Origin of the sequence: Prolixibacter denitrificans (assembly GCF_003014495.1) — a bacterium.
GTDB classification, from domain to species: domain Bacteria; phylum Bacteroidota; class Bacteroidia; order Bacteroidales; family Prolixibacteraceae; genus Prolixibacter; species Prolixibacter denitrificans.
Map to the genome: position 1 here is coordinate 57,672 of NZ_PYGC01000005.1, position 230,686 is coordinate 288,357.

A 230,686-nucleotide genomic window follows, 5' to 3' on the forward strand; every position below is an offset into this window, starting at 1 on the left:
ACGACATACTTTTCATTTTTAGCTAAATAGCCCTTAAGTTCATGTTCAAATCCATTTGCAGTGTACTGCTCCTTCTCCTACTAACGTTAACCGGAATTTCGGCTAATGCCAAAGAGAAACAGGTCATCATGACCATTGGCGGAGATAAAATTTACAGCGACGAATTTCTCCGGATGTACCGGAAAAATAACTTAAGTCTTCCTGATTCCCTCCAGAAAACACCACAAGAGTATCTACAGCTTTTCATCGACTTTAAACTAAAAGTCAGGGCAGCAGAAGCACTCGGAATGGATACGCTCAGTTCCTTTAAACGCGAATTGGCCCGTTACCGGGAAGAATCGGCTGCTCCTTACCTTACCGATTCCACCATCGACGAACAGTTAGTACGGACAATGTACCACCGGATGACCACCGAGGTAAAAGCTTCGCACATTCTGATAAGGATTCCACGCAATGCCTCCCCGGCCGACACACTGAAAGCATGGAATCAGATCAACGATTTACGTCAGCGGGCCATGAGTGGTGACGATTTTGCCAAGTTGGCCCTCAACTATTCACAAGATCCTTCGGCCAGGAACAACAAAGGAGAACTGGGTTATTTCAGTGGCTTCATGATGGTATATCCATTTGAAAAAGCAGCTTACGAAACGCCGGTGGGACAAATTTCGCCCATCGTTCGCACCCGTTTTGGTTATCACCTGATAAAAGTTGAAGACAAAAGGCCATCGCCGGGCGAAATGCACGCGGCCCACATCATGTTTTTTGTCCGTCCGGGAAGTAGCCCGGAAGCAGAGGCACAAATCCACGCGAAAGCCGATAGTGTATACAAAATGCTGCAAAACGGAGCCGACTTTGCTCAACTGGCAAAAAAATACTCCGACGATAAAAAGAGTGGTGCAAATGGTGGCGTGCTCCCCTGGTTCCGTTCCGGACGAATGATTCCCGAAATTGCTGAAACCGCCTTTGCTCTGAAGAAAGATGGCGACTACTCGAAACCCGTTCGCTCGCCATATGGCTGGCACATTATTAAAAGACTAGCTGTCAGGCCAGTCCCCACCTTCGATGAATTACGCCCGAAGATTATCGAGAACCTGAAAAAGTCTCCGGAAAGAAACAAGGAAGCCAAAGCAGCTTTTATCAGGAAATTGAAATCGGAATACACACTCAACGAAAATCCAACTACACAGGAATGGCTTTCTTCATTAAAAGGAAGTACCAAAGATTCACTTCAGGCGAAAGCCGAACCGATGACAAACAAACCATTGTTCAGCATCAACAAAAAACCTTTCAGCCAGGCTGAATTCATCGATTTCATCCAGCGAAAAGAACACAGCCACAAGCCACTCAAAAAAGAACAAATCGATAATTATTACGACCATTTTAAAGACCAAAGTTTTCTGAATTACGAAGATTCTCAGCTTGAAAAGAAATACCCGGATTTCCGGTTATTGGTAAAAGAGTATCACGATGGCCTTCTGTTATTCAACATTACCGACCAAAAAGTCTGGCAAAAAGCAGCAAAGGACACGACAGGGCTGAAGGAATTTTATGCAAATCATCGTGAAAATTACCGAACGGAAAGGTATTTCGGCGGGACTGTTTATCTTTGTCCCTCGCATAAAATTGCGACTGAGGTTGATAAAATGGTAGAAGCGGGCAAAGACAGTACAATCATCATCCAAAAACTTAAAAACCTTGAAGGATTTTCCCACCAAACGGGAAAATTTAGAAAGGGAGACAACCCCGCTGTCGATTTTTACATCTTCAATGATAAGGACGCAATAACAGAGGCACAAGCCGGATTAGCTGTATTGCAGGGCAAAGCGCACCCCAATGGGTATGAACCGCTAAAAGACGTAAGGGGAACCTGCCTGGCAGACTACCAGGATTACCTTGAAAAACAATGGGTAAAACAGCTGCGGCTGAAATATCCGGTGAAAGTGAAACAGCAGGCGATGAACAAAATTTTGAAGCACACGGCAGAAAAATGAGGAATATATTTTTAGCACTGGCAGGCATAGTGATTCTTTTTACAGCCTGTCAGAAAGAAAACAAGGGAAACAGGAAAAATGCAGTTGCAAAAGTTGGTGACAAATACCTTTACCGGGAAGATTTAGCCAGTGCCCTGCCCAACGACATCAACAGCACAGACAGTACACGACTGGCGACCGACTACATTCAACGATGGATTCATCAGGAATTGATTCTGCAAAAGGCGGAAGAAAACCTGACCCCGGAACAGAAAAATGTGGAACACGAACTGCAGGAATACCGTGCTTCGCTGTTAATCCATAAATACCAGGAAGAATGGGTTCGCCAACGACTCGACACCGTGGTAACAGAAAAAGACATTCGGGATTTTTACGACCATAACCCTGAGAAATTCAACCTCAACCAGGACCTGATTCAGGGAATTTACATGGAAGTTCCCAAGGAAGTAGACCATTCCAGAGAAATAAAAAAGTGGATGTTGTCCAATAAATCGGAAGACATCTCGGCCTTGGAAGTATTTAGTTTTCAATATGCTACCAAATATGACAATTTCTCCGACAAGTGGATGGAATTCAGCCGTATCGAGTCGCGGTTACCGATGGAAATCATAAATACGGACCGCTTTTTGCGACGGAATAATTTCATTGAAACCACCGATTCGGTCAGTGCTTATTACGTTGCTATTAAAGATTTTCGCGTAAAAGGGGAAAAAGCTCCGTTCAACTTTGTGAAGGATCGGATAGAAAACTTAATTTTGAACAGCCGAAAAATGGAGCTAATAAAGGAGCTAGAGAAAAAAATTTACGAAAAAGGGGAAGAAGACAATCTTTTCACCATCATGAAATGAATATGATTCCCGGAAGCACTTATTGAAATAACGTTTCCCAATCATGCGAATTCCATGTGGCAATTAAAAAGATTAGAAATAAACACAAGAAATGATAACCATTACGATATGCTGAAACATACATTGAAAATTTTACTGCCAGTTCTGTTTTTATTCGCAGGTTCGGCTCAAACCTTTGCTCAGGACAAAGTTATCGACCAGATAGTTGCTGTTGTTGGAGGAAACATCATTCTGAAATCGGATATCGAAACACAGTATCTGCAGATGCAGGCACAGGGTGCCACCTCTACCGGAGACATGAAGTGTGAGATTCTGGAGAACCTGCTCGAACAAAAATTGCTGTTGGCAGAAGCACAACTCGATACAACCATTACGGTAACGGATAACCAGATCAACCAGGAGATGGACCGCCGTATGCAGTACTTTATTGAGCATATTGGTTCGGAAAAAGCCGTGGAAGAGTATTTCCATAAGCCCATCATCCAAATTAAGGCCGATATGGAAGACGCCATCCGGGAACAATTGATGACACAACAGATGCACTCAAAAATCACTGAAAACGTGTCTGTAACGCCTTCCGAAGTTCGTCGTTTTTATAAAAACATGAAGCCGGACGAAATCCCAATGGTAAAAGAACAACTTCAATATGCTGAAATTACCGTTCTTCCAAAAATCAGTGAGAAAGAAGACCTCCGGGTAAAAACTCAGCTTCGTGACCTGAAAAAAAGGGTGGAAAACGGAGAAAACTTTGCCACACTGGCTGTACTCTATTCCGAAGGACCTTCGGCTCGTAACGGTGGTGAACTGGGCTACCTGGGACGTGGCCAGCTCGACCCGGCGTTTGCAGCCGTTGCTTTTAACCTGAAACCGGGTAAAGTATCGAAAGTTGTGAAGAGTGAAATGGGTTATCATATCATTCAGCTCATCGACCGGAAAGGTGAAAAAGTGAACGTTCGCCACATCATTATTAAACCGAAAGTGAGCCCGAAAGAACTGGATCACGCCAAAGAGCATATCGACAGCATAGCCGACTACATTCGCCGTGACAGCATTTCATGGGAGCGCGCTGCTTACCTCTACTCGTTCGATAAAGATACGCGGAACAATAGCGGGCTGGTAATTAACCCGAATACCGGTTCTTCCAAGTTCGAAATAAGTCAATTAGATCCGGCTGTCAGTAAGGTGATCACAAAAATGAAAATCGGTGAAATTTCCGATCCTTTCCTCATGCAGGATCCCAAACGTCAGCGGCAGGTTTACACCATCGTTAAGCTGCTGGACAAAAGCAAACCACACAAAGCGAATCTGGCCGAAGATTACCAGATGCTGAGTGATATGTGCCTGCAGAAGAAAAAGGAAAAGGTATATCAGAACTGGATTGCTGACCGGGTAGCCAAAACATACGTTCGTATCGACGACTCGTATGTCAATTGCAACTTCAAGTTCAAGAACTGGGTTAAATAATCACCTGGAACATGATGTTTAAGAATGATACAGAAGCCGTCGATGCTTTGCGTGTTAAGCACGATGAGCTTCTTAGCGAAATACAAAAAGTTATCTATGGTCAGGACGAGATTATTAAGGAAGTCCTGATTTCCATTTTCAGTAAAGGGCATTGTCTGCTGATTGGTGTTCCCGGGTTGGCGAAAACGCTTTTGGTAAACACCATTGCCCGGGTACTTGGCTTGCATTACAAACGCATCCAGTTTACACCCGACCTGATGCCTTCCGATATTATCGGGACGGAAATTCTGGATAAAGACCGGGCATTCAAATTTGTCAAAGGCCCGTTGTTCGCGAATATCATTCTTGCGGATGAAATCAACCGGACACCGCCGAAAACGCAGGCAGCTCTGTTGGAAGCCATGCAGGAAAAGTCGGTAACCTCTGCCGGAACAAGCTATAAGTTGGAAGAACCTTTCTTTGTGTTGGCCACGCAGAATCCAATCGAGCAGGAAGGAACCTATCCCCTACCCGAAGCACAGCTCGACCGTTTTATGTTCTCCATCTGGCTCGATTATCCGGCTCACGAAGATGAAATGACTATCGTGAAGAACACCACTTCCGATTTTAAGAATGAAGCAAAGAATGTTATTTCGGCTGAAGAGATTCTTCATTTTCAGGAATTGATTAAACGTGTGCCCATCAACGACAACGTGCTACGATATGCTGTAACGCTGGCCGCCAAAACCCGTCCGGGAACCGAGCATGCACCGGCAATTACCAACGAATACCTGAAGTGGGGCGCTGGGCCAAGAGCATCACAATATCTTGTAACAGGAGCTAAAACCCACGCAGCGCTGCATGGTAAATACTCGCCCGATATCGAGGACGTAAAAGCGGTCGCGACGGCCATTCTACGCCACCGGATTATCAAAAACTACAAGGCGGAAGCCGAAGGAATTGGTGTGGATGACATCATCGCACAACTCATGAAATAACCACATCTGCCACTAATTTGAAAAACCACGAATGAAGCTACCGGCAACATATCGAAATGCCTTTCTCTTTTTGATAACAGTTATTGCCCTGTTTTCACTGCAGTCCTACACACCTCAGTCGCAGCCGCAGAAAAAAAAGAGACGAATAGAACTGGATCATGCCGATAGCTTGATGTACAACGAGAAGATCGTCGCTGATGCACAACGTCTAATCGGACATGTGCGACTGCATCACCAGGGAATTGTCATGATGTGTGACAGCGCCTATTCATACAATAGTAAAAACATGGTAGATGCCTTTGGAAATGTTCACATCATCCAGGGCGACACACTCAACTTATACGGACAATACATCAATTACAACGGCGACACCAAAATGGCTAAAGTCCGTCGGGACGTTAAGCTTGTCAACAAAACCATCACCCTGACCACCGACTCGCTCGATTTCAACATGAATACGAATATCGGGTATTATAATCACGGTGGAAAAATCGTCGATACGGCCAATGTACTGACCAGCTGGGTTGGCCGCTATTATGCCGACCGCGATCTGTTTTTCTTCAAAGACTCGGTGAAGGTGACCAACAAGGATTTTGTGATGCACGCCGATACGTTGGAATATCAAAGTGAAAAAGAACGTGTCATCATTGTCGGCCCGACAACCATCGAAGGAACCAAAGAAAAAGGAAAGCTCTTCTCCAGAAGTGGATGGTACGATACACAGACGAATATTTCGGAGTTGTACAAAGATTCGCGGCTCGAACGCAATGACCAGATTCTGGAAGGCGATACATTATACTACAACAAAACGACCGGCGACGGACGGGCTTTTCACAAGGTGAAGCTTACCGACCTGAAGAACCACACCGTCATTACCGGGAAGCATGCCATTTACAACGAAGTCAGCGACAAAGCGATGGTGACCGATTCGGCGTTATTTATGCAGTATTCCAAAAAGGATACACTGTTCATGCATGCCGACACGCTGCGTTCGGTTCCTGATACATCAGTAACTAAAGATACATTACGAACTAAAAAAGACGACAAGAAAATATTCCTGGCTTACTTTGGTGTGCGCTTTTACCGTGCAGACCTACAGGGCAAATGTGATTCACTGGCCTACCGGATGAAGGATTCAACCATCGAAATGTACCATGATCCCGTATTGTGGTCGCAGAACAACCAGATGACAGCTGACGTGGTAAAAATGACGACGCACGAGAAATCACCGGATATCGTGAATATGGAGAACAATGCCTTCATCATTTCCGAAGAAGATTCGGCCAAATTCAACCAAATCAGCGGTAAAGACATGATCGGCTATATCCGGAACAACAATCTGTACAAAGTGGAAGTCAATGGGAATGGTCGCTCAATTTATTTCGCCAAGGATAAAGACAAATATATCGGTCTGAACCGTGTTGAAAGCAGTAACATCAATATTTATCTGACCGACGGGCACATGAACAATATCACCTTCATCAAACGTCCCGATGCCAAGATGCTTCCGTTAGACGACGTGAATACAAGTGAAACAATGTTAGAGGGATTCAACTGGCGACCGAAAGAGAGACCCAAAAACAGGTACGACATTTTCCCCAAAGAGCAGGCCAAAAGAAAGAAAACACCAGGGAAGAAAGTATTGGAGCCAAAAGAAAAAGCGCAGAAACAAAACAAGATTGAATCTGCGCCCAAATCTCTTTTAAGGACACGTGACTAAATAAAAACCTATTTAATATTCATCTTCATTGAAGAAGAAATCATCCTTGCTTGGATAATCAGGCCATATATCTTCTATGGATTCGTATACTTCGCCCTCATCCTCAATTTCCTGTAAATTCTCGATGACCTCTAAAGGTGCTCCTGATCGGATAGCATAGTCGATCAACTCATCCTTGCTCGCAGGCCAGGGAGCATCCTCTAATTTTGAAGCTAGTTCCAATGTCCAGTACATAATATTATTTAATTATATTATATTTTGCTTTTTCTGCGATTATAAGCATTTTTTTTTAAAACTTAATACCTAATTTTCAATCTTTTTTTAGGCTTTCCAGGCAATTTCATCCGCCCCTGTATCATATGATACCTTCCGGGATAAGACAAACAGGTAATCTGACAAACGGTTCAAATATTTAATTATTTCGTGCGGTATGTCGACATTTTGCGACAATTTATAGACATTTCGTTCAGCTCTGCGGCAAACTGTGCGCGCCAGGTGACAGTACGAAACCGGGTCATTTCCACCGGGAAGGATGAAATGTGTAAGCGCCGGAAGGTCAGCCAGAATCTTGTCCATCTCTTTTTCCAACTGTTTAACATCCTCGTCGCAACACGGAAGGTGCTCTTTGTTATCTACGCGATCGGTATCGGTGGCTAACCGGGCCCCTATTACGAATAATTTATTCTGAATCTGAATAAGTTCCTCTTTATCGGATTGCATGATATCCTGCGAACGAATCAAACCAATCCATGAGTTCAGTTCATCAACCGTTCCATAAGCTTCGAGCCGTAAATCAGACTTGGGAACTCGCGAGCCACCAATCAGTCCGGTAGTTCCGTCATCTCCGGTGCGGGTATATACACTCATTTTGAAAAAGATTTAGCGTTAATAAATCGGATTACTGTTACGGTAATCGGCTTCAACCTCACCATCCTTGAGTTTGATAATGCGATGTGCGTGCCGGGCAATATCTTCTTCGTGGGTAACCAGAATAATGGTATTTCCCAGTTTATGAATCTCGGCAAAGAGTTTCATTATCTCCTCCGAAATCTTCGAATCGAGGTTACCGGTCGGCTCATCCGCCAGCAAAATGGACGGGTGATTCACTAAAGCGCGGGCCACAGCGACGCGTTGACGCTGACCGCCCGACAACTCATTCGGTTTGTGCTCCACGCGATCTTCCAGGCCCACCTGAATCAACTGCTTCATCGCCTGCTTTTCTCGTTTTTTCCGGCCAATACCGGCATAAACCAGCGGCAACATTACATTCTCAAGGGCTGAATAACGAGGCAGCAAATTGAAGGTCTGAAATACAAAACCAATCTCATCGTTGCGTATCTCCGCCAGCCGATCGTCATCCAACGCCCCCACATCAATATCACTCAGATGATAAGAACCGGAAGTGGGCGTATCCAGACAGCCGATGATATTCATCAACGTAGATTTTCCCGATCCGGACGCCCCCATAATGGTCACATAATCGCCCTTGTCTATCGATAGTGATACCGAGCGTAAAGCGTGGACCACCTGTGTTCCGACATAGTAGTTCTTAACGATGTTGTTGAGTTGAATGACTTTTTCCATTTAACAGAATATTTCAACTTTATACAAAGTTAACGGAATTGCAACGGTACATCCAATGCCTTGTTAATATCTTATCACAAAATTTTCCTTTTGCAAATCCGGAAGGCAGATAGCCAAACCTAAGGTAAAAAAATCGAGGGAGACACGCACAAATTCGTTCGTTGTCAGTTCACTCCAAATTTCCTCCATCTCCTGAGACTGATGAATTCCATTTACCACGATTACTTTGGGCTTTTCGTCCGGATTTCTGACAATATTCTGAATAACTTCGTGACACCGAACGGGATCTTCCGGGTAACTCAAAACAACGAAAGCGTCTTCCATATCCAACGAGGAAAAGTCAGGCAAACCTTCGTGTATCGTCACATTTTCAACCTCGGCGGTCTCGAGCAAATACTTTGTCACGGGCAGTAATTCCTTTTTCCCGTCATAATGATTCACCGAAATACGACTATCCGCTTTCGCCAGATACAACGACGTCATTCCGGTAACCGGCCCAATGCAAACAATGTTCTTGGGCTGAAATTCGTTGATCAGCCGAAACAACATCTTTCCATACTTCGGCAACAGGTCGAACCTTCTGACCAGCAACTTCAGCTTTTCCGGCACATCCTCATGCGTCGACGTACTTCCGGGAACTTTCACATTCGACCGCATCAACGATGCCCATACGCCATCAATCGTCTCATAGGCGTAATAATTTCCATCGTTTTCAATCACGTTTGTCAGCAATCCGAAAAGATATGGAGAGTGAATTCCGTGTCCGCGACGGTGACGAGCATTGAGCCAATATGAAATTTGTCGTTTTAAGCGAAATAAGGACATAAACGGTTATTGAAAGGGTGCATTTCTTTCTCGCAAAAGTCAGGTTTTTCCTTCATTCCCGCGCACGAATCCAAGTATAATTTATTGTTATATTTGCTTCATGCCTGAATTTCTTGACCAAGATATCAAATTCCTGCCGGGAGTAGGTCCCAGGCGTGCCAGTTTGCTGAACAGTGAACTGAAGATTTTTACTTTCCGGGATTTGCTTTACTACTTTCCATTCAAATATGTCGACCGGACCCGTTTTTACAACATCCGGGAAATCGATACCAAACTGCCATACATACAGGTAAAAGGCCGGATTACCGGCACCGAAGTAGTCGGAGAAGGACGTAGCCAGAGGCTCGTGGCATATTTTACCGATGGCACCGGAGTGCTGGAACTGGTCTGGTTCAAAGGCATCAAATACGTTCGTTCGTCTCTAAGCACGACCAAACAGTATGTCGTTTTTGGCAAACCGACCGAATTCAATGGGCAGTATAATATCGTTCATCCCGAACTGGAGGAAGCCGAAGACCAACAAAGTAAGCATGCTCAAGGCTATATCCAGGCATTTTACAACACGACGGACAAACTGAAGAAGAGTTTTCTGAACTCGAAAGTGATTTTGAAGCTTCAGCAGAATCTTTTTCCCCTGGCAAAAGGAAAATTACGGGAAACGCTCCCCGCCTGGCTGGTGGAAAAGTACAACCTGATGTCGCTGCCCGAGGCCATTGGGAATATTCATTTTCCGCAAAATCCGAATGCATTACGCAAAGCTGAATACCGTCTAAAATTCGAAGAGCTATTTTACATTCAGCTAAAAATACTCCATCTGAAAGCCGACCGGCAACAAAAATTCCGGGGACATCCTTTCACCATCATCGGTGATTACTTCAACGAATTTTTTCATAATCATCTCCCTTTCGAACTAACCGGAGCGCAAAAGCGGGTCATTAAAGAGATTCGGAAAGATGTGGGTTCCGGCAAACAGATGAACCGGCTGTTGCAAGGAGACGTGGGAAGCGGTAAAACCATGGTGGGATTGATGACGATGCTGATGGCGCTCGACAACGGGTTTCAGTCGAGCATGATGGCCCCGACCGAGATTCTGGCCAACCAGCATTATGCCTCCATCAAGAGATTTTTGGGCAACATGTCGGTAAACGTCCGCTTGCTCACCGGTTCCACAAAAAAATCGGAACGAAAAGAGATTCACGAACAGTTGGAAAACGGCGAGCTGCACATTCTGATTGGCACCCATGCGCTGCTCGAAGAAAAAGTGAAGTTCAAAAACCTCGGGATGGTCATTATCGACGAACAACACCGGTTTGGTGTAGCACAGCGTGCGCGCTTGTGGCGAAAAAATTATGTTCCGCCTCATGTGTTGGTTATGACTGCAACCCCGATTCCGCGTACACTCGCCATGACCGTTTACGGCGATTTGGACGTTTCCGTCATCGACGAATTGCCTCCCGGAAGGAAACCGATTAAAACCATGCACTTCTTCGAAAATAACCGCAAGAAGGTGTATGATTTTATGCGAAAAGAGATTGAAATTGGACGCCAGATTTACATGGTCTACCCGCTCATTTCCGAATCGGAAAAGATGGACTTCAAAAACCTGGAAGAAGGATATAAACATATCAAAACCGCGTTTCCCGAGCCCAAATACCACGTGAGCATGGTGCACGGCAGAATGCGTCCGGCAGACAAAGATGCTGAGATGATGCGTTTCAAGAACGGGGAAACAAACATCATGGTGGCTACCACCGTTATTGAAGTAGGTGTGGATGTTCCCAATGCATCCGTGATGGTAATTGAAAGCACCGAACGTTTCGGTCTGTCGCAGCTTCACCAATTGCGCGGTCGTGTGGGACGAGGTGCAGAACAATCTTTTTGTATCCTGATGTCGAAATATAAGCTGGGAGCGGAAAGCCGGAAGCGCATCGAAACCATGGTAGCGACCAACGATGGATTCGAAATTGCCGAAGCCGATATGAAGCTACGCGGACCGGGCGATATTGAAGGAACGCAACAGTCGGGCATGGCTTTCGATATGAAGATCGCTAATATCGCCAAAGATGGTCAGATACTGCAATATGCACGCGATATTGCCACTGATATTTTGGATGACGATCCCACATTGGCCAAGCCCGAAAATAACCTGATGCGCAAACAATTGATTGCATTACGAAAAAACCACTTAAATTGGAGCTCCATAAGTTGATAAGATTCCATAACTTGAACTTTACCTGATTTGCTTTTTTCAACCGATGAATAAAACGCTAAAAAATAACAACCAACGAAGCATATTTTACCGGTATTTTTTCACCTACGCCTTACTTTTTGGTGGTTTTGCCGCTCTGTTTTTTCTTCCCTACTTACGCATTCGCATTGACGAATTCATCGGTAACATCCAGCTACAGGAAAAAAACAAGATTGCCGTTCAATACCGCAGTCTGCTTGACGACATTGCCTTCGTGGTAACCGATATCATGTTTCTCTCTCACGAAGAGCACATGAACGAGTATGTCAACCAACCCAATCCTCAGGATAAAAAAGCACTCGTTCGTGAGTTCAGTAACCTGATGATGCAAAAATCGTTTTACGATCAGATTCGGTTCATCGACCAAAATGGCATGGAACGTCTCCGGGTAAAAATGGACAAAGAAGGAAAACCTTATCAAGTGCAGGAAGATGGGATGCAAAACAAAGCCGACCAGGAATTTTTTCAGCATACCATTCGACTCAAACCTTACGAAGTATATCTTTCGCCACTTGACATGAACGTGGAGAACGGCAAAATCGAGCTTCCGCTGAAACCCATCATCCGGATTGCAACGCCCATTCCTGACAAAGACGGCACAGTGAAAGGTATTCTTGTTCTCAATCTGAATGCAGGCTATGCATTACGTAAATATATTGAAGGCGACGGAAGCCGGCAGGGAAATTCTCTTTTGGTTAATCGTTCGGGCTATTACCTGCTTCACCCCGACCCAACCAGAACCTGGTCGTTTATTAATGACGGAAATTCGCGCAAGACTTTCCGGGAGGATTTTCCAGAGGCTCACAAGAAAATATGGGCCGATAAAAACGGTCAATTCCGAAACGACGAAGGTCTTTTCACTTTCCAGACTTTACATCCGCTAACTCGAATCAAGGAAGTTTACCGGGCGTTGAACCTTCCGCTCGACAGCCTCCCGATATTTGGAGAATCCCAGGATTATCTTTTTAAAGTCATTTCGCATGTGCCTGAATCAAGAATAAAAGAAGGAGAAAGAAGAATTTACGGACGATTGGGAGCGCTCTTTTTAGCAGTGTTCGTTCTATTGCTTTTCCTGGCACGTTCTGTTGCTAAAACCCTGACTCACCGCAGGCTTTATGAGATAAAACTGAAACTCTCGGAAGAGGAATTGCGCAAAGCCAATGCGACCAAAGATAAATTCATCAGCCTGTTGGCACACGACTTAAAGAATCCACTTTCGTCTATCATGGGTTTTGCCGAAGTTTTACAAAGCAAAGATGAAGCTTTCTCGGAAGAGCAACGCAGGAGTTTCGCCAAAGTCATTCGTCATTCGTCGCGCAGCATGGTCGATTTGATTGACGATGTACTCGACTGGTGGCATGCACAAAGCGGAACTCTCGCCGTTCAGGCTGAGGAGTTCGACGTCAAGGAACTGGTAGAAGCCGTCCTGATTCTGCCAGCTGGCCAGGCCGAAAAGAAAGATATAACACTGGCAACCAACCTACAAGACGGAATGTATGCCTATGCCGACCCGAAAATGATTGCTACAGTCATCCGGAACCTGGTATCCAATGCTATCAAATTCTCGCATCGCGGAGGAGAGGTCATCATCAGCGCCCAAAAGACTCACCACCATGTATTAATTAGTATTCAAGACTTTGGGATAGGAATATCAGAATCCAACCAGAAGAAACTATTCCAGGTGGGGCATAAATTTTATACCAAAGGAACCGAAAATGAATCGGGAACGGGGATTGGATTGATCCTGTGTAAAGAATTCCTGGAAAAAAACAATAGCGCCATCGAAGTAGAGAGCGCCGAAAACAAAGGAACCATCTTCCGGTTCCGCCTTCCGGCGTCAGAGAATAGTAATACTTAGCATGCTTGCTTTTTTCAAAATCTTCCTAAAACCTGTATATCAACACCATTCATTCTCTCCTTATTTCGAATTATCTATATATCGAATTGTATATATTTTATTTAAAACAATGCTAAATTACCAATAGGTGTTTAAAGATATATACTCAATAATCTGATAGATAAAAAAGCTCGTTACATTTGCGGGAAAATTTTCTACCGTTTAGGAAAAATGGAAAACAAGGGAAATATCTTCCATCGGGGAGTTGTAAAGTTTGCGGATGACCATCGGATAGTAGTTGGAATCGTTTCCCAGTCAGCATGTGTGTCATGTTCGGTTAATGGTTCGTGCAACATGTCCGATGTCAAAGAAAAGGAAGTGGAGATTGAGAGCTGGAAAGGCACCTATACAAGGGGAGAATTTGTCGAAGTTATTGCCAGCGAATCACAGGGGTTCCGGGCACTTTTTGTAGCATATATCCTGCCCCTTATCATACTTTTGATCACACTCATCGTTTTGCTTCAGACTACCGGCAATGAATCGCTGGCAGCAGCAGCTTCTTTGGGTGTTTTGGTGCCTTATTACGGTATTTTATATCTCCTGAAAGAAAAAATCAAACAAAAACTGAATTTTAGTATTCGAAAACTGAACTAAACCTCAGATAAAATGAGCATTACACTGATTTACACTGTTGTTGTTCTCAGCGCCATCGGGATCATCGCAGCGATTATCCTGTACTACGTATCTCAAAAATTCATGGTTCACGAAGATCCGCGCATCGACCAGATCGAGGAAGCGCTTCCAAGCGCCAATTGTGGTGGTTGTGGATATGCCGGTTGTCGTGCTTTCGCCGAAGCCTGTGTGGAAGAAAACGAGTTGAGCAGCTTGTTTTGCCCGGTTGGTGGAAACGAATGCATGAACGAAGTTGCTAATATTCTCGGCTTGGAAGCAGTACAGAAAGCTCCCAAGGTAGCTGTACTTCGTTGTAACGGAACATGCGACCATCGTCCGAAAACCAATCAATTCGACGGAGCCAAATCTTGTTCAGCCGCTTCTTCACTTTACAGTGGCGAAACCGCATGTGCTTTTGGCTGCCTGGGTTACGGCGATTGTGTGGATGTCTGCGATTTCGATGCCCTGCACATGAATCCTGAAACCGGTCTGCCGGAAGTCGACGATGAAAAATGTACCGCATGTGGTGCCTGCGTCGATGCCTGCCCGAAAGACTTGTTCGAGCTTCGCAAGAAGATGCCGAAAGACCGCAAGATTTACGTGGCCTGCCGCAATGAGGATAAAGGTGCCGCCGCCAAAAAAGCCTGCGACGTTGCCTGTATCGGTTGTAGCAAATGTTTCAAAGAGTGTCCGTTCGATGCCATTACCATGGAAAACAACCTGGCCTTCATCGATTCGGATAAGTGTAAGCTTTGCCGCAAGTGTGTCACTGTTTGTCCTACCAACTCCATCATCGAGGTAAATTTCCCACCAAGGAAAATCAAACCCGAGCAGGTAGCCGAGCCGACATCAGCTGGTCCCGATTCAACAGATAAAGCCTAAGAACTAAACGAATAATTAACGATAAACTGGAGGTCAACGTGTTAAAGACATTCAAAATGGGAGGTGTTCACCCGGCCGAGAATAAATTGTCAGCCGGCAAAGCCATCGAAAAGCTTCCCCTCCCGAAAACCGTCAGTATTCCCGTTGCTCAACATATCGGTGCTCCCGCCACCGTAGTGGTTAAACGCGGCGACGAAGTCAAAGTCGGTACGGTAATCGCGCAAAGTTCGGGATTTGTATCCACCAATATCCATTCATCCGTTTCCGGGAAAGTGAAGAAGATTGATGATGTAATGGATTCGTCCGGATACAAGAAAAAAGCAGTCATCATCGAGGTTGAAGGTGATGAATGGGAACAAGGTATCGATACTTCCGATAACCTGATTAAAGAAACTCACCTGGACGCCAAGGAAATAAATGCAAAAGTTCTGGCAGCCGGAATCGTCGGTTTGGGTGGAGCCACCTTCCCCACGCACGTGAAATTGAGCCCGCCTCCGGGAATGACCGCCGAGGTACTACTCATCAACGGTGTGGAATGTGAACCTTACCTCACTTCCGACCATCGCCTGATGCTGGAAAAAGGCGCTGAAATTATTGTCGGCACCAAGCTCCTGATGAAAACGCTGGGCGTGAATAAAGCGGTAATTGGTATCGAAAACAATAAACCCGATGCGATTACCCGCATGCAGGAATTCACTGCCAACGAGCCGGAAATCTCAGTTCAACCGTTGAAAGTGAAATATCCGCAGGGTGGTGAAAAACAGTTAATCAAAGCCGTTACCGGCAAGGAAGTTCCGTCAGGTGCACTGCCTATTGCTGTTGGTGCGGTGGTGAATAACGTAGGTACAGCTTTCGCCGTTTACGAAGCGGTGATGAAAAATAAACCGCTGGTCGAGCGGGTGGTTACCGTAACCGGAAAATCGGTCAAAGAACCGTCAAACCTGATGGTGCGCATCGGAACACCGGTTACCGACCTGGTGGAAGCCGCTGGTGGCATGCCCGAAGATACCGGCAAAGTGATTAGTGGTGGCCCGATGATGGGACGCGCCGTTACCACACTCGAAGTTCCGGTAACAAAAGGAACGTCGGGTATTCTTCTCATCCGCGACGACGAAGCGAAGCGGAATGAGGTAGAACCTTGCATCCGGTGTGGTAAATGTGTGAATGTTTGCCCCATGGGACTCGAGCCTTACCTGTTGATGACCATGTCGGAGAAGAAATTGTGGGAACGCAGCGAAGACCGTCATGTGATGGATTGCATCGAGTGTGGCTCTTGTTCCTTCACTTGTCCGTCTAACCGCCCGTTGCTGGATTACATCCGACTGGGAAAAGGAACGGTGGGCAAACTCATTCGGGCACGGAAATCACAGAACTAATCGAATATTAATCAGACAAAACAAACGCAAAAATACCGATGAATAAACTGCTAACCGTATCACCTTCCCCGCACGTACAGGGTGACGAGTCCATACGGAAAATCATGTACGGCGTGGTACTGGCCATGTTACCGGCCTTCGCCATGTCGGTTATGTTTTTCGGCTGGAACAGCGTAAAGGTGACACTCATTGCCATAGCGGCGAGTGTATTCTTCGAATATGTAATTCAAAAGTATATCATGAAGGTCAAGCCTACGGTCGACGATGGTTCTGCTATCGTTACCGGGATTTTGCTGGCCTTTAACGTACCGGTCGGATTGCCGGTGTGGCTCATTGTTCTGGGAGCATTGGTCGCCATTGGCGTAGGTAAAATGTCGTTCGGCGGACTGGGACAAAACCCGTTCAACCCGGCATTGGTGGGACGTGTTTTCCTGCTTATCTCCTTCCCTGTTCAAATGACCACATGGACAGCCAACAAAGTTGTCGCTGACGGCTTCTCCGGTGCAACACCGCTCGGGCTGCTGAAAGAAGGATTGAAGAATGGCGAAACCATTCCCCAAATCACTTCCCAGCTTCCAAGTCATTTCGACCTCTTCTGGGGAAATATGAGTGGTTCGCTGGGTGAAATTTCCGCTGTTGCATTGCTACTAGGTGGTGTTTACATGCTTTGGAAGAAAATTATCAGCTGGCACACGCCGGTTGCCGTTTTGGGAACCATCTTCATTTTCGAAGGAATTTTATGGTTAGCCAATCCGGATCGTTTCATGGACCCGATGTTCCACCTGTTCACCGGTGGTGCCATGCTCGGAGCTATTTTCATGGCTACCGATATGGTTAGTTCGCCGATGACACATGTGGGACAATTAATTTTCGGAGTCGGTATCGGAATTATCACCGTACTCATCCGAAACTTTGGGGCGTATCCGGAAGGTATTTCCTTCGCGATTCTCATCATGAACGCGTTCACCCCGCTGATCAATGCCTATGTCAAACCTACTAGATTCGGGAGGGTTGCATGATGGCTAAAAGAGAATCGAGTTTCATCAATATGCTGGTAACGCTGTTTGCCGTTACCTTCATCGCCTCTGCATCGCTTGGTCTGGTGAACGAAATGACCCGCGACGCCATTAAAAAAGCCAACATAAAGGCACAGGAAAAAGCCATTGCGTCGGTACTTCCCAAATTCGACAAGCTTGGAAAAAGTCTGATGGTACTTCCGAAAGACGGGCCCGATAGTCTGGAATTATTCCCGGCATACGATGCACAGGGAAAAGAAGTTGGAACCGCCGTTAAATCGTATACCAACAAAGGTTTCTCAGGCCACTTCACCATCATGGTCGGCTTCAAACCTGACGGCACTATTTCCGGTTACGAAGTATTGCAACACCAGGAAACACCGGGACTGGGTTCCAAGATGGGCGAATGGTTCCGGAACAAGGATAAACCGAAACAGGATATCATCGGGAAAAATCCCGGTAAGGTAAATTTCCACGTATCGAAAGACGGTGGAGATATCGACGCGATTACAGCGGCTACCATTTCATCGCGCGCATTTCTGGATGCTGTGCGCAGAGCGTACAACACCTGGAAAAATGAATCGGATGGAATGAGCGGCTCGAAAACCAAAAACGAAGCTCAAACGGAAGGAGGTAACTCATGAATCAGATGAAAAACTTCACCAAAGGATTCCTGAAAGAGAATCCTGTATTTGTACTCCTGCTGGGAATGTGTCCCACACTCGGGGTCACCTCATCTGCTATCAACGGGATGGGCATGGGATTAGCCACCACGTTTGTGTTGGTGATGGCCAATTTCGTGGTATCGTTGGTGAAAAGCGGTATTCCGGACAAAGTTCGTATCCCGAGTTTCATCGTTATCATAGCTACTTTCGTAACCATCGTTCAGCTGACCATGCAGGCTTACCTGCCATCGCTGTACGAAAGTCTGGGACTGTTCATCCCGCTTATCGTGGTCAACTGTATTGTGCTGGGACGTGCTGAAGCTTTTGCATCGAAAAATACTGTCTGGTCGTCCATCGTCGACGGTTTGGGCATGGGACTGGGTTTCACATTCGCACTGACGTTATTAGGTGCTGTTCGTGAGTTCCTCGGAAGCGGAAAGGTTTTCGGATTAACCATTTATCCGGAACATTACGGCAGCCTGATTTTCGTACTAGCTCCCGGAGCATTTATCGCGCTGGGTTACCTGATTGCCCTCATCAATAAACTCAAAAAAGCCTGATAAGTTATGCAATACATTATCATTATCATATCGGCCATTTTTGTCAATAACATCGTACTGGCACAGTTCCTCGGAATCTGTCCTTTCCTCGGTGTTTCGAAAAAGACTTCAACCGCTATCGGTATGGCCGGAGCCGTTGCCTTTGTGATGACACTGGCAACCATCGTGACCTATTTGATTCAGTACAATATTCTGGTGCCGTTGAACGTGGCCTACCTTCAGACCATTTCGTTCATCCTGGTGATTGCTGCGCTGGTTCAGCTGGTCGAAATCATCCTGAAAAAGGTAAGTCCTGCACTTTACCAGGCACTGGGCGTTTTCCTTCCGTTGATTACCACCAACTGTGCCATTCTGGGTGTGGCCATTCTGACGATTCAGAAAGACTTTAACCTGATGGAAGGCGTAGTTTATGCCATCTCTACTGCTATCGGTTTTGGACTGGCGCTGGTGATTTTCGCCGGATTGCGCGAGCACCTCGACCTGATGAATGTACCGAAAGGTTTAAAAGGAACGCCTATTGCGCTGATTACAGCCGGTATTCTGGCCATGGCCTTCATGGGATTCTCCGGAATCGTTTAAGCCGAAAATTCATACAAATTCGATATACAAAAGCTGCCTCGATGGATGTCGGGGCAGCTTTTTATTTTTGTGACTCCTTTTTTTCGAAGTGTATTAAAATATCAGATAGATATTTTACAAATGACAAACAACGCAAGCTATTGGCCTCTGTTCCATACTCTGTATCTATCCCATGCATAACAACATGCCTATTAAATTTTACTGGATATTGTTTTAAGCCTTCTTCGTGAGCCCCAATTGGCGATTGCTCTTTTATGGGAGCCATAAATATTGACAATGCCGTGCTAGAAATCTCAGACAACTCGGTAGTCATTTCAGGTAAATAATCTTGCTTCTTAATTTTTTTGAAGAATTTCTTCTTCGTATAGTCAAGGCATATTCCATCAGCCTGAGCTAACAATGCTGGTATCGAAACAAAATATTGCTTGTTATTTTGCGCTTGCTCGACTTGAGCAAATATAGCCTCTCTACTAGGATGCCTAGTTTTTAGTTTTTTAAAAATTTTATTCGTGTCCTCCCTAAAACGATTAATTAAATATTGATCTAGTTTCTCAATCTTGTCATCTTCAATTAAGGATGCAAGATACTCAGCAAGTCGTAAATCACTCCCAAAATCAAGATACCAACCATATTTAGCAAGCAAGACCAAATCACCAGGAGTATTTTTCAATAACTCAAATAATCTTTCTGTAAATTGTTGCGTCGCCCTCGCGACTCCATGTTCCTGTAGCTTTGCGAAAGGTCCCATTATCCCTTGAGACGAATTGCGACCACGGCTACCTAATATTTGTGACAAGCTCGCATCAATATACTTTTGAAACTCCTGAAAAGATTTCGTTATGTTATCCAAATCTAGTATTTTTTTAAGTGTCCATTACTTATTACAAAACAGAACTTCTTAGATATCCTTTGACTAACTCCTAAATTAACCATTTTTATGTTATTGAAGTCATAAGCTAATTCCACAAAAAAAGGCCACCTCAACCGAGGCAGCCTTAACTATCTTATCAGGAAAAATCCTTATTTCAGGTATTTATCGAGCCAGTTGAAGAAGACCCGCTGCCACAGAATACCATCCTGTGCCTGCAATACCCAGTGACTTTCATTCGGGAAGTACAGGAACTCAGCAGGCAATCCGCGCAAGCGAGCTGCGTTAAAGGCTGCTTCGCCCTGCGTGTAAGGAATCCGGTAATCATGTCCTCCGTGAATAACCAGAATCGGAGCATCCCAGTTCTGAACATACTTATGCGGAGAGAACTTGGCGTATGACTTCATCGCCACCGGGTTTTTGAAATCCCAGTACGAACCGCCCAAATCCCAGTTCACAAACCACATCTCTTCGGTGGTGGTGTACATCGCTTCCATGTTGAAGATACCATCGTGCGAAATGAAGGCTTTGAAGTAGCCGTTATTGTGTCCGGCCAGGTAGTAAACCGAGTAACCACCGAAACTGGCACCAACAGCTCCCAGACGGTTGTTATCCACGTAGGGCTCTTTAGCGACATCTTTGATAGCCGACATATAATCGTCCATCGCCAGGCCACCGTAGTCGCCGGAGATTTCTTCGTTCCACTTGGTACCGAAACCAGGCAATCCGCGACGGTTCGGGGCAACGATAATGTAATCGTTGGCAGCCATCATCTGGAAGTTCCAGCGGTACGACCAGAACTGACTAACCGTACTTTGGGGTCCGCCTTCGCAATACAGCAATGTCGGATATTTCTTGTTCGGATCGAAGTGCGGCGGATAAATTACCCACACCAGCTCCTTCTTGTTATCAACCGTTTTTACCCAACGTTTTTCCACCTTACCGAAAGTGAGCTGGTCGAGGTACTTTTTGTTGATATCGGTAATCTGTATCGCTTTTCCATCAGCAGGATTCACACTGTACAGGTCCGCCGGATGTGACATCGAAACGCGCTGGCCAATGAGTTTATCTCCGGCGAGCATCACACTCTGATAGTTGTGTACTCCGTCGGTAATTCGGTGAATGCTGTCAGCCACTACGTCCAGCGAATACATTTCGTCAGTAGCGTGAATATCGGAAATGAAATAAATCTTCTTGCTATCGGCCGACCAAACCAGTCCGTTAGCATTCTGGTCGAAATCCTTGGAGTAATCTTTCTTATCTCCGGTAGCCAAATCGGCAATAAACAAGCGGTTTTTATCCGATTCGTAACCATCATGCTCCATGCTTTCCCACGCCAGCTTTTTGCCGTCGGGCGAGAAAACAGGATTGATGTCGTAGCCCATCATACCTTTGGTATAGTTGATGGTTTCGCCATTGGCAATATCATAGATGTAGATATCGGAATTGGTCGAAAGCGCATAAGCGCGGCCGACTTTCTTCTTGCAGGTGTAAGCAATCTTCTTTCCGTCGGGCGAGAAATTAATCTGCTCGATGCCACCAAATGGTTTCATCGGGGTATCGAAGCGTTCACCCTTCATGATATCGGTTCCGGCTACCACGTTATTCTCGTTGTAATCGGTTACAAACACATGCTGGTAAGTATAATCGTGCCATTGATCCCAATGCACATACATCAGGTCTGTTTCCAGGCGAGCATCTGCTTTCGGAAGATCAGGAAACAAATCATGCACACTCTTGTCGAGCTTCACTGCTTTGATGTAAAGAATCCGGTCCTGGGTAGGCGCATACTTAAATCCGATGATGCCGCCATCGATGTGTGAAACCTGATGTTTGGCAGAACCATCAGGGTTCATTTCCCACAACTGCGTGCTTCCCGATCTGGAAGAGAGGTAACCAATCTTCTTGCCGTCGGGACGCCATTGCGGATTATATTCCTTCTCCGGTGTGTCGGTCAACTGCACCGGTGTACCTCCATCGGTGGAAACCGAATACAAATCGCGGTACGATTTATTTTCCGGGATATTGAAATAGGTTACAGCATACACGACCGATTTTCCATCGGGCGAAACTTCCGCTTCGCTCATTCGGCCAAACGACCAGAGCACTTCGGGAGTCATAATGTCGGAGGTCAGCTTGGGAACCTCAGGCACAAAATTCTTTTTCTCCACTTTCGGCGCTTTGGTGGTACAGGCCATCAGGCCGACCATTAATAGCGGAAGTGAAAAAAGAGCCAGTTTTTTCATTGTACAACAATTTTCTGATTTGACACAAATTTAACCGGAATTATTATTTGGTCAAGAACGGGCAAAACAAAACCCGCTATGTTACACAGCGGGTTTTTGCTTTTTCTGTTTATGAACAATAAATAATCAACTCGGTCAGCTGCCGTAATGGTACGTCATAACCGGCTCCTGAACGGTCTGACCGTCATAGTTGGTGTAACGGACAATGAAATTAATTGAATCGTTGCCGGCTGCTTTCAGTGTTCCCAGCTTGAAGCTGACGATTCCCGAGGTGCGGTACGCCTGCTCGTCACCACGGGCATTATGCTTCAAATCGAGCATATACGGCTGGTCTACCCCATTTCCGGTTTCATCGTTCACCAGGTTAATGTAGTGTGTTGAACCAGCGGTGTAAAAGGCAATCTTCAGGTTCAGAATACTATCCTGCGACATCCAGATATCTTTCACATTGACCGGATCGTAGCCCATACTATCAGCGGAAACCTTGGAAGCATTCGAAATGTTTTTGTAGAGAATTTCTCTTATATCGTTTACTTTTCCGTAATAGGTAAGCGAACCATCGCTATTGCTTTTGTCATCCAACGGATTGAAATTCACCCACACCCGCTGATTATTGTAAACATTGAAATAGGGAACCGATGTAGCCATCGGAACAAAGGAATCGCCGTTGTCCAGCTGAATCACGTATGAATTATCACTCGGATTCTCTTTCTGAACAACGCCCAGGCTGACGATGAAGTCGCCTACAGAGTATTTTCCGTCGTCATCCAAATCACAGGATGTAACAAACACAGCCAGGAACGATGCGCCTAGCAGCAGTGTTAAAACCTTTCTCATATTCATACTTTTCTCTCTTTATTTAGCTCAAATTGTATAAACATGATACAAAAATCGTGTCAAAGGTTGCGTTGCAAAGCTTGCTATCAGATGTTTTTTAACAAAAAAGGTCATTGCTTTACAACAACGACCTTCCGATATTTCAGATATAGGAAATTTCTATTCCGCGTGTTCCAGCAAATAAGCTTTAAATGTTTTGAACGAAGCGCCTAACGAATCAATCACACGTTCGTTGCGCAGGAAGTTCTCCAGGCGTTCGGGCATTGGGACGTTGCCCTGCCCGATGACACCTTCCACTGTTTCGGTAAATTTAGCCGGGTGAGCTGTTTCCAGGAAAATACCGGCTTCATCGGGTTGCAGGTTATCTTCCAGCGCCTGATACCCGGTCGTTCCGTGAGGGTCGAGCAAATAACCGGTCTCCTGATAAATGCGCCCTAACGTTTTGCGAATTTCTTCGTCGGTATACCGGGTTCCTGAGATATCAGCCCGGATGGCATCCACATCGTGGTTGTACAAATCGAGAATGCGGGCAAAGTTGCTCGGATCGCCCACATCCATGGCGTTAGCAATCGTAGCCACCGACGGACGTGGTTTAAATTCACCGGTTTTCAGGTATTCGAACACCACATCGTTGCGATTATTGGCTGCAATAAAACGGTGGACCGGAAGGCCCATTCGTTTGGCAAATAAGCCGGCGGTCAGGTTACCGAAGTTACCGCTAGGCACTGAGAAGACCACTTTCTTGTCCTTCTCCGGAAGACGGGCCCATGCATTAAAATAGTAGAACGCCTGCGGCAGAAAGCGGGCTACGTTGATGGAGTTGGCCGAAGTCAGCGTCAGTTGCTTCTTCAGCTCATCATCCATGAAAGCTGATTTCACCAATCGCTGGCAATCGTCAAACGTACCGTCAATCTCCAGCGCTGTGATATTGTGTCCCAACGTGGTAAACTGTTTTTCCTGAATCTCACTCACCTTCCCTTTCGGGTACAGTACGTAAACGTGAATTCCGGGTACGTTGAAAAAGCCGTTGGCTACCGCGCTGCCGGTATCTCCGGAAGTCGCCACCAACACGTTCACTCGTCCGTTTTGTTTTGCCAGGAAATAACCAAGCAAGCGGGCCATGAACCGCGCGCCAACATCTTTGAATGCCAGCGTTGGACCGTGAAAAAGTTCGAGCGAATAAATGGAATCACGCACATGCACCAGCGGCGCATCGAACGAGAGCGTATCAAACACAATCTCCTGCAAATCGGCTTCCGGAACATCTTCACCAAAGAAACGTTTCGCCACTTCGAAAGCAATTTCACGAAAAGTAAACGATTCCATCTCTTTGAAAAACCATTCCGGCAACGGAACAATACGTTCGGGCATGTACAATCCCCGATCAGGCGCGAGGCCTTCGGTTACGGCCGTGCGCAAATCAACTCTCGGTGCCTTTTTCTCTGTACTGTAATATTCCATGAGCTATTCGATTCCAAGAAATTTCTTCATAAACTGGTTGCCTTTCACCGTGCCATAACTGCCTTTGGCCGCAGCTGGTTCCGAATATTCGGTCACCCCGTCGGGCATCTCCCCCGGACGATAAATCACAAATGGAATAGCGTCACGGGTGTGTGTCCGGATTTTCCACGGAGTTGGATGATCGGGCAACAAAGCCATCGCCACCGGCTCATCCATTTTGGCCGTTTCTTCCAACAGGAAACAAACCACGCGGTTATCGAGGTATTCGATGGTTTTCACTTTCAAATCGTAATCACCTTCATGACCCGCCTCATCACTCGCTTCGATATGAAGATAGACAAAATCGTGATCACGCAACGCATCGATCGTAGCCTGTGCCTTGCCTTCGTAATTCGTATCATACAAACCGGTAGCACCGTCCACTTTGATGACATCCATTCCGGCATACACGCCAATCCCCTGAATGAGATCGACAGCCGAAATCACAGCTCCGGGACCAAGACCGTACATTTCCTGCAGGGTTTGCATTTTCGGTTTGTAACCGGGCGACCACGGCCATACCGACGTTGCCGGGTCTTTTCCTGCCTCTCTCCTTTTCCGGTTTACCGGATGATCGGCTAATATCTTTTGAGAATCCAGAATCAACTGACGAATCAACTCTGCTGTTTCTTTGCCTTCCGGCGATGAAGCTTCCGGCAATAAGCCAGCGAAAGGTTTCTCCGGCACATCGTGTGGAGGCACACATTTCACCATTTTATTTCCGCCTTTAATGACGAGCAAATGACGGTAGGAAACGCCCGGATAAAAACGAACCTTATCGGTTCCCAGTTTTTCATTCAGATAATCAATCAGCTCGGCCCCTTCTTCAGTTCCAATATGTCCGGCCGAGTGGTTCTTCAGAATATCACCTTCTACACAAACCAGGTTGCAGCGCATCGCCAAATCATCAGGCTGAAGTTCCACTCCCATGCTGGCAGCTTCCAACACGCCACGACCTTCAAAAACGGCTTCCACGTCGTAGCCGAGTACTGCCATATTCGCCACCTCGCTTCCAGGATGCAACGACTCGGGGATAGTCTTGAATAATCCGCTTTTCCCCATTTCCGCCAGCTTATCCAAATGCGGAGTTTTAGCGGCCATCAGCGGAGTGAGATTATTTTTGGAAGGATCGGGCAAATCAGCCATCCCGTCTCCAAGGATTACGATATATTTCATTCTCTTTCTAATCTATTTTCAATTCCACATTCATTATATATTCGAAACCTTGATCAAATCGGCAAATACACCGGCCGCCGTAACCGCAGCACCAGCTCCGTATCCTTTGATTTGCATAGGGAATTCGTTGTACCGTTCGCTGGTCAGCAACACAATGTTGTTACTTCCTTCCAGGTCGAAGAACGGATGGTCTGGATCGACCACGCGCAAAGCAACTTCAGCCTGACCATCCTCGAATTTACCAACAAAGCGCCAGCGTTGGTTATTAGCGACCAATTCCTTCCGGCGTTGCTCAAATTCTTCATCCATCTCGTTGATCGTTTCCCAGAATTCATCCAACGATCCGTCGAAGTATTTCTGCGGGATGAACGATTCCATCTTCACATCTTCCTTCTCAATTTCGTATCCGGATTCGCGCGCCAGAATCACCAGCTTTCTAACCACATCGATACCGCTCAAATCGATTCGCGGATCGGGTTCGGCAAAACCTTGTTCCTTCGCCATCCGGATAGCCTGACTCAACGGAATCTCTTCGCTCAGTGTATTAAAAATGAAGTTCAGTGTTCCCGAGAGCACCGCTTCGATGCGTTGAATTCGGTCACCCGAACGTTGCAGATCGTTAATCGTTGAAATCAATGGAAGGCCGGCGCCCACGTTGGTTTCGAACAGGAACTTCACGCCTTTTTTGCTGGCCGTATCTTTCAGTTTTTTATATCGTTCAAAAGACGATGATGCCGCCACTTTATTGGCCGCCACTACCGAAATGAAGTTGTCGATGATGTGGAAGTAGTGTTCAGCAATTTCCGCATTTGCCGTACAATCAACAAACACCGAGTTGAACATATTCAAATCAATCATCTTCTGGCAAAAAGCCGACATATTCGACTTCTCTTCCGAAGACTTTAGCAGATTATCTACTTCGCTTACCTGGATACCGTCGCGATCGAAATACATTTTACGTGAATTCGCCACGCCAGCCAGTTTAATTTTCAAACGATGTTCCCCCATCAAACGGGGTTGCTGTCGCTCAATCTGCTTCAGCAAATCGCGTCCAACGGTTCCAATACCGACGAGGAAAATATTCAGCTCGATGTAGGGTGACAGGAAGAACGACTCGTGCACTACGTTCAGCGTTTTCCGTAAATCCGAATGCTTCACCACCCAGGAAATATTCTGCTCGGAAGCTCCCTGGGCTATCGCGACTACATTGATTCCGTTTTTCCCAATCGTATGAAACAGTTTTCCGGCAATACCAGCCGAATGCTTCATATGCTCACCAACAATCGCCACAATGGAAAGATTCTCTTCTACCGTGATTTTATTGATTCGTCCGGAAGCAATCTCTACAGCAAATTCATTTTCGATGCCTTCCTTCGCCACTTCAGCACAGCCTGAATCAACCGCGAAGCTAATGGAGTTCTCAGAAGAAGCCTGCGAGATGAGGATCACATTGATCTCTTTCTGCGCCAAAACTCCAAAAATCCGGGAAGATATTCCGGTTACGCCAATCATACCCAGTCCCTGAACGGTTATCAGCGTGATGCCAGACATGGAAGAAATTCCCTTAATGGGCCGATCTTTCCAGTCGGCTTCTTCCAATCCAATCAGTGTACCTTCCGCTTCAGGCGCCATCGTATTTTTTATCTGAACAGGAATTCCTTTTTTGTACACCGGCAAAATGGTCGGTGGGTAAATCACCTTCGCACCAAAGTGCGACAACTCCATAGCTTCCGAATATGTCAGCGATGGAATCGGATATGCTTTACTGATGACGCGCGGATCGGCAGTCATAAAGCCATCCACGTCGGTCCAGATTTCGAGCTTTTCCGCGTCAAGTGCAGCGGCAAACAACGCCGCCGTATAATCGGAACCTCCTCGTCCGAGGGTTGTCATTACACCGTTCGATGAAGACGAGATAAAACCGGGAGCGACTGCCACATCTTTCAGGCTACTGCATTTTTCAGCAATCAATCGATAGGTTTTGTCCAAATCGACGTAAGCCCGGCCAAAATTTTCATCCGTTTTGATAACGGCAGCACTATCGATCAACTCTCCATCCAGAAATTCGCTAATCAATAAAGACGACATTCGTTCACCAAAACCGACAATTTTATCGAGGGTTTTCGGAGTCAGTTCATAAATCAGTGACACTCCTTGGAAAATTTTCTCCAGCTCTTCAAAATAAGGATGCAGTTTTGCGAGCACTCTATTCAATTGCTCGCCGGCAAAAAGTTGGCCAGCCATCTCTTCGTGCCGTGTTCGAATTGCTGATAAACCTGTTGTAAATTCTCCACCTTCGGCTGTTGTTCGAGCTGTCAGCAGCAACGTATCTGTAATGCCGCCAAGTGCCGATACCACCACGATGACAGGGGTATTTTGTCCTTTTACAATCTCGCCGATTCTCCTTACATTTTCATGCGAACCGACTGACGTTCCTCCGAATTTCAAAATCTTCATGGGCAAAATATTATGAATTATCAGCTATTCACTTGCACAAAGGTTAAAAAAAATCTGAACCGGGATTTCCCCGGTCCAGAATCACATGTATTTCTTAAGAAAAATTTATTGCTCGACCGACGAAGTTATGGCTTCCAGAATTTTTGTTTCTAGTTCTTCAGCCAACTCCGGATTGTCCTTCAGCAAGTTCTTCACGCTTTCGCGACCTTGTCCGAGTTTTGTTTCTCCGTAGCTAAACCACGAACCACTCTTCTTAATGATGTTCAAATCAACACCCAGGTCAATAATTTCACCCGTTTTCGAAATTCCTTCACCATACATGATGTCGAATTCCGCTTTGCGGAAAGGTGGAGCTACTTTGTTTTTCACCACTTTTACACGTGTGTGGTTTCCCTGTACTTCTTCGCCATCTTTAATCTGACCGATACGACGGATATCCAGACGAACGGAAGCATAGAACTTCAGCGCGTTACCACCGGTAGTTGTTTCCGGGTTACCGAACATCACGCCAATTTTCTCACGCAACTGGTTAATGAAGATACAGCAGGTTTTCGTACGACTGATATTACCCGTCAGTTTACGCAGCGCCTGCGACATCAGACGAGCCTGCAAACCAACACGTGCATCACCCATTTCACCTTCAATTTCCGCTTTCGGAGTTAATGCAGCTACTGAGTCAATTACGACCAGGTCTACCGCTCCGGAACGAATCAGGTTGTCAGCAATCTCCAATGCCTGTTCGCCGTTGTCGGGTTGCGAAATCAACAACTCATCGATGTCCACATTCAATTTGCGGGCATAGAACGGGTCAAACGCGTGCTCCGCGTCAATGATGGCGGCGATACCTCCCTGCTTTTGTGTTTCAGCAATGGCATGAATCGCCAGCGTGGTTTTACCGGATGATTCCGGCCCGTAAATTTCAATAACGCGACCTTTGGGGTAACCACCCACACCCAATGCCACATCGAGCGAGACAGAGCCTGACGGAATAGCCGGAACATCTTCATGTGCACGGTCCCCCATACGCATAATAGAGCCCTTTCCGTAACTCTTCTCAATTTTGTCCATTGTCAGCTGAAGCGCTTTCAGCTTTTCCTTGTTTACATTCTGCTGTTCTTCTTTAGCCATATAATTAAGCGTAATTTAGTTTCAGAGGTTGAGTTCTCCGGCTATTTGTTTTGTGTGTTCCTTGGTTTTCACTTTCCGGAAGATTTTCTCAATAATCCCTTCTTCATTAATAACAAATGTGGTACGCAAAACTCCCATGTAAGTCTTGCCGTACATTTTCTTCTCGCCCCAGGCACCGTAGGCCTGCAAGAGCTCTTTGTCAGGATCAGAAATTAAATTGAATTTCAATCCAAACTTATCGATAAATTTCCGGTGTGATTGTTCGGAGTCGGGACTGACTCCTACCACTTCATATCCTTTTGAAATCCAGTAATCGTAGTTGTCATTCAGGTCACAGGCTTCGGCAGTACATCCCGGCGTATTATCTTTCGGGTAAAAATACAGAATTAACTTCTTCCCTTTGAAATCATTGAGCGAAATAGTTTCACCTTCTTGGTTTTTACCTTTAAAATCAGGAGCTTTATCTCCTTCGTTTAGTTCTTTCATCGTCATAAATTTGGGCTGATTAATACAAATATACTTTAAAATAGGATCACCACATAAAACAGATTATTAAAAGTGGTGTTCAAATTGATGACCGAGTTAGCGGAAAATAACCCAAAATTTGTATTTTTAACTCACGGACATCAATCGAAAAGAGCTTTTCACTCCCAAAGAGAAAAAAAACATGAAACCAAAGCACCGGATTTTAAACGTTTTCTTTGTACTCACTTTACTCTTCATGTTGCCGTTGAATGTGTCAGCGCAACGGGAAAGAGATTTAGAGGCTAAGGCCGCTGATTATTTTCACGATCAGAATTATCAGGAAGCACTTCCGCTCTACAAAGAGTTGGTGAAGATGTATCCCGAAGATGAAGAACTCAATTACTGCTATGGAGTTTCCATGGTAGAAACTGAGCATTATGGTCCCGATGCATGGAAAGCGCTGTTAACGGCTTCTCTCGGACGGGTACCGTCTGATGTTTATTTCTATTTGGGAAAATGTTTCCATGCCGAGTCCGACTGGGATTTGGCCACAAAATACTATCAGCGTTTTGCCGATTATGGCCGGAATAAAGATTTGAAGCGGTTAGGATTACGTGAATACATGGATTTGTGTAGTCGAAAAATCAATCCGTTTAAGGCTGCCACCGCCGAGAAAAAACCGCAGAAAGACACGGTAAAACCGGTGGCAAATCAGGAAAAGCCGTCGTATGAATCATTCATCGCACTCACGGCAGAGCAAAAAAAGCACCATCCAGAACTCTTTACGGAGAATGCACAATCGGTAAAGCCCGAAAATATTGACAGCTCCAACAACGTACCGGTATCTGAAGTAACAGCAGAGCAAAAAGAAAAATACCCGCATTTGTTTGCTACCGAGAAGATCAACTCAGGAGAAGATTCCTCGAAAGAGATGACACCTCCTCCGTTTGCGCTACAGAAAAAAACATTCTCGCCACCTGCAGGATTGGATAACGCCTGGTTCAATTTCCAGGTGAACAGCCGTATCAAATACCATGAGCTGAAGGATTTCCGCACCCAGAAAGGAAAATCGATTTTCGCCAAAGGTTGGATTGCCAGTATCCGGCAAGACTCGTTGGCAGCAGCAACCCACCATTTGCGTAAAGAATACGAAGGTCAGGACCCGAAAGATAATGCCGCGCTGGCACAAAAAATTCTCGAGGCCGAGCAGCTTTCCTACAAATTAATGAGGGAAAGAGAAGATTACTTCCGCCAGGCCCGGCAAGCCGAGCAACAATACTGGGATGGTCAACCCGATAATGAAATTCAGCAATTTGCTGACACGCTTCAGAAAAAGCAGGCACAACATGTAAAAGAGCGGCAGGAAGCGTTAGCCGCCGAACAGCCGGCTCCTGCAGCAAAGCCTAAACCGGTTGTCAAAAAGCCGGTTGTTACTCCACCCGCTGATCAAATAGAATACAGGGTTCAAATCGGTTCCTTCAGCAAAGGATTGCCGGCCTATATTCAGCGGTTGTACGACAAACTTTCAAAATTCAGGAAAATAGACCACTATACCGATGATAAAGGAATCGTTGTTTATACCGTAGGAAAACTCAGCGATTACCACGATGCGGTCAACCTGAAAAAACAACTTCGGCAGGAAGGTGCCAGTGATGCATTTGTTGTTGCGTATAAGAACGGGGAAAGGATTAAAGTGACTGAAGCGCTGAAAATTCAGAAGGGTAAATAAATGTTTTTATTAACCAATGTCCTTTCTTTCCGTGAAATTTGGAAATTGTTACTAATTTTAATGGAAAGTAACCTGCGCAAGGTTCAGCATGTAAAACAGCAATTCCGCATGGGAACACAGAAGAAAAAACAACATAGTGCAACAGAAGAGGTCGAGAAGGAAAAAAGATATTCGTTGTTTCTTCATAACGATGATTTCCATTCGTTCGATTACGTGATTGATGCGTTGATGGATATTTGTCACCACAGCACGCAACAGGCTACGCAGTGTACTTATCTCGTTCACTTTAAAGGCAAGTGCGACATAAAGCAAGGCTCCATGGAATATCTCAGACCTATGCGTCAGGCCCTGTCGGGAAGAAGCCTAAAGGCAACAATTAAATAAGCAATCAATTAATTATTCACCTACTTTCATACTCTAATGACTATTCTGATCATACTGCTCCTCATCTTTCTGGGAATCGTTTTGTTACTTCTCGAATTTGCTGTTATTCCCGGAATCACCATCGCAGGAATTGGAGGTATGGTGCTATTCGGTTACAGTATCTACCTGGCATTTGATACCTATGGCGTAGCCGCCGGAATAGGGACACTGCTTTTCATTATCATCCTCGTTCCGATATTGATGTTCAGGATTCTGAAAGGAAGACTCGGGGACAAAATGTCCTTGAAATCGACCATTATCGGCAAAACCAATTTGATTGAAGACACCCGTTTCCATGCAGGCGACAAAGGAGTCACGGTTACCCGGCTTGGACCTATCGGGAAGGTGGAATTTGACGGACAGGTAATGGAGGGGAAATCAATCGGCCCCATGCTGGATGCCGGCACCGAAGTTGAAATTGTAAAAGTTTTAAAGAATCAAATAATCGTTAAACCTATAAAAAAAGAAGAGTTATGATTCCAGGTACCGTGGGAATAATTGTCGGGATAGTCGTCCTGCTGATTATCTTCCTTTATTTTATACCGATTGGACTTTGGTTTTCAGCCATCGTATCAGGGGTAAGAATTTCTTTGATGCAACTATTCCTGATGCGCTTCCGTAAAGTTCCTCCGGGTGTGATTACCCGGGCGATGATTGAAGCGCATAAAGCAGGTTTGGGAGGAATCAAACGTGATTTACTCGAAGCTCACTACCTTGCCGGCGGACATGTTGCCAGCGTTGTACATGCACTGGTTTCTGCTGAAAAAGCAAACATCGATCTACCGTTTAATATGGCCACTGCTATCGACCTGGCAGGTCGTGACGTATTCGAAGCTGTTCAAATGTCGGTTAACCCGAAAGTAATCGATACTCCGCCGGTAACAGCCGTATCAAAAGACGGTATTCAGCTGATTTGTAAAGCCCGTGTAACCGTACGTGCTGCCATCAAACAGTTGGTGGGTGGAGCAGGTGAAGAAACCGTTCTCGCACGTGTTGGCGAAGGTATTGTATCGTCTATCGGTTCATCCTTCTCACACAAAGAGGTACTGGAAAATCCGGACTCCATTTCACGTGTCGTGTTGGAAAAAGGACTTGACGCCGGTACTGCTTTTGAGATTCTGTCAATCGATATTGCTGATATTGACATCGGTAAAAACATCGGTGCTGTTCTGCAGATGGACCAGGCTGAAGCTGATAAAAATATTGCACAGGCGAAAGCTGAGGAACGCCGGGCCATGGCCGTTGCACTCGAACAGGAGATGCGTGCCAAAGCTCAGGAAGCCCGCGCCAAGGTTATCGAAGCAGAGGTTCAGGTACCACTGGCTATTTCAGAAGCCTTCAAAAACGGAAACCTCGGCATTATGGACTACATGAAATATAAGAACATCAATGCCGACACCGCTATGCGCGATTCGATTGCCAGAGATGAAAACAGCAGTTCATCTTCCGACAACAGTCAATCAGAATAATAAAGTCTATTCATACCTAAAGAAGAAGGAACGAAATATTTCGTTCCTTTTTTATGCGCATCACTTTTTTCGCAAAACCTCAACCTCGCAATCGTTTGCGAAATATTTTTAACATTGCCTTAATGAAATTTAGTGTTTTAGAACATACATTTGTCATGTGATTTTTATTCATAGGTTTGGATTTAGTTAGTTTTTATTGGTTTAGTTAGTTTTAGTTAGGTTGGAAAAGGATAGATGCCCGTCTATCCTTTTTTTATTGTCAAAATCATTGCAAACTAACCAATTACAAAACCCTCCTTCTCTTTTTCCTATGTCGGAAAGGGTGAGAAAGAAAGCCGAAAAAGAAGCGTTCCAAAACGATCATCTTTTTCATATTCTTTTAAAAGTAGCTTAACACAGAAACATGTTTTTCAGCATATATTTGTAATAGATTTTTATTCATAGGTTTGGATTTAGTTAGTTTTATTGGTTTAGTTAGGTTGGAAAGGATAGATGCCCGTCTATCCTTTTTCTTTTGCCTAAATTTTTCTGCCGACACCCACCTGTGAAAAATGGAAGATTTAAAAACAACTTGAAATATTGAATTGGATGGAAGAGATAATTGGTATGACTTATTATCGATTTAATCTTCTTTTAAAAGTGACTTAACACAAAAACATGCTTTTCAGCATATCTTTGTAGTAGATTTTTTATTCATAGGTTTGGATTTAGTTAGTTTTATTGGTTTAGTTAGGTTGGAAAGGATAGATGCCCGTCTATCCTTTTTCTTTTGCCTAAACTTTCCGGCGAGCCCGACATTACAATTCAAACCTAAAAATGCTCTTCACATTTCATAGAAATGTTGTCCAACGCAAGCAAAGGAAGCTTCCCTGCAGGAAAAATATTTCGACAATGTCTTTAATTTTTAAGAGATGCTTAACACTGAAACATGTTTTTCAGCATATATTCGCACCGATTTTTCAAGCATAGGTTTGGAATTAGTTAGTTTTATGGATTAGTTAGTTTAGTTAGGTTGGAAAAGGATAGATCTCATCTATCCTTTTTTTTCATTAACAACATCAAGCCACATTGTGTCGCAAAAACACGAGCTGGCAAAGTGATGATTCCTGAATTGTAAGATTACTTCAAATCTTTTTAAAATATTTTTAAAAGTGGCTTAACACAAAAACATGTTTTTCAGCATATCTTTGTAGTAGATTTTTTATTCATAGGTTTGGATTTAGTTAGTTTTATTGATTTAGTTAGGTTGGAAAGGATAGATGCCCGTCTATCCTTTTTTTATGTCCAAAATTTTGGAACGACTCAGAATGAGCTCAACTCTATTCAGCTGATTCAGGGCGAAAACGAACAATTCGACGAATCATTCCCCGGAAAATAAAAAAGTGAAAAGGTTTACTCAAATACCAGTATAAACGTCCAAACAATCCTCTCGGACGAAAAGTGGCCACCTGATAAAGCCAGGTATGTTCGTTTCCGCGAACCATCTTAAATTCCAGCCAAGCCTCGCCGGGCAGTTTCATTTCAGCAAAGAGCAATAATCGTCCCTCCTCTTTATCGGCATACAAAACCCGCCAAAAATCCAGCGCATCGCCGTTTTTTATCTCGTTAGGAAGTCTCCGCCCACGTCGTAAACCGACACCTCCAACCAGCTTATCGAGCAGTCCGCGTAATCTCCAAAGCCAGTTAGCGTAATACCAGCCCCGCTCGCCACCAATTGACCAAATATTTTCAATTGCTGCCTTTTCTGATACATCTACTTTTTTTCTTTTTACATCTTTAAAACAACCAAAACGAGGTACCTCAATGTGCCTTGACAGGTTCCCCTTCAGACGGCCGCTTGCCAAAGCGTCCTTCCAACTCGAAATCACCATGTTCTGCTCAATCCGGTCGTAAGCCAGGTTCACGGCTTCTCGAAAGGCGATAGGTTGATGCCCGAGCATTTCTGACAATCGATTATCCTTACACACAACTTCCACTTTCATGCTGTCGACCAGATTAACGGCCAATTTGTATGATGTAGCCGTGACAAAATAAAGCCAATAGGATGACAAACGGGGCGTCATAACCGGAACGGTAACAATGTATCGTTTCAGTCCTCGTGCCCTGGCAAACTGAATCATCATTTCCCGGTAGGTAAGAATTTCCGGACCGCCAATATCAAAACGTTGATCGAAAAAACGCTCATCCAGCAAAACATGCGTCAGGTAATAAATAACGTCGCGAATGGCAATCGGCTGAGATTTGGTCAGTACCCACCGCGGCGTTAACATGAAAGGAAGTTTCTCAACCAAATCGCGCATAATCTCAAACGAGGCACTTCCCGACCCCACAATAATTCCTGCTTGTAAAATGGTTGTATGATAGTCGCCTCCCGCCAGAATATCTCCGACTTTTTGCCTCGATTGCAAATGTTTCGAAAGCTTTTTATCGTTACTGATACCGCCAAGATAAATGACCTGTCGAACACCGATTTCTTCTGCGAACTTCCGAAAATTCATTGCGGTTTGAGCTTCCAGCACATCAAACGAATCGATGGACGAAGACATGGAATGTATCAGGTAATAGGCCACATCAATCCCGGTAGGGAATTGCTCTACTGATTGAATACACAGAAAATCAATTTCCAGAACAGTAAGTTGATCCGAAGGCAGATTATTTGTTGTGAAGCGTTGTTTATCGCGTACACAGCAAACCACTTCATGTCCCTGTTCCAACAAAACCGGGAGAAGTCTTTTCCCAATATACCCTGTAGCACCAGTAAGTAATATCTTCACGTTAATAGCTATTTTATTCAGTAAGTAGCAAAAACAACGTCAACCATTTATTAAACGTAAAATACCTGACGAAAGATTAATAAAAGAAGAAATCCGCGCCACCTCAACTAACAGTTGCACTTCAATAGAAAAGCGAAAGTATCAGTGTTATGCAGAAATTAACTCCATACTACATTGATATGACAGCTAGTATTCTGCTAACAATAACCTTTCGTTTTGTTCACCATACCGTCATATCGCCTTAACAGCCAAATCGCTGAACATGACTTAATTGCCATATGCGAATTTTGATTAAAACGTATGACTAAACGAAGAAAAGTTGATCTGGTGGTTCTGTCCGACATTCACCTTGGAACCGGCGGAAGCCACGCTGTCGAATTGCTGAAATACCTTAAAAGCATTCGTCCCAAAACCTTAATTCTGAACGGTGACATCATCGACATCTGGCAGTTCAGGAAACGTTATTTCCCAAAATCACACTTGAAAGTAATTAAGCATCTGCTGGGAATGGCGTCCAAGCGAACCACCGTGTATTACATTACCGGGAACCACGACGAGATGTTCCGTCGTTTCAGCGGACTGAAAATTGGCAAGCTGAAAATTGTCAACCAACTGGAGCTGGACCTGGACGGGAACCGCAGCTGGTTTTTCCACGGCGATGTTTTCGATGTGGTAATGCAATATTCCAAATGGCTGGCCAAACTCGGAGCAATCGGATACGATACCTTGATTTGGCTAAATACAAAAGTCAACTGGATCAACCGTCAATTCGGATTTGAACCCGTTTCCTTCTCAAAAAAGGTGAAAAACTCGGTGAAAGGTGCGGTTAAATACATTAACTCTTTCGAAGACACGGCTGCATCGTTAGGTGCGCGGAAAGGATACAAAAACATCGTCTGCGGCCACATTCACCACCCCGAAATCAAAGAACTGGAATTCCCGCAAGGAAATATCACTTACCTGAATTCCGGCGACTGGATTGAAAACCTCACCAGCCTGGAGTACAACGATGGCGAGTGGAAGATTTTCAGTTTCCGTGACGACTTCGTGGAGGAAGACGGCTTTACTCCAAATGAGCGGGAACAGCTAGTCGATTTCGACCCGAAAGAATTATTCCAGATTCTGTTAAACGAATTTCAAGCGGAAGCGTGAAAGTTCTCTACGCCATACAAGGAACCGGAAACGGCCATTTGAGCCGGGCACGGGACATTATTCCGGTAATCGAAGAATATGCTCAGCTCGACATCCTGGTCAGCGGAACGCAAGCTGAAGTAGAGTTGGGACATCCGGTTAAATACCGGAAAAAAGGACTGGGCTTTGTCTTCGGTAAAAACGGAGGAATCGATATCCTGAGCACTTATCGCGATGCCGACATTTCAAGCCTGATGAAGGAGATTAACACCCTTCCGGTAGAAAACTATGACCTGGTCATTAACGATTTCGAACCAGTTTCGGCATGGGCTTGTCGCCGAAAAAAAGTGCCGTGCATTTCCCTTAGTCACCAGGCTTCGTTGCTGAGCAAGAAAGTGCCCCGTCCGAAAAAGAAAGATCCCGTAGCTACTTTCCTCCTGGAAAACTACGCTCCGACCGATTTCCAGCTGAGTTTTCACTTTGCTTCGTACGATGAAAATATCTTCACTCCCGTTATCCGTAAGCAAGTCCGGAACACTGAGCCTGACGACAAAGGACACTATACGGTGTATCTTCCGGCATTCGAAGACAAGAAGCTGATAAAAAAGCTTTCGGCATTTAGTGACACCCGTTGGGAAATTTTTTCGAAGCATACCCGGTCCACTTATCAGAAGGAAAACATCACAGTTCGCCCTGTTTCGAACGAGGCATTTCTGAAAAGCATGGCTGAATCGACAGGCGTACTTTGCGGAGCCGGTTTTGAGACTCCGGCAGAAGCCTTATTCCTGGACAAGAAATTGATGGTAGTTCCCATGAAAGGTCAGTATGAACAGCAATGCAATGCAGCTGCACTGAGACAGATGGGTGTACCTGTTATCAAAAATCTAAAAGAAAAGAATCTGCCGAAGATTGGTGAATGGTTAACGAATGGCAAGCCCATTCCGGTTTTCTACCCCGACCAAACGCGGACTATCGTGAAGCAGATATTCGAAGAATACATCTGGATGCTCAAAGATAACGAGCCCGAAAACAATTTACTGATTAGAGAATATTATCGCACCAACACACCCGAATATGAAACAACCGAATAGCCGACTTAATTGAGACGAAGCAACACACACAGTCCCTCCTATTTATTTATCAAATAACAGTAATCCATTTTCCCGTACAAAAGCTGCCCGGAATCTCCCTCCGGGCACTTTTACATCCGACTGTTTCCTGCCAAAGGAATTGTGAAGTAAAAAACCGAACCTTTTTCCGGAACCGATTCCACACCAATTTGTCCGCCCATCAGTTGTACCAGGCTTTCGGCTATGCTAAGGCCTAATCCGGTTCCCGCGATAGCTTGCTTCTGGGCGCTCACGGTCCGGTAAAAGCGTTCGAAAATCTTTTTCTGATCTTCTTTTCGAATGCCCATTCCCGTATCGCGGACGAAAAAGCGTGCCTCGCTTTCCTCGATGGCGTAGCCTATTTCAATCGTTCCTTCCCGGGTATATTTGATGGCGTTAGAGAGGAAGCTTGACATGACCTGCCGGATCTTCTCACGATCAGCAGTCAAACGCTCCTGCCCGACTGTATTTGGAAGTCTTTTAAGCAGAGCTATGGGCTTACTCCTCACTTCGCGACGGAACGATAGGTGCAAGTCTTCCAGGAGCTCGGATGGGCAAAAATCTGTTTCTTTCAACGGAATTGCTTCCGTATCCAGGCGGGAGACAGCCATCACATCGTCGATAATGTTCAGCAAATGGTCTGCATTTGAATTGATAATACGAACAAACTGTCCACGTTCTTCCGAGTCGATATGCTCCTCCAGCAAATTGGTAAAACCAACAATAGCGTTCATCGGCGTTCTGATTTCGTGGCTAATATTAGCCAGGAAAGCCGATTTCAGCTTATCTCCTTCCTCTGCCTGCTCCTTTGCTTTCACTAGCGCTCTTTCCATTTGCTTGTACTCGGTAATATCGGTCACAACACCTTTAAGGCGGGTAAGTACGCCATTTTCGAACAACGGAACGATACGATTATTTAACCACCGGTATTGGCCTCCCGGAAGAACGATTCGCACCTCTTCCTCAATCATCTGCTTCTCAATCTTCAGTCGCTCAAAGGTTTTCTTCACCAAGTAGTGATCGTCTGGCAATAATCGATCGAGGAATTCACGGTAGGATACCCCGTCTTCTCTCGAATCCATTCCAAATATGCTGTTGCAGTTTTCCGACACATGTAAGGTCTCGTTAACCAAATCGTACTCCCAGTCCCCCATCCGGGCAATTTCCTGTGCCTCTCTAAGCGATGCCTCACTTTTCTTCAGCTCGTTCTCAGCCCGCTTCTTATCGGTCACATCTTCCATGATAACGATGTACTGAGTAATTTCACCGGCATCGTTGGTAATGGGCGATATTGTTACGTTTTCCCAATAAAAGCTGCCGTTCTTTTTACGGTTCAAAAACTCACCTTTCCACTCCTTCCCCTGTCTTAAAGAAGAGAGCATTGCATGGAAATCTTCTTCCGGAAGGTGCCCCGGATTCATAATTCTCGGACTTCGGCCCTTAACATCTTCCAACGAATATCCGGTTAAGGCCGAAAAACGAGGATTGACATACTGTATCAGACCATCGGCACCGGTAATCACAAAGGAAGCCGGACTCTGCTCGACCGCAACACTTAAGGTCATCAACATCTCCTCAGCCTTTTTGCGGGGCGTAACATCGTGCACAATGGCGTGCACCATAGGTTTACCACGAAGAATAATAGGGCCGCTAAATACCTCCACATCACAGGTGGAATGATCCGCTTTCCGGTGCTTAAACTCGTAGTGATTATGCGTTGAATAATCGACCTGATGCAACCGGTCTCTTATTTCGTTGGGGGAAAGTGTATTGATATCCGCAATATTCATCGAAGTGAGCTCTTCGTATGTCCATCCATAGAACTCGACTGCCGCATGATTGGCATCGACGATATTTCCGTTGTTCTTGTCAATCAAAAACATAACTGCATGATTATTACTGAACAGAGTACGATAACGCTCCTCGCTTTCATGCAAAGCTTTCAGCGCTTTATTTCGTTCGGTCACATCAGTTGCCAGAACCAAACGCGCGGGGCGGCCATTAAAAGTGAGGCGATGAGAACTGATCGCAACGCTAATAATTTCCCCGTTTTTCTTTTTGTGTCGCCACTCTCCGGCCCAGTCGAAGTCGTCCTCATGTCTTCCCAAATCGACCATCAACTGTGGAACATCTTTTTGCGGACGGATATCTTGTATCGTCATCGACAGAAATTCTGCCCGTGAGTATTTATAATGTCTTACAGCGGCATTATTTACTTCAATAAAACGGTAGGTCTCCAGGTCATAAATCCACATGGGATGCGGATTATTCTGAAACAGGTATTTATACTTTTGCTTACTCTCGACGAGTGCATTTTCCGCTTTCTTCTGTTCCGTGATATCTTCTACGCTGGCCCAAATATATTTAACCCCTTTTTCGATCATAATCTGACCTTTGAGCCTCACAGGCACGTGATGCCCGTCTTTGTGGATATATTCCTTCTCATATGGTCCGAAGTGCCCCAGATGAGAAAGACTATTCAGCTGCTCCTCTTCATCTTCACGGTACACCGAGGGCGTCAGTTCCCAATAGGTCAATTGCAACGCTTCCTCCCGCGTATAACCGATAATCCCGAGCATGGCCGGATTCATATCAACCAGTCTTCCGTCGAGCGTCGTCAACATCAGGCCAATCGAAGTCAGATTAAACAGGTTACGATTGTACTTCTGACTCTCCTTAAACTTCTCTTCCGCTTCCTTTCGTTCCGTGATATCCATCACGATGCCCTCGAGGGCAATCAACTCGCCGTCGCCGTTGTAAATTCCACTTCCCTGCTCCCAAACCCATTTAACCTTTCCATCAGCCGAACGAATTTGATATTCCCTCCGGAAAACACTGTTCTCTTCGATAGCCTTTTGCCAATCGCTTTCTAACGATTCCCTGTATTCTTCAAGGATTAATTCCTTAAACGATACAACCCGGTTATCCAGCAGCTCTTCCGGTTGGTATCCAGTCAGGTTCACACATCCCGGACTCACATATTTCATAGTCCAGTCAGCGTTGTTGAGGCAACGATAAATCAAGCCGGGAACATGACCAAGAAGAGAAGAATACAACCGAATATTATCCAGTGCAGAAATATCCGGTGGTGAGGCGGCTTCATCAGCAATCTGCTGGTTTCCACGCTCATTCGATGATTTTTCAACTGTCCGATCAACCAACAGAGCCAACACCGGAGCCATCTTATTCAATTGCTGAAAACTATCGTCTTCGATAGTAGCATCGTCGGGAATGCCCCAAAACAAGAGCATTCCATTCAAACCATTCCCGGCCAGAATGGGAAGACACAATGCCGGAAACACTTCCTCCGGAAGCGCCACTCCATCCGAAGTCGCGTTTTCCTTCGAAGAGATTATCCGGGGCTTTCGATGGTTGCTCCATTGATGTATGACCGGGAACCAATCAGGAACGTTGTTATCTGGCGCGATAACAGAAAGGTTGGAAAAAACAATGTCAAATTCTTTCCCCCCGGAACGGGATAAAACCGATATAGCCCGGGCGTTTGCTAAATTCTGAAGAAAAGATAATAACGACATCGAGAAAGAACCGTCTCTCGAAATAATTGCCAGAAAATCATCAAAGGCCTTTTCAGCAATATCGCTGTCGTTTTGCATCAGGTCAGCTTCCGGGGTTACGTTTTTCATCATCATGAAACAAGCGTCCAGGTTAGCAGGTTAAAGTTGGTAAGTTAATTAAAATCTTTATGTTGTCGAAAAAAAAAATCATTCCATATCTATGCTGTTCAACGGAACAGCTAATTTGGGATGACGAGCAACATATAAAAAAGGTTACTTTTCAGCAGCCAGTCGCTGATAAACTCCGTTCGTCCATCCAAAACCGTCCTGATTGGGATATTCGCCACCACCACCGGGCACTTCCGGATTGACCACATTGTATTTCTCTTCCATGCGGTGATACTTGTGATAAACTTCCTCGTTCACCTTCATCCAGCGTTGTTTGATTTCGTTCGCCAATGCGTTAAAATCATAATTGCGGAGTCCCTGAATGGTCATCCACTGCAGTGGTGCCCAGCCGTTGGGTGAATCCCATTGCTGACCGGTATTATAGGGTGTCGTGGCCACTCCACCTGCCTTCAGCAACTCGTCCTCAACCATTTCCTTTATTCCGGCAGCCTGTTCGGCGGAAGCCATGTGGAAGAAAAGAGGATAAACAGCGGCCAGCGAAACAATGCCTGTCTGTTTTCCCGTGGTATAATCGTAGTCGAAATAGTATCCTTTATCAGCATTCCAGCAATAGCGGTTCAATGCCTCCAGCCGATTCTGTGCTTTTTGCTCATACCGGGCAAAGGAAGTTGAATCGCCCTTCAGCTTGTAAGCGTAAGCAATGGTCTTTTCCATGTTGTACATCAACGCATTCAGATCGACCGGAACAATGTCTGTAGTATGCATGGTATACAAAGGAAAACTGCCATCAGGAGCTTCTTTCAGCCAACGGCTCGAGAAGTCCCATCCCGATTCAGCAGCCGATCGAATATCGCGGTACATTTTCAATGTATCCAGTGATGGATTAAGAGCCAATGCTTTTTTTACCGTCTGAACGTCTTCGCGATAAGCTTCCGAACGAGGAAAATCCCCTTTATCATAATACCTGTTCAACAAAGTTCCGCCATCCATCCGAACGACATGCCCACAAGCGGACTTGGCATCGTTAACATTATTGGCTCCGTGCATCCAAAACCGATATTCTTCAACCATGTAAGGCAAATAGTGCACATACACTGAGTCATCCTTTTTTAATCGTGCCAACAGGCTTACCATCAATGCGAAGAAAGGTGGTTGCGACCGGGTGAGATAATACGTCCGGTTACCGTTCGGGATAAACCCAATGGTATCAATCAGGTAAGCAAAGTTATCAATCATCGAGTTAATGATATCAACCCGACCATCGGTTGCCAGTCCCAACATGGTAAAATAGCTATCCCAATAGTACACTTCGCGGAAACGTCCGCCGGGCACTACATACATGTTAGGCAACGGAATAAGTGTTCCTGAATGGGCCACATCGGGTTGCCGCAACAATACCGACCACAGATTCCGGATATGTTCACGTATAGGCAATGTGTCTGGACTACTGATTGGATGATAGGTTGGGATAATGAAGTGCTTCTCCAAGAACTGCTTGAGCACTTTAGTATCATCCTTATCAGCAACCGTTTCATAGGCTTTTCGAATCTCCGCCGGAGATTCCTTCGGAACACAATCGACGAAAGTTTTACTGTCGGGGAAGATGTCGGACTTTTGTACATCGTAAAATAATTGCCCATAAAGGGCCTGAGGCGTGCCAACATCGACGGGTTGAGGAGTTTGTTTCTGACAACTGGTTGCGGACGCAACCAATAGGGTTAACAACAGCCAGAAAAACGGTCGGTGGATTGCCTGCCGGAAAGCATAAGAATTTTTCATATTCTCTATTTTACTCCTAAATTGCCTTGTACCTACCCCACGTCGGGATAGTTTACCAAATTAATGATAACAGAACATTTGGGTAACCAGGTACGTTTGTTTCCTTAATCCAAAGCTTCCGGCAAAACTTTGTTTGCTCCTACAATACATCCTACCAGAAACTTCTGAACCAAAAATACGACATCTCAAGCAAAAAAAACAGCAGCAAGTAGAATTTCCAATGGCTCACTTTCCGTCTTCATGAATAAACAATTATGTTATCAATTAAAAAACAGACCAATAGACGCTCTCACCGTTAATTCAACTTTATGTAAAAAACTTTCAATTCACTCTCCCCATGGTGAATCGCCAATTAACAAAAGCATAATATGAAACGCACGACCACGGAGGACAACATGAAGCGGGAATGACTAATTTTGAGGTTTCATTCCCCGGCTTAAAGATCTCGTGTTTTACGTTAAAGAACCAACCGGGAGAATGGAACTTCTTCTCTATGCATACACCCGGAAACACACATTGGTCGAAAACCCTGAAGGGACTAAAGAATACCTTTCGTTCGCTGCAATACCGCAATTACCGGCTTTTCTTCGGGGGACAAAGCATCTCACTCATCGGTACCTGGATTCAGCGCATCGCCATGCCATGGTTGGTGTATCACCTGACCGGCTCAGTAGTTCTATTAGGTGTTGTCGGCTTTGCCGGACAGATTCCCACCTTCCTGCTGGCCTCCTATGCCGGTGTTATTACCGACCGCCGGAACCGCTACCATATTCTGATTGCCACCCAGGTACTCGCCATGCTGCAGGCACTTACCCTGGCGCTGCTTTTCTTTCTGGGCATCATCCAGGTTTGGCACATCATTGCCCTCAGCATTTTGCTTGGCCTCATCAATGCATTCGATGTGCCCGCCCGGCAATCGTTCGTCATCGAAATGGTAGAGAAGAAGCAGGACCTGGGCAACGCCATTGCGCTGAACTCCTCCATGGTGAACGGTGCCCGATTACTGGGCCCCTCCATTGCGGGCGTGTTGATTGCCGTTACCGGAGAAGGTGTTTGCTTCCTCATCAACGGGTTGAGTTACCTGGTGGTCATCGCGTCGTTGCTGAATATGAAAGTCACTCCGCGTCAAATCAGGAAAAAGACGACACGCATCATCGAGGAACTGAAGGAAGGTTATCACTACACGTTTGGCTTTGCGCCCATCAAATCCATCATTCTGCTGCTGGCATTGGTCAGCCTGATGGGCATGCCCTACAATGTACTAATGCCGGTATTTGCCAAAGAGGTTCTTCACGGCGACTCACATACCTTTGGTTTCCTGATGGGCGCTTCAGGGCTGGGAGCCATTACAGGCGCCATGTACCTGGCTTCGCGTAAGAATGTGATTGGCCTGGAACGACTGATTCCAGCAGCAGCTGCCGTTTTTGGACTGGGACTGATTGCCTTTTCGCAATCCCGGTTTTTCTGGTTGTCGATGCCACTGATGGTCATCACCGGCCTCGGGATGATGCTCACCATGGCCTCCAGCAACACGGTGATTCAAACCGTGGTCGACGACAGCAAACGTGGACGCGTGATGAGTTTTTATGCCATGGCTTTTATGGGTACTGCGCCTTTCGGTAGTTTATTTGCCGGCGCTGTAGCCAAAGCCGTCGGTGCCCCGCTGACGTTAACGATTGGCGGTGTAGCTGTTGTTCTGGGAGCCCTTCTGTTTGCCCGCCAACTTCCCAAAATCCGGGAAGGCATCTTCCCGGTGTACCGGGAAATGGGGATTCGCTCCGGAAAACAATAGCCCCCATAAACATTTTCCCGGTTCAAGTACCCCAAACCTAATTTTTCATAAATTGGGAAAGCAAATTTGATTTTTCATTCTTTATACACTGTAAAACATGCCCAAGCAAAAGCCTCAAACATTAGTATTGAAAGTTATTTCGATTATTTTCATCAGCTTTCTGTTCTTTAGTTGCGATTCAAACCTTCTTCATAAAACTCCAATCGATAACTTCAAGGGAACATGGGAACTCCAGGGTAGAACCATGTTCGACGGAATTAAAATCAAAATTACCGAGGATAAGAACGGCAATTTCGTGGGCAAAGTGGTTGAATTGAATAACAACAAATATGTCGACCTGTTTGTCAGCGTGGGAGATACATGGGTAACCGGCATCGGTCGCTCATCTAATTTTGAGTTTATTCTTACCGAAAGGAAAATTGCCAGTCAGTTGTTTTCACTGTACGGGCTGGATACCACACAAGACTACGAAGTGAAATTTATTGACAATAATACATTTGGCCTTGGGACAGGCAGCGCTGATCCTGGCCAGTCATCCATCAGGTATATCCGGGTGACACCTTGAAAAGCTAAAAAACGATTAATGACTATAAAACCTCTTCGTTCATTATTCACTCAATCATAATATCCATACCATTAAAAATTTAAATTGACTCTAAATAGTTATTATGCTAACTTGAAGAGACAAATACCAGGATATAATCCTATTTTACTAACTAAATTTTTAACCAAATGAGTATCAATTACAAGGTGATACCGCGGAAAAATCCGGGTAATATTACCGCAGATCCCAAGTATTATGCGTCGATCAACAGCAAAGGACGCAGAAACAACCGCTACATTGCCAAGCAAATTGCCGACCGCTCTTCCCTCAACGAAATGGATGTATTATCGGTCATCGAAGGTTTCCTGCAAATTGTTCCCACAACCCTAACCGACGGCTATACTGTCGACCTGGGTGATTTTGGCACCATGAACCTGATAGCCAAAAGTCAGGCTGCCGAAACCGAAGAGGATTTTAACAGTAGTTTAATTGAAGGCGCTAAAGTAGCTTTCCGCCCCGGAAAGCTGTTCCGTAAAGAACTGAATGCCGCGGAATTCGTCAAACTCAACCACGCCGAATAGCATATAAAGGTTAATTGATTGGTTATCCTCGGGACTTTAATAAAACAAGGTCCCGATCTAATTTCAAGAAAGTCCGGATCTTTTCACGACAAGGTCCGGATCTTTTTTGAAGAAGGTACCGATCTCCTTTCAATCAGGTCCGGTCTTTTTTAAAAAAAGTCCGGACCTTCTTTCAATGAAGTCCCGATCTGGTTTACTCCAACTTTTAATCACCCAAAGGATTTCACAAAAATCGCTGAAAAACAGGCACAAGAAATACACGCAACGAAATCATTCATCCCCGCATCTTACCGGTACCTAAACGAAACGCCATGACTGGAAGAACCATCCTGCTCGGATTACTTTTATTCATCGCTGCACAACCGGGGTGCAAAAAAAACGATGACCTCCCCCCGGAGAAACAAATTCTGGGTGTGTGGGTATCGACCAGCACAGAAGACATTCTCGATTTCACGGATGAAGATACTTTCTACAAATCGAACAAAAATATCCACGAACCCTATCGTTACCAACTCGAAAAAGATTCAATAGAAATTCAGTACGTTGGAGAATCTTTCATTGCGGTACCCCCCACCAAACACAAATACACCATTAGCGGTAGCCGACTCACCATCGATTTCGCCAGTAAACATTGTTTTGGCTTTCCTACTGAACTTCTCACCTTCGTGAAAAGATAAGCAGTGCACATCTCTTCATTTCCCTTTTTTCAGAAATCTCTCTTTGTGCAACATTTAATTGTTGCGTACAAAATTTTGTAACTTTCGCCCCTGAAACTTCGGAATATTCAGGCCATGAGCAAACGAGAGAAAAAGGACATCGGCGGCAGGCTGGCCGGTAAAGGCGTGTTTCCCCACGAAATGGCTTTTACCCTGCTCATTCCCTTGCGGAATATGTTTCTCTCGCCCAGGCAGCTCATCAAACGACTCGAACTGAATCCATCGTCCAAAGTACTGGAAGTAGGTCCCGGACCGGGCTATTTTAGCGTGAAAGTGGCAAAAGCCATTCCCGACGGCGAACTGGTACTGGCCGACATTCAGCAGGAGATGCTCGATTATGCCAAAAAGCGTGTCGACAAACGGGGCCTCACCAACGTGTCGTATTCACTGTGCGACGGCAAAACGTTTCCTTTCCCCGACGAACATTTCGACCGCATCTTTTTGGTGACCGTCATTGGTGAAGTCGAAAACCAGCAAGCATACCTGAAGGAATTCCTCCGGATACTGAAAAAGGGCGGCATCCTCTCCATCTCGGAACTGGCGGGTGACCCGGACAAAATGAGCACCACTGAAATCAAGGCCCTCTGTGAAAACGCCGGATTCACGTTAGACAAAATTCACGGTAACAAACGAAATTACACCGCCAATTTCCGAAAGGAATAACACTCTTTCTTTGTGTAACTCCTCCGGAGTAACAAATCCCCTTACCAGCTTCGTCCTACAATACTTAATGCCCTACGGGCAAAAATTCTGCGTTGGACTCCTACTCTACTACTCTTCCATAACCTTATGCTATCAAACACATGCGGGTAATGATGAAATCACATAACTATTTAAAAGGTTAAATATATTTTTACATGGATAACTAAATCATAACCTTTAAATCAAACCTATCATGAGAATTACGGGAATTATCCTGCTGACTTTCTTGTCCTTCCAGTTGGCCGTAGCCCAAAATCTGAAACCCTACATCCTCGGGGTTGAATCAGCCGAAAGCGTGGCTGACCTCAAAGGAAGAGTGGCAACGAACCTGGAACAAAACGGCATTCAGGTTGTGGGACAATACGAACCGGCTGCCGATGCCAACCGCTGGCTGCTCGTTGTTACATCGCCGGAGTTGCAAAAAGCGGTGGAAACCGTTGGCGGCCTCACCGGCTTTGCTTCCACACTACGCGTAGCCATTACGAAAGAAGACGGCAAGACGCTGGTCACTTATACCAATCCGGAATATTGGGGAAACGCATACTTCCGCGATGATTACAATAAAGTAGCGTCCGATTATGCCGCATTAACAGCTCACCTGGAAAGCGCCATGAAAGCGACCGGCACTTTCGTGGGAAAACCATTCGGCTCGGAAAAAGGATTGTCGATAAAAGACCTGCACAAGTACCACTACATGATCGGGATGCCCCGCTTTGACGACACGGTAGAACTGGGTGAATTTGATAATTACCAAACAGCGTTGAATAAAGTCAACTCATCAGTCGATAAAGGCGTGCCGAATGTAAAAGAGGTGTACAAAGTGGCCATTCCCGGCAAGGATTTAACCCTGTACGGATTTGCCCTTTCGGGAGAAGACGGCGAAAGCGATTTCCTCCCGACCATCGACATTAGCCAACCAAAGCATACCGCTTTTCTGCCATACGAAGTGCTGGTGGACGGCAACCAGGTGTTGATGTTGCACGGCCGGTACCGGATTGCGCTCTCATTCCCCGACCTGACCATGGGAATCTTCACCAAAATCATGTCGACCCCGGGCAACATCAAAGATATGCTGGAACAACTGACAGAATAACCATTCGAAACCAACTACCTACCTATGACGATACCCTATTTAGGGGCAAAGGCCAGTGAATTCACTTTCGCTGGCTTTTTTTATACTCTTTAACGCTCTCACCGAAACTTAGCTTGCCAACTGCTCGTTATGAGGAAAGATTACTCCTGATAAAACGAAGTTATTATGATTCGGACAGAAACAATTACTTACCACGATGCAGACCAGACCTTCGAAGGGAAAATCAGTTGGGACGATTCCCTTAACGGGAAAAAACCGGGCATTCTCATTGCCCATGCTTTCGGCGGTCAATCGGATTTCGAAACCGGCAAGTCGGTCGAACTCGCAGAACTGGGCTACGTTGGAATGGCTATCGATATTTACGGAAAAGGGCGCCGGGCTTCCAATCCGGAAGAAGCCGCTAAGCTAATGGCCGAGTTCAACAACGATCGCGCCTTGCTGCTGAAACGGATGGAGCTTTCGCTGAAAACGCTGCGGAACCATCCGGAAGTAGATGTAACAAAAACAGGCGCTATCGGATTTTGCTTCGGCGGAAAATGTGTACTCGACCTGGCCCGGTCGGGAGCCGATGTAAAAGGCGTTGTGAGCTTCCACGGCATGTTTGATAAACCCGGTCTTCCGGAAGAAAATCCAATAAAAGCTTCGATCCTCGTGCTGCACGGCTGGGAAGATCCAATGGCAAAACCCGAAATGTTCGTTGAGTTTGCCAATGAAATGACCGAAAGAAAGGCCGACTGGCAGATGCACGCCTTTGGACATACCGGGCATGCGTTCACCAATCCAAAAGCCAATGCACCCGAAAGAGGATTATTTTATCAACCCACATCGAGTAAACGAGCATGGAAAGCCATGGCTGACTTCTTTGAAGAGATGTTTGTATAAAAATAAAACAGGGCAGCATGCAAAATCACTGCCCTGTTTTCATCGATTCAATTACACATCTGAGTTCTGAAATTCTATTTTCTACATACCTTTTGCCTTCACCGACAAATCTTTCCGCCACTGAACCACATAACCATAAACATCTGAATAACTATTCACGAGTTTGTCACGTACCATTTTTGCTTTCTCTTCTCCCAAAACGCGTTTGGTAAAATCTCTCCACTTTTCTTTCGGTCCTTCCATTTCTGCCCAGTTTTTATAGGGAAAAACGAGATCAACGACCAATGCTGAACCTCCGTTAACATTCCAGATGACACTATAATAGTCCTTTCTCCCCTCCTTTTTAATCGCGTCACCATACGCTTTAATGGCATTATAGAAATCCATTCCATGCCCGGGGTTCAACTTATAGGCGTATACCTGAATAAGATTCATCTCGTCGCCATTGGGATACCAATTCACAAGCGACGTATCATTGGCTGATATTTCGCTCGTAATTTTGGCTATGTACGGGCTTACATTCTTTACAAACTCAGCGGATCCCTTAGCATTAAAATCCTCGTAGCTATCGAAATCAGCCCAGCTATGACCGCCTGAACGGATAATGAAATCTCCCATGTTCTTGCCATTTAGCACCTGATAAATATTCCAGTTCCAGGGATCGCCATTGTCCATCCGCCATTGAGCATGTTGCTTCAGAGCCGTTTGAAAAGCTCCACTTTCACCATCTTTTACTTTGACATAATATACCTTAGCCAAATTCTTCGACTGGGCAAACAAATCATTTGCTGTAAGGCCGAACATAAAAACGACCATTAAACCAATTAGCAGTGTCCTTTTTTTCATAATGCTTCTATTTTGGTTACTTGTTGAAATAAAAATCTTTTATCGCATATAGATTCGGGCATGAACGAGTATGCTTCTAAGCCCAACGAGAGCCTATCTTATCCAATCCAGCTTGTCCCAATTCTTCGGGGCTCATCACCACATGAAATTCCACTTTGGCTTCAAATGCCAGGAACCAGGGTTCTGCCAAGGCAGGAATCATCGAAGGTTTTTCCAGATTAGCCAGGATAACTACAGCCCGTAGACCTTCCAATTCAGTGAAATAAGCTGCTTCCGGTTTTGTTTCGTCCAGGATGGTTTTCATTTTCGACTCAACACTTCCGTCTCCGACTGCAGCATTAAATTTTGCGTGCGGCACCCGGACAATCATCATGATACGCATGATCCATACTCCTTTCTTTTGGTTAAACATTCCCTTATCAACCTTCCGGAAGCAAAGCACCTAAGACAAAGCCTGCAGACTTTACAGCCGGTGAGGTGTGTAATTGTTCGCGGCATACGATGCCAGCTCTTCGTCAATTTTCGAAACGCGGGCTACTGCGGTCGTAATTTGTTCGCGGGTCAGAATTCCGCCTTCCGAGGGAACTCCGGCAATAGCCAGCCATAATGGGAACGAGATGGTATGGATGCCGGTATATTTCAACCGGTGGTGCTCCCGGCACAAAACCACCAGGTTACGCGCATCGTCGGGAGTGTCAAGAAATTTTTTGGTTTTTGAGAGTTCTGTTAAGTACTGATGTAGTTTTTCGGGGTCGTCGGCCGAAGCGATGTAATCTTCGTCGTAAAATTCTATAGCGTTGAGAATATTGGTTACTTTTCTGGGGGAAAGCGCATTCCAGAAGGCCCATTCAAAAACGTGATGAACTTCCCGGTATTCCTTCTTTCCACATACCCAACAGGGTGCACCGCATTCATCACGTATCAGTTTTTTATTCTTTCGGAAAAGAGATGACTCTCTTCGTTCGTTATGTGCCGGTATCCAGTATTGTTCTTCGAACGTACCTTTTTTAAAATGCTCAACCAGCTTCGACATATAGTGCCTCCTCCTTTGGGTTCGTATTTAATTGTTAACGAACCTATTAAATATACGACACTAAACAGAGGCCATCAATAGGTCAATAAAAAGCATAGTATGAGATATATCGTCAGAAGGTAGCATTTTGATGGATAATAGCTTAGATTTGTAGTAATATGCACAAAATGGTTATCCCATGGAGCACACTGAGTTTTTAGATGAAGTCAGGGATATCATCCGCGAAAACCATTTCAGCAGCAGCACCGAAAAGAGTTATCTCGGCTGGATATACCGCTTCATCATCTTCAATAACAAGCAACACCCCAAGGAAATGGGGCCACGCGAGATAACAAAATACCTCGACTACCTAACCACCAAACGCAACGTTTCCCCTTCGACCCGTAACCAGGCACTCAACGCACTTACGTTTCTTTACAACAAAGTCCTCAATATCTCTCTGGATGATTTCCATTCCAGACACTTTAAAATCAACAAAAAACTACCGACCATTTTGACTCGTGAAGAGGTGCAGGAGATTCTGAACGACCTGCAGGGAGAGTTCCGGTTGATGGCTTCGTTGATTTACGGCAGTGGTTTGAAACTGAACGAATGTCTGCGCTTACGTATTCGTGATATCAATATAGAGAAAGAAGAAATCATTGTCCGGGACGAAAACAACGAGATTGACCGAAAGACCTTGTTGCCCTCGTTACTCATTCCACGATTATCCAGGCAAATTCAGAAAATCAGTATCCAATTCGAAGAAAACAAGTTAATCCCCGGTTTTGCAGGTACTAACCTTCCGGAAAACATCCGCAACACTCATCCGGAAGTAGAGATGGAATGGGACTGGCAATACCTTTTTCCTTCCGGAAAACCGAACACCGAAAACGGAACTGAAAAGCTCTTTCAACATCACATCCATGAAAATTATCTGCAAAAAGCAGTAAAAGAAGCAGCACGGCATACCGGAATTTCCAAACATGTTTCCTGCTATACTTTCCGGCATAGCTTTGCCACTCACCTTTTAGAAGACGGTTATTGCATCGAAACGGTTCAACGATTGCTGGGACACAAAGACATTCGGAATACCATGGTATACAAGCAAGTACTCAACAACAATCAATTCACTGTGCGAAGCCCGCTTGATATATAATTACACTAACATCTGAACGGATATCTCGCATTACACGTGAGTAGATTCACCTACTTTTCTCGCGCCAAATGTAGGAAGAGGTTCTTCCATCTCGATATATTTTAAAATTTGTTCAGCCCGGTGGACTTTTTTACCCGCTCGATGAACGATATTCTGAGCAAAGTTGATAATCCCTTCGCATCCCGCCTCCTCAAAAATGGAGAGCAAACGAGAATTTTCATGTATATCTGAATTGACAAATGAACTCAACTTACACAAGTTTAAATAGTCAACATCCTCTTTTGTTAAGCCGGTGATGGAGGAGAGTCTCTTTTCTTCCGGCGCTCCACTCTGCGTTACCAACAAAAATGTCCGGATAATCAGTTTTGCTTCTATTAAGTCGGCCACCAGATATCCCAGCTTAAAGTTGTCCATTCTGTATTCAATGAGATATTTATTATGTCCTATCTCTCGAATAACGGGATTCATGCATGAATCAACGACAAACAGATGAATATCACCTGAATTTACCATATCCAGTCTTTCTTTCAATCGGATAAGTGCATGCTTCTGTATATAAATTTCCGTATTTTCCTGAACTCCGTATAAATCAAGCTTCAGTTCTCTCGTAGGAATCGTTGCAGGATTAAATTTACGAGTCACCCAACCGACCTGATAAACTGGACGATTAAGGCTGTCAATATTAACGGATATTCTGGGACTTATGATCTCGCCAACCCTAAACACGCCATAATATTTACCACCATTATGCTTGTGATCAGACCATTCAAAGCGGACCGGATAGTGATTTTGATCGAGCCCGGAGAGATATACTGTACATAAGTAAAGCACCTTAGTTAAATTATTCTCAAAAAAATCTTCGTTGTATATTTTTCCCATGAATGGCCCTATCTCATCTCTGATTTGTTGAATTCCGGGGAAAAAGTCTTTCTCTCCTATCACAAACCCATAATGAACAGTCAATCCAATTGTCAGATAATCATACATGTTCATTCGTATGTTATCATTTGGCACATCGAAATAATAATCTTTCAAAATAGCGTAGACCGTTTCATTCATGATTTTCGTATTCTCGCCGGATATAAATACTCCCTCTTCCGACAACACTTTAGGAGCCATTAACCGGTTCTGATAGAGAAGGTTCATATAATATATCGGGATCAGTTTAAAGAGATGCTCTTTCTCAGCAACGGTAAAAAATTGTTTGACTTTCCGGTAAAACTTTTTGCGCAACTCAGCTTGTTCCTGCCTTTGTTGTTGTGCCGATGGTCGTTTTTTTCTTCGCTTCGACATGGGAAATGAGTTAGGTTAAATGCAATTTTACCTCTCCATATCGCATATCGAAATTTCAGCGTTGGTCAGTTAAACGACTGGAGAAGGTTAGGTTTCTCCTGAATTTAATAATTAAAGTGCTAAATCGTTCAAATTGTATTGCAAAACATATAGAAATCAAGACATAAAAACTCACACGCCATGCTGATTGAGAAAAAAAAGCTGGCTACTGATATGATATCAAGTATCGTCAACAGCCAGCTATTCATTTCCAAACCTATGAAGAAAGCTACTAGCTCAGTGTTTAATGAAAGCCCTGAAACATTTATCGATGAAATGTTGCGGGCGGTAAAATATTATTGCCCGATAATCGCATTATAGGCATCGGCATCCATAACCTGCGGCTCGTAAGTAATTCCCAAAGATGCCAGATTACGAACGAAAGCGCGAAGGTGGTTGGTGGAACCTTTTAATAAATTGGCATAAACTATTTCTACGTTAGCATTTCCTACCTTTTCCAGCCAGTTATTCAAATCGACAATGTCAGTCTCTTCGATTAATGCCCCAACTTTCAGCGCCTCTTCCAAACTGACTTCTCCTTGTATTATCAAATCAGCATACAATTGAGCCAATGTTTCATTAACGAAAACACCAAGCTCATCAGAAGCCGGATTTATGACATTGTAACCATCAATCAGGAAAAGGACTGCATCCATGTGCCGTTGTTCACTATTTGAAATATTGCTAAATACTTTAAGTCCATAAAGATCGTTCATCTCAAGATAAACGTCCCGAGCCATTTTTTCTTCTTCGATCATGAATTGCAAACTGGCAACTTCTTCGTCAGTCAGATCACCAGCTAAATTGCCATCATCATCAATTATTAAAGAGAGTGCTTTTACCTCAGAAGCCTGAACTTCATCGGCAGATACAGAGGGGTTTTCGCTACAGGAGGTTACGATAATTAGTGCGGCTATTGCAAGGAATGCAATAAAGAAACTCGTTTTTTTCATCACAACTGATTTTAAGTTCGACTACAAATAATTCAAAAGATGCAGCATTTGCAGAGTCTCAGCTCCGTCGTCGGCAAACAACTATTTAACAGTGAGTTATTCTCAGCAAATGCTACATTTTTTCAGTGTACCGCATGAGACGAATTTTACCCTACACCAATTGGAAAATAATCTTCTATAAATCAGTTCTCTCCCGTTAAAATCTATCTTTTAGGTAAAAAATTATCCTTCAGTGGAAATAAAAAAAGCTGACAACAGATACTTCGATATCCGTCGTCAGCTGACTTGCAAACCTATGAAATCCTGTTTGTCTACATATACTTAGTACACCAGCGTTTGAATGGCATGCGCCGGTATTTCCAGGTGTGTTTCCGCTTGTCCTACAATCAGGTTGTAAGTAACCGGGCTGTCGGAACCATTCATCACCACCGTGGCCATCTTTCCGTCTTTATTCAGGAAAGAAGTACTGAGCAGTGTACTCCGGCTGGAAGCCGTACTGATGCGCTTCGCTCCCGGATGAATGAATTTTGAGAAATGACCGATATAGTAATAAGCCGGCGTGAAAATCAGTTCGCCGGTTCGGGTATCGGCATGCACGGGCGCAAAACAGAAATTCCCCACATGATTCGGACCGCCATTCTGATCGAGGAGAATATTCCAGTCAGTCCAGCCTACCGTTCCGTTATTGAAATCGTGAATCATATTGCTTCCGTAGCGCTCGGCATTCGACCAGCGCTGGTATCCTTCCGGCGTAAAGGCCTCGTTACACCCTTCGGTGAACAACAGGTTCTTATCAGGATAAGATTCCTTCACTACTTGCTCATTGTCCCATTTGGGTTTCGCGCCGGTCCAGGTTTCGTACCAGTGCATTCCCATTCCCCATGCATATTTAGCCGCATCCGGATCACCGAAAATGGTGTTGGCGCGGTCGACCATTAAATCGCGGTTGTGGTCCCAGACAATGATTTTTTTGTCACCGAACCCAGCTTTTTCCATGGTCGGACCAAGGAAGTTTTTCAGGAAATCGCGTTCCTCTGCAGCTGTATATACACATGACTCCCAAGTCTGCACAGCCATCGGCTCATTTTGAATGGTGATTCCCCATATCGGAATTCCTTCTTTCTGGTATGCCTGAATAAACTTCACGTAGTAGTTGGCCCATGCCTGATCATACTCCGGAAGCAATTTTCCGCCGTGCAGCAAACTCTTGTTGCTTTTCATGAAAGCCGGCGGACTCCACGGACTGGCAAACAAAACCATGTGACCGCCAGCCTCGGCAATCGCTCTTTTAATCATCGGAATACGATATTTCATGTCGTGAGCTACCGAGAAAGTTTTCAGATCTTTATCCCCATCTTCCACGTAAGTGTAACTCTCGCTACTAAAGTCGCAACTACCAATATTCGTCCGCATCAGCGAATAATCGATACCACTTTTTCCGTAATAAGCCACCAACAATTCCTTCTGTTTATCAGCCGGAAGCTGAGCAAACACTTCTGCTGAAGCATCGGTTATAGCACCACCAATTCCCAGGAATGACTGGAAAGATTTCTTCGGGTTAACGAAAATGGAAATTTCCGTTTCTTTGGGTTGAATAGCTTTCTGAAAGCTCGATTCACCGGTATGAGCCAGGCGCAGATTGGTATCTTTCGCCGTAGTGAATACCTCAATTTTCTTTCCGTTGGTCGAAAAATCAGGTGCGGTCGTGTCTTTCTTTTCCTGAACTGGCTGAGCGCACGACCAGGCCAAAAAGACAGTAACAATTATTAAGGAGTACTTCATCTGGTTTTATTTATTGTTCGATTACCAAATATACGTTCCCACAGCGCCTCCTGCAAGTGCACTACTCACCGTTTCTTCGCCAAGTTTCATATTGAATGTCTGGGTAACCGAAGCATCGTTCAAAACAATCAGGACGGTTGAACCGTCGGGTGTTACGAAAGCCACATTAGGCAGGTTATCAGGTTGATTGCTCGAGATACGTTTTGAGCCCGGACGAACAAATTTGGACGCATGAGCGATGATGTAGTACGCCGGATTCCGAGTGACGTTATCGCCATCGATGGTTAATGCTCCCAAACACTGCGAACAACCTCCATCGGTGTGTGGTTCCAGGCTTGAATTCGCTGCCAGGTTCCATTCCAGAACGGTTTTGCACCAGTTCCGGCTCGCGCCGATGATCAGTTCGCGGGTGTGCCATTTCAAATCGCTCGGAAAGTCGCCCGGAGCACCAATCCACTGCTCGGTAAAATACAGGTTCTTTTCAGGATAGCTGTTATGCAAAGCAGCCAGACTGTTGATAGAACCGGCATAAAGATGGAACGCTGCACCATCGACATATTTCGAAGCATCGGCATCGTTGTATATCTCCGCCGGGTAATCGGTTCGATCGCAGTTATGATCGTAAACAATAATCTTCGTCTGAATTCCTGCCGTCTGAAAAGCAGGCCCGAGGCTGGTTTTGATAAACGCCGCCTGCTCCGAGGCCGGCATGTACATGCTCGGATTGTTTCCGTCATGCAGCGGTTCGTTCTGAATGGTAATGGCATCGATGGTAATTCCTTCCTGCGCCATCCCTTCAATATATTTCACAAAATATTTCGCGTAAGCATCGTAATATTCCGGTTTCAGGCTTCCGCCAACGGAATTGTTGTTCGTTTTCATCCACAGCGGCGCCGACCAGGGCGAACCCAGTATTTTGATATTTGGATTGATTGTCAGAATTTCTTTCAGAACCGGAATCAAATATTGCCGGTCGGGAGCCAACGAAAAATGGTCCATGTTGACATCCGTTTCACCGGAAGGTAAGTCGTCGTATGAAAATACGGAAGCATCCAAATCGGAAGCTCCGATGCTGATACGAAGGTAGCTGATGCCAATATTATTGTCGTTGTCATCAAACAACTCTGTCAGCAAAGCGTGTCGTTTGGCAGCCGACATGTTGTAAAGATGCATCGCGCTTCCACCGGTCAGGGCGAAACCAAAGCCATCCATGGTCTGAAATGATGTCGATGGATCAATTTCAATCGTTGGCAAATTACTGTTCGTCGACTCGGTTACACTGTTTTCCTGCGGTGTAAACAACACCGATTTATCAGGCTTAGTCAGATAGAAAGATACATCTACCGGCACCGAAGGAGGTGGTGGTGCAGGAGTTTCCTCTTTTTTGTCGTTACACCGCCATCCCATCACACTCAACGTCAGCAGTGCAGCCAATCCAACCGTTAATTTTCTCTTTCCAACCATCATTCAATTCGTTAAGTAACCAGGTGGCCGAAACCACCTGGCTTTATTTCAGTTTAGTTTTTGACAAACTGGTAAGTCCCTGTTTGATAGTCATCACTCACAACAATCGTTGCCGTATAGTTACCATCAGCAGTCAGATTATCAAAGTTCTGTCCTCCGTTATTGGTCATTGTGCCACTCAGAGCCGAAGGATCATCGGCACCAAACTGTATATCCCAAGGTGAGTTGAATTTCATCAGGTAACCTGCTTTCAGGTCTGCTGTTACCGTAAAAGTATAAGGATGAACGTAAGTCATCACAAACTCATCGCGGGTATCCCAGTTCGACCAGTGGAACAACTTCATGTTGTAATAGTACCAGCTCAAACGGGCAGTTGAAAAATCGAAGTTCAGTATGTAAGCCTGATCCTTTTCAACCGTCATACCTCCGGCGCCTTCCGACAAGTCAGATGTTCCGGCCACCTTATCGGCAGTAGGATTATCAGAAGCTCCCACATTTCCGCTCAACGCGTAACTGGTCCCAGAACCATCGGATGCACTGTTCAGGGTATACGTAACGCTACTTTGCAATGCCAGATAAGTACCCGAAGTAAAGGTATCACCATCTTTGGTCAGTTCCTTCATCATTGTTCCATCAGCGAACAGGTAAAGGTGATCTGGTGTCGCAACTGGGCCTGCAGCATTCGGATCACGCTCAATGGTGTAGGTATACGGATCGTTGGACAAGTCGAGCGTGAAGATGCACTGCCCCGACAACGTTGACTGGTCATCCTCAAAAGAGATACCCAGCTCATTTCCTTCCGATTCCATGATGAGCGAATTATCAGTACCGACAATGTGCTTCAGCAGATAGCCCCAGTCGCCGTTAGCGCGGAATACAAATCCACCTTTATCGAGCAGATTGATGCTGCCTTTCCAGACACCGCCGCCCTGGTATTGCAGAGGTTCGTCACCTCCCCAACCGCCGTCAATGATACCACCAACAACGCTCCATTTATCAATCTTCAGTAATGAATAGGTGTTGTTATCCAAATCAACCGAGATACGGTAAACGGCTGAATCGGGAGCAGCAATCGCGGTACCTGATTTCACCAGGTTTCCATCAGAACCACCATATTGATGAGCCGGCAGACTCGTAGCGCTGAAGAATTTAAAGGCTTTTCCTTTATCCAGATGAGTATAGGCTTCGTAACGGTTCAGTCCGTTTCCATTGGCATCTTTCAAACGACGCATCGGAATCGCTTTCGACAAATCCGTGCCGGTCTCAGTAGCTTCTCCTGAAACATACAGCGAAGTTGGAATAATCTCGTGCTGGAAACGTGTTACCAGCAAATCACCCGATGAGTAAGTACTTTTACTCAAACAACTGGCAACGACGGCCCAGGTCACTTTCGATTCGGCATCCGCCGGATAACCGGCCAGTGACATCGCCTCATTCAGCTGACTGAATGTAATAGACGCAGTAAGTCCGGTTCCACTATTGGCCGCTTTCACGGAAAGAATCGGTGTATCGAAATTAGTCGAACCAGCGGTGTCGATAACAACCGAATAGTAAACGCCAAAACCAGCAGTAGAAGATGCACCGGTCCAGGTAAACACAATGGTAGAATCGGGTTTATTCTCATCCAGAACAATGGATGAATTCGCCGCTGGAGAAACAATGGCAGGATCACTTAACTTCCAGTTTCCTTCCGGCGCAAGATTATCTTTTTCGGTGCACGACCATCCGGCAAACAACAGCACGATGATGGTGAGCAATAAACTATATCTTGTTTTCATTTTTTTCATTGGTTGTTTGAAAGAGACATGGTCCGGGCGTCACCATAAATGCCCTTAATTCGCTGCTCTCCATTCCGGAGAATACAACCGGCAACCACCTTTCCATGTCCTTTCATGTCACATAAATATCTATATCACCCTATTTACAAAGGATTCTGAACCAGTTGCGGGTTCCGGTCCAGTTCCTGCTGCGGAATCGGGAGCAGTGTTTTGGCTTCCGTTACATTGTACTGGGTTGGTTGACCGGTTCTCAGGTCAATTTCCTGCAGGTTGTTCATGGTCGAAACCACCAGGTTGTGACGTTTCAGGTCATCCCAACGTTGTCCTTCCTGGGCCAACTCCAGACGGCGTTCGTTCAGAATCGCCGTACGCAAGGCATCTTTCGTAGCCGTTTGCGCGGCAGTCAGTGGTGCCAGGTTTACGCGGGCGCGGATTTTATTTACCTCAGCAGCTGCATCGGTCAAGTCACCGGTTTCGTTCAAAGCTTCTGCTTTCAGCAAGACAATGTCTCCGTAACGAAGAATGTACAACCGGTCGGTACTGGCCCATCCCATCGCGTTTTTCATTTTATAAGCGAACGGAATGCTGCTACCTTTGGCATTTCCCCAGTATTCATCAATCCAGTCGTTTACTTTTTCGAAAATAACGCTGGCATTTTTCCGCACCACATCACCTTCCGCATCGTAAGCATCAATCAGGTTGTGTGATGGAACGACAAACTTCCGCCAGTTGTCTCCTGTCAATGACGGAGGCAACATCAACTGCGGTGCCCAGTTACCTTCACTTCCTCCGGTGAACTGCACTTCCAGAATCGATTCGGCATTGTTGTAATGGTTACCATCAAACAGGTCAGCGTAGTTGTCCAGCAAACGATAATTGGCTGAGCTCGCTTCTACTTTGGCAATGTATTCCAATGCTTTTGCATAATCATGCGAGGGTTCCTGCATACAGGCTTTCGCGGCAAGCGCATAGGCGGCACCGGCAGTTGCGCGGGCTTTGTTGACTGTCGCATCACTTCCGTACGTATCCGGTAAAAGTTTGCCTGCTTCATCCAGATCTTTCAGAATCTGAGCATACACTTCTGCCTCCGTAGCGCGAGGCAACTGTACTTTACCCGGATCGGTCGTTGTCGTCGACTCGAGTACCAGTGGCACCCCGCCCCAGTTTTTGACCAGGTTGTAATAGTGCAATGCTCTCAGGAATAAAGCTTCGCCTTTAATTTGCTGTCTGCGCTCATCCGTCAACTTCGGATCGGTAACATCCTGAATTCGGTCAAGCACAGTATTGGCTTTCAGAATCCCGTTGTACAACTCTGACCACCAAGACAACACACGGCTATTGGTTGGAGTGATGTTAAACAGATCAATAGCAAAGATTTCCGGGTTATCACCACCCGCATAGTCGTTATCGGTCCTAACATCTTCGAGTAAAATCTGGTCCCAGATGTAGTAAGACGATGATTGAAAAGTTTCGTACGAACCGGTCAGGGCTGCTTCGATCTGATTGGCAGTAGAATACGCACTACTGGTCGTCTCTTCCGAGATGGGAGTCAAATCGAGATAGTTGTCACAGGCAGCCGCCGAAAAGAGGATAGCTGCGCTGAGGATATATTTTTTGAATGAATGAAAATTCATATCTCTATCTTTTTTAGAAAGTTATATTTAAACCAAAGATGATATTCCGGGTCTGCGGATAGGTACCATAGTCGATACCCTTTGCCGTATTGGAAGTTCCGAAGGCATTGACTTCCGGATCAAATCCCGAGTAGTTGGTCAATGTCCATAGGTTTTCTCCGGTGGCATAAACCTTCACATTTTGCATCTTCACTTTGTCCGTCCATGCTTTCGGGAGCTGGTAACTCAGCGTAACCGATTTCAAACGGAGATAAGAACCATCTTCAATGAATCGGCTGGAAATACGCGAATTATCATAGCTACCCCAGCTGGCTTTAGGAATATCTGTCTGATCGCCGGGTTGTCTCCAGCGGCGCAGCACAGCAGTTGATTGGTTTTGTGGTCCGGTCATACCTTCGATTTCCATACGGGAAGCATTCAACATATCGTTCCCTTGCGAACCTTGCAGGAATACGGACAAAGACAGTGATTTATAGCTGACGTTGTTGGTCATACCGTAAATGAATTTAGGATTGGCATCACCAATCACCACACGGTCGTCAGCCGAAGGAGTAAACGTGCTGGAGCCATCTTTAGCGATGTAATAGGCATTACCGGTCTGCGGGTCAACTCCACCCCACACATAGCCGAAGAGTGTTCCCAACGGCAGGCCTTCTTTCACCAGGCTGGCATCGCCGCGGTTCGTAATGCTTCCTGCATAGATCTCTTGTCCAACCAAATCAACAACTTTATTCCTGTTGAAGGAGATATTGAAATTCGTTGACCAGTTGATGGCTTTCTTCACGTTGACGGTGGTAAGATTGAATTCCAAACCTTTGTTCTGCAGTTTACCTACGTTCTGGATAGCAGTATCGTATCCGGTACTACGGGGCAACGGTGCATTCAGTAGCAAATCGCTGGTGTTCCGGATATAAGCATCAGCTGAAAACTGGATACGTCCGCGGAAAACAGACAAATCAAGACCTACGTTGGTCTGTTCCGACTGCTCCCATTTCAGGTTCCGGTTTTCTACCGAAGAAGGATACGTTCCGGGTAAAGTAGAACCACCGATGGGATAGTTGGCGCCGCTGGCCACACGTCCGAACCAGGCGTAGTTCGTAATCTGATCGTTACCGACGATACCCCAACCGGCACGCAATTTCAGGTCGTCGAGGAAACTCAGGTCCTGCATGAACGGTTCCTGCGAAATACGCCATCCGATGGATGATGACGGGAAATATCCCCAACGGTTGTCCGGACCGAAAACACTGGAAGCATCGGCACGGAAGTTAACAGTCAGCAGGTACTTGTCTCTGAAACTGTAGTTGATACGTCCCAGGAAGGAAGTATTCCGCTTTTTAGCCTTATCGGAAGAAGCCGCAATCATTTCAGAGCCACCATTGGTTGTCTGAACACCGTTGCCAGAGAAATTGCGGGTTTCGATATGGGCATTTTCCCAGTAAAACTCCTGGATAACACTACCTGCTAACGCCTCAATTTTGTGTGAACCTAATGTTTTATTGAAGGTCAGGGTGTTATCCCAAATGTAGTAGCTGGTTTTATTGGTATTGTTAATTCCCTGTCCGTTCAAAGCACGACCGTAGCTGGTCAGGAACGGATCGAGGAAATAATCATAAATATCATTGCGATCATCGATACCCAGATTTGATTTGAAACTAAAATCCTTCAGGAAATCGATTTTAGCATACACATTACCCAGTATCCGCTGGCTTTTGTATTTGCGGTTCGAACCATCGGTGCTGGCAATCGGGTTTTCCCAGTTTTGGAACGGGTTGCTGGTAAACGTCCCATCCGGGTTATAAATGCCAATAACGGGAGGAGTTGTCAATGCACCAAGCAGAACACCGCCTTTATCGACACCCTGGTTGTCATTCACATCCACATCCGAATAAACCGAGTAAGCCATGCGGGTTCCAACGGTCAGCCACTTATTCACTTCCTGGTCGAGGTTGATTTTGAAGTTGTAGCGGTTCATCTGAGCACTACGTACTGCACCAACCTGTTCAACCCATCCACCTGACATGTAGTAGGACGTTTTATTGCTTTTCCCGGAAACGGACAACTGATAATTCTGTGAACGACCGTTCTGGAAAATCTCTTTCTGCCAGTCGGTGTTGTGAGTATACAACGACCAGTCAGTGTTTTTTCCCATTTCGGTCATCAGGTCGCGGTATTGCTCACCGTTCAGTACCGGCAAGGTTCTCCATACCTGGGAGAAACCATTGTACACATCCAGTTTCACGGTCGGCCGATCAGTAGTTCCTTTATAGGTAGTAATCAACACAACACCGTTGGCTCCCTGTGCACCATAAATAGCTGCCGAAGAAGCATCTTTCAGGATAGAAATACTCTGAATGTCAGCAGGGTTGATGGAACGGGTATCGGTTGTCGGCACACCGTCAACCACATAAAGTGGCTCACTTCCAGCGGTAATAGAGTTCGTTCCGCGAATGCGAATACTAAATCCCTGGGAAGGTTTTCCCGAACTGGAAAGAACCTGTACACCGGCCGCTTTACCTTCGATGAGGGCTCCCATTTGAGTATTGGGACGCGAATCCATCTGTTTGGAATCGACCATGGCAACCGAACCGGTTACATCTTTTTTCTGCTGAGTACCATAACCAACCACCACCACTTCGTCGAGGCCCGTTACATTCTCTTCCATGGTCACATCAATGTTTGCGCGGTTGCCAATGCTCACGTCTTTGGTCTTCATACCAATAAAACTGAAAGTGAGTACTCCATCAGCAGGAATGTCTCCCGAAAGGGAATATTTTCCATCAAAATTGGTGATAGTACCGGTTGATGTTCCTTTCACCATAACGGTCACCGAGGGAATAGGCTCCCCTGATTTGTCCGTCACAGTTCCTGTAATCGTTCGTTGCTGTGCATACGAACTTACCGACAGGAGCAATCCTGCCAGAAGGCATAAAACAGATTTATGCCAGAGACGAATTTTCAAGAACGTCATTGTTTTTTCTTTTTTCATAGGATTATTTGTTTACCTTCCAATGCATTATCAGGCTATCCGCGTGCATTATGCGATAACACATAACTTTCGCCCGCCCGTTGCCAGACGCAGCCAGACATTCAGATGCAATTCTTTGTCGTTACCGGCTTTAGATTTCCGCCGGAATAGCTGTATTCAACTCGAAAAGTTTATCGGAGTTTTTATCCCTCTTTGGTAGGCCTATGCTAGCCCCGTAACGAAAGGACAAAACAGGATGGTTTTACACACCGATGTGTTTAACGTCTTCTTCATAGCGATTGTAATTTTTAGTTAGCAATTGTGCCCAATTGGTTGTCTGACGGAATATCAAAATGCTCCGCCCGATTTTCAGGTTTTAAAGCGATGGTAAATAGAATGAGATTGGGAAGGAATTGCGAATGACGGTAGGAAAAATATAGATAAAAGTGGAACCAGAAAAACAATTAACACCTCATTTTATGACACTTGCATCTCTCCGGAGATTCAAAAAAAGTGGATGGTTTAAACCGGAAATGAGTACAATTTCACTTCTTAGACACTAAAAAGGAAAAAATTTCAATCTACTATTCGCGTGAAAATTCTCCGATTTTCATCACGTAATCTTCAAAGTCGTCGCGGGGAACGACGGCCCGGTTTTTCACTTTCACCCGGTAATTATAAATGGTGTTTACCGAATAACGCAAAAGTTTGGCAATGGCCGCACTATCGGAAATTCCCAGCCGAATCAAAGCAAAAATTCGCAATTCGGTATTCAGCATTTCGCCTTTCTTCACGGTAATCTGCTCATCCTCTTTCAACAAGGCGTTGAATTCTTCCACGAAAGTGGGATAAATCTGCAGAAAGGTATGATCGAAATTGTCGTAAAACTCCCGGATTTCGTCTTCGATCAACCGCTTCGATTTGGTTCGCTCAAACAGTTCCGACACTTCCCGGTCGGCAATTTGCTTGTTCACATTCCGGCGGAAGCCATCGAGCTTATCGATATAATCGGAACAAATGCTGAAGAAGCTGCCGATGTACTGCTCCTTCACATGATTCGATTCCGAAAGCTGGCTGTTCAACTCGTTTAGTTGAGTATTCGCTTCGGAAAGATGGCCATTCAAATCACGAAGTTTCAAATTAACGGTCTGCAAATCCTTCCGGGCACGGGCCAGTTTCTTCACCTGGCTGTAAATAAACAATATGGAGAGCAACAACACCACAGACAGCAGACTAATGATAATAAGCAGGTTGCGCAGGTGTGCCTTTTGCTTGTCGCTTTTCTTTTGATAAGCTGCTGTCACCACCGGCAGAATGTTCGATATCTGCATGTACCGAAGCCGCGAGTTGAAATAAGCTGCATCTTCGAATGAGAACTTGATGTACTCGTAAGCCCGATCAATTTTATTTTGATGGTAGAGGATTGTCGAAAGCGCCGCCATCGATGCATTATCTTTCACAGCAGCCCGGATATCGGACATCGCCGATAGAATCAGGTACTTTTCCCGCTGTTCGGTATTATTTTGTAGCTGATAGGACAAAGAACGATCGAACGTAATCATCGAATACTCGCGGGTTCCCATTTGCGTCATCGCCAAACGCTTGCTATTCACCCAGCGGCACGAATCATATTCACCGGCATCCCGGTACTGTTTTTCCTCGATGGCCAGGTAAGCTTCCGAGTTTGGGTCGAGCAGCTTCACCACCGAATCACGGTAGGCTTTATAGAGCTTGTAGTATTTACCTGCATTTTCCTTCACCTGGTTATATACGTTCAGGTCGGAATACACGTGCATGAAATCGTGGTAGTAATTCGGTAATAGTTTTTCCGAAAGGTGTTTCCGATCGACTTCGTGCAAAATATCCAGCGCCTCTTTGTACCTGCCGGATGAAGCCAGAATTCCCGAAAGGTTAATACGGGTTTCATTCAGCATGGTTTTATTATCCAGGTCACGGGCCAGCTGAAAATTCAGGTCGATGTAATGAAGGGCCGAGTCGAAGTTGAACGGGATATACTCATCGAGGATGCGGTTGTTGATATAATACCGCTGAGACGAACTCAATCCCGGTTCATTGAGTAAGCTTTTGATGTTCTTTATCTTCTGCAGTTTTACCTGCTCGTATTGCTTTCGCTGTTTCATGGTTAAATCCAATTGATGCAACAACGAATCAATCTCGCTGGCCATGGTCATCTGCCAGCTTCCTGCGAAAAGAATCAGTAACAACAGTAACTTCCTCATTCTGCAAAATTAAAAAAACAATAGTAGGTCTTTGATACGGAAAATTAACAGTAGTCTTCAAATATACTTTATTCGACAATAAGTGAATCGTTTAAATCAAACATAAAGGTCCGATTTTAGCCATCATGTCATCAAGCATATACACATCCAATCAATCATCAGGTATATTCACAACATATTTTTTTATTTTCGTTGGTTATTTAGAATGACTCTCTCTAACACACCCCGTTAGATTGGAGCCAATACAGACGCATTTATTCATTCAAATTTTAAAACAGACAGAATGAAACGACATCTTTCTTTTTTGCTGATTGCGCTGGCGGTTGTGATAACCTCCTGCAGCAACGGCAACAACGGCAAATCAGCCAATTCTAAAACCACCGATTTGAAGAACAACCCCTTTATGAAACCCAGCACCCTGCCCTACGGTGCTCCGGATTTCACCAAAATCAAAGACAGCGATTTTCAGCCTGCCATGGAGGAAGGCATGAAAGAACAACTGGCTGCCATTGAAAAAATTGCCAACAATCCGGAAGCTCCAACCTTTAAAAACACTCTGGTAGCCATGGAAAAAACCGGTCAACTGCTGAACCGTGTTTATGGCGTATTTAATCTGTTGGCAGGTGCCAATACCAATCCTACCATTCAGAAAATTGGCGAAGAAGAGGCGCCCAAGCTGGCAGCTCACCACGATGCCATTTACCTCAACAGCAAACTCTTCGAACGCGTAAAAACGATTTACAACGAGCGTGACACGTTGAATCTCGATCCGGAATCGAAAAAGCTGGTAGAGTATTACTATCAGCAGTTCCAACTGGCCGGAGCGAATCTTTCGGACGCCGATAAGGCGAAGTTGAAAAAACTGAACGAAGAAGAAGCGACGCTCAGCGCCCAGTTTACCAACAGACTGATGGCAGCTGCTAAAGCGGGAGCCCTGGTAGTAGACAACAAGGATAAACTGGCTGGTCTGTCGGATGCCGAAGTTCAGACAGCCGCACAGGATGCCAAAGCCGACAATCAAGACGGCAAGTACCTGATTCCGCTGCAGAATACTACTCAACAGCCGGCATTGCAATCGCTGACCAACCGAGATGTTCGTCACGAACTGTTCGAACACTCGTGGACCCGCGCCGAAAAAGGCGATAAAAACGATACCCGTGCCATCATTTCCCGCTTAGCGGAAATTCGCGCCGACCAGGCACACTTGCTCGGTTACAAAAACTTTGCTGCCTGGAAATTGCAGGACCAGATGGCTAAAACGCCGGAAGCTGTAGAAAAATTCCTCGGCAAGCTGGTTCCTGCCGCTACCGCGAAAGCCAAACGCGAAGCAGCTGAAATCCAGAAAGTCATCGACAAGAGCAAAGGCGGTTTCAAACTGAAGCCATGGGATTGGAATTTCTATGCAGAAAAAGTGCGGAAAGCCAAATATGATCTCGATGAAAATCAGATCAAACCTTATTTCGAGCTGAACAACGTACTGGAAAACGGTGTGTTCTATGCGGCTCACGAACTATACGGACTGACCTTCAAAGAGCGTCATGATATTCCGGTTTACCAGAAGGATGTTCGTGTATTCGACGTGATTGACAAAGACAGCACCACCATCGGTTTGTTCTACTGCGACTACTTCAAACGTGACAACAAATCGGGCGGTGCCTGGATGGATAACATCATCGGACAATCGAAACTGTTAGGCACCAAGCCGGTGATTTACAACGTTTGTAATTTCACCAAACCGGCTCCGGGACAACCGGCACTGCTTAGCTTCGACGATGTTACTACCATGTTCCACGAGTTCGGTCACGCCCTGCACGGTTTCTTTGCCAACCAGGAATATCCGAGTCTTTCGGGAACTGCTGTTGCCCGCGACTTTGTGGAATTCCCGTCGCAGTTTAACGAACACTGGGCAATGTACCCGAAAGTGTTCAAGCACTATGCTGTCAATTATAAAACCGGCAAACCGATGCCGCAGGAACTGGTTAACAAAATTAAGAAATCAGCTACATTCAACCAGGGTTACGCTCTGACTGAATTGCTGGCTGCCGCCGAACTGGATATGCAGTGGCACACCATCCCGGCAGGCGACTCCATCAAGAATGCAGACCAGTTTGAGACCAATGCGCTGCAGAAAACGCACCTGAACCTGGAACAGGTTCCGCCGCGTTACCGTTCCACCTACTTCCTCCACATCTGGGGAAATGGTTATGCAGCCGGTTACTACGCTTACCTGTGGACCGAAATGCTGGACGACGATGCTTACGCATGGTTTGAAGAAAATGGTGGACTGACACGCGCCAACGGTCAGCGTTTCCGCGATATGATTCTGTCTCGTGGTAACACCGAAGATTACGAGAAAATGTACAAAGACTTCCGCGGCCGCGATCCGGAAATCGGACCGATGCTGAAAAACCGCGGTCTGGTAGCAGAATAGTTTATTCTTAGCCGAAATAATAAGTACCTGGATTGCCCCTGGTTCCTGCATGGAATCAGGGGTATCTTTTGACAAAGTCGATCAGAATCAATTCTTCCCCCACAATAATTCTTATTTCTGTCGCGTTCATATCATAACAAAATATTATGTTATGAAAAAGATACTGACTACTATCCTCGTTTTTCTGACCCTTACATCTTTTGCATCCAATTACATCAAGGTCACACTCATTCTAACAAATAATGACTCCAAGACAGGATTGATAAAATATCCCTTTGATGGCGAACATATATACTTCAAAAATGCAAAAGGCTCAAATACAGAACATTTCGAGTCATCCAGGGTGAGCAAAATAATCATACCAACAAAAAATGATACAACAGAATATCAGCATTTAAAGGTTTACTTAGGTTGGAAGCAAAAAAGAGTAAGCGGTCAGAGATGGTTAAAGGTAATAGAAAAAGGAATAGCAACATTATACGTCACTCAAACCACTCTAACCTCAGCAAATCCCGCACACCAATTAAGCGAAGCTACTTTCCATGACTATTACTGCCTCAGAAAAGGAGAACCAGCAGCTAAACTAATTGCGACCATCTCAACTTTCAACAATAATCAAGTTTTTAGGGCAAAAGCTTCTTTATATTTCCAGGATTACCCCGAATTAGCCGCAAAAATAAAAAAGAGAAAATACACCTGGAAAGATCTGAACAAAGTTGTCGAAGAATACAATAATTGGGCACAGAAGAAGTGAATCTACCGATAGGAATTAAGTTAATGTATCATATCACAGTAGAAACTTCCGTGTCTAGGAGCCGAGACTCGGCCTCAAGCTGAAAAAAACGCAGTTTGCTAACAGAATAGTTTACCCTTAGCTCATTCAATAAATACCAGGATTGCCCCTGGTTCCTCGCAGGAATCAGGGGTATCTTTTTGATACTTTACTGCCCCGAACCTATAAAAAAAGAAAAATCCGGACGATATCCGGATTTACTGAGCAGAAGGAAATCAAAACAGACTTCTTCCTTTACTTTCTTTCGGAAGAGGCCCTGCATCCATCCATGTTGTATATCTTTTAACGGTGTAAACGCTGGGTTTCCTTATCAGTTTCTGATGAACTCAACAGCTACTTCCTCTGCCGCCTTCTTTTGATGCAGCGCTTCGGCAAACCAAAGAAAGTCCGATACAAATTGATTGACCAGTTCAACAATCAAATCATTCTGTGGCTCGTAATGATCATCGAATGCTTCATGGATTCCGGCAATCAGTAATTTACCCGGAAGGGGAAAAGCGCCAAGGCTCAGGATAACGTGCTGCAGCTGGGTCGAAGCGTTAATTCCGCCCATCTTACCCGTCGATGTCGATACCACACCGATGGGTTTTCGTTTGAACTCTGCCCAATAATAATCCAGTGCATTCTTCAGCGCTCCCGAAAAACTTCCCTGGTACTCGGGGGTCACAAAAATCAAGGCATCGGCTTCTTCCAGCCGCAGGCGGATACTTTCAACGACCTTTCCAGCAGCCGGATTATCATCGTGACTACCAAAAACCGGAAGCGGCGTTTTCAGTAAATCAATTACATCTGTCTCTATATCCTGTTCATTCAGCAATTTACCCAAATAGTAAGCTGCTTTGTGCGATTGACGTCCGGGACGGATAGCTCCCAGGAGTATGGCTATTTTCATCTTTGTATCTGTTTTATTTCACTTTACGATTATCGATGTTTCGCCCATCATACAAATGATGAACAACAGTACAAAGATGACACAAACCGGGCTCTCGGGAAACAGACTAAAGGACAGAAATGAACCTGTACCATCGGACAGGTGTCCGACGACCCCCAATCGCTTACCAATTATCCATCAGAGTAATCCACGCTGAATAGCAGTCTCGACCGCTTCAGTCCGGGTTTGGGCAAACAGTTTCGAAAGAATGGATGAGATATGGTATTTAACCGTACGTTCCGAAATAAACAGCTGGTCGGCAATTTGCTTGTTGGTCATTCCTTTTTTTACGAGCACCAATACCTCCAATTCCCGGTTGGTCAATGGTGAGGTGGGATAATGAAAAGCATTGTCTGCGATCTTTTCAGTAGTTTCTTCACCAACCTCCTCACGGATAAGGCGCAGTTGCCGATGCAATTCCCCTGCTTTCTCCAACGCCGATTGCACATTCTTATCTGCACTTTTTGTCTGCTGAAGTAATTGGACCAACTCGTCCATTCCCGGTTCAATCACCCGGTTGAGCACTTCCATGACTGCTGATGGCCGGTTCTGCTGTTCCTCCTGCCGGCGTGTCCGTTGAACCGCGATACTAATCAGTTCGGCAATGGTATTCAAAACCGACAGCTTCTTTGCGTCCAGCTCCTGGGTTTTCTTACTCACCAGGTTAATCAGCCCCACCTTTTGTCCTTCGATGGTGATGGGAATAGTAGCATGGAACTTCAAGCCGCGCGTCCCGGCTGTGATATCCTTCAAACGGGTGCAGGTAATCTCGCTGATATTCCGGGCTTCCGAGATGCCATCCGCCAGGTACGAGTCGATGCAGTAACAATTGCCGGAAAGCCGCTCCGGGTAGCGGCTGAGCGCCGGAGGCAGGTTATACGAAGCCGCCAGGTAAACCGAGTGTGTTCCCTCCTGCACCAGCCAAATCCAGCCGGTTTCGAGGTGCAGCAGATCCACAATCTTCTCCAATGCCTTTCGCAAAGCGGAATGCAACGAGAACTCTTTGTTCAGGTTCCTGGCAATTTCGTACAGATGGGCAAAATACTCGTTGTCTTCCATGCTTCAATCTTTCCGGATGATATGACATAACAAACATATGGAGTTCTGGTTTGGATGCAAAAGAAGTCTGTTTTGAAAAAAACTGCCAGCAACTTTCAGAGTAAAGAGAAAGCGTCCGTCGGCTATTCCTAAAAGATTTTTACCTTGAAGTGACCTGACAACCAACAAAATAAAAATCTACTGGACCATACCAAAGAGTCGTCGCCCTGTTCCTGAACGATATATTCAACCGATTCACCACTCTTGCTCATAAAGAAAGAGAACTTACTTCGGAATTCTTTTATATCTATCAATGTAGAAGTTCCAACTTTGCCAGGTACATTCTTTTGCCTGCACATTTAAGTCTGAAATTTTTCTCTCAACAATTGGAAGATAACGCGAGTATTGATCTTCATTTTCTTTCACTAAATCATATACCAATTCAAGATTCGGTTTGCTCAAACTCAATAGGTAATCGATGTCAATCGTCTTCGAATAGGTGAGATTATATTTCGTTATGATTCTGTCCATTGGTATGAAAGAAATCAACAGGAAACACACAAATGCATATACAGATAGTTTGTTGAAATAAAACCAGTTGGTGAATGGTTTCTGAAGTTTTTTTATGGACAGGACCAACCCAATCAAAATACATAAAAGTCCCAGGAACACCGCAATTCTTTTGTAAGTTAATCCATAAACCTGCACATACAGAAGATTTTTGTAAGCAGTAATAAGAGCCAGTAGTAGATTCTGTGATATCCAGAATAAGCTTGCGCTGCTAATAAATTTCAACTTTTTGTGAAAGTTCAATTGCCCTCTGAAAAAGTAGATAACTAACCCTATGGCTAAGCTCAACGTAAATAGTAGTGTGTAAAAACCTTGATGTACATACTCTGAATAAGTCATTCCTTCAGGTAACTTACCGGTAAAAATTATAATTAAATCACCAATATTGGCTACGAATAAAATAGCACCTATAATCCATATACTCAATTTTGCAATTAAAAACTCTTGCTCATCCCTTTTTGAGAGTTCAGTCTTAATCACATACGAATCAATTGAATTCAGTTTTTGAACATTTTTACTTATGTCAACTTTCACCAGACCATACAATAATAGGAATAAACCGACTACCGTCAGAATAAAACCAAATTTTATAAAGGATAAATCAATTTGTGAATAAAGTGCAGAAAAAACGGGATTACTATTAATATATAATGCAATAAATATGAAAACAATAGTCGCAGCGACAACGTAAATAATCCATTTCCGGTTTCCGGCCGATTCTTTCGGCATTTTATCCAATTCATTCTTTTTGAAAATGCTAAACGGACTTTCAAAAACCGAGGTCACTCCTTGCAAAAAAGTGACTATTGGATAACGCGCTGACACCATTGAACTCCACATAACCAAAATACTTAAAAGCCAAATAATTCGAGTCAATAACTGTGGATACCAAACGATAAATACGGAACTCAAAAATGCTGGAAGAATCGCGAAGCTCAAAGTTCTAATCCTTTTTCCCCAATTTGAATAGATGATTATTACAGCCGACATAACAGTAAATATCAACTTATTAACTCCGGAACCTTGTCTGTAGAACAGGTAACCACCCAAAATTGCTAAACTGAGCGTGATTAAAATTCTTTCTTTTTTATTCATGATTAATTGATTTAAAAGTACTTTGAATTTCAAAGTTTATTTATAAAAATTTTTTATTTCCCTTTTAATAAATTTTCCAATGCATCAATATGTTCCTTAAATGATTGTCTTCCAAGTTTTGAGACATTATATGTTGTATGAGGTTTTCTATCAACGAAAGATTTTTCAACAAGTATATATTCTAATTTCTCTAACGCTTTTAAGTGACTGGCCAAATTTCCGTCTGTAACACCAAGAAGCTCTTTCAACCGATTATAACTTACATGTTCGTTTACCATTAGGATGGACATAATCCCTAACCGGACACGACTTTCGAAAGCTTTATTCAGTTGATTTACAATATCCCTCATGCTCGATCATATTTATAATACATGTATATTCCATAAATAATATGAAATATACCAAAGCCAACAACCCAAAATACTAAACCGAAGCCAATGAAAAAAGAGTTAAGTAAACCTAGTACAATCTCGATCATCCCAAGCTGTCGTATCGTTGAAAAAGTATATCTGCTTGCATTGACAAGAGACAGGCCATAAAAGATTAAAGTTGTCGGAGCCAGCAATCCATTCAATCCCTGGCTTAACAATGCAATACACAATATCCCACCTACAATTAAAGGGATTAATAAGTTTATCAGGGCATTCTTCGCTGATTCATCCCAGAGGCGCACTCCTTCTCTTTTTGCTTTTCTTCTTGTCAAAAGAAAAGCTGTAGATATGGCTAGTATCAACGTTACAGTTCCCAGAACTACAAAGAACTTGATATCTTTAAACGAATATGTATCCCACAACAATATTCCCTTTGTATAGGTATATACAATGAAACCCGCTATTAATGCATAAATACCGGCGAATACACCAGACAATCCACTTAATGATAAGAATCTTACTGAACGATTCATCATTTTCCGTATATCCTGGATTGCTTCTAATTGCTCAATATTGTTCATAACTTAAAGTACTTTGAATTTCAAAGTTGATAATTTATTTTTAATAAACAAACGAAATGACAAAAAAAAATACGACCTACAACTGTGGCCTAAACTGATGGTGGCAAAGCAAACTATTCCCCCGCAAGCGTGTTAAAAAAGTAGCATCTCAATAATTGACACGTCAAAAAACCAGCATAAGCCAGTTGCAGAATGATTAAGAAATTTTATCGCTACCTCACCAAAGACAACGATGACGAACAAGTATGCACTGAAATTTCGGAGGATGCCTGCCGGTATGTCCCCCGGAATTTCTTTTTGACAATCTTCAGTCAGATTTTCACCAAACTCGGCGATACGCTGAGCAACCCCAAAACCGTTTTAACCTGGCTGATGAGCTATGTGAGCGCTCCGGTCTACCTCATTAGCTTCATTGTACCCATCCGGGAATCAGGCGCCATGGTTCCGCAAGTACTGTTTGCCAAATATATTAACAAGCGCTCGGTGAAGAAGTGGATTTGGGTGCTGGGTTCGCTGCTTCAGTTCCTGGCGATTGCATCCATTGGTTTCATCGTACTGAACTTTGAGGGGCGCACGGCCGGATGGCTCATCATTGTTGCCCTGGTATTTTTCAGTTTGTCGAGAAGCCTCAGTTCCTTGTCTTCGAAAGCCATCACCGGGAAAACCATTCCCAAAACCCGGCGCGGAAAACTGAAAGGCTACTCCGTATCGGCGTCTGGCATTTTGGTGCTGGCGGCGGGCCTTTTCATTCTCTACCAATCCAAACACCATCCCACTCTCTCGTTTTACAGCGATATCATCTTTTTTGCCGCCGCAACATGGTTGGTGGCTGCCGTGATTTATTCGCGCATCAAAGAGTTTCCGTCGGATGTGGCACCGGAAGATGATGAGGAGAACAGCGCGGTTTCGCACCTGAGCCTGTTAAAAACCGACCAACATTTTCGCAATTTTATTATTGCCCGCACCCTGCTGCTGTGCTCGGCCCTGTCGGCTCCGTTTTACGTGATACTGGCGCAGCGGTACGTGGGGAAGGAAGCCTACCTACTGGGCCTGTTCATCATGGCCAAAGGAGTTGCCTCCATTGTCAGTTCGCCCATTTGGGGAAAATATGCCGACAAATCGAGCAAAAATGTGATGTCGACAGCCATACTGATTGCATCGGGATTGGGTATTGCCACTTTCTTCATCGCCCGGTACACCGACTCAGTTAGAAGTTACCACTGGATTTACCCGGCTGCTTTTTTCATTTTAGGAATTGCCCACCAGGGCGTCCGGCTGGGACGAAAGACTTATGTGATCGACATGGCTACCGGGAACGACCGCATTAACTATGTGTCGATTAGCAATACGCTAATTGGTATCATTCTCCTGTTGGTGGGAAGCTTGAGCGCTTTGGTATCGTTGCTTTCGGTGGAAGGCGTGGTTTTGTTCCTATCGTTGCTGGGGCTGCTGGGCGCTTACCGAAGCTACCGCCTACCCAACGTGGAGAAGCGGGTGAAGACAGACGAGGAGTGAAAAAGACCATTTATCGCATGGCAGAAGTGTAAAGCGCCGGAATATTTTTCCGATACTCTTTCTTATGCTATTTTTGCAGCCGGATTAATGAACCTTTGCGAAGGCAGTGTTGTAATAATGGCAACATTTCGAAATTGGTAAGAAGAAGCATGGATCGACAAAATAATATGGAGCTGGCGGCTCGATTGATTCAGGAAGGGAAACTGGTAGCCTTCCCCACCGAAACCGTTTATGGTTTGGGAGCCAATGCGCTTGACCCGATGGCTGTGGCCAAGATTTTCGCCTTGAAGGAACGTCCATCGTTCGACCCGCTCATCATCCACATTGCCGATCTGGACGACCTGAAAAAGCTGACCGCTGAGGTGGACGACCGTGTTTACCTGCTGGCAGAAAAATTCTGGCCCGGCTCGTTAACCCTGGTGCTTCCCAAAAGCAAACTGGTTCCCGACATCGTTACTTCAGGACTGCCTACCGTGGGGATTCGCATGCCCGCCAACGAAATCGCCCGTGAACTTATCAGAACATCCGGTCGTCCGATTGCCGCTCCGAGCGCCAATAAATTCGGCCGCATCAGTCCTACCACGGCCAACCACGTGAGAAAGCAATTGCCCGATGTCGACTACATTCTGGACGGCGGGAAAACCACGGTTGGTATCGAGTCCACCATCATCGAGCTCACCGAAAAAGGGTTCCGGATTTTGCGCAACGGCATCATCACCAAAGAAGACATCGAAGAAGTTTTGTCATTCGACGATTCCGAAAAAACGGAATCGATCGTTGCCCCGGGAATGGTGAAATCGCATTACAGCCCGGTGAAAAAAATGATTGTGGCCGACAAAAATATTCCGGTAGATATCGACAAAAGCAAAGCCGGTTTACTGTCGTTTACCGGAAAATACGAAAACGGCTACCGGAAAATCATCCGGGTATCGGAAAGCAATGATTTAAAAGAGTACGCTGTGAACATGTTCGATGCGATGCATACGTTCGAAGACGACAGCGAAATCGAAATCATTGTGGCCGAACCGGTGGCCGAAACCGGCATCGGTAAAGCCATTATGGACCGATTGCGGAAAGCGGAATATAACTGGAGAAAAGGGAGCTCTGAAATTTGAAATAATCCCCGGGTCACACGAGTATTATCCTGTTTGGCTTAAATCATACAATGACCGTATCTTCACTTATTCCGGCCAACTCGCTAGATCATAGCGTAAATTGAATAAGCATTGCCAAATAGCTTCAACACACAGTATAAATTAATTACAGCCTGTCATGAATTGAATTTCGCTGAGATGTTTTGTAACTTCTTATACGGCCTTTTACCCCGAAATAACCAGATAAGGATTCGACCGACATGGGGCTTAAAAAAACGAATAAAAATATAGCTTTTAGGACGTTAAGAATCGTAAGCCTATTGCCCATCGGATTTTGGCCCTTTGTTTTCATGATGTCTCTACTCTTCTTCGACGAGCGCAACGCAAGTAAAAACCTGATGATTTGGGGACTCTTTACCGCAGTCAATTCATACCCTGTCATTTTAATTGTCAATCTCCTGATAAGCAACAGACTCTATTCCAAGAGTAAGATAGCTGCCTATGCACTATTGCTATGGCCTATCATCCTGTTTTTGTATTTGACATTCAAGATCTCTTAGCCCAACCAATTCCCGAAATCAAGCACACAATCGAAAACATTCCCACAACTCCCTCCCAACAATGCTACATTCATTTCTCATTCAATGAAACCATACGAATGCAGCAGTCAAAACATCTTGCCTGCCCTCATCCCAGAAATTTTTCCACTGAAGTGTGATTTTTTGAACGTCAATCGATAAATGGGGTAAACAGAACCTAAAAAGAAAACGAGATGTTTAGATGGAAAACTAATTTAACAGATGGCAAACCGCAGGAACATCGAAAGTGTGCGGGATGGAGCCGTTAAAAACCGAATGAGATGAAAACCAGGAAAATGGGAAATCATACCGAAATAGTCCATCTCATTGAGCAACACCGGAGACTCATTTACAAGGTCGTCAACAGTTATTGCTCCGATGTTCACGAACAGGAGGATCTGATCCAGGAAATCATTTTTCAAATCATCAAAGGATATGAGAAATTCGATCACCGGGTGAAAGTAACCACCTGGATGTACAAAGTTGCTTTCAACGTTTCTATCTCACACTATCGGAAACTAAAAAGCCGGCAAAAATATGTGGTACCAATGCCGGACAAACTGGTCAGCGTGGAAGAAGACGAAGAACCTGAAATCGATGAAAATCTCAAACGGCTTCGGGAACTAATTGACGAACTCGACCCGTTGAACAAGGCGATTCTGATTATGTATCTGGATGACAACAGCCACACTGAAATCTCGGAAGCGATGGGAATTTCGGTCAGTAACGTGGGCACAAAAATCAACCGGATCAAAAAACAACTCAAGAAAAAATTTAATCAATAACATCATGGAAAACGTAAATATACACGAACTCTGGAAACAGAATGAAGCATGGCTCGACAGTACCCGAAAACTCAATGCAACACTCTTACGGGAAGTTAAATTGAACAAAGCCAAATCATCCTTGAGAAGTTTGCTTTTCCTTCCCATCAGTACCCTTATCTTTTTCCTCATTGCCGCATCGTATGCCCTCTATTTCGCGGTAGCGAATTGGGGAACCTGGTACTTCATGTTCTCAGGCGCTGTTGTGGCCCTGTTCTCAGTTATGCTGGTTATTTCATCCATCAGGCAACTGCAGCAAATTCTTTCGGTCGATTACAACGCTCCCATTGTGAAACTTCAGAAGGATATCTCGAAGATTAAATTCTCGGTGGTGACTAATTTACGAATCGGAGCATGGATACTTCCGTTCAGCCCGTTCATTGGCTTGTTTGTGGTGAAAGCCCTCTTTCAATTCGATATGGTGGAAGTGATGAACTACCACATGATCGTCTCCTTTGGCATCGCCACCATCATACTGGAAGCATTCTCACTGATGGCACTCAGAGCTCTCAGGCCTAAAAACATCAACAAAAGATGGCTAAACTGGCTGTTGCAGGGAAGCGGTAGCCAGGTGGATGAAGCACTCGGATTTTTGAAACAGATCGAAGAATTCGAACAAGAAGAGATGTAAAATGACTCGAGCCTCAAACGATTAGAAATAAACTCTGCACAAAATACCATTGGGTTTGTACTGCTGACTTCGTTAAAAAAACATTTTTGACATCTGGTTTTAACCCAAATTTTACGTGTAATTGAAAGGTTTCCTGTTTCTTTATGTAGAATCATTATAATTAATACATCTTTGTTCCCGATAAAACGCAAAAAATGGGAACCCAGTTCGCTTTCGAGCGTTTACAAGACATGATTCTATAACTGGCTTATCAAGTAAAAGCAAAATGAACAGTCGTATGAACAAAAAATTCCTGCTCCTGGTCCTGTCAGGAATGCTGAGTTTCTCAGCCATGGCACAAACGGCAGATGAGAACAGTCTGTATGTTGAGCCAACCAACCGGACCCCGGAACCTTTTCTCTTCTCGGTTTCAACACTTACTCCCGACGATCACTCCTGGAGCCTGAATTACTCCAGCAGCTATGGCAAGCGTTCCGAAGACCTCTTTGGCTATGACGGTGTTGGTCAGCAGTTCGCCTTAAAAGGTTATTTAGGCCATCGATTCACCTTAAACGTGAATGCCGCGCTGGGTTTCCAGGCAAACCAGAACGTCGTCAGTTCACAACAAGTGGAAGTCATCCGCGACATTATAGGGGGTAAAAAAGCCAGTGGATTACGGCTTGGAGTCGGGCTGGGACTGCAGCGCGATTTCAGCAATGTCACATCAGCCTTAAGTCGAATAACAGCCTCTTATGAGGCGTCTCGCTGGAACATCGGAGGAAATGTTTTATTGGAAAAGGCATTTGTCAGTTACCGCGATAAAATCGATATCCTCACGAGTTTTGGAGTTCAGTACCGTTTATTCGGTAATTTGCACGGAGGCGTGGAGGCTGTAGGAGAAGATTTGGAAGGTCTTTGGGATCCGGAAGAAGCCGAAGGTGGTGCCAAAATACTGGTCGGTCCTTCCCTCAACCTGGTCCCCAGTGAGTCCCGTTTTTCCTTTTCGCTCTCAGGCGGCCCGGTCATGTTCGCCTCACGCAGCAATGAAACGAATCCGGCAGCCATCCGGGAACTCCCTTCCCAGGCAGGTTTAATGGTACGTGCGCGAATTGTCTTCAATCTTTCAGGTAGTTAAAAATAATTTCAATAGATGAATCACTTTTACAAAGTAGGAGTCATCCTGGCTTCCATTATTATCTCTCTGTTTCAGGGAAAGCCTGCCTCGGCGCAAACGCCGGGCCCCACAGGACACGCCCAACAGGTTTTGTTGCCCAACGGCTGGAAATTAAGTCCGGCCGGAACAGCTTTAACTCTGGGCGATTTACCGCTCAACCTGCAAGTCAGTCCGTCGGGAAAATACGCGGCTGTAACCAATAATGGCGAAAGCACGCAAACGGTGCAGTTGATCGATCTGAAGCACGAAAAGTTACTCGACACGAAAGTGGTTGGCAAATCCTGGTATGGATTGGCTTTCAGCCACAATGAGAAGCACCTGTATGCGTCAGGAGGATACGACAACATCATCCTGGATTTTCACATCGACAACAATCAACTTAGCGTCCCCGATACCATTCGGCTGGCAAAACCGTGGCCTAAAGGCAGAGTTTGTCCGACCGGAATAGCCGTTAGCAAAAACGACCTGGTGCTGTACTCGGTGACCAAAGAAGACAACCGAATCTACACCATCGACCTGAAATCGAAAAAGGTCATCGATAGTGTTCCGTTACCGGGAATTGCATATAGCTGTGTGTTATCGCCCAACCAAAAGAAATTGTATGTTTCGCTATGGGGCAAAAATCATGTGGTTGTGTACAACACCGCTAAAAAGAAGATTACCGGCGAAATCAAAACGGGTAGTCATCCCAATGAATTAGTGCTGAATAAAAAAGGCACGATTTTGTTTGTTGCTAACGCGAATGACAACACGGTTTCGGTTATCAACACCGGCAAAAACAAGGTCATCGAAACGCTTTCAGCTGCGCTCTATCCTACCCGTTTAACGGGCTCAACCACCGATGGACTGGCTTTGTCGAAGGACGAAAAGACCTTGTACATTGCCAACGCCGACAATAATTGCCTGGCCGTTTTTGATGTCTCCGAACCGGGAGATAGCAAGAGTAAAGGCTTCATCCCGGTAGGATGGTACCCCACAAATGTAAAAACACTGGGCAACAAAATTTTGGTGACCAACGGAAAAGGCTTCTCTTCGATGGCCAACCCGGACGGACCGCAACCCGTATCGAAAAAAGACGACAGCGGTTATCAGCAGGGGATTTCGGTGAAGAAACATGTGCAGTACATTGCCGGCTTGTTCAAAGGAGCTCTCTCTTTTATTGACAATCCGGATGAAGCACTGCTAAAGAAGTACACCCGCCAGGTTTACGCCAACACGCCGTTCAACGAGAAAAAGGTAAAAGACGCGCCGGGCGAAAAGGGAAATCCCATTCCCCGCAAGAAAGGTGACGCCTCTCCCATCAAATACGTCTTCTACATCATCAAGGAAAATCGCACCTACGACCAGGTGATGGGCGACGTGAAGAAAGGGAACGGTGTTGATTCACTCTGTATTTTCGGAAAAAAGGTTACACCCAACCATCACGCCATTGCCAACGATTTTGTGCTCCTGGATAACTTCTACACCGATGCCGAAGTGAGTGCCGATGGCCACAACTGGAGCACAGCCGCCTACGCCACCGATGTGGTAGAGAAAACCTGGCCAACTTATTATGGCAGTCGGGGTGGCACCTACGGCTACGAAGGACAGATGAAAGCCAGCTACCCGCGCGATGGCTATATCTGGAACTACTGCCAGCGGGCCGGAGTGAGTTACCGCAGTTACGGCGAGTTCTGCAACATGGGCAAAACATCGCTGAAAGCACTGAAAGGCCACATTTGTCCAAAGTCACCCGGCTTCGACCTGAGCATCAAAGACCAGGTTCGGGTAGATGCCTGGATGCACGACTTTGATTCGTTGGTTACCCGCCATGCCGTTCCGCATTTCAACACCATCCGGCTGTCGAACGACCATACCAGCGGACAACATCTGGGAAGTATTGCGCCACGGGCTGCCGTCGCTGATAACGATTTGGCACTGGGCCGTTTCCTGGAACATCTTTCCCTCAGTCCAATTTGGAAAGAATCGGTGGTTTTTGTTTTGGAAGACGATGCGCAGAACGGGCCCGACCATGTGGACGCACACCGCTCGCCGGTATTTGTGGCCGGCCCGTATGTGAAACGCAATGCCGTGATTCACGACATGTATTCCACTTCGGGTGTATTGCGCACCATTGAACTGATTCTGGGCCTGCCGCCCATGAGCCAATACGATGCGGCGGCTACTCCGCTCTACAAGTGTTTCACCAATCATCCCGATTTTACGCCCTACGAACATAAGCCGGCCAACATCGACCTGAACAAACGCAATGTAGCCGTGAATGCCAGTAGCAGGCTATCGGCCACCTTCGACTTTTCGCACGAAGATGCGGCTCCGGATATCGCGTTGAACGAAGTCATCTGGAAAGCGATTAAAGGCGAAAATGCCGTCATGCCGGCACCACGCCACAGTGCATTCGTAGTTCCTGTGAAAGACGACGACGACGATTAGGTAAAGAGCAACAAGATATTGATGATTCAAAACAAAAAGAGCCGGGAAAATTTCCGGCTCTTTTTATCATATCAAAATCTTTCAATTCATTCCGGGTAACTCATCTCCGCCAGGGAAAATTCGCTAACCGGTATATCTTATCTCAAAAGTTGGGCAACATCGACAGACATCTCCTGGCATTTCGATGCCCCTAGTGCTGTACTCCGATTCCCGGGAAGCGATCCTCCAATCCAAAGCTTGTAGTCGCCTTTTCGAAGCACCCGTTTTCCCGCTTCATTAACCTCCGTGAAAGCTTTTTCGGGCAATTCAAACTGAACAACTTTCGACTGGCCTGCTGGCACAGATACGCGTTGAAAAGCGACCAGTGAATAAAAGGGGTCGCCCTTTCCGGCTAACGGAGAACTGGTATACATCTGAGCCACCTCCTCGGCATCAAATTTACCGGTGTTCGAAATCGTCACTTTGGCAGTTATCTTGCCATCCGGACCTGCGCCGATATTCATTTTACTATATTCGAATTTGGAATAGGACAGTCCAAAGCCAAACGGGAAAAGTGGTTCCTTCTCCATGTATTTGTACGTACGCCCCTTCATCGAATAATCCTCGTAAGGAGGAAGATCGTTAACCGATTTAGGTACTGTGAACGGTAACCGTCCGGAAGGAACAGCATCGCCAAAAAGAATATTACCAACTGCGGTTCCGCCTTCTTCACCCGGGTACCAGACATATAAAACGGCATCGGCAATATCATAAATTTCGGGAATGGCGATTGGCGAACCACCTGTAATCACGACAACTAATGGGTTACCTTTCCCCTTCGCTTTTATTTTCTTGAGAAAGTCGATCTGGCTTTGCGGAAGCCTGATGTCCTTCCGGTCGCCTTTATGCTCTGAAGCAATGGCAGCTCCCTCTTCGCCTTCCACTAATCCGTTAATCCCCATCACAGCAATGCAAACATCGGCCGCAGCAGCTCCTCCTGTCACGTAATCCATTGGATTTACATTTTCCCGGTAAGGAAGTTGACCATAACGGTAATTGATGGTTGTTCCCAGGCTCAATTGGCTGACAATTCCGTCCAGAATGTTGACGGTATTGTTGTTAACGCCATAGTAATTCCCCAGCAGTACCTCCTCGTTAGCCGCTTGCGGGCCGGTGACAAAAACACTTTTCAAATCCTTTTTTAATGGAAGAACATGGTTTTTATTCTTCACCAGGACGATTGATTTTTCTGCTTCCTCGAGCGCCAGTTTTCGATGCTCGCTGGAGCCAATAACATCCGGCGAAATATGCGCATATGGATTATCCCGGTTGTCGTCAAAAAAACCCAGGCGAAATTTGGTTCTCAACAAATCGTGCAAGGCTTTGTCAATATCTTTTTCTGTCACCAGCTTTTCATCCAGTGCTTTTTTCAGGCTTTCAAATGTTCTCCCACAATTCAAATCCAGGCCAGCTTTAATGGCCATTGATGAAGCTTCTTCAGGCGTCTTTGCAAGATGATGGTCTTTCCAGATATCCTGAATTGCTCCGCAATCGGAAACAATGTGCCCTTTAAAACCCCATTGTTTGGTGAGGATGTCCTGTAGCAGAAAGGGACTCGCGCAGCTGGCTTCTCCATCTGTTCGGTTGTATGCTCCCATGACGGCCTCAACCTTTGCCTCTTTCACTAGGGCTTCAAAAGCCGGCAGATAAGTTTCCCATAAGTCTTTGGGAGAAACCACCGCGTTGAACTGATGTCTAAACGCCTCCGGTCCGGAGTGTACGGCAAAATGCTTCGCACAGGCGGCAGCTTTCAGGTAGTTGGGATTATTTCCCTGCAATCCTTCAACGAATGCCACTCCGATGCGGGATGTCAGAAAAGGATCTTCGCCGTACGTTTCCTGCCCCCGGCCCCAACGCGGGTCACGAAAGATATTCACATTCGGTGTCCAGAAGGTCAGACCGGCATACCGGTTATAATTCCCCATTTTCTGGGCGATGTTAAACTTTGCCCGGGCTTCGTCGGAAATGGCAGTTGCTACCTGGAAAGCCAGTTTGGTATCGAAGGTTGCCCCTAAAGCAATGGCCTGCGGGAACACCGTCGCTCTTCCGTTGCGCGCCACGCCATGTAGGCATTCGTTCCACCAGTCGTATTCCTTAACGCCCAGTCGCGGTATCGGGGCGTTGGCATTCATCAACTGACTAATTTTCTCATCAACGGTCATCGCCGAAATCAAGGCATCGATTCGGTCTTCCATCGGCAACGACATGTCGTACCACTCAAAGTTTGCTTCATTAGGTTTCTTTTCCTGAGCCATTAATCCTGCATGAAAAAAATGAAACAGGACGAGCAAGGCAATTGCTTTTGTCTTCATAGGAGTTATCAATATAAGTTATTATTCAAATTGGTTTAATTAATTCGCTGCCCGCTTTAACCAGCTCTTTCGCAATGTGACGTCCCCCTACCGGTTCTCTTCTATCTCATCCGTAATCCACCGCAAAAACATGCCATCACCGGTAGAGTTCAGATTCCACCGCGTTTACTTCCGTAAAAGTCTGAGAAAACAAATTTGAAGAAAAAGTGTAAAAAAAAACACGAATTCCAGAGTAAAACTTAACACCCTCTTCCAATAACGCTATTTATCAGATGGTTTACTGTTTCGCTTCTCTGTAATACCGGCAAACGGAATTCATGACACACTGCTCGCATTTGGGATTGCTCGGACGGCAAATCTCACGCCCGAGGAAAGAGATAGACATACCTGCTTCGTTCCATCGCTCCTGCGGGATGGCTGCCATTAATTGCTTTTCGATTTTTTCCGGCTTGGGTTTTTCCTCCTGCATAGCAATCCCTAATCGCGGAGCCACACGCACAACATGTAAATCGACGATAATGCCTTCGGCAGTATCTCCCGATTCCCGAATTATTACGTTAGCCGATTTTCGCCCGATTCCCGGTAGCTTGACCAGCTCATCCAGGGTTCGGGGAATATTTTCATCCGCTCCAACCATTCCGGCCATTTTGATCAGCCACTTCGATTTGTTGCCAAAATTCCGGACCGAGCCAATGTGTTGTTGTAAATCGGCTGGCTCAGCCCTCGAAAGTGCCTCCATATCCGGGTACGCCTCAAAGAATCCGGGCGCCACCTCGTTGATGTGTTTATCCGAATCCTGAGCGGATAAAACAACCATGACCACCAGTTGGTAGCGGCTTTTATAATCCAGTGGATGTTGACGTTTTCCGTATTGCTGAAATAGCGGTTCTAGTTCCTGTGTCCAATTTATTTCCATAGCCATGCTCATTTAGTAAGAATATCAAGTTCGATTAAAAGTAGGGAAAATCGGTTGCTTACAAAATTCAGTGAAGCGAAAAAGGAGCTAAAGCACTGCTCTAACTCCTTCTTCATTTCAACTGTTTCTATCAGTTATTGTTCTTTGGGGAAGAACAGCTTATCCATGAACCGGTAGCGGGCTTCCAGTTCCGGATCTTTTTTCTGATAGGTATCCACATTGATCTGCATGACCGGGGCCACGGGCTGGTTGTTCACCGCCTCCCATTCGGGGACACCCAGGCCGTTCGGGTTACCGGTTTTCACAAAGTTGGCGTAATACATCTGGAAGATATCCGAAACAATGTAGTCGCCCGGTTGCCAATCGTACACCCGGTTGGTGGGCAGGTTCCCCATCGCATATTCGATATCGGCCGAATGCACCGCACCGATGGCTCTCGGAGGCTTGGGAGCGCTCTTGTCCTTGTTATCCTGAACACCGCCGGCCAGTCCGGCTGTTTTGCCCGCCATCGCCGCCACCATTTCGGGCCGGGGATGACAGAACCGGTAACGGTAAACCTGTTCACCACCGGTTTTGGCCTGCATCTCACTCCATTTCCAGGTACTGAACGCGATGAACAGGTCGGAAGCCAAATCGATGCCTCCCTGCCCCATCACAGAGGCGTCGTCGGTAATATGATACTTCTGCAGCACTTCGTCGGTCTGATCACCGAACCGTCCTTTGAGCGCTTCTTTCAGATTTTCCAGTGTCGGCTTTTTCCCGCGCAGCAAAAAGCCCGGCGCCATCTCCTCGGAGTTCCAGCCCACCAACAACGGCACATGAGCCTGTTTCCCTTCGGAAAAGATTTTCACCGGTTGTTCGGGCAGGAAATAGCCATCGATGACAGTGGCAAAGCGGGGCGCTTTCATGTGCAGCAATTTCTCAGCCGGGATAGCCCTCAGGTCGGCCAGCGACTGGTATCCCTCCTTTTCAGCATACGCTTCCCCGGCTTTCTCGGCCTTCTTCAAAGGCTCGGGCGACAAGGCTCCCATGAGTGAACCACTGGAGCCAATGGCCTGCTCAAACAGGTTTTTCGACAACGGGGAGCACATCAGCGCACTCACCGAAATCGAGCCGGCCGATTCACCGGCAATGGTGATGCGATTGGGATCGCCGCCAAATGCCTTGATATTTTCTTTCACCCATTTCAACGCGGCTACCTGGTCGAGGAATCCGTAGTTTCCCGATGCGTGATTGGGCGACTCCTTCGTCAGGCCGGGATAAGAGAAGAATCCGAATATGCCGAGCCGGTAATTGGCAGTAATGGTAATCATACCCCTCCGGGCCATCCGTTCGCCACCATAACGGGGTTCACTGCCCGCACCGGCAATCAATCCGCCACCATAAAAATAAACCAGCACAGGAAGACCTTCTTTACCGGTTTTGGAAGGCGTCCAAACATTCAGATAGAGGCAATCCTCGCTCATCGAATCGGTGCCAAAATTCATATCACCAAACACCGGCAATTGCATGGGATTGGGGCCGAAATGGTCCGCTTTGCGAACGCCCTGCCAGTTTTTCGCCGGCTGCGGTTCCCTCCAGCGCAATTTTCCTACCGGTGGAGCAGCAAATGGAATTCCTTTAAAAACTTCGACACCCGACTCGTTGACTCCTTCCAATACCCCGTTTTGAGTCGTCACGCGGGGATGCTTGCCGGTTAACTGGGCAAAAGCTCCGACAGCCAGGAAGAGTAGTGTGATGGTTAGAAAACTTCTTTTGGTATGCATATCCATTTGCTTTAGTGATTTAATGATAGGGTTCACTTCTCGTGAATAGAAGTGTTACTGTGCAAAATACATTTTCACAGATATAAAACCAATATAAATTTCAAACAATAAGTTTAACGCTAACTCTTTTATTTCGCCGGGCATCAGAAAAAGGCACATAAAGGGGAATATCTGTAACCAATCGATAGAAAAAAGAAGTGACAAAAATATAAGCAAAGTCCCCAATATGTAACCAGACAAACCTTCACAAGAAAAACACACCATCACAAAACTGACCAACAACACCTTACGACCACTAGATTTTATGGCATTTGTTTTCCCACTCTTCAAAATATTCCCTAACCTTACTTTCAGCATCAAAAGCGAACTGCCATCCACCGAGATGTCAAACCGTATGCTTTTTTTCCGCCATTAATTGCGAAAACAGGTACACTGTATACATAAAAGGCGAACAAATACACACTTACTCCCGAAAATTGTTATCCGAAATGATAATCACTCAAATCTCTGGGAACCACGCCTTCGTTATCAAGACTCACATCATCATTCGAAATATACTGAATATAAAAAAGATGGACTCTGTTCTGTTCCAAATCAGAGTCCACCAACTGTTACATCTATGAAAAAATGCCAATACTAATAAACGGAGCTATTTTTTGTCTAGCTGAATCCTGTTACTCATCCACCAAATCTTTCTTCATGAATTCCTACTTACTTGTAGCATACATTCCAATGGTTGTTCCCGTAAATCCAAATGAATTGGCGGTGGATAAATAATAAGCATCTATATCCTTGCAAAGGCTTTGCCAAGCTCCATCGCCGGATGCATAGTAAAAGTCATAAGTCTTCCCTTTGGAAACAACTTTCAATCGAATTGGGGTAGTTCCCCCGGCAATCCGGTTACTTGCTAACGTGAAGTCTCCTGAATCCGTTATCTTCTCAAGACTTACTTTTCTGCCTCCATCCAGTTTTCCTACTGAAAGAAAATATTGATGCTTTTCATCTTTCAAGAGCAAAAGGCCGGCGGTCTCTTTTTCATTGGTTGGCTCGAAATACAATTTTGTCGTGCATACAAATTTGTGATGTTGCATTCTTCGACAAACATAAGCGGGAGCTTTCAGCTCAGTAGAGGAAACACCCGCACACTTAAGGCTTAAATATCCGGGATTATCAGTTAAAGAGTAAAGGGAATCGATCGGTTCTCTTAAAGTCATCCATTCATCATCCAGTTTTCGGGAGTTAAAATCATCGTTCTTTTCGAAATTCCCAACTGTGCAAATTGAATCTCTTTTCACACCCACCATGCGAACGATTCTGGGAACTACCTCATTAACCTTTGTTATGTATGGGAAGCCATCATCGCTCCATTTTACCGGCAACAAAAAGGTCTCACGCCCTAGGTTCTCAAACTTGTTCCCAATGGGACGACACGCCAGGAAAACGGCCCACCATTCCCCGTTTTCTTTCTGTACCAAATCTGCATGACCTGCACATGTAATTGGGACAGGCCGATTCGGATCCAGATTTTTCTGAGTCAGTATTGGATTTTTGTCCCAGGGAGTGAATTTCCCCATGGGTGTATCGCCTCTGAATATGACCTCCGAATGATTGACCGATGTGCCTCCCTCCGCACACATCAGGTAATACTTACCATTGATCTTATACATGTGCGGACCTTCTATCCATATCGGCTTTTCAGCAAGATTCACCCCACCATTAACCAACATAATCCTTGGACCAAACGTATTTTCCTTTTCTACATCAAATTGTTGAATACGGATGGCCCGATGTCCTTCATATTTCGAACCACCAACCGGCTCGTCATTATTGACAATGTATGCTTTACCGTCATCATCGAAAAAGAAAGAAGGATCAATTCCATGCACGTCAGGTAACCAAACAGGGTCGGACCATTCACCAAACGGATCTTTTGTTTTCACAAAGAAATTTCCACCTCCAACATTGGTGGTAATCATATAGTAAGTCTGGTTATGGGGATTATAACTTATAGCCGGAGCAAAAATTCCCTGACTTACTCGTTGTCCATTGAGCTTTAATTGAGAAGGCCTATCCAGAACATTCCCAATTTGCTTCCAGTTGACCAAGTCTTTACTATGAAAAATCGGGACGCCGGGGAAATATGAAAAAGTGGATGTTACCAAAAAGTAGTCATCCCCATTTTTGCAAATGCTGGGGTCAGAATACCATCCGGGCAAAATCGGATTGTAGAAGTAATCGTCACCCGGCAAAGGATTTTTTTTGTAAAAATCATCGTCCCCACGATAATTGAAATAATCAAAATGGGCTACAAAACGATCTTTCGAAAAATGAACTGTTTTTGATTTTGCGCCAGAGGAACAACCCGAAAGCGAAAAACAACACAAAGAGATCAGTCCCAAATAGATGTAAGAAAGCAGTCTAGTCATCAGGAATATAGTTATAGATAATTATTATTAACAACGAATCTGCCCGATAATAGAAACAGATTCAACAAATGATTTATCGGTCAAAAATGGTTCTCCAACCATTACCGCAATGTATATATCACTCCTCAATCTGCGTTTGAATTTTGAGTATCTGACTTTTGATTTGAGGTATTTTTATGTCCTGACTTGCTGATACGAGAAATGAAAAATTCGCATAGACCTCAAGATTTCCTCTGACTGTTTCCTTTTTTAACATTAAACGGAACCTGCATTTGAAGGCAATACGTTTGAGCCAAACGTAGCGCTGGAGAAAACACAGTTTATCTATTTTCTCAAAAAGATTATCCGGATTTGAAACCTTAACAACAGAGCAATTTGTAATTTTTCAACATCAATATTCAGTCATAGCGGGCACATTCCAAGCCGCTGTAATATCAACAACCTGAAGAGACAATTACAAAACACTAAATCAATATTTACGATACCCTATGAAAAGACTAATTTTTGTTCTCTGTGCTATGCTGTTTACCAGTATGACAGCTGTTTCGCAAGGCCTTTCGAAACAGGCACCGCAAGGCTTCGACGTGATGAAAACCGACATCCCTCACGGAAAAATCGATACCATCGTCTACCATTCGTCAACCGTGGAAACAAGCCGAAAGGCCCTGGTTTATACTCCACCAGGATATTCAAAAAAGAAAAAATATCCGGTTCTTTATCTTCTACACGGGATAGGCGGAGATGAATACGCTTGGCAGAAGAACGGGCATATGCAAAATATACTTGACAATCTGTATGCCGAGAAAAAGGTGGAACCCATGATTGTGGTGATGCCCAACGGTCGGGCCATGAAGGATGACAGGCCTGTTGGAAACATCTTTGACAAAGACAAAGTTGAAGCTTTTGCAACGTTTGAAAAGGATTTACTCAGTGACCTGATTCCTTACATTGAAAAGAACTATCCGGCCATGAAAGATCGTAAACATCGTGCACTGGCGGGTCTGTCGATGGGCGGCGGACAATCGTTGAATTTTGGGCTGGGGCATCTCGATAAATTCGCATGGGTCGGTGGTTTTTCTTCTGCCCCGAACACAAAAGAACCGGAAGTACTGGTACCCAATCCGGAAAAAGCAAAAAAACAGCTCAAATTGCTATGGATTTCCTGTGGCGACCAGGATAATCTGATCACTTTCAGCAAGCGGACTCACGACTATCTCGTAGCACATCATGTTCCCCACATTTATCACGTCGTCCCGGGTGGACATCATGATTTCGAAGTGTGGAAGGATAACCTGTACATGTTCTCACAACTGCTTTTTAAGCCGGTTCCTTCCGCCGTTTTTTTCAGAAAATGAATAACGTCATCGGGGAAAACAAAAAATCATCCGAACGAGAAATGTTGACACTTTGACCTTACGCTAAAACGGGAAGACGGGCATCATCCTGATGAACCCGGTTCCCACACGATGGCCAAAGCAACTGATCGCTCGCTATTTCAATGAAGATGAAAAAAATACGAAACAAACCAATTTATCCAATGAGAGCAGGAATCAGCTGTCTGTTGCTTTTGCTTTTCTTTCCTGCATTTGTAAATGCGCAAAAGATCATCAAATTATATCCCGACACCATACCGAACGCAAAGGTCAACGGCATAAAAGAAGTATACACCTCAGGAATGTACCGGGGAGTAACCCACCCTACTCTGGAAATATATCGTCCGGAAAAAGAAAATGCTTCCGGAACGGCCGTTGTAATTTGTCCGGGAGGTGGTTATAGCGTATTGGTTTACCAGGGAGAAGGTGTGTCGACGGCAAAGAAATTTGCAGCGCACGGAGTTACTGCTTTTGTGCTTAAATACCGGCTTCCTGATGATTCGACCATGAGGAATAAAGCAATTGGTCCTCTGCAGGATGCGCAACAAGCCATTAAAGTAGTCAGGGAAAACGCAGCCAAATGGGGAATTGATCCAAATAAAATTGGGATCATGGGCTTTTCGGCCGGCGGACATCTGGCTTCAACTGAAGCAACACATTATAAAAAGGCACTCATTGAAAACAAAAATCATACAAGTCTTCGTCCCGATTTTCAAATTTTGGCTTACCCGGTCATAAGCATGGAGGATAGTTTGACTCACATCGGTTCGAGGATCATGCTACTGGGTAAGAATCCCACCCAGGCTACGATTAACGAATTCTCAAACGAATTGCATGTCAATGAAAATACTCCACCGGCCTATATAACCCATGCAGGCGACGATACATTAGTTGACGTGGACAACAGCATCATCTATTTCGAAAAATTGAGACACCACCATGTTCCTGCGGAATTGCATATTTACCAAAAAGGCGGCCATGGCTTTATTTTCAGACAGGAAGGTTGGATGGTCCCTCTATTTCAATGGATGAAGGATTCGAACTTAATTGATGATTAAAAAGCCGCTATCGCATTCACTAAAAGCACCAATAAAAGAAGCAAAAGGGGCGGTCGCTCCCTTCAATTGCGTCGGCAATTTTAACGTTCAAACACGTTTAAAATACAACGTTGACTACCGGCCGGCCCCTGACCGCCTTTTCTGAAATGAACCTGATAAGAACAAACATAAAATAAGCTAAATAAACATCATGAAAATAAAATTATTCGCAATTGTTGGATTACTTCTGTTCAGTATGAAGGCTTTTTCACAGGATCCTAATTTCTATATCTTTTTGTGCTTCGGACAATCGAACATGGAAGGCCATGCCAAATTTGAACCTCAGGACACGACGGTAGACAGTCGGTTCCAGGTTTTGGAAGCCGTAAATTGTCCAAACCTGGAAAGAGAAATGGGCCATTGGTATACAGCTGTACCTCCTTTGTGCCGATGCAATACGGGCTTAACTCCTGCAGACTATTTCGGTCGGACTTTGGTTGCCAATCTTCCGAAAAATATTAAAGTCGGCGTAATCAATGTTGCTGTCGGAGGCTGTAAAATCGAACTTTTCGAAAAGGACCACTACAAGGCATATATCAAAACAGCGCCGGACTGGATGATCAATATGATCAACCAATACGACGGAAATCCTTACGCCCGTCTTGTAGAAATGGCTAAAATCGCTCAGAAATCCGGCGTAATTAAAGGAATCCTCCTGCACCAGGGAGAGTCAAACACCGGAGACAAGGAATGGCCCGATAAAGTGAAAGGGATTTACGATAACCTGATCAACGATCTAAACCTGAATCCCAAATCGGTTCCATTATTGGCCGGTGAACTTGTGAGCAAGGGAGAAGGTGGCGCTTGCGCGAGTATGAATGCCATTATCGACAAGCTCCCCGAAACGATTCCCAACTCGTATGTCATTTCATCCGAAGGATGTCCGGGCATTTCCGATCACCTGCATTTTACCGCCGAAGGTTACCGGATACTGGGAAAACGCTACGGAGAGAAGATGCTTTCGATATTGGGTTATAACCTTGATGATAAATAAAATAGCTAAACGTGGCATATCCCGAAGTGGAGAAAGCTGGTAAAAGTGATAAAAACATTGGAATGAAGAATTCTTCAAAAATCATATCGATAATATTACTATCCTTAGTGATAATGCCCTTTGCAGGACATGCTCAGAATCCAATCATTCAAACCATTTATACAGCCGATCCGGCACCAATGGTCTATAACGATACAGTATACTTATATACGGGGCATGACGAAGATGGCTCCAACTGGTTCACCATGAAGAACTGGCATGTTTATTCCACCACCGACATGGTTAACTGGACAGACCATGGTTCACCATTGTCTCTCAAAACGTTCAAATGGGCTAAAAAGGATGCATGGGCAGGACAGTGTATCGAACGAAATGGCAAATTTTATTGGTATGTGGCGACTTTTCACAAAAAGGATAAAAACAGTAACGGAGGGGCAGCTATTGGCGTAGCTGTTTCCGACAGACCGACCGGCCCGTTTAAGGATGCGATTGGGAAAGCGCTCATCACGAACGAAATGACAACCGACATGAAATATGGCTGGGATGATATCGACCCAACTGTATTTATCGACGACGACGGGCAGGCCTATCTATTCTGGGGAAACGGTAGTTGCAAGTGGATTAAGCTCAAAGATAATATGATTGAAGCTGACGGTCCCATCCATACGTTTAAGCCCAAACACTACATTGAAGGCCCTTGGGTTTATAAGCGTAAAGGCTTGTACTATTTGGTTTATGCCGGGGCCGGAACCAAACCGGAGATGATTGAGTACTGCACTGCGAAAAGTCCGGAAGGACCGTGGACCTACCGGGGAATCATCGAGGGAAATGTCGAAAATAGCTTCACAACCCATCCCGGCATCATCGACTATCACGGCAAGACCTACTTCTTTTATCACAACGGGGCACTTCCGACAGGAGGAAGTTACCGGCGTTCTATATGTGTCGACTATATGTACTACAATCAGGATGGGACGATAAAGAAAGTAATACAGACAAAGAAAGGGGTAGAACCTGTTAAATAAACTCGTCATCAATCCATTACCAAAACTGGTTTTTAAGTATGCCAAAATACATTACCATGAAAAAATTAAGTTTCATTTTCATAATCATCCTGCTCACTAGTTTTTCAATAAAAACATTTGCTCAGGAAAAATCAGCGCATAACCCCATCATATATGCCGATGTTCCGGACGAGTCAATGATTCGGGTGGGCGATACCTATTACATGAGTAGCACGACGATGCACATGAGTCCGGGAGTGCCGATCATGAAGTCGAAAGATCTTGTCAACTGGCAAATGGTGAGTTATGCCTACGACACCCTTGCCAATGTGGATGCACTGAACCTGGTGAATGGAAAAAGTTCATACGGAAGGGGTTCCTGGGCCAGCAGCCTGCGATACCACAACGGAACGTACTACGTTTCCACCTTCTCTCAAACAACCGGGAAAACCTACATCTATTCTACAAAGGACATAGAGAAAGGTCCGTGGAAGGAATCTTCCTTCCGACCCAGCTTCCACGATAACTCGCTGTTTTTTGATAATGATGGCCGCATTTACATGATTTACGGTGCCGGAAAACTTCACCTGGTCGAATTGAAGAAAGATCTTTCGGGTGTGAAAGAAGGCTCGGATCGGGTGCTCATCGAGAATGCAAGCGCGCCTGCCGGTTCGAACATCATGCTCGGCGCCGAGGGTTCCCAGCTGTTCAAAGTGAATGGCAAATACTACCTGTTTAACATTACCTGGCCACGTGGCGGAATGCGCACGGTCGTTATTCACCGGGCCGATAAAATTACAGGGCCTTATGAAGGGAAACTGGGATTGCAGGACAAGGGAGTAGCTCAGGGTGGCTTGATTGATACACCGGATGGAAGATGGTTTGCCTATCTGTTCCAGGATCATGGTTCCGTTGGACGTATTCCGTATCTGGTTCCCTTAAAATGGGAAAATGGCTGGCCGGTGTTGGGCGTCGACGGTAAAGTGCCTGATGTCCTGCCGGGGCTTCCCGCCAATAAAAGCTTAATCCCGGGAATTGTTAACTCCGATGATTTTAACCGGAGCAAAGGTGAAGCTGTGTTGCCTTTGGTTTGGCAATGGAACCATAACCCCGACAATAAATTTTGGTCGGTAACCCAACGAAAAGGTTACCTACGCCTGACAACCGGCCGTGTTGATACCAGTTTCCTGATGGCCCGAAATACCCTGACTCAACGTACAATCGGACCGGTATGCTCCGGGACTACATCAATTGATGTGTCGAACATGAAAGAAGGCGATTTTGCCGGGCTGGCTCTTTTGCAGAAAAAATACGGACTCGTAGGAGTGAAATTCAAGAAAGGCGGGAAATCGATTGTGATGGTAAGTGCCGAATCAGGAAAGCCGGTTGAGATTACAAGTATTCCGTTGAACCAGAAAACAGTTTACCTGAAAGCTGAATGTGATTTCAGAGACCGTACCGACAAAGCGCATTTTTTCTATAGCCTCGATGGCAAATCATGGAAATCAATCGGAGCACAACTTCAAATGCAATACACCATTCCGCAGTTCATGGGGTACCGGTTCGGACTATTCAATTATGCCACCCAAACCCCCGGCGGTTATGTCGATTTCGATTATTTCCACATAGCTAATCACATTTCGTCAGAAGATTAAAATAAGTAATACAACAGACAATTATCCAAACCGATGAGAACACATAAATCAACACCCGGAAAATATTGGATGACAGCAATGAGAAAAGTGGTGATATTCTCGCTGCTTGCTTTCCTTTTTTCGGTTCCGGTTAAAGCTCAGTATGAGTCGGATACCGACCATTCCCAGACACCGCTAATGGGATGGGCCAGCTGGAATCAGTTCGGTCCCCATATCAGCGAAAGCCTGATTAAACGGCAAGCCGACGCCATGGTATCGTCAGGATTATCGGCTGCAGGATTTCAATACATCAATATCGACGATGGTTTCTTCGATGGCCGCTATCCCGACGGAAAATTAAGAATTGATTCGGTGAAATTCCCTGACGGAATGAAGGCTGTGGCCGATTATATTCACTCCAAAGGATTAAAAGCTGGTTTTTATACAGAAGCCGGAGAAAACACCTGCGGTTCGATATACAGCCATCAGCCCGGCGGTGTTGGTGGCGGACTTTACGGCCACGACCAGCAAGACATCAACCTGATTTTTAAAACATGGGGATTCGATTTCCTGAAGGTAGATTATTGCGGCGGTCTGAAGCAAAAGCTCGACGAAAAAACTCGGTATACCGAAATTCGCAAAGCGATTGACAACACGGGTCGCACAGATATCAACTTTAACGTTTGCCGGTGGCAATTCCCCGGTACCTGGGTTACCCGAATAGCCAGTTCATGGCGAATGTCGCACGACATCAACTACGTCCCCGGTTCCAAACCCAAATGGAAAAGTATCATCAGTATTATCAACCTGAGCAAATACCTGGCTCCCTATGCCAGTCCGGGTCATTATAATGATATGGACATGCTGGAAGTTGGCCGGGGGATGACTGCTAGTGAAGACAGAAGTCACTTTTCGATGTGGTGCATCCTTTCGTCGCCTTTGGTACTAGGTCTGGACATGACCAAAATGAGCGATGAAACGAAGGCCATCATCACCAACCCGGAAGTTATCGCCGTCAATCAGGATACAACTGGCTTGCAGGCTCATTTGCTGTATGAACAAGATAGTCTGCAGGTTTGGGCAAAGCATCTGAACGGGCGGCAAAGTAAAGAATTTGCCGTGGCATTATTGAATCAGAGCATCACCCCGGCAACTATTTCGGTTAAATGGAAGGACTTAAATATCGTTGGAAGCGCTAAAGTGCGCGACCTCTGGGCCCGTGCAGATTTGGGTTCAAGAGATTCTGTGTATTCAACAACCGTACCGGAGCACGGTATTTCATTCATTAAGGTAACAGCTCATAAAACCAGGCTGAAAGATGTCTTTGAAGCGGAGTATGCGTGGCTCAACGACTTTAACCTGACACAAAACAGTGAGACACTTCCGGGGCTGGCAAAACCTGTTGGAGACAGCCTTTGCTCTGGTAAGGAAAAAGTTATTCAAATCGGTAACCGGCCCGATAATTATATCGAATTTCAACATATTTACGCCCGCAAGGCAGGCCAATACAACCTCTCTCTTTACTACTTATCAGGAGAAGACCGTAATGCAACGCTTTCTGTCAACGGAACCGATATTCCCCTCTCCTGCCTCAACTCGGGTGGATGGGACAAAATTGCCCGGGAAACACTACCGGTTAAATTGCATAAAGGCTACAATGTCATCCGCATTTCAAATGCTACAGACTGGGCACCTGACATAGACAGAATTGAAATCGACTTAAATAAAAAACACAGGTAATTGCCGAAATTTTAAATCTGACAAATCAGTTCATCAATCAAAAGCTTAAACCAATGAAAAAACACCATCGCAAATTGTCCGTACTAATCGTCCTGATACTCTTCTGCCTGAACAACACTCAGGCTCAAAATCCAATCATCCGTAATCAGTTAACTGCTGACCCTTCAGTAAGAGTATTCAACGGGAAAATATACCTCTTCCCGTCGCACGACATCCCTACGCCTCCTGACAAAGGGTTGAGAAAAAAATGGTTTTGTATGGAAGATTACCATGTATTTTCATCCTCCAACCTGACTGATTGGACGGATCATGGTATCGTCGTGAGCCAATACAATGTCCCCTGGGTCGATTCAACGTCCTACAGCATGTGGGCGCCCGATTGCATCGAACGAAATGGGAAGTATTATTTCTATTTTCCGGCCAATACAAAAACGGTTGGCCCAAACGGCAGAAAGAACTTCGGAATAGGCGTGGCTATAGCCGACAAACCAGGAGGCCCGTATGTTCCGCAGGCAAAGCCAATCGAAGGGGTCCATGGGATTGACCCGAACGTATTTATCGATAAAGACGGGCAAGCCTATCTCTACTGGGCAATGGGAAATATTTATGTGGCCAAACTGAAAGACAACATGCTGGAACTGGCCTCAGGACCTCAGAAAATTGAAAACCTTCCTCAAAAAGGATTGAAAGAGGGCCCTTATTTATTCGAACGAAAGGGAATTTACTACCTCACCTATCCGCATGTCGCACACAGTATTGAGCGGCTTGAATATGCCATGGGAAACAGCCCTGTGGGACCGTTCAAAGTTGCCGGAGTGGTCATGGATGAATCGCCAATGCACTGCTGGACGAACCATCAATCCATGATTCAATATAAGAATCAGTGGTATCTTTTCTATCATCAGGATGCCTTGTCGCCCAACTTCGACAAGAATAGGTCGGTTTGTATCGACAGCCTGTTCTTCAATACTGACGGTACCATACAAAAAGTAACACCAACGTTACGCGGAGTGGGAACAACCCCGGCAACCCGGAAAATCCAGATTGACCGGTACAGCAATATCAGCGGAAATGGTGTATCCGTTGCGTTCCTCGATTCGCTCGATACCTTTAAAGGCTGGAAGACTCTGTTCGATACCCAGGGCGCCTGGGTCCGGTACAATGCGGTCGACTTCGGAAATAAAAAACTCAGGTCCGTCCAGGTGAGAGCCCTGTCACAACAGGGAGGAAGAATACAGATACGTTTGGACCAACCTGACGGTCCTCTGTTGTCCGAAGTAAAAATCCCCAAAGGAAACCAATGGGCAACCACCGATGTGGCCGTTTCAAACTATCAAAAAGGAATTCACAACCTGGTCGTTGTACAACAATCCAACTCACCGGTCGAAATTGACTGGGTTCAATTTAAACGGTAAGAAAAAACTAAATCAATAAAAATATCTTTCATGAAAAAAGTATTCACACTTTTGGGCCTTGCTCTTCCTCTTTTCCTGAGTGCCCAAACAGCTAAAATTAGAATCGATGTTGACCGGACTATCGGAAAGATTGATCCGAATATTTATGGTGTATTTATGGAGCCTATCCACTTTAACGGAGCAAGGATGGGATTACCCGATACGGTAAGCTTCAATACCCTTTACGGGAATTTGTACGATCCCTCTTCCCCGCTTGCCGATAAAGACGGCTTCCGGAAGGATTACATCAATGCCGGGAAAGAACTCAAGGTAACAAACATGCGCTGGCCGGGCGGGAACTACGTGATGGCCTATAACTGGGAAGACGGTATCGGGCCAAAAAGCCAGCGCCCGGTTCGTGTGAATATGGCATGGGGCGGAACCGATAACAACCATGTAGGAACCGACGAATGGGTGGAATTAAATAAGTCCATCGGAAGTGACAACGTTGTATGTGTTAACCTCGGCCTTGGAGACATCCAAAACGCATGCCATTGGCTGGAATACTGTAACTACCCGAAAGGAACCTACTATTCGGATTTACGCATCAAATACGGGCATAAAGAACCTTACAACATCAAAATATGGGACCTTGGTAACGAAGTAGACGGCGCTCCGTGGGAACTGGGCCACAAAACGGCCGATGATTATGTGAAAACAGCAAGGGAAGCCGCCAAGGCAATGAAGTCCATCGACCCGACCATCCGTTTTGTTGCTTCCGGATCGTCGTACTACGAAAGTACCGGCAAATGGATTGACTGGAACCGGAAGGTACTGGAAGGTCTTGGCGATAAAATTAATTACCTCTCCATTCACCGTTACTGGGAAAAGTCACCCGACTATTACACCTACATGGGCCAAAGTGCAATGGATTTTGACGAAAAGATTCGTATAACCGCCGATGAAATTCAAACAGCTAAAGCAAAGAAAGACTTCACCAACCCGATTTATGTTTCGGTAGATGAATATGGCGCTTTCGGGAGTAATTTCCGGTCGGTACTGTCCGTGGCACAATGCCTGAATTCCTTTGTTCGTCACGCCGATGTAGTGAAGATGGCCAACTTTACCATGTTTACCTCATTGCTGGGAAGCGACCGCGAAAAAGGAACCTACAAAACGCCGCTGTTCTACATTTTCAAGTCATTTTCCAACAATTGCCTCGGCAATTCGGTCGATACCTATGTGGCTTGCGATACCTTTAATACCGAAAAATACAAAGGCATTCCGTACCTCGACGTTACGTCGGTCTATTCGCCCGAAACCCAAACACTTTACATCAACGTGATTAACCGGAACAAGGACAAGGCAATTACCGCCGATATACTGCCCACCTCCGGCGAAATGACAGGGAAAGCAGTGGCCGGCATCATCGACAGTCAGTCTCTCGAGACACCGTTCTCGTTCGATAAACAACCACAATATATTCCGGTAACGAAGGAAATCAAAACAAACAAAACCGGGTTGACCTACTCATTTCTTCCCCATTCGTTTACCCAGATAAAAGTGGAAATCAAAAAATAATAACAGTGAAGAGAATCCTTTTATTCTGGCTCGTGATGGGGTGTGTAGCCGGTGCCTACGCTCAGAATGACTCACTTTTGAAGCTTTGGTATTTGCACCCGGCCAAACAATGGGTCGAAGCTCTGCCTGTCGGGAATGGCCGCCTGGGGGCGATGGTCTTTGGCGACCCAAATTACGAAACCATTCAACTGAACGAGAGTTCCGTGTGGGCCGGTCAACCCAACCGGAACGATAACCTGAAGGCCAAAGAGGCGTTGCCCGAAGTCCGCAAATTGATTTTTGAAGGGAAATACAAAGAAGCAGAGACACTGGTTAACCAGGATTTTATCAGCAAAAAGTCCCAGGGCATGCCCTACCAAACGGTAGGAAACCTTCGTCTTTCCTTTCCGGGACACGAAAACTACTCGGACTACTACCGTGAACTCGACATCGACAAAGCCGTAGCGAGCAGTCGGTATAACGTGAACGGCGTACATTATACGACACATGTACTGTCCTCGTATCCCGACCAGGTAATTGTTGCCCGTATTTCGGCCGATAAACCGGGCGCCGTCAGCTTTTCCGCCACAATGGACCGTCCGGGATCGTCTAAAATGCTCAATCTTTCGACGCTGGGGAACGACCAACTCGTGCTGTCGGGTACAACCAGCGACCACGAAACGGTTAAAGGCGCCGTCCGGTTCGAAGCCCGGGTAAAAGTGGTTCCCCGGGGCGGTACAGTATCCGCCAACGATACCGTCGTGAATGTTTCCAATGCCGATGCGGCAACCATCTACATCTCCACTGCCACCAACTTTAAAAGCTATAAAGACATCAGTGGCAATGCCGATGCACTGGCAAGTTCCTATCTTCAGCAGGCGCTGAAAAAAAGCTACGAGCAGATTCAGAAAGCCAGCACTGCCGACTACCGAAAATATTTTCAACGGGTAAAACTCGATCTGGGCGTAACGGATTCGGTAAAAAACCCCACCGATGTTCGCCTCGCGCAATTTGCCGGCGATAACGATCCGCAGCTGGTAGCTTTGTACTTCCAGTTTGGCCGCTACCTGCTCATCTCCTCTTCGCGACCGGGAGGACAGCCGGCGAACCTGCAGGGAATATGGAACGACCAGCTTTACCCACCATGGGACAGCAAATACACCATCAACATCAATACCGAAATGAACTACTGGCCGTCGGAAGTTACCAACCTGACGGAGATGAACGAGCCCTTGATTCAGATGGTTCGCGAACTTTCGCAAACCGGAAGAAAAACCGCTGAAGATATGTACGGAGCCGGTGGCTGGACAGCCCATCATAATACCGATATCTGGCGCATTGCCGGACCCATAGACGGTGCCAACTGGGGAATGTGGCCTATGGGCGGCGTATGGCTTTCACAGCATCTGTTCTACAAATACGCCTTCGGTGGAGACAAAGAATACCTGAAGTCCATCTATCCGGTAGTGAAAGGAGCGGCAAAGTTTCTGCTCGATTTCATGGTGGAAGAGCCGGAACATCACTGGTTAGTCGTTTGTCCCTCTATTTCGCCGGAACATATCCCGCCGGGACACAGCACTTCTTTAACTGCCGGCGCTACCATGGATAATCAGCTGGCGTTCGATCTGTTTACCAAAACCATGATGGCCGCAAAAATCCTGCATACCGACGATGCCTTTGTTGCCCGGCTTCAGGATGCGATCAAACGTCTTCCTCCTATGCAAGTAGGGCGTTGGGGGCAGTTACAGGAGTGGTTGCACGATTGGGATAGCCCCAATGAGCATCACCGCCATGTATCGCATTTGTACGGCTTATACCCGTCGAATCAAATTTCGCCATACCGTACCCCAAAATTGTTTTCTGCTGCCAGAACATCGCTACTGGCACGTGGCGACGAATCGACCGGATGGTCGATGGGATGGAAAGTAAACCTCTGGGCGCGGCTGCTCGATGGAAACCATGCCTACAAATTAATCACGGACCAGCTGAGACCGGTGAACCATTCGAGAGGAATGGAAGGCGGAGGCACCTACCCTAACCTGTTCGACGCCCATCCCCCGTTCCAAATTGACGGTAACTTCGGCTGTACCTCGGGTATTGCAGAGATGTTGTTACAAAGTCAGGATGGCGCCGTTCAGCTGTTGCCGGCACTTCCAACGGCATGGAAAGAAGGTAGCATATCAGGACTCAGGGCCCGGGGTGGTTTCACAGTTGACTTGAAATGGGAAAACGGTGAACTGGCCCATGCAACCATCCGTTCTCTCGAAGGAGGTAATTGCCGCCTGCGTTCATATGTTCCGTTAAAGGGCAAAGGACTGAAGAAAGCCAAAGGGCAGAATATCAATCCTTTTTTCGCCATTCCGACTCAGAAGAGTCCGCTGGTACACTCGGAAGTTCCGTTAGACTTGCCCAAACTGAAAAAAGTATACGAGTATGATATCCCGACCCGAAAGGGAGATGTTATTGAAGTAAGGAAAATGTAGTTTGATAAATAACGACATGCAATAAGGAATAAAAGCAAACCTTAATCAAACAACCAACTACTACAAAGGTCGTCCGTTTTTCGGACGGCCTTTTTTTGTTGCAGCTCAAAAAAAAAGCAGGAAACTCTCCGTCGTTATATGCCATAAGAGTAAAGCGAATTTTATGTGAAATGAAGTCCACCTTTTAACACCGGAATTACAATTCCCAAACCATCTGCCACTCGTGTTCAAAACCTAAACGCAGAAGGTTTCCATCTTTCTACGTATAACGATGGAAAGAGAAACGTATAAAGACGCCGCGAGAAACGTATAAAGGGTGAGGTGAGAAACGTATAAAGACGGTGGGAGAACAGTATAAAGATGACAAGAGAACAGTATAAGTTTTCACCGTCCGGAAATTAATCATTATTTAACCTCTTCTTTCGATGATTCAGTCCCCGGCTATACAGCTCATTCACTACTCTTTCTGGCGATATTGAATATTCCGTCACAGTACGCTTTATTGTTATAAACTGTCATTCATAACTACCTGGAAATATCTTTAATCCTAAATGGCAGAAGAATGTAAATGAACATATCAGAATAACATGCGCCCAAAAAATAATCGGAAGCTCCTTAAAAAGAAGCTTCCGATATTTAATAGTCAATCTAACTGAAACAAAACTAACTAAACCTATTTCTATAACAACTTTGGAAATGTTTATTCTGACAGATACTTTAGGTATCTCAATTCTAATCTTCTATTCCTTCAATCGTTTTAATGCTCCCCTCTTTCGTATATTCCAGTTCAATCACTTTCATACTTCGCAACCATGTTTTACCGCCCGACGGAACACTATCGTGGAAAAACAGGTACCATTTGCCTTTAAACTCCACAATGGAATGGTGAGTTGTCCAGCCAACCACCGGTGTAAGAATCACTCCCTGGTAAGTAAAAGGACCGTAAGGGTTGTCACCAACTGCATAACACAGTTTGTGTGTGTCACCGGTTGAATACGAGAAGTAGTATTTCCCTTTGTATTTGTGCATCCACGATGCCTCAAAGAACCGGCGTTCGTTATCACCTGCCTTCAACGGCTCTCCGTTTTCGTCAAGTATAATTACCGCTTTCGGCTCCTCGCCAAATTCGAGCATATCGTCATCGAGTTTCACCACCCGCGAAGGCAATGCAGGCTGTTCGTCATCGGGCAACTGTCCGCATTCAATGGCTTTGTTATCGCGGTAGCGTTGTAATTGGCCACCCCACAAGCCGCCAAAATACATGTAATGAGTACCATCGTCGTCACAAAAAACACAGGGGTCGATCGAATAACTCCCTCTGATTGGATTGTCAAGCGGAACGAAAGGTCCTTCCGGTTTCTCACTCACAGCGACGCCGATTCGGAAAATATCAGTTTTGTCCTTCAACGGAAAGTACAAATAGTATTTCCCATTCTTAAAAGCGGCATCACAATCCCACAGTTGTCTTCCGGCCCACCGGATGTCTATCACATCCAGTGCCACTCCATGATCGGTCACTTCTCCTTCAATGGAGTCCATTGAAAACACGTGATAGTCACGCATATCAAAATGGTCGCCGTTATCATTCTCAGGAATGCCCGCATCAATGTCGTGCGAGGGGTAGATATACAGTTTGCCATTAAAAACGTGTACTGCCGGATCGGCTGTATACATGTGTTCAACCAGGTATCTTGCTTTTTTCATTGTTATATAAGTTAATCGGCTTTCGGATTATTCATTGCCGCATCAATAATTTCTTTTACTACAGGTTTGGGCTGATTATTCCGATCGAATAACAGCGGATAATCGGTGCGACCTCTGACCGGCCAGTTGTTCTTCCACGATTGTCCATCGTTTACTCCCCAGAGCGTAACCCGTTCGGTTACATCCTGATGTTTTAAAAAGAGTTTAAAGAAGTCGAGGTAGCGCTGGTTGAATGCCTTAGAGACACTGTCGGGAAGTGCTTCTGTATAAGGATTCAATTCCTTCTCGTACTTGAAATTATCGGACACATTAGCTCCGGTATGGAAGTGCGGGTTAGGTAAGACAGAGATATCCAATTCGGAGATATTAATTTTCACGCCCAAACCGGCAAAAGCTTCAAGGCTCTTCTCGAACTCATCAATATCAGGATGTGTTAATCCAATATGTCCTTGCATGCCAATGCCATCAATCCGGACACCCTCACTCTGAAGCACTTTCACCATCCGGATGACTCCTTCTCTTTTTTGCGGATTGGCCATCGAATAATCGTTATAGTATAGTTCGGCGTTCGGATCCGCTTCATGGGCGAATTCGAAAGCAAGCTTGATAAAATCGGGACCAATGATTTGGTAAAACTTGCTTTTTCTTAAAGATCCATCATCAAGTACAGCCTCGTTTACAACATCCCAGCCTTTGACCCGACCTTTGTATCGTCCGACAACGGTTGAAATGTGTTTTTTCATGCGGGCAATCAATACATCCCTTGAGACGTCGTTGCCTTGATCATCCACAAAAAACCATCGCGGAGCCTGGGAGTGCCAGATTAGGGTATGTCCCACAATAAACATGTGGTTCTTTTCTCCGAACTCAACAAATTTGTCCGCCAGTGTAAAATTGAATTTGTTCTCTTTGGGATGTATCAATCCACTTTTCATGCAATTTTCAGCAACAATGGAATTAAATTGCTTCTTCACAACTCGAATCGCCTGTGAATCAATCCCCATTATCTGTCTCGCGTTCAATGCTGTCCCGATGTAAAATTTACCTTTGAAGGCATCTTTCAAGGTAACAGCGTCGTTACTATTCTGTTTTTGCGAAGTTGAGTGGCAAGCGACAAAAGTCAGCAGTGTAGCCAATACTACTATCCAGTGTCTACCCATTTTAATATACTTTTTTTCCATCATTTAAATTTTAGTTATTTAGTGTTACTAGTTTTTTCTCCGATTAATCAATTCCTGTTCGATTTGAACCTCTTTCTGTTTGTTGATCTCGTAGAAGAACAGGCAAACCACACCGACTAAAAAGGTGATCGTGGGGAAAATACTGACCGACAGTTTGATTCCCAAAATTGTCTGCGACGACTGTTCGGCGGCTCCAACCTGGTATCCGAAAATATCGAGAATACCAGCAACCAGAGCTCCTCCGATACTCAGCCCGGCCTTCAGTCCAAAGATCATGGCCGAAAAGATGATGGCGGTGGCGCGCCGGTTATTCCTCCATTCTGAATAGTCAGCTACATCGGCGATCATGGCCCACAACAGTGGAATGGTTAGTCCGTAGAAGAATCCGTGCAAGACCTGGCTAACAAACACAAGCGTAACAGATGTGGGTGAATAAAAAATGAACGCCAGCAAGCACATGGCCGAAAGGAACAGACCGAAACCAAACACATCCCGTTTTCCATATTTATCGGCCAATTTTTTCGACAGGGAAATACCAACAATCATGAAAATGATTCCGCTGGCATTGAACAGGCTAAACCCGGAAGTCGCCGGGTCTTTGGGCCACTGAAATCCGACCAGTCCAGCCGATTTCAGAAGGCTGTTAAGTCCGTCGATAAGATGATTAAACCCAATGTTATCGAGAAACGTTGCCAGCGCGGGTTCGCTCAAATAATTTTCAAAGTAGTAGACATACATACCGCTTTTCAACGCAAGCGTGATAAAAACGAAAATAGTCAGTATCAGCATAATGATCCACGGCCGGTTTTTGAATAAATCGCTCAAATCCTCTTTCACGCTCGACTTCTGATCGGGCTTCGGGATGATTCGTTCCTTGGTCGTTAAAAAGGTTATGATAAAGAAAACGACTCCGGTAATCGCAAACAAAGTCATTACATTTTCAAACCCTTTGATTTTGTTCCCGTCGCCCAGAATAAGTACCAGGGGCAGCAATAAAGCCTGAACAATAAACTGTGCGATCATGACCGCTACGAAGCGGAACGATGAAATACTATTTCGTTCGGCCATATCGCCCGTAATAACACCACTAAGCGATGCATAAGGCAGGTTATTGGCAGAATAGATGATAACGAGAAGAATATAAGTAACCAAGGCATAGACCACCTTTCCTCCCGGGCTAAAGTCCGGCGTACTGAAGGCAAGCATCGCAATGACGCCAAAAGGCACCGCAGTCCATAAAATCCATGGACGAAATTTACCCCAGCGCGTCTCGGTACGATCAGCGATTATCCCCATGATGGGATTAAAAAAAGCACCAAGCATCCCTCCTGAAAAGATGATAGCCGAAGCAGTTGCTGCCGGAATTTGATACACGTCGGTGTAGAAGAATGCCAAAAAGGTCATCAGCGTTTGAAAGATCAGGTTAGCGGCCAGATCCCCTAAACTATAGCCGATTTTTTCAAGGACAGAAACTTTCTGTGCGGTCGAGTTCATACAATTTGAATTAATAAATAATGATTTTATTGTTTTACCAGTTTACTCTCCGGTGCTCCCAGGAAGCTTGATTTTAGTCCACCCGTATTAATCATGATTTTTGGAAGTACGAGGCCCGGCTCCAAAACACGAAGGTGCAGCCAGTGCAAGCCCGGTTTTTCAATACGAAGTGAAGTTTTCGTTAGTTTTATCCGATTAAAAGGCCAGCCAGCATCGGGACTCACCTTCTCTCGAAGAGAATGGCCGGACTGTTGCAAAGCATGGCAAGCCATCAGCAACAAACACACCGACAAAGAGATGGTTTTTAAGTAATTATGAGATCCGGATTTCGTAAGCATCAAAATTTTTATATGGTTAAAGGTTAGTCAGTTTGGTTTTTGGGACTTGCAGCTGCCGTATGCACTAATCAGCAAGGAATTTGGTTTTCATTGTACTCAAAAATACCTTCATCGGAAGATTCCGTTTTTCAATTTTGAATATTTGATTTCAAATTTCAGCCATAAAACCTTCACCATTGGCTGCCGGAGTGTTGACCTACGATACCCTGAATCAAGCTGCACAAGTTGAAGGAATCCCTGTCGTTACATTGACGCTCCTTATCGATGAAATAAACGAAGGGCACACCCAAAAAAAGAAAAGAGAGAGCTCACCCCAAAAGGCAGCTCCCTCTTTTAACTGTGTATATTAATAATGAAAGTTAGTTTCCGGAAAGTCCGTCAGCGAAAGCACCATAAGCTGGTTTGCGATTGTACGATAGCGTCCACAAACCAATTGGTTCCCCGGTTCTCCATGAAGAATCATCGGGACTATCCTTAGGGCTCCACACGGTAATACCATAACGCTGTTGTGCAGGAATGATTTCAAAATATTTCTGAACAACATACTTATACATATCAGCCTGTGCCTGATATTGCTCTTCGGTAGCATCGGCCGTTTTAACACCTCCAAGGCCAATATCCAACTCAGATATTTTTATCAGTTTACCTGTTTTCGCGAGCAGATCAAACATCTGGGCAATCTTAGCCGTATCGGAATTAATAGCTATATGCATCTGAGTGCCAATGCCGTCAACTTTAACACCTTTGCTTTCGATGTATTCGACGTATTGAATCAGCCCTTTACATTTATCAAGATTGTATTCCAGATTATAGTCATTGATAAACAACTTATCGTCAGGATTTCCATATTTACGAGCCAGCTTGAACGCAGTCACGGCATAATCTTTACCGAGGTAATCCTGCCAGTAGAATTGGTCAGCTGCCAGTTCCTTGCCAACGCCGGTTTTCAACTGGTATGGATTGGCATCGTCCATCGGTTCGTTTACCACATCCCAGGCTTTTACGTAGCCTTTTGTGGCTCCCATAATGCCGGATATCCATGTTTCCAGTGCCGCATTAAGGGTGTCTCTCTTTTCCTGTGGCGTTTTTTCAATAATCTGTTCGCCGCCACCATCCGGATTAACACGGCGAAGGGTTACGTCATCGACATACACCGTTCCTGCAAAATCTCCGAAGTCGAATAAAAACCGGTTACGGTCATCTTTCGTTACGGTCGTCTCCAGCGTATACTCTTTCCAATCCGGTGAAATCGCAAATGTACCAAAGCCATCGCTTGAATAATCGGATGATGATTGCACTTCGGCGCGAATGGTCCCTGCTGTACTGGACCGAACTTTAAAGTTCAGCTTGTATGTTGATCCATTCTGCAATGCCGGAGACAGGTCGTAAGCAACCTGTGCACTCCAAAAATCGGCTACTGTAGGGTTGGTAAACGTATATGCATAACCCGTACCGCCATATCCTTCACCTTCGGCAGAAAGTGCTCGTGTGGAGCCATTGCCCCAGCCACCCCAGCCGTCGGCACCATTCTCAAAATCGCCGCCAACAATGACACTCGGTTCCAAAGTGGGACCACCACCGCCATTCTCGTTGTATTTCTCCAGCTTTATGTTATCGAAATAATAACTTGTAGCTGTATTCCCAAGATTAAAGGCGATTGCACCGGCACCTGCCATATCTGATGTAACAGTGATCTCCTTGGTATAGGTACTCCATTCAGTCGTAGAGCTTACCGTGCCAAAAAAGTCCCAAAACAAATAATTATACGGGGCCGTTTGTGCCTGGGTCGCAAAGGATGCGGGGACATCGGAACGAACGTCCATGGTCAGTCTGTACTTCTCTCCTTCCTGCACTTGCGGAGAAAATGTGAAAAAGAACTGACTTTCCCAATCGTTGGCACGAACCTCTGAATTGGTAATTTTCAATGCCCGGCCGGTGCCATCTGCTCCTTCTCCATTTGCAGTGAAACTCATTACGGCATTCGAATTCCCCATATAGTTCGATGCATCATCCGTTTCAAAGTCGTTACTGGAAATTACATCCCAGGTGGGTCCACCCGTGCCGGGGATAACAATCGGAGCGATGGTACTATTGAGGTACTTCGCATTTTGATTGGCATGCCAACACAATGTATGCCCATAAATGGTAACGCCCGCGTTTTTTGCCGTAGCCACAAAATCGTCGACTTTTGCCAGATTCAGGGTTCCATCATCCTGAACGATGGCTCCATGCTTCATGCCGTAACCAGCGGTCATCTCATCGAAATTAGAGGCAATCAGGCTATATTCTACTCCCGTTTTATTGAACGCATCAATCGACACACCGGCTCCCAGCTTGAAGTTTGGGTCCGCTGTCCGGTCAACATAGCTTTTCAACACATCATAATCGTTCAGATACTCCAGCTTCGCAATGCTTTCCGGCTTCTTAACCGAATAGTCAAGCATACCTTTATCTGCACAAGATGCTAACATAAGCAATGCCGTTACACCTATGTAAAATTTATGTAAATGTTTCATAGTCATCTAATTTTAAACGATTAGTTAGCTTTATATGAAGGGGTAAATGTTTCCATTTCAACACCCCGGTCGCGAACAACAAGCGTGTCTTTGGTTGCATATGACTTCCCTGACATATCGATGGTATAATCGAGATAAATCACATTGCGATCCTTATCTCCCCAGCTATTCTTATCGCCGTTTTTAACAAAAGAGCCACTTCCGCTGGCAGTGAATCCGGTTGTCTCAGTAGAAACCGTACAGTTATTGTTGTCATCGAAGGTAAGCAGCAATGTACACGTTTCATTGGTGTTACTGGCATTGACAACGGTAACGGGGTATTTAACAGTATGCAACGATGCTGTTTTCATCGTCACAACCTGATCATTCTCAACATAGTCGGCGTGACGAACAACGGTTGTCGTTTCGCCTCCCTGCGTGATCTGATCCACTCCGCGTCGCAGATAGATGGCTTCCCATGGGTTGATAAATTTCACACAATAGAGTACGAAATCTTTCGGTTGAACATCCCAATCGGAAAGATTGCCCCTTAAAGCGCCATCCACTTTGGGAACACCCGAGAGAATGGAATCGGCATTCTGAACACCGGTCATACGTAAAGGAATAACATAGGTATTTTCCAGTGACTTGGAATCAGCAAAGAATGCGTCTTTCAATTGAATTTGTACACCTCCCTGAAGCGATTGCTTGAGTTGTATCTGATTTGCTCCCAACTGATAATAATCAGAGGGCATTGCCTGTATGGGAGAAGCAAAGTCACCATCGAAAAACAAGTTTGTGCACAGATTATTGTCAACATTCACATCGATGCTGATGTCTTTACTGTTTGAGTAGACACCTCCCATGGTCGCATAAATCTCGCATTTATGCTCGTTATCCAGGGTATTGTCGAAGATATCGTCACCCAGGACAATCGTACGTACCGGATACTGGTATGCAAAATATACAGTGGTGTAGTTGTAATCCGGAAATATCGCTTCCTGATTATGACACGATGTCATGAATAACGCAAATAATCCGGCGAACAATATTGTTATAAAATTAAACCGTTTCATATTTTCGAATATTTTTCATTTAAATAATCAAGAAGTTACCAACCGGCATTCTGTTCCAGGTTACTCCATTTCTGAATTTCGCCGTAAGGGATCGGACCGTAGTACATATAATCCTTGTAATCTCGGCCCTCAACATCGATGGGTTTATATATCAACGTTCCATTCGAATTGTCAATTTGGATTCCTGTTGCGGTTTCGTTCAGGTTTGGCACTTTCCAGCGGCGCAGGTCCCAGAAACGATGGTTTTCGAAACAGAGCTCCAAACGTCGCTCGTTTCGAATCAACTCTCTCATTTTGTCCTGATCGCCTTTCACCGACTCAAGATAAGCATCGTTATTAGCCGTACCGACCCCGGCACGTGCACGAATTGCTTTTACAACGTCATATGCTGAAAAAGTGTGGCTTCCTGTCCCGGTGGGTCCCCAGGCTTCGTTAGCAGCTTCGGCATAATCCAGGAAAATTTCCGTATAGCGGATACGCGCTGTATAATGCTTCTGTTCGGTGTTATACTGCGGATCCGGGTTACAATCATAACGAAGTAACTTACGCAGGTAATAACCGGTACGGGTAGACAAGCCATTTTCCCGGTTAATTGCATCGTTGTTGTCACCGTACGTTCCGGTTACAATAACATCATTGTTTGGCCCCTGTGTGCTTTCATTGAAAACAACATAATTCGACAAACGAGGATCCCTGTTTGCGTAAGGATTAGCCGGATCGTAATTACTGGACTGATCCGAAATAGGATAACCATTTTCCATCGGGAACGCATTCACCAGGTTCTGTGTTGGATTGATACGACCGCTTCCATACAACGAGGGAGGGAAATTATCTGTTTCCAGGGTATTACTTTGACCGACATCGCTTCTCCAGATGATTTCAGCCGGAGTGACTCCTGAAGCCAGTGCTTCAATCTCACTGATGTTGGCATACCAGGTATCGCCGTTCGGATCCATTCCACCAACATCACCGATCCGGTCAAGAACAGTGGCGGCATAGTTTGCTGCATCTTCCCAGGTCACGTTTGTTCCCGCACTGTATGACGGGCTGGCAGCCAATAACGCTACCTGAGCGCGCACTGCTTCGACAATACGTCCGGTAATTCGGCCTCTCATAAGATTTCCATTGACCCGGTTATAGTCACTTGCATTGGTTACTCCCAGGTCTTTGTATTTTTGCGGAACCTGGTCATCAGCTACGTTTCCGTAGTCTAAGGGAAGAAGCTCGATCGCTTTTTTTGCATCGGCGAAAATCTGGTCAACACACTCCTGGAAGGTATTCCTGTTTTGATTAAAATCAGACGTGGCGTCTTCAGGCTGGGTCACAATCGGGAATCCCAGCAACCGCCCATCTTCTGTCCAACCTCCATGGGCCAACAACAAATAATACATCTGTACAGCGCGCAACCCATAAGCTTCACCTTTCAACCTGTCGTTATACATGGTCCGGACCACTTCATCTTTACTCCATTCCACCTGATCGGCATTGGAGAGAAACAAGTTCAGATATTGAATTGCATTTCTACGATCCTGCCACTGCGACATAGGATTATTGGCAGCCGTCCACGAGCCGGTGGCCATCATCAGATAATTGTTGCTGTTATCGTTTGAGACTGCATCGTCTGTCGCGACATCGCTATTAGGCGTCGATGAATACGGAAGGAGAATGTATGCATTCGCCAATACACCTTGTGCATAAGTCGGCTCTTTGTACATCGCATCCAGTCCCCGGATATTTTCAATTGCCGGATCGAAGAGGTCATCGCAAGAGCTCAGGAAGAGTACAAGAACCAAAAATATAATTGAACTTTTCATAACTTCATTCTATTTTTTACTTATTCATTAGAATACGGCTTTAACGCCCATATTGTAGAATCGTGTCCGAGGAGCACTTGTCACACTCATCTCCAACACCTTACGCTCCTTAGAGACTGTCAATAAATTAGCACCACTCAGATAGATTGAGATATCCTTGAAGAGGGAATTCTGCAACCGCTCCTTGGGCAAATCATACGTAATCTGAACTTTGGCCAGGTCAAAACGATTGTTTTTGTATAACCAGAAGTCAGATGTACGGAAGTTATTGCTCCCACTTTCAGTTGTCAGCCTTGGGTATTTGGCAGTAGTCTTTGTCGCTTCTGTCCAACGATCAAGAACGACTTCTGAATATTTGCGGTCGCCGTACACCCAATAATAAGAATTGTTCTTCAATGCATTACCTCCGTAACCGCCGGTTCCAAGGGCAAACAATGTTATATTCTTCCATTTGGCTGTCAGGTTCACACCCATTGTAAAGGGAGCACCGTACCATCCGCCACGTCCCAGGTAAACAACGTCTTTGTCGTCAATCACGTTATCCCCGTTCTGATCGATGTATTTAATATCGCCGGGTTTTACTGTACCACCAAACTTTTGTTCCGGTGCATTATCGATCTCATCCTGGCTTTGGAACAGGCCGGCACTGCGCAATCCCCAAATACCATCAATGGGCTGTCCCTGACGATTCTGGTAGGCGAATTCATTGTTCTCATCACGCCGGGTAGCTTTTGTGTTGTAGTAAGTACCGGCTACTCCGAGCGTAAAGTCAACCTGACCAATTCGCTTGTTGAAGTTAACATTGAAATCGAAGCCGATTCGCTCATCATTATTATAGTTCACGTAAGGAATGAATGAAGCTTCGGGATAATAGGTAGAAAAGTAGTTGGGGAAGATAGTGGTTGGTTCGATAATCAGCCCTTCTGTTGAATTGACAAAGAAAGAAGCATCTGCAGTAATCAGTCGCTTCCAGAATGACCCTTTGATGGTCGCTGACAACTCTTTCCGCTTAATGAAAGTCAGATTTTCATTACCTCCCCGTTTCGAATTCGTTGATCGTTCACTTGCTCCGTCATACCATCCCCACCAGGCTCCGTTGGCCTGTGTATAGTTGGCCTCGTACATATAAAAATCGGCAATGTCTAAATCCGAATTCAGAATACTTGCTGAAGCACTGATCTCTAAGTTATCAATGGCTGATGAGCCGGACAAAAAGTCTTCGTTGCTCAGTTTCCATCCCAGGGTGAGCGACGGTGAAAAAGCATTCCGATGACCGGGTGCTAACTTGGCAGAATGAATTTCAGCGGCTCCAAAATCGACAAAATATTTGCTCCTGTAATCGTAGCTCACCTGCAATCCCAGGTTTGCATTGCTGACCTTATGATATACGGTGGATTGCGTTTGTTGAAATCCTGATGCAACTAATATCGCTGAAATATGATGTGCAGTGTTGATTGACGTATTGTAGGTGAAGTATCCGGAAAAATCGATGGTTTGTCTGTCACTACTACCACTAATATTCTGAACCCCCGACTTTTCATCATTATTGTACTGGGTCAGACCGGCAATCACATCTGTTCCGTTATAGTTGTACCAATCAGGCTCGTAAACGGCATACGTATTATTGTACGATGAAGTGAACGAGGTATTGTAATCCACTGCAAATTGCGTATGGAACGCCAGTCCTTTCAACACGTTTCCTAAATCGAAATTGATTCCGGTGTCGAATTGAAACTGCCGGCTGGTCCATTTACTGTAACCGGCTGCATAATAATCAGCGATTACATTGGTCATATCAGCCTGGGTACCTCCCAGGAAATACTTCCCGTCGATGATGTTGTGACTACTTTGAAGCAAGGCCAGGGACGCGAGGTCATTGGGATCGACATAGCTCAATGGAATTAACGGAGCAACCCGGTTCGGCCGCAGGCTGGCTGCAGACGACCAGTAGTCGCCATTGGCGCTTCGTGAATTATAAAAGGTTGCATTGGCATCGACATATGCCGAAATTTCATCACTAATCTCCAGATCTACGTTTCCACGAATATTCAGACGATTCGTATTGTTATTCTTCGCCTCGCCAAACTTGAAAACATCACCTTGGTAATAGTACCCAATATTGGTATAGAAACGGGCTCTTTCATTTCCCCCGGTGATTTCAGTTGTCACATCAGACCGATTATAGGCTTTTTTCAGATAGTCGGAAGAATAAAGATCGACACTCGGGTAACGATAAGGGTTGCTTCCTGATGCATAATGATAGATATCCTCATCACTATACAGAGGGGACAAACCGTCATTGGTAAGCGCTTCGTTATAGAGCGTCATGTATTGAGCCGATCCCAGGTATTTCGGATAACTCTTTGAGACATGAAAACCTGTATTCGCTCTTACATTCACCTTCAGGGGTTCCTCTTTACCTCGTTTTGTGGAGATATAAATCACCCCCTTGGCAGCACGGCTACCGTAGAGTACGACAGCCGAAGCGCCTTTCAGGAATGTGATCTGCTTAATTTCTGTCGGTAAGACATTGTTCGCATCGCGGGGAACGCCATCCACCAGAACAAGATAATCTCCCATCCCCCACATCGAATTTCCATTCCATCCACTGACATACCCCTGCAAGTTGTCTAAACTATAGGTGTTATAGTTCTTTTGGGTCAGTTTTTCATAATTAAGTACGGAAACACCTCCCAGAAGATCACTTTTCGCAACCTTGCGATAAGCCACCTGCACAAGCGTCTCTTTCGAAGTATTTAGTGAGTCAGTTTCATTCTTTGCAGTGGTTTGCGCCTCCGTCAAAAATGGTAAGATCGCAAACAGTGCAAAATAAATGAACCTTATTTGTATATGTTTCATTGTTTATTCATTTATAATTTCACAAAGATTAAACTCAAGCTGATTTACCAACCAGGGTTCTGTGGAAACTCTGGGTACAGGGAGGTATCGGAAATTTTCAGCGGGAACCAGTAGTTCTTTGTTCCAAACTGACGTGTTAAAATGGGTACTTCCCTAAAATTGGCAACTTCAGCGTCGCGAGGATCATTATTTTCGAAAAACTGAACATCTTCTACCCGGTCAAATTCCTGAGCGGTTTTTACATTGTAAGGATACTCAGTCAATAATAACCAGCGCTGTAGGTCGCAGAACCTGAATCCTTCGAACGACAATTCCACAGCACGTTCTCTGCGTACTTCATCCATGAACTTATGCGGATCGCTTGTATACTTTGCATTGACATGACCGGCACCAACCCGATCGCGGAGTGTATTAATAGCTTCTTCAGCGGTTTTTGAGAAGTCAGTAGCCTGACCGGATGCTCCACCAAATGCAGCGCAGGCTTCGGCGTACATGGTGTAAATATCACCCAGGCGCATATAAGGCAAATAGGTGTGAAGGTTTCCACTCCAGTTATACGCACCGTCGTATTTGTTTGCCTGGTGGGGAACGAGCTTCTGAATAAAATAACCTGTACGGCTACCGTCAGCAGGATTTCTCATGGTACCGCCTGTGGCAAGTCCTGCATACCGCAAATATTCCATATCTGCAGGCATGGCAGCGTTTACGTACTTAAAACCATCAAAAACAATATCGTGATAGAAGCGTGGATCGCGGTTTTTAAACGGGTGTGTCGGATCAAATCCTGAGTCTGGATCATCCAGTGGCAATCCATTCTCCATCCCGTATAAATTCACATAGTTCGCCGTTGGATGGTGAATAATATTGTCATGCTCTACCAGCCCCTTCACTTTCGGACCAAATGTTTTGGTCGTGTTCCAGTTACTACCGTTATAATCGGTTGACGGACCACGGAAGATGGCTTCGGTTGAACCAGGCATCAACCAGTTCTGCCCCATGGTATAGAAGATATCGCTGTAACAGGAGGTTGCCCCGGCTGCTCTTACGTGATTATAAATGTCCTTATACTTAAATTCGGCTAACGAATACTGTGTCTGGCCACTCTCGACCAGGTTCAACAATTGCCCAAATGCTTCGGCAGCCTTTCGGCAGTACTCTTCGTCGTAATTGTAGGTATTGGCGCCTCCTGTTTGAGCACCATTTTTCATTAAAGGGCTTCCTGCCCACAAATAGTTCTTACCCAGATAACCCAGCGCCATGATTTTGTTGATGCGCAACTGGTTTTTCCCCAGGGTTCTTTTACCAACGTTTGTTTTATCCCAATCAATAGGCAATAATTCAGCTGCCTTCGCAAAATCAGCCGCTGCCTTGTCAGCACATTCCTGATACGTCAAGCGAGGTAATGTCAATTTCTCGCCCGAAGGCAATACCTGGTCGATATATGGCAAGCCGCCAAAGTATTGCATCATTTCGAAGTGCCACCATGCCCTAAAAAAGTATAACTGACCGGCAATCAAGTCTTTTTCTTCTTGAGTAGCAGTAGTCAGTTTATCAAGGTTAGCAATCCCCATATTGGCCTTCCGGATGCAATACCAGGCATGTGCCCACAATCCGTGTCTGAACTTATCCGTGGAAGTCGGATCGGGGTTGTCATCATCCAGCCAGGTGCTGGCAGACCCCTGCCATGCCCAGAAATTACCAATATCGACCTGGTGAGTCATGTGAAAGTTCCCTTCCAGGTTAAACAATTCATCATCCCCCCAGTTCCAGGAAGTTGTCCAGTATTTCTTCTCCTTATCCGGGATACAGTTGTATATCTCCTCAATATATCCCTGGAAATTCGTGAAGTTACTAAAGGCCATGTCTTCTGACACAATTGATTCCGGTGCCTTATCCAGGTAATTCTCGCAGGAAAAGAGCGCTAAAATCAACAAGGACAGCAAACTGCCTCCTATAAGAGTCTTATATATCTTTTTCATCGCTTTCATCATTATAATGTAAATCTGATACCTAAATTGTAACGTCTTACGGTAGGATAAGCACCCTGGGAACCGGCCCCGGCAAAATTGGATTCACGATCATCAGGCATTCTTGACCATACCCAAAGATTGTTTCCATTGATGTATACCTTCAACATTCTGAAACCAATTTTCTTTACCCATCCCGAGTTGAGGGTATAAGCTAATTCTGCATTCTTCAAACGGACATAAGAACCGTCGAACAAATATTGTGTGCCGTCATTATAGCTAGGTGTAGACAACCAACGCGGTACGGTGACATCCGCATTCGGTGTCGCCCTTGACCACCAGGTACCCATATCATAAACCGTGTTCAGTTTACTGCCAAAGCTCACCAGCGGCACATTACGGGTAACATTATTGACGCCATATACCTGAACAAAACCACTGAATCCTTTCCATTCAAAACCAACCGTAGCATTGTACGTGTTTTGAGGGGCGTCGGAAAACCCGTAAGGAATCAGGTCTTTGCTATCGATAACTCCGTCTCCGTTAAAATCGATGATGTAATAATCACCGGGCAGTTTATAGGAATCGTTGGTATCATGGGCCGGACTACCATACAGCTGATCGTAGGTATTGATGTATCCTGCGTCAACGTAAGCCCTTGTCTGGTTGATGGCGTAGCCAGCCTGCTTGCGATAACTATCATACAGTGCCGGATCATCCCTTTCCAGAATCTTGTTTTTCGCATGCGTCATGCTCAGGTTGGCCCAGAGACGCAAATTGTTATTCAGGACTTTATTGATCCGCAACTGAATTTCATATCCCTGAGTCCGAACTCTACCCAGGTTGGCTGTTGGAGGAGTCGTACCAAAATAGGATGGAACGGCGCGGTCGTTACCGTTGATCAGGATATTCATACGTTTATCCTGGAAAAACTCAATACTACCGGCAAACAAACCGTCGAGGAAGGCATAATCGGCACCAACATTCAGCTTCTTCACTGTCTCCCATCTTACATCGGGGTTCCCGACAGCAGACTCCCGATACCAGGTATAAGGACTTTCTCCATGATTCAGGTCCAGAGAGGAATGGCCCCCGTAGGCCCATTGGGTCAGATACAACCAACGATCACCGCTGTCGTCACCAATCTCACCATACGATCCCCTCAGTTTTAACATATCCAGGAACCGGATGGACTTCATAAAGGGTTCTTCAGAAATCATCCATCCGAGTGCACCCGAGTTAAAGAATGCAAACCGGTACTTTCTGCTAAATTTCTCGGAACCGTTGTAAGCTCCGTTATATTCGAGGAAATATTTGGATGCAAAATCATACGTTGTACGGAACGCCCAGTCCTCCCGGTACGAGGGAATGACACTACCAATCGCTCTCTGCTTACGACTGAACAGGCCCATAGCGGTCAGGTTATGTCTTCCGAAAGTGCGGTCCCAATTCAACTGTAACTGATAATCCAGATTTCGTTGGGTGTCTCTGTCCCGGACTTCTCCGCCGGAGATGTTCCAGAGAACGCCCTGCATGAAATCGAATTTGTTATTGTTTTCGTATTCCTTTTTGTAGACTGCAACACCAGTTTTGGGATCAATCCATTTTTGCTGTGCATCGTTATACAAGTCATTGATTCCCCGGTTAAATTCAACAAAAGCGTTATCCCAGGAAATCATTCCTTTAAATTTCAATCCCTTGGTCACAAAATCCAGTTCCTGATCCAATATGAAATCGGTATTGATGCGGGTCGTGGTGGTTGTCATTACCCCGGCAAGGGCCAGATTCGCTGCAGAATTGGTAACATTTGAAATGTTTGGGTAGAATCCCCAGGAACCATCCGAATATTTGGGAAGGAATACATCCGGTGCAATGTTATAGGCACCGGCCCATTGCTGAGCCACAGCCCAATCAGAGGAACTTGTCTGTCCCCATGGGCTCTTTCTGGCGCCGTTCGAACCGGCAAGGTTAACCCGGAAAATAGTTGATTTGGTCAACTGGAAATCCAGGTTACTGCGTACATTCAGACGGTTAAACCCATATCCCGACTGGTAGTTACGACCGTTATCATATACATGGAACAGGTCGCCTTCATGCAGAAAATCAGCGGAGGCAAAGTACTTTACCACACGCGTACCACCGGAAACATTCACGTTTGCATTGTACGACATGGCAAATTTCTTGAAAAGGGCCTCTTGCCAGTCGACATTGGGATACCGTTCGGCTTCTGCCAGATTCGCAGGATTACGGTATTTATTGATAATATCTTGCGGCGTAACATATCCCCACGAATCAGGATATACACCCAGCTCGTGCTCAATCGCTATATTTCGCGCCATTAACGCGCCATAAGAATCGAGTTTATTCGGTAATTTGGAAGGAGCCTTGAGGGTGGAGTTAACGGAAACATCGATTTTGGCCGACCCCATCTTACCACGTTTGGTCGTGATAAGAATGACTCCGTTTGCCCCTTTCACACCAAAAACGGCCGTTGCAGAAGCATCTTTGAGGACCGAGACCGACTCGACCGAGCTGATGTCAACGTCGCCCAACGGACGTTCTACTCCATCAACCAATACAAGGGGTGCACTATTGTTCCACGAGCTTGCCGCGCGAATCAGGATTTTAGGATCTTCTTCACCCGGCATTCCGGAACTGGAGATGGTAATTACTCCGGGAAGATTTCCCGTTAAAGCCGAACCAATATCCGGTACGCCCGCGGAGCGTTTCAGTACTTCACCGGTCGTCTGGGCAATCGCCCCCACGACACTCTCTTTCTTCTGCTGACCATAACCTACAACAACCATTTCGTTCAATTGTGTAGTTTCAGCTTCGAGCATAACTTTTACATTGCTCTTACCGGCAACATTGATCTCCTTCTTTTTCATTCCAATAAAGGATACGAATATCATATCCTTATTGGCCGGAATCTTTAAGGTAAAATTTCCGTCAATATCTGTAGCGGTCCCGATTGTAGTACCTTTCAGAGCTACAGTTGCACCAATCACCGGATTTCCCTGTTCATCTACAACTGTTCCCCGGATGGTTCTGCTGTCTTGCGCAAATCCGGATAAGGAGGTAAAACTAACCAACAAAAATAGCACACATTTAAGCAAGTTACTCCTTATATTTCTCGATAAGAAAATTCTAAGAGATAAGAAATTAATCGTTTGTTTCATTACATTCTCAGTTAAGTTGGTAAAATCATTCGACGCTTCATACCGCGCAATTTGTCTTACTTGAAAACAGTATGTACCAAAAGGGAATTTTGCTTCGAAGAGCCCCGAAATGAACATAACGTTTTAACTTTTCATTGATTTTCATTCTTTTCATAGGTAAGATTTGTTTATAGTTGAATTAATAACTTCAATAAAAACAGGACTATCCCACATTTCATACAGTATTCGGTTTAATCGAATTTATTGGTTGCATACAGGCCGATGGTTGTTCCGGTAAATCCATGAGCGTTAGCGGTGGATAGGTAGTATGCATCAATGTTGCTGGCCAGGAGCTTCCATGAGCTACCGGCCGGGGCATAGTAGAAATTAAAGTGCGTCCCGTCGGAAACAACCTTCAATTTGGTTGCTCCCTCGCCCAGTTTCAGCGGATGGGACGCCAATATTTCAACTTCTCCACCGCGCTTAATTTTTCGTAAACTAATGGTCTCGCTATTATCTTTTAGTCGTCCAAGGGCCAGAAAGTACTGATGTCCCTCATCCTTAAACAACAATAGGCCAGCCGATTCAGACTTCGAGTAGGGTTTGAAGTAAACGCTCGTGGTACTTTCAAACTGATGATGCTGCAAGCGGCGTGTAACAAAAGCTGGTGTTTTAAGCTCACTTGATGTTACGTCGGCACATTTCAATGTAAGGAATCCGGGATTGGCAGTTAAAGAGTAGAGATCTTCAGCCGGTCCGCGTAAGGTCATCCACTCCTGGCCAAGCTTTTCCGAGTTGAAATCATCATTCTTCTCAAAATTGCCAAAGGTTGTAGTTGAATCCCGTTTCACACCGTCCATCCGTATAATGCGTGGAATAACTTCGTCTCCCTTGGTTATATAAGGGAATCCATCAATACTCCAGCGAACAGGCATCATAAATGTCTCGCGTCCAAGATTTTCAAACTTATCATTGATAGGTCGACAGGCAAGGAATACCGACCACCACTGGCCATTGTCTTTTTGCACCAAATCGGCGTGGCCGGCACAGGTGATGGGCAATGGTCGACGGGGATCCAAATCGCGTTGAGTTAATATGGGGTTTTCGGGCCACGGGATAAATTTCCCCATCGGAGAATTACCATTGAAAATCACCTCGGAGTGATTCACGGATGTCCCCCCTTCGGCACACATTAAATAATATTTACCATTGATTTTGTACATATGTGGCCCTTCAATCCAAATGGGTTTCTCGGCGAGGTTGACGCCTCCATTTACCAGCATGATGCTGGGGCCAAATGTTTTATCCGTCGCCACATCAAACTGACGAATCCTTATGGCGCGATGACCGCTGTAAGTCGAACCACCATCCGGCTCATCATTGTTAACGATATACGCTTTCCCATTATCATCAAAAAAGAAAGAAGGGTCAATTCCATGAATATCTGGCAACCAAACAGGTTCAGACCATTCGCCAAAAGGATCTTTTGTTTTCACAAAAAAGTTTCCACGACGAATGTTGGTCGTTATCATATAGTACGTCTTGTTGTTTGGATTATAGCTGATGGCGGGAGCAAAAATACCTTCACTCACGCGTTGGCCATCCAAAGGCAGCTTGGAAGGAGTGTCCAAAATGCTGCCTATTTGCTTCCAGTTCAGCATGTCTGTGCTGTGAAAAATGGGGACACCCGGGTAATACGAGAAATTGGATGTTACCAGGAAGTAATCATTGCCGTTTGTACAAATACTTGGATCTGAATACCAGCCTGGTAGTATGGGGTTGTAATAGTAATCATCTCCGGGTAGCGGATTATCTTTGTAAAAATCATCGTCTCCTTTGTATGTAAAATAATCAAAATGAGCAACAAGACTATCCGTTGCGAATTTTGGCACACCATCTTTTGATTGGGTCTGACATGAAGAACCAGATATCGAAAGAAATGCCAGCAAGTATAGCACATGAAAAACAGAGAGAGCAGTTTTCTTATTCATTCGTTAGAATTGGTTTAGATCTGTAGTTAGTTATTCGTTTGCTTTAAACCGGCCCAAAAAAAGATGGTGATTCAAAACAAAACCCTATTTCAACACGTTCAAAAATAAATTCACCAACAAAGGATGGTTTTTGATTTTGGATATTTGATTTTCAATTTTGAACACAAAGACGAAGTCGTTATGTAAAAATCTATATATCTGCACCTTACCAGAACCCTAAGAGAATATAAAATCATAGCGGGATGGATGAATACAGTGTTCCACGATTGGTATCAGGAATTGAAAAATATTCACGAGCATAAAAAAAGGGATTCAAAAAATCCCTTTTTCATTTGATCAGCCGATTTGTGTCGGAGATTTCCCATAGTGTTTTCGAAATACGGTACTGAAATAGCTAACGCTTGAAAACCCACACAGCTCACTAATCTCAGTTATGCTATATTTCCTGGTTTTTAACAAATCCAATGCATGATCCAGTCGTACGGATTTGATAAAATCAGTGGGTGATTGATTGGTCAACGACTTAACCTTTTTATACAACAAGGAACGGCTCACGTTCATCGCCAACGCAAAATCGTCTTTTGAAAACTCAGCATTGGCCATGTTCTCCCTTACGACTTGCACCAGGCGCTTCATGAAACCATCATTCAACTCGTTCTCCAAAATCGTTTCGTCCTCATTCAGTTTGATAATTTTCAATGCCTTTTCCCGAATGACTGCCCGGTTCTTTATAATGGATTTAATGCGCTGCTGAAGCAACGTAACATCAAAGGGTTTGGTCAGATAATCATCAGCTCCCAGTCCAATTCCCTTCATTTGTTGGGCTTTTCCATCAAGTGATGTCAACAGAATAACAGGCGTATGAGCAGTTTCGTAGGTGGATTTAATTTTACGACACAATTCAAAGCCATCCATCCGGGGCATCATGATATCGGAAACCACCAGATCAGGTTTTTCCTTTTTGATAAATTCCCATGCCTTTTGTCCATCTCCGGCAAGAAGAATGGTAAACTGAGATTCCAGGGTTGATTTAAGAAACTCACGCAGATAATCGTTATCCTCCACAACCAAAACTTTCATGGCAGGCCGCGACGACGAATCATCTTCCTTGATTGTCAACGCATTTACATTCTTCGATTGAATTGGAGATTCATTTACCTTTGACACCTGACTTTGTGCAGGTTCTGACTCATCGACCTTTTTACAGGGTACAGAAATCCGGAATGTCGAACCAGCATTCAGTTGGCTCTCAAAGCTTACCTTTCCATCGTGCAAGGCAATATAGTTTCTCACCAACAGTAAGCCGATCCCCGAACCGACAATTTTGGAGTTAACAGCATTGTCATCACGATAATACTCTTTAAACAATTGTCGTTGTGCCTTTTTACTGATTCCGATGCCCTGATCGATGACCTCCAGTTCCCATTTACTTGAAGAACATTCCAGGACAACACGCACTTGTTTGTTTGGATACGAATACTTTATCGCATTGGAAATCAAATTATCAATCACTTTTTCTATAATGGACTCGTCAACAGCCGTAACGAATTCAGAACAATTCGATGAAAAAACAATCTCCAGATGCTTGCTTTCAGCATATGATTTAAACATCATTACCCGGTTTTCAACCGTTTTAACAATGTTAACCATCGTTAGCATTATTTTCTCTTTGCCGACATCTACCTTTTGAAAGTCCATTAATTGAGTGACCACACTCAACAGACGTTGGGTCTGCTCGGTCGCCAGATGGAGGTAATTAGCACCTTTATCCGATAAATTCGTCTCCTTGTGCAACTCCTCAACCGGCCCCTTGATCAATGTCAGTGAGGTTCGCAATTCGTGAGCTGTATTTGCAAAAAAACGAATCTTCTCTTCTGAATGCTTCTTCTTTAATTGATTGATATAATAGTAAAACAGAAAGATACCTAATCCTGTAATAAACAAAAACAAAGAGAGGCGAAACCAGAATGTATCCCAAAACGGAGGTATGATGTGCAACACAATTTGGCGTTCATCAACGATATGCGATAACGAACTATCATACATGCGAATACGAAGAAAATAAGTTCCACTCTGAATATTCGAATAAGACAGAATCCTGTTTTTGGAGGGCTTACTCCACTCATTATCCAACCCTTCAACTTTCCAGGAGAACTTCGACCCGGGTGAATTAACCCCAATAGGAATCAGCTCCAAACTAACGGTGTTCTGATAGTATTTTAACCGGATTTCCTGCAGACTATCCAATGGGCGTTTTAGATGGTAGGTTGCCGAATCGCGTATAGACTGTCCCGATATAGTCAGATCCTGGTAAAAAATGCGCCCCTGTGGTTTGATAATCTTCACGGCTTTGGGATCAAATATGACGGCCCCCCTGTTCGTTCCCCACACCATCTTCCCGTTTGCTAACCGGCTGTGTGAATCAGTGTTAAAGGAAGCATGCGAAAGTGGGAGTATTGAATTAAAGGTTGCTATATTATTATTTTCAGGATTCAAACGACACATCCCTTTTTCAGTACCCAGCCATAAATAACCATCCGACTTCATGATGCCGTTTACAAAATTCGACGGCAGACCCGATTCAATCGTAAAATGTTTTATTTTTTTTGACCGCATATTGTACCGTATCAAGCCATCACCACTCGTACATAGCCAAACGGTCTCTTTATTAACATAAATATCGCGAACCACGTAGCCCTCGACTAAATTCTCATTATCACCGGTCAACGGGTTAAACTGCACTAATCCATAGGTGGTTCCCAACAGCAACTTGTTCGGCTTATATTCGCGAATAACATAAGTGAACATAGGATAGGATTGGAATTTATTCTTACCTGGCTCGTAACAGATTAGGTCGGATTGCACGCCTCCAATCCAAAGTTTTTTTTGGGTATCCTCGTAAATGTCAAAAACGAAATTGCAATTAAAGTCATCACCTAAATCAGCCGACGAATAATGCTCCAACTCCTTACCTGTCTTGCAATCGATAACATATACACCGGAAGAATAGGTTCCGGCCCATATTTTACCCTGTTTATCGCCGTAAACAGACAAAAAGACCTGAGCTTGCTCCTTCTTGTTATGATAATATGTTTTCCATCGGTTGCCAGCGACATCCCAACTGCTCAAACCATTATTGGTTGCAAACCATATTTTGCCGTATTCATCTTCCCATACGCTATTCACATCATTGTTTACCAGCGAATTCGGATTATTGATAATGTGTTTTACCTGCGTCACATATGGATTGGCCTGGTCAAAATAGGAAACGCCGCCGCTGTATGTACAAACCCACACACGTTTATTGGCATCGCAATAAATATCATAGACGCCATTCCCTTTTAATGAGCGGGGATCGTCGGAATTTTCTTTATAGACACTAATGATATGATGAGTGGCTTTGTTAATCTTCCAAATTCCCTGACCGTCGATACCAACCATCATTGTTGAGTCGGAATTGGCTTCAATAGCCAAAACCGGCTGGTTGGGGATATCCTGTATCTCTGTGAATTTAAATATACCATTCTCCTTCTTCAGTATAAAAAGACCGTTCGATATTGTGCCGATCCAAAGACTTTTTAATTTATTGTCATAATATAGCCGGGAAACAGAATAGTCAATCTTTTCAGGAAACTCATAATATGCCTGACTCGTAAAGTTGGAGGTATCGAAAAGTTTTATCAGGTTATTTATTACATAAAAAAAGTGAGTGTCATCAAACCACTCCATATCCTGAATATTATTGTTCGGCACCACGGATTTCAATCCGCTTTTTCGGTCATAGCAAAACAATCCGACCGAGGAAGCCAGCCAGACCCGCCCGTCATTATCGACAAACGCGCGTTCAACGATCAAAAAAGGATTTCGTAAAATCTTGGAGATATTTATTATCATCTCGAACTTATCCTGAATACTGTTGTATCTCAGAATTTGCCCGTTGTTTGTGTACACGTATAAATCACCATTCTTATAGATCAAATGAACGTTAATGATATCCTCGGTGTCATAAGGTAGCTGATACGTTCGGATGTCGTCCTGGGTGTATCTGACAATTCCCATTTTCGACGAAATCCAGATAAAACCGTTATCATCTCTTAAAACCTGGTTTGCTTCCCGGATAGAAAGCCCATATTCATCATTAAGGTTGTAAAATTGAACTCGGTTTACCGCCTGTCCTGAAAGAAAAGTAAGGTTCAAAACAATTGTAAGGAAAATAGCAGATATGTTGAATTTTAATTTCATTGGAAAACCCTAAATCATTTCATTCAGTTAGACTCTTCTGGGAAAAATGTTTGTCAAAAAAAGTGATTTCCTTCTATTTTAACGATTTTGCGAGATGTTTTCGGACATCCCCTCTTTACAACCACCTCTAACTTACTTATATCCAAATCATAGAGCAAACCGTATATTGATTCAAAATAACCCTACAGAAATACCATATCTTTGAACAAGGTTATTTTTCCCGATGAAATGGTTGCGACATCACAATTTTGCCACAATCACATTCATTGAACCGCTATAAAACGCTTTGAAACTTACTGCATGCTATCGCCTTGTGAAGATCATCCGTTTACAGATTGTTTTCATGGATCGTGAAGGTGACAAATTCGTCTGGAAGAATGCACCTTGCCAGGTCAATGTTTAAAAGTTGGAACATGAAAATATCGAAAACCTTTTTCATAGATTGATTTGGATTAGTTGACATTCCAACAATATTAATCATCGGAGGACAGCAATATTTTTAATTTGGGCTTTATTATTTTAATTTCTGGACATGCCTCACGTTCTAAAACCCTCATAACACACTTCACCCCGATACCTTACAAGTATCCGGGGATATTTATTTGATTTCGGGAGGAGCTGTCGGATTGATGGGTAAAGCGATGAATTCCGATACCGATGTTTTTTACTCTTCTAACACTGGTAACGATATGAATTCGGAAAAAGGATGTCGCCGGAGACGAGAGAGCGGAAAGAGCGAGAAATCCCGATTGCCTGCCCACTGCGAAACAGATAACAAATTGAGGTGTCATCCAAACCAATAAAGTAAAACTTCACCATCAAGAAAATCTGGGGACATGCTGAAACCACTGTTGATATCCATGTCTGGGGGGCAATTTGCTCTGATTTCATTGGGGCATCATTTCCATTATGCTTGAAATAGCAATCTTCAATCCAAGAAACAAAGATTGATCCAACGATCACTCTCTGCTTTGAATTGATATGACAAAAAATAAGAAAGCCTGATAATCATACGATTAACAGGCTTTTGATTCAGAATGAATCTTGATTCGTCGGGGTACCAGGATTCGACCCACAAGCTGTATGTCGTATGAAATCAATGGATTAGCAGAACGGTTTCAGTGGAGGTCACTGTGTGGTTCTCATTTGTTTTATAATAGAATGAACGCGATTGATGTGCCTCAACTATCCACTAAATTAGCATTCTTGTATTTTGTTTGCAACTAATAGATATTAAATTGATTTAAACTTTATGGGAAAGTGACGAAGGTCTGTTGCGATTGTCGGTTAGGGCTAATCGACAAGGTACTGGCGGATGGTGGAAACCGGCAAACCAGTGTATTCAGCGAACTCCTCAACGGAGATAAACTGATGGGAAGCTTTTCCCAGCTCCTGACGGATTTTGGTCAGCAGCCTTCTTCCTGACCGCTCACTTTTACCGGTTATCCGCTGCACATCTTTGGGGTAAATACAAGTTCGGTGCAACAGCATAATTTGTACTTTATCTATACTCTATCCTTACCTAAATTCCGGAGTATCTTCCGGAATATTCATAAGAAATTTAATAATAATCTTCCATCCTGACAGACATTTAGGGACAAATGACCCATTTTGACCTTTGGCGGAAGGCAGTTTTTGCCATGGCGCATTGGTTACGATAACTTGTTGGAAGTAACCAAAATCTATGCGTTATGGCAAGACAAAAGGGGTTGATTAAACTGGAGGGAGCGATTGGTGATCTTTCCTTCTACAAGAGCGGTGGAGAGTATTATGCCCGCACGAAGGGCGGCGTCGATGCTGACCGCATCAAGAATGACCCGGCGTTTGTGAGGACGCGTGAAAACGGGTCGGAGTTCGGCCGGGCCGGGAAAGCGAGTAAGCTGCTCCGGAACGCGTTGCGGCAGCTGATGATGCATACCGCCGATAACCGGGTTTCGAACCGGTTGACCACGCAGATGCTGAAGGTTATCCAGGCCGATGAGACCAACGCCCGCGGTGAGCGTATCGTGAGCGACGGCAACCCGGCTTTGCTGAAAGGGTTTGAATTCAACGCAGGCGCTCAGCTGGCAGGAACCATTTATGTTCCTTTCGCCACGGCCGTCGACCGGGCAACCGGCGCGTTGGAGGTGTCGCTGCCGGCACTGGTACCCACAACCGATTTGGCAATGGTGCAGGATGCCACCCATCTCCGCTTTGGCGCTTTGGGGGCAGCGGTTGACTTTGAGGGGGAAGCCTTTTCTACCAAAATGGCTGTGAGCGATTTTGTGGAAATTGACAGTGTGGAACACGAAGCTCAATCTCTGGAGGTGCAGATTGACGCTGCGAGTCCGTCGCCGATTTTCCTGGCCTTCTCCATCGAGTTCTTCCAGATGGTCAATGGTGAGGCTTATCCGCTGAAGAGTGGTGCCTTGAATGCCATGGCCATTGTCGCAGTTGATCTGCCGTAGTGGACCTGGAGCTCTACCGGAGTTATTTCCCCAGTGGAACGAATGGTGTGGTTTATTGCCGGGGGAAGGTAATCTGCCACACCATTGAACTGCCCTGGAAAGCCAATCAAAAAAGGATTTCCTGTATCCCGGAAGGGTGTTATCACCTGAAGGCACGTTACACGGAAAAACGGGGTTGGCATCTACAGGTTGTAAAAGTTCCCGGGCGCACCTGGATTCTGTTTCACCCGGCCAATGATGCCCTGCGCGAGTTGTTGGGATGCATTGCCCCGGTGACCAAACTATTGGGGCCCGGCTACGGGACTCAATCAAGGCCGGCAAATCAGCGATTACTGAATCATGTATTGCCGGCTATTCGAAGAGATGAAGAGGTCCTTCTTCATATTACACGAAATTCCAAAATGGTTGGACATGAATTTAATTAAAAGAGCTAAAGCACGCACCCCGAAATTTTTCCGGGTATTACGAACTATCGGACTCGCCCTGGCGGCTGTCGGGGGAACGTTACTGGCTGCTCCGGTTGCTTTGCCCGCAGCCATTACGACACTGGCCGGATACCTGACAGTAGCCGGTACCGTCGCCGGCGCTGTCAGCCAGGTGGCTGTGGAGGATGAAGAGTCCGGAAGCGATGAAGTGCCGTGAGCATGACGGCTGTTGATGGTGGGACCCGCGCCGGTACGTTGGGCGGTACGCTGCTGAGTACCCTGGTGAACCTGACGGGGCAGGATTTGCTGGAAACGGCGCTTTTAGCTGCTGTTGGCGCGGTAGTGAGTTTTGTTGTTTCTCTGACACTGAGCAGGCTGGTCAGGGGCAAGTGGAGAAAGAAGTCGCCTGGGGGTGACGGTGTGTGAGGTTTGTGTGGAAAGGCCTTCCGGAAGGGAGGTCTTTTTTGATCCAAAGTTTTAAGTGTTAAGAATTAAGTTTTAAGACAATAGATTATAGACCTTAGACAACCACGGTAATTATTTTTCCAAAGAAAACAGAAACCGAAAAAGAAAAAAGAAAGCCAGCCAACAGGCGGGCCGGCTAAGGCAAGGTTTTTGGCAAAAATACAATTCGACGAAGGAGGATGGAGATTTTTTCCAAAACCCGAAGGGCCTGACCTTGCCTGGTGAATAAGTGTGCTTATGTCGCCACCCGCCTAAATTGGGTGGCTTTTTTCTTTCAAATACTAATTACACGAATTACCTAACGCACAAGGCTGGCGCGCACGAATTACACGAATTGGATGGCAGGGACATTCGCGGATTTGTTTCACGGATTAGCATGGAGTGGGGTTCCTATGCAGTCTGGCGTTGAACGGAGTGAGTGTGCGCAAGGAAAGAAAGCGGGTGCGGGCTGTGACCGAATGACAACGTGGAGGCGTCATGACCGAACAGGCCGGACCGGCTTTGCGGGGTGCCGAAGGTTGTTGACTACCGGGCTTTTTCAGCCAGGTGAGGCAACGGCCTGCAGGCATATTGGAAATGATGAATGTTGAATGATAGATTTTGAATTGATGGACACAGATTGGCACGGATTGTTTTCACGGATTTACGCGGACGGATGACGATGCTATGGAATGGTGGTGTGATTGGGGCTTACTGATTTACATAATTAGGTTATAGGACAATCAGGCCCACGGTTGGGATGTGGGGGTTGTTCCTATTAACTGCATGTTATGTAAATTCAGTTGGTGTGGGGAGGGTGTTATTTTGGGCGCAACGCTGCCAGGGGCGCTACGGGGGCAGCGGTCTTTTTGCTGGGACACCCGGGATGCCTACAGCTTTTTGACTTCGCTCCTGAGACTACGTAATCGACAGATGATCTGGCCTTCAGCAAAACGCACTGAAACCGCTAATTACCGAAAGGCAAAGTGCTGTAAGGCGCTGGAGGTGGCCACACAAAAAGTGTGACCCAAATAATACCCGGTGTGCGAAAGTGGGATGGCTATTGGCACAACGGTTAGTTTATGTTACGGAATGGATTTCGAAGAGCATTCGTGTCCGCGAGGAATGAACGGCGTTACGATATTCTGCGAATGGCTCATCACCAACCTCTTCTATGCAATATGCACTACATCAGCCAAAGTTATTCCTTTACATATAACCCCGTAAATATAATACCCTGATTTCCACTCAACATCATATCGTCATTATCCTTTAGTTTCTTTAATTCCAATTCACTTATAATAACACATCCTTTGCCCATTCCTCTGCAAACTAGTGGTATATGTCCTGTCAATCCGCAATTCCACGTAACAACGCCATCATACATAGTTAATAAATCAATCAAATCAGGAGAATAATCTTTACTGTCAATACAAATTATGTTCTGTTCTTCATAAGACTTATCTGATCTGCTTTTTTTATCATAAATATGAGATTTCCCTCTTGCAAATCCAGGTGAAGCTGGCATCCCTCTCAAGATATTGGCTGTTTTCACATTTTCATCGTATGGAATTTTCACATCCTCTTGTTCAAGAAACTTAATTACTGTTCCTTTTGCATATGATTTTACACCTAATAAAATTAAATTTTCATCAATACGTTCCTTAGATTGGTTATAATCATTTAGAAATTTGCCGTGCTTTTTCAGAACCTCCAAACTTTTCAGTTCTGAACCAGTGATAAAGTAGTCCACCAATTGAAAATATTCAGTTTCGTTTATTTCTCCACTATCGAGCATTAATCTTGATACAAAACAGCTTTTTAACCTGACTAAATCTGCAAAAATTTCAGTTGGTTCTATATTGCAAAATTTATTCAGTTTCTTTTTATCTTTAAATTTTAGTACTCTATCTATTACTTCTTTGCTGATTAACTTATATATCTTTTCTTTCTCTGTTTGATAAATGTCAAGAATGACTCCTCCGATAACAGTGCCAGCAGCTGCAATCACCAATAGTGCAAATAAGCTTTCATATCTATGACTTTTAGGCTCTAAACGAGTACTTTGAAACAAATCAAAGGTCTGTGCGAAATTAGCAGAATTTAGATACTCCAGTCTCAACAAATTTATAATCCCAATATCTCCGAGGAAGTCAATGTGGAAATATTCTCTTGACCTTTTCAAGGAAGGAATCTTTAAAATTCTTTCAACCGAATTCAATGTAATTTTGTCAAAACTATTGTGAAAATCATATAGTGTTTTGTCCATTGCAGTTTATTAGTTTACGTTTTTGCTAACGTACGAGTAAATTGCATATGTGTTATATATCGGATATATACTTTGATTTGCTACAGTTTGTTAGTCTATGTTTTAAATTTCAAATTATAGTTTAAGAAGCCATTTGCATTTACCAGAGAAAATCTGCCTACCCGAGTATAATTCTCTGCTGTTTTACTTAATGAGAGTCTCATTGAGGTCTGGTATTTTGCATATTTTTAATACTTGCAGCTGTTCAATGTAATAAAAACTTCTGGATTTGAGTTTTATTTTCCCGCACAGCCTGTTTTTGGACAAAAAATATTTTGTTATAAACCTTCCTGGTTGATTAGAGTGAGAGAACAAATACACAAAAAAGCGACCTGGTCCCCTGACCAAGCCGCTTTACCTTTTCAAATGAAAACATCTTATATGTCTATCTATAATAAAGTTTTGACATATCCTCCTTTAATCAAAGTGTTGAATTTCTATTCTTTAACATCCTTTATTCGGCATCTTCCTATGCTTACTGTGCAATAGGGCATGGGAAAAAAGCGGGTGCGGACTGTGAGGGAATGACAACGATGAGGCGACAAGACCGAACAGGCCGGACCGGCTTTGCGGGATGCCGAAGGTTGTTGCTGTGTAGGGATTATTTGTTGGGAGGCAACGGCCTGCAGGCATTTGGAAATTTTGAATAAGAGAGATGGTGAGGGGGAGAAGGTGGGGACATGTTAATGAGAGATATGGAGAGAGGAAAGTTGGAAAATTTGGGTCGGGCCTGTTAACACGTTAATATCGGTTGTCAACACCTAAAATAGTACAAAAAACCTTCCGGGAACAAATTACCGAAGCAACTCGTCCACCGGAAGGCGTTCGAAACATATGAAGGTATTCTATTTTTATGCGGTTTTCCGGTAACGCATTACTGCCAGGGAGAACATCGCCACACCATACCCCAGCATGGAAAGGAACTCGTATTTCAGGTCAAAGAATCCGGAACCTTTCAACACCACATTACGGATAACTTTCATCATGTAATACATCGGATTCAGGTGATCAAGCCACTGAGCCCATGTCGGCATACTTTCCACCGGGGTGAACAGGCCGCTCATCAGAATAAAAACGAGCAGGAAAAAGTAACTCACAAAAAATACCTGTTGCTGGGTTTCTGAAACTACCGAAATAAGCAATCCCAACCCCAGTACTCCCAATAGAAATACAGTGGTAAATCCATAGAGCACCAGTAAACTTCCCTCAAATGGCATGTTAAATACCATCTTGGCAATCAGCAAACCAAATGAGAGATCCAGCAGTGCAATTGCCAGGAAAGGAATCATTTTGGCTGCAATGAACTGGTATTTCTTAATCGGTGTAACGTTGAGCTGCTCCATGGTCCCGATTTCCTTCTCACGAACCAAATTGACTGCCGCTAGAAACATTCCAACAAGAGTTACCAGAATAACCAATACTCCTGGTGCCATAAAAAATGAATAGATCAGACTCGGATTATACCAGTATCGCTGTGAAACCTCGATTTTCTGCGGCGGGTCAAATTTGGAAACTCCCATCCATGAAGCCCTTATTTGATTATTATAGTCGACAATTACCGAATTCATGTACGACCATGTCAATTCTGCGGCTAATCCATTAATAGCATCCACACGCAGTTGCAATGATGCTTGATTGTTACGTTTTAAGTGCTTCTCAAAATTTTCAGGAATATCAAGAACAACTCCAGCCTTTCCATTTAACAACTGTTGGTCGGCAAGATGATCGTTATCTGTGATTGACGTAATCTGGAAAAACGGGTTTCCTTTTAGTTTGTCCACCAGCTGGCGCGAAGCGTCACTCATATCCTGATCAACCACGTACACATCCGATTTTTTCAACTCCAACGTAGCCGCATTCACCAATATAACCATCTGAATAATTGGCATTAAAAAGATGATTGGCCACATCGATTTATTCCGTAGGATCTGGATGAACTCCTTTTGAAGAAGATATCGTAATATTTTCATACGTTTTGTATTATAACTTTCAATTGTAAGATATGGAACTCACAATGAAATTTATTGATACCCTTTGTGTTGGCTTGCATATTAAATTTCATGTTCGTTTCATCTTACTTTCTGTTTAAATTCAGTTTTCTACTCCAAACGCAGTTTGAACTTCTTCACACTAATGCCAAGGAATAAAATCGTCATACCGGTCATGATGAGTATTTGCTTCCATATGTAACCTGTACCAACACCTTTCAACATCACCGCCTTTACAGCCTCGATAAACCAGCGGGCCGGCATGATATTCGAGAATACTTGTAAAGCGACAGGCATATTATCAATAGGATAAATAAAACCCGATAATAATATTGTAGGTAACATTAGTATCATTACAGAAACAAACATTGCCTTTACCTGACTATCCGATATGGTAGATATTAAGATTCCAAGGGAAAGAGCTAACAGAATATATACAATTACCACAAACATCAGCAGAATAAAACTCCCCCTCACTGGAACTCCGAAAATAAGGTACCCCATACCGATAATAATTAATGCATTTAATATGGATAATATCAGGTATGGTGCTACTTTACCAATGATGATATGGTGTGATTTCAATGGTGAAACCAGTAATATCTCCATGGTTCCCATCTCTTTTTCGCGCACAATGGTTATTGAGGTCATCATGGCCGAAATTAGAATTAGAATCAATGCCATCGTTCCGGGAACGTATGTAAACGCTCCCATTAAACTTTCGTTGAACAACATGCGCACCTGCGGCTTTATCTCCAGTGGTATTTTGTAGTTAACGAATTTCTTCTGCAAATAATCCTGCACAATGGCATTGGTATAATTGGAAAGCAACTGTGCGGTATTTGGATCCGATGCATCGGTTATAACCTGTACATCCGCCTTGCCGTCGCGTTCGAGCTTTTTCCCGAAATTTTGCTCAAATACTACCACTTCCTTGATGTTCCCCTGCCGGAAGATATTGTCAATCTGACCCTCATTGTCCAGCATAGCATCGAGCCTGAAATATCCTGACGATAGCAATTTATGCGTGATTTCGCGAGTCACCTCATCGTGTGATTTATCCAGAATAGCAATTCGCGCATCCTTGATTTCGGTAGTAATTACGTAACCGAACAACAGGAGCTGTATAATTGGAATGCCAAATAAAATTAGCATTGTACGCGAATCGCGAAAAATATGATGAAACTCTTTTCGTATAAAACCGCGTAATTGTTTCATATCTTTTATAGTCTTACCTTGTGTGAATCAAAATTTATTCATTCGAGCGGGCCAGCTTCAGGAATACACCGTCCATGCTGGTGGCATCCCATTCCTTCTTCAGCGCCTTCGGGGTGTCGAGAGCAACTATTTTACCGGCCGACATGATGGCCACCCGGTGGCAGTATTCTGCCTCATCCATGTAATGGGTTGTCACAAATACGGTGATTCCTTCGTGTGCAGCCTCGTAAATCAAATCCCAGAAACGGCGGCGGGTCACGGGGTCAACACCACCCGAAGGTTCGTCGAGGAAAACGATGGACGGATCGTGGATGATAGCCAGTGAAAAAGCGAGCTTTTGCTTCCAGCCCAGCGGTAAATCACGTACCAGCTTTTTTCTTGCGGAACCGAGTTCGAGCTTTTCCAGCAACTCTTCCGTTTTCTCCTTCCGGATATGGGTAGGAATACCGTAAATCCCGGCAAACAAACGGATGTTTTCGTTAACCGTCAAATCCTCGTACAACGAAAACTTTTGCGACATGTAGCCAATCCTGCGTTTAATGGCTTCACGCTGTTTGAAACCATCCAGGCCAGCAACGGTCAGCTCACCTGACGTAGGCTCCAGAAGCCCGCACAACATCCTGATCGCAGTTGTCTTTCCGGCACCATTCGCGCCAAGAAATCCAAATATCTCACCTTTGTAGACATCGAAACTCAAGTGATCATCTGCTACGAACTGCCCGAATTTCTTGACCAGATCACGTACCCGGATGACTGTATTTTCGTTTTCCATATCAGTTATCATGTTTTTGCATCAGGTCCATAAACACATCCTCGATACCTGGCTCAATTGGGTTAATAGCAATGTTTGTGTGGCAGCGCTCTTTAAGATATTTCTCCAATGCAGTGGGAGAAATTGTATTATCTCTGAGCGTAATATGGAGGAATTCACCAAATCCAAAAACTGTTTTTACACCGGGATGTTTTCTTAAATCACGAATACATAGATACATGTTGTCAGAGCGCACTGCCCAAAGTATGCTTTCATGATTCTGCGTCACTCTTTCCGGTGTATTGATGGTCAGAATATTTCCGTCCTGAATCAGGGCTACCCGGTCGCAAAGATTTGCTTCGTCCATGTAAGGTGTTGAAACCAAAATGGTAATGCCCATTTTCTGCAATCGTTTCAGCATTTCCCAGAATTCCTTCCGGGAAACTGCATCCACTCCGGTAGTCGGTTCGTCGAGCACCAGCACTTTCGGCGCATGAATTAATGCACAGGAAAGCGCCAGTTTCTGCTTCATACCGCCAGATAATCTTCCTGCCAGCCTCTCCTTGAAAGGTTCGATTTGCTGGTAGATATCTTTCACCAGGTGGTAGTTTTCCTCGATGGTGGTCCCAAAAACTGTCGCAAAGAATGTCATGTTTTCCTCGACAGATAGATCGGGATATAGTGAAAAACGCCCCGGCATGTAGCCAATTTGTTTTCTCAGTTTTCTGAAATCATCCACCACATCGAGTTGATTCACCGTCGCACTTCCCTTATCGGGTTTTAGCAATGTGACCAAGATTCGTATCAGCGAGGTTTTCCCTGCACCGTCCGGGCCAATCAGGCCGAACAGCTCTCCTTCTTTCACCTCGAGTGAAACGCCCCGCAACGCCTTTACTTCGCCGTAGCTCTTTTCGATATTTTCGGCTGATATCATCATCCTTTCAGTCTTTAATAATTTGTAGCTTCCGGACACCCTCTGTGTAGCTGTTGCCTTTTTTGGGGGAAGTTGGTGACAACCAGCTTCCCCATTCCAATGGTTATCTTGAGAAAATAATAAAGGCCTGCAGGCTCGTGGATTCTTCCGGCAATACCTTTTGTAATCAGTTACTCTGATTAAACCGTACTTCTCCGGGCATACCAATTTTCAGACTGCCGTCGTTCGGCACTTTTACTTTCACAGCGTAAACCAGTTTCACCCGTTCTTCTTTGGTTTGAATGATTTTCGGTGTAAACTCGGCTTCCGATGAAATCCATATAATGGTACCGGTCAACTTGGTATCAGTTGTCTTTGAGTTATCAATAAGTACCGTTACTTTTTGTCCCAGCTTTACATGCGCCAACTGTGCCCCACTGATGTAAATCTTAAGGTTGAGGTACGATAAATCAGCAATTTTGAAGAGCGATTGTCCAGGTGCGACCAACTCACCCATCTCTTTGTATTTTTCCAACACCGTTCCGGAAATCGGTGCAGTGATATGGCATTTACCTAACTGATCTTCGATTTGCGCTACCTGTGCATTCACAACATCAATTTCCTTTTTCAGGGAAACTTCCTGTGTTCGAATGTTGGCAATCTGTTTGTCGAATACATCAATCTGTCCGTTGATATCATCCATTTGCTTCTGTGTAGCGGCACTATCGGCCAGCATTTTAGTCACGCGGTGCTTATCAACTTCAGCGTTCGCACGCTGCTGTTTTACCACCGCAATTTGTGTTTGTACGCTGGCCATTTTCGACCGAATGGAAGCTTTCTGTGCTTCGAGTTGCTCCTTTTTCAGGTAAAGTTGAGTGGTATCCACCAGTCCAACCTGTTCACCGACTTTCAGCTGATCGCCTTCGCTCAAATCGAACTGAAGCAATTTTCCACTCACTTCGGATGAGACAATCACATCATCTACTTCAAAATTTCCGTAAGCATCCGAGAGTTTATCGGTCCGGTTACATCCCATCAGGAGGATGCCGGCTGCGAAGGCAAAAAGATATTTTCGTTTCATTATGCGTTTCATGACGTTATTAGTTATTTGAGAGATTTCCTGTTAGTGTATTGTAATTGGCAATTGCCTGTAAATATTGAACTTTCCTTGATTCAAGATTGATTCGTGCCTGAATCTCAGCATTCAAGTCAGTCACATAGTCAGCTGAAGTAATCACCCCATTTTCCAGCTGCGAAGCTGACTGAGCAGCTACCTTATCGCGGATACTGACCAATTTTTCATCGGTGCTGATAAGCGATTCCAGCTTCTGAATATTTTCAGACGATTGTACCAGAGCCATATTGACGTTTTGTTTGAAGGTCTCCCTGGATGAGTTGACCATTTGTTTCTGAATTTCCAGCACCTCACGTCTCCGGCTACTCTGTTTCCAGTCGAAGATATTCCACTTAACTCCCACACCAACGTAGTAGTAAGAATTGAATTCCGATTGAAGCATGTTTAATCCTGGCTTACCGTAACCTACCTGGCCAAATCCAAATACTTTCGGATTCCGCGTCTTCGCAATCAGGTCGGCGTTTTTATCGATGGTATTTTCCATCTGGTTGTAGAGCTTCAGTTCGGGGCGCTGCCAGTCTTTGTCTTCCTGCACAATGGTCGGTGCCTGAAACTGCGTATTTTTATCAACAGTCAATCCAGTTAATACAGCTAAGGATTTGATGGCAGCCATGCGGTTCGCATCCACCTCTTCGATTTGCTGACCGGTAAGAATTTTCTCAGCTCGCAATGTTTCCACATTCCGGGCCTGAACCACACCATTCTTCAGTCCCGATTCGAGCACCCGCAACCGCTCAGCAATATTTTCCTTTTTCAACTCCAATACCTTGTGGCTTTTCTGCATCAGGATGATGCCGAAGTAAAGTTGGTTTACACGGTCGTTTAACGAGTACATCTCCACTTCCAGCTTCTGCTTATCGGTTGCGGTATTAGCCGCATCGACTTCTTTCTGTGCTTTGGTTAACCCTCCATCGTAGATATTCTGATGCAAGTCAATATATACCTTGTATTGGTCCTTCGAGGGAGCAGAAATGTTGACTCCCGGAATGGATACCGGTACGCTGGTCACATCACTTTGATAAGTAGCCTGACCATTCAAATTCACCGTCGGTAACCAGTTTGCATTCAGGTTTTTTACCTTTAGATCATTCATCTGCTGCTCCCTATCCAAATCACTCAGCTTCGGATAATTCTCACGAGCCTGCTTGTAGCACTCTTCAAGGGTAACCTGCCCGGTCTGGCCAAAAGCCATCTGAACCGGTAAAATGAGTAAGATTAATAATCGTTTCATATGATAATGTTTGTCCATTTATTGTCAATACACAACTATATTAGCTCCGAACCTTTTCAGATTCTTCCCTGCACTCCAATCTTTCAATCAGGATTCGTTATTCCCGGTATGGATTGCCTGCTCGCGGCATGAAAGGAAATGGCCGATTCCTTTTTTGCCATAGGCAAATCAAAAAGTATATTTGTCTCTCGGACTATTCATCTTCCACACCCACCGCCTCAGTAGTAACAATTTCCACTTCAACCACCACCGCCATTCAAACCAGCGGTCATGCTCATCGCACGTTTTCCCACACCGATGACAATATTCATCTTCGTTGGAACAAGCTCTGATAGGATCAAAATCGTGGCCGAACAAGGTACAAACCAGATGATTCCCTTTTTTCGAACTGGAATTTTGTTTTGCGTCTCTCATTTAAACATGTTTTTGATTTTTTCCTGTATCGTTTATGCTCGCTTAAGCGGAGTAATGAGGGCGACAGATTATGACAACTACTTATTTTGGGTTCTTGGTTAAAGCCTGCTTAATAAAAGAGGTGAGTGTTTTCCGTCTTTCTTCCAGATATACATCATATTGCTTGCTGTCACCATTGAAAAAAATCGTCTGAAACAGTGGGCGTCCGGCAAACGGCATGATAACCATTCCAATCATATTGGGAAACAAATCAGCGGCTTTAATCGGATTGATATTTCCGGCTTCCACCTCTTTGTCAATCGTCTTCTGTAGCCATCTTGGATCGATTCCACTTTCTCTGATTATCTTCACAAATTTGTCCGGATCGCGATTGATTTCGCCAATTAAGAACTGAGGCAAAAAAGGATTGCCACCAATCACGGTAATATACCGGTCGACAATCCGATCAATCTTATCCAGCAAAGGGCCTTCTTCCTTAAATATCTTCATCAACTCTGGAATTAAAAGACCAAATGCCTCTTGAAAGATGGCTTCAAATAATTTCTGTTTCGAACGAAAATAGTAATGAAGCAATGACTTATTAATTCCTGCCTCATCGGCTATTTCCTGCATTCTGGCTCCGTCCATACCCTTTCTAACGAAAACATTCCGGGCTGCATCCAGTATCTTTTTTTCTGTTGTTTCACTTGTCATGACATTTAACTTTTCGATTTAACTACATGGTCAAAAGTAGATCATTTATATGACCCTTCAAACTTTTTGGCCATAAATTTCAACCAAATAGTCAAACCATGCAGTCTAGCTCCTGAAAATCATATTTTTACCGGATTACTTTTTTCGGTTAAGGTGATTGAAAGGAAATAAAACAACTGTAGGTAATTAGAATTCGTGCATTTTTTATCACAGGTGTCCGGGGAAAAGGTTGACAAATCGTTGAATCTCTTTATTTGTGTAAGCTATGCGAGGTGTAAATAATTCGCTACGGTGTACATACATCTCCGTCATCCACTCCAGCCACTTGTTCGACTCTTTCTTATCGACTGGTAACCTCTTATAATCCCGCTCATATTTGGTTCCCGTATCCCCTTCATGGTACCATACACGTATATGAGAAAAACCATATACTTCGGAAGTGTCTGCATTTATAGCCAGGGTTGGATGCACCATAAATCCGAGACTGTGCGTGTTGGTGAATACTCCCAAACCACTGCCAGGCTTTTTGCGGTTCTTATTCCAGAGGAAATTGAACTCAGTGGTATCCTGTAATGCCAGAACATGTCCTCCTTTTACTTTTTCCGTCGTACGCTCTCTAAAACTGGCTATTAAATCTTCATCCTTCACTTTGGCGTTGTCAAGAAATCGATAAAAACTAACTTGCTGTCTCCGAACACCTGAAAGCTTTTTTATACATGAAACCCTTAGCCGGGTTAAAGCTTCCTGTAATTCGTTTTTCTCGAGCCTTCGGTCTTGCTGAAATCCGTAGGGTGCTGAAAGTGGCTGGTTACCAGTCCCTTTTTTCATCTACTATGTTAATTTCTCTATTTATGAAAATAGAAAATATTTGTGTGTACACCGTAGCTGATCAGAATATCTGGCGCTGCTAAAAAAGTCAAAAAATAAATATACAGAAGAATAAATTCCAGGCGACTAAATTCACAAATAGTTTGTTCAATAACCAAAACAGGTAAAGTCTTAGAAATCGTTTTTGGATATTGAATTCCTTCTAAATATTTTTCTTACTTATTATCGTGCTTAAAAATAACTACAAGAAATATTGCTCTCGGAGTATATTCTATTCAACTTTAGTTCCAAGTCACTTCATATATATCATTTTTACATGAATACAGGTATCTTTACTTATTCGGAAAGAAGCTTTACTGAATTGCGGTCTATTCGTTAAACCTATTGATTGGTAATTTGAGAAACCGATTCCTTCTTTAGGCAACAGAAGACCTCTATTTAAAATCTGATCGTCGTTTTCATCATGAACGACAGTTACTGCATAAACCCCTGGAGGAATATTGCTGAAAAAAGCAATGGCACTATCATTCTTAATAACACCTGTTTCTTTTTTGAAACTATTTCTTAACTCTTTATCCGGAAATGAAGCTCCCTCCTTATACAGTAAGAAAATTACATCACCCTTATCATTCCGTAAATTACTGACTTCTACTTTCAGTGAGCTGTCTGCTACCACTGGCACAAAAGACTCTAATAAACTAGTTAAAAAGAGAGTCAGAATAAAATAAGCGCTAATCATTCGTATCATCTCGTCAATGTATTTTATTGCTTAGTTGGATTTTCACCTTATATTTTGTCTTCTTTCTCGTCATCTATTCGCATAGATTCCCTGGTCATTTTATTCATAAGTCTTTGTTCGTTCATTTGCAAACGAAAGCCACCCAAAATTATATTTACTAAGGAACGGTTCTTAAGTTTTGACTTGAATATGTTTCTCTTTTTTCCCTTTTTGATAATTTCTTGCAAATAATCTTTAGCTGACCTCTTAATGCGAAATAATACATTTAGTGCACTCAAGTTTCTTTTTAACAATTCATCAGAAAAAATTATCGTTAAGTAGAAAGGTTTCTCGCTGAATAATTTATTCAATTCCTTAAATAAATATTTAAGTTCAGCGTCCGGCGCATCATGCTGAAATTTACTTTGAATGATTAATTGGTCCACATCAGATTCCAGTCTCAGGAATAATGACAGAAGAATATCATCATCATTCTTGAATACTGATGAGAGGGACTCTTTCTCCACATTCAATTTTCGAGCTAAATTATCGACCGACAGCGAATATATTCCGGATTCATAAATGATTCTTCCCGCGGAATCAATAATATGGTCATTGTTGATTTCCATAACACGTAGTACTTTATTTAACAATTCAACATTGTTTATACGCTCTCTCCAGTTTCGCTAAAAAAGTTCAATTTATGTTCATTACGTTTAAGCTTCTGTTCTCCATAAACAAAGTTAGTGAATGTTAACTAACTAAAAAGTGAATTAAATCCAAAAAGAGTTAATTCATGAAATAATACATTTCAAGGTAGTTTTTAGTAAAAAACTTAAATGAATGAATGAAGGGCATTGCATGATTTATGTTTGATATGTGAGAAATATTCGAGGATGCTGTTTAAATTTTAATCATTGATGGATCTAATATTATTTGCCAAATTGTATTTTCGGATTTTAAGTGCAAGATTGAAACTGTCAGAATGTTAAATTAAAACGATTAAGCTATTGGTAAGCGACCTTTTATTCCGTGACCAATTAATCTCTGATGATTCTCTTTACTTATTATACTGGAAAGCAAGATAATCAACCATCTAAGAAGATGAAAGACAATGACAAATGGATAAAGGCCTCAGTGATTGGAACGATTTGGGCTTCGTTCGAGATTGTATTTGGTAGTTTTTTGCATAACCTGCGAATTCCTTTTAGTGGAACACTTCTTACCGGAATTGGATTGATTGTACTGATTTCGGTGAGCTATCTTTGGAATGAAAAGGGTCTGTTTTGGCGGGCCGGTTTGATAACGGCCATTTTGAAGACTTTATCACCAAGTGCTGTTATTTTTGGGCCGATGATCGCCATTTTTGCCGAATCAGTACTACTTGAGTTTTCCACGTTGCTATTGGGACGCACCATGGCCGGATATTTGGCCGGTGCGGTACTGGCTGTTTCATGGAATCTGGTTCAGCGCATCATCAACCTCATCATCTTTTATGGTTTTCATATCGTTGAGCTTTACACTCATCTCGTCCAGATGGCTGAAAAAGAAATGCAGGTCCATTTCCAAACGATTTGGATGCCTGTGTTAATTTTCTCTGGTGTATATATTCTTCTTGGAATATTTTATGGTTTTTTGGGGATAAAAATTGGACGGAAGCTACGGAATGAACAAGACTTGTCCCGACCAGGAAGAAGCTCTTCTACATTATCTTCCGGACAAAACCAGCAGAGAGTGAATTTTGATTATTCACTCACCTGGCTGTTTGTGGATCTTATTCTTCTGGTTGGTTCCTTTCTTCTGCTCAGTTTTTCCCATTGGCAAATATGGAGTATCGCAATTATTCTCATTGGAACGCTCTGGTCCATTCGATATAAAAGGGCCTTCAGGCAGATAGCCAGCCCCAAATTCTGGATATATTTTGTATTCATCACCATGCTTGTCGCATTAGTCTTTAATGGCGATTCGACTACAGGAGAGAGAGTGCTTATTGGTTTACAGATGAATTTCCGTGCAGCCGTCATTATCATGGGTTTCTCGGTGCTGGGAACGGAACTCTACCATCCTAAAATCCGACGTTTTTTTCAACGCAATTCTTTTAACAACCTGTCGATTGCCCTGGAGCTTTCTTTTAACAGTTTGCCCACTACGGTCGCCAATTTGCCCAACGCTCAATCTTTCTTCCGGAAGCCGATGACTCTTTTCTTTCAGATACTGTCGCAGGCTGAAGAACGTTTAACCGAAATGAAAAGGCAAAAACGGGTGCACCCCAGGATATTTATCCTCAGCGGAGAACGTGGGCAAGGAAAGACCTGGTACATCCGTGAAATCATCAACCTGCTTCGGCAAGAAGAAATTACAGTCAGCGGTATCTATTCCGATAGGGTTATGAATGAAGATACAACCATCGGATATGATGTTGTTGATATCAAAAGCGGAGAACGTGAGGTTTTTCTTCGATTAACCGGTGAACCTCAATTTGAACAGATTGGGCGGTATTACATTCACCCGAATGGGTTACGTATGGGAATAAACAGCCTGCAGGTAACCAGTCCTCATTGTGATCTTGTTATTATTGACGAAATTGGTCAATTGGAGCTGAAAGACAGAGGGTGGTCCGATAGCCTAAATCAATTGCTCCATAGGAATCAGCGTCATCTTTTATTGACGACAAGAACGCGATATGCGGACGAACTTATCAGCAGGTTAAATGGAGCAGATATATTAGTTTATGACCTTTCAGCATACAGCCCGGAAGCCATCGGGTATTCGGTTTTAAGTCATATTCGTACTTAGCGAATCTACCGGAAATTGTTTATTTAAAAACAGTTCCAATTTCCCGTTTCTTATCTTCTTCGCACCAACTGGTATCCTGAACGAAAGAAGTAGGCTATTGGTAAAACCATAATGTGCATTAATTTGGTGTAAGGAAATATGATGAAGATGAACAGGCCGGTTACAATGTGTAATTTATAGATTAGACTATGACCTGCGATCACCGCTCCGGCATCGGGCTGAAAGGTGATAATTTTTTGTGCCCATTCGCCCAGTGCTGCGTAATTTTCCACCGAGGAGGTGGCAGTTGTAGCCATGGAAGCCAGCCCTAATCCTACTTCGACCAGCAGCAGAAAAATGATGAAATAGTCCTGAGGACTGCTGTTCAGTTTAATCCGTTCATTTCGAAACCGTCTGATGATTAGAATGATGATTCCAATGAAGGTAAGGGTTCCAAAGACAGCCCCGAGTGATACTGCCAAAATTCGCTTCGTCGCTGTAGTCATGACAAGATGATATAATTTTTCGGGAGTGAAGAGACCTGTAAAATGACCGATGAACACCAGAATAATACCATAATGGAAAAGGTTACTGCCCCATTTTAATCCATCTCCGGCCAGGAACTGACTGGACTTAGCCTGAATGGTCCGGGATGTTTTCACAATGCGTGTGATAAGACCAAACCAGAAGACAGCCATTGCAATATGCGGCAGATAAGTGAATAGAAAGTTATTGATGTAATTTTCCATGATCAAATTCTTTTAATGACAAGTTGCACAACCGTTATCTCCACCAAATCTGATGGGGGCTTCACTGTATTCTTTATCCAAATCCATCGGCTTTTCCGCCTCAGTGAGGGAACTGACCTTGTCCATTTCCGGTTGTTTAGCGGAGAGGGAAATAATAGCGCTGAAAATATATTGATACGCATTCTCCTTTTCCTGCAGTTTTTGGTGAACCTTGCCGATGATGGTGATCGGTTCAGAGAGAATTTCAGCGGCCACTTGCGTTGATTGGGAAAGCGAAATAAACTCCAGGAATGCGGGCAGGTAATCGGGCAATTCGTTTGTTTTCCATTTCAGGTCATCATCCTCGTAAAAACGAATCAAATCCACCATCGCCTGTCCACGGTCTCTCGAGTCACCATGCACATGTTCAAAAAGATGCAGGGAAACCGACCGGGAATAATCGAAAAGCTGAACATAGTGTGCCTGCCATTCCGTTAATTCCAACTTCGAAAAGACATCGATAAAATTCTGTATGCCCTTCATCTGTTTATCCTCCAATAATTCCTCCTGTCTGAGGAGTATAAGGCAATCCTGTAGAAAATCCTTTAACTCCTTTTGAGGATATGAGAGTAGCAGTGATAGTATTTTATATGTTTTTATCATGGTTATATTCCTCCGAATAAATTGGTTCGCGGGCGGTTTGAATTATTTGTATCAAATCCCTTTTCAGCCTTCTCCCGGTAGGCATCTTCATTTGGTTTAACCATACGGGTTGGAAGAACATAACGGTCTTTATAGTCCGCGAGTGCCAGATAGCGATACATTTCACTGACTTGTGCTTCAGAAAGACCGGCTTCGGGGAGAATTTCAGGATTGGGAGATTCGTCCAATGATTTAGCCCGCATCCAGGCTCTCATCGCCAACATCTTCTTCAGTACGTTGGTAACCGGTTTTTCTTTGCCGCCCGTAAAAAGGTTGGCTAGATATCTCACCGGAATACGCAGCGACTCCACGTCGGGTAAAATTCCGTTAATCCCCAGTTCTCCACTGTCGACAGCGGTTTGAACCGGCGACAAAGGAGGAATATACCAAACCATGGGTAAGGTGCGGAATTCCGGGTGGAGGGGCAGCGCTATTTTCCAATCCATAACCATTTTATACACGGGCGATGCAGCTGCCGCTTTTAGATAGTTTTCCGTAATCCCTTGTTTCCTTGCCTCTTTGATAACTTCAGGGTCGTTCGGATCAAGAAATACTTTTAACTGAGCGTCATATAAATCTTCTGCATCAGGGGTGGAAGCCAGCGCTTTGATTTGGTCCTGATCGTAAAGCATAACGCCCAGATACCTTATTCGCCCGACACAGGATTCGGAACAGATGGTTGGTTCGCCATTTTCTATTTTCGGAAAGCAGAGCGTGCATTTTTCCGATTTCTTACTCTGCCAGTTGAAATAGACCTTTTTATACGGACAGGCACTGACGCATTCGCGCCAACCACGACAGGCATCCTGGTCGATCAGTACTATTCCGTCCTCTTCCCGTTTGTATATGGCACCTGATGGACAGGCAGCTACACAGGTAGGATTCAGGCAGTGCTCACACAGACGAGGAAGATAGAGCATGAATGCATTTTCAAATTCTTTGAGAATTTCTTTTTGTACCTGGTCGAAATTCTTGTCCTGGCTTCGTTTGGCAAATGTACCACCCAGGTTGTCTTCCCAATTGGGGCCCTTCTCAATCTTTTCCATTAACCTTCCGGTTATCATCGAATATGGGCGTGCCGATGGAGGTGTTTTGAATTTGGCCTGTTTGTGCAGGATGGAATAGTTAAAGGTAAAAGGCTCGTAATAATCGTCAATCTGTGGCAAATGAGGATTGGCAAATATTCCTTTCATAATTCCGGATTTGTTTCCCATTCGGGGATGAAGGGCTCCTTTGTCCAGTTTCCATCCACCATGGTACCGATCCTGATTTTCCCAATCAGAGGGGTAGCCTGTTCCTGGTTTGGTTTCCACGTTATTAAACCAGGCATATTCCATGCCCTGTCGGGTGGTCCATACGTTTTTGCAAGTAACGGAACACGTGTGGCAACCGATGCATTTGTCCAGGTTTAACACCATTCCTATCTGAGCACGAATCTTCATAATCAATAATTTAAACAGTCTTTATCAACCGATTTCCTCATCTTTCCATTCTACTTTTTCCAATTTGCGTATTACCACAATTTCATCGCGGTTTGAACCAATGGTTCCGTAATAATTGAAACCGTAAGCCAAATGAGCGTACCCTCCTATCATATGGGTAGGCTTTAGGCTCAGACGTTCGAGGGAATTGTGCACTCCACCCCGGTTACCTGTCTTTTGACTGACCGGCATATTGACCGTTCGTTCCTGGTTATGGTAATAAACCAGAGCGCCTTCCGGAATACGTTGTGATACAATTACTCTCGTTACAGATGCGCCATTCTGATTGAAGATTTCCACCCAGTCATTATCTTTCAGATTGATTTTATCAGCATCTTTTTCACTCATCCATACTACGGGGCCTCCTCTTCCCAGGGTTAGCATCAGGAGGTTATCCGACCATGAGGAGTGGATTGTCCACTTATTATGAGGTGTCATCATGTTAATGACCAGATAATCCTTATCCGAATTCAGCTCATTGTAGATTTTTTCCACCGATTTGGTCTGGATGGGGGGTTTATAGCAGACCAGATTTTCACCATAAGCCAGCATCCACGGATGGTCCTGATACAGTGTTTGTCTTCCTGTCAGTGTTCGCCAGGGAATCAGCTCGTGTACATTGGTGTAGCCGGCATTGTAAGAAACCTCCTCAGAATCGATTCCGCTCCAAATTGGAGAGGTGATGATCTTTCGGGGTTGAGCCAGAATATCGTGGTACCGTATTTTTTCATCGGCACGGCTGGCAGCCAATTCATGGTGATTTCGTCCGGTAATAGCCTCCAAGGCTTTCCATGCTTTTACGGCAACATTGCCATTGGTCTCCGGAGCCAAACTCAGAATCACTTCCGCTGCCTGAATATCAGTCATGATTTGTGGCAATCCTTGTGCACTCGTCTCCTCTGTAACGGTGTGATTCAGTTGTTGCAAAAACTCAACTTCCTCTTCCGTATTCCAGCTAATGCCTTTCGCCCCGTTTCCGGCACTCGTCATCAGCGGTCCCAGAGAGGTAAAGCGATTATATGTTTCAGGATAATTGCGTTCTACCGTGACGATTTTTGGCATGTTAAATCCGGGTTTGAGCTCTTTCCCGTCATGTTTCCAATCACTGGCATCTGCCGTTTCTGACATTTCCATGGGAGAGTCATGTTGCAGGGGCCAGAGAACCACATCTTTTTCAGTCCCCAAGTGACCGGTGGAAAGCTCGGAGAACTTTTTGGCAAGTCCTTTAAAGATATCCCAGTCCGAACGCGATTCCCATACCGGGTCAACGGCTTGATGAAAGGGGTGAATGAAAGGATGCATATCAGAAGTGCTCAGGTCATTTTTCTCGTACCAGGAGGCGGCTGGCAGTAAGATATCGGAATGAAGAGCCGTGGTGGACATGCGGAAATCAGCTGTCACCAACAGATCCAGTTTTCCTTCGGGAGCCTGGTCGTGCCAGTTTACTTCGGAAGGTAAAGGTTGCCCGTTGACCTTCAGGTCGTTTCCCAAAACGCCATTTTGGGCACCCAGCAGGTGTTTCATGAAATACTCCATTCCTTTGGCACTTGAGCCCAGTAGGTTGGAGCGCCACACAAATAGGTTACGCGGAAAGTTTGTTGGATTATCCGGGTCTTCCGAAGCAAAATGTATTTCACCACTTTTCAGTTTCTCCAGGGCATATTCTTCCGGCTTCTTCCCGGCTTTTTCAGCTTCTTCAGCCAGTTTTACCGGATTGGCATTTAGCTGCGGCGAAGAAGGTAACCATCCCATTCGTTCCGCCTTCACGTTACAGTCTACCATGGTTAGGTTTTTCCAAAGCTTTTGGTCTGCCAAGGGAGAGAGTAATTCATCCAGTTGTACTTTTTCGTAACGCCACTGGTCGCTGTGAAGATAGAAATACGAGGTTGTATTCATATGGCGGGGAGGCCGGTTCCAGTCAAGACCAAAAGCCAGCGGTAACCATCCGGTTTGCGGACGCAACTTCTCCTGGCCCACATAGTGTGACCAACCACCGCCTGATTGCCCCACACACCCACAGAAGACAAGCATATTGATAGCGCTCCGGTAGATCATGTCCGTATGGAACCAGTGATTGACACCCGCCCCAATGATGATCATCGAGCGCCCTTTTGTTTTTGCTGCATTTTCGGCAAACTGGCGAGCCACCGTAATCACCTGTTCTTTGGGAACGCCGGTTATTTGCTCCTGCCATAATGGAGTGTAGGGTAGATTCTCGTCGTAGCTTTTCGCCGCATTGTGATCATTCAATCCTCGGTCGAGTCCATAATTGGCAACCATCAGATCGAAAACGGTGCAACAATAGGATTCTCCCTCGTTGGTCTGGATTTTTTGTACCGGAATTTTATGCGAAATAATATCGTCATGCTCCGATGCATTGAAGTGTTGATGCTTATAGGTTGGCCCACCAAAGTAAGGAAATGCCACATCAATTACTTCATCATGTTTCCCATACACCGACAGGAGCGGCTGAATATCCTTCCCCGTGCGGGCATCCTTCATTTCCAGATTCCATTTCTGGCTCTTATCCCATCGCGAACCGATGGTTCCGTTTGGTACAGATAATTCACCGGAATTTTCATCCCGAAGTACCGGTTTCCATTCGGGAGATTTATCAACATTCAGTTTATCGGCAAAGTCGGAGGCACGAATCAATGCGCCGGCGACATAACCCTTCTCGTGCTTCTCCAGTTTTACCAGAAAGGGGAGGTCAGAATATTGTCGCACATACTCATCAAAATAGGCTGTTTTTTGTTCCAGAAAGAACTCTCTAAGAATCACATGTCCCATGGCCATTCCAAGGGCAGCATCGGTTCCCTGTTTGGGTTTCATCCACAGGTCTGAAAACTTGGCTGCATCGTTGTAATCAGGGGCAATCACTACTGTTTTGGTCCCTTTATAACGTACCTGGGTAAAAAATGGAGAATCAGGTGTCCGGGTCACCGGCACATTGGAGCCCCAGAGCACGAGAAAAGAGGAGTTGTACCAGTCGGCACTTTCAGGCACGTCGGTCTGTTCTCCCCAGGTTTGTGGTGATGCGGGGGGCAAATCACAATAAAAGTCGTAGAAGCTCAAAACGGAACCACCGATAAGACTCAGATACCGGGTACCAGCTGCATAAGAAACCATCGACATGGCCGGAATGGGTGAAAATCCTGCTATTCTGTCGGGGCCAAATTTTTTGATGGTGTAAATATTAGCGGCAGCGATGATTTCATTAACTTCTTCCCAATCGGCTCTGATAAATCCACCAAGACCACGCTCTGCCTTATATTTTTTTGAGATAACCTTGTCTTCCATCACTGATTGCCAGGCTTCGACCGGGTCACTACAGTTCAATTTAGCTTTGCGGTAAGCATCGATTAGCGTTCCCCGCACCATGGGGTGTTTTACCCGGTTGGCACTGTACAGGTACCAGGAATAGCTGGCTCCCCGCGGGCAACCGCGCGGTTCGTGGTTCGGAAGGTCGGGGCGGGTTTCAGGGTAATCGGTCTGCTGAATCTCCCAGGTGACCAAACCGTTTTTTACAAATACTTTCCATGAACAGGAGCCCGTACAATTCACACCATGAGTTGAGCGGACAATTTTATCGTACTGCCATCTATTTCGGTAGAACTGTTCGCTGTCGCGGTTTCTTTCTGTCGTAACGATGTGTTGGTCCGTGGTTTTATCTGCAACCTTGCTAAAGTAGATAAGCCGGTCTAATAAACTCATGCTATTGATTTTCAGGTTTTGAAATTGTCGTCAATCTAATTTTTCTCAACTGGTTTACTTTTTAGCAACCGGTAAATAATGAACATATTGATAGCCGCTAAAAGAACAAAAACAAAGAATCCACGCGCGTAACCAATTTTTCCATAACTATCAGCGATAGCTCCCATCAGAGGAGGAATCACAAATCCACCAAAAGCACCCAGACCGCCAACCCAACCGGCTGCACCACCTACCGACTGAGGGACATAATGGGGAACCAGTTTAAAAACAGCAGCATTGTTAAAACCCATCCCCGCGGCCAGTACAATCGCCGCCAGTATTCCGATGACTGCACTTTGCGTAAATGCCAGTACAATAGAAGAAAGCAACACCAGAACCATGGCCAGCAGGCTCATTCGTTCACCACCAGCCTTATCGGCAAATGAACCGCCCGGTACCCTAAGCAGCGATGCCAGTATGGAGAAAATAGCGGTGAACAGACCCGCTTTGACACCACTGAATCCCTGAAACTGGTTCCAATAAGTGGGAAACCAGGCAGTGAGGGCAATAAAACCGCCGAATGTGGTAAAATAGAGCACGACTAATGCCCAGGTGTTTTTCACTTTTGCGGAATTGATTAAGCTGTCTTTTACACTTCCGGAGGGAAAAATTTCCTGTCCGAGCTTTTTCGCTTTTTCCCGACTTTTGTCGATACTCATTTTGGCATCGCGAAACTGAAAATAATAGGCATTGACGCCCAGCTTAGCATAAATCAGAAGACCAATAAACAGGAAGATAAACCAGGCGAGATAAGCTGATATGAAACCATAGTGAGCAAGGTATAAGGGAAGAATCAGCGAGAATATACCGGGTGCCAGGTTTCCTAAACCGGCATAAGTGCCCAATGCTTTTCCTTGTTCCTTTTGAGGATACCAGTAGGAGGTTTGTCCAATTCCTACCGAAAAAGTGGCAATACCACAACCGCTGAGGAATCCAAAGAATAAAATCAGGCCATACATACCATGCATATGGTTTGGATAGCTAAAGTGTAACAACAGGGTAATCCCTCCCAAACCGATGACTGACAGCAAGAGGAGGATAAAAAATGGTTTCTTTCCTCCTGTTGTATCAACCCAGGCTCCGAAGGGAATGCGCAATAACGAACCGGAAAGAGAAGGAATTGCCACCAGCAGTCCCAGGAGTGTGGAGCTGATTCCCATTGCTTCTTTAAAATTGACGGCGGTAGGACCATAGAGTGATACGGCTGCGAAGCCGAAGAAGAAACCCAGGGTGGTCCCGAGTAAGCCCCGTTTAGGCGTGCCTTTTACCTGAAAAGTATCCATAATCGTTAATTGATTTTGTTAGCCAGAAACAGCTGTGAATATATTATTGTTTTTGGTGTTCGGTGTTAGTGTGTTGTTTGTCTGTAGTTTAAATTTAGACTAGCTTAAAAGAGGGCAGAGAATTGTCCATCGAAACGGCTGATTTGCATTTTGTCAAGTGAGCGCGGGAGAAAGGGGAAAATGGAGAGAGGGTGATGGGGAGAAGAAAAAAATGATAAATGTTGAATGGTGCCTCGAGGCTTTCGATGCATTTTAAATTTTGCCCCGATGGTTCGGGAATAAATGCTGAATTGAGCTTCGAAGTTTTCGGAAAGAAGGGATTAGCAAGGATTAGCTCCACGGATGTGCGCGGATTAGCTTTGATATTGCAGTGTGCACGCATTACTGGAGGGGTAAAAGCTCAATAACCCCAGGATCACATTAAGTCCCGGAATTGGAATGCGACTCCTAACGCCCGTGCTAAAGCAACGGGGCAATTGCAACCGCCTAAACAACAGGAATAAAGCAAAAGTCGAAAGTCTATTATCTCTCTGGCGTCTCATGTCTCTCCTCTAATATCCCTGATTGGAGCGCAACCTGAAACCTGAAATTTGAAATACAGCCAGGAAGGTTTTCATTTGGTGCAATGGTCGGAAAAAGTAACCCGGGATTGAAAAGTCTAAATGATATTTTCAATGCCCGGATCTCAACAATCCCTAAAACTTATAGTTTACTGAAAAAAGTAGGTTTAAACGTAAGCATCAACCACGCCCAATTGTTGGAATTTTTATGGTTTCCACCTTTCAATACCTGAAGAGTTTGTGTTGCCATCATTTGCGAATATCCTCCGCTAATAGATACATCGTTGGAGAAATTATAATTCGCTGAAAAATCGATTTCAGCTCCCAGATTACTCTTATAATCCTTCCAGGTTCCGTTGCCTTGTGAAGCCGAGACTTTTGCAGCGGCAAGGAAATAATGAGGGACTAATTTAAAAGTAAACCTGTTTGCTTTTTGAGTTAAAGGCAGACTTATATCCATCAAACCATTGCTGTACATGTAGTTTCCCACGTAAAAGTAGTCCATCCAGCCATTAAACTTATGGTTCGTCCCGTAAAAGGGTTTGAATGAATTATCCGTTTGGTTCAAAGCCTGTTCTTTGGAAGAAGTCCCCGAAAGATATTCGCCACCCAACCCGAATGTAAATTCACAGGGTAATGAATAGGTAACTTCAGCTGCAGCATATTCAGCCGAGAGGGTATTATCCAGTTTGTTTTTCCCTCCCTGATAATAGAATGAGGCATTAAAATTCAGCGGGTTATAGGTATATGTAAACCTGCCTCCATAGGTTTGACTGTACACCACTGCCTGAGAATTATTTGATTCATGATAAGGCATACCGTTGTTGAGAAACAGTAGGCTTAGTCCTGATTTGTTGAACCGGCGATGATACCAGATGTACTGAAAAGTTTTGTAGTTATTTACTAGATAATCAATTTTGTATAGTGTTTCGCTCTGAGCATTTTGCGCCAGACCAACATCTATTTTCGTCATTTTATTCGGTCGGTATTTTAAAATAGCGGCATCGTGACTTCTTGCCTGCTGCGTCCAGTTCACACCTCCAAAAATTCTTTGGTCATCGTACGATATTTCCTGTCTTCCGATTTTGAAAGCTAGCTTTTTACTAAAGATTACTTCGCCCCATGCCTGGTGAAGAGCTGTCCCATAAACATCAGAGCTGTTGAGTTGCGGAACATCGCCCCACACGCGAACGTTCTGTAAGGCAATGCCAAATTTAAACTTCTGACTTCCGTAGAAGAGATTAAGCCTGGTACGCTGCGATATGAAACTAGCCGCTGAATTTCCATCCGGAATAATTGTTTTATAACCATGGCGGAACTCGAACCGTGGACGGATTTCTCCCGAAAATGTGAGCGATTGAGCCTTCAGGTTTCCTCTCCCAAAAGGAAAAATAGTCAAGACGATTACAAATAAGTGATATATTTTTTTCATGATTCTATTGTTAAACGGATTAAAGAACAATGGCCGTTATTTGGCTATTATGAGTCCTAGTATTCAGGCAGTCAGTTCTATAGCATCTTTAAAATTGACGGACGTCGGTTCGTATAACGAAAAGGTGGCGAAGCCGAAGAAGAAACCCAGGGTAGTCCCGAGTAAGCCCCGTTTCGGCGTGCCTTTTACCTGAAAAGTATCCATAATCGTCAATTGATTTTGTTAATTAGAAACAGTAGTGGATATCTTATTGTTTCATATGCGCATCCATAACATGCTGCATGACAGTAATTTGAATTTGGATTAACTAAAAGGAAGGTGGAGATTCAGAAGATTGTAGGTCAGCTTGAGCAGCAGACTGAACAACTGCAGCAGGAGCAGGTCAAGCAGGAAGAGCAGGCCCGGGAGATTGAGTTGTTACGGTTGCAGCTGGAGAAAGAGCGGGAACGGGTTGCGGAGCGTAAAGCGACCCGGAAGAAAGAGGTTGACAAAAACAGGGCAATTCCGGTTTTGATCCCCGAATCGGCCACCCGGAAGATATACATCGATCTTTTGCTGAAAGAAGCCGGGTGGGAGCGGCTGCGCGAAGGGCGTGAGCTCGAATTTGAGGTAACGGGTATGCCGCTTTCGACCAATCCTACCGGGATTGGCTACGCGGATTACGTGTTGTGGGGTGATGACGGCCTGCCTTTGGCGGTGGTGGAAGCCAAGAAGACGATGGAGGACGCCCACAAAGGAAGACATCAGGCGGAGCTGTATGCCAACTGCCTGGAGCAAATGACCGGACAACGCCCCGTTATTTTCTATACCAACGGTTTCGATTCGTACATCTGGGATGATACCTTTTATCCGGAAAGGGAAATTTCGGGGTTCTATACGAAAGATGAACTGCAGCTGTTGATTGACCGGCGGAATTCCAGGAAAAACCTGAAGGAGTTTAAGGCCGATGCGAATATTGCCGGGCGACCTTATCAGTTGGAAGCCATTCAACGGGTAAGCGAGGCGTTAGTAACCGAAAAGGATGGTCAACTGAAAGGGAAAGAGCGAAAAGCGTTGCTGGTAATGGCTACAGGAAGTGGAAAAACCCGGGTAGCTGCTGCCATCGTTGATGTGCTGACCAAATGCAACTGGGTGAAGCGCGTTCTTTTCTTAGCCGACCGGAATGCGTTGGTGACGCAGGCGAAGAATGCTTTCAAGGAGCACCTGCCCAACCTGTCGGCAATTGACCTGACAAAAGAAAAGGAGGATAATGGAACGCGGTTGGTTTTTTCGACCTATCCGACCATTATGAATAAGATTGACAGCCTGAAGAACGGTGATAACCGGTTTTATGGCGTCGGCCATTTCGACCTGGTGATCATCGATGAAGCGCACCGGTCGGTCTATCAGAAATACCGGGCGATATTCGACTATTTCGATTCGCTGTTGATTGGACTAACGGCGACGCCCAAAACAGAAATCGATCACAACACCTACAGTCTGTTCGATATTGAAGACGATAATCCCACGTTTGCCTTTGAGTTGAATGAAGCAGTTCCGACCTACCTGGTTCCTCCCAAAGCGATGTCGGTCCCGGTTAAATTTCATCGGGACGGGATTCATTATCATGATTTATCGGAAGCTGAAAAGGCGGAGTATGAAGAGAAATTTGGCGACCCAACGACCGGTGAGGCTGATGATTTCATTGACGGGAGCGCTTTAAACCAGTGGTTGTTTAATACGGATACGGTTGATAAAGTGCTTCACCATTTGATGGAGAACGGTATCAAAACACATGGTGGTGACCGGCTGGGGAAAACGATCATCTTTGCGAAGAACCATCGTCATGTGCTGTTCATTGAAGAGCGGTTTAATAAAAACTACCCGGAATACAGTGGTAAGTTTTTACGGGTCATCGATAATTACGAAACCAAAGCGCAGGATTTACTGGAAGTTTTCTGTGATGAAAAGGCAGAAAACGATCCGCAAATTGCTGTATCCGTTGATATGATGGATACCGGCGTGGATGCACCCCGGGTGGTCAACCTGGTATTTTTCAAAGTTGTCCGTTCAACGGCTAAATTCTGGCAGATGATTGGCCGGGGTACACGTCTTTGTCCCGATTTATTCGGCCCCGGTGAGGATAAGAAGCACTTTGTGATTTTTGATTTCTGTGAGAATTTTGAATTCTTCGAGGAGTTCCCGGAAGGATATACCGGGAGAGCTCTCAAATCGCTTTCTCAGCAGATATTTGAAGCCAAGCTGGAGGTCGCCGTTGAACTGCGCGGACTGGATACCTCCAATGACGAAGACGATGAGTTGGCAACGACTTACATTGATGAGTTGAACAGCCAAATTGCTTCATTGGACCGGGAACGGTTTGTGGTTCGAAAAGAACTGAGGCTGGTTGATGAATACACGCACCGGAGCCGGTGGGAAAATATTAGCAAAGCCGATATGGCTGATATCTGTAATCATCTGTCGCATTTGCCTGCCAGCAGTAGTAACGATGAAGTAGCCAAACGATTCGATTTGATAGTGTTGAACCTGCAGCTGGCCATCCTGCTTTCCGACCGGAATCAGGCCTCCCTGATACAGCGGATTGCACGAATCGGGCAGTTACTTCAAAAGAAGAAGAACATTCCTGCCATTAACCAAAAGCTCACGACCATTAAAAATGTACAGAGTGATGAGTTTTGGAAGCATGTGACCTTTTCACAAATGGAAAAGGTGAGGTTGGATATGCGTGACCTGGTCAAGTTTCTGGATTCGGGCAAGAAAGAAAATGTTTACACGCATTTTGAAGACACCCTGAACAAGGATGGCGTACAAGAGAAGAATTTAATTCCAACTTACACCAGCCTGCAAAGCTACCGTGATCGAGTTGAAAGCTATATCCGGAAGAACAAAGACCATTTGGTCATTCATAAACTACAGCATAATATTCCCATCACCATTGGAGAAGTCAGGCTGCTCGAGAAGCTGCTTTTCGAGGGAGACCTGGGCACCCGTGCTGACTATGAAAAAGAGTACGGCGAAATGCCTTTGAGCCGGTTTATCCGGAGTATTTTAGGCCTGGATGAAACAACTGCTAGTACTCTGTTTGCTGATTTCATTCAAACCGGAAATCTGACCGCCAATCAAATCACTTTCATCAATCACATCATCCGTTTCCTTACGAAGAATGGTTTTATCGAAAAAACGATGTTTTTCGAGCCACCCTTTACCGATATCAATGACCAGGGAATTACCGGTGTATTCGATGATTCGGAGGTGGTGAAAATCATCCGGATCATCGATGAGGTGAATGGAAATGTGGATGCCAATATTGGTTAGGAGCAGGTTGTTTTAAACACAGTTAGCTATAAAAGCATCTAGTTAGATAAGGTGATTTGCGTAAGGATGAGTTTAAAGGCTTATTTTTAAGTAACGTTTACATATTGATGTGAGTTATACTATAGATTTTTACGAAAGGAATCAAAGCAATACTCTTCGATTTATTCTTGGCAAAACAGGTAATAAGGTATTGTTTGTGATTGGCTTAAATCCGAGTACCGCTGATGATAGCAAACCCGATCGAACCATCTCTAAATTATTGAAATTCGCCCATTTGAATGGGTATGATGGTTTTGTCATGCTGAATTTGTATCCTCAAAGAACGCCTTACCCTAAAGACTTGGACGAAGAAAAAAATCAGGTTTATCACGTGGAAAATCTCGAAAGAATATTAGCCTTTATTAATGAATACCAGAGCCTTGACATTCTTGCAGCCTGGGGTGACAAAATTATGATCAGAAATTATCTGATAGATTGTTTGAAGGATATAATTCATGTGTTTGCATGCAAGAATACAAGCTGGTTTCATATTGGAGATTACACAAAAAATGGACATCCAAGACATCCATCCAGAACAGCATATAATTTAGGGTTTAACAAAATGAATATGGATCAATATTTAAAAAAGGTAATCAGGTAATGAAAACAGTTAGTGATATAGATTTCAGACTCAAAGAAGAAGATTTTGAATTTGATTACCAGCAAAAGTTAACAAAGAAACTCGATAATCTTTCCTCAGAATTTGACCAAAAGGTAATAAATGAAATTGTGCTTTGGAAGGTAAGCCGATATTCAGAGCTTTCTGAAGTTACATTTTCTTTATTGAACCAAATTGACGGAGTGTTTGATGAGGAACTTACGAAAAGGGTACTAAAATCAATGATTGGCCATAAAGGAATACAATTACCTATGGCATCTACAATTTTACGGTTTAAGAATCCCAAATTGTATCAAATCATTGACCAACGGGTGTACAGAATTCTCTATGGAGAAGAGTTGAAAATAAGTCCCTATAAATCCAGAAATAACATTTCCAGTCAAGTTGAGTTGTATCTAACCTATTTGAGTGATTTAAGAATTCTGAGCAAGAAATTAAACATCCCATTTGAGAAGGCAGATCGGATATTGTACAATGCAGACAAGCGACTAAATAAAGGCAAGAACATAAAAAATTACTAAGCAATAATTTTGGCTATGCCAAATATTCTACAATCGATTAACCTGAACCATCAATCAGATGAGTAATGTAACAACTGACATTTTAGACGAACTTAAGAGTGATGAATTGAGTAGCTGGGCGGTGTGGAATGAAGACGGGAATAACACGCTTGATTTCTTTCAATCAAAGTTAGATATTTTGCATTCCAGGTTCGTGTTCCTGGGTTTGAATCGATCAAACGGTGCCGAGAGAAAAGAGCATACTCCGTTTCGAAATTTTCATGCCGAGCGTCATGTGGGAGACAATCGATTGAAGAAGATTATCCAGGATGAGGCATTGGAGAATTTGGTCGGTAGTTTTATGACCGACTTGACGATAGAGGTTCAAACGGATTCATCCAAAGTGAAAGTTAATGAAGAGTCCGCCATTAATAGACTCAAGGAGAAACTCTCATTGATGCCCTGTCGGCAAAGGTCTATTATTTGCTTTGGAGAAAAAGTTTTCGAGTCTATTTGCGGCGCATTGAAAGTTGGCATAGGAGAAATTATTGAGTTGCCTGAGTTTCTTTTAAAGAAAGCAGTTGTTCAGGTTGCAGGTGAAAATTGGACTATTTACCGTGTCTGGCATTACAGCAACTATGGAAGATATCTTCATAAATCTGAAGAAGAGTTGCCGAAGCAATTGCGTTACGTCAATACACATGAAGCAAATGAATGACCTCCCTGCCATCACTTAGTCGGGGTAGCGATGGCAGGGAGTTGTAGCAGGCTAATGCCTTTTATCTTGTGTATTGGCATCAAAGGAGATGAGGTTGAACATGGACCTCATACGGCTTCGGACCCGGGAGCCATAGAATTCTTCAATTTCGCCGGCAGTTAGGTTGGTTGTCAGGTGTGTGAGCATGCCATCGGAAACAAACTGGTCATACCGGCTGAGCAGTATTTCGCCCATGACGTTCACTTCGTTGCCAAAATACTTCAGGTTTTGTTCGGTTCCCAGGTCATCGAAGCAGACGGCCCGGGGCTTTTTCCCGCCGGTGGACCGGTCGTAAGCCAGGATGCTGTGTTTCCGGATGACCTCGTAACCGTTCCGGTGAAATTCGAAACTGACCTCCCGGCAGGATTTCATGTTGTGCCGGATGTCCGGAGGAATGAAAAAGCGGAGTAGCGTCATCAGGCTGGTTTTTCCGCTCCCAATCGGTCCGGTCAGCATAATTCCCTTGTTGATGTTGAGATTTAACCGCTGTGCGTTCTCCTGGTCGCGTATGGCCCATATGAGCAGTTTGAAAATGATGGGCTTGTCTTCTCCATAGATTCTGAAAGTATCGCCGAATAATTCCCGGCCTTTTTGTTCCATGAATTCCAGGCAGCGTGAAAAGCTATAGTTGACGGTTCCTTTCCCGAAAGAGATGACTCCCGGCGCGGTGAAAAGTTCAGAGTGGTTCGGCATAGTTTTTCCCATTATCAGATTTGTACTCGGTTGATTTGTCCTGGGGGCTCAATGGTTGTCGCGGACTGTACTTCCGGGCATTGAGCATCCAGTTCCGGGCCGCCGCTTTCCAGTCTTTCATCCGGGTACGGCCTCCCACTTTCCAGCCTACCGATTCGTAGTAGTTGAAAAATCGTTCAGCTTCCACTTCAGGGAACTCCTTCTCCAGGAAGTAGATTTTGACATGTTCCTCCGGAGGCGGGATTTTACTTTTTGCCGATGCACCGGCGGGATTTTCCGGCTGGGGTTTCTTCTCTTGCATGGCAGCGCTTTCGGGCTGTTTCCCGTACCTGGTTTCCTGTTCCATTTTTTTTGATTGAGATTGGTTTGGTTCATTGTATTCTATAGTTTCTTGTTTAATCTGTTTACTAATGTTTATTAAAGGGATCACTACTTGTTCACTAGTTGTATCAAAAATGAACATGTTCACCCGGCTACCTTTAAGGGGGTTGTGCGACGGTTGATAATCGATGTATTTCCATTGATGCAGCTGTTTCAGACACCGTGAATAGGTATTGACCGAACCGATTTTGGACATTCTCAGCATCTCTGCCCGGTTGATGGAGATGGGATTTTGAAACCGGTTGAGGTTCCACCGTTGGAAAAGGGCGAGGTAAAGGCTGATGTGGTGCGGAGTAAGGCGATCGTCTTGTTCCACACACCAGAAGAATGCCGCCAGGTGCCGGATGTAGTTCATTGTACTTCACGATTAACCTATTTTCGAAAGGTTTGCATGGTAAATCAGATGGGCTTAACGGACAAACCCGGTTTATACAAAGTGTCCTTTTGTTTTCCGGGACTCGAGCATTTGCTGAATGTCGCTTTGTTCGTAGTAGATGACTCCTCCGATTTTGGTGTACGGCAGGGTGCCGTTTATCCGGAGATTTTGGAGTGTACCCGGTGAGATGTTAAGCAATTTGCGGACTTCGTAGGATTTCAGCCATTTTTTGACCGGCTGATGATTCTGTTCTTTTAAGAGCTTCCGGAAGTCAGAAAGAAGTTCTTCTTTTAAGTTTTGAAGGTCGTGTGTGGTGACCAGCTGTTCGCGATAGATGCCCCGGTTTTCCGGGTGCTGATTTCTTTCGTTTGGCATAACAGTTGATTTAAAATGGTTTGCTAACAAAGCAACGAAAGAAACCAATACCGATCCAGTTACAAGGGGGTTACAGAACCCCCTTAAGGCACTGTTTGTCAGCGAGTAATTTAGCCTAAATTTCTTTAGGGGTTACAACCTTGTTCATTAAAAATATAGAGATTTGAAGCCGGTGCCTGGTTACACATTGTCGAGATAATCCAGTTGTCGGCGGAGCAGTTCTTTCACCCGCTCACAAGTGGCATGCTCTAAATTGTAGAATTTGATTCGTAAACTGTCCTCCGAGATATTGCGGCTATTGTCGGTCCGGACCAGTTTGGCAAATGAGCGGATGACCTCCGAGATGTTTTCATTTTTAATGGCATTTGTTTCCATGTAGATTTTCAGCACACAAGCGAGCTGGGCCACCGAAAGGTGGGTGTGCAGTTTTTTAATTTCAGTGTCTGTTAGGGGTGTTTCAAGCGAAATATCCTGGTTCAGGTCGAGCTTGGTTTGCAGATAAGTGATTTCCTGGGAAATCCATTGTTTCAGTTGCTTTTGGAGAGAAGGGCGTTCGGGTCTGAATGCCAGTTTAGGCGCCGGCACGACCTGCGTTATTATTTTCCGAATCAGGTGGAGGTAATGCAACTGCTGTTTTGTGGATTCGTGTTCGTAGCAAGTCTTAGCAATTAAACGTGAGCAAGCGACAAAGAGGTTGGTCGCATTGTAATTCATGTAAATGATCGTCATAAAGAGTTCCATCCTGAGCTCCGAATCTGTCAGCTTCTTGTCTACCAGCTGTTGGAGTTGTTCCAACAGGGTATTGAGGTATTTTATTTTACGATAGGTGTATTTACGGATGCTGATATGGATGAATTCCCGGTAGGGTTCAAAAATCAGTGACGCCAACATCGGATTATTGAGATGTTCTTCCAGGTACGTCTGAACCGGTGCAATTTGCCGACTGAAAATATCAGCCATTCTTTGGTGGAAAAAAGCGGAACAATACCGGTCAAAGTTGAAGAGCTCCGGGTGGTCATCAGCCAGAAAGCCCAGAAAGTCTTCCAGCTTATAGGCTAACTGCTGGCCCATCCGGAGTAACGTAAACTGGGATTTGTTTGGAACCATTCTGGCGGCTGAAGAGAACAGTGCGTAAAGATGGTTCAGGATTCGGACCATGGCAGCCTGATTAGCGGAGATGTATTTCAACAGCTGCTTATTGTTTTCCTGATGGAAGATCTGGTACCTGATGGCCTCTTCCATTTTCTTCATTTCTTCCAGACAGATTTTGTCCCAGGCTTGAAGCTCTTCCGGGGAGAAAGACCGGCAAAAGAAAGAGGTGACGGATAATTTTCCAATCACGGATTTCTCCAGGGTACGAAATTCATTCTTCATTGAGGTTTAGGTATTAACATCAACGGGAAATCCGTTATTTTCCTCCTAAAACCGGCATATTAATGCATTATCCCTACTTCAATGATGACGAAAAAGACAGACTCTATCACGCAAGAAAGCAAAGTTTTCCCGGCTAAAGAGCCTATAGATTTTAACGTCAATTCAGATTTCCTGTCTGGTTACTTAATTGGTTTACCGCAATTTACTACTTTTTTTGTTAAGCATAAAATTTGTACTTGTTTGATTGAGATTCTCTCTCAGTTTCTCCATGTCGTGACTGATTTTGGTTTCAATTACCCGTGCATAGATTTGTGTGGTCGCAATTTTGGTATGGCCCAGCATTTTGCTCACCGTCTCAATGGGCACGTTATTGCTTAGGGTTACCGTCGTAGCAAATGTATGGCGTGCCAGATGAAATGTCAGGTTTTTATCGATGCCGGTCAGGTCAGCAATTTCCTTGAGATATCCATTGAGTTTTTGGTTGGTCATTACCGGGAAAAGAGTTCCCCGTTGCAATGCTTTGGGATGTTCCTGGTACTTCTTGATAATCTCCAGGGCTTTGGGAAGTAGCGGCAACGAAACCGATTGTTTTGTCTTGGTACGGTCGTAGTGTAACCACCGGTGACTATCGATGCCAATTCGCAGGTTATCGGGCGTCAGTTTGGCGATATCGACATAGGCAACGCCGGTGTAACAAGCAAAGACGAACAGATCGCAAACAATCTGAAGTCGCTCGATACTGAAATGTTTTTGTTCTACTTTTTGTAATTCCGATGCCGTCAGGTAACCTCTGTCGACCGGTTCGAAATGGAACTGGTAGGATTCAAAAGGATTGCGAACTAACCATTCCAAACGTTTAGCCAGGTGCAGCAACTTGCGAAAGCGCTCCATGTGTTTCATCACCCCGTTATTCCTCATCGGTTTTTGATGATCAGCTGGTTGATGACTTCGCAGGAAATATTCAAACTCGGTAATGAACTGGTAATTGATTTCCGAAAGGTATATGTCAGACGTCTTGTACCGTTTCCGGATGAATTCCTCGAGGTATTTCTGCGTGGTGTAATAGTTTTTCAGCGTTCCCGGTGCCAGGGTACCGGAAGCGGTTGTTTCATGGTAGTCGATTAATTTGGAGAGACTGAACTGTTCCACCTCAATGCCGAGGTAAAGATTCTTGATTTTATCGGCGGTGATGAGCTTGTGCTGCAGTCGTAAATCCTGGTAGCATTGCATCAATTCCGACTTGATTTGAACCAACCGGGTATTCAGAGAACGTGCTTCCGGCCGGTTTCCGCGGGGTTTGCCGATTTCATTGTCCCATTCGTCCGGGTCGATGGTTTCTTTGATGGCCATCTCTTTTCGGACTCCATCAACGGAAATGCGGGCATAGATGGGTGCCCGATGATTGCGGAACTTGTTCATTCTGAGGATGAACTTGATGGTGAAGGTGTGTGTGTTTCTCATAACAATTTCATTTTTCTGATGGATTTTGGCCTAAAAAGGTCACCGGAACGGGCCTTGAAAGGGCATCAAAAACCATCAATTTTGAACATAACTGATGTATGTATGAAATTGCAATGAACTCCCCGACAGAACATTACATTGTTTCTGGTGACCTAAAGATACATAATAAAAGAGGTCACCGCGTGGTTCTCATTTATACTGAAATATTCTGCTTTGAATTGATATGACAAAAAATAAGAAAGCCTGATAATCATACGATTAACAGGCTTTTGATTCAGAATGAATCTTGATTCGTCGGGGTACCAGGATTCGAACCTGGGACCCCCTGCTCCCAAAGCAGGTGCGCTAACCGGACTGCGCTACACCCCGAATCGTAAAAAAGATTCCCGGAGGAATCCGCTGATGTGGCGGAGAGAGGGGGATTCGAACCCCCGGTACGGTTACCCGTACGGCAGTTTAGCAAACTGCTGGTTTCAGCCACTCACCCACCTCTCCGTTGATTTTGGGTGCTGCAAATGTAGAAATGATTTTCACTTGCTCAAAATAATTTTTACAAAAAATAACGGCTACCTGCACTTTAACTTAACATCACATCACAGCATATTGATTTTATGCACATTACAGCACACACATTAACATAAACGTTAAATATTGCAAAACAGGTATTCTCAATGAATTAAGAATCAGAGAGGTTTATCTCCGAATATGGTACCGGAGCATAAAAAAGCTCCCGAACGCTTGGAAAATTGGGAGATGCGGTGTACTTTCGATGTAGTGATACTAAAGAACGTTCATTGAAAACGAAATAATGTTTCCGCATTAATTCCTGTATATTGGTAAACTCAACGTTATTAATAGTACCGAGTAAGCTTATGACTGTTAAGACAGGCCTTACTCCACTTTCGGGTGGAGGCAGTTTTACTGCCGTTGGAAGTCTGACCAGCCAGGCACTCAAATCCTGTTTCATCGGGGTTTTACACAACTAGGGGTTAATGCGGTTTTTTTATGTCTTTTTCAAAACGAACACCATCATCTCTTCCGTTTCGCAACACAAAAATCCCCAACCATTTCCGGCCGGGGAATATCCTTTGAAAGTCTTTGTTGTATCTACTTAATTGGAATTGCTGTATATTCCGATTTGGCGTCTCCTTTGCGCGTTACGTAAAAATCGATTCGTCCAAGCAGCAAACCTGCCCATCCTACCTGGTTCACCAAAATCTGTTTACCGGCTTTGTTGGTATGCATTTCCGGATGTTCAAGGAATGTGTGCGTATGTCCGCCGATAATCAGATCGGTAACGTAGGTATTATCGGCAATCGCCTGGTCGCTTACCTTATCGTCGCGGTATTTGTACCCCAGGTGCGAAAGACAGATGACCATGTCCACGCCCCGTTCTCCACGCAGGTATTTCTCCTGTTCCAAAGCCACCTTCAACGGATCGAGATAACGGGTTTTCCCGAAGTTATCGGGAGCCACGAGACCGTCCAGTTCAACGCCCAGTCCATAAACTCCAATCCGGATTCCTCCCCGTTCGAAAACTTTGTTCTGAATCGTTTTCCCGGCGAGGATGGTATCAGAAAAATCGTAATTGGAGCAGATAAACGGGAATTTCGCATGCGGCAATTGCTTGTCAATTCCTTCCAAACCATTGTCGAACTCGTGGTTTCCAATGGTGGCTGCATCATAACCGACTTCGCTCATCAGTTCAAACTCCAGTTTCCCTTTATAAAAGTTGAAATAGGGAGTTCCCTGAAAAACATCGCCGGCATCAAGCAGCAGAATATTCTTTTCTTCTTTTCGTATTTGATTGATCAACGCACTACGACGAGCCATTCCCCCTTCGTTTGCATGACGGGGCGCATCGGCCGGAAACGGATCGATATGCGAGTGCCAATCATTGGTATGCAGAATGCTCAATTTGGTGTAGTCATCACTCTTAGCAGCCAGCGAAACAGCAGCTTTTCCCAACAAGCCCACACCAACCGAGCCGGCCGCCAGATTCTTGATAAACGTTCTCCTATTTTGCATGATAAATCCTCCCGTCGAGTTTTGCTGTTGCCTTCTTTCCTTCGTCTCCCAGTTTCCGCATATGATCGATAATCATATCACGTAGCTTGACACCGGTATTTATCCGTTGCAAATTCTTCGACAACGTTTTGCTACCATCACCGCCATCAGCCAGATAATCACTTGTCACCATCCAGTAGATTTTGTCGTTATCCAGCGGCTCTCCGCCTACACGACATTTGATGGCTTTGTCTTTCCGGATACCGAAACGCATTCCGGCAACGCCTTCTCCGCCTCGCGAAGCCATGTGATTCATTAAACGACGCAGATCACTGCCTTTCAACTTCAGCAAAACCACTTCATTTTCGAAAGGCATCAGTTCAAAGATATTTTTTACCGTCACTTCTCCTTTCGGGATGGGTGCCCGAAAACCACCGCGATTCATGAAGCTCACCGCAGGATGGACATCCGGATATTTCTTTTGACAGATTGCTTTTCCTTCAGTCAATACCAAATCGGACACAAAATTTCCCAGCAGACTTTCCGGTCGTCCGGCAAGCAACGCCTCCGGAGCAACACAAAGCTTTTGGGACATTTGCGCCTGAAGACTATCTCGATAAGGTTTAATCTGAGCTTCAATTTTGGGGTCGGCCGTTACGTTCAGCGTGGAATCCAGTTTGATATTTTGATACTGTACCTGGCCAACAGTTGCCGTATGCTGCTGACACGCTGCCAGGGCCGATGTCAATACCAGCAACAGGAAAAACTTCCGCATTCTTTCAATTTTCATCAGTGGAAACAAAGGTCTATTCATTTTTGTAAAGGTTGAAAATAACAAAACATTCCCTAAACTATTTATGACGGAACAAGGTTAATTGGTTAATACCTCTTCAGAAGTATTGATTTTGTCTGAAACTGAGGTTATTTTAGCAAAAAAGTGAAGTAGGATTAAAAAAGGCACCAACCTGATGCACAAAAAAATTCCCGAATCTCCCTCCATTCTCATCCGTATTACCATCCACACCATTTTTATTCTGTTTTGGTTTGGGAATAGCTTTGCGCAGAATTCAGACCATCCGGAAGTAAAAGCGAGAAGAGGCGACGGTATCTATAATTTGCTGGAGCGAAACGGTTTGCCTGCCGGCGAATATCTGAATAAATTCATCGAACTGAATAAGTCGAAGCTGGGGCCGAACAATACTTTGTATGAGGGACGAAGCTATCTGCTTCCGGTAGCCACATTGTTTGCCGAAGAACCACTGTTCGGGAAAGAACATGAGAAGGTGCGAATTCAGGACCGAAAACTGGAAGGTGCCATATTCTACCTCGTAAGTGGTCATGGAGGCCCCGACCCGGGAGCGATGGGGAAAATAGGCAAGCATCGGTTAACCGAAGACGAATATGCCTACGACGTCACACTACGACTGGGCAGAGCACTGATTCAACACGGAGCCAAAGTATATTTCATTATCCGTGACCCGAAAGACGGAATCCGCGACGAATATTATTTAGAAAATCGCTCGGATGAATATTGTTATCCACACCAGAAAATACCGCTCGATCAAAACCAACGGCTCCGTCAACGAGCGGCCGCGGTGAATGAGCTGTACAAGCGGGACCCGTCATCTAAATACAAACGATGTATCATCATTCATGTGGATGCGCGGAACCGGCACCGAAACATCGACCTTTTCTTCTATCACTTCGAAAAAAGCAAGAGCGGTGAACAACTGGCCGAGGCCATGCGCCATTCCATGAAAGTAAATTATAAGGAGAATCAACCGAATCGTGGATACAACGGCACGGTTTCGAGCCGGCGACTATACATGCTCACACGAACCAACCCCACGGCGGTTTACATCGAAATGGGGAACATCAACCACACACGCGATCAGCAGCGACTCATCTACCCCGATAATCGACAGGCACTGGCGGATTGGTTGACGGAAGGAATCGTCAAAGACTATCAATCGCGTCAATGAATTCCGGAGATAGAAATAAGGAAGGAACAGGACCCGTCATCCTTTTCGACGGCGTATGTAACCTATGCAATGCATCGGTTCAGTTTATTCTGAAATATGAGAAGAGTCCGCGTTACCGCTTTGCTCCGTTGCAAGGGAAATTTGCCTCTGAAGTTCGCCACCAATATGCTCTCCCCGAAGATGCGGACAGCGTTGTTCTTATCGAAAAAAAACAGGTTTTCACCGCGTCGACAGCTGCTTTGCGGATTGCACATCACCTAAAAGCACCCTGGAACTGGTTGGTAATCTTTAATATTTTGCCGATTTCCTTTCGGGATGGAGTTTATCACTGGATAGCCCGAAATCGCTATCGTTGGTTTGGCAAGAAAGACGCTTGCGAAATTCCATCACCGGAAATTGCACATCGCTTTCTCGACTAAAAGTCGTAATGGCTACAACTCCAGTTTTCCGCTTTCGTATTGCTTGTAATATTGCGCCAAATGCGCCAGAAATTGGCTGAACATTTTCACCGAAGCCAGCGTACCCGGAGATACTTCCTCCCCTTTCAGTTTTAACAACAACACACCGTACAGGGCATTCAGGCTTGTTTCAATATCATTTTCTCCTGCTCCTCGCGCTTTCGCGGAAAACTCATCGATAAACGGCTTGGCCTGACGGAACAGCATATCGTACTGCGGAAGCTGACCACTTTTTGTCACCAGCAAATGAAATTCATACAAATCATTCACCTGGTTCTTATTGATTTGCAGATGGCCTTTCTCCTTGATATTCTCCCTCTCCATCATCAGGACCAGGTTTTCATACCAACGGGCTATCTCTTCCCGTTCTCCGTCCTTACTGTCAAACTTGTCCACAATGTTTTGGCGGATGCGATCCATATCAAACTGGTTGGCCCGAATCAGATCTTCCAACTGCCACATGTAGAGGATGTACTCAACAATATTCTCTTTCCGTTTTTGACGAGCAATTAACATCGAACAAAAATTTTAGTGTTGATTTGAAATTGAAAAGCGATGAAAAGATGCAGAGATTACCAGTCTCCTTTGAACCGATCAATATCGCGGCGCTCTTTTTTGGTTGGGCGTCCGGTTCCCCGCTCACGCTCGAACCAACTCATATTCTTCTGCATTTCCAGAATTTCCAGTTCCGAGGCCGGCGTAACGTCTTCCATGTATTCCGGAACCAGTTTGGCTCCCACCCGCTTCTGGATAAGCTGTTTCACTTTGTACGAATACCTCACCGGGTTTTTCCGTACTTCGATCACTTCACCGGTTTTCAACGTCCGCGAAGGTTTCACCGATTGTCCATCAATGGTTACCCGTCCTTTCTTGCAGGCATCCGTAGCAATACTCCGGGTTTTAAAAACCCGCACAGCCCATAGCCATTTATCTACACGAACCTGATCTTCCATGATGCAAAATTAAAAAACGGAGATGGCAACAACAAAGGTCATTTGTTATTGAACTGGCTCATGGCCCGATGAACACCGATGGTTCCAAAAGCCTTGATGATATCGATACAAAGCTCGATTCGTTCAGGAAGGACATCTTCCTCTTCCGGCGACCACTTGCCCAGTACATGGTCTATCTGGTATCCTTTCGGGAAATCGTCACCGATACCAAACCGCAAACGGGCGTAATCCTGGCGGCCCAACACCTGGTTAATGTTCTTCAAACCATTGTGTCCGGCATCGCTCCCTTTGGCCCGCAGACGGATTTTTCCCAGCGGCAAAGCCAGGTCATCCACCAGAATCAGAACCTTGTCGACCGGGATTTTCTCCTTCTGCATCCAGTAGTGCACAGCTCTTCCACTTAAGTTCATATACGTGGAAGGTTTCAGGAGAATGAAGGTACGCCCGGCATGTTTCATTTCAGCGACAGCGCCATAACGCCTATCACTAAAAGAAATATTGGACGCTCCGGCAAGAGCATCCAATATTTTAAATCCGATATTGTGTCGGGTATTTTGATATTCTTCCCCGATATTTCCTAAACCTACTATCAGGTACTTCAAAACACAATTGCTTTATTAGTTTCCGCCTTTGGCAGCTGCAGTCATTGCCGCACGTGCTGCACGGGTGATTACTACGCTGGCTACCGGAACGGACTTGTTGTTCAGGATTTCCAGACCTTCAGCCTGAACATCGCCTACGCGAATACTTTCGCCCAATCCCAGTGCAGTTACATCGATGTCGATGGTATCAGGCAGATTTTTAGCCAAACCCTTTACGCGCAATACGCGGAGGTTCGTTTTCAGACGTCCACCTTTCTGGATACCTTTTGCAAAACCAGTGAGTTTAACAGGAATATTGATTTTAACCGGCTTGTCTTCGGTAATACGAAGGAAGTCGATGTGCAAAATCTCGTCAGTTACCGGATGGAACTGAATGTCCTGCATGATAGCCTGGTATTTCTTTCCACCGATTTCAATGTTAATCAGATAAACATTGGGTGTATAGATTACGTGACGGAATTCACCTGCTTCAGCCTCAAAGTGAATCGGCTCTTCACCACCATAAAGTACGCAAGGAACTTTACCTTCGGCGCGCAGTTTTTTCGTCTCTTTTTTTCCTACTGCTGTACGGGCAGTACCTTTTACTTCAAACGTTTTCATCGTAAATAAATTAATTTAATTTTTTAAGTGCTTACTCAGATCTCCCTCCTTTTCAGGAAGGCATCCGCATCACACCAGTAAAGGTATGCTGCAAAATCGGGCGCAAATATAGCAAATAATCCGGTGAAATCTTCACGTAAGGAGAATTTTCACACATATTCTCCGGCAAAGTCTTTCAACGGATTACTTCTGTCAAATATCATTAAATGAACGAAGTACTGATTGATTCGTTCTTGTAAACCTTCTGAATAACGTCAGCAATCAGACCGGAGCACGAAATAATTTTAATCTTTTCCGACTTTTTCCTTAACGGGATGGAGTCGGTAAAATAAATCTCGTCGAGATCCGATTCATCAATTCGTTCGTATGCCGGACCAGAAAGAACAGCATGTGTAGCGAACGCACGTACGCTGTTAGCTCCCTTTTCTTTCATCAGATTAGCAGCCTTGGCAATGGTTCCGGCAGTATCTATCATGTCATCGATAATCACCACATCTTTCCCCTTCACGTCGCCAATAACAGTCATGTTACCAACCACATTCGCCTGGCTGCGCGATTTATGACAGATCACCATGTCAGTTCCCAACAATTTGGCATACGTGTTAGCCCGTTTGGTTCCCCCCACATCCGGCGAAGCTACCACCAGGTTCTCCAGGTTCATTTTCCGGATATGCGGAATAAACAAGGTTGAAGCAGTCAGGTGATCAACCGGCACATCGAAGAATCCCTGAATCTGATCGGCATGCAAATCCATGGTAATCAACCGGTCGATTCCGGCGGCTGAAAGCATGTCGGCCATCAGTTTGGCACCAATCGAAACGCGCGGTTTGTCTTTCCTGTCCTGACGGGCGTATCCGAAGTAAGGAATAACCGCAATAATTTTGTAAGCCGAAGCCCGTTTGGCAGCGTCAATCATCAGCAACAGTTCCAGAATGTTATCAGCCGGCGGGAAAGTCGACTGGACAATGAAACAGTGAGAACCGCGAATGGTCTCTTCGTAGCACGGCTCAAATTCGCCGTCCGAAAAAACCGGGCAAGACGATCGCCCCAGGTGCAGATCGGCACTACTGGATATTTTTTCTGCTAAATAACGGGTTTGGGTTCCTGAAAAGATTTTGATGGGAGCATTTCCAGCCATTTCCTCTGATTTTCAAGTTTGAAGTTGCATGTAGTTCAGGTGCGCAAATGTAACAATAATGCCTCAACTACTAAATGGGTAAAATCACTTTTTATCAAAAATATAGCAAGCCGAATGTATCCGGCAAACGTTGCTTACTTATTCGTAGCTGCCATCATTAATCTGCTGAATGAAGTCCAGCACCTCATCTCTTCCTGTTTCCGAAGTTGCCGAAGTGACAAAGCGCGGAGGCAATTCTTCCCAGCTTTTCAGCATCTCGCGCCGATAAGCTGCCAGGTTTTTATCGACCTGCGTTTTTCCCAATTTGTCGGCTTTGGTAAAAACCATGGCAAATGGAATTCCGCTTACTCCCAGCCAGTTCATAAAGTCCAGGTCGATTTCCTGCGGCTCCAGACGGATATCAATCAGCACCATCACACAATAAAGGTTTTTCCGCGAAAGCATGTATTCACGGATAAAATTCATCCACTTATTGCGCTGATTACGCATCACTTTGGCGTAACCATAGCCCGGCAAATCGACCAGGTACCACTCGTTGTTTATCAGGAAGTGATTGATCAGTTGGGTTTTCCCCGGCTGCCCGGATGTTTTGGCCAGCTTCTTATGATTGGTCAGCATGTTAATCAGCGACGACTTCCCTACATTCGAGCGTCCAATAAACGCATACTCGGGCCGATCGCTTTTCGGACATTTCGCGGGGTCGGTATTGCTGATAACAAATTTGGCGCTATTAATCTGCATAAGTCATTCGTGATTAAAAAAGGGGAACGTTGCCAGCCATTCCCCTTCGATATATTTTACTTAATATAAACTTCCAGTAATTTCACTTCCTGTCCGTCTTTCGGCACCAGAATGAAATTCTCGACCGAGGCAGGGACCAGAATCGTTTCTCCTTTCGAAACTTCCATCGCCTTTTCTTCTCCCCAGCTGATAGCGTAATTACCTTCCAGGCACATGTAAATAACGAAAGAATCGAGCTCGTTGTAATCGCGCTCCACCGAATGTGTCAACTCGAGCAAATTCGTGGTAAAATACGGGCAACTCACCAACTCGGAAGACTGATTCTTGTGCGAATGATAATGTGTGCCGTACTCTTTTTCAAACGTGTAATCGATGGCATCCAGCGCGAATTCGGTATGAAGATCGCGGGTATTTCCCTTGTCGTCTTTCCGGTTGTAATCATAAATCCGGTAAGTCACATCTGATGTTTGCTGAATTTCGGCGACCACAATTCCTTTTCCGATGGCGTGAACACGTCCGGCCGGCATGAAGAACACATCACCTGCTTTCACTTTCTCAGTATTGAGAATCTCCATCAGGGTATTTTTCTCCAGATGACCGAGGTATTTCTTCTGATCGACTTCCTGATTAAAACCGGCAATCAACTCTGCTCCCTCATCTGCCTGAACGACGTACCACATCTCGGTTTTACCGAAAGCGTTGTGCCGTTCTTTCGACATTTCGTCGTTCGGATGCACCTGAATAGAGAGATCATCATTCGCATCGATGAATTTGATGAGCAACGGAAATTCCATCCCGAACTTCTCATAGACTTTCTCACCAACCAGCTCACCCATGTAGACTTCGATGAGTTCCTGGAGATTATTTCCCGCCAGGAAACCATTGGCAACAACTGATATTTCGTTCTGAACGCCCGATATCTCCCACGATTCCCCGCAATTGGGTAATGGCGAAAACTCCTTATTCAGAAGCTGTTTCAACTTTTGCCCACCCCAAATCTTGTCTTTATATATTGGCTGAAACTTAAATGGATATAATTCTTGCACGTCTTACGATTTTGGACATTAACGATTTAGATTAATTCTGGAAGGAGTTAAAGATTGAATCCCTTCCCGGGAGGAATAAAATCAGAAATTGAAATCGACGGCAGCCCGTTCGGTCGTCAGTTCTTTCACCAGATCAATCACCTTCAGATGTTCCGGATGAACGCGATACACATCCAAATCGTCGATATTTTCAAAATGGGTGACCAGACAAATGTCGAAGGACGGCGCATCCAACGTGTAGTGCTGATTTACTTCGATGTGTTTCAATTCGGAAATTTCGTTCTTTAAGTTGAGAAGAGCTGCTGTCAGTTTTTCAATCGCCTCTTTCTTAGCCGATGACGAGTCAAAATCTTTCATTTTGAACAGCACGGTATGGTTAATCATAATGAGAATGGTTTTTATTGTTGTTCCAAATTTCTTTTGCGAAATTAATACTTTATAATTTTACCGCCAGTTTTTTTAAAAAGGCACCGAAAATGATCCCGCAGATTTAACGAAGATTGATATATTTGATCGGATCAGGCAAAGGGCTGATTGGTATAATTTACAGAACAATTAAAACGCGAACATGCTTGTTATTGGAATTGCCGGAGGAACCGGCTCGGGAAAAACCACCGTGGTAAAAAAAATTATTGAAAGCCTTCCGGAAGGCGATGTGGAGGTTCTGGCACAGGATGCCTACTACCGCGACAACAGTGACATTCCGCTGGAGGAGCGACAGAAAATAAATTTCGACCATCCCGATGCCATCGAGTTTGAGCTGCTCGCCGAACATATTCGGCAACTCAAAACGGGGAACACGGTTGCACAGCCCATCTATTCCTACCTCACCTGTACGCGTGCCGAGGAAACCATTCCAGTCAAACCCAAAAAGGTAATCATCGTAGAAGGAATTCTTTGTCTGGCCCCGAAAGAGCTGCGCGATTTGATGAACATCCGGATTTTTGTGGATTGTGAGGCAGACTTGCGGCTTTCACGCGTCATCCAGCGCGATATCATCGAACGGGGAAGAAATGTGGCACAAGTACTTGAGCGGTATGAGAAAACCGTTCGCCCCAGTCACCTGCAGTTTATCGAACCAACCAAACGCTATGCCGACATCATTGTACCACAGGGCGGACAAAACACCGTAGCTATCGACATTATCACTCAATACATCGAAAAACATCTGAACGACAACGCCTAAAACCAACACCTATGCTCGATCACCTCAAACCTGAACACGTACTTTACCTCGACATTGAAACCGTTCCATTAACCCAGTCGCTGGACAAAATGCCCGAACGGCTGCAAGAACAATGGACAAAAAAAGCGGCCAATATTGGTTCGGAAGAAGACTCGCCGGAAGATTTGTTCCAACGCGCCGGTATTTATGCCGAATTCGGAAAAATCATCTGCATTTCAGCAGGAACCATTTACCGGAAAGGCAAGCAACGAGTATACCGGGTGAAATCGTTTTACGGTGACGACGAAAAACAGTTACTGATTGATTTTGCCGAAATGCTAGAGAAATTTACAGCTACTCCAACGCACAAGCTTTGTGCTCACAACGGACAGGAATTTGATTTTCCGTGGATTGCCCGCCGTATGCTCATTCATGGCCTGAAGCTTCCGAAAATACTCGACATTGCCGGTGCCAAACCCTGGGAAATCCGGGACACGTTGATAGACACCATGCAGCTTTGGAAGTTCGGAGACTACAAGCACTACACGTCGCTCAACCTGTTGTGTGCCGTTTTCGACATTCCAACTCCCAAAGATGACATCGACGGAAGTCAGGTAGCTGCCGTTTACTATGACGAAGGTGATTTGGAACGGATTGCCCGCTATTGCGAAAAAGATACGCTGGCGGTAGCACAGTTACTGCTTCGCTACAAAGGCGAACCACTAATTGCACCGGACGCCGTGGAAATAGCGTTCCCGAACTGAGCTAAATGAAAAATCCCTGAAGGTCGGCACCTACAGGGATATTATTTCGTTCAAAAAAAAACGATTTACATCTTCTTCATGCGATCCATTTCGCGTTTCGCATCTTTTCGCTTCAACGTCTCACGCTTATCATGAAGCTTCTTACCTTTCGCGAGGGCAATTTCCAGCTTCGCCAGACCGCGGTCGTTAATAAACAAGCGGGTGGGAATAATCGTTAAACCCGACTCTTTGGTCTTCCGCTCCAGTTTACGTAACTCTTTCTTATTCAACAACAGTTTGCGCTCACGCCGCGTTTCGTGATTATAGTGTGTCCCCCAAGCATATTCGGCAATATGAAGGTTCTTCACATACAACTCGCCCCTCGAAAAGTAACAATATGCATCCGAAAGACCTGCTTTCCCCAGCCGTATCGATTTTATTTCAGTGCCCAACAAAACCAGTCCTGCTACGAATTTGTCGATAAACTCGTACTCAAAACTAGCCCTGCGGTTCTTGATATTTATTTTTTGTTGTAATGCCATCGTTCTCCTTTGATAATATAACGCAAAAATCCTACCTAAATGTTTAGGCAAATGCCATCAGGAAGGTTGTCAGGAAATAGCGGATGAAGGCAAAAACAAGAATCATTAACAATACCGATGTGATAAAAAATCCAATGTGTTTTTGTTCCGGTATATCTTCAAATAAAACAGGTATTCCGACATAAAAAATGTAAAAAGAATACAAACCCAGTACGCCCAGCGGATACAAGGCAGGAATCAGTCCGGTTACCATCGATATAATCAACGATGGTGCTGACGAGTATATAACCAGGTTAGCCGAACGCCGCAAATTCTTGGTACCTCCAAAACTTTTGACCAACTCGTTGACCAAATATGTACTGGCATATACCGAAAGCAAAAAGCCAAAGAACTCACGCAAGCCATCCGCCATCAACAGGTTACCGTCCAGCCCGATATTTACTTTTTGTATAATACGCCCCAGCAACGAAGCCACTGTGGACAACAAGAGCAACGGCAGCAAAAAATTCCGGACAACCAGGTTCATGGTCACATTCTCTTCTAATATGTTTTTCCATTCGTCCTTTGGTTGCAGAATTAGCGCCTTGCTGCGCTCATAAATTCCGGAAGCCAGTTTTTTAAAATCCATTAATCCTTCCTTTAATTCTACAAAAATAACTTATTTTGACATTCTCAAAATATTTCATCATTAAATCGGGCTCCTCCACAATACAATGGCAGTATTAAAATACAATATGGTAACTATACTCGGAGCGACAGCTTCGGGAAAGACAGCCGTAGCAACCCATTTAGCCAAATCGCTGAATGGAGAAGTCATCTCTGCCGATTCCCGGCAGGTGTACCGGGGAATGGATATTGGTACTGGGAAGGACCTTTCGGATTACATTATTGATGGAGAATTGGTGCCCTACCACCTGATTGACATTGCGGACGCCGGATACCAGTACAATGTTTTCGAATACCAGCGGGACTTTCTGGACGTCTTCGCGAAGATGCAGAAACGCGAAAAGTTTCCTGTGTTATGCGGCGGAACCGGTTTGTACATCGAGGCGGTACTGAAAGGCTATAAGCTCATCCAAGTCCCGGTGAACGAAGCACGCCGACAGGAACTGCAAGCCATGTCGCTGGAAGAGCTGACCGAAATACTTTCCGGGTACAAAGAACTACACAACACCAGCGACATCGAAAACAAAAAAAGGGCAGTACGGGCCATCGAGATTGAAGAGTATTACCAGAAACATCCCGAAATCGACTTGTCTTTTCCGGAAATCAACAGCCTGATTGTTGGCGTCAAGTTCGACCGGAATTCCAGGCGCCGCCGCATTACACAACGACTAAAGGACCGGTTGGAAAACGGAATGATTGAGGAAGTAGAGAAGTTGCTGGCCAGTGGGCTTTCGCCGGAATCGCTAACCTACTATGGTTTGGAATATAAATTCCTGACACAATATGTCACTGGCGAAATTTCGTACGACGAAATGTTTCTCAGCCTGAATACGGCCATTCATCAATTTTCGAAGCGACAAATGACCTGGTTCCGGAAGATGGAACGCGAAGGTTTCGACATCCACTGGCTCGATGGTTACACTCCCCTTCCGGAGAAAATAGAACGAATAACCCGCTGGTTCCAATCCTAACCGCTCTGATTTTCAAAGAAAAAATATTATTCAAAACAAAAGGCAGGTACCTTCTGTTATTTTGAATTGATTATGAATTTATCCAATTTTGCGCAAATTTATCGAACATAATTAATATGAGCATTCGCATCAAAACCCAGGAACAAATTGACGGCATACGCAAAAGCTCTAAACTGGCAGCGGAAACGCTGGAATTTATTGAACCACATGTTAAAGCAGGAGTTTCAACCGAACACCTCGATAACCTGATTCATCAGTTTATACTTGACCACGGCGCTATTCCTGCCACCTTAAATTATAACGGTTACCCGAAATCAAGCTGTATCTCACTGAATGAAGTGGTTTGCCACGGCATCCCTTCTCCTGATACTGTATTGAAAGACGGTGATATTTTGAATATCGATGTAACAACGATACTCGACGGTTACTATGGTGACACCAGCAGAATGTATACCGTAGGTGAAGTGAACGAGAAAGCACTGAAGCTGATTGATGTAACCAAGCACTGCCTCGATTTAGGGATTCAACAGGTTCGTCCGGGCAACTATCTCGGAAATATTGGTTATGTGATTTCCCGCTATGCAACATCGCAAGGGTTTAGCGTAGTGTACGAATTCTGTGGCCACGGTGTTGGCGTCGAATTCCATGAAGACCCTCAGGTTGACCACTCTTCAAGAAAAAACAGCGGACCGAAGCTCCGTCCAGGCATGACCTTCACCATTGAGCCCATGATTAATCTGGGACGTCCACGCGTAAAGCTCGACAAGCACGACGGCTGGACTGCCCGCACCATCGATGACCAACTATCGGCACAATTTGAACATACGATACTCGTAACCGAAACCGGTTGTGAAGTACTCACTGATATTTCGGATGAATATCCGATTTCCTGAAAAAATTATTTTGCAAAAGAAAAGGATTGCAGCGTTTGCAATCCTTTTTTTATGACTTGTTTTCGATAGTTTCGAAATAACCAACTAGCCCATATATTTTTCCACGTCGCTAAATGGAATCATCGTCACCCCCAGCTTCTTCCATTTCTCGAACGGTAACGGAATATTCGGAAGTTCTTTAATAGCATCGGAGAAAACGAATACTTCCTTGCCTCTTTCTGCCAAACCGGTCACCGCCTGGTCGACACACACATTGGTCGTCACACCATAAACAAACACACGATCAGGTTGAATAATGTCGAGCACTTTTTCGGTGTAAGGATTTCCGGCAAACACGTCGAAGGCATCTTTCCGGATCAAAATATTCCTGAAACGCTCGGGATTGTCAAAACGGGAATCCAATATTAATTCCTGGTTCCAATCGATAATAATCGGCCTTTCCGGGTCGGTTTCGGGGATGTACATGGCCCCCTTGCTTTCCGCCATGCAGTGCGGAGGAAACGTGTTCACAAAATCCGGATGACTGGAAAGTTCAGCCGAATTGACCAGGTGATAATCGGCCGTGTTCACTACCCGCAAGTTGTGCTCTCCGGCGAACCGGGTAATTTCCCCAAGAAGCGGACGAATCTCTTCCGCGCCCTGCACGTACAGCTTTCCATCGGGCTCCATGAAGTCGACCTGCGTATCAACATTCCAGAAAATAATATTAGGACGTTCCATAACACATGCGTTTTAACAAACTCAGTAAAGTTAAAATAAACCGGCTTAAAAAAAGAAAAACCCTCCTGTTTTCGGAGGGTTTAACTGTATCTTATTCGTCGTTTCGTTTCTGATACTCGGCCAATCCTTTATCCAAAAATTCAACAAAGTGGTCGGGATTTAAGTCCCGGGCTGTTGGCTGTGTCAACATCTTCCCATTATTATCGAGTAATACATAATAAGGCTGTGCATTCACGCCAAAGTGGGAAATCTGGAAATCAGCATATTTCTTCCCCAGTGTCTTTTTAATCTTGCCGTCGTAGGTCGACTTGACCCAGTCTTTTTCAGGCAATTTGGTTTTATCGTCCACATACAGGGCTATGATGACATAATCATTCTCAAGTCGCTCCAGCACGCGCGGATCCGACCAAACATTTGCTTCCATTTCACGGCAGTTGACACATCCGTGTCCGGTGAAATCGATAAATACCGGTTTATGCTGCTTTTTTGCGCAAGCCATTCCCTGATCGTAATCGAAATATCCTTGCAGGCCATGCGGCAATTCAAGGAAGTCGGAATATTTTGGTTTTTCGCACAACGTTGACGAATCTCCGTCTTTGAACCCGTATGTTCCACTGGTACTATTCACCAATTTCACTTCATCCCTGATGATCTTATGCAAATCGAAATCATGGGTAGCCATTGGCGGCAGGTAGCCTGAAATCGCTTTCAATGGAGCTCCAAACATTCCGGGAATCAGGTATACTACGAATGAAAAGGTGACAATCGACAGCAATAACCGGGGAACGGTCACATGCGTCACTTCACTGTCATGCGCAAACTTCAATTTTCCTAAAAGATAGAATCCCAACATGGCGAAGATGACAATCCAGAATGCCAGGTACACTTCGCGATCGAGGATTCCCCAGTGATAGGTTTGATCGGCAATACTCAGGAACTTCAGTCCAAGAGCCAGTTCCAGGAATCCAAGAACTACTTTCACAGAGTTCAGCCAGCCACCCGATTTCGGCAAATTACTCAGCCATTGCGGGAAGAAGGCAAACAACGTGAACGGCAAGGCAAAAGCCATCGCAAAGCCGAACATGCCAATCACCGGTTTCAGAATCATTCCTCCGGCTGACTCTACGAGAATAGCGCCTACGATTGGACCAGTACATGAAAATGACACCAACACCAATGTGAGTGCCATGAAGAATGACCCTCCAAATCCTCCTTTATCTGCTTTCCGGTCACTTCGGTTCACCCAACTACTGGGCAGCACAATTTCGAATGCACCAAAGAATGAAAACGCAAAAACCAGAAAAATGGTAAAGAAGAGAATATTCGGTAACCAGTGTGTGCTAAGCCAGTTGGCAAAACCCGGGCCTAACGTCACTGCTACAATTGTTCCAATCAATGTATAAATCAGGATAATAGAAAATCCGTATACCAACGCCTGCATCTTCGCCCTCACCTTCGACTCGCTGCTGTGCATAAAGAACGAAACCGTCATTGGAATCATCGGGAATACACAGGGAGTTAAAATGGCCGCCAAACCGGCAAGAAAGCTGAAAAGGAAAAACCATCCCAATCCGTGATGCTTCGTCCCCACCGGCTCGATTGGCTCAACAGGAGTTGTTTTTTCTTCTGCAGGAGCAGCTACCGCCTCTTTCTCACCTCCGTTAAACGAGAAAGAAAAATCCTTATCGGTTGGCGGCAAACAGGTTTCGTCGTTACAACTCATAAACTCGACTGAGCCCTTTATTTCCAAAGGCTTGTCGGTTAAAAGCTTTACACGCTGTACAAACACTGCTTCGTGTGCATAGTACTCGAGCTCCATCTGAAAAGTCTGATCAAACTTCTTGATTATCGGACTTTTTGCCTGCAGTTCTCCATCCAATTCAAAACCGTCGTTCGGTTTGATATTAATGGAGGTCTTAACCGGTCCGCCGGGCGGAAGATCGGTAGAATAGAGATGCCATCCCTGGTCGATCGATGCCTTGAACGTCAAATCATACACGCTGTCGGACACCTGCTTTTGCTCATAAGTCCATTTTACAGGTTCCAGAATTTGAGAGAAAGCGGGCAAAGAGCTTACTACCAGGAATAATGCAAACAGAATATATCGTTTCATCAGGTTGTAGTTCTTTTATTTATGTATTTAAATTTTTCAATAAGTTCAAAATTATAAAAAAAAAACGGCTCAATCATGTGACTAATGATCGAGCCGTTTTCAATTTTTTTATTAGAAGATAATTTCCTCTTGATTCTCATCGAGATACTTTGACTCGAGGAAATTAAGCGAGGCAACCTCGTCGATTACTACCCGCTTTCGGAATTCAAACATCCACCGGAGCCTTCGGGAAGGGAATCCCTTCGTTAAAAAGGCAGCCACAAACGGATGCAATTGAATTGTCAATCTTTTCTTTGCCAGCTCACCGAAAATGAACTTAACCCGCTGCTCAATCTCGTCTGTAAACAGAACGGTCGGTGTGACTTTACCGGTTCCTTTACACACCGGACACACCTCAGCAGTGTCAATATTCATTTCGGGCCGCACCCTCTGTCTGGTGATCTGCATCAGACAGAACTTGCTCAAAGGAAGGATATTGTGCTTCGTTCGGTCAGCACCCATCGCCTCCTTCATCTTATCGAAAACTTTTTGACGGTTTTCATTACTGTGCATATCGATAAAATCGATCACAATAATGCCACCCATATCGCGCAGCCTGAGTTGTCGTGCAATCTCATCGGCTGCAGCCAGGTTAACCTCCAGGGCATTTGTCTCCTGATTTCCGCTTTTCGAGCGATTCCCGCTATTGACATCAATAACATGGAATGCTTCGGTATGCTCAATAATCAGGTAGGCACCGCTCTTAAACGAAACGGTTTTACCAAAAGATGCTTTGATCTGCTTATCAATTCCAAAGTGTTCGAAAATGGGAGCCCGACCGCTGTAATATTTTACAATCTTTTTCTTTTCCGGGGCAATTGTGCCCAGGTAATCTTTAATTTCAATGGCAGCTTCCTGGTCATTAACCATGATACTACCAAAGTCTGGCGTATACACATCGCGAATCATCGCAATGGTACGGTCGAGTTCGCCCAGAACCAACGACGGCGCATTATGCCGGCTCAGCTTAGCCATGGCATTTTCAAATTTTGCCACCAATCGCTTCAGTTCCTGGTCCAATTCTGCAACACGTTTTCCTTCAGCAGCTGTTCGAATAATTACCCCATACCGTTTGGGGCGAATGCTTTGAATTAATTTTTTCAGCCGATTTTTCTCTTCGGTCGATCTAATTTTCTGCGAAACAGAAACTTTGTCGCTGAATGGCATTAACACCATGTTACGGCCAGCGACAGAAATTTCAGAGGTTAACCGGGGGCCTTTGGTAGAGATGGGCTCTTTGGCAATCTGGACCAGAATACTCTGGCCTTGTTTCACCACCTCGGTAATTTTTCCCTCTTTGTTAATGTCCGGATCCGGATGGATTTTGGATACGGGCACGAACTTGCTTTTTTTCGAACCGGCAAGCTTCAGGAACTTGTTCAGTGTCTGGAATTGAGGTCCCAGATCCAAATAATGAAGGAACGCATCTTTTTCGTAGCCTACATCAACAAAGGCAGCATTCAAGCCGGGCATAATCTTTTTGACTTTCCCGAGGTAGATGTCTCCTACCGCAAACTTGGCGTTGCTGTCCTCGCTGTTGAGTTCAACCAGTCTTTTGTTTTCGAGTAAGGCAATTTCTACGTGTGAGGGTGATACATCAATAATTAGTTCATTACTCACGGCCTTAACTCATTTTACAAACAATAATAATTTCAAATTTAGCTTAAACACAATAAACCTAAAGCGCTTTTGCACTTTAGGTTTACCGATAGTTAAGCCATTATCGAAAGCTTATTTACTTCTTCTTCTTATGACGATTTTTCCGCAAGCGTTTTTTCCGCTTGTGGGTCGCCATCTTATGTCTTTTCCTTTTTTTACCGCTAGGCATAATTTTAGGCTTTAAAAATTATTTTACGTTATTCTTTACCTTATTCACGAACGACTTAGCAGGTTTGAAAGCCGGAATGAAGTGTTCAGGAATAATAATAGTTGTATTTTTTGAGATGTTGCGGGCAGTTTTCTCAGCGCGCTTTTTAACGATAAAGCTACCGAAGCCACGCAGATAAACATTTTTTCCATCAACCAACGAACCAGAAACGGTTTCCATGAATGCTTCAACAGTTTTCTGTACAGTAACTTTTTCGATACCAGTGTTCTTCGAAATCTCGTTTACGATATCTGCCTTTGTCATTGCTATAAATTTAATTATACACTTCTTTCTTAAAATTTTGGTGAACAAAGATAGACTTTTTCGGATGATTAAAGAAATACAAATCAATTATTTTTGTTCCATTGAATTAAAATTTAGTTTATTTAACAATATATGAGCAAATTTGCCAAATATCTGATTGACTGGTACAAAAGCAATGGGCGTGAGCTCCCATGGCGCGAAACCCGTGATCCATATACGATTTGGGTCTCTGAAATTATTCTTCAACAGACAAGAATCAACCAGGGGACAGCGTATTTTCATCGCTTTATTGAACAATATCCTGACGTTTCTAAATTAGCTTTCGCTGACGAACATGATGTTTTAAAACTTTGGCAGGGACTGGGATACTACTCCCGTGCACGCAACATGCTTGCAGCTGCCCGACAGGTAATGGAACAGTTCAATGGTCGCTTTCCAAACACCTACAAAGAGCTATTACAATTAAAAGGAGTTGGAGAATACACCGCAGGAGCCATTGCTTCCATTGCTTTTAACTTGCCACATGCCGCAGTGGATGGTAACGTACTGCGCGTTTTGTCGCGGGTTTACGCCATCGACACTCCCATCAATTCAACCAAAGGGAAAAAGCTTTTCACTGAGTTGGCGAACGAACTGGTTCCGAAAAAGGAGCCGGCTACATTCAACCAGGCCATCATGGATTTTGGAGCCATGCGATGTACTCCGCAAAAACCAGATTGTGCCAGCTGTCCACTAGCCGAAATGTGCCAGGCATATATTAATAACAGTGTGGAAGCTCATCCGGTGAAAGAAAAAAAGACCAAAATCAGGGACCGGTACATGCATTATTTGTTTATTAGGAATGAAAAATCGGCCTGGCTCGAAAAACGAAACGGACAGGATATTTGGAAGAATATGTACCAGCTTCCACTAATTGAGTCGTATGATGTGCTGCTGCCGGAACAAATTCTGCAATCTGACGAATGGAAGACGATCTTCAGTGACGCACAAATCGAGGTTCGCTCCATTTCTGACGAAATTATTCACCTCCTCAGTCATCGAAAAATACACGCGTTCTTTTATGACATACAACTAATAAAAGGCAAAGTTGATTATCCCGCAAACCCCGTTTTTTTGAAAGATATTTTTAATTTTGCCGTACCAAAACTAATTGAAAATTACCTGGCTGATAGAATCCATGTAACTCAATCACATTAAAGTTTATATGTTTCAGAGGCAGAGAATCGATTTTTGAAAAGAACATCGGTTTTCGTAAATTTAATTTTATTCATTAAAATTGCTTTAAATATGTCTATCAACAAAGTTATCTTAGTCGGAAACGTCGGGAAAGATCCCGAAATCAGGCACCTGGACAACAACGTAGCCGTTGCCAATTTTCCATTAGCCACCTCTGAAACCTACACCAACAAAAATGGTGAGAGAATAACAAACACAGAGTGGCATAACGTTGTAGCATGGCGAGGACTTGCCGAGGTATGCGAAAAGTATGTACAGAAAGGAAAACAGCTGTACATTGAAGGAAAGATTCGGACTCGCTCATATGAGCAGGACGGAACGAAAAAGTACATGACGGAGATTTATGCCGATACTTTGCAAATGCTGGGCCGGAAAGATGATTTCCAGAACGACTCAGCACCTGATCGCTCTTCGGCTACCGTGAGTGAGCCAAACGGAAACAACGGCTCCTTCGACAATTCTCCGGGAGAAACTGAAGAAGACGATTTACCATTTTGATACTAAAATATTTATAGTTTGGAAACAGACGTAGTTCCTCCGTCGGGAGCCCACTGGGAAGGTATTCACTTTTATCCATTTACGATCGAGACACTGATTGGGCTCCTGGTGTTGCTTTTATTACTAATTATTTCTGCATTGATTTCAGGATCCGAAGTGGCTTTTTTCTCTCTGGGTCCCAAAGATAAACATGAGCTTGAAGAGAAGAAGAGCCGTTCCAACGCTCTTGTTCTCCGCTTGCTCACTATTCCTGAGCAATTGCTGGCCACTATCCTGGTAGGGAATAATTTTGTCAACATCGGAATCGTTATTTTATCGGCACACATCACTAATTTGCTGATAGATTTTTCCGCAGCTCCCACGCTGGGATTTATTTTTCAGGCCGTTGTCATCACCTTTTTATTGCTTCTCTTTGGTGAGATTATTCCCAAGGTATATGCAACACAATATCCGCGTTCGTTTGCAGTACGGATGGCTCCCATGCTAAACGGACTGGAAAAGGTGACCCGGCCACTAAATCATATCCTGATTACCACCACAGCCTTTGTTAACAAACGGGCAACCAAACACCGGAAATACCTTTCTATCGATGAAATTTCGAAAGCTCTTGAGCTGACAGACGAAATGGAGTTTACCGAAGACAAGGAAATTCTGGAAGGGATCGTCAAGTTTGGGAACAAGAGCGTGACGGACATCATGCGCTCACGCGTCGATTTAATCACGCTCAACATTCGCGACGACTACACCGAGGTACTGAAAGTCATAAACGATTCGGGCTACAGCCGGATTCCGGTCTATTCCGAAACATTCGACAATATCCGGGGAATCTTATACATCAAAGATTTACTGGCTCACCTCAACAAGGGCAATACGTTCCGCTGGCAGTCGCTTTTGCGCCCGCCATTTTATGTCCCGGAGTCGAAAAAAATTGATGAGCTATTGGAAGAATTTCAGAAGAACAAAGTTCACATGGCCATTGTCGTCGATGAATATGGAGGCACGTCGGGACTGGTGACGCTTGAAGATGTACTGGAAGAAATTGTTGGTGATATTGCCGACGAGTTTGACGAAGACGAAGAATACTATACGCGCATTGGTGAGAATGAGTATCTTTTCGATGGAAAAACGATGCTCAATGATTTCTACAAAGTATTCGATGTTCCGGAAACGATTTTCGACGAAAAAAAAGGTGACGCAGATACGCTTGCCGGATTGATCCTCGAGCTTCAGGGAGAAATACCTGCTAAAAACGAAAAAATTGAGTGCGACGATTTTCTGTTTCAGATTGAAGAATCAGATGCGCGCCGTATTAAGAGCATACGGGTATTCATCACACGTGAAAATGAGAAAGGAGAAAATATCTGATATGGGAAGACGAATTCACAGGATGCACTTACCAATCATCATTATTTTGGTGATTATGACGATGAGCATGATTTCGTGTAAACACGAATACACACCAAAACCATTAGGTTATTTTCGTATTGCGTTTCCGAAAAAGGCTTATCATCAGATGAATGAGAACTTGCCCTACACTTTTAAAATTCCGGATTATTCCAGTATTTCAAGAGACTCTGATTACCAGGCAAAGCCATATTGGATTAACATCGATGTTCCGTCCAATAAAGCTTCTATTCACATCAGCTATAAAGCCGTACACGGTAATCTGGCAAAATACACCGAGGAATCAAGAATGCTGGCTTACAAACACGCACAGAAAGCCAGTGCTATCGACGAAAAAATTTACATCAACCGGGCGAATAAAGTCTACGGAACGCTATACAACATCAAGGGAAACGTAGCCTCGCCGATGCAATTCTACCTAACTGACAGTACACGTCACTTCATTCGCGGAGCACTGTATATCCGCGAAATTCCTAATGTGGACAGCTTACAGCCTGTCATCAACTTCCTGGAACAGGATGTTGTTCAACTGGTCGAATCAACCAAATGGAAAGACGTTAAATAATGCCTCTCTTTACGAACGAAAATATCGATGATGCTTTACTCGGCCTCTGGGAAATAACCGAAACGCCGGAGGAATTAAGGCAAATTGTCACGTTAACTCCTGCCGAGGAACAGGAATTCAAATCCTTTACCAACCTGCGCAGACAGCGTGAATGGCTTGCAACGCGGGCTCTTCTTCAGCAAATGCTCGACGAGCCATTTGAAATCCGTCATCTGACCGACGGAAAACCGGTATTGGAAGACACACCATACCACATCAGCATTTCCCATTCGTCAGAATACGCTGCGGTCCTGTTGCACGAAGAGATGCAACCTGGTCTCGACATCGAGAATGTTTCGCGCTCCATTGACAGAGTAGCCCCTCGCTTTCTTTCAGCTGAAGAGTTACAAAACTGTCTGACCAATGACGGCTATTCAAACATCAAGTTATTTATGCACTGGTGTGCGAAGGAGGCCATATTCAAGATGATTCCTCACCAAGGCGTTGAATTCTCAACACAAATCCAGATTCCCGCTTTTGAAATGACCGGCTCAAACGGTTCGTTTACCGGACTGTTCAAAGGCTTGTTCGGCACCGATCACATCGACCTGAACTATCGCTTCGTTGAAGATAACCTGATGGTTTGGGGACTCTACGAATAGTCCGGGAATAGACGAATGAAACACCCAAAATGAATTCGCTGAAGCAAAATGCTTTCAGCAAATTTGCGCTGTCCCAACGTCCTGAGCAAGAACTGTGATTTACGACTTTTAACAGAAGCTTATCCTTCCCAACTAAACAAATAGAGGGGGATCTGTTTTATATAGGTGAGTAAATTTAGCATCTGTAAAAAAGATATAAACAATGAATACACCCGAGTCACATATTCTTGTCATATTTGGCGCATCAGGCGATTTAACCAAAAGAAAACTGATCCCGGCTATATGCAAGTTGCATAACGGTAAAAGATTGCCGGAAAAGTTTGCCATTCTGGGCGCCAGTCGTACTGAAATGACTGATGAGGAATTCCGCGAAAGCGTTACCGATTTCCTGCCGAAGGACGATGACCAGTGCAAATGCGATGAGTTCCTCGAAAAACTCTATTATCAACCACTGGGAACCGCTGATGCCGATGAGTACGGTAAACTGAAAGACCGGTTGGAAGAGCTGAAAGAAAAGCTGGATATTCCCGGCAATTACATTTTCTACCTCTCCACTCCACCTAAATTGTATGGAGTAATCCCGGCCAATCTGGCATCGGTTGGTTTAAATCAACAGGAAGATGGTTATACCCGGTTGATTGTGGAAAAACCTTTCGGGAATAACCTGGAAACAGCACAAAAGCTGAACAAGGAACTGCTCAACTACTTCGATGAAAAGCAGATTTACCGTATTGACCACTATTTGGGTAAAGAAACCGTCCAGAACATGTTAGTGGCCCGCTTCTCCAACGGAATTTTCGAGCCGATTTGGAATCGGAACTTCATAGAGCGCGTGGAAATCTCCTCCGCCGAAAGTCTGGGTGTGGAAGGACGGGGCGGTTACTACGACCAATCCGGTGCCATGCGCGACATGGTTCAGAATCACCTCCTGCAATTGGTCGGAATGGTCGGAATGGAACCTCCCGTGGTGGCTGAAGCAGATGCCATTCGTAACGAAACGCTGAAAGTTTTCCAGTCACTCCGACCACTCGAGCCTGAAGAAATTCGCTCAAATGTGATTCGCGGCCAGTACATGGAGTCGCGTATCAAAAATGAACAGGTCAAAGGCTACCGGGGCGAAAAAGGAGTCGATCCCGAATCGCGGACGGAAACTTTCCTGGCAATGAAATTTTACATTGACAACTGGCGCTGGGCCGGTGTTCCTTTTTATCTCCGTACCGGGAAAAAATTACCAACGCGTGTAACCGAGGTCGTCATAAAATTCCGTCCCACACCTCATCACCTTTTTCAGGAAGATGGAGTCACAGCGCACGTAACCAACCAGTTGATCATTCGAATTCAGCCGGACGAAGGAATTCTGCTCAAGTTTGGATTGAAGGAACCGGGAGCTGGCTTCCGGGTTCAACCGGTGAATATGGATTTCCACTACAGCGATTTATCGGATGTAGAATTGCCAACCGCTTACGAGCGTCTTTTACTCGATTGCATGATGGGTGACCAAACGCTATATCTGCGCGGCGACGCAGTAGAAGCAGCATGGAGATTTGTACAGCCCATTCTCAATGCGTGGGAAGAAAATCCGTCACTTCCGATTTATGGATATCCGGCCGGTTCATGGGGCCCACAGGAGGCCGACGACCTGATTGAAGGCGAAGACACCTGGCGGTATCCATGTAAAAATCTTTCCGACGACGGGACTTATTGCGAATTGTAAAATCAGACAAGACCAATGGAACCTGAATTGAAAATATACAACGATGCAGCCAGCGTAACTGAAGCTTTTGCAAAGAACCTGGCTCAGTGGATTAAAGAAAGTAGAAGTCCGTTTTTTCACGTTGCCCTTTCGGGCGGAAGCACACCCAAACTGTTATTCAAGCATTTAGCTAACAACTATAAAAATGTCATTGAATGGAGTAAAGTGCATTTTTGGTGGGGTGATGAGCGGATGGTTCCGGCTGACGACGACGAAAGCAACTACAAAATGACCAACGAATTACTGCTTTCTCAAATCAATATTCCGGAAGGAAATATTCACCGGATACGGGGAGAAGAAGATCCACCAACCGAGTCAGTCCGCTACGGCGACGAAATTGAATCGCTGGTTCCTGAAAAGGAAACCTGGCCGGCTTTCAATTTGATTATCTTAGGAATGGGTGACGACGGACACACGGCTTCCATCTTCCCGAATCAAATGGAATTGCTTCATTCGCTCGATGTTTGCGAAGTGGCGACACATCCTTCTTCGGGACAAAAAAGAATCACCTTAACAGGAAAAGTGCTGAACAGTGCTGAGAAAACCGCCTTCCTGGTGACAGGAGAGAATAAGGCAGACCGTTTGCAGGAGATATTTTCCGATTCGGACAAGGGGCGCCTGCTGCCTGCATACCACATTCATCCGGCAGGGGAACTATATTGGTTCGTCGATCAGGCGGCAGCCGGAAAACTGGAGAAATAATAAAAAATTACCCGTATACTATTGGGACAATCTTGTCCAATAAAAGTATACGGGTTTATTTTTTTTTCGAGCTTATTATGCTTCCGATAAATCTTTCTGCTTTCGCTTTATTTCGTTGACGTATTCTGCAGCTGAGAGAGCTGCTATCGTTCCGTCGGCGACAGCTGTTGTCACTTGGCGGTAAGGCTTTTTAACACTATCACCGGCACCATACACTCCGGGAATATTGGTTTTCATACGGTCGTCTGTCAATAGTTCGCCGTATTCATTCAGTTCAACGACATCTTTAAAGAAGGCTGTATTCGGAACGTAACCGATGAAAATAAACGTTCCCTCGACATTGATAATCTTCTCCTCACCGGTCCGCATATTCTTCACCCTGGCAGCTTCCAGGTTTTCGTTTCCAATGAACTCCTGAATCATGGATTCCATCTCGAACTCAATTTTTTCATTTTCGCGGGCATCGCGGATGGCGTGTTCAAATCCCTGGAAATGATCGAACTGGTGAACGATGGTCACTTTCGATGCATATTTCGTCAGTGAAACAGCTTCTTCCAGTGCTGAATTACCACCACCAACTACTATAATTTCCTTGTCCTGAAAGAAATCGCCATCGCAGGTGGCACAGTAGGAAATACCTCTCCCCTTGAATTCTTCCTCACCCGGAACATTCAGCATGCGTGGACGACCGCCCGGTGCCAGAATAACTGTATGGGCAGCGTATGTATCTTTTCCGTTGACTTCAACGGTTTTGGTTTCGCTCTTCAGATCGACTGCGGTTATGTGCAGGTTCGATTTTATTTTGCAGCCAAACGACTTGGCCTGCTTCTTCATTATATTTCCCAGTTGATATCCGCTGGTGGATTCAACTCCGGGATAATTGGCAATTTCGTGCGTCAGCACCAACTGCCCGCCTGGCGTACCCTCATTGAGAATGAGTGTACTGAGTTTAGCCCGCGATGTATAAATTCCGGCAGCTAAACCGGCAGCTCCTGCCCCCAGAATAATGACATCATAAATGGTATCGTCTTTCATCTGATTCCAATCTTAAAGTGTTTCCCGGTTGAACCGGAAGAAAGCTGAACCTGCTGCAAATCTACTCTGACAGCAGGCCAGCTTTGTCAATTTTATTTCGGCTCGCCAAACTGTTCGTTAAGAATAGCAGTAACCTGATCCATGGACTGAATGCTGCTGGTAGCTTTTACGAGTTTACCGTTTTTGTAATATACAGTGAACGGAAGTCCCATAAAACCGCGGCATTCGGGAGCATTACGAATGACAGCTGATTCAGGATTATCAAATTCCATATCAGCAAAAGTTACGTGAGTATAGTCATCTTCCAGCTCTTCCATAATTCCGTATACCGGAACACACATGGGGCCCATACGACCACAGCAAATCATTACATTATCATTCTCCTCGATGAACTTCTGATGCTCATCGGCGGTCATAATGTGCTTCAAGTTGGTTTGTAACATGATTTCAACTAATTAATGAGTAAACAATATTTTTAAATATATTGATACCTAGATATCAAATGGCATACCAAATCATTACCTCACAGACGAACACGACATACAAGAAGCTCACTTCAAGCAAATTAACAAAGTCAATTCCCGATCGCCACATTGTCCTGACACAACAAAAGACTGTCAAATCGTCACTTTTATTGCCAATAGCAAACTTTTCTATTGAAAAATAAAAAAGCCACCCATAAGAGGATGGCCTTTCAAATCAAAAACCAATTATATAATAACGAAAATCTTAATTTTCCCAAACAATCAACTGGTCCCCCTCCAGCTTATAATCCTTGGATGCAATGCTTTTCGGCAAGTTAGATTCGCTTCTTGCTTCAATCAACGCTTTAAATTTGGGCGGCATAACGCCGGAGTTCCACGTTAAAACCAACAAGTTTTTGCCTTGAACGGGCAACATCCAGAGTTGGTAATGTTCCCAACCCGATAAAAAGTCAGCCCAGGATGAATAGCCGTTTTGTACGCCAAGACGCCCCATCATCAATTTTAGTTTCATCCGGTTATCAGCTGACAGATTTTTCTTTATCTCATTTGGAAAAGTAACTTCCGGTTGTTCTTTCAGCTTTTGCTCAAACACCTGTCCTATCTGCAATGACGTTTCTGTGGCTTTGGAACTTCCCACCTGATTCACAATGTTGATGTAATACTTTCCCGCGACGATTTGGTACTGATAAGCATTCAGGCAATCGTTCGAAACCAACGTGTCACTCCCCACTCTACAGCGAAAGCGGTTGACTGAATAGATGCCAAAAGCCGACAGTGGATTATTCATCTCAAAAATGTCAACCTGAAAAGTGATATCGTTACATGTCACCGCTTGCGAAGTGAGTTTCTGAAAGCCATATTCGAGATACAGATCGGCACCGCCATCCATGTATCCCCAAAGGGAACCACCGTCGTATGTTTTCGTTTCGGTTGCTTTTAAACCGGGAAACTCATCATTATTCAGTGCCACCTTATCGGCAGCAATCGCCTGCGATATCATCACAAACAGAAAGAAAACCAGGTAATAGATACTCTTGAACATTATGCTTTTATTTCGATGTTTTCCAACGTTATTTTCCATGGATTCGCTTCGCCCAAACCATAACCGGAAGCCAGTTCCATGAACTTTGTCCCGTTAGGTGATTCTTTTTTCTGAACGCCTTCTTCCATTCTTTTCTTCAAAACCACGTCGTAGGCAATGCGATCAACGGCCACGGGGTCGCTACCAAGCAGAATCGTTTTGTAGTTGGTCAGAAACTGCGGGTTGGCAGCGGGGCCACCGTCGAAGCAACCTTTCAAACCGTCCACAATATTCAGCACCACTTTATCGCGCAAAGGCGGAAAGGCACAAACCTGAGCTATTGTCTCCGACCAAAGCTGCTTGTGCAATCTTCCGGTATTGCTGATACTTCCGTAGGCCAGATTTTTCATGCAACAGGTGACCGTCGTTCCGGCATTTTTCAAAATTGGGATGTTGATGATTTTATCCACCTCCTGGGTAATAATTTTTGTGAAGTACGATTCCTTTCCTCCATTTACCATGTAAGGCAAGGTGTACTCGTCGTACTCGCCATTGACATCAGCCCAGTAGTACCAGTCTTTGTCGATATTCTTTTCTCCGTAAAGGATACCGTCCTTGTCGAAAAATCCCCCGTCTTTATCTTGCTGTTCCGTCCCACGAATATTAATCCCCGGATAATTCTCTTCCGTAAAACCCGTCTCGTGCAACTGCATTTCTCTTCGGTCCCAAATGACAATGTCCGACCGCGAGATGCCTGATTCTTCCAACTGCTTCACCACTGCCTGAACAACCGCATGACTAGTCGTCAGTAATTTCCCGGCAACGGGATTCACTTTCAAACCAATCTTCTCTCCCGGTTTCACAAATTTCCGCCAGGCTTTGTGCAGTTTCTTTTCTCCTGTCAGTTTGAGGAGTCCGTCTGCAATCATCCGATACGCTTCCGATTCAACTGGCTGATTATCGACCACACTATTCGGATGAACCACTTTTACTACCCGGGCCGGATATTTCCCCGGCATGGAATTTTTATTGCGTGAATATTCCAGCGCCTTGTTGATGTTGGTTTCCGGCTTTTCGTTTTCGGCGGAAGCCATTACACTTTTCGGCATCCCGGCCATCAAGACCGAGCCGGCACCTCCGGCTGACAGCAGCCTGAAGAAGCTTCGACGTGAAAAGGACGATTTCTGTTTCATAAGTCAATTGGTTTTTCATGTTAGTATGAATGGATACCAAAATGTTACATTCAGAAACCAGAGATTTATCTTTTCATATTTCAGAAAATAAGGATAAACTTGTGGTATCAACAAAAGTGTCCGTCTGACACGTGAAATTCATTTAACGATGGTGGAATATTATTCCCAACAAACACCTTTCTTATTAGCCCTCGACGTCATTATCTTCGGATTCGACGAAGAAGGATTGAAGCTACTACTCATTAAACGAGGCTTTAAGCCCTGCAAAGGACAATGGTCGCTGATGGGCGGTTTCCTGAAAGAAGATGAAGATATGGAACAGGCTGCCGACCGGGTTTTGCATCAACTGACCGGGCTGAGCGATTTGTATCTCGAACAGCTTCGTCTTTACAGCAAACCCGACCGCGATTCGGATGGACGGGTGATTTCGATGGCATACTACGCGTTGATGAAAACCGACCACCAGGATTCGAAACAGCTAGAAAAACACAATGCGCAGTGGTTTAAAATAGACGAAATTCCAGAGCTGGTTTTCGATCACCGAGAAATGGTTAATCACGCGCTGGCGCGATTACGCCGGAGATGCAAAACGCAGCCTATTGGTTTCGAGCTTCTGCCTGACAAATTTACCATTCCGCAACTACAAAAGTTATACGAAGCCATTTTGGGCATTGAGCTTGACAAGCGGAACTTCCGAAAGAAAATATTGTCGATGGACCTCCTTCAGAAACTGGAGGAAAAAGACAAAAGCGGTTCTCGTAAAGGTGCCTTCTTATATCAGTTCGACAAAGAAAAATATGATCGGTTAATTGGCGAAGGATTCAGCTTTGCGGTATAACTACCATAAAAACTAAGCGGGGCACGCATCTTTCAACGTGCCCTGCTCATTTTCATCCAGGATACGGGATTAATTTAACACACTAAATCCTACCTCAGAAATCTTTCCCTCATTGCGGTTGCGGTAAAGTTAGACTTCCTGGCAATTCTCTATATACCAGGAAACCGGATGTTCTCTACCGGAAATCAACTCTTCGAGCAATTTGTGATCATCCCATTTACTGTGATAACTGCAAGTTTGATCCAGCGCCCTGGAGAGCAAAAGCCACTCCTGAACGACCCCCATGGTCAGCCGGCCTTCGAATTCCTTCAATATAGCCAGGCAACGAGGATTAATCAGATCAACCTTGGGCTCTTCCCGCTTGAGCGATTCACGCGTAGTAAAAAGATGATCTTCAACTTTGATGAATTCATTTTCATCCAGCGTTACACTGAAATTGAATGTTACTGTACTCATGTTGGCACCTCCTGATAGATTAATTCCACATATCAGTAATTTAATACATTAGTGGGAATAATTGAAGCAAAAATGCTCCTGAACAGTAGGTTATTAAACATATCTTTCTCGTTGTAAAGAAAGAAGGTCAGTAAAACTGAATCATCCGGCTTATATAGAATGCAACCAAATAAGAAAGCCGGAAACAAATGTACCCGGCTCTTTTATCTAATGATTGACTTGAATATTAAACATTAAAGCGGAAATGCATGATATCTCCGTCCTGCACAACGTACTCCTTTCCTTCGACGGAAATCTTTCCGGCGTCACGGCAAGCTGCTTCCGAACCTAGAGTCACGTAGTCGTCGTATTTGATTACTTCTGCGCGGATAAATCCTTTTTCGAAATCGGTGTGAATAATGCCGGCTGCACCCGGAGCTTTGGTTCCTTTTTTAAACGTCCAGGCTCTCGATTCGTCCGCACCGGTCGTGAAGTAGGTTTCCAGATTCAACAACTGGTATGCCGAATGAATCAGTTTGTTCACGCCCGGTTCATCCAGTCCCAAATCTTCCAGGAAAAGTTGTTTCTCTTCGTAGGTTTCCAGCTCCGCAATATCCGCTTCCGTAGCCGCAGCAATAATCAGCATTTCAGCATTTTCACCAGCAATATTTTCTTTTACCTTCTCGGTGAAAGCGTTGCCTGAAGCTGCTGATGCTTCATCGACATTGCAAACATACAACACCGGTTTATCCGTAAGAAGGAAGAAATCGTGAATCAGCTCTTTCTCATCTTCGGTCAGGTCGACCGCGCGCACCGACGTTCCTGATTCCAGGGCTGCTTTCAACTTTTCGGCGACAGCCAAAGCCTTCATCGCTGCTTTGTCCATACCAACGCGCGCCTGTTTCTGCAAGCGGGCAATCCGATTTTCAACGGTTTCCAAATCCTTCAGCTGAAGCTCGGTGTCAATTACCTCCTTATCGCGAACCGGATCAATTGTTCCATCGACGTGCGTAATATTTTCGTTTTCGAAACAGCGCAAAACGTGAATAATGGCATCCACCTCGCGAATGTTGGCCAGAAACTGGTTACCCAATCCTTCACCCTTGCTCGCTCCTTTCACCAAACCAGCGATGTCAACAATTTCAACGGTAGTAGGAACAACCCGTTTCGGTTTGTCAATCTTCTCCAGCTCAATCAACCGCTTATCGGGAACAGTAATCACTCCCACGTTCGGTTCAATGGTACAGAACGGAAAATTGGCCGACTGCGCCCGGGCATTCGACAAACAGTTAAACAAGGTTGATTTTCCAACGTTGGGCAGGCCAACGATTCCACATTGCAATGCCATCTTATTCTCCTTACGTTTAAAATTTTCGGTGGGCAAAGTTACTATTTTCTGCGAGAAGAAACTGATCATTCTTCACTGGTTCAGCGACTATTTCATCGGGATAATCATCAGGCCAGTTTTCGTTCTGCTTTCCTGAATAACAGCCATAAACCTATTTAACAACATCATTTAAAAGGAAATTCGTGGGATTTTAATCAGGATTTCTACTTTTGTAGAAAAGTGAGAATATGAACATCATCCCTTCGCTCTCGATTGACTGCGTGATCTTTGGCTTCCACGAGAAGAAACTGAAAGTGCTGTTGCTGGAATACGACAAGGAACAACTTGATTCACCGAATAAAAGTCCCGATACATTTGCACCCTATGCAGAAACTGAGCCTGACGGAAAGTTTCCTTACGAAAAACCCATCGGTTTGCCCGGCGGCCACGTTCCGGTTGATCGTTCCATCAACGATTTTGCCCGGGATATTCTGGAAACAGCGACAGGGATAAAAGATATTTATTTAAAGCAGTTGGGCGCCTTTGGCGAAACCGAGCGTGTCTCCTTCCTTCGGGTTGTTTCGGTTGTTTATTATGCCCTGATTAATCCCGAACATTACAGCATTCGCGGTTCCAGTTTATTAAAATCGTTGGAATGGTATGACATTGATGAAGTTCCGGAACTGATTTTCGACCATAATGCTATGATTGAAAAAGCGCTCAAGCGCCTGCGCGAAGAGGTACAAATCAGGCCGGTTGGGTTCCATCTTCTTCCCGAGATGTTCACCCTCACACAACTACAACAACTGTACGAAACCGTTCTGGGAATCGAACTCGATACCAGGAATTTCCGCAAGAAAATACAGAAAATGCACCTGGTAGTCGATACCGGGAAGATGCAAACCGGTGTAGCGCACCGCGCGGCCAGGCTTTTCAGGTTCGATAAAAAGGTATACGAAATGCTGGCAGAACAAAGTTTCTCATTCAGGGTATAACCGGCGTTTAAACCTTTATCTTTATTCTCAGTCTTATTTTTGATTTGAATAAGAAGGGAATTCCGCATCTGCATGGACATCGACGAAAGTGATTTAATAAGCGAACTAAAGGACGAAACCAGACGAGCTATGGCCTTTCACATCCTGGTAAAATCATACCAGGAGCGTTTGTATTGGCACGTCCGGAAGATCGTTGTAAATCATGATGATACAGATGACGTCCTGCAGAATGTTTTTTTGAAAGTCTGGAAGAGTGTTGAGAATTTTCGGGCCGATTCCAGTCTTTTTACCTGGCTGTACCGTATTGCCACCAACGAAGCGTTGAGTTTTATTAACGAGCGAAAACGAAAATCCCATCATTTACTGGATGAAGGAAGTGAATTCTTGTTGTCGACGCTGGAGGCCGACGAATATTTTGAGGGGGACGAGGCACAGATGAAATTGCAGAAAGCCATCCTGACGCTGCCCGATAAACAGCGGCTGGTTTTTAACATGAAATATTTCGACGAGATGAAATATCATGAGATGGCTGAAATTCTGGAAACATCGGTGGGAGCGCTGAAAGCTTCTTACCACCATGCGGTAAAAAAGATTGAAGCATACATTGAACACAATTAATTTGAATGAATTAAACCTTTAACAGCGAATCGTGTCTAAAATTCTGAAAGCTGAAAAATCCGATGAAGGAGAAAAAAGAACATAACGAGTCACCTCTCTCCCAGATAAAAAGGGAGAATCCGTTTGGTGTGCCGGAGGCTTATTTCGATACCTTCTCCGAACGGTGGAACAGTCGCATTCAGGCCGAAGAAAGACCTGTTACGCGACAGCGGTGGTTAAACATTTTCAAGCCGGTTGTGGGGCTGGCCGCTAGTTTCGCACTGGTTTTCTTCCTGCTGTATGTTCCGCTGGAAAATTTTCTTCCGCAAATCTGGAATAATTACCTCGCCAAACATCCGGGCAATACCGTTCAGACAGCTGCAAATGATGATAACTATTTTGAAACATTGATGAATTACCAGGTGTTTTCCAGCTCTGACGATCTTCAGATCCTGAGCACACTGAATGAAGTGGACAATTCGATGGCTGCGGACTCGTTGACTTCGCAGCAAATTGAAGATTACATTGTTATGAATTACTCTGATTGGGAAATCATTCGAAACTACAATCAATAAAATACCGGAATAATGAAAAAGCTGATACTAATCGCCATATTGTTCCTGACCGGACCTTCGCTTTTTGCTCAACATCACTCCAAAAAAGATTTTCCCGGATGGGATGCCATTAAAAACCAGAAAATCGCCTTCCTCACAGAACAACTGTCATTGACCCCCGAAGAGGCACAAAATTTCTGGCCGGTTTACAACATGCTGGAAGATGAACGGGCAAAGATTTGGGACGAAAAGAGGAATTTGGAAAACAAGTTCCACACCGATTCAGTGAATATGACCGAAGCCCAATTTCGTCAAATGGCCGAAAAATACGCCGATATCCATCTTCGTGAAGGACAGATGATGAAGGAGTATAACGACAAACTGCTCAAAGTACTTCCTGCCAAGAAGGTCGTAACACTTTATTTCGCCGAGCGGAAATTTATGAGTTACCTGATGCGAGAATATCGACGAAAACACGATAAGGACTAAAAGAAAAGCCGGAGCGATAAACTCCGGCTTTTTTATTTTATCAGGCGAATCTGCCTTTATCCAAAAAGTCGATGGTTTGATTGATACCTTCATACATCAGCGTATCTTCTTCCACAAAGTCAACGCGGGTGCGGTACTGCTTCAGAAAATCTTCCAGATAAGGCGAGGTCTTCATCGGCCGACGGAACTCCAGCGCCTGCGAAGCATTGTAAAGCTCAATTGAAAGAATCTTCAATGTATTATCTGCCACCTTCAATACCTTGGTTGCCGCGTTTCCTCCCATACTCACATGGTCTTCCTGCTCGTTGGAAGAAGGAATGGAATCAACAGATGCTGGTGTGCACAACTGTTTGCTCTGGCTTACAATAGAAGCCGCCGCGTACTGCGGAATCATAAAACCGGAGTTCAATCCTGGATTCGCCACCAGAAATTCAGGCAAATCACGTTCGCCGGAAATCAAGCGGTAGGTTCTTCTTTCTGAAATACTACCAAGCTCCGACAATGCTATCGACAAGAAGTCAAGCGAAAGCGCCAACGGTTCTCCATGGAAATTACCGCCAGAAACAATCATATCGTCATCCGGGAAAATGGTTGGGTTATCGGTCACCGAATTCATCTCCACTTCGATTACATTTGCCACATAATCGATAGCATCTTTCACTGCGCCGTGAACCTGTGGAATGCAGCGGAAAGAATAAGGATCCTGAACGTGCTTTTTCGGTCGGTTTATTAGCTCACTTCCCGAAAGGATGGAACGAAAATTACGTGCTGTTTCAATTTGACCATGATGTGGCCGGATTCGTTGAATGCGCTCTTCAAAAGGTCCGATTAGGCCATTAAATGCATCAAGCGACAACGCTCCGATAACATCTGCGTATTTGGCAATGCGGAAAGCCTTGAGCAAAGTATAAATGCCGTGCGCCAGCATAAACTGTGTTCCGTTCAAAAGAGCAAGACCTTCCTTTGCCTCAAGGCGGATAGGCTCCCACCCCAATGTTTCCAGCACATACGAGGCTTCCATCCGTTCGCCGCGATAATACACCTCGCCTTTCCCCAGCAATGGAAGAAACAACATGGCAAGTGGTGCCAAATCACCTGACGCTCCGAGTGAACCTTGCTCGCAAACCACGGGAATCACATCGTGGTTAAACATTTCGATAATGCGCTGAACTGTTTTCAGCTGTACTCCCGATTTTCCGTAAGACAGAGCATGCGCTTTGAGGAAGAGCATCAGCTTCACCACTTCGTGCGGGATTTCGGGTCCTACGTTACAGGCATGCGATAAAACCAGGTTCTCCTGAAGTTTACTCAGATCATCTTTTGAGATTTCGCGATCGCACAGGGCGCCAAAGCCCGTATTGATTCCGTAGATCGGTTCCTCACTGCCGGCCAGCTTTTTATCCAGCCAAGCTTTGCAATCGATGATCAGCTTTTTCGATTCCTCGGAAAGAGCGAGTGTTTTATGATTTTCCAGCAACTCCTCAACATCTTCAAACGTCAGTTTTGCCGGAGAGATGTAATGAATATTTTCAGACATAAAAATTCCGGATAAATTGTTCAACATAAATTCGTCGCATCCCAGGAAGTGGAATACGCCATTTTGCTAACGTTTCATCCGGATTCACGGGAAGCGAATATCGCCTCCCACCGTTTTAACCTTTCGATAGGATTTATTTTCCCGGCTTCTTTTCATGACGCCTGAAAAATAAGAACCTCATCGAAAATAAAAAACCTATTTTGTCAGGGTTTCGAGCAACTGACGAGAATCAAATTGTTGCTGATTACCTGTTTCCATGTTTTTCAGAGTGAAAAGGCCGTCTGCAATCTCATTTTCACCAGCCATCGCTACAAAGGCAATTCCTTTCTTGTTGGCGTAATTCATCTGCTTCTTCATCTTGGCAGCTTCCGGATAAATCTCCGCATTTACACCAGCAGCACGCAGTTTGGCCAACATCGGCAAACAATATTTCTCTTCTTCCGGACCGAAATTGACAAACATGAGTTTGGTGCTGGTTACACGGTCTTTCGGGAAAAGATCGAGCTGGGTCATCACATCATAAATACGATCGGCACCAAATGAAATTCCCACACCGGACACATCGGGTAAACCGAATATACCGGTTAGGTCGTCATAACGGCCACCGCCGGTGATGGAACCAATTTCCATGTCTTTAGCTTTTACCTCGAAAATCGCTCCGGTATAATAATTCAGTCCGCGAGCCAGCGTTAAATCGAGCTCTACTTCCGTGTCCAGACTCAGTTGTTTCAGATAATTGAAAATTGTGCGAACCTCCTCAATTCCCTTCAATCCTGTTTCTGAACCACTAATTACCTGTTCAATCTGCTCCAGTTTCTCTTCGTTGGTCCCACTCAATTTCAAAATGGGTTGCAGTTTGGCAATAGCTTCGCCCGAAACTCCTTTTTCTTCCAACTCGGCATTCACCTTCTCCAGGCCAATTTTATCGAGCTTATCAATTGCTACGGTAATGTCGACAATCCGATCTTTCTCGCCAATGGTTTCCGCTATTCCCGAAAGGATTTTCCGGTTATTCAGTTTCAACACCACATTGATATTCAACCTGTGGAAAACCTCATCGACAATCTGAATCAACTCTACTTCGTTCAGCAACGAATCAGAGCCAATCACATCCACGTCGCACTGGAAAAACTCGCGATAGCGACCTTTCTGAGGACGATCGGCACGCCAAACCGGCTGAATCTGGAAACGTTTAAACGGGAAGGTAATCTCATTGCGGTGCTGCACCACGTAACGGGCAAACGGAACCGTTAAATCATACCGCAACCCCTTTTCCGAAATCTGATTGGTAACCTTTATGGAATCTTTTCCAGCCAGTTCACTATCGTCAACTTTCGACAGGAAATCGCCGGAATTCAATATTTTAAAAAGAAGTTTGTCCCCTTCTTCCCCGTACTTGCCCATCAAAGTAGAAAGGTTCTCCATGGCCGGAGTTTCGATGGACTGGAAACCATACAAACGAAATACCTGTTTGATGGTATCGAAAATGTAATTTCTTTTCACCATTTCTTCCGGTGAAAAATCGCGCGTTCCTTTGGGGATAGATGGTTTCTGTGCCATGAGTTGTTTATGATTTTCTTTACTATGCTTATCGTTACACTGAGAAACTGCAAAATTAAAGAAAATATTGAAACCACTAAGATTCACGGTAGTTTACCACTTATTTATAAGGCAATATCTCCAACCAATTTCCTACCATGAAATTCACCGGATGGCACCAGGCTTTTTACCTGCTCTAAATTTTCGTTGGTTACTTTTCCTGCCACAATAATGTGCATATTATCGCCGCCAATTTCCAGCATCTGCTTTAGCATCACGGCTCCTTCAAGTGCTGTCGGCTTTCCCCCGGAGGAAAGTATCCGGTTCACACCCAACTCTTTCAATTGCCGGGTTGCCCCGGGAATATCTTCTACCACATCAATCGCTTTGTGAAACGTCACCTGCATGGGACGAGCTAATTCAATCAATTCTCGCGTTCGCGGAATATCAATCTGCCCGGAGGTGGTGAGCAAGCCAAAAACAACTCCCGTTGCTTTCAGTCCTTTACAAACTTCAATATCCTCCTTCATCAAATCAAACTCATCATCCGTGTAAACAAAATCGCCTCCACGTGGACGAATCATTACCATAAAAGGAACCGGCAACACCTCTTTGCATTTCTTTATCGTGCCATACGACGGCGTTGTTCCTCCTACTGTCAGATTTTCGCACAGTTCAATACGAGTTGCTCCGGCATGAACCGCATTTAACGCTTCAGCCAGACTCTCCACGCACACTTCTTTAATCATACTTCTAATGAATTGATTACTGAATAAACCGAATGGTCATCGGATACCGGTAACTTCTACCTTCAGAATTTCTCACCGCGGCTACAATCACCACCGTTATCCAAAAGATCAGCAGTGCCGGCAGAATAATAATACCCACAATGGCAAAGATTAGAGGAATACAAATCAGCAGGTAAATCGTCATCGAAATTTGAAAATTAATCGACTCTTTTCCTTGTTCTTCCACAAAACGGTAAATGTCCTTTTTCATCAGGTAAACCAGCAACGGTCCAAGAATATTACCCAGTGGTACAACAAAACCTAAAAATGAGGCAAAGTGGCACATCATGCCCCAGGTTTTCTCGTCATGATCGGTTACAATGAGTTCCATGGCAAAATGTTTTTATAAAAATAAGGGAAAAAAACGGCACACCCAATGCATTTTAACCTCATTATGGTTAAATACAGGTTAATCACCTTTCGTGAAGATGAAGAAAGAATTAAGTTCCTGTAATTCGGCCCCGGTGCCGGTTTGAAAATGAGTTTGCCCCTGAAATAATTTCTACCTTTGGGCAAAATCAAATAAATACATGGCACAAGAAACTGAGCGGAAATTTCTCGTTACAAACGAAGACTGGCGCATTATGGCACCTCCCGTCCATTATATTCAGGGATACTTAACCATCGATCCGGAAAGAACTATCCGGATTCGGATTGCCGGTAACCGTGGCTATCTGACCATTAAAGGAAAAGTAGAGAGCTTTACACGGCCTGAGTTTGAATATGAAATTCCGGTTAGCGATGCCCGTGAACTGATGAACCTGAGTGTTACCCAGCCGGTGGAGAAATTCAGGAGTAAAATCCCTTTTGAAGGAAAAATATGGGAAGTGGACGAGTTTATTGGAGCCAACGAGGGTTTGATTATGGCTGAAATAGAGCTCGAATCGGAAGATGAAGATTTTATGCTCCCGCCCTGGATTGGAGAAGAAGTAACCGGTGATCCGCATTATTTTAATTCCTATCTTGCCAAAAATCCATTTTCGGAATGGTAAATGCATGTGAGTTTACCTGAGTTTCATTGATTACTTTCGAAGCATATTCTAATGTACACCAAACGTTTCGCAATCTTTCTCCTGGGCATATTAAGTCCCGTCCTGCTGCATGCACAGTCGCATGCAAACGGAAAAACCTATCGTCCCAAACTGGTGGTGGGAATTGTAGTAGAAGACATCCGGCCCGATTACATCGACCGTTATTGGGATAAGTTCCGGACAGATGGTTTTCGACGACTGGTCAACCAGGGATTTGTTTGCCGGAACAATCACATCGATAATCTTATTCAGCGCCCGTCCGTTGGAATGGCCACACTTTTTACCGGTGCCGCTCCATCGTTAAACGGAATTGTGAACGATCAGTGGATCGACCGGTTGAAGAAGAAAGTAATCAACTGCACACACGACGACTATTACACCACGGTTGGTTCGAACAGTGCGCAAGGCGACCGTTCAGCCATGAAGCTGATGACGCCAACCATTGGTGATGCCCTGAAAATAATGACGAACGGGAAAGCTAAAGTTTACAGCGTGGCATTGAATGCCCCGGCTGCTATTTTTTCGGCGGGTCATTCAGGCGACGGAGCTTACTGGTTCGACACGGAGAGTGGCAATATGATTTCCAGTTCGTACTATGTAGAGAATTTCCCCGACTGGGCTTTCAACTTCAATAGTCAAAAACTGGCTGACGATTATCTCAGCCGGAAATGGGAGACCTTGTACCCCATTTCAAATTACACCGAAAGTATTTCGGACAATTACATTCTTGAGCCCGGTTATTACGATAAATGGAATACATTCCCCTACGATCTTTCCAAAATTCAAAAACGTTCAGGCGATTACCGCGTGTTAAAAACCACTCCTTTCGGGAATCTGATGGTTTCGGACTTTGCCACTTCACTCATTGCCAACGAAGGACTTGGACAGGACAGTGTCCCCGATATGCTAACCGTAACGTTCTCTTCGATGGACTACGAACGGAATTCATTTGGTCCGGCTTCTGTTGAAATGGAAGATACGTACCTGAGAATGGATCAGAATATTGCGCACCTGCTGAATTACCTTGACAGAACAGTTGGTAAGGACAATGTCGTTGTGTTTTTGACCGGAACGTCCAGCGCATCGTATCCTTCTTCTTATCTCAAAGAAGAATTTCATATGCAGGCTGGAACCTTCAATCCGGAAGGAGCCGTTGCACTATTGAAAGCCTATCTCAACATTAAATACGGGCAAGGCAACTATGTGGAGACCTACATGAACCAGCAGGTTTACTTCGATCGTGATCTCATTAGCGAGCGAAATATCGATTTGGCTGCCATGCAAAAAGACGCAGCTACTTTCTTAAACCAATTTCAGGGAGTGGCCAGTTGCCGCGCAGCATCCGACCTCGAATCGGTCAACTTACTGGGAAGTGCATTCGCTCCATTCCAAAATAGCTACAATCCCAAACGCTCAGGAGACGTGCTTCTTCGGTTTGAGGAAGGTTGGCAACCCAAAGAAAAATACCGCCGCATCGATTACACCGAAAATAGCCAGGTCCCTTTAATATTTTGGGGTGGGCATGTAAAACACGGAACACTGAACCAACGCACCAATATTATGGATGTGGTTCCAACACTGGCTGATTTCCTCGGAATTATGCCTCCCAATGCAGCCAGAGGCAGCATTATCAATGTCAGAAAGTAGTATTCAACTCAACGTAAACTTATTAAGCCGGCACATAAATACCGGCTTCTTTTTTGCTACTTCATCTTAAGAAATTCCCACTCGAACGTTAAACAACTGTTAATCAACAGGCCACAACTTGATTTATTTCGGATTATTCTGTAATTTAGAAAGTTGCATGGCATGGTGAAGAGAAAAAAGAAAAAGGAAGTATCATCAACTGTTTGCAAACAACAAGCCAACGACCAAACTTTTATCCTGTATTTTAATGATTTGCTTACCTGATTTATTCAGGAATACATGAGCGACCGGAAATCTGTTTCAGACTGTAATTTCACGCCATCTAACGGCAATTGAGTGGGAATCCTTCGCTTTTCTCAACGCCTGTGTCTATCATATTACGACTATTTACAAATTCAATTATTAACTTAAAATTATTCACATGACACATGCCGGAACCATATCGATACCGGATATCGATTTTGACTACAAAATGTGGAAAAACCGGATTGCATTTTTACGGAACAAAATCCGTTTATACCAATCCCGGATTAAGGAGTTGAAGGCGGCATCACCTGAGTGGAAACACGAGCAAAATCTATTGGAGCTGGAATTGGCATTTCACAGTCTGCGCAATGATTTAATCGATGTTTTAAATGAAATCAAGGTACAGGAAGAGCAAATTCCGTCACACGCACCAGATTATCCAATCAGTGAAACCCACCAGGATTTTGATTCGCACGAAAACATTAACCTGATGATGAAAGATGCTTCGATGAAGATGGACGAACTGGAAAGAGCATTTCTTCCCTACCGCCTGTGAGGTAGATTTTCTTTTTATTAACAGACGTTCAGTCCTTTTAACCAGACTGACACGTAACTTTACAGCAATATTCTTAGAGATATTTAAAACGATTAGGGCTGTAAAAAAAGAGGATGGTCATTTGATCATCCTCTTTTTTGTTTTTTATTCTCCGCTTTCCAGCGAATATTCTTTCAAATAGCTTTTCGGCGTTTTTCCGTAAGCTTTCTTAAATGCTTTAATAAACTGACTGATGTTTGAATATCCCAGCGAATATCCAACTTCCTTCACCGAGTATTCACGCGAAATTAATTGCAGGCGGGCCACTTCCATCCGCGCTTCCAACCTGTATTGATACACCGATTTTCCGAATACCTGCTTAAAGGTTTTGTGCAGTTTGCTCTCACTCATCACGGCAATGGATGCCAACTCCGGAATACCGGGATGTGCATTCAAATCAGACAGAATTTGTTCACGCACCTGAAGTATGCGGGTAATATCGTCGGGCTTGGCTGTAAATTCAAATTTCCCCTGGTATTTTTCCTCCAGGCTATCCAGCAACAAGCTGATAAACTCTAGAGATTTTCCATGGAGGAATATTCCCCTTACGGAAGAATTTACCGATGGAGAAATGAGTTTGGCCGCTATTTTTTGCAAATCGGGTGTAATCGGATGCTGCAACAGGAACGGGCGCCCTGAATAGAAAACGCCTTCCAAGTATTCATTATCAATGTCCGGAAAGAATTCGCGCACCGAAGGTGAAGAAAACAGCAGGGTTACTACCGAAGTCGTTTTTCCAACCTCGAAGCCCAGCAACCTGCTTTGCTCTGCCGATCCAAAGAAAACCCCGTTGGTGGCAACCATATTTGGTCCGAGTCTATGATCGTTGTAAAACAGTGTCGACTGATCCTTTTGATTGAAAAGATGAATCTGAAAGTATCCTTCCATAAAAGACGGGACCTTTAATAAAATGGAAGGGACAGGTTCCTTCAGTTTCAACTCAGTAATGGCTGCATAGAACGAAGGAGTAAATTCCACCAGTTCAAAGAAGCCTTCACCCATCGATTGAGGGATAATAACCTTGTTTCCTTTTATTTCACCACCGGTCTGCTTGGCAAAATCGCTTAACCAGTCGCTAAGCTTTGTCGATTGAATACGGAAGTTCATTATTCATCCATTTTTGATAGAAAACACTCATGAAACCTAAAAGGTTTATGACTTATGCAATATACTGTATATAATTAGAAGAATATCTGCATATGTTTAATAACAAATCATCCTCTTATGTCAATTTAATGATTAATAGTGATTTCTGGTAATAATCTCCTCCGCATTTTTTCTCAGCTTTTTCCGAAGAGGTTTATCTGTATATCCTAAAGTTATGATTAACGGAATACGTTTACTGTCCGGAACTCCCAGTGTATTACGAACTTTGGCTTCATTAAACCAGCCAATCATACAGCTTCCCATTCCTTCCGCGGCTGCGGCCAGACAAATATGTTCTGCAACAATTCCGATATCCATCAGCGGGAAATGCTTCTTTTTTATCCACCCACCGGCTTTGGAAGTAAAGTTTGGCTTCTCTTCTACGATAACGATTGAAACCGGTGCCTGCCATGAAAAATGGTTCATTCCCAATGCGCGACTCGATGCGGCTTCAGCAATTTTATGCCGTTTGTCTTCATCATCAACCACAATTAAATGCCAGGGTTGCGCATTGCAGGCCGATGGAGCCAACCGGGCACACTCCAGAATCCGTTCCAGCTTCTCCGGTTCGACGGGCTTATCGGTGTAAGAACGATCGCTTTGGCGTTGGGTTACCAGCTGCAGAAAATTCATATCGAAACCATTTGGATACAAACAAGAAAAGCAGCTCCGAAAACCGGTAACTGCTTTTCCCTCATTTGTAAGTTATATTACTTCAGTAAATCAAGCTTAACTAAATCCTGTACATCGAGCATTCCGACCGGTTTGCCGTCCTGTACAACTACAAGGTTATCTACCTGGCTTTCCTCGATCAGACCAGCTGCTTCTTTCAGCATGGCCTTTGAATCGATGGAAAGTGGATTTGCCGTCATGTGCTTTTCGATCTGCTCGTGCAGGATATCCTGCCCATTATCGCGAAGCTGGCGACGCAAATCACCATCGGTAAAAATACCTTCCAGTTTGCCGTCTTTGTCGACTACCGAAACGGCACCCAAACCGGACTCACTCATTTTGATTAAGGCTTCCATCACCATTGCAGACTTCTCAATCACCGGATTATGATCAGAAATCACCTCTTTCACCTGCATGGTAATCATTCGGGTATCGGCAACAAACTGGTCTGTTCCCACTTTCGTGAAATTGTTATCAGCCAGTTTCTTCATAACCTTCCACGGGATGGTAATGTTATGAGCTCCCAGCAACATTGCATTGCGGATGTGCTCAGCATGACGCACTGATGAAAACATCAGCTTCGAATCATATCCATAATGATTAATGGTTTCGACGATATCCCCAACCAGCTCCAACGCATTATGTCCCTGGTCCTGCATCCGGCCAACCAAAACACATACGTAATTAGCGCCGGCAGTAAGTGCCAGCAACGCTTGTTGAATATTATAAACAAGGTGAATGTTCACCATGATATCTTCGTCGCGCAACATTTTGCAAGCGCGGATTCCTTCCATCGAAACCGGAATCTTAAAAACAGTTTTCTTTTTGTCTAGCCCCAGTGCCAATTGCCTGTGAGCCTCTGCGACAATATCTTCAGCCTTTTCGCCAAGCGCCTCAATCATCAGTACCGGCACCATTTTCGACAATTTCACAATGGCGCCGTCAACGTCTGTCAGGCCATTCAGGTGCATGAAAGTCGGGGTGGTTGTAACGCCATCGATGAATCCAAGCTTGAGCGCTTCTTCAATTTCTTCGAAGTTGGCTGAGTCAAGGAAAAATTCCATTCTTTGCGAGTTTATTTGTTTAATTAATCACGATATTTTACTTCCAGATCATGGAACTCGATGAGCGGCTTCAGGAACGATTCCACATCATCGATACACATCTGACTGGCAGCGTCACATAACGCTCTCGAGGGATCAGGATGGGTTTCGAGGAAGAGACCATCGATACCTGCAGCAACACCAGCCCGTGCCAATGTAGGAATAAATTCCCTTGAACCACCTGCCGGATCGGCACTTGGGATTCCATATTTACGGATGGAGTGAGTTACGTCGAAAATAACCGGGTATCCAGTTTGACGGAGATGATAGAAACTCCTCGGGTCAACAACCAAATCGTTGTAGCCGAAAGTGTAACCGCGTTCCGTCAGCAAAATCTGATCGTTTCCGGAACCCACCGCCTTTTCAACCGGTTTGATCATGTTTTCAGGCGCCAGAAACTGTCCATGTTTAATGTTAATCACCTTTCCGGTTTTGGCTGCCTCGACAACCATCGTGCTCTGCATGCAGAGGTAGGCCGGAATCTGAATGATATCGACCACATCGGCCGCCATTTTTATTTGTTCCGGATAATGCACATCGGTAATGATAGGCACCTGGAACTGTTCCTTTATTTTCCGAAGAATTTCGAGGCCACGTTCCATTCCCGGTCCTGAATAAAATTCGAGCGAACTCCGGTTGTCTTTCTGGAAAGACGATTTGAATACGAGCGGAATGTTCAGTTTCTGTGACAGGTCAACCAGAAATTCAGCTGTGACCATCATTGTTTTGACGTCTTCCACCACGCATGGTCCGGCAATTAGAAACAATTTATCGGAGCCACAGGCAATATCACCAACGTGTACTATTTTCTTATCCATGGTACCAAATTTACATTTTCATGTATAAATCCCTGAGTTTTTCGCGGGTAATTACTTTTTCCCACTCGGGACCAGCCACGTGCGCCCACATGAAAGTCAATGTCAGAGCCACATCCACCATCTTCTCGATATCTTCGGAAGAATAATCTTTTAAGACACCTTTCGGCAGATCCACTTTGTTTATCTCCATCATCTTGCGGAATTCTTTCACTTCCTCCGGATAGAACTCATCCAGCTGGTTGAAAACAATACAGTTTCCGATTCCGTGGTGAATTCCGGTTACGGTAGCCAATCCATACGAAATAGCATGGCAGGCCCCCACTTCGGAATAAGTTAGCGAGAGTCCACCCAGATAAGAGGCGACCATCAGTTTTTCATCATTTTCCGGTGTGCGGCTATTTCCCGAAAGGAAAATTTCCTGACATAGTTGTAACGACTCACGACCAAGAGAAGCTCCCATGACTGTTTTCCGGTTTCCGTTCAGTGCCTCCACATTATGAATGTAACAATCCATCGCAGTGTAGAAATGCTGCGGATCGGGAACTGAACTAATCAGATCCGGATCAAGTACGACCTGGTCAGCCGGAGTAAAATCGCCTTTAATTCCCAGCTTCTTTTCCGGACCAGTTAAAACGGTCGTCATCGAAACTTCGGCACCGGTTCCTGAAATGGTCGGTACCACCGTACAATGAACACCTTTGTTTTTAATCAGGTCCAAGCCCTGGTAACGGGCAGATGAACCGGGATTGGTAAACATGAGACGGGTCGCTTTGGCATAGTCCATCACGCTTCCGCCGCCGATTCCGACAACCGAAACAGGAGCCATCCCCTTCTCGTTCATCACCTCTTCAACCAAAGCATCCACCACTTTTGTTTTTGGCTCGTCAGTTACATCCATAAAGCGGATCAAATCCCCATTTTTCATTGGAATTCTTTTCACCAGGTCTTTCCCTTCGAAATATTCGTCGAGCAGAAAAAGAACATAGGAACCAGCGTCAACTCGAAGCGGTTCGAAGATATCATCTAACTGAGCAAATGCGTTCCGGCCGTAAAGTACACGGCCAACGGCTTTATAATTCCTGAGCATCCATTATTTGTTTAGTGCGCTTTGCAGTGCAGTTCTTAGTTTCGCTTGCAACTCTTTTACTTTTTCATCACTCCAGTTCACCATAATCTGAATCATTACCAGACGTTCCATAATGGCATCCGTTCCAGGTAATGAGAGATTCTCGTAATCGGGCACATTATCCACAGCAGTCAACGGCAGCGGATAAATCGATTTCAGCTTTTTCAGATGCTCCCATTGTCTGTGATAATGGAAATTGTTCTGATACCAGTAAGCCGAACCAATTCCCTGCACCTGAATCGCGTCGAATACAGCGCGTGCTTTTGCTGCATCCGGCAGGAAGAAGCTCAGGAAAGTAGCTGAATCGCCTTCCGGATCAGGCACTTCTCTGAGTTGAATTTCGTCGAACTCACCGAGTACTTCCTTCAATGCAGCCTGATTTTTCCGCTGCTGTTCAATAATGTATGGCAATTTACGCAATTGTGCCAAAGCAACTGCTGCGTGTAGCTCCGATCCGCGGAAATTAAATCCGAGTATCGGATGCTGCTCTGCGCCGCGGTTATTCCCAATGTGATCGTGTCCATGATCGGCGTACATGTGTGCTTTTTCAAACAACTCATCGCTATTCATGGCTACAGCACCACCTTCACCTGCAGTGATGATCTTGTAAAAGTCAAATGAGAACGCAGAAACATCACCAAATGTTCCGAGCATTTTGCCTTTATAGCTTCCGCCTAATGCCGGAGCCGCATCTTCAATCAGTTTCAGGTTATGTTTTTTACACACCTCAACGATTTCGTCCATGCGCCCCATTGACCCGAAAACCTGGATGAGTAACACGGCTTTGGTTCTTGGCGTAATAGCTTTCTCAATTGCTTCGGGACTCAAACACAAAGTCTCGTCAATATCAGCAAATACAGGAACACCACCGGCCATCAACACCGCTTCTATAGGTGCTATAAACGTATATGGAGGCACAATTACCTCGTCGCCAACACCGATACCGCTTACTGCCAGCGAGATGGCATCAGCCGCGGTCCCGCTGGAACAGAAATGGGCGTGCTTGCTCCCCAGATATTTGGCGAACTCCTGCTCAAATGTTTTTGCTTTCCAGATATTTTTCCGTTGGTCATCGTGATTATAGCGAAAGAGAATGCCTGTCTCCAGCACATCCATAACCTCTTTTTTCTCCTCCGCACCGAAAAGTTCCGTTCCGGCCATAATAATTATGTTTTAGATTATTTTATTTAAAGATTGTTCAGAAATTCCAGGATTACAACAAAGGGGATGCTTTGCTATTTAAGTAGAAATGAAAGTAAATAATTGCATCATGAAACGTGGATTTTGGTCTCTCTAAAATTAACTAACATATTTTTGATAGGAAAGCCTCCAACTTATTTTTTTCCGGCGACGATTATATAACATAAAAGAGGGAAATACCACGAAGATATTTTCCCTCCAACTTCCATGATTGACTTATAATTAGAAGGTCAAAAACTCCATTTCAAACGGGCAAACCATGCCTTTCCATAATCGCCAAACTCTGTTCCTGAATTGCCCTCAAACAGCTGTCCCATAACAAAGAAATCCAGGTTATCAGTAATGGAAAGCGTCACGCCAGGTCCAAGATAGAATGAGCCATCGCCCGGATTAACAATCGAAGAAAAATCGGCATTGATGAGCGGAGTTACCGGATAACTGACCTGTCCAAAAAGTGACCATTTAGCCAGCGACAACATTTTTGCAGACAGGTTGGCGTTCATCAGGTAATTCATCCCGCCGGCCGGTCCGTTTGTACCATGGCTATTGTAAAGAACACTGCTGTGAATATAGAGACTGTTGGTAAACGTATAATCAGCCGATACGGAAGCTACTGTCGATGCGAACGAGACATCCTTCTTGTCGGGCAACGGTTCAAAATGTGTGATTTCACCCCGAAAACCAGCTCCGTGAATATCGCCGGCCCAACCGGTTCCGACAATCCAGTCCGTACCAACCCAGCCACCGATGATCTGAAAATCGTAGTTATGTAGATTGAAACGGTAACGCCCCGCCAGTGCCATTTGATCGCTGTTACGACCTCCTTTGTAGACCAACTCTGCTGAGGACATTACCCCGGTGTAACGGGTAATTTTAATTGCATCCGTTCCAGGCCGTTCTTCGTAATCGAAATCAAAATAGTCGAAAGCATTGAACACATCGTTTGGATTCCATACCAGGTTGATTCCCCAGTTGATACGTTGCCGGCCGACACGAACATTCCACTTATTAAAATTCATATCGAAATAAATCCGGTCAATCGTCGTATTCACAAACCAGCCTTTCCCGGTAGCCCAGTTCCACGACAAATCCATCCATCCATTGTCCTTTTCAATCATGCTGGCATATTCCGGATAATCATTAATAAATTTTCCGGAAAACAACCGATTGCGAAACTCAAAAGTGGTGGTTAGCCACGAATTGGTGTACCACTTAAAATTCAACCGGTTGTGCAGCAAGTTGTAGGTAATATTATCGAACGTCTGATTCGGGCCAAGTGTAACCGGTGTCTTCAGATTATAAAAGGTTTGCATATCCTTTATGTATCCGTTGAAGGCAAGTTTACTGTCCTGAGCTGACACCTTTCCAATAATGCCAACCAGCGCGATTAATACCAGATATTTAAAAAATCTCCTTAACAACATTTCATCTACCCTTTTAAAATGTTGGCCATTTACTCGTTCGAATTGCTTGCTCCCACTTTTTCCCTCACTTCGTCCGAAATCACTTTACCATCTTCGAGGACAATTACGCGGTGCGCCTTTTTCACTACGCGGGCATCGTGCGTTGAAAACACAAAGGTGATATTTTCTTTGTGGTTCAACTCTTCCATTATATCCAGCAGATTCTCGGTAGAATGAGAGTCAAGATTAGCCGTCGGTTCATCGGCCAGCACATAGCGGGGCTTAGAAGCAAGTGCCCGGGCTACAGCGACACGTTGCTGCTGTCCGCCGGAAAGCTGTCCGGGACGACTATTCAAACGGTCTCCCAGTCCTACCGCTTCCAGTAATTCCCTGGCACGCGCATGTCGTTCAGCACTCGGAACTCCCTGCAAGTGCATAATAAACTCGACGTTTTCCAGAGCCGTTAACACCGGAATCAAGTTATACGACTGAAAGACAAAACCAATGTGATGGAGACGGAAATCAATCAATTCCGAATCTTTCAGTTGGCTCAAATCGGTTCCGTTAATCAAAACCTGCCCCGAGGTAGGACGATCGAGCCCACCAAGCATATTCATCAGGGTCGTTTTTCCTGAACCGGAAGGCCCGACCAATGCCGAAAATTCACCTTCTTCGATGTTCAGGGTAACTCCGTTTACCGCATGGACCTCAACCTGGGTTCCATCGTAAACTTTATGCAAATCATTTATTGTTATAATTGACATGGCTTGACATATTTTACTATTGTTTTGGAGATTATTCAGTTCGTAAGGCTTCCGCCGGATTCAGTTTTAACGCTTTTAGTGCCGGATAGATGGCCGCCACAATTCCGGTGACAAAAACCAGTATCATCACATTAATCGTAATACCCCAGTCGATAATCGGATGGACCGTTGTTCCGTAACCCAACGCTTCAAAACCGGTTTTGTAACTGTCGAAACTGATACCGGTATGATTGGTCCAGATAGTGACCAACAGGCCGATACCTACCCCGATCGTGCCGCCAATAATGCTCATCATCACCGATTCCCACATGATCATCCGAAATACCCGTCCTTTTTTCATCCCAATTGCCATCAGCATTCCCAGCTCTTTCACTCTTTCCAGAATCGCCATCAAAATGGTATTCACAATACCAAAACCAAGCGCCAGCAAAATAATGATGATGAAAACATACAAGTAGTAATCGTACACATCATTGATGTAACCAAATTCCGGATTCAGCTTCTTCCACGTCAATACCTCCAGATTGGGATACATGTCGCTCAACTTGTTCTTTACCTGGTTCAGATATTTCTGACTGGAAAGATGGACGGCTATTTCCTGGGCGGCTCCCTGAGGTAATGCAGCTAGTTGATCCAGGTCCTTGAAGCGAACATAAACGTGTGTCTCATCGAAGCTGGTATTAACAGTTTGGTAAATCCCGGCAATCCGAAAAGCGCCGCTTGTAATGTTTCCTTCATCATCCTGGAAAGTGAGAACAATTTTGGAACGGACATGTACATTCAGCTTCTCAGCCAGTTTTTGTCCGATAACCACAGGATTACGAGAGATTCCTTCGAACCATTTTCCTTTTTTGATATAAGTGTACAAGTTCGAAACTGTTTTTTCTCTGTCTGGATTGGTTCCAATCAATTTCACTCCGGAACCGGTTTCGGCAGAAGCAACCATTGCCTGAACGACAATTCGCGGGCTAACACCATTGACACCTTCAATTTTTTCAATGTCTTTTGTTTTCTGAAAGACATCGTTGATCTGGTATTTTAGTTCATCAGCCTCACGAAATTTGGGATGATGAATCTGAATGTGGCTCACCTCTGTTTCAATACCGCGATTGAGTCGCTCCTTCATCATTCCCTTGGCGAAGCTAACCATGAAGATGCCGGCAAACATTCCAACCACCATCGCCAAAATGACCACCAGGCTCCGTGTTGGATTCCGCCAGATATTTTTCCATGCTACATGTATAATCATGACAGTAATTTTTTCGGTTAATCAATCAGGCCCGCAAGGCTTTGTTTTCTTTCAGTATCAAAGCACTAACAAATGGATAAATCGAGATCACCACAATGATGATGAAAATGATTAATACCTGGAACGTGAATACTTTTGGTGCCAAAGAGAAATACATATAGGGTTCAAATCCCATATCGACCATCATCTGGCCGGCTTGTCCACCTAATTTAATTGGGTGGAAATACTGGTAGTACAAAATGGGTAATGCCGCAAGCGAACCGCTTAGAATTCCCAGCAATCCGATGATGAATGTTTCATAAATCAGCATCCATGCCAAGCGTATTTTCTGCATTCCCACCGATACCATGACTCCAAACTCGCGCCTTCGCTCAGCGACCATCATAATAATGGTTCCCAGAATACCGAACCCGATAACGAGGAACAGGATCATTTTCATGATAGCTCCACTGTCCCGGTCTCCGTTGATTTGCTGTACCAATTCCGGTTGCATTTCGTCCCAGCTCATAATTCGGTACGGACTGTGAATCTTTGCTTTTAGCTCCTTCACGATATGCGGGACTTCGTCGGCTTCATTCACCAACATAGCCAGCGAAGTCAGTAAATGATCTGCAGAATAGAAATTCTGAGCTGTTCCTAAATCCATGTAAATCAACTGGCGGTCGAGTGTTGGCGACGGGTGCTTGAATATTCCCCGGATAGGAAAAAGTCCGGCGGCATTAATTCCGTGATAACCTTGCCCCAGTAAGACCAGCGTATCGCCGACGTCAACCTGGAGATATTTGGCCAGCGTTTCTCCCATCAGAATTCCGTCACTTCCTTTTTTTAAATATTTGCCCCGAACCATCTTCTTGCTGATTTCAGTCAGTTGGTCCTCTTTCTGCGGATCGACTCCAAGCACCATCGCTCCTTTGGTCAGCTGTTTACTGGAAGCCAAAGCAAACGACTCCAGGCGTGGAACCACCAACTGTATTCCGGGAACCGAAGCAATTTTGGTTTTCAGCGAATCGGTCTCTTCGAACGTATTATTGATGGTTTTATTCTCCCAGAAATCTTCATTTTGTATCTGGATATGACCTGAATAGAACCGCACAGCATTCTCAACCATTTTTTCATACGAACCTTCCTGCATCGAGGTCATGTAAGTGGAAAGAATCACCCCGAAAAATATCGATGCGATGGTGATGATGGTCCTCCGCTTATTGCGCCACAGATTGCGCCAGGCCAGTTTTATATCTGTTTTCATGCGTTGGTATTTTTACCTGATTAAATAATCCCCGGCAGCTGTTCTTAGTGAACCCGCTTCATATTCTGAATACTGAAAAAGCTGTCTTTGATAGGAATATTGAATTTCACCTCGTTGAATTCCATGGTGGTTTTATGCCCTTTCTTATCAACCGGAACGATTTCGTAATAAGTAGGCAACGTACGATCCCCCATCTTTTTAATCTTCGACAAGGTCTCAACATTTACCAGGTAACCATCTTCGTCGTAATACTCGTTTTTCAGCGTGTAGTAGTGCTCTTTGCTAATCCAGGTAATAATTTTTCCCCAAACAACGGCAGCGTCTTCTTTCGGCGTCAACTCAATTTTGTAGCAATCATATCCGTTGATTTTTTCTTCTCCGATGATCTTCTGGTTATAGTCTTCCACAATCGACGACTCTTTCACCAGGTCGTCGTTCGTCAGGTCGGACCCCATCCACGATTGCATCATCATGCTCGGCGGAATCTTAATCATCCGCTCGATGGACGGTACCCAGTTCCAAATTTCCTTATCTCTTTTCAGGAAAACCTGACCTTTTTCCTTCGCCGGTTCGAGAACATAAATAAGCGAATACTCATTCCCTTTCGACCAGCCTTTGAATTTTAGCGTTCGTTCCCATTTGGGCCGGATAATCTTCATGGTCATCACCGATTCGTTCGACTGTCCACGAAGAAGATCGTTGGCCTTTTTAACAATTTCCTGTGCATCCTGAGCTTGTGCGGTCAGACTGCCGAACGCCATAACCAGAAGAAATACGATTACCTTTTTTGTTTTCATGATTCAGTCAATTTATAGTCTGAAGATGTGTTCTATCTAAATTCCCTTCCGGGAAAAATACATCACTGTTTCCGATTAGGTTTTATGATGAACTGCTGCGTTCTTAGCGTAAAGCTTAACGATGCGGTTTCGTACCGGAGTGATGTCAAAATCTATCGGGCTAAACAACAATTGAAGAGTAGCTCCCTTTAGAGTTGATGACAGAAAGAACAACTCTTCAATCGGTTCCTCATAACCTTCTTCCTCCAGGTAACTCAATAATATTTGAACAACAGGTCGGGAGCTTTCTTTCAGCTGATTTTCGACAAACTCAACCACATGCGGTTGCATCAGAATGTGAATATAAAATAACCAAAACTCCCTGTTGTTATTGATGCTTTCAATAAGCCGATCGATAAAATATACGAACTCATCTTCGGTAAGAACGCCGTCGTGATTGATGTCCAAATTCTCATATATTTCCTGAAAACCAACCTGGGCAATCTCTTTCAGCAAATCGTCCTTACTCTCGAAATAGTTGTACAGTAAACCTTTCGAGATGTCAGCTTTCTCAGCAATTTTGGCAACCGAAGAGGCATGATATCCTTCGCTGGCAAACAATTCCAGGGCCACATCCATTATTTTGCGTCTCTTCTCCTGACGCATCTGTTCATATTGTTCGGGCGTACGTGGCATAGCATTCTTTTTTATGACTGAACGCACAGTCATTTTTTGACTGAACGAACGGTCAAAGTTAAAAACAAAAAAATAGATTTGTCAAGTTTTTTAATAATAAAAAATTGAAAGCGAGAAAGAAAAAACAACGAAAGGTCAGTAAACAGAACTGTTCCGTCATAAAAAAAATCAGAAAAAAGACTGGAAAAGTCTAGCGAATGAAGAAAACGGCGATGCCACCAACAGTAATAAATGCGCCTAATACTTCCCGCCAGGTAAGTTTCTCTCCGAAAAAAAGCACTGAAGGTAAAAGAATAAAAACCGGAACGGTAGCCATCAACGTAGACGCAATTCCGGCTGATGTATGTTGAAGAGCCACCATACTGAGTCCGACACCAATGAAAGGCCCGAAAAAAGCGCCAATTAAAATAGGCTTCATGGCGTTAACGTTTTTAATCGTCGAAAAAACGCCTTTCCATCTTCGCGTTAGCGTAAAAATGAGCGAAAAACCCAATACGCCAGCAATCACCCGGATTTGTGAGGCAGAAAATGCATCATAGCTCGCCATGCCAAATTTCGAAAGAACCGCTCCAGAGCCCTGTCCCACTGCTCCTCCAAACGCCAATAGTATTCCTTTCATGGGATATTTAAACCTACGATTGCTCTCATTTTTATCACCACGATTGAGAATCACCATAGCAATTCCAGTGAGTACCAGGAGCAAGCCGACCGTATTCAGCAAAGTAAACTGTTCGCCAAGAATAATGTATCCGAGCAATGCAGCCACCGGTGGAGCCAGCGACATCATCAACATGGAAATCCGTGCACTGACAAAAGCATAGGATTGAAAAAGGAAAAAATCTCCCAACACAAAACCGATAAGACCGGATATGCCCAACCACTTCCATGCTTCGGGAGAAGCATCTGTAGGAAGCCAAAGACCACGGCTCATACGCATGTACAACACATAAAAAATAAACGCCAAAAAAAGCCGTATAATATTGACATTTAACGAACCGACTTTTCGAGTCGCCACCTGAAATGCCATAGACGTGACGGTCCAAAACATAGCAGTAGCAATGCCAGCTATTTCCCCGATGTAGTGCATCTATATCCTCAATCCAATCAATACACGGCAGGTTTTTCCTATCTCCTACACTTATATCGCAATGGTTTTTTATTATGAAGCCCCGAAAGTAAGAATAATTCGGTTACTTGCGCAGATCTTTCGCTCCCAGTATGGTATTAACCAATGATACCAACAAACTAAAAATGATGGCCCAAAACAATCCGGAAACGTAAAATCCGTCAACCAAAGCACCGGCCAACATCACGATTAGGCCATTCAGGATCAACAAAAATATCCCGAGCGTCACAATTGTCAAAGGAAGAGTTAGGATAACCAATACAGGTTTCACCAGCAGGTTCAATAGCGCCAGAACAACTGCCACGACCAGGCCATCGAAAAAACTGTTAATTTCAATTCCCGGGAGAATATAAGCAACCACCAGTACTGCAATGGTATTGATTAGAATCTTAGCGAGTACATTCATAAGACTAATTTTTGGGTTAAATTAATGCTTTCTGGTAAAACTCTTTATAAAAATCTTGCTTGTTCCGCTTTTGCAAATTTAATTAGCACTTTTTCCAATAATTGCACCTAATTTTGTTAGCTGATTCAAGAAACAATCTGTTATGAGACTAATCATTCAACCGGCACCTGATGATGTAGCACGCTGGGCTGCCAATTACATTGTTCGCAAAATCAACCTGGCCAATCCTACAGAAGAAAAACCTTTTGTGTTGGGACTCCCTACAGGCAGCACACCACTAAACACTTACCGCGAACTAATTAAGTTGCATCAGTCAGGAAAGGTTTCTTTCCAACACGTCGTCACATTTAACATGGATGAATATGTTGGGCTTCCGGAAGAACATCCCGAAAGTTACCACTCTTTTATGTGGACCAACTTCTTCAAGCATATCGATATACAAGAGAAAAATGTCAATATTCTGAATGGAAATGCGGAAGATATAAAAGCCGAATGTGCCCGCTACGAGGAAAAAATAAAATCAGTTGGCGGCATTGATCTATTTATGGGAGGCGTTGGAGCTGACGGACATATTGCTTTTAATGAGCCGGGGTCCAGTTTGGCATCACGGACACGAGACAAAGAACTGAATTACGATACACTGGTCGCCAACTCCCGCTTTTTCGACAACGACATTGACAAAGTACCCAAATCAGCATTAACCGTTGGTGTGGGAACTGTGATGGACGCAAAAGAGGTACTTGTTCTGGTCACCGGACACAACAAAGCCCGCGCCTTGCACGAGGCTATCGAAGGTGGAGTCAATCATATGTGGACCATTACTGCTTTGCAGCTTCATCCGCGTGGCATCATTATTTGTGACGAAAATGCCACGGTTGAACTAAAAGTTGGAACCTACAAACACTTCAAAGACATCGAAAAAAATAATCTTTCACCTGATGCAATTTGGGAGAAAGACGTTAATTTAGGGTGGTAAAACCAGTTTCCAGTCATTCTAACCTGAGTGATTGTCCAACAAATTACCACTCTACAAAAATACACTACACACTGAAATACTGATAATTAAATAAAGCAACAAGGAAATTACATTTGAAAATCGCGATAAATTTTCATCCGTTAGATGCATTGAACATCATAATTTCATATATTTATAGCAAGAAACAGAACAACTAAAAAAGAGAGATTTGAAAACGGTTGTTTGAAACAAATTTCTTAATTTTATGTTCTGTTATTAAAAGTGACCTGTAATTATCCCTCCTCATATCTGTCTTGGTCTTTTATGAACAGTTGCCTGTCAATCCCCGACGGGCAACTTTCTTTTTTTTAGCCATAACAGTCATGTTTTAAAACACAGCAGAATGCCAGTTTGTGAATTAATTCGTTCAAAATTTATTGGCTACCTTTAATGCCCCAATAAAAATGTTAACTTCCAGATTTTGAATGAACTTATCAGTATACAGATTATATTATTTACAATCTGTTCCCCAATCTGATCCGAATTTCGTTCAAACCAAGAACATAGTTTTACGTTTAGATATAATCTACCATTGAAAATAAAGATTAGTTTTGCAACAAATTCATCATAGATAATTCGAATTAATATTCAACACTTTATGGCTAAGAATGTATACAAATTCGGTAACGGCCAGGCGGAGGGTCGTGCCGATATGCGTAATTTACTGGGAGGTAAAGGAGCCAATCTGGCAGAAATGAACCTGATTGGAGTACCAGTTCCTCCGGGCTTTACCATTACCACAGATGTATGTACGACTTACACCAAAGAAGGTCGTGATGCTGCACTCAAACTCATCAACGATGAAGTAAAAGATGCAGTTGCACATATCGAGGAATTGACCGGAACCAAATTCGGGGACAAAGAAAATCCGTGTCTGGTTTCTGTTCGTTCCGGAGCAAGGGCTTCCATGCCGGGTATGATGGACACCATCCTCAACCTCGGTTTGAATGATATGGCTGTGGAAGGAATGACAAAGAAAACCGGTAATGCTCGTTTTGGTTGGGATTCATACCGCCGCTTCATCCAGATGTATGGTGACGTGGTGATGGATTTGAAACCGAAAAATAAAGAAGATATCGATCCTTTCGAAGAAATCATTGAAGCGATGAAAGAAGAGAAAGGCATCGAGCAGGATACCGAGTTCACCGTTGACGACCTGAAGGTTCTGGTTCTTCGTTTTAAAGAAGCTATCAAAAACGAAACCGGGAAAGAATTCCCGACCGACCCGTGGGAACAACTTTGGGGAGCCATTACTGCTGTATTCGACAGCTGGATGAACGACCGTGCCATACTGTACCGTCGTTTGAACAACATTCCTGAAGAATGGGGAACTGCTGTTAACGTACAGGCAATGGTATTCGGTAACATGGGTGATAACTCAGCTACAGGTGTAGCATTTACCCGTGATGCCGCAACCGGCGAGGACCTGTTCAACGGTGAATACCTTATCAATGCGCAGGGTGAAGATGTTGTTGCCGGTATCCGTACTCCGCAGCAAATTACCAAAGAAGGCTCACTGCGTTGGGCAAAACTGGCAGGTATTAGCGAAGAAGAGCGTGTAAGTAAATTCCCTTCTCTGGAAGAATCGATGCCAGCCGCTTACAAAGAGCTGAACGAAACACAGCACAAACTGGAAGAACACTACCAGGATATGCAGGATCTGGAATTCACTATCCAGGAAGGCAAACTCTGGTTGCTTCAAACCCGTAACGGTAAACGCACCGGTGCTGCCATGGTAAAAATCGCCATGGATATGCTGAAAGAAGGCAAAATTGACGAAAAAACAGCCATTCTTCGTCTCGAAGCCAACAAACTGGATGAGCTTCTTCACCCGATTTTCGACACGAAAGCTCTTGAGCAGGCAACTGTGATTGCTAAAGGTCTTCCTGCATCTCCTGGTGCGGCTACCGGTCAGGTTGTTTTCTTCGCTGATGAAGCTGAAAAATATGAGAACTCAATTCTCGTTCGTATCGAGACTTCTCCGGAGGATCTCGAAGGTATGAACGTTGCCCGTGGTATTCTTACCGCACGCGGTGGTATGACTTCTCACGCAGCTGTTGTTGCCCGTGGTATGGGTAAGTGCTGTGTTTCAGGTACCGGAGGTATTAAGATTGACTACAAAACCCGTTCTTTCGTCGCTGACGGAAAAACATATAAAGAAGGTGACTGGATTTCCCTGAACGGAAGTACTGGAGAAGTTTATGACGGTAAAGTAATTACCAAAAATCCGGATTTGAGCGGAGATTTTGGTCATATCATGGACCTGTCAGACAAGTTCACCCGCATGCATGTCCGCACCAACGCCGACACGCCAAAAGATGCCCAGGTAGCCCGCAACTTCGGAGCTCAGGGTATCGGTCTATGCCGTACCGAGCATATGTTCTTCGAAGGAGAGCGTATCAAAGCCATGCGTGAAATGATTCTGGCTTCCGATGAAGAAGGACGACGCAAAGCACTGGACAAACTGCTTCCCTATCAGCGCGAAGACTTTGAAGGTATCTTCGAAGCAATGGCTGGTTACGGAGTAACCGTTCGGTTACTTGACCCGCCGCTTCACGAATTTGTACCTCATCAGCAGGCTACCCAGAAAGAGCTGGCTAGCGAAATGGGTGTTGCCATCGATGTTATTCGTTCGAAAGTAGCTGAACTGGAAGAGTTCAACCCGATGCTCGGACACCGTGGTTGCCGTTTAGGTAATACCTATCCGGAAATTACCGAAATGCAGGCACGTGCTATCATCGAAGCAGCATTGAACCTGAAAGCAAAAGGTGTTGATGCCCGCCCGGAAATTATGGTTCCGCTGGTAGGTACTATCAAAGAGCTGAAACTGCAGGCTGACATCATCAACGAGGTTGCAGAGAAAGTATTCGAAGAAAAAGGTGCTCGTATCGATTACAAAGTGGGCACTATGATTGAAGTTCCTCGTGCAGCTCTCACTGCTGATGAGATTGCTGACGTTGCCGAGTTCTTTTCATTCGGAACCAACGACCTCACCCAGATGACCTTCGGTTACTCTCGCGATGACGCCGGTAAATTCCTGCCGATTTACATCAAGAAAGGTATCCTGAAAAACGATCCGTTCCAGGTACTCGACCAACAAGGTGTTGGACAGTTAGTTGATTTGGCAACCAAACGCGGTCGCGAAACCAACCCGAAACTGAAAGTAGGTATCTGCGGTGAGCACGGTGGTGAACCAAGCTCTGTTGAGTTCTGCAACGGTGTAGGCCTCGATTATGTAAGTTGTTCTCCTTATCGCGTTCCGATTGCACGTCTGGCAGCAGCTCAGGCCAACCTGAAACAAGGATAAAGCATAATCAAATATTGCTTTTCAAAATAAAAGAAAAGGGTGTCCTAACGGGCACCCTTCTTTTTTGCTGCTTTTTGCAAGCTATTCTGATTGATTAATAACGGTCGGCGTATCCATACATTTCGGGATATCTATGGTAATTGGCAATGCGGTATCCTCGTGAACCCAGTTCAAAATATACATCTCCCAACCGGAACATCAAGTGACCATTCACTCTGACTCTTACGGCTCCTCTTGGTATCGTTGCAAATACCATATCACGAGGTAACTGAATCTGCACATATCCATATTTGGGGTAATAAGTGTAGAAGTCTCCACCGAAACAGTAGATATCTCCATACTTATGCCTGATTACCATCGGATGGCGACGTCCCCACGGAGCCCTGGCATAAACCCGTACTCTTCCGTTGTAACGGGGGATTCTGTAATGAGGGTGATTTACATATACGGGATGTTCCCTGTGCCAGCGCCGGTCGTTGTCCCAGTGCCTATTTTTGTTCCAATCCCGTTTATTATTCCAATGCTTGTTTCTGTTCCAGTTCCGGTCGTTATCGCGATTGTAACGTGGCGTATGGTACGCGTAGTTTTGGTCATGATCACGATCACGGTTGTGATTATTTTTCTTGAACCGATCATCATTTCGTTGGCTACGGTTGTTTCTTTCCCTGTCGCTTGAACGATGATCTCTGTTTTCGTATTTCCCTTTGGAATGTTCACGCCTCTCAGGCTGATATTTCCGGGTGCGCCTCTGTGCAAATGCAGGATTTACGGCAGCGACTGATAAAACAGCCATCAAAAATACAGTAGCGCTTATTTTATGGAATTTTATCGTTTTCATAGCTTTCGGGTTTTTAAAGTTAAACTTCAATATTTCCCGACGTCGTCGTAATGGTATACCTCATTCTTTGCTCTAGCAAAATCAAAGCCCGTGCCAAAACCGGGCAAATTGTTAAGAAAAGATAAGAGTAAAGATTACACGACAAACTAAAAAACCCTGTATACAAACACATTACAACAACATTATTTTTCACATCTGCATTCCATTTTAATCTTATTTACTATCGAATCCTTTCACAAAAGTTTCCGGCAACATTCGTAATCCCTTTATACTGAAATGAGAAAAAATCAAATAATCGTGTATCTTTGCCCCCTGAAAATCAAAAACAACATGGGAAGGATTCTGGCCCTCGATTACGGCAGAAAGCGAGTTGGAGTAGCGGTAACCGATCCGCTTCAGTTAATCGCCAGCAGGCTCACGACAGTAGCAACACACGAAATCTGGGATTTTCTGAGTGACTATTTAAAAAAGGAAGATGTTGAATTGCTCGTTATCGGTTACCCGGTACAATTAAACAACGAACCATCTGAATCAATACGGTACATCAATCCGTTTCTGAAAAAATTCAGCAAACTCTATCCCGACATGCCTGTTAAGCAAATTGATGAGCGCTTTACATCGAAAATCGCGTTTCAGAGCATGATTGATGCCGGCTTGCGAAAAAAGTCGCGTCAGGACAAAGCAATGGTAGATGCCGTAAGTGCCACCATCATTTTACAATCTTATTTGGAAGAAAATAAATACAAAAAATAAACAGCATGATTTTACCTGTAACCGTTTTCGGCGACCCGGTTTTACGAAAAGTAACACCGGACATTGACAAAGACTACGAAGGTCTGCAGGAACTTATCGATAACATGTTCGAAACCATGTATAATGCAGAGGGAGTAGGACTGGCCGCACCACAGGTTGGATTGTCAATCCGTGTTTTTGTGGTCGATGCCACGCCCATGGCTGACGAAGAACCAGAGTTAAAAGACTTCAAAAAAGCATTCATCAATCCTCATATCATCGAAAAAGACGGTGAAGAAGTGCTCATGGAAGAAGGTTGTCTGAGCATTCCGTTTATCCGGGAAGAGGTGAAACGGAAAGGCCGTATCCGCATGAAGTATTTCGATGAAAATTGGGTGGAGCATGACAAAGTATTCGAAGGATTTGCCGCCAGGGTTTTGCAACACGAGTACGATCACCTCGATGGGATTCTATTTGTTGACTACGCTACTCCTTTGAAAAAGCGTTTGCTGAAAAGTAAACTGACGGCAATTACCAAAGGGAAAGTACAGCCCTCTTACCGGATAAAGCTTCCAAAAATCTAATTGAGGCAAATTCGCTTCTGATATTCAAGGTATTTTAGTGAGATTATCGTAATTTAAATCATGTGATTACGGTAATCTCATTTTTATGACCAGCCTGACTGACCATCTTCGTCGAGTTCCTTTCTTCCGTTTTCTCCTTCCATTCGTCGCCGGAACTGTCGCCGGCTATTCCATTGAAGGATTCCCATTGTATATTGGACTCGCAGGACTCTCCACTCTTTTTCTCTTACTAATAACATTTCGTCGAGCGGGCTACAGGACAGCGCCTTTGTTCGGTACTCTCCTCTATTTTTTCCTGTTCATTTTCGGATGGCACTGGTACCAGCAACGACAATACCAGCCGAAACCGATACCTGACAAAACACCCCATTTTGCTGTTGTAGTCGGTTACCCGGAAGAAAAAGCGAACTCGTTCAAAACCATCCTGCAACTCCTTCCCGAAAAGCAAAACATATTAACCTACCTGGAAAAAGATTCGACAGCGGTTAACCTAATTCCTGGCCAGGTAATCGCCTTTCATCGCCAACCATCAGCTATCGAACCACCAAGCAATCCCGGCGAATTCAACTACCGGGCTTACATGCTCAGACATCATATTACGCACCGGCTTTACCTCCGGACGAAAGATTATTTCATCACTACGGGAAAAGTCGGATTAAACCTCCGGCAAAAAGCGCTGATCGTCCGGGAACATCTCCTAAGCATATTTGAACGATATGGCTTTTCCGGCGACGAAATGAGCATATTATCGGCGTTGGTATTGGGCGATCGTGAAAATATCGATCCGGAAATAAAATCAGAATTTGCCAACTCGGGCGCGATTCACATTCTGGCTGTATCAGGCCTGCATGTGGGAATTATCTACTTTGTTTTCAGCTTTCTGCTCAAATTCCTAAAAACACATCGGAAAGGTCGTTTAGCCCGGCTGTTCATATTACTTGCAATTATTTGGATTTATGCTTTCATCACCGGGCTTTCTCCCTCCGTTCAACGCGCCGCCACTATGTTTTCATTCATTGCCATCGGTGAGAACATCAACCGGCAGAACAACATTTACAACACGCTCGCTGCATCAGCATTTTTGCTGTTACTCGTAAATCCTAACCTACTTTTTGAGGTAGGATTCCAATTGTCGTATGCAGCTGTTCTCTC

General features: G+C 44.6%; 192 protein-coding genes and 2 tRNA genes (1 of these 194 running past the window's edge). 80 read left to right on the plus strand and 114 right to left on the minus strand.

What is annotated here, in order from left to right:
* Positions 1–41: 41 nt before the first annotated feature.
* From CLV93_RS11070 to CLV93_RS11090, 5 genes are all read left to right on the plus strand, one after another.
* Positions 42–1,991, plus strand: a complete 1,950-nt coding sequence (locus CLV93_RS11070) for a peptidylprolyl isomerase (protein WP_106542271.1) — start codon at positions 42–44, stop codon at positions 1,989–1,991.
* Positions 1,988–2,839: a hypothetical protein gene (locus CLV93_RS11075; protein WP_106542272.1), complete on the plus strand. Its 852-nt coding sequence runs from the start codon at positions 1,988–1,990 to the stop codon at positions 2,837–2,839. The genes CLV93_RS11070 and CLV93_RS11075 overlap by 4 nt, the downstream gene beginning before the upstream one ends.
* 108 nt (positions 2,840–2,947) lie before the next feature.
* Positions 2,948–4,303 (plus strand): peptidylprolyl isomerase, encoded by a 1,356-nt coding sequence (locus CLV93_RS11080; protein ID WP_170108923.1) that lies wholly within the window; start codon positions 2,948–2,950, stop codon positions 4,301–4,303.
* A gap of 11 nt (positions 4,304–4,314) precedes the next feature.
* Positions 4,315–5,280: an AAA family ATPase gene (locus CLV93_RS11085; RefSeq protein WP_106542274.1), complete on the plus strand. Its 966-nt coding sequence runs from the start codon at positions 4,315–4,317 to the stop codon at positions 5,278–5,280.
* A 31-nt stretch (positions 5,281–5,311) separates the two neighbouring features.
* Positions 5,312–7,000, plus strand: coding sequence for an OstA-like protein (locus CLV93_RS11090; RefSeq protein WP_106542275.1), 1,689 nt, complete (start codon positions 5,312–5,314; stop codon positions 6,998–7,000).
* A 12-nt stretch (positions 7,001–7,012) separates the two neighbouring features.
* On the opposite strand, the gene CLV93_RS11095 is transcribed toward CLV93_RS11090, so the two are convergent.
* From CLV93_RS11095 to CLV93_RS11110, 4 genes are all read right to left on the minus strand, one after another.
* Positions 7,013–7,234: a DUF2795 domain-containing protein gene (locus tag CLV93_RS11095; protein ID WP_073170646.1), complete on the minus strand. Its 222-nt coding sequence runs from the start codon at positions 7,232–7,234 to the stop codon at positions 7,013–7,015.
* An 87-nt stretch (positions 7,235–7,321) separates the two neighbouring features.
* Positions 7,322–7,867: a cob(I)yrinic acid a,c-diamide adenosyltransferase gene (locus tag CLV93_RS11100; protein ID WP_106542276.1), complete on the minus strand. Its 546-nt coding sequence runs from the start codon at positions 7,865–7,867 to the stop codon at positions 7,322–7,324.
* Positions 7,868–7,885: 18 nt separating this feature from the next.
* The gene (locus CLV93_RS11105; protein ID WP_106542277.1) at positions 7,886–8,584 is read right to left on the minus strand and encodes an ABC transporter ATP-binding protein; all 699 of its coding nucleotides are present in this window, start codon (positions 8,582–8,584) and stop codon (positions 7,886–7,888) included.
* A gap of 63 nt (positions 8,585–8,647) precedes the next feature.
* Complete coding sequence (locus CLV93_RS11110; protein ID WP_106542278.1) at positions 8,648–9,409, minus strand: hypothetical protein; 762 nt, start codon at positions 9,407–9,409, stop codon at positions 8,648–8,650.
* A 100-nt stretch (positions 9,410–9,509) separates the two neighbouring features.
* On the opposite strand from CLV93_RS11110, the gene recG reads away from it, so the two are divergent.
* The 9 genes from recG (at position 9,510) to rsxA (ending at position 19,244) form a co-directional block, all read left to right on the plus strand.
* Positions 9,510–11,618, plus strand: coding sequence for an ATP-dependent DNA helicase RecG (gene recG / locus CLV93_RS11115; protein ID WP_106542279.1), 2,109 nt, complete (start codon positions 9,510–9,512; stop codon positions 11,616–11,618).
* Positions 11,619–11,664: 46 nt separating this feature from the next.
* On the plus strand, positions 11,665–13,515 hold the full coding sequence (locus CLV93_RS11120; protein WP_106542280.1) for a sensor histidine kinase: 1,851 nt from the start codon (positions 11,665–11,667) through the stop codon (positions 13,513–13,515).
* A gap of 210 nt (positions 13,516–13,725) precedes the next feature.
* Positions 13,726–14,148 carry a SoxR reducing system RseC family protein gene (locus CLV93_RS11125; RefSeq protein WP_106542281.1) on the plus strand — a complete coding sequence of 141 codons (423 nt, stop codon included), beginning with the start codon at positions 13,726–13,728 and terminating at the stop codon, positions 14,146–14,148.
* 12 nt (positions 14,149–14,160) lie between these two features.
* Positions 14,161–15,048, plus strand: coding sequence for a Fe-S cluster domain-containing protein (locus CLV93_RS11130; protein ID WP_106542282.1), 888 nt, complete (start codon positions 14,161–14,163; stop codon positions 15,046–15,048).
* Between the two features lie 56 nt (positions 15,049–15,104).
* The gene (rsxC, locus tag CLV93_RS11135) at positions 15,105–16,424 is read left to right on the plus strand and encodes an electron transport complex subunit RsxC (RefSeq protein WP_106542283.1); all 1,320 of its coding nucleotides are present in this window, start codon (positions 15,105–15,107) and stop codon (positions 16,422–16,424) included.
* A gap of 38 nt (positions 16,425–16,462) precedes the next feature.
* Entirely contained in the window at positions 16,463–17,443 is a 981-nt protein-coding gene (locus tag CLV93_RS11140; RefSeq protein ID WP_106542284.1) for an RnfABCDGE type electron transport complex subunit D, read from the plus strand.
* Positions 17,440–18,084, plus strand: a complete 645-nt coding sequence (locus CLV93_RS11145; protein WP_211297807.1) for an RnfABCDGE type electron transport complex subunit G — start codon at positions 17,440–17,442, stop codon at positions 18,082–18,084. The genes CLV93_RS11140 and CLV93_RS11145 overlap by 4 nt, the downstream gene beginning before the upstream one ends.
* The gene (rsxE, locus tag CLV93_RS11150; RefSeq protein ID WP_106542285.1) at positions 18,081–18,665 is read left to right on the plus strand and encodes an electron transport complex subunit RsxE; all 585 of its coding nucleotides are present in this window, start codon (positions 18,081–18,083) and stop codon (positions 18,663–18,665) included. The genes CLV93_RS11145 and rsxE overlap by 4 nt, the downstream gene beginning before the upstream one ends.
* Before the next feature lie 6 nt (positions 18,666–18,671).
* Entirely contained in the window at positions 18,672–19,244 is a 573-nt protein-coding gene (gene rsxA, locus CLV93_RS11155; RefSeq protein WP_106542286.1) for an electron transport complex subunit RsxA, read from the plus strand.
* A gap of 61 nt (positions 19,245–19,305) precedes the next feature.
* Here the strand turns inward: rsxA and CLV93_RS11160 are convergent, their stop codons facing one another.
* From CLV93_RS11160 to bcp, 8 genes are all read right to left on the minus strand, one after another.
* Entirely contained in the window at positions 19,306–20,094 is a 789-nt protein-coding gene (locus CLV93_RS11160; RefSeq protein ID WP_106542287.1) for a hypothetical protein, read from the minus strand.
* A gap of 170 nt (positions 20,095–20,264) precedes the next feature.
* Positions 20,265–22,358, minus strand: coding sequence for a dipeptidyl-peptidase Dpp5 (gene dpp5, locus CLV93_RS11165; protein WP_106542288.1), 2,094 nt, complete (start codon positions 22,356–22,358; stop codon positions 20,265–20,267).
* 135 nt (positions 22,359–22,493) lie between these two features.
* Positions 22,494–23,195 carry a NigD1/NigD2 family lipoprotein gene (locus CLV93_RS11170; RefSeq protein WP_170108924.1) on the minus strand — a complete coding sequence of 234 codons (702 nt, stop codon included), beginning with the start codon at positions 23,193–23,195 and terminating at the stop codon, positions 22,494–22,496.
* 159 nt (positions 23,196–23,354) lie between these two features.
* Positions 23,355–24,656, minus strand: coding sequence for a threonine synthase (gene thrC / locus CLV93_RS11175; RefSeq protein ID WP_106542290.1), 1,302 nt, complete (start codon positions 24,654–24,656; stop codon positions 23,355–23,357).
* A 3-nt stretch (positions 24,657–24,659) separates the two neighbouring features.
* Complete coding sequence (locus CLV93_RS11180; protein WP_106542291.1) at positions 24,660–25,871, minus strand: cofactor-independent phosphoglycerate mutase; 1,212 nt, start codon at positions 25,869–25,871, stop codon at positions 24,660–24,662.
* Positions 25,872–25,904: 33 nt separating this feature from the next.
* Positions 25,905–28,328, minus strand: a complete 2,424-nt coding sequence (gene thrA, locus CLV93_RS11185) for a bifunctional aspartate kinase/homoserine dehydrogenase I (protein WP_106542292.1) — start codon at positions 28,326–28,328, stop codon at positions 25,905–25,907.
* Between the two features lie 105 nt (positions 28,329–28,433).
* On the minus strand, positions 28,434–29,456 hold the full coding sequence (gene recA, locus CLV93_RS11190; protein WP_106542293.1) for a recombinase RecA: 1,023 nt from the start codon (positions 29,454–29,456) through the stop codon (positions 28,434–28,436).
* Between the two features lie 21 nt (positions 29,457–29,477).
* Complete coding sequence (bcp, locus tag CLV93_RS11195; protein ID WP_106542294.1) at positions 29,478–29,942, minus strand: thioredoxin-dependent thiol peroxidase; 465 nt, start codon at positions 29,940–29,942, stop codon at positions 29,478–29,480.
* A 181-nt stretch (positions 29,943–30,123) separates the two neighbouring features.
* Between bcp and CLV93_RS11200 the strand changes: the two genes are divergently transcribed.
* Genes CLV93_RS11200 through floA form a run of 4 tightly spaced genes read left to right on the plus strand, consistent with a single transcriptional unit; the run spans position 30,124 to position 33,542 of the window.
* Positions 30,124–31,650 (plus strand): SPOR domain-containing protein, encoded by a 1,527-nt coding sequence (locus CLV93_RS11200; protein ID WP_106542295.1) that lies wholly within the window; start codon positions 30,124–30,126, stop codon positions 31,648–31,650.
* Positions 31,651–31,710: 60 nt separating this feature from the next.
* Positions 31,711–32,034, plus strand: coding sequence for an ATP-dependent Clp protease adaptor ClpS (locus tag CLV93_RS11205; protein ID WP_246187222.1), 324 nt, complete (start codon positions 31,711–31,713; stop codon positions 32,032–32,034).
* A gap of 36 nt (positions 32,035–32,070) precedes the next feature.
* Complete coding sequence (locus CLV93_RS11210; protein ID WP_106542296.1) at positions 32,071–32,550, plus strand: NfeD family protein; 480 nt, start codon at positions 32,071–32,073, stop codon at positions 32,548–32,550.
* Complete coding sequence (gene floA, locus CLV93_RS11215; protein ID WP_106542297.1) at positions 32,547–33,542, plus strand: flotillin-like protein FloA; 996 nt, start codon at positions 32,547–32,549, stop codon at positions 33,540–33,542. The genes CLV93_RS11210 and floA overlap by 4 nt, the downstream gene beginning before the upstream one ends.
* Before the next feature lie 1,319 nt (positions 33,543–34,861).
* Here floA and CLV93_RS11220 read toward each other — a convergent pair.
* Entirely contained in the window at positions 34,862–36,316 is a 1,455-nt protein-coding gene (locus tag CLV93_RS11220) for an SDR family oxidoreductase (RefSeq protein WP_106542298.1), read from the minus strand.
* Positions 36,317–36,616: 300 nt separating this feature from the next.
* Here CLV93_RS11220 and CLV93_RS11225 point away from each other — a divergent pair, with 300 nt between their 5' ends.
* Both CLV93_RS11225 and CLV93_RS11230 read left to right on the plus strand, forming a co-directional pair.
* Positions 36,617–37,468, plus strand: a complete 852-nt coding sequence (locus tag CLV93_RS11225) for a UDP-2,3-diacylglucosamine diphosphatase (RefSeq protein WP_106542299.1) — start codon at positions 36,617–36,619, stop codon at positions 37,466–37,468.
* On the plus strand, positions 37,465–38,538 hold the full coding sequence (locus tag CLV93_RS11230; protein WP_106542300.1) for a glycosyltransferase family protein: 1,074 nt from the start codon (positions 37,465–37,467) through the stop codon (positions 38,536–38,538). The genes CLV93_RS11225 and CLV93_RS11230 overlap by 4 nt, the downstream gene beginning before the upstream one ends.
* Before the next feature lie 110 nt (positions 38,539–38,648).
* Here CLV93_RS11230 and CLV93_RS11235 read toward each other — a convergent pair whose 3' ends face one another.
* Positions 38,649–42,206, minus strand: a complete 3,558-nt coding sequence (locus CLV93_RS11235) for a sensor histidine kinase (protein WP_106542301.1) — start codon at positions 42,204–42,206, stop codon at positions 38,649–38,651.
* 138 nt (positions 42,207–42,344) lie between these two features.
* Positions 42,345–43,979, minus strand: coding sequence for an alpha,alpha-trehalase TreF (gene treF / locus CLV93_RS11240; RefSeq protein ID WP_106542302.1), 1,635 nt, complete (start codon positions 43,977–43,979; stop codon positions 42,345–42,347).
* Between the two features lie 493 nt (positions 43,980–44,472).
* On the opposite strand from treF, the gene CLV93_RS11245 reads away from it, so the two are divergent.
* From CLV93_RS11245 to CLV93_RS11275, 7 genes are all read left to right on the plus strand, one after another.
* Positions 44,473–45,771 (plus strand): MFS transporter, encoded by a 1,299-nt coding sequence (locus CLV93_RS11245; RefSeq protein ID WP_106542476.1) that lies wholly within the window; start codon positions 44,473–44,475, stop codon positions 45,769–45,771.
* Positions 45,772–45,868: 97 nt separating this feature from the next.
* Positions 45,869–46,336, plus strand: coding sequence for a hypothetical protein (locus CLV93_RS11250; protein ID WP_106542303.1), 468 nt, complete (start codon positions 45,869–45,871; stop codon positions 46,334–46,336).
* A gap of 167 nt (positions 46,337–46,503) precedes the next feature.
* A complete protein-coding gene (locus CLV93_RS11255; protein WP_106542304.1) occupies positions 46,504–46,896 on the plus strand; it encodes an HU family DNA-binding protein in 393 nt (130 codons plus the stop codon).
* A gap of 311 nt (positions 46,897–47,207) precedes the next feature.
* Positions 47,208–47,573 (plus strand): hypothetical protein, encoded by a 366-nt coding sequence (locus CLV93_RS11260; protein WP_106542305.1) that lies wholly within the window; start codon positions 47,208–47,210, stop codon positions 47,571–47,573.
* Positions 47,574–47,687: 114 nt separating this feature from the next.
* Positions 47,688–48,275 (plus strand): class I SAM-dependent methyltransferase, encoded by a 588-nt coding sequence (locus CLV93_RS11265; protein ID WP_106542306.1) that lies wholly within the window; start codon positions 47,688–47,690, stop codon positions 48,273–48,275.
* Positions 48,276–48,507: 232 nt separating this feature from the next.
* Entirely contained in the window at positions 48,508–49,407 is a 900-nt protein-coding gene (locus tag CLV93_RS11270) for a hypothetical protein (RefSeq protein WP_106542307.1), read from the plus strand.
* A 165-nt stretch (positions 49,408–49,572) separates the two neighbouring features.
* On the plus strand, positions 49,573–50,289 hold the full coding sequence (locus CLV93_RS11275) for a dienelactone hydrolase family protein (protein WP_106542308.1): 717 nt from the start codon (positions 49,573–49,575) through the stop codon (positions 50,287–50,289).
* A gap of 81 nt (positions 50,290–50,370) precedes the next feature.
* Here CLV93_RS11275 and CLV93_RS11280 read toward each other — a convergent pair whose 3' ends face one another.
* The 3 genes from CLV93_RS11280 to CLV93_RS11290 all read right to left on the minus strand — a co-directional run bounded on the left by CLV93_RS11280 (position 50,371) and on the right by CLV93_RS11290 (position 52,168).
* Positions 50,371–51,135, minus strand: coding sequence for a hypothetical protein (locus CLV93_RS11280; RefSeq protein ID WP_106542309.1), 765 nt, complete (start codon positions 51,133–51,135; stop codon positions 50,371–50,373).
* A 76-nt stretch (positions 51,136–51,211) separates the two neighbouring features.
* Entirely contained in the window at positions 51,212–51,547 is a 336-nt protein-coding gene (locus CLV93_RS11285; RefSeq protein WP_246187221.1) for a hypothetical protein, read from the minus strand.
* 51 nt (positions 51,548–51,598) lie between these two features.
* On the minus strand, positions 51,599–52,168 hold the full coding sequence (locus CLV93_RS11290; protein WP_106542311.1) for a hypothetical protein: 570 nt from the start codon (positions 52,166–52,168) through the stop codon (positions 51,599–51,601).
* 178 nt (positions 52,169–52,346) lie between these two features.
* On the opposite strand from CLV93_RS11290, the gene CLV93_RS11295 reads away from it, so the two are divergent.
* Positions 52,347–53,306 carry an integron integrase gene (locus CLV93_RS11295; RefSeq protein ID WP_106542312.1) on the plus strand — a complete coding sequence of 320 codons (960 nt, stop codon included), beginning with the start codon at positions 52,347–52,349 and terminating at the stop codon, positions 53,304–53,306.
* A gap of 30 nt (positions 53,307–53,336) precedes the next feature.
* Here the strand turns inward: CLV93_RS11295 and CLV93_RS11300 are convergent, their stop codons facing one another.
* The 8 genes from CLV93_RS11300 to CLV93_RS11340 all read right to left on the minus strand — a co-directional run bounded on the left by CLV93_RS11300 (position 53,337) and on the right by CLV93_RS11340 (position 67,457).
* Positions 53,337–54,599 (minus strand): hypothetical protein, encoded by a 1,263-nt coding sequence (locus CLV93_RS11300; RefSeq protein WP_106542313.1) that lies wholly within the window; start codon positions 54,597–54,599, stop codon positions 53,337–53,339.
* Between the two features lie 335 nt (positions 54,600–54,934).
* Complete coding sequence (locus CLV93_RS11310; protein ID WP_106542315.1) at positions 54,935–55,591, minus strand: DUF2202 domain-containing protein; 657 nt, start codon at positions 55,589–55,591, stop codon at positions 54,935–54,937.
* A 321-nt stretch (positions 55,592–55,912) separates the two neighbouring features.
* Entirely contained in the window at positions 55,913–57,373 is a 1,461-nt protein-coding gene (locus CLV93_RS11315) for a glycoside hydrolase family 30 protein (RefSeq protein ID WP_106542316.1), read from the minus strand.
* 21 nt (positions 57,374–57,394) lie between these two features.
* The gene (locus CLV93_RS11320) at positions 57,395–58,840 is read right to left on the minus strand and encodes a glycoside hydrolase family 30 protein (protein WP_106542317.1); all 1,446 of its coding nucleotides are present in this window, start codon (positions 58,838–58,840) and stop codon (positions 57,395–57,397) included.
* A 50-nt stretch (positions 58,841–58,890) separates the two neighbouring features.
* A complete protein-coding gene (locus tag CLV93_RS11325) occupies positions 58,891–60,615 on the minus strand; it encodes a SusE domain-containing protein (RefSeq protein WP_170108925.1) in 1,725 nt (574 codons plus the stop codon).
* A 143-nt stretch (positions 60,616–60,758) separates the two neighbouring features.
* The gene (locus CLV93_RS11330) at positions 60,759–62,249 is read right to left on the minus strand and encodes a RagB/SusD family nutrient uptake outer membrane protein (protein WP_106542319.1); all 1,491 of its coding nucleotides are present in this window, start codon (positions 62,247–62,249) and stop codon (positions 60,759–60,761) included.
* A gap of 13 nt (positions 62,250–62,262) precedes the next feature.
* A complete protein-coding gene (locus CLV93_RS11335) occupies positions 62,263–65,238 on the minus strand; it encodes a SusC/RagA family TonB-linked outer membrane protein (protein WP_211297808.1) in 2,976 nt (991 codons plus the stop codon).
* A gap of 563 nt (positions 65,239–65,801) precedes the next feature.
* Positions 65,802–67,457: a DUF6377 domain-containing protein gene (locus CLV93_RS11340; RefSeq protein WP_106542320.1), complete on the minus strand. Its 1,656-nt coding sequence runs from the start codon at positions 67,455–67,457 to the stop codon at positions 65,802–65,804.
* Between the two features lie 283 nt (positions 67,458–67,740).
* Between CLV93_RS11340 and dcp the strand changes: the two genes are divergently transcribed.
* Entirely contained in the window at positions 67,741–69,888 is a 2,148-nt protein-coding gene (gene dcp / locus CLV93_RS11345) for a peptidyl-dipeptidase Dcp (protein ID WP_106542321.1), read from the plus strand.
* Positions 69,889–70,039: 151 nt separating this feature from the next.
* Positions 70,040–70,642, plus strand: coding sequence for a hypothetical protein (locus CLV93_RS11350; protein WP_106542322.1), 603 nt, complete (start codon positions 70,040–70,042; stop codon positions 70,640–70,642).
* Between the two features lie 349 nt (positions 70,643–70,991).
* Here the strand turns inward: CLV93_RS11350 and CLV93_RS11355 are convergent, their stop codons facing one another.
* From CLV93_RS11355 to CLV93_RS11375, 5 genes are all read right to left on the minus strand, one after another.
* Complete coding sequence (locus tag CLV93_RS11355) at positions 70,992–71,573, minus strand: NADPH-dependent FMN reductase (protein ID WP_106542323.1); 582 nt, start codon at positions 71,571–71,573, stop codon at positions 70,992–70,994.
* Between the two features lie 177 nt (positions 71,574–71,750).
* Entirely contained in the window at positions 71,751–72,671 is a 921-nt protein-coding gene (locus CLV93_RS11360; RefSeq protein ID WP_106542324.1) for a LuxR C-terminal-related transcriptional regulator, read from the minus strand.
* A gap of 264 nt (positions 72,672–72,935) precedes the next feature.
* Entirely contained in the window at positions 72,936–74,315 is a 1,380-nt protein-coding gene (locus CLV93_RS11365; protein WP_106542325.1) for a DUF4153 domain-containing protein, read from the minus strand.
* A gap of 53 nt (positions 74,316–74,368) precedes the next feature.
* Positions 74,369–74,665, minus strand: a complete 297-nt coding sequence (locus CLV93_RS11370; protein WP_106542326.1) for a winged helix-turn-helix domain-containing protein — start codon at positions 74,663–74,665, stop codon at positions 74,369–74,371.
* The gene (locus CLV93_RS11375) at positions 74,662–75,267 is read right to left on the minus strand and encodes a hypothetical protein (protein ID WP_106542327.1); all 606 of its coding nucleotides are present in this window, start codon (positions 75,265–75,267) and stop codon (positions 74,662–74,664) included. The genes CLV93_RS11370 and CLV93_RS11375 overlap by 4 nt, the downstream gene beginning before the upstream one ends.
* A 192-nt stretch (positions 75,268–75,459) precedes the next feature.
* Between CLV93_RS11375 and CLV93_RS11380 the strand changes: the two genes are divergently transcribed.
* The 6 genes from CLV93_RS11380 to CLV93_RS11410 all read left to right on the plus strand — a co-directional run bounded on the left by CLV93_RS11380 (position 75,460) and on the right by CLV93_RS11410 (position 83,492).
* On the plus strand, positions 75,460–76,782 hold the full coding sequence (locus tag CLV93_RS11380; protein WP_106542328.1) for an MFS transporter: 1,323 nt from the start codon (positions 75,460–75,462) through the stop codon (positions 76,780–76,782).
* Between the two features lie 149 nt (positions 76,783–76,931).
* Complete coding sequence (locus CLV93_RS11385) at positions 76,932–77,897, plus strand: L-threonylcarbamoyladenylate synthase (protein WP_106542329.1); 966 nt, start codon at positions 76,932–76,934, stop codon at positions 77,895–77,897.
* An 838-nt stretch (positions 77,898–78,735) separates the two neighbouring features.
* Positions 78,736–79,239, plus strand: coding sequence for an RNA polymerase sigma factor (locus CLV93_RS11395; protein WP_106542331.1), 504 nt, complete (start codon positions 78,736–78,738; stop codon positions 79,237–79,239).
* Positions 79,240–79,243: 4 nt separating this feature from the next.
* Complete coding sequence (locus CLV93_RS11400) at positions 79,244–79,909, plus strand: hypothetical protein (RefSeq protein ID WP_106542332.1); 666 nt, start codon at positions 79,244–79,246, stop codon at positions 79,907–79,909.
* A gap of 277 nt (positions 79,910–80,186) precedes the next feature.
* Positions 80,187–81,023: a hypothetical protein gene (locus CLV93_RS11405; protein WP_106542333.1), complete on the plus strand. Its 837-nt coding sequence runs from the start codon at positions 80,187–80,189 to the stop codon at positions 81,021–81,023.
* Between the two features lie 15 nt (positions 81,024–81,038).
* Positions 81,039–83,492 (plus strand): bifunctional YncE family protein/alkaline phosphatase family protein, encoded by a 2,454-nt coding sequence (locus CLV93_RS11410; protein WP_106542334.1) that lies wholly within the window; start codon positions 81,039–81,041, stop codon positions 83,490–83,492.
* Between the two features lie 137 nt (positions 83,493–83,629).
* Here CLV93_RS11410 and CLV93_RS11415 read toward each other — a convergent pair whose 3' ends face one another.
* The 4 genes from CLV93_RS11415 to CLV93_RS11435 all read right to left on the minus strand — a co-directional run bounded on the left by CLV93_RS11415 (position 83,630) and on the right by CLV93_RS11435 (position 90,951).
* A complete protein-coding gene (locus CLV93_RS11415) occupies positions 83,630–85,843 on the minus strand; it encodes a glycoside hydrolase family 3 C-terminal domain-containing protein (RefSeq protein WP_106542335.1) in 2,214 nt (737 codons plus the stop codon).
* A 277-nt stretch (positions 85,844–86,120) separates the two neighbouring features.
* Complete coding sequence (locus tag CLV93_RS11420) at positions 86,121–86,759, minus strand: endonuclease III domain-containing protein (protein ID WP_211297809.1); 639 nt, start codon at positions 86,757–86,759, stop codon at positions 86,121–86,123.
* 134 nt (positions 86,760–86,893) lie between these two features.
* Entirely contained in the window at positions 86,894–88,525 is a 1,632-nt protein-coding gene (locus tag CLV93_RS11425; protein WP_211297810.1) for a carboxylesterase/lipase family protein, read from the minus strand.
* Between the two features lie 707 nt (positions 88,526–89,232).
* Positions 89,233–90,951 (minus strand): glycoside hydrolase family 43 protein, encoded by a 1,719-nt coding sequence (locus tag CLV93_RS11435; protein ID WP_106542339.1) that lies wholly within the window; start codon positions 90,949–90,951, stop codon positions 89,233–89,235.
* 488 nt (positions 90,952–91,439) lie between these two features.
* On the opposite strand from CLV93_RS11435, the gene CLV93_RS11440 reads away from it, so the two are divergent.
* From CLV93_RS11440 to CLV93_RS11480, 9 genes are all read left to right on the plus strand, one after another.
* Positions 91,440–92,306 (plus strand): alpha/beta hydrolase, encoded by an 867-nt coding sequence (locus CLV93_RS11440; RefSeq protein ID WP_106542340.1) that lies wholly within the window; start codon positions 91,440–91,442, stop codon positions 92,304–92,306.
* Positions 92,307–92,488: 182 nt separating this feature from the next.
* Complete coding sequence (locus CLV93_RS11445; protein ID WP_106542341.1) at positions 92,489–93,382, plus strand: alpha/beta hydrolase; 894 nt, start codon at positions 92,489–92,491, stop codon at positions 93,380–93,382.
* 190 nt (positions 93,383–93,572) lie between these two features.
* Positions 93,573–94,415 carry a sialate O-acetylesterase gene (locus tag CLV93_RS11450; protein ID WP_174821585.1) on the plus strand — a complete coding sequence of 281 codons (843 nt, stop codon included), beginning with the start codon at positions 93,573–93,575 and terminating at the stop codon, positions 94,413–94,415.
* 11 nt (positions 94,416–94,426) lie between these two features.
* Positions 94,427–95,440 (plus strand): glycoside hydrolase family 43 protein, encoded by a 1,014-nt coding sequence (locus CLV93_RS11455; RefSeq protein WP_246187220.1) that lies wholly within the window; start codon positions 94,427–94,429, stop codon positions 95,438–95,440.
* A gap of 56 nt (positions 95,441–95,496) precedes the next feature.
* Entirely contained in the window at positions 95,497–97,074 is a 1,578-nt protein-coding gene (locus tag CLV93_RS11460; protein WP_106542480.1) for a glycoside hydrolase family 43 protein, read from the plus strand.
* Positions 97,075–97,107: 33 nt separating this feature from the next.
* Entirely contained in the window at positions 97,108–98,793 is a 1,686-nt protein-coding gene (locus CLV93_RS11465; RefSeq protein WP_106542342.1) for an alpha-galactosidase D, read from the plus strand.
* Between the two features lie 53 nt (positions 98,794–98,846).
* The gene (locus CLV93_RS11470; RefSeq protein WP_106542343.1) at positions 98,847–100,208 is read left to right on the plus strand and encodes a family 43 glycosylhydrolase; all 1,362 of its coding nucleotides are present in this window, start codon (positions 98,847–98,849) and stop codon (positions 100,206–100,208) included.
* Between the two features lie 30 nt (positions 100,209–100,238).
* A complete protein-coding gene (locus CLV93_RS11475; RefSeq protein ID WP_106542344.1) occupies positions 100,239–101,768 on the plus strand; it encodes an alpha-L-arabinofuranosidase C-terminal domain-containing protein in 1,530 nt (509 codons plus the stop codon).
* Positions 101,769–101,773: 5 nt separating this feature from the next.
* Positions 101,774–104,230: a glycoside hydrolase family 95 protein gene (locus tag CLV93_RS11480; RefSeq protein ID WP_211297812.1), complete on the plus strand. Its 2,457-nt coding sequence runs from the start codon at positions 101,774–101,776 to the stop codon at positions 104,228–104,230.
* 732 nt (positions 104,231–104,962) lie between these two features.
* Here CLV93_RS11480 and CLV93_RS11485 read toward each other — a convergent pair.
* The 13 genes from CLV93_RS11485 to CLV93_RS11545 form a co-directional block, all read right to left on the minus strand.
* Positions 104,963–105,934: a glycoside hydrolase family 43 protein gene (locus CLV93_RS11485; RefSeq protein WP_106542345.1), complete on the minus strand. Its 972-nt coding sequence runs from the start codon at positions 105,932–105,934 to the stop codon at positions 104,963–104,965.
* 11 nt (positions 105,935–105,945) lie between these two features.
* Entirely contained in the window at positions 105,946–107,118 is a 1,173-nt protein-coding gene (locus CLV93_RS11490) for an endo-1,4-beta-xylanase (protein ID WP_106542346.1), read from the minus strand.
* Between the two features lie 24 nt (positions 107,119–107,142).
* Positions 107,143–108,609 (minus strand): MFS transporter, encoded by a 1,467-nt coding sequence (locus CLV93_RS11495; protein WP_106542347.1) that lies wholly within the window; start codon positions 108,607–108,609, stop codon positions 107,143–107,145.
* Between the two features lie 26 nt (positions 108,610–108,635).
* A complete protein-coding gene (locus tag CLV93_RS11500; protein WP_106542348.1) occupies positions 108,636–108,947 on the minus strand; it encodes a hypothetical protein in 312 nt (103 codons plus the stop codon).
* 359 nt (positions 108,948–109,306) lie between these two features.
* On the minus strand, positions 109,307–111,463 hold the full coding sequence (locus tag CLV93_RS11505) for an endo-1,4-beta-xylanase (protein ID WP_170108926.1): 2,157 nt from the start codon (positions 111,461–111,463) through the stop codon (positions 109,307–109,309).
* 20 nt (positions 111,464–111,483) lie between these two features.
* Positions 111,484–112,464, minus strand: coding sequence for a DUF5627 domain-containing protein (locus tag CLV93_RS11510; RefSeq protein ID WP_246187219.1), 981 nt, complete (start codon positions 112,462–112,464; stop codon positions 111,484–111,486).
* Between the two features lie 89 nt (positions 112,465–112,553).
* Entirely contained in the window at positions 112,554–114,332 is a 1,779-nt protein-coding gene (locus CLV93_RS11515) for a RagB/SusD family nutrient uptake outer membrane protein (RefSeq protein ID WP_106542351.1), read from the minus strand.
* Between the two features lie 27 nt (positions 114,333–114,359).
* Complete coding sequence (locus CLV93_RS11520; RefSeq protein WP_106542352.1) at positions 114,360–117,191, minus strand: SusC/RagA family TonB-linked outer membrane protein; 2,832 nt, start codon at positions 117,189–117,191, stop codon at positions 114,360–114,362.
* Between the two features lie 44 nt (positions 117,192–117,235).
* Positions 117,236–119,170, minus strand: a complete 1,935-nt coding sequence (locus CLV93_RS11525; protein ID WP_106542482.1) for a RagB/SusD family nutrient uptake outer membrane protein — start codon at positions 119,168–119,170, stop codon at positions 117,236–117,238.
* 11 nt (positions 119,171–119,181) lie between these two features.
* Positions 119,182–122,250 (minus strand): SusC/RagA family TonB-linked outer membrane protein, encoded by a 3,069-nt coding sequence (locus CLV93_RS11530; protein WP_246814590.1) that lies wholly within the window; start codon positions 122,248–122,250, stop codon positions 119,182–119,184.
* A gap of 317 nt (positions 122,251–122,567) precedes the next feature.
* On the minus strand, positions 122,568–124,307 hold the full coding sequence (locus CLV93_RS11535) for a glycoside hydrolase family 43 protein (protein ID WP_106542353.1): 1,740 nt from the start codon (positions 124,305–124,307) through the stop codon (positions 122,568–122,570).
* A gap of 336 nt (positions 124,308–124,643) precedes the next feature.
* The gene (locus CLV93_RS11540; protein ID WP_211297813.1) at positions 124,644–128,366 is read right to left on the minus strand and encodes a hybrid sensor histidine kinase/response regulator transcription factor; all 3,723 of its coding nucleotides are present in this window, start codon (positions 128,364–128,366) and stop codon (positions 124,644–124,646) included.
* Between the two features lie 1,476 nt (positions 128,367–129,842).
* Positions 129,843–130,040 carry a hypothetical protein gene (locus CLV93_RS11545; protein WP_106542355.1) on the minus strand — a complete coding sequence of 66 codons (198 nt, stop codon included), beginning with the start codon at positions 130,038–130,040 and terminating at the stop codon, positions 129,843–129,845.
* A gap of 200 nt (positions 130,041–130,240) precedes the next feature.
* On the opposite strand from CLV93_RS11545, the gene CLV93_RS11550 reads away from it, so the two are divergent.
* Genes CLV93_RS11550 through CLV93_RS11565 form a run of 4 tightly spaced genes read left to right on the plus strand, consistent with a single transcriptional unit; the run spans position 130,241 to position 131,847 of the window.
* On the plus strand, positions 130,241–130,996 hold the full coding sequence (locus CLV93_RS11550) for a hypothetical protein (RefSeq protein WP_106542356.1): 756 nt from the start codon (positions 130,241–130,243) through the stop codon (positions 130,994–130,996).
* On the plus strand, positions 130,996–131,421 hold the full coding sequence (locus CLV93_RS11555; RefSeq protein ID WP_106542357.1) for a DUF5675 family protein: 426 nt from the start codon (positions 130,996–130,998) through the stop codon (positions 131,419–131,421). The genes CLV93_RS11550 and CLV93_RS11555 overlap by 1 nt, the downstream gene beginning before the upstream one ends.
* Complete coding sequence (locus CLV93_RS11560) at positions 131,408–131,638, plus strand: hypothetical protein (RefSeq protein ID WP_106542358.1); 231 nt, start codon at positions 131,408–131,410, stop codon at positions 131,636–131,638. Before CLV93_RS11555 ends, CLV93_RS11560 begins: the two co-directional genes overlap by 14 nt.
* Positions 131,635–131,847: a hypothetical protein gene (locus CLV93_RS11565; RefSeq protein WP_211297814.1), complete on the plus strand. Its 213-nt coding sequence runs from the start codon at positions 131,635–131,637 to the stop codon at positions 131,845–131,847. Before CLV93_RS11560 ends, CLV93_RS11565 begins: the two co-directional genes overlap by 4 nt.
* Before the next feature lie 1,219 nt (positions 131,848–133,066).
* Here the strand turns inward: CLV93_RS11565 and CLV93_RS11570 are convergent.
* The 11 genes from CLV93_RS11570 to CLV93_RS11625 all read right to left on the minus strand — a co-directional run bounded on the left by CLV93_RS11570 (position 133,067) and on the right by CLV93_RS11625 (position 144,691).
* Positions 133,067–134,134 (minus strand): PEP-utilizing enzyme, encoded by a 1,068-nt coding sequence (locus tag CLV93_RS11570; protein WP_106542360.1) that lies wholly within the window; start codon positions 134,132–134,134, stop codon positions 133,067–133,069.
* Between the two features lie 890 nt (positions 134,135–135,024).
* On the minus strand, positions 135,025–136,143 hold the full coding sequence (locus tag CLV93_RS11575) for an ABC transporter permease (protein WP_106542361.1): 1,119 nt from the start codon (positions 136,141–136,143) through the stop codon (positions 135,025–135,027).
* A 129-nt stretch (positions 136,144–136,272) separates the two neighbouring features.
* Positions 136,273–137,379 (minus strand): ABC transporter permease, encoded by a 1,107-nt coding sequence (locus CLV93_RS11580; RefSeq protein WP_106542362.1) that lies wholly within the window; start codon positions 137,377–137,379, stop codon positions 136,273–136,275.
* Positions 137,380–137,413: 34 nt separating this feature from the next.
* Complete coding sequence (locus tag CLV93_RS11585; RefSeq protein ID WP_106542363.1) at positions 137,414–138,151, minus strand: ABC transporter ATP-binding protein; 738 nt, start codon at positions 138,149–138,151, stop codon at positions 137,414–137,416.
* A 1-nt stretch (position 138,152) separates the two neighbouring features.
* Positions 138,153–139,067 carry an ABC transporter ATP-binding protein gene (locus tag CLV93_RS11590; RefSeq protein ID WP_106542364.1) on the minus strand — a complete coding sequence of 305 codons (915 nt, stop codon included), beginning with the start codon at positions 139,065–139,067 and terminating at the stop codon, positions 138,153–138,155.
* Positions 139,068–139,230: 163 nt separating this feature from the next.
* On the minus strand, positions 139,231–140,136 hold the full coding sequence (locus tag CLV93_RS11595) for an HlyD family secretion protein (protein ID WP_211297815.1): 906 nt from the start codon (positions 140,134–140,136) through the stop codon (positions 139,231–139,233).
* Between the two features lie 7 nt (positions 140,137–140,143).
* Positions 140,144–141,409, minus strand: coding sequence for a TolC family protein (locus tag CLV93_RS11600; RefSeq protein ID WP_170108927.1), 1,266 nt, complete (start codon positions 141,407–141,409; stop codon positions 140,144–140,146).
* 495 nt (positions 141,410–141,904) lie between these two features.
* Positions 141,905–142,516, minus strand: coding sequence for a TetR/AcrR family transcriptional regulator (locus CLV93_RS11610; protein WP_106542368.1), 612 nt, complete (start codon positions 142,514–142,516; stop codon positions 141,905–141,907).
* Between the two features lie 207 nt (positions 142,517–142,723).
* Positions 142,724–143,344, minus strand: a complete 621-nt coding sequence (locus CLV93_RS11615) for a hypothetical protein (RefSeq protein ID WP_106542369.1) — start codon at positions 143,342–143,344, stop codon at positions 142,724–142,726.
* A gap of 292 nt (positions 143,345–143,636) precedes the next feature.
* Positions 143,637–144,092 (minus strand): DUF2141 domain-containing protein, encoded by a 456-nt coding sequence (locus CLV93_RS11620; RefSeq protein WP_106542370.1) that lies wholly within the window; start codon positions 144,090–144,092, stop codon positions 143,637–143,639.
* A 38-nt stretch (positions 144,093–144,130) separates the two neighbouring features.
* On the minus strand, positions 144,131–144,691 hold the full coding sequence (locus tag CLV93_RS11625; protein WP_106542371.1) for a TetR/AcrR family transcriptional regulator: 561 nt from the start codon (positions 144,689–144,691) through the stop codon (positions 144,131–144,133).
* 607 nt (positions 144,692–145,298) lie between these two features.
* Here CLV93_RS11625 and CLV93_RS11630 point away from each other — a divergent pair.
* The gene (locus CLV93_RS11630; protein ID WP_170108928.1) at positions 145,299–146,858 is read left to right on the plus strand and encodes a nucleoside-triphosphatase; all 1,560 of its coding nucleotides are present in this window, start codon (positions 145,299–145,301) and stop codon (positions 146,856–146,858) included.
* A 50-nt stretch (positions 146,859–146,908) separates the two neighbouring features.
* Here CLV93_RS11630 and narI read toward each other — a convergent pair whose 3' ends face one another.
* From narI to CLV93_RS20260, 7 genes are all read right to left on the minus strand, one after another.
* Entirely contained in the window at positions 146,909–147,586 is a 678-nt protein-coding gene (gene narI, locus CLV93_RS11635; protein ID WP_106542373.1) for a respiratory nitrate reductase subunit gamma, read from the minus strand.
* Positions 147,587–147,598: 12 nt separating this feature from the next.
* Entirely contained in the window at positions 147,599–148,228 is a 630-nt protein-coding gene (gene narJ, locus CLV93_RS11640) for a nitrate reductase molybdenum cofactor assembly chaperone (RefSeq protein WP_106542374.1), read from the minus strand.
* A gap of 2 nt (positions 148,229–148,230) precedes the next feature.
* Positions 148,231–149,709: a nitrate reductase subunit beta gene (gene narH, locus CLV93_RS11645; protein ID WP_106542375.1), complete on the minus strand. Its 1,479-nt coding sequence runs from the start codon at positions 149,707–149,709 to the stop codon at positions 148,231–148,233.
* 24 nt (positions 149,710–149,733) lie between these two features.
* Positions 149,734–153,462, minus strand: a complete 3,729-nt coding sequence (locus CLV93_RS11650) for a nitrate reductase subunit alpha (protein WP_106542376.1) — start codon at positions 153,460–153,462, stop codon at positions 149,734–149,736.
* 35 nt (positions 153,463–153,497) lie between these two features.
* Positions 153,498–154,784, minus strand: coding sequence for an MFS transporter (locus CLV93_RS11655; RefSeq protein ID WP_106542377.1), 1,287 nt, complete (start codon positions 154,782–154,784; stop codon positions 153,498–153,500).
* Positions 154,785–155,486: 702 nt separating this feature from the next.
* On the minus strand, positions 155,487–156,776 hold the full coding sequence (locus tag CLV93_RS11665) for an alginate export family protein (RefSeq protein WP_106542379.1): 1,290 nt from the start codon (positions 156,774–156,776) through the stop codon (positions 155,487–155,489).
* Positions 156,777–156,839: 63 nt separating this feature from the next.
* Positions 156,840–156,980 (minus strand): hypothetical protein, encoded by a 141-nt coding sequence (locus CLV93_RS20260; RefSeq protein ID WP_153637034.1) that lies wholly within the window; start codon positions 156,978–156,980, stop codon positions 156,840–156,842.
* 114 nt (positions 156,981–157,094) lie between these two features.
* Here CLV93_RS20260 and CLV93_RS11670 point away from each other — a divergent pair, with 114 nt between their 5' ends.
* From CLV93_RS11670 to CLV93_RS11685, 4 genes are all read left to right on the plus strand, one after another.
* Positions 157,095–160,091, plus strand: a complete 2,997-nt coding sequence (locus tag CLV93_RS11670; protein WP_106542380.1) for a type I restriction endonuclease subunit R — start codon at positions 157,095–157,097, stop codon at positions 160,089–160,091.
* A 109-nt stretch (positions 160,092–160,200) separates the two neighbouring features.
* Positions 160,201–160,731 carry a DUF1643 domain-containing protein gene (locus tag CLV93_RS11675; protein ID WP_170108929.1) on the plus strand — a complete coding sequence of 177 codons (531 nt, stop codon included), beginning with the start codon at positions 160,201–160,203 and terminating at the stop codon, positions 160,729–160,731.
* On the plus strand, positions 160,731–161,270 hold the full coding sequence (locus CLV93_RS11680; RefSeq protein WP_106542382.1) for an HAD family hydrolase: 540 nt from the start codon (positions 160,731–160,733) through the stop codon (positions 161,268–161,270). Before CLV93_RS11675 ends, CLV93_RS11680 begins: the two co-directional genes overlap by 1 nt.
* Before the next feature lie 58 nt (positions 161,271–161,328).
* A complete protein-coding gene (locus tag CLV93_RS11685; protein WP_106542383.1) occupies positions 161,329–161,967 on the plus strand; it encodes a hypothetical protein in 639 nt (212 codons plus the stop codon).
* 51 nt (positions 161,968–162,018) lie between these two features.
* Here the strand turns inward: CLV93_RS11685 and CLV93_RS11690 are convergent, their stop codons facing one another.
* The 9 genes from CLV93_RS11690 to CLV93_RS11730 form a co-directional block, all read right to left on the minus strand.
* Complete coding sequence (locus CLV93_RS11690) at positions 162,019–162,699, minus strand: P-loop NTPase family protein (RefSeq protein ID WP_246187217.1); 681 nt, start codon at positions 162,697–162,699, stop codon at positions 162,019–162,021.
* Positions 162,683–163,435, minus strand: coding sequence for a transcriptional regulator (locus CLV93_RS11695; protein WP_106542384.1), 753 nt, complete (start codon positions 163,433–163,435; stop codon positions 162,683–162,685). Before CLV93_RS11695 ends, CLV93_RS11690 begins: the two co-directional genes overlap by 17 nt.
* A 72-nt stretch (positions 163,436–163,507) precedes the next feature.
* A complete protein-coding gene (locus CLV93_RS11700) occupies positions 163,508–163,831 on the minus strand; it encodes a helix-turn-helix domain-containing protein (protein ID WP_051538935.1) in 324 nt (107 codons plus the stop codon).
* 180 nt (positions 163,832–164,011) lie between these two features.
* Positions 164,012–165,205 carry a hypothetical protein gene (locus tag CLV93_RS11705; protein ID WP_106542385.1) on the minus strand — a complete coding sequence of 398 codons (1,194 nt, stop codon included), beginning with the start codon at positions 165,203–165,205 and terminating at the stop codon, positions 164,012–164,014.
* A gap of 192 nt (positions 165,206–165,397) precedes the next feature.
* The gene (locus CLV93_RS11710; protein ID WP_106542386.1) at positions 165,398–166,666 is read right to left on the minus strand and encodes a site-specific integrase; all 1,269 of its coding nucleotides are present in this window, start codon (positions 166,664–166,666) and stop codon (positions 165,398–165,400) included.
* 294 nt (positions 166,667–166,960) lie between these two features.
* Positions 166,961–167,035: transfer RNA gene (locus CLV93_RS11715), tRNA-Pro, on the minus strand.
* 36 nt (positions 167,036–167,071) lie between these two features.
* A tRNA-Ser gene (locus CLV93_RS11720) sits at positions 167,072–167,161 on the minus strand.
* A gap of 612 nt (positions 167,162–167,773) precedes the next feature.
* A complete protein-coding gene (locus CLV93_RS11725) occupies positions 167,774–168,694 on the minus strand; it encodes a bifunctional metallophosphatase/5'-nucleotidase (RefSeq protein ID WP_106542387.1) in 921 nt (306 codons plus the stop codon).
* Positions 168,684–169,463, minus strand: a complete 780-nt coding sequence (locus tag CLV93_RS11730; protein WP_170108930.1) for a 5'-nucleotidase C-terminal domain-containing protein — start codon at positions 169,461–169,463, stop codon at positions 168,684–168,686. Before CLV93_RS11730 ends, CLV93_RS11725 begins: the two co-directional genes overlap by 11 nt.
* Positions 169,464–169,641: 178 nt before the next feature.
* Here CLV93_RS11730 and CLV93_RS11735 point away from each other — a divergent pair, with 178 nt between their 5' ends.
* Together CLV93_RS11735 and CLV93_RS11740 are read left to right on the plus strand one after the other, a co-directional pair.
* Positions 169,642–170,655, plus strand: coding sequence for an N-acetylmuramoyl-L-alanine amidase family protein (locus CLV93_RS11735; protein ID WP_106542389.1), 1,014 nt, complete (start codon positions 169,642–169,644; stop codon positions 170,653–170,655).
* Positions 170,652–171,074, plus strand: coding sequence for a thiol-disulfide oxidoreductase DCC family protein (locus CLV93_RS11740; protein ID WP_106542390.1), 423 nt, complete (start codon positions 170,652–170,654; stop codon positions 171,072–171,074). Before CLV93_RS11735 ends, CLV93_RS11740 begins: the two co-directional genes overlap by 4 nt.
* A 12-nt stretch (positions 171,075–171,086) precedes the next feature.
* Here CLV93_RS11740 and CLV93_RS11745 read toward each other — a convergent pair whose 3' ends face one another.
* The 8 genes from CLV93_RS11745 to CLV93_RS11780 form a co-directional block, all read right to left on the minus strand.
* Positions 171,087–171,629 (minus strand): DUF4924 family protein, encoded by a 543-nt coding sequence (locus CLV93_RS11745; RefSeq protein ID WP_106542391.1) that lies wholly within the window; start codon positions 171,627–171,629, stop codon positions 171,087–171,089.
* A gap of 56 nt (positions 171,630–171,685) precedes the next feature.
* Positions 171,686–172,066 carry an RNA-binding S4 domain-containing protein gene (locus CLV93_RS11750; RefSeq protein ID WP_106542392.1) on the minus strand — a complete coding sequence of 127 codons (381 nt, stop codon included), beginning with the start codon at positions 172,064–172,066 and terminating at the stop codon, positions 171,686–171,688.
* A 38-nt stretch (positions 172,067–172,104) separates the two neighbouring features.
* Positions 172,105–172,668 carry an aminoacyl-tRNA hydrolase gene (pth, locus tag CLV93_RS11755; RefSeq protein ID WP_106542393.1) on the minus strand — a complete coding sequence of 188 codons (564 nt, stop codon included), beginning with the start codon at positions 172,666–172,668 and terminating at the stop codon, positions 172,105–172,107.
* 15 nt (positions 172,669–172,683) lie between these two features.
* The gene (locus CLV93_RS11760) at positions 172,684–173,268 is read right to left on the minus strand and encodes a 50S ribosomal protein L25/general stress protein Ctc (protein WP_106542394.1); all 585 of its coding nucleotides are present in this window, start codon (positions 173,266–173,268) and stop codon (positions 172,684–172,686) included.
* 202 nt (positions 173,269–173,470) lie between these two features.
* Positions 173,471–174,406, minus strand: coding sequence for a ribose-phosphate pyrophosphokinase (locus CLV93_RS11765; protein ID WP_106542395.1), 936 nt, complete (start codon positions 174,404–174,406; stop codon positions 173,471–173,473).
* 138 nt (positions 174,407–174,544) lie between these two features.
* The gene (yihA, locus tag CLV93_RS11770; protein ID WP_106542396.1) at positions 174,545–175,147 is read right to left on the minus strand and encodes a ribosome biogenesis GTP-binding protein YihA/YsxC; all 603 of its coding nucleotides are present in this window, start codon (positions 175,145–175,147) and stop codon (positions 174,545–174,547) included.
* A 56-nt stretch (positions 175,148–175,203) separates the two neighbouring features.
* Positions 175,204–176,193 carry a type I phosphomannose isomerase catalytic subunit gene (locus CLV93_RS11775; RefSeq protein WP_106542397.1) on the minus strand — a complete coding sequence of 330 codons (990 nt, stop codon included), beginning with the start codon at positions 176,191–176,193 and terminating at the stop codon, positions 175,204–175,206.
* 81 nt (positions 176,194–176,274) lie between these two features.
* On the minus strand, positions 176,275–176,577 hold the full coding sequence (locus CLV93_RS11780; protein ID WP_106542398.1) for a Dabb family protein: 303 nt from the start codon (positions 176,575–176,577) through the stop codon (positions 176,275–176,277).
* 184 nt (positions 176,578–176,761) lie between these two features.
* Here CLV93_RS11780 and udk point away from each other — a divergent pair, with 184 nt between their 5' ends.
* Both udk and CLV93_RS11790 read left to right on the plus strand, forming a co-directional pair.
* Entirely contained in the window at positions 176,762–177,379 is a 618-nt protein-coding gene (gene udk, locus CLV93_RS11785; RefSeq protein WP_106542399.1) for a uridine kinase, read from the plus strand.
* A gap of 11 nt (positions 177,380–177,390) precedes the next feature.
* Positions 177,391–178,122, plus strand: a complete 732-nt coding sequence (locus CLV93_RS11790; protein ID WP_106542400.1) for a 3'-5' exonuclease — start codon at positions 177,391–177,393, stop codon at positions 178,120–178,122.
* Positions 178,123–178,187: 65 nt separating this feature from the next.
* Here CLV93_RS11790 and smpB read toward each other — a convergent pair whose 3' ends face one another.
* Together smpB and CLV93_RS11800 are read right to left on the minus strand one after the other, a co-directional pair.
* The gene (gene smpB, locus CLV93_RS11795; protein ID WP_106542401.1) at positions 178,188–178,643 is read right to left on the minus strand and encodes an SsrA-binding protein SmpB; all 456 of its coding nucleotides are present in this window, start codon (positions 178,641–178,643) and stop codon (positions 178,188–178,190) included.
* 43 nt (positions 178,644–178,686) lie between these two features.
* On the minus strand, positions 178,687–179,271 hold the full coding sequence (locus CLV93_RS11800; protein WP_106542402.1) for a Yip1 family protein: 585 nt from the start codon (positions 179,269–179,271) through the stop codon (positions 178,687–178,689).
* Between the two features lie 106 nt (positions 179,272–179,377).
* On the opposite strand from CLV93_RS11800, the gene miaA reads away from it, so the two are divergent.
* Positions 179,378–180,280, plus strand: coding sequence for a tRNA (adenosine(37)-N6)-dimethylallyltransferase MiaA (gene miaA, locus CLV93_RS11805; RefSeq protein ID WP_246187216.1), 903 nt, complete (start codon positions 179,378–179,380; stop codon positions 180,278–180,280).
* A gap of 116 nt (positions 180,281–180,396) precedes the next feature.
* Positions 180,397–181,173 carry a type I methionyl aminopeptidase gene (gene map, locus CLV93_RS11810; protein WP_106542404.1) on the plus strand — a complete coding sequence of 259 codons (777 nt, stop codon included), beginning with the start codon at positions 180,397–180,399 and terminating at the stop codon, positions 181,171–181,173.
* An 84-nt stretch (positions 181,174–181,257) separates the two neighbouring features.
* Here the strand turns inward: map and CLV93_RS11815 are convergent, their stop codons facing one another.
* The 4 genes from CLV93_RS11815 to CLV93_RS11830 all read right to left on the minus strand — a co-directional run bounded on the left by CLV93_RS11815 (position 181,258) and on the right by CLV93_RS11830 (position 186,176).
* Complete coding sequence (locus CLV93_RS11815) at positions 181,258–181,893, minus strand: cysteine hydrolase family protein (RefSeq protein ID WP_106542405.1); 636 nt, start codon at positions 181,891–181,893, stop codon at positions 181,258–181,260.
* 91 nt (positions 181,894–181,984) lie between these two features.
* Complete coding sequence (locus CLV93_RS11820; protein WP_106542406.1) at positions 181,985–184,006, minus strand: protein-disulfide reductase DsbD family protein; 2,022 nt, start codon at positions 184,004–184,006, stop codon at positions 181,985–181,987.
* Between the two features lie 111 nt (positions 184,007–184,117).
* Positions 184,118–185,665 (minus strand): Rne/Rng family ribonuclease, encoded by a 1,548-nt coding sequence (locus CLV93_RS11825; protein WP_106542407.1) that lies wholly within the window; start codon positions 185,663–185,665, stop codon positions 184,118–184,120.
* A 226-nt stretch (positions 185,666–185,891) separates the two neighbouring features.
* The gene (locus tag CLV93_RS11830) at positions 185,892–186,176 is read right to left on the minus strand and encodes an HU family DNA-binding protein (protein ID WP_025864131.1); all 285 of its coding nucleotides are present in this window, start codon (positions 186,174–186,176) and stop codon (positions 185,892–185,894) included.
* A gap of 132 nt (positions 186,177–186,308) precedes the next feature.
* Between CLV93_RS11830 and mutY the strand changes: the two genes are divergently transcribed.
* The 7 genes from mutY to pgl all read left to right on the plus strand — a co-directional run bounded on the left by mutY (position 186,309) and on the right by pgl (position 192,975).
* The gene (gene mutY / locus CLV93_RS11835) at positions 186,309–187,373 is read left to right on the plus strand and encodes an A/G-specific adenine glycosylase (protein WP_106542408.1); all 1,065 of its coding nucleotides are present in this window, start codon (positions 186,309–186,311) and stop codon (positions 187,371–187,373) included.
* A 90-nt stretch (positions 187,374–187,463) separates the two neighbouring features.
* On the plus strand, positions 187,464–187,910 hold the full coding sequence (locus CLV93_RS11840; RefSeq protein ID WP_106542409.1) for a single-stranded DNA-binding protein: 447 nt from the start codon (positions 187,464–187,466) through the stop codon (positions 187,908–187,910).
* Positions 187,911–187,928: 18 nt separating this feature from the next.
* The gene (gldE, locus tag CLV93_RS11845) at positions 187,929–189,275 is read left to right on the plus strand and encodes a gliding motility-associated protein GldE (protein ID WP_106542410.1); all 1,347 of its coding nucleotides are present in this window, start codon (positions 187,929–187,931) and stop codon (positions 189,273–189,275) included.
* Position 189,276: 1 nt separating this feature from the next.
* On the plus strand, positions 189,277–189,879 hold the full coding sequence (gldD, locus tag CLV93_RS11850; RefSeq protein WP_246187215.1) for a gliding motility lipoprotein GldD: 603 nt from the start codon (positions 189,277–189,279) through the stop codon (positions 189,877–189,879).
* Positions 189,879–190,520 (plus strand): 4'-phosphopantetheinyl transferase family protein, encoded by a 642-nt coding sequence (locus CLV93_RS11855; protein WP_106542411.1) that lies wholly within the window; start codon positions 189,879–189,881, stop codon positions 190,518–190,520. The genes gldD and CLV93_RS11855 overlap by 1 nt, the downstream gene beginning before the upstream one ends.
* Before the next feature lie 202 nt (positions 190,521–190,722).
* Positions 190,723–192,234: a glucose-6-phosphate dehydrogenase gene (gene zwf / locus CLV93_RS11860; protein WP_106542412.1), complete on the plus strand. Its 1,512-nt coding sequence runs from the start codon at positions 190,723–190,725 to the stop codon at positions 192,232–192,234.
* A 15-nt stretch (positions 192,235–192,249) separates the two neighbouring features.
* Positions 192,250–192,975: a 6-phosphogluconolactonase gene (gene pgl, locus CLV93_RS11865; RefSeq protein WP_106542413.1), complete on the plus strand. Its 726-nt coding sequence runs from the start codon at positions 192,250–192,252 to the stop codon at positions 192,973–192,975.
* 75 nt (positions 192,976–193,050) lie between these two features.
* Here the strand turns inward: pgl and trxB are convergent, their stop codons facing one another.
* The 4 genes from trxB to CLV93_RS11885 all read right to left on the minus strand — a co-directional run bounded on the left by trxB (position 193,051) and on the right by CLV93_RS11885 (position 196,709).
* A complete protein-coding gene (gene trxB / locus CLV93_RS11870) occupies positions 193,051–194,010 on the minus strand; it encodes a thioredoxin-disulfide reductase (protein WP_106542414.1) in 960 nt (319 codons plus the stop codon).
* Between the two features lie 92 nt (positions 194,011–194,102).
* On the minus strand, positions 194,103–194,453 hold the full coding sequence (locus CLV93_RS11875; protein WP_106542415.1) for a YbbN family protein: 351 nt from the start codon (positions 194,451–194,453) through the stop codon (positions 194,103–194,105).
* Positions 194,454–194,739: 286 nt separating this feature from the next.
* Positions 194,740–195,537, minus strand: coding sequence for a DUF6599 family protein (locus CLV93_RS11880; protein ID WP_106542416.1), 798 nt, complete (start codon positions 195,535–195,537; stop codon positions 194,740–194,742).
* The gene (locus CLV93_RS11885) at positions 195,537–196,709 is read right to left on the minus strand and encodes a DUF362 domain-containing protein (protein ID WP_106542417.1); all 1,173 of its coding nucleotides are present in this window, start codon (positions 196,707–196,709) and stop codon (positions 195,537–195,539) included. Before CLV93_RS11885 ends, CLV93_RS11880 begins: the two co-directional genes overlap by 1 nt.
* A gap of 148 nt (positions 196,710–196,857) precedes the next feature.
* Here CLV93_RS11885 and CLV93_RS11890 point away from each other — a divergent pair, with 148 nt between their 5' ends.
* On the plus strand, positions 196,858–197,547 hold the full coding sequence (locus CLV93_RS11890) for an NUDIX hydrolase (RefSeq protein WP_106542418.1): 690 nt from the start codon (positions 196,858–196,860) through the stop codon (positions 197,545–197,547).
* Positions 197,548–197,676: 129 nt separating this feature from the next.
* Here the strand turns inward: CLV93_RS11890 and CLV93_RS11895 are convergent, their stop codons facing one another.
* Positions 197,677–198,003, minus strand: a complete 327-nt coding sequence (locus CLV93_RS11895) for a hypothetical protein (protein ID WP_106542419.1) — start codon at positions 198,001–198,003, stop codon at positions 197,677–197,679.
* Positions 198,004–198,229: 226 nt separating this feature from the next.
* Entirely contained in the window at positions 198,230–199,399 is a 1,170-nt protein-coding gene (ychF, locus tag CLV93_RS11900) for a redox-regulated ATPase YchF (RefSeq protein ID WP_281351378.1), read from the minus strand.
* A gap of 158 nt (positions 199,400–199,557) precedes the next feature.
* Here ychF and CLV93_RS11905 point away from each other — a divergent pair, with 158 nt between their 5' ends.
* From CLV93_RS11905 to CLV93_RS11920, 4 genes are all read left to right on the plus strand, one after another.
* Entirely contained in the window at positions 199,558–200,304 is a 747-nt protein-coding gene (locus CLV93_RS11905) for an NUDIX hydrolase (protein WP_106542420.1), read from the plus strand.
* Positions 200,305–200,376: 72 nt separating this feature from the next.
* Positions 200,377–200,922 (plus strand): RNA polymerase sigma factor, encoded by a 546-nt coding sequence (locus tag CLV93_RS11910; RefSeq protein WP_106542421.1) that lies wholly within the window; start codon positions 200,377–200,379, stop codon positions 200,920–200,922.
* 62 nt (positions 200,923–200,984) lie between these two features.
* Positions 200,985–201,476, plus strand: coding sequence for a hypothetical protein (locus tag CLV93_RS11915; RefSeq protein WP_106542422.1), 492 nt, complete (start codon positions 200,985–200,987; stop codon positions 201,474–201,476).
* Between the two features lie 12 nt (positions 201,477–201,488).
* Positions 201,489–201,944 carry a hypothetical protein gene (locus CLV93_RS11920; protein WP_106542423.1) on the plus strand — a complete coding sequence of 152 codons (456 nt, stop codon included), beginning with the start codon at positions 201,489–201,491 and terminating at the stop codon, positions 201,942–201,944.
* 40 nt (positions 201,945–201,984) lie between these two features.
* Here the strand turns inward: CLV93_RS11920 and hutH are convergent, their stop codons facing one another.
* The 4 genes from hutH to CLV93_RS11940 all read right to left on the minus strand — a co-directional run bounded on the left by hutH (position 201,985) and on the right by CLV93_RS11940 (position 206,139).
* Positions 201,985–203,481, minus strand: coding sequence for a histidine ammonia-lyase (gene hutH / locus CLV93_RS11925; protein ID WP_106542487.1), 1,497 nt, complete (start codon positions 203,479–203,481; stop codon positions 201,985–201,987).
* Between the two features lie 195 nt (positions 203,482–203,676).
* Positions 203,677–205,041 carry a histidine--tRNA ligase gene (hisS, locus tag CLV93_RS11930; protein ID WP_106542424.1) on the minus strand — a complete coding sequence of 455 codons (1,365 nt, stop codon included), beginning with the start codon at positions 205,039–205,041 and terminating at the stop codon, positions 203,677–203,679.
* Between the two features lie 104 nt (positions 205,042–205,145).
* Positions 205,146–205,769 (minus strand): copper homeostasis protein CutC, encoded by a 624-nt coding sequence (locus CLV93_RS11935; RefSeq protein WP_106542425.1) that lies wholly within the window; start codon positions 205,767–205,769, stop codon positions 205,146–205,148.
* Positions 205,770–205,785: 16 nt separating this feature from the next.
* Positions 205,786–206,139, minus strand: coding sequence for a DUF4870 domain-containing protein (locus tag CLV93_RS11940; protein WP_106542426.1), 354 nt, complete (start codon positions 206,137–206,139; stop codon positions 205,786–205,788).
* A gap of 199 nt (positions 206,140–206,338) precedes the next feature.
* Between CLV93_RS11940 and CLV93_RS11945 the strand changes: the two genes are divergently transcribed.
* From CLV93_RS11945 to CLV93_RS11955, 3 genes are all read left to right on the plus strand, one after another.
* Positions 206,339–206,800, plus strand: coding sequence for a CYTH domain-containing protein (locus CLV93_RS11945; RefSeq protein WP_106542427.1), 462 nt, complete (start codon positions 206,339–206,341; stop codon positions 206,798–206,800).
* Between the two features lie 51 nt (positions 206,801–206,851).
* Positions 206,852–208,486 carry an alkaline phosphatase family protein gene (locus CLV93_RS11950; RefSeq protein ID WP_106542428.1) on the plus strand — a complete coding sequence of 545 codons (1,635 nt, stop codon included), beginning with the start codon at positions 206,852–206,854 and terminating at the stop codon, positions 208,484–208,486.
* A 421-nt stretch (positions 208,487–208,907) separates the two neighbouring features.
* The gene (locus CLV93_RS11955; protein WP_106542429.1) at positions 208,908–209,288 is read left to right on the plus strand and encodes a hypothetical protein; all 381 of its coding nucleotides are present in this window, start codon (positions 208,908–208,910) and stop codon (positions 209,286–209,288) included.
* A gap of 144 nt (positions 209,289–209,432) precedes the next feature.
* Here CLV93_RS11955 and CLV93_RS11960 read toward each other — a convergent pair whose 3' ends face one another.
* The 14 genes from CLV93_RS11960 to CLV93_RS12025 all read right to left on the minus strand — a co-directional run bounded on the left by CLV93_RS11960 (position 209,433) and on the right by CLV93_RS12025 (position 223,058).
* Entirely contained in the window at positions 209,433–210,434 is a 1,002-nt protein-coding gene (locus CLV93_RS11960; protein WP_106542430.1) for a helix-turn-helix domain-containing protein, read from the minus strand.
* Positions 210,435–210,566: 132 nt separating this feature from the next.
* Positions 210,567–211,106: a nitroreductase family protein gene (locus CLV93_RS11965; protein ID WP_106542431.1), complete on the minus strand. Its 540-nt coding sequence runs from the start codon at positions 211,104–211,106 to the stop codon at positions 210,567–210,569.
* A 77-nt stretch (positions 211,107–211,183) separates the two neighbouring features.
* Complete coding sequence (locus CLV93_RS11970; RefSeq protein WP_106542432.1) at positions 211,184–212,209, minus strand: transaldolase family protein; 1,026 nt, start codon at positions 212,207–212,209, stop codon at positions 211,184–211,186.
* A gap of 23 nt (positions 212,210–212,232) precedes the next feature.
* Complete coding sequence (kdsA, locus tag CLV93_RS11975; protein ID WP_106542433.1) at positions 212,233–213,066, minus strand: 3-deoxy-8-phosphooctulonate synthase; 834 nt, start codon at positions 213,064–213,066, stop codon at positions 212,233–212,235.
* A 10-nt stretch (positions 213,067–213,076) separates the two neighbouring features.
* Positions 213,077–214,153, minus strand: coding sequence for an iron-containing alcohol dehydrogenase family protein (locus tag CLV93_RS11980; protein ID WP_106542434.1), 1,077 nt, complete (start codon positions 214,151–214,153; stop codon positions 213,077–213,079).
* A 3-nt stretch (positions 214,154–214,156) separates the two neighbouring features.
* A complete protein-coding gene (locus CLV93_RS11985) occupies positions 214,157–215,353 on the minus strand; it encodes a DegT/DnrJ/EryC1/StrS family aminotransferase (protein ID WP_106542435.1) in 1,197 nt (398 codons plus the stop codon).
* Positions 215,354–215,622: 269 nt separating this feature from the next.
* The gene (locus tag CLV93_RS11990) at positions 215,623–216,816 is read right to left on the minus strand and encodes a hypothetical protein (protein WP_106542436.1); all 1,194 of its coding nucleotides are present in this window, start codon (positions 216,814–216,816) and stop codon (positions 215,623–215,625) included.
* A 29-nt stretch (positions 216,817–216,845) separates the two neighbouring features.
* Positions 216,846–217,559 (minus strand): ABC transporter ATP-binding protein, encoded by a 714-nt coding sequence (locus CLV93_RS11995; RefSeq protein WP_106542437.1) that lies wholly within the window; start codon positions 217,557–217,559, stop codon positions 216,846–216,848.
* A gap of 31 nt (positions 217,560–217,590) precedes the next feature.
* Positions 217,591–218,808, minus strand: coding sequence for an ABC transporter permease (locus CLV93_RS12000; protein WP_106542438.1), 1,218 nt, complete (start codon positions 218,806–218,808; stop codon positions 217,591–217,593).
* A 25-nt stretch (positions 218,809–218,833) separates the two neighbouring features.
* Positions 218,834–220,054: an ABC transporter permease gene (locus CLV93_RS12005; RefSeq protein ID WP_106542439.1), complete on the minus strand. Its 1,221-nt coding sequence runs from the start codon at positions 220,052–220,054 to the stop codon at positions 218,834–218,836.
* Positions 220,055–220,098: 44 nt separating this feature from the next.
* Positions 220,099–220,851 (minus strand): outer membrane lipoprotein-sorting protein, encoded by a 753-nt coding sequence (locus tag CLV93_RS12010; RefSeq protein WP_106542440.1) that lies wholly within the window; start codon positions 220,849–220,851, stop codon positions 220,099–220,101.
* A gap of 75 nt (positions 220,852–220,926) precedes the next feature.
* On the minus strand, positions 220,927–221,526 hold the full coding sequence (locus CLV93_RS12015; RefSeq protein WP_170108931.1) for a TetR/AcrR family transcriptional regulator: 600 nt from the start codon (positions 221,524–221,526) through the stop codon (positions 220,927–220,929).
* A gap of 190 nt (positions 221,527–221,716) precedes the next feature.
* Positions 221,717–222,613: a DMT family transporter gene (locus CLV93_RS12020; RefSeq protein ID WP_106542442.1), complete on the minus strand. Its 897-nt coding sequence runs from the start codon at positions 222,611–222,613 to the stop codon at positions 221,717–221,719.
* A 103-nt stretch (positions 222,614–222,716) separates the two neighbouring features.
* Complete coding sequence (locus CLV93_RS12025; RefSeq protein WP_106542443.1) at positions 222,717–223,058, minus strand: phage holin family protein; 342 nt, start codon at positions 223,056–223,058, stop codon at positions 222,717–222,719.
* A gap of 142 nt (positions 223,059–223,200) precedes the next feature.
* Here CLV93_RS12025 and nagB point away from each other — a divergent pair, with 142 nt between their 5' ends.
* Positions 223,201–224,034, plus strand: a complete 834-nt coding sequence (gene nagB / locus CLV93_RS12030) for a glucosamine-6-phosphate deaminase (protein ID WP_106542444.1) — start codon at positions 223,201–223,203, stop codon at positions 224,032–224,034.
* Between the two features lie 637 nt (positions 224,035–224,671).
* Positions 224,672–227,380 carry a pyruvate, phosphate dikinase gene (gene ppdK / locus CLV93_RS12035; protein ID WP_106542445.1) on the plus strand — a complete coding sequence of 903 codons (2,709 nt, stop codon included), beginning with the start codon at positions 224,672–224,674 and terminating at the stop codon, positions 227,378–227,380.
* A gap of 94 nt (positions 227,381–227,474) precedes the next feature.
* Here the strand turns inward: ppdK and CLV93_RS12040 are convergent, their stop codons facing one another.
* On the minus strand, positions 227,475–228,218 hold the full coding sequence (locus tag CLV93_RS12040; RefSeq protein ID WP_106542446.1) for a hypothetical protein: 744 nt from the start codon (positions 228,216–228,218) through the stop codon (positions 227,475–227,477).
* Positions 228,219–228,548: 330 nt separating this feature from the next.
* Here CLV93_RS12040 and ruvX point away from each other — a divergent pair, with 330 nt between their 5' ends.
* The 3 genes from ruvX to CLV93_RS12055 form a co-directional block, all read left to right on the plus strand.
* Positions 228,549–228,971 carry a Holliday junction resolvase RuvX gene (gene ruvX / locus CLV93_RS12045; RefSeq protein WP_106542447.1) on the plus strand — a complete coding sequence of 141 codons (423 nt, stop codon included), beginning with the start codon at positions 228,549–228,551 and terminating at the stop codon, positions 228,969–228,971.
* Positions 228,972–228,976: 5 nt separating this feature from the next.
* Positions 228,977–229,534, plus strand: a complete 558-nt coding sequence (def, locus tag CLV93_RS12050; RefSeq protein WP_106542448.1) for a peptide deformylase — start codon at positions 228,977–228,979, stop codon at positions 229,532–229,534.
* 85 nt (positions 229,535–229,619) lie between these two features.
* Positions 229,620–230,686, plus strand: the 5' portion of a protein-coding gene (locus tag CLV93_RS12055) for a ComEC/Rec2 family competence protein (RefSeq protein WP_106542449.1). It continues 1,045 nt past the right edge of the window; 1,067 of the gene's 2,112 nt are visible here — the first part of the coding sequence; it begins with the start codon at positions 229,620–229,622; its stop codon lies beyond the right edge, outside the window.

Bases quoted from the DNA above. Each gene is read 5' to 3' on its own strand.
- CLV93_RS11070 (WP_106542271.1), top strand. From the start codon at position 42: ATGTTCAAATCCATTTGCAGTGTACTGCTCCTTCTCCTACTAACGTTA.
- CLV93_RS11075 (WP_106542272.1), top strand. From the start codon at position 1,988: ATGAGGAATATATTTTTAGCACTGGCAGGCATAGTGATTCTTTTTACA.
- CLV93_RS11080 (WP_170108923.1), top strand. From the start codon at position 2,948: ATGCTGAAACATACATTGAAAATTTTACTGCCAGTTCTGTTTTTATTC.
- CLV93_RS11085 (WP_106542274.1), top strand. From the start codon at position 4,315: ATGATGTTTAAGAATGATACAGAAGCCGTCGATGCTTTGCGTGTTAAG.
- CLV93_RS11090 (WP_106542275.1), top strand. From the start codon at position 5,312: ATGAAGCTACCGGCAACATATCGAAATGCCTTTCTCTTTTTGATAACA.
- CLV93_RS11095 (WP_073170646.1), bottom strand. From the start codon at position 7,234: ATGTACTGGACATTGGAACTAGCTTCAAAATTAGAGGATGCTCCCTGG.
- CLV93_RS11100 (WP_106542276.1), bottom strand. From the start codon at position 7,867: ATGAGTGTATATACCCGCACCGGAGATGACGGAACTACCGGACTGATT.
- CLV93_RS11105 (WP_106542277.1), bottom strand. From the start codon at position 8,584: ATGGAAAAAGTCATTCAACTCAACAACATCGTTAAGAACTACTATGTC.
- CLV93_RS11110 (WP_106542278.1), bottom strand. From the start codon at position 9,409: ATGTCCTTATTTCGCTTAAAACGACAAATTTCATATTGGCTCAATGCT.
- recG (WP_106542279.1), top strand. From the start codon at position 9,510: ATGCCTGAATTTCTTGACCAAGATATCAAATTCCTGCCGGGAGTAGGT.
- CLV93_RS11120 (WP_106542280.1), top strand. From the start codon at position 11,665: ATGAATAAAACGCTAAAAAATAACAACCAACGAAGCATATTTTACCGG.
- CLV93_RS11125 (WP_106542281.1), top strand. From the start codon at position 13,726: ATGGAAAACAAGGGAAATATCTTCCATCGGGGAGTTGTAAAGTTTGCG.
- CLV93_RS11130 (WP_106542282.1), top strand. From the start codon at position 14,161: ATGAGCATTACACTGATTTACACTGTTGTTGTTCTCAGCGCCATCGGG.
- rsxC (WP_106542283.1), top strand. From the start codon at position 15,105: ATGGGAGGTGTTCACCCGGCCGAGAATAAATTGTCAGCCGGCAAAGCC.
- CLV93_RS11140 (WP_106542284.1), top strand. From the start codon at position 16,463: ATGAATAAACTGCTAACCGTATCACCTTCCCCGCACGTACAGGGTGAC.
- CLV93_RS11145 (WP_211297807.1), top strand. From the start codon at position 17,440: ATGATGGCTAAAAGAGAATCGAGTTTCATCAATATGCTGGTAACGCTG.
- rsxE (WP_106542285.1), top strand. From the start codon at position 18,081: ATGAATCAGATGAAAAACTTCACCAAAGGATTCCTGAAAGAGAATCCT.
- rsxA (WP_106542286.1), top strand. From the start codon at position 18,672: ATGCAATACATTATCATTATCATATCGGCCATTTTTGTCAATAACATC.
- dpp5 (WP_106542288.1), bottom strand. From the start codon at position 22,358: ATGAAAAAACTGGCTCTTTTTTCACTTCCGCTATTAATGGTCGGCCTG.
- CLV93_RS11170 (WP_170108924.1), bottom strand. From the start codon at position 23,195: ATGAGAAAGGTTTTAACACTGCTGCTAGGCGCATCGTTCCTGGCTGTG.
- thrC (WP_106542290.1), bottom strand. From the start codon at position 24,656: ATGGAATATTACAGTACAGAGAAAAAGGCACCGAGAGTTGATTTGCGC.
- CLV93_RS11180 (WP_106542291.1), bottom strand. From the start codon at position 25,871: ATGAAATATATCGTAATCCTTGGAGACGGGATGGCTGATTTGCCCGAT.
- thrA (WP_106542292.1), bottom strand. From the start codon at position 28,328: ATGAAGATTTTGAAATTCGGAGGAACGTCAGTCGGTTCGCATGAAAAT.
- recA (WP_106542293.1), bottom strand. From the start codon at position 29,456: ATGGCTAAAGAAGAACAGCAGAATGTAAACAAGGAAAAGCTGAAAGCG.
- bcp (WP_106542294.1), bottom strand. From the start codon at position 29,942: ATGAAAGAACTAAACGAAGGAGATAAAGCTCCTGATTTTAAAGGTAAA.
- CLV93_RS11200 (WP_106542295.1), top strand. From the start codon at position 30,124: ATGAAACCAAAGCACCGGATTTTAAACGTTTTCTTTGTACTCACTTTA.
- CLV93_RS11205 (WP_246187222.1), top strand. From the start codon at position 31,711: ATGGAAAGTAACCTGCGCAAGGTTCAGCATGTAAAACAGCAATTCCGC.
- CLV93_RS11210 (WP_106542296.1), top strand. From the start codon at position 32,071: ATGACTATTCTGATCATACTGCTCCTCATCTTTCTGGGAATCGTTTTG.
- floA (WP_106542297.1), top strand. From the start codon at position 32,547: ATGATTCCAGGTACCGTGGGAATAATTGTCGGGATAGTCGTCCTGCTG.
- CLV93_RS11225 (WP_106542299.1), top strand. From the start codon at position 36,617: ATGACTAAACGAAGAAAAGTTGATCTGGTGGTTCTGTCCGACATTCAC.
- CLV93_RS11235 (WP_106542301.1), bottom strand. From the start codon at position 42,206: ATGATGATGAAAAACGTAACCCCGGAAGCTGACCTGATGCAAAACGAC.
- treF (WP_106542302.1), bottom strand. From the start codon at position 43,979: ATGAAAAATTCTTATGCTTTCCGGCAGGCAATCCACCGACCGTTTTTC.
- CLV93_RS11245 (WP_106542476.1), top strand. From the start codon at position 44,473: ATGCATACACCCGGAAACACACATTGGTCGAAAACCCTGAAGGGACTA.
- CLV93_RS11250 (WP_106542303.1), top strand. From the start codon at position 45,869: ATGCCCAAGCAAAAGCCTCAAACATTAGTATTGAAAGTTATTTCGATT.
- CLV93_RS11255 (WP_106542304.1), top strand. From the start codon at position 46,504: ATGAGTATCAATTACAAGGTGATACCGCGGAAAAATCCGGGTAATATT.
- CLV93_RS11260 (WP_106542305.1), top strand. From the start codon at position 47,208: ATGACTGGAAGAACCATCCTGCTCGGATTACTTTTATTCATCGCTGCA.
- CLV93_RS11265 (WP_106542306.1), top strand. From the start codon at position 47,688: ATGAGCAAACGAGAGAAAAAGGACATCGGCGGCAGGCTGGCCGGTAAA.
- CLV93_RS11270 (WP_106542307.1), top strand. From the start codon at position 48,508: ATGAGAATTACGGGAATTATCCTGCTGACTTTCTTGTCCTTCCAGTTG.
- CLV93_RS11275 (WP_106542308.1), top strand. From the start codon at position 49,573: ATGATTCGGACAGAAACAATTACTTACCACGATGCAGACCAGACCTTC.
- CLV93_RS11280 (WP_106542309.1), bottom strand. From the start codon at position 51,135: ATGAAAAAAAGGACACTGCTAATTGGTTTAATGGTCGTTTTTATGTTC.
- CLV93_RS11285 (WP_246187221.1), bottom strand. From the start codon at position 51,547: ATGTTTAACCAAAAGAAAGGAGTATGGATCATGCGTATCATGATGATT.
- CLV93_RS11290 (WP_106542311.1), bottom strand. From the start codon at position 52,168: ATGTCGAAGCTGGTTGAGCATTTTAAAAAAGGTACGTTCGAAGAACAA.
- CLV93_RS11295 (WP_106542312.1), top strand. From the start codon at position 52,347: ATGGAGCACACTGAGTTTTTAGATGAAGTCAGGGATATCATCCGCGAA.
- CLV93_RS11300 (WP_106542313.1), bottom strand. From the start codon at position 54,599: ATGTCGAAGCGAAGAAAAAAACGACCATCGGCACAACAACAAAGGCAG.
- CLV93_RS11310 (WP_106542315.1), bottom strand. From the start codon at position 55,591: ATGAAAAAAACGAGTTTCTTTATTGCATTCCTTGCAATAGCCGCACTA.
- CLV93_RS11315 (WP_106542316.1), bottom strand. From the start codon at position 57,373: ATGAAGTACTCCTTAATAATTGTTACTGTCTTTTTGGCCTGGTCGTGC.
- CLV93_RS11320 (WP_106542317.1), bottom strand. From the start codon at position 58,840: ATGATGGTTGGAAAGAGAAAATTAACGGTTGGATTGGCTGCACTGCTG.
- CLV93_RS11325 (WP_170108925.1), bottom strand. From the start codon at position 60,615: ATGAAAACAAGATATAGTTTATTGCTCACCATCATCGTGCTGTTGTTT.
- CLV93_RS11330 (WP_106542319.1), bottom strand. From the start codon at position 62,249: ATGAATTTTCATTCATTCAAAAAATATATCCTCAGCGCAGCTATCCTC.
- CLV93_RS11335 (WP_211297808.1), bottom strand. From the start codon at position 65,238: ATGAAAAAAGAAAAAACAATGACGTTCTTGAAAATTCGTCTCTGGCAT.
- CLV93_RS11340 (WP_106542320.1), bottom strand. From the start codon at position 67,457: ATGAGGAAGTTACTGTTGTTACTGATTCTTTTCGCAGGAAGCTGGCAG.
- dcp (WP_106542321.1), top strand. From the start codon at position 67,741: ATGAAACGACATCTTTCTTTTTTGCTGATTGCGCTGGCGGTTGTGATA.
- CLV93_RS11350 (WP_106542322.1), top strand. From the start codon at position 70,040: ATGAAAAAGATACTGACTACTATCCTCGTTTTTCTGACCCTTACATCT.
- CLV93_RS11355 (WP_106542323.1), bottom strand. From the start codon at position 71,573: ATGAAAATAGCCATACTCCTGGGAGCTATCCGTCCCGGACGTCAATCG.
- CLV93_RS11360 (WP_106542324.1), bottom strand. From the start codon at position 72,671: ATGGAAGACAACGAGTATTTTGCCCATCTGTACGAAATTGCCAGGAAC.
- CLV93_RS11365 (WP_106542325.1), bottom strand. From the start codon at position 74,315: ATGAATAAAAAAGAAAGAATTTTAATCACGCTCAGTTTAGCAATTTTG.
- CLV93_RS11370 (WP_106542326.1), bottom strand. From the start codon at position 74,665: ATGAGGGATATTGTAAATCAACTGAATAAAGCTTTCGAAAGTCGTGTC.
- CLV93_RS11375 (WP_106542327.1), bottom strand. From the start codon at position 75,267: ATGAACAATATTGAGCAATTAGAAGCAATCCAGGATATACGGAAAATG.
- CLV93_RS11380 (WP_106542328.1), top strand. From the start codon at position 75,460: ATGATTAAGAAATTTTATCGCTACCTCACCAAAGACAACGATGACGAA.
- CLV93_RS11385 (WP_106542329.1), top strand. From the start codon at position 76,932: ATGGATCGACAAAATAATATGGAGCTGGCGGCTCGATTGATTCAGGAA.
- CLV93_RS11395 (WP_106542331.1), top strand. From the start codon at position 78,736: ATGAAAACCAGGAAAATGGGAAATCATACCGAAATAGTCCATCTCATT.
- CLV93_RS11400 (WP_106542332.1), top strand. From the start codon at position 79,244: ATGGAAAACGTAAATATACACGAACTCTGGAAACAGAATGAAGCATGG.
- CLV93_RS11405 (WP_106542333.1), top strand. From the start codon at position 80,187: ATGAACAAAAAATTCCTGCTCCTGGTCCTGTCAGGAATGCTGAGTTTC.
- CLV93_RS11410 (WP_106542334.1), top strand. From the start codon at position 81,039: ATGAATCACTTTTACAAAGTAGGAGTCATCCTGGCTTCCATTATTATC.
- CLV93_RS11415 (WP_106542335.1), bottom strand. From the start codon at position 85,843: ATGAAGACAAAAGCAATTGCCTTGCTCGTCCTGTTTCATTTTTTTCAT.
- CLV93_RS11420 (WP_211297809.1), bottom strand. From the start codon at position 86,759: ATGGAAATAAATTGGACACAGGAACTAGAACCGCTATTTCAGCAATAC.
- CLV93_RS11425 (WP_211297810.1), bottom strand. From the start codon at position 88,525: ATGCATACCAAAAGAAGTTTTCTAACCATCACACTACTCTTCCTGGCT.
- CLV93_RS11435 (WP_106542339.1), bottom strand. From the start codon at position 90,951: ATGACTAGACTGCTTTCTTACATCTATTTGGGACTGATCTCTTTGTGT.
- CLV93_RS11440 (WP_106542340.1), top strand. From the start codon at position 91,440: ATGAAAAGACTAATTTTTGTTCTCTGTGCTATGCTGTTTACCAGTATG.
- CLV93_RS11445 (WP_106542341.1), top strand. From the start codon at position 92,489: ATGAGAGCAGGAATCAGCTGTCTGTTGCTTTTGCTTTTCTTTCCTGCA.
- CLV93_RS11450 (WP_174821585.1), top strand. From the start codon at position 93,573: ATGAAAATAAAATTATTCGCAATTGTTGGATTACTTCTGTTCAGTATG.
- CLV93_RS11460 (WP_106542480.1), top strand. From the start codon at position 95,497: ATGAAAAAATTAAGTTTCATTTTCATAATCATCCTGCTCACTAGTTTT.
- CLV93_RS11465 (WP_106542342.1), top strand. From the start codon at position 97,108: ATGAGAACACATAAATCAACACCCGGAAAATATTGGATGACAGCAATG.
- CLV93_RS11470 (WP_106542343.1), top strand. From the start codon at position 98,847: ATGAAAAAACACCATCGCAAATTGTCCGTACTAATCGTCCTGATACTC.
- CLV93_RS11475 (WP_106542344.1), top strand. From the start codon at position 100,239: ATGAAAAAAGTATTCACACTTTTGGGCCTTGCTCTTCCTCTTTTCCTG.
- CLV93_RS11485 (WP_106542345.1), bottom strand. From the start codon at position 105,934: ATGAAAAAAGCAAGATACCTGGTTGAACACATGTATACAGCCGATCCG.
- CLV93_RS11490 (WP_106542346.1), bottom strand. From the start codon at position 107,118: ATGATGGAAAAAAAGTATATTAAAATGGGTAGACACTGGATAGTAGTA.
- CLV93_RS11495 (WP_106542347.1), bottom strand. From the start codon at position 108,609: ATGAACTCGACCGCACAGAAAGTTTCTGTCCTTGAAAAAATCGGCTAT.
- CLV93_RS11500 (WP_106542348.1), bottom strand. From the start codon at position 108,947: ATGCTTACGAAATCCGGATCTCATAATTACTTAAAAACCATCTCTTTG.
- CLV93_RS11505 (WP_170108926.1), bottom strand. From the start codon at position 111,463: ATGAAACATTTACATAAATTTTACATAGGTGTAACGGCATTGCTTATG.
- CLV93_RS11510 (WP_246187219.1), bottom strand. From the start codon at position 112,464: ATGACATCGTGTCATAATCAGGAAGCGATATTTCCGGATTACAACTAC.
- CLV93_RS11515 (WP_106542351.1), bottom strand. From the start codon at position 114,332: ATGAAAAGTTCAATTATATTTTTGGTTCTTGTACTCTTCCTGAGCTCT.
- CLV93_RS11520 (WP_106542352.1), bottom strand. From the start codon at position 117,191: ATGAAACATATACAAATAAGGTTCATTTATTTTGCACTGTTTGCGATC.
- CLV93_RS11525 (WP_106542482.1), bottom strand. From the start codon at position 119,170: ATGAAAAAGATATATAAGACTCTTATAGGAGGCAGTTTGCTGTCCTTG.
- CLV93_RS11535 (WP_106542353.1), bottom strand. From the start codon at position 124,307: ATGAATAAGAAAACTGCTCTCTCTGTTTTTCATGTGCTATACTTGCTG.
- CLV93_RS11540 (WP_211297813.1), bottom strand. From the start codon at position 128,366: ATGGGAATTGTCAGATACACCCAGGACGACATCCGAACGTATCAGCTA.
- CLV93_RS11545 (WP_106542355.1), bottom strand. From the start codon at position 130,040: ATGCTGTTGCACCGAACTTGTATTTACCCCAAAGATGTGCAGCGGATA.
- CLV93_RS11550 (WP_106542356.1), top strand. From the start codon at position 130,241: ATGGCAAGACAAAAGGGGTTGATTAAACTGGAGGGAGCGATTGGTGAT.
- CLV93_RS11560 (WP_106542358.1), top strand. From the start codon at position 131,408: ATGAATTTAATTAAAAGAGCTAAAGCACGCACCCCGAAATTTTTCCGG.
- CLV93_RS11570 (WP_106542360.1), bottom strand. From the start codon at position 134,134: ATGGACAAAACACTATATGATTTTCACAATAGTTTTGACAAAATTACA.
- CLV93_RS11575 (WP_106542361.1), bottom strand. From the start codon at position 136,143: ATGAAAATATTACGATATCTTCTTCAAAAGGAGTTCATCCAGATCCTA.
- CLV93_RS11580 (WP_106542362.1), bottom strand. From the start codon at position 137,379: ATGAAACAATTACGCGGTTTTATACGAAAAGAGTTTCATCATATTTTT.
- CLV93_RS11585 (WP_106542363.1), bottom strand. From the start codon at position 138,151: ATGGAAAACGAAAATACAGTCATCCGGGTACGTGATCTGGTCAAGAAA.
- CLV93_RS11590 (WP_106542364.1), bottom strand. From the start codon at position 139,067: ATGATGATATCAGCCGAAAATATCGAAAAGAGCTACGGCGAAGTAAAG.
- CLV93_RS11595 (WP_211297815.1), bottom strand. From the start codon at position 140,136: ATGAAACGCATAATGAAACGAAAATATCTTTTTGCCTTCGCAGCCGGC.
- CLV93_RS11600 (WP_170108927.1), bottom strand. From the start codon at position 141,409: ATGAAACGATTATTAATCTTACTCATTTTACCGGTTCAGATGGCTTTT.
- CLV93_RS11610 (WP_106542368.1), bottom strand. From the start codon at position 142,516: ATGACAAGTGAAACAACAGAAAAAAAGATACTGGATGCAGCCCGGAAT.
- CLV93_RS11615 (WP_106542369.1), bottom strand. From the start codon at position 143,344: ATGAAAAAAGGGACTGGTAACCAGCCACTTTCAGCACCCTACGGATTT.
- CLV93_RS11620 (WP_106542370.1), bottom strand. From the start codon at position 144,092: ATGATACGAATGATTAGCGCTTATTTTATTCTGACTCTCTTTTTAACT.
- CLV93_RS11625 (WP_106542371.1), bottom strand. From the start codon at position 144,691: ATGGAAATCAACAATGACCATATTATTGATTCCGCGGGAAGAATCATT.
- narI (WP_106542373.1), bottom strand. From the start codon at position 147,586: ATGGAAAATTACATCAATAACTTTCTATTCACTTATCTGCCGCATATT.
- narJ (WP_106542374.1), bottom strand. From the start codon at position 148,228: ATGATAAAAACATATAAAATACTATCACTGCTACTCTCATATCCTCAA.
- narH (WP_106542375.1), bottom strand. From the start codon at position 149,709: ATGAAGATTCGTGCTCAGATAGGAATGGTGTTAAACCTGGACAAATGC.
- CLV93_RS11650 (WP_106542376.1), bottom strand. From the start codon at position 153,462: ATGAGTTTATTAGACCGGCTTATCTACTTTAGCAAGGTTGCAGATAAA.
- CLV93_RS11655 (WP_106542377.1), bottom strand. From the start codon at position 154,784: ATGGATACTTTTCAGGTAAAAGGCACGCCTAAACGGGGCTTACTCGGG.
- CLV93_RS11665 (WP_106542379.1), bottom strand. From the start codon at position 156,776: ATGAAAAAAATATATCACTTATTTGTAATCGTCTTGACTATTTTTCCT.
- CLV93_RS20260 (WP_153637034.1), bottom strand. From the start codon at position 156,980: ATGGATACTTTTCAGGTAAAAGGCACGCCGAAACGGGGCTTACTCGGG.
- CLV93_RS11680 (WP_106542382.1), top strand. From the start codon at position 160,731: ATGAAAACAGTTAGTGATATAGATTTCAGACTCAAAGAAGAAGATTTT.
- CLV93_RS11685 (WP_106542383.1), top strand. From the start codon at position 161,329: ATGAGTAATGTAACAACTGACATTTTAGACGAACTTAAGAGTGATGAA.
- CLV93_RS11690 (WP_246187217.1), bottom strand. From the start codon at position 162,699: ATGCCGAACCACTCTGAACTTTTCACCGCGCCGGGAGTCATCTCTTTC.
- CLV93_RS11695 (WP_106542384.1), bottom strand. From the start codon at position 163,435: ATGAACTACATCCGGCACCTGGCGGCATTCTTCTGGTGTGTGGAACAA.
- CLV93_RS11700 (WP_051538935.1), bottom strand. From the start codon at position 163,831: ATGCCAAACGAAAGAAATCAGCACCCGGAAAACCGGGGCATCTATCGC.
- CLV93_RS11705 (WP_106542385.1), bottom strand. From the start codon at position 165,205: ATGAAGAATGAATTTCGTACCCTGGAGAAATCCGTGATTGGAAAATTA.
- CLV93_RS11710 (WP_106542386.1), bottom strand. From the start codon at position 166,666: ATGAGAAACACACACACCTTCACCATCAAGTTCATCCTCAGAATGAAC.
- CLV93_RS11725 (WP_106542387.1), bottom strand. From the start codon at position 168,694: ATGCAAAATAGGAGAACGTTTATCAAGAATCTGGCGGCCGGCTCGGTT.
- CLV93_RS11730 (WP_170108930.1), bottom strand. From the start codon at position 169,463: ATGAAAATTGAAAGAATGCGGAAGTTTTTCCTGTTGCTGGTATTGACA.
- CLV93_RS11735 (WP_106542389.1), top strand. From the start codon at position 169,642: ATGCACAAAAAAATTCCCGAATCTCCCTCCATTCTCATCCGTATTACC.
- CLV93_RS11740 (WP_106542390.1), top strand. From the start codon at position 170,652: ATGAATTCCGGAGATAGAAATAAGGAAGGAACAGGACCCGTCATCCTT.
- CLV93_RS11745 (WP_106542391.1), bottom strand. From the start codon at position 171,629: ATGTTAATTGCTCGTCAAAAACGGAAAGAGAATATTGTTGAGTACATC.
- CLV93_RS11750 (WP_106542392.1), bottom strand. From the start codon at position 172,066: ATGGAAGATCAGGTTCGTGTAGATAAATGGCTATGGGCTGTGCGGGTT.
- CLV93_RS11760 (WP_106542394.1), bottom strand. From the start codon at position 173,268: ATGAAAACGTTTGAAGTAAAAGGTACTGCCCGTACAGCAGTAGGAAAA.
- CLV93_RS11765 (WP_106542395.1), bottom strand. From the start codon at position 174,406: ATGGCTGGAAATGCTCCCATCAAAATCTTTTCAGGAACCCAAACCCGT.
- yihA (WP_106542396.1), bottom strand. From the start codon at position 175,147: ATGCAGATTAATAGCGCCAAATTTGTTATCAGCAATACCGACCCCGCG.
- CLV93_RS11780 (WP_106542398.1), bottom strand. From the start codon at position 176,577: ATGATTAACCATACCGTGCTGTTCAAAATGAAAGATTTTGACTCGTCA.
- udk (WP_106542399.1), top strand. From the start codon at position 176,762: ATGCTTGTTATTGGAATTGCCGGAGGAACCGGCTCGGGAAAAACCACC.
- CLV93_RS11790 (WP_106542400.1), top strand. From the start codon at position 177,391: ATGCTCGATCACCTCAAACCTGAACACGTACTTTACCTCGACATTGAA.
- smpB (WP_106542401.1), bottom strand. From the start codon at position 178,643: ATGGCATTACAACAAAAAATAAATATCAAGAACCGCAGGGCTAGTTTT.
- CLV93_RS11800 (WP_106542402.1), bottom strand. From the start codon at position 179,271: ATGGATTTTAAAAAACTGGCTTCCGGAATTTATGAGCGCAGCAAGGCG.
- miaA (WP_246187216.1), top strand. From the start codon at position 179,378: ATGGTAACTATACTCGGAGCGACAGCTTCGGGAAAGACAGCCGTAGCA.
- map (WP_106542404.1), top strand. From the start codon at position 180,397: ATGAGCATTCGCATCAAAACCCAGGAACAAATTGACGGCATACGCAAA.
- CLV93_RS11815 (WP_106542405.1), bottom strand. From the start codon at position 181,893: ATGGAACGTCCTAATATTATTTTCTGGAATGTTGATACGCAGGTCGAC.
- CLV93_RS11820 (WP_106542406.1), bottom strand. From the start codon at position 184,006: ATGAAACGATATATTCTGTTTGCATTATTCCTGGTAGTAAGCTCTTTG.
- CLV93_RS11830 (WP_025864131.1), bottom strand. From the start codon at position 186,176: ATGACAAAGGCAGATATCGTAAACGAGATTTCGAAGAACACTGGTATC.
- mutY (WP_106542408.1), top strand. From the start codon at position 186,309: ATGAGCAAATTTGCCAAATATCTGATTGACTGGTACAAAAGCAATGGG.
- CLV93_RS11840 (WP_106542409.1), top strand. From the start codon at position 187,464: ATGTCTATCAACAAAGTTATCTTAGTCGGAAACGTCGGGAAAGATCCC.
- gldD (WP_246187215.1), top strand. From the start codon at position 189,277: ATGGGAAGACGAATTCACAGGATGCACTTACCAATCATCATTATTTTG.
- CLV93_RS11855 (WP_106542411.1), top strand. From the start codon at position 189,879: ATGCCTCTCTTTACGAACGAAAATATCGATGATGCTTTACTCGGCCTC.
- zwf (WP_106542412.1), top strand. From the start codon at position 190,723: ATGAATACACCCGAGTCACATATTCTTGTCATATTTGGCGCATCAGGC.
- pgl (WP_106542413.1), top strand. From the start codon at position 192,250: ATGGAACCTGAATTGAAAATATACAACGATGCAGCCAGCGTAACTGAA.
- trxB (WP_106542414.1), bottom strand. From the start codon at position 194,010: ATGAAAGACGATACCATTTATGATGTCATTATTCTGGGGGCAGGAGCT.
- CLV93_RS11875 (WP_106542415.1), bottom strand. From the start codon at position 194,453: ATGTTACAAACCAACTTGAAGCACATTATGACCGCCGATGAGCATCAG.
- CLV93_RS11880 (WP_106542416.1), bottom strand. From the start codon at position 195,537: ATGTTCAAGAGTATCTATTACCTGGTTTTCTTTCTGTTTGTGATGATA.
- CLV93_RS11885 (WP_106542417.1), bottom strand. From the start codon at position 196,709: ATGAAACAGAAATCGTCCTTTTCACGTCGAAGCTTCTTCAGGCTGCTG.
- CLV93_RS11890 (WP_106542418.1), top strand. From the start codon at position 196,858: ATGGTGGAATATTATTCCCAACAAACACCTTTCTTATTAGCCCTCGAC.
- CLV93_RS11895 (WP_106542419.1), bottom strand. From the start codon at position 198,003: ATGAGTACAGTAACATTCAATTTCAGTGTAACGCTGGATGAAAATGAA.
- ychF (WP_281351378.1), bottom strand. From the start codon at position 199,399: ATGATCAGTTTCTTCTCGCAGAAAATAGTAACTTTGCCCACCGAAAAT.
- CLV93_RS11905 (WP_106542420.1), top strand. From the start codon at position 199,558: ATGAACATCATCCCTTCGCTCTCGATTGACTGCGTGATCTTTGGCTTC.
- CLV93_RS11910 (WP_106542421.1), top strand. From the start codon at position 200,377: ATGGACATCGACGAAAGTGATTTAATAAGCGAACTAAAGGACGAAACC.
- CLV93_RS11915 (WP_106542422.1), top strand. From the start codon at position 200,985: ATGAAGGAGAAAAAAGAACATAACGAGTCACCTCTCTCCCAGATAAAA.
- CLV93_RS11920 (WP_106542423.1), top strand. From the start codon at position 201,489: ATGAAAAAGCTGATACTAATCGCCATATTGTTCCTGACCGGACCTTCG.
- hutH (WP_106542487.1), bottom strand. From the start codon at position 203,481: ATGTCTGAAAATATTCATTACATCTCTCCGGCAAAACTGACGTTTGAA.
- hisS (WP_106542424.1), bottom strand. From the start codon at position 205,041: ATGGCACAGAAACCATCTATCCCCAAAGGAACGCGCGATTTTTCACCG.
- CLV93_RS11935 (WP_106542425.1), bottom strand. From the start codon at position 205,769: ATGATTAAAGAAGTGTGCGTGGAGAGTCTGGCTGAAGCGTTAAATGCG.
- CLV93_RS11940 (WP_106542426.1), bottom strand. From the start codon at position 206,139: ATGGAACTCATTGTAACCGATCATGACGAGAAAACCTGGGGCATGATG.
- CLV93_RS11945 (WP_106542427.1), top strand. From the start codon at position 206,339: ATGGCACAAGAAACTGAGCGGAAATTTCTCGTTACAAACGAAGACTGG.
- CLV93_RS11950 (WP_106542428.1), top strand. From the start codon at position 206,852: ATGTACACCAAACGTTTCGCAATCTTTCTCCTGGGCATATTAAGTCCC.
- CLV93_RS11955 (WP_106542429.1), top strand. From the start codon at position 208,908: ATGACACATGCCGGAACCATATCGATACCGGATATCGATTTTGACTAC.
- CLV93_RS11960 (WP_106542430.1), bottom strand. From the start codon at position 210,434: ATGAACTTCCGTATTCAATCGACAAAGCTTAGCGACTGGTTAAGCGAT.
- CLV93_RS11965 (WP_106542431.1), bottom strand. From the start codon at position 211,106: ATGAATTTTCTGCAGCTGGTAACCCAACGCCAAAGCGATCGTTCTTAC.
- CLV93_RS11970 (WP_106542432.1), bottom strand. From the start codon at position 212,209: ATGGAATTTTTCCTTGACTCAGCCAACTTCGAAGAAATTGAAGAAGCG.
- kdsA (WP_106542433.1), bottom strand. From the start codon at position 213,066: ATGGATAAGAAAATAGTACACGTTGGTGATATTGCCTGTGGCTCCGAT.
- CLV93_RS11980 (WP_106542434.1), bottom strand. From the start codon at position 214,153: ATGCTCAGGAATTATAAAGCCGTTGGCCGTGTACTTTACGGCCGGAAC.
- CLV93_RS11985 (WP_106542435.1), bottom strand. From the start codon at position 215,353: ATGGCCGGAACGGAACTTTTCGGTGCGGAGGAGAAAAAAGAGGTTATG.
- CLV93_RS11990 (WP_106542436.1), bottom strand. From the start codon at position 216,816: ATGTTGTTAAGGAGATTTTTTAAATATCTGGTATTAATCGCGCTGGTT.
- CLV93_RS11995 (WP_106542437.1), bottom strand. From the start codon at position 217,559: ATGTCAATTATAACAATAAATGATTTGCATAAAGTTTACGATGGAACC.
- CLV93_RS12000 (WP_106542438.1), bottom strand. From the start codon at position 218,808: ATGATTATACATGTAGCATGGAAAAATATCTGGCGGAATCCAACACGG.
- CLV93_RS12005 (WP_106542439.1), bottom strand. From the start codon at position 220,054: ATGAAAACAGATATAAAACTGGCCTGGCGCAATCTGTGGCGCAATAAG.
- CLV93_RS12010 (WP_106542440.1), bottom strand. From the start codon at position 220,851: ATGAAAACAAAAAAGGTAATCGTATTTCTTCTGGTTATGGCGTTCGGC.
- CLV93_RS12015 (WP_170108931.1), bottom strand. From the start codon at position 221,526: ATGCCACGTACGCCCGAACAATATGAACAGATGCGTCAGGAGAAGAGA.
- CLV93_RS12020 (WP_106542442.1), bottom strand. From the start codon at position 222,613: ATGCACTACATCGGGGAAATAGCTGGCATTGCTACTGCTATGTTTTGG.
- CLV93_RS12025 (WP_106542443.1), bottom strand. From the start codon at position 223,058: ATGAATGTACTCGCTAAGATTCTAATCAATACCATTGCAGTACTGGTG.
- nagB (WP_106542444.1), top strand. From the start codon at position 223,201: ATGAGACTAATCATTCAACCGGCACCTGATGATGTAGCACGCTGGGCT.
- ppdK (WP_106542445.1), top strand. From the start codon at position 224,672: ATGGCTAAGAATGTATACAAATTCGGTAACGGCCAGGCGGAGGGTCGT.
- CLV93_RS12040 (WP_106542446.1), bottom strand. From the start codon at position 228,218: ATGAAAACGATAAAATTCCATAAAATAAGCGCTACTGTATTTTTGATG.
- ruvX (WP_106542447.1), top strand. From the start codon at position 228,549: ATGGGAAGGATTCTGGCCCTCGATTACGGCAGAAAGCGAGTTGGAGTA.
- def (WP_106542448.1), top strand. From the start codon at position 228,977: ATGATTTTACCTGTAACCGTTTTCGGCGACCCGGTTTTACGAAAAGTA.